Source organism: Cellulomonas fimi (assembly GCF_028583725.1).
Taxonomy (GTDB): Bacteria; Actinomycetota; Actinomycetes; order Actinomycetales; family Cellulomonadaceae; genus Cellulomonas; species Cellulomonas fimi_B.
Map to the genome: position 1 here is coordinate 1,318,545 of NZ_CP110680.1, position 230,686 is coordinate 1,549,230.

General features: G+C 75.3%; 199 protein-coding genes, 1 tRNA gene and 2 riboswitches (2 of these 202 only partly in view). Of the genes, 111 read left to right on the forward strand and 89 right to left on the reverse strand.

Annotation, left to right across the window (positions count from 1 at the left end; all coding sequences use genetic code 11):
- Together OOT42_RS06095 and OOT42_RS06100 are read left to right on the forward strand one after the other, a co-directional pair.
- Nucleotides 1-771 carry the 3' portion of a PHP domain-containing protein gene (locus tag OOT42_RS06095; RefSeq protein ID WP_273654001.1) on the forward strand. 72 nt of this gene lie to the left of the window's left edge, so 771 of the gene's 843 nt are visible here — the last part of the coding sequence; its start codon lies beyond the left edge, outside the window; its stop codon occupies nt 769-771.
- Nucleotides 772-780: 9 nt separating this feature from the next.
- Nucleotides 781-1,404, forward strand: coding sequence for a MarC family protein (locus OOT42_RS06100; RefSeq protein WP_273654002.1), 624 nt, complete (start codon nt 781-783; stop codon nt 1,402-1,404).
- Between the two features lie 109 nt (nt 1,405-1,513).
- On the opposite strand, the gene OOT42_RS06105 is transcribed toward OOT42_RS06100, so the two are convergent.
- Entirely contained in the window at nt 1,514-3,274 is a 1,761-nt protein-coding gene (locus OOT42_RS06105) for a DEAD/DEAH box helicase (RefSeq protein WP_423775967.1), read from the reverse strand.
- Between the two features lie 289 nt (nt 3,275-3,563).
- Here OOT42_RS06105 and OOT42_RS06110 point away from each other — a divergent pair, with 289 nt between their 5' ends.
- Nucleotides 3,564-4,307 carry a ferritin-like fold-containing protein gene (locus OOT42_RS06110; protein ID WP_273654003.1) on the forward strand — a complete coding sequence of 248 codons (744 nt, stop codon included), beginning with the start codon at nt 3,564-3,566 and terminating at the stop codon, nt 4,305-4,307.
- A 64-nt stretch (nt 4,308-4,371) separates the two neighbouring features.
- On the opposite strand, the gene OOT42_RS06115 is transcribed toward OOT42_RS06110, so the two are convergent.
- Entirely contained in the window at nt 4,372-4,596 is a 225-nt protein-coding gene (locus OOT42_RS06115; RefSeq protein ID WP_168679396.1) for a DUF3107 domain-containing protein, read from the reverse strand.
- Between the two features lie 75 nt (nt 4,597-4,671).
- A complete protein-coding gene (locus OOT42_RS06120) occupies nt 4,672-5,340 on the reverse strand; it encodes a TetR/AcrR family transcriptional regulator (protein WP_168679395.1) in 669 nt (222 codons plus the stop codon).
- A gap of 47 nt (nt 5,341-5,387) precedes the next feature.
- Here OOT42_RS06120 and OOT42_RS06125 point away from each other — a divergent pair, with 47 nt between their 5' ends.
- The 3 genes from OOT42_RS06125 to OOT42_RS06135 all read left to right on the forward strand — a co-directional run bounded on the left by OOT42_RS06125 (nt 5,388) and on the right by OOT42_RS06135 (nt 13,229).
- Nucleotides 5,388-6,329: a DUF3152 domain-containing protein gene (locus tag OOT42_RS06125; RefSeq protein WP_273654004.1), complete on the forward strand. Its 942-nt coding sequence runs from the start codon at nt 5,388-5,390 to the stop codon at nt 6,327-6,329.
- A 73-nt stretch (nt 6,330-6,402) separates the two neighbouring features.
- Nucleotides 6,403-9,660 carry an ATP-dependent helicase gene (locus OOT42_RS06130; RefSeq protein ID WP_273654005.1) on the forward strand — a complete coding sequence of 1,086 codons (3,258 nt, stop codon included), beginning with the start codon at nt 6,403-6,405 and terminating at the stop codon, nt 9,658-9,660.
- Entirely contained in the window at nt 9,657-13,229 is a 3,573-nt protein-coding gene (locus tag OOT42_RS06135; protein ID WP_273654006.1) for an ATP-dependent DNA helicase, read from the forward strand. Before OOT42_RS06130 ends, OOT42_RS06135 begins: the two co-directional genes overlap by 4 nt.
- Before the next feature lie 8 nt (nt 13,230-13,237).
- On the opposite strand, the gene OOT42_RS06140 is transcribed toward OOT42_RS06135, so the two are convergent.
- Nucleotides 13,238-14,182, reverse strand: coding sequence for a phosphotransferase (locus OOT42_RS06140; RefSeq protein ID WP_273654007.1), 945 nt, complete (start codon nt 14,180-14,182; stop codon nt 13,238-13,240).
- Between the two features lie 236 nt (nt 14,183-14,418).
- Between OOT42_RS06140 and nudC the strand changes: the two genes are divergently transcribed.
- Nucleotides 14,419-15,480 carry an NAD(+) diphosphatase gene (gene nudC / locus OOT42_RS06145; RefSeq protein WP_273654008.1) on the forward strand — a complete coding sequence of 354 codons (1,062 nt, stop codon included), beginning with the start codon at nt 14,419-14,421 and terminating at the stop codon, nt 15,478-15,480.
- 93 nt (nt 15,481-15,573) lie between these two features.
- Here the strand turns inward: nudC and OOT42_RS06150 are convergent, their stop codons facing one another.
- Entirely contained in the window at nt 15,574-15,837 is a 264-nt protein-coding gene (locus OOT42_RS06150; protein ID WP_273654009.1) for a mycoredoxin, read from the reverse strand.
- Nucleotides 15,838-16,046: 209 nt separating this feature from the next.
- Here OOT42_RS06150 and OOT42_RS06155 point away from each other — a divergent pair, with 209 nt between their 5' ends.
- The 3 genes from OOT42_RS06155 (at nt 16,047) to OOT42_RS06165 (ending at nt 18,962) form a co-directional block, all read left to right on the forward strand.
- Nucleotides 16,047-18,104 carry an ATP-dependent helicase gene (locus OOT42_RS06155; protein ID WP_273654010.1) on the forward strand — a complete coding sequence of 686 codons (2,058 nt, stop codon included), beginning with the start codon at nt 16,047-16,049 and terminating at the stop codon, nt 18,102-18,104.
- Nucleotides 18,105-18,249: 145 nt separating this feature from the next.
- Complete coding sequence (locus OOT42_RS06160; RefSeq protein WP_273654011.1) at nt 18,250-18,465, forward strand: hypothetical protein; 216 nt, start codon at nt 18,250-18,252, stop codon at nt 18,463-18,465.
- A gap of 146 nt (nt 18,466-18,611) precedes the next feature.
- On the forward strand, nt 18,612-18,962 hold the full coding sequence (locus tag OOT42_RS06165; protein ID WP_273654012.1) for a WhiB family transcriptional regulator: 351 nt from the start codon (nt 18,612-18,614) through the stop codon (nt 18,960-18,962).
- 60 nt (nt 18,963-19,022) lie between these two features.
- On the opposite strand, the gene OOT42_RS06170 is transcribed toward OOT42_RS06165, so the two are convergent.
- On the reverse strand, nt 19,023-20,042 hold the full coding sequence (locus tag OOT42_RS06170) for a ThiF family adenylyltransferase (protein ID WP_273654013.1): 1,020 nt from the start codon (nt 20,040-20,042) through the stop codon (nt 19,023-19,025).
- A gap of 133 nt (nt 20,043-20,175) precedes the next feature.
- Nucleotides 20,176-20,334 (reverse strand): DUF5679 domain-containing protein, encoded by a 159-nt coding sequence (locus OOT42_RS06175; protein WP_272729399.1) that lies wholly within the window; start codon nt 20,332-20,334, stop codon nt 20,176-20,178.
- A gap of 195 nt (nt 20,335-20,529) precedes the next feature.
- Between OOT42_RS06175 and OOT42_RS06180 the strand changes: the two genes are divergently transcribed.
- On the forward strand, nt 20,530-21,249 hold the full coding sequence (locus tag OOT42_RS06180) for a M48 family metallopeptidase (protein WP_337251889.1): 720 nt from the start codon (nt 20,530-20,532) through the stop codon (nt 21,247-21,249).
- A 4-nt stretch (nt 21,250-21,253) separates the two neighbouring features.
- Here the strand turns inward: OOT42_RS06180 and OOT42_RS06185 are convergent, their stop codons facing one another.
- Nucleotides 21,254-22,702, reverse strand: a complete 1,449-nt coding sequence (locus OOT42_RS06185; RefSeq protein ID WP_273654014.1) for a zinc-dependent metalloprotease — start codon at nt 22,700-22,702, stop codon at nt 21,254-21,256.
- A gap of 221 nt (nt 22,703-22,923) precedes the next feature.
- Between OOT42_RS06185 and OOT42_RS06190 the strand changes: the two genes are divergently transcribed.
- A complete protein-coding gene (locus tag OOT42_RS06190) occupies nt 22,924-23,916 on the forward strand; it encodes an NAD-dependent epimerase/dehydratase family protein (protein ID WP_273654015.1) in 993 nt (330 codons plus the stop codon).
- 43 nt (nt 23,917-23,959) lie between these two features.
- Nucleotides 23,960-25,093, forward strand: a complete 1,134-nt coding sequence (locus OOT42_RS06195; RefSeq protein ID WP_273654016.1) for a YlbL family protein — start codon at nt 23,960-23,962, stop codon at nt 25,091-25,093.
- Nucleotides 25,094-25,165: 72 nt separating this feature from the next.
- Here the strand turns inward: OOT42_RS06195 and OOT42_RS06200 are convergent, their stop codons facing one another.
- Entirely contained in the window at nt 25,166-25,723 is a 558-nt protein-coding gene (locus tag OOT42_RS06200; RefSeq protein ID WP_273654017.1) for a PPA1309 family protein, read from the reverse strand.
- A gap of 135 nt (nt 25,724-25,858) precedes the next feature.
- Here OOT42_RS06200 and OOT42_RS06205 point away from each other — a divergent pair, with 135 nt between their 5' ends.
- Together OOT42_RS06205 and OOT42_RS06210 are read left to right on the forward strand one after the other, a co-directional pair.
- Nucleotides 25,859-28,846, forward strand: coding sequence for a UPF0182 family protein (locus OOT42_RS06205; RefSeq protein WP_273654018.1), 2,988 nt, complete (start codon nt 25,859-25,861; stop codon nt 28,844-28,846).
- Between the two features lie 128 nt (nt 28,847-28,974).
- Nucleotides 28,975-29,048, forward strand: a tRNA-Met gene (locus OOT42_RS06210).
- Between the two features lie 41 nt (nt 29,049-29,089).
- Here OOT42_RS06210 and lepB read toward each other — a convergent pair.
- From lepB to OOT42_RS06225, 3 genes are all read right to left on the reverse strand, one after another.
- Nucleotides 29,090-29,530 carry a signal peptidase I gene (lepB, locus tag OOT42_RS06215; protein ID WP_423775968.1) on the reverse strand — a complete coding sequence of 147 codons (441 nt, stop codon included), beginning with the start codon at nt 29,528-29,530 and terminating at the stop codon, nt 29,090-29,092.
- Nucleotides 29,531-29,562: 32 nt separating this feature from the next.
- Nucleotides 29,563-30,114 (reverse strand): DUF6448 family protein, encoded by a 552-nt coding sequence (locus OOT42_RS06220; protein ID WP_273654020.1) that lies wholly within the window; start codon nt 30,112-30,114, stop codon nt 29,563-29,565.
- 64 nt (nt 30,115-30,178) lie between these two features.
- Nucleotides 30,179-30,877, reverse strand: coding sequence for a Crp/Fnr family transcriptional regulator (locus tag OOT42_RS06225; RefSeq protein ID WP_273654021.1), 699 nt, complete (start codon nt 30,875-30,877; stop codon nt 30,179-30,181).
- Between the two features lie 260 nt (nt 30,878-31,137).
- On the opposite strand from OOT42_RS06225, the gene OOT42_RS06230 reads away from it, so the two are divergent.
- The 3 genes from OOT42_RS06230 (at nt 31,138) to OOT42_RS06240 (ending at nt 35,430) form a co-directional block, all read left to right on the forward strand.
- Complete coding sequence (locus OOT42_RS06230; protein ID WP_273654022.1) at nt 31,138-32,574, forward strand: endo-1,4-beta-xylanase; 1,437 nt, start codon at nt 31,138-31,140, stop codon at nt 32,572-32,574.
- A 344-nt stretch (nt 32,575-32,918) separates the two neighbouring features.
- The gene (locus tag OOT42_RS06235; RefSeq protein ID WP_337251890.1) at nt 32,919-34,073 is read left to right on the forward strand and encodes a TIGR04053 family radical SAM/SPASM domain-containing protein; all 1,155 of its coding nucleotides are present in this window, start codon (nt 32,919-32,921) and stop codon (nt 34,071-34,073) included.
- 154 nt (nt 34,074-34,227) lie between these two features.
- Nucleotides 34,228-35,430 (forward strand): peptidoglycan-binding domain-containing protein, encoded by a 1,203-nt coding sequence (locus tag OOT42_RS06240; RefSeq protein WP_273654023.1) that lies wholly within the window; start codon nt 34,228-34,230, stop codon nt 35,428-35,430.
- 21 nt (nt 35,431-35,451) lie between these two features.
- On the opposite strand, the gene OOT42_RS06245 is transcribed toward OOT42_RS06240, so the two are convergent.
- A complete protein-coding gene (locus tag OOT42_RS06245; protein ID WP_273654024.1) occupies nt 35,452-36,420 on the reverse strand; it encodes an NAD(P)-dependent alcohol dehydrogenase in 969 nt (322 codons plus the stop codon).
- Between the two features lie 227 nt (nt 36,421-36,647).
- Here OOT42_RS06245 and OOT42_RS06250 point away from each other — a divergent pair, with 227 nt between their 5' ends.
- From OOT42_RS06250 to OOT42_RS06260, 3 genes are read left to right on the forward strand one after another with little or no spacing between them, the layout of a single operon-like run.
- The gene (locus OOT42_RS06250) at nt 36,648-39,089 is read left to right on the forward strand and encodes a molybdopterin oxidoreductase family protein (RefSeq protein WP_273654025.1); all 2,442 of its coding nucleotides are present in this window, start codon (nt 36,648-36,650) and stop codon (nt 39,087-39,089) included.
- The gene (locus OOT42_RS06255) at nt 39,086-39,568 is read left to right on the forward strand and encodes a hypothetical protein (RefSeq protein ID WP_273654026.1); all 483 of its coding nucleotides are present in this window, start codon (nt 39,086-39,088) and stop codon (nt 39,566-39,568) included. The genes OOT42_RS06250 and OOT42_RS06255 overlap by 4 nt, the downstream gene beginning before the upstream one ends.
- Before the next feature lie 15 nt (nt 39,569-39,583).
- A complete protein-coding gene (locus tag OOT42_RS06260) occupies nt 39,584-39,910 on the forward strand; it encodes a hypothetical protein (RefSeq protein ID WP_273654027.1) in 327 nt (108 codons plus the stop codon).
- A 22-nt stretch (nt 39,911-39,932) separates the two neighbouring features.
- Here OOT42_RS06260 and OOT42_RS06265 read toward each other — a convergent pair whose 3' ends face one another.
- From OOT42_RS06265 to OOT42_RS06275, 3 genes are all read right to left on the reverse strand, one after another.
- Entirely contained in the window at nt 39,933-40,124 is a 192-nt protein-coding gene (locus OOT42_RS06265) for a CsbD family protein (protein WP_124341689.1), read from the reverse strand.
- A gap of 39 nt (nt 40,125-40,163) precedes the next feature.
- Nucleotides 40,164-40,319, reverse strand: coding sequence for a DUF4175 domain-containing protein (locus OOT42_RS06270; protein WP_148090454.1), 156 nt, complete (start codon nt 40,317-40,319; stop codon nt 40,164-40,166).
- 155 nt (nt 40,320-40,474) lie between these two features.
- Entirely contained in the window at nt 40,475-40,852 is a 378-nt protein-coding gene (locus OOT42_RS06275) for a nuclear transport factor 2 family protein (RefSeq protein WP_273654028.1), read from the reverse strand.
- A 133-nt stretch (nt 40,853-40,985) separates the two neighbouring features.
- A riboswitch (SAM riboswitch) is annotated at nt 40,986-41,099 on the forward strand.
- A gap of 263 nt (nt 41,100-41,362) precedes the next feature.
- On the opposite strand from OOT42_RS06275, the gene OOT42_RS06280 reads away from it, so the two are divergent.
- The 18 genes from OOT42_RS06280 to OOT42_RS06365 all read left to right on the forward strand — a co-directional run bounded on the left by OOT42_RS06280 (nt 41,363) and on the right by OOT42_RS06365 (nt 62,997).
- Nucleotides 41,363-42,514 (forward strand): LLM class flavin-dependent oxidoreductase, encoded by a 1,152-nt coding sequence (locus OOT42_RS06280; protein WP_273654029.1) that lies wholly within the window; start codon nt 41,363-41,365, stop codon nt 42,512-42,514.
- Nucleotides 42,515-42,524: 10 nt separating this feature from the next.
- The gene (locus OOT42_RS06285) at nt 42,525-43,913 is read left to right on the forward strand and encodes an NtaA/DmoA family FMN-dependent monooxygenase (protein WP_273654030.1); all 1,389 of its coding nucleotides are present in this window, start codon (nt 42,525-42,527) and stop codon (nt 43,911-43,913) included.
- An 11-nt stretch (nt 43,914-43,924) separates the two neighbouring features.
- Complete coding sequence (locus tag OOT42_RS06290; protein ID WP_273654031.1) at nt 43,925-44,803, forward strand: DUF1684 domain-containing protein; 879 nt, start codon at nt 43,925-43,927, stop codon at nt 44,801-44,803.
- Complete coding sequence (locus OOT42_RS06295) at nt 44,800-45,831, forward strand: amino acid ABC transporter permease (RefSeq protein ID WP_273654032.1); 1,032 nt, start codon at nt 44,800-44,802, stop codon at nt 45,829-45,831. The genes OOT42_RS06290 and OOT42_RS06295 overlap by 4 nt, the downstream gene beginning before the upstream one ends.
- Nucleotides 45,828-46,634 (forward strand): amino acid ABC transporter ATP-binding protein, encoded by an 807-nt coding sequence (locus OOT42_RS06300; protein ID WP_273654033.1) that lies wholly within the window; start codon nt 45,828-45,830, stop codon nt 46,632-46,634. The genes OOT42_RS06295 and OOT42_RS06300 overlap by 4 nt, the downstream gene beginning before the upstream one ends.
- Nucleotides 46,635-46,713: 79 nt before the next feature.
- On the forward strand, nt 46,714-47,730 hold the full coding sequence (locus tag OOT42_RS06305) for an ABC transporter substrate-binding protein (protein ID WP_273654034.1): 1,017 nt from the start codon (nt 46,714-46,716) through the stop codon (nt 47,728-47,730).
- A gap of 137 nt (nt 47,731-47,867) precedes the next feature.
- Nucleotides 47,868-49,046, forward strand: coding sequence for an FAD-dependent oxidoreductase (locus OOT42_RS06310; protein ID WP_273654035.1), 1,179 nt, complete (start codon nt 47,868-47,870; stop codon nt 49,044-49,046).
- Between the two features lie 147 nt (nt 49,047-49,193).
- On the forward strand, nt 49,194-50,507 hold the full coding sequence (locus OOT42_RS06315; protein WP_273654036.1) for an LLM class flavin-dependent oxidoreductase: 1,314 nt from the start codon (nt 49,194-49,196) through the stop codon (nt 50,505-50,507).
- A gap of 87 nt (nt 50,508-50,594) precedes the next feature.
- Entirely contained in the window at nt 50,595-51,704 is a 1,110-nt protein-coding gene (locus OOT42_RS06320; RefSeq protein ID WP_273654037.1) for an LLM class flavin-dependent oxidoreductase, read from the forward strand.
- Between the two features lie 11 nt (nt 51,705-51,715).
- Nucleotides 51,716-52,834, forward strand: a complete 1,119-nt coding sequence (locus OOT42_RS06325; RefSeq protein WP_273654038.1) for an LLM class flavin-dependent oxidoreductase — start codon at nt 51,716-51,718, stop codon at nt 52,832-52,834.
- Between the two features lie 208 nt (nt 52,835-53,042).
- Nucleotides 53,043-54,518 carry a 3' terminal RNA ribose 2'-O-methyltransferase Hen1 gene (locus OOT42_RS06330; protein ID WP_273654039.1) on the forward strand — a complete coding sequence of 492 codons (1,476 nt, stop codon included), beginning with the start codon at nt 53,043-53,045 and terminating at the stop codon, nt 54,516-54,518.
- Nucleotides 54,515-57,082: a polynucleotide kinase-phosphatase gene (locus tag OOT42_RS06335; RefSeq protein ID WP_273654040.1), complete on the forward strand. Its 2,568-nt coding sequence runs from the start codon at nt 54,515-54,517 to the stop codon at nt 57,080-57,082. The genes OOT42_RS06330 and OOT42_RS06335 overlap by 4 nt, the downstream gene beginning before the upstream one ends.
- A gap of 82 nt (nt 57,083-57,164) precedes the next feature.
- A complete protein-coding gene (locus OOT42_RS06340; RefSeq protein WP_273654041.1) occupies nt 57,165-57,545 on the forward strand; it encodes a VOC family protein in 381 nt (126 codons plus the stop codon).
- Nucleotides 57,546-57,588: 43 nt separating this feature from the next.
- Complete coding sequence (locus OOT42_RS06345) at nt 57,589-58,449, forward strand: MerR family transcriptional regulator (RefSeq protein ID WP_273654042.1); 861 nt, start codon at nt 57,589-57,591, stop codon at nt 58,447-58,449.
- A 267-nt stretch (nt 58,450-58,716) separates the two neighbouring features.
- Nucleotides 58,717-59,442, forward strand: a complete 726-nt coding sequence (locus OOT42_RS06350) for a PadR family transcriptional regulator (RefSeq protein ID WP_273654043.1) — start codon at nt 58,717-58,719, stop codon at nt 59,440-59,442.
- 160 nt (nt 59,443-59,602) lie between these two features.
- Nucleotides 59,603-59,717: riboswitch (SAM riboswitch) on the forward strand.
- A 479-nt stretch (nt 59,718-60,196) separates the two neighbouring features.
- Nucleotides 60,197-61,147 (forward strand): MetQ/NlpA family ABC transporter substrate-binding protein, encoded by a 951-nt coding sequence (locus tag OOT42_RS06355; RefSeq protein WP_273654044.1) that lies wholly within the window; start codon nt 60,197-60,199, stop codon nt 61,145-61,147.
- 81 nt (nt 61,148-61,228) lie between these two features.
- Nucleotides 61,229-62,251 carry a methionine ABC transporter ATP-binding protein gene (locus tag OOT42_RS06360; RefSeq protein ID WP_273654045.1) on the forward strand — a complete coding sequence of 341 codons (1,023 nt, stop codon included), beginning with the start codon at nt 61,229-61,231 and terminating at the stop codon, nt 62,249-62,251.
- Between the two features lie 5 nt (nt 62,252-62,256).
- Nucleotides 62,257-62,997, forward strand: coding sequence for a methionine ABC transporter permease (locus tag OOT42_RS06365; protein WP_423776004.1), 741 nt, complete (start codon nt 62,257-62,259; stop codon nt 62,995-62,997).
- A 221-nt stretch (nt 62,998-63,218) separates the two neighbouring features.
- On the opposite strand, the gene OOT42_RS06370 is transcribed toward OOT42_RS06365, so the two are convergent.
- The 4 genes from OOT42_RS06370 to OOT42_RS06385 all read right to left on the reverse strand — a co-directional run bounded on the left by OOT42_RS06370 (nt 63,219) and on the right by OOT42_RS06385 (nt 67,647).
- Nucleotides 63,219-65,252, reverse strand: a complete 2,034-nt coding sequence (locus OOT42_RS06370) for a carbohydrate-binding domain-containing protein (protein ID WP_273654047.1) — start codon at nt 65,250-65,252, stop codon at nt 63,219-63,221.
- A 31-nt stretch (nt 65,253-65,283) separates the two neighbouring features.
- Nucleotides 65,284-66,141, reverse strand: a complete 858-nt coding sequence (locus tag OOT42_RS06375) for a polyphosphate polymerase domain-containing protein (protein WP_273654048.1) — start codon at nt 66,139-66,141, stop codon at nt 65,284-65,286.
- Nucleotides 66,138-66,818, reverse strand: a complete 681-nt coding sequence (locus OOT42_RS06380) for a DUF4956 domain-containing protein (RefSeq protein ID WP_273654049.1) — start codon at nt 66,816-66,818, stop codon at nt 66,138-66,140. Before OOT42_RS06380 ends, OOT42_RS06375 begins: the two co-directional genes overlap by 4 nt.
- Before the next feature lie 130 nt (nt 66,819-66,948).
- Nucleotides 66,949-67,647: an NAD(P)-dependent oxidoreductase gene (locus OOT42_RS06385; RefSeq protein ID WP_273654050.1), complete on the reverse strand. Its 699-nt coding sequence runs from the start codon at nt 67,645-67,647 to the stop codon at nt 66,949-66,951.
- Between the two features lie 128 nt (nt 67,648-67,775).
- Here OOT42_RS06385 and OOT42_RS06390 point away from each other — a divergent pair, with 128 nt between their 5' ends.
- A complete protein-coding gene (locus OOT42_RS06390; protein WP_273654051.1) occupies nt 67,776-68,732 on the forward strand; it encodes an AraC family transcriptional regulator in 957 nt (318 codons plus the stop codon).
- Nucleotides 68,733-68,811: 79 nt separating this feature from the next.
- Here OOT42_RS06390 and OOT42_RS06395 read toward each other — a convergent pair whose 3' ends face one another.
- The 3 genes from OOT42_RS06395 to OOT42_RS06405 all read right to left on the reverse strand — a co-directional run bounded on the left by OOT42_RS06395 (nt 68,812) and on the right by OOT42_RS06405 (nt 72,071).
- On the reverse strand, nt 68,812-69,543 hold the full coding sequence (locus OOT42_RS06395; protein ID WP_273654052.1) for a pentapeptide repeat-containing protein: 732 nt from the start codon (nt 69,541-69,543) through the stop codon (nt 68,812-68,814).
- Nucleotides 69,540-70,910, reverse strand: a complete 1,371-nt coding sequence (locus OOT42_RS06400) for a hypothetical protein (protein WP_273654053.1) — start codon at nt 70,908-70,910, stop codon at nt 69,540-69,542. Before OOT42_RS06400 ends, OOT42_RS06395 begins: the two co-directional genes overlap by 4 nt.
- Nucleotides 70,911-71,222: 312 nt before the next feature.
- Complete coding sequence (locus tag OOT42_RS06405; protein WP_273654054.1) at nt 71,223-72,071, reverse strand: LacI family DNA-binding transcriptional regulator; 849 nt, start codon at nt 72,069-72,071, stop codon at nt 71,223-71,225.
- Between the two features lie 211 nt (nt 72,072-72,282).
- Here OOT42_RS06405 and OOT42_RS06410 point away from each other — a divergent pair, with 211 nt between their 5' ends.
- The 3 genes from OOT42_RS06410 to OOT42_RS06420 all read left to right on the forward strand — a co-directional run bounded on the left by OOT42_RS06410 (nt 72,283) and on the right by OOT42_RS06420 (nt 76,813).
- Entirely contained in the window at nt 72,283-73,584 is a 1,302-nt protein-coding gene (locus tag OOT42_RS06410) for an alpha-galactosidase (protein ID WP_273654791.1), read from the forward strand.
- 17 nt (nt 73,585-73,601) lie between these two features.
- Complete coding sequence (locus tag OOT42_RS06415) at nt 73,602-75,908, forward strand: beta-L-arabinofuranosidase domain-containing protein (protein ID WP_273654055.1); 2,307 nt, start codon at nt 73,602-73,604, stop codon at nt 75,906-75,908.
- A gap of 155 nt (nt 75,909-76,063) precedes the next feature.
- Nucleotides 76,064-76,813 carry a hypothetical protein gene (locus OOT42_RS06420; protein ID WP_273654057.1) on the forward strand — a complete coding sequence of 250 codons (750 nt, stop codon included), beginning with the start codon at nt 76,064-76,066 and terminating at the stop codon, nt 76,811-76,813.
- A gap of 40 nt (nt 76,814-76,853) precedes the next feature.
- Here the strand turns inward: OOT42_RS06420 and OOT42_RS06425 are convergent, their stop codons facing one another.
- Nucleotides 76,854-77,441: a DinB family protein gene (locus OOT42_RS06425; RefSeq protein WP_273654058.1), complete on the reverse strand. Its 588-nt coding sequence runs from the start codon at nt 77,439-77,441 to the stop codon at nt 76,854-76,856.
- Between the two features lie 143 nt (nt 77,442-77,584).
- Here OOT42_RS06425 and OOT42_RS06430 point away from each other — a divergent pair, with 143 nt between their 5' ends.
- Nucleotides 77,585-80,713, forward strand: coding sequence for an efflux RND transporter permease subunit (locus OOT42_RS06430; protein ID WP_273654059.1), 3,129 nt, complete (start codon nt 77,585-77,587; stop codon nt 80,711-80,713).
- Nucleotides 80,714-80,761: 48 nt separating this feature from the next.
- On the opposite strand, the gene OOT42_RS06435 is transcribed toward OOT42_RS06430, so the two are convergent.
- The 8 genes from OOT42_RS06435 to OOT42_RS06470 form a co-directional block, all read right to left on the reverse strand.
- On the reverse strand, nt 80,762-81,430 hold the full coding sequence (locus OOT42_RS06435) for a flagellar brake protein (protein WP_273654060.1): 669 nt from the start codon (nt 81,428-81,430) through the stop codon (nt 80,762-80,764).
- 145 nt (nt 81,431-81,575) lie between these two features.
- Entirely contained in the window at nt 81,576-82,325 is a 750-nt protein-coding gene (locus OOT42_RS06440; RefSeq protein WP_273654061.1) for an MBL fold metallo-hydrolase, read from the reverse strand.
- The gene (locus tag OOT42_RS06445; RefSeq protein ID WP_273654062.1) at nt 82,322-82,978 is read right to left on the reverse strand and encodes a hypothetical protein; all 657 of its coding nucleotides are present in this window, start codon (nt 82,976-82,978) and stop codon (nt 82,322-82,324) included. Before OOT42_RS06445 ends, OOT42_RS06440 begins: the two co-directional genes overlap by 4 nt.
- Nucleotides 82,975-83,418: a DUF4383 domain-containing protein gene (locus tag OOT42_RS06450; RefSeq protein ID WP_273654063.1), complete on the reverse strand. Its 444-nt coding sequence runs from the start codon at nt 83,416-83,418 to the stop codon at nt 82,975-82,977. Before OOT42_RS06450 ends, OOT42_RS06445 begins: the two co-directional genes overlap by 4 nt.
- A 116-nt stretch (nt 83,419-83,534) precedes the next feature.
- On the reverse strand, nt 83,535-83,927 hold the full coding sequence (locus tag OOT42_RS06455) for a hypothetical protein (protein WP_273654064.1): 393 nt from the start codon (nt 83,925-83,927) through the stop codon (nt 83,535-83,537).
- Nucleotides 83,928-84,243: 316 nt separating this feature from the next.
- Nucleotides 84,244-84,741: a Rieske (2Fe-2S) protein gene (locus OOT42_RS06460; protein ID WP_273654065.1), complete on the reverse strand. Its 498-nt coding sequence runs from the start codon at nt 84,739-84,741 to the stop codon at nt 84,244-84,246.
- A 17-nt stretch (nt 84,742-84,758) separates the two neighbouring features.
- Entirely contained in the window at nt 84,759-85,343 is a 585-nt protein-coding gene (locus tag OOT42_RS06465) for a DUF6529 family protein (RefSeq protein ID WP_273654066.1), read from the reverse strand.
- Nucleotides 85,344-85,479: 136 nt separating this feature from the next.
- A complete protein-coding gene (locus tag OOT42_RS06470) occupies nt 85,480-86,733 on the reverse strand; it encodes a glycoside hydrolase family 6 protein (protein WP_273654067.1) in 1,254 nt (417 codons plus the stop codon).
- Between the two features lie 124 nt (nt 86,734-86,857).
- Between OOT42_RS06470 and OOT42_RS06475 the strand changes: the two genes are divergently transcribed.
- The 3 genes from OOT42_RS06475 to OOT42_RS06485 are packed head-to-tail and all read left to right on the forward strand — an operon-like array spanning nt 86,858 to nt 88,181.
- Complete coding sequence (locus OOT42_RS06475; protein ID WP_273654068.1) at nt 86,858-87,340, forward strand: DUF5655 domain-containing protein; 483 nt, start codon at nt 86,858-86,860, stop codon at nt 87,338-87,340.
- Nucleotides 87,341-87,399: 59 nt separating this feature from the next.
- Nucleotides 87,400-87,813: a CrcB family protein gene (locus OOT42_RS06480; protein ID WP_273654069.1), complete on the forward strand. Its 414-nt coding sequence runs from the start codon at nt 87,400-87,402 to the stop codon at nt 87,811-87,813.
- On the forward strand, nt 87,810-88,181 hold the full coding sequence (locus OOT42_RS06485) for a fluoride efflux transporter FluC (protein WP_273654070.1): 372 nt from the start codon (nt 87,810-87,812) through the stop codon (nt 88,179-88,181). The genes OOT42_RS06480 and OOT42_RS06485 overlap by 4 nt, the downstream gene beginning before the upstream one ends.
- Here the strand turns inward: OOT42_RS06485 and OOT42_RS06490 are convergent.
- Nucleotides 88,154-89,140 carry a DUF4349 domain-containing protein gene (locus OOT42_RS06490; protein WP_273654071.1) on the reverse strand — a complete coding sequence of 329 codons (987 nt, stop codon included), beginning with the start codon at nt 89,138-89,140 and terminating at the stop codon, nt 88,154-88,156. The two genes, OOT42_RS06485 and OOT42_RS06490, sit on opposite strands and share 28 nt — an antisense overlap.
- A 171-nt stretch (nt 89,141-89,311) precedes the next feature.
- Complete coding sequence (locus OOT42_RS06495; RefSeq protein ID WP_273654072.1) at nt 89,312-90,130, reverse strand: DNA-3-methyladenine glycosylase family protein; 819 nt, start codon at nt 90,128-90,130, stop codon at nt 89,312-89,314.
- Nucleotides 90,131-90,546: 416 nt separating this feature from the next.
- Between OOT42_RS06495 and OOT42_RS06500 the strand changes: the two genes are divergently transcribed.
- Both OOT42_RS06500 and OOT42_RS06505 read left to right on the forward strand, forming a co-directional pair.
- Nucleotides 90,547-91,965 carry a mechanosensitive ion channel family protein gene (locus tag OOT42_RS06500; protein WP_423775969.1) on the forward strand — a complete coding sequence of 473 codons (1,419 nt, stop codon included), beginning with the start codon at nt 90,547-90,549 and terminating at the stop codon, nt 91,963-91,965.
- The gene (locus OOT42_RS06505; RefSeq protein WP_273654073.1) at nt 91,962-92,603 is read left to right on the forward strand and encodes a uridine kinase; all 642 of its coding nucleotides are present in this window, start codon (nt 91,962-91,964) and stop codon (nt 92,601-92,603) included. Before OOT42_RS06500 ends, OOT42_RS06505 begins: the two co-directional genes overlap by 4 nt.
- A 64-nt stretch (nt 92,604-92,667) precedes the next feature.
- On the opposite strand, the gene OOT42_RS06510 is transcribed toward OOT42_RS06505, so the two are convergent.
- Entirely contained in the window at nt 92,668-93,645 is a 978-nt protein-coding gene (locus OOT42_RS06510) for a helix-turn-helix transcriptional regulator (protein WP_273654074.1), read from the reverse strand.
- A 93-nt stretch (nt 93,646-93,738) separates the two neighbouring features.
- On the opposite strand from OOT42_RS06510, the gene OOT42_RS06515 reads away from it, so the two are divergent.
- The 6 genes from OOT42_RS06515 to OOT42_RS06540 all read left to right on the forward strand — a co-directional run bounded on the left by OOT42_RS06515 (nt 93,739) and on the right by OOT42_RS06540 (nt 97,467).
- Nucleotides 93,739-94,785: an ATP-binding cassette domain-containing protein gene (locus tag OOT42_RS06515; RefSeq protein ID WP_273654075.1), complete on the forward strand. Its 1,047-nt coding sequence runs from the start codon at nt 93,739-93,741 to the stop codon at nt 94,783-94,785.
- Nucleotides 94,782-95,606: an ABC transporter permease gene (locus OOT42_RS06520; protein WP_273654076.1), complete on the forward strand. Its 825-nt coding sequence runs from the start codon at nt 94,782-94,784 to the stop codon at nt 95,604-95,606. The genes OOT42_RS06515 and OOT42_RS06520 overlap by 4 nt, the downstream gene beginning before the upstream one ends.
- 86 nt (nt 95,607-95,692) lie before the next feature.
- Nucleotides 95,693-96,244 (forward strand): methylated-DNA--[protein]-cysteine S-methyltransferase, encoded by a 552-nt coding sequence (locus tag OOT42_RS06525; RefSeq protein ID WP_273654077.1) that lies wholly within the window; start codon nt 95,693-95,695, stop codon nt 96,242-96,244.
- 36 nt (nt 96,245-96,280) lie between these two features.
- Nucleotides 96,281-96,574, forward strand: coding sequence for a hypothetical protein (locus tag OOT42_RS06530; protein WP_273654078.1), 294 nt, complete (start codon nt 96,281-96,283; stop codon nt 96,572-96,574).
- 78 nt (nt 96,575-96,652) lie between these two features.
- A complete protein-coding gene (locus OOT42_RS06535; RefSeq protein ID WP_273654079.1) occupies nt 96,653-97,108 on the forward strand; it encodes an XRE family transcriptional regulator in 456 nt (151 codons plus the stop codon).
- A complete protein-coding gene (locus OOT42_RS06540; protein WP_273654080.1) occupies nt 97,105-97,467 on the forward strand; it encodes a DUF86 domain-containing protein in 363 nt (120 codons plus the stop codon). The genes OOT42_RS06535 and OOT42_RS06540 overlap by 4 nt, the downstream gene beginning before the upstream one ends.
- Before the next feature lie 14 nt (nt 97,468-97,481).
- On the opposite strand, the gene OOT42_RS06545 is transcribed toward OOT42_RS06540, so the two are convergent.
- The 4 genes from OOT42_RS06545 to OOT42_RS06560 are packed head-to-tail and all read right to left on the reverse strand — an operon-like array spanning nt 97,482 to nt 99,946.
- A complete protein-coding gene (locus OOT42_RS06545) occupies nt 97,482-97,838 on the reverse strand; it encodes a PRC-barrel domain containing protein (protein ID WP_273654081.1) in 357 nt (118 codons plus the stop codon).
- On the reverse strand, nt 97,825-98,265 hold the full coding sequence (locus OOT42_RS06550; RefSeq protein WP_273654082.1) for a hypothetical protein: 441 nt from the start codon (nt 98,263-98,265) through the stop codon (nt 97,825-97,827). The genes OOT42_RS06545 and OOT42_RS06550 overlap by 14 nt, the downstream gene beginning before the upstream one ends.
- Entirely contained in the window at nt 98,262-99,491 is a 1,230-nt protein-coding gene (locus OOT42_RS06555; RefSeq protein ID WP_273654083.1) for an Nramp family divalent metal transporter, read from the reverse strand. Before OOT42_RS06555 ends, OOT42_RS06550 begins: the two co-directional genes overlap by 4 nt.
- Entirely contained in the window at nt 99,488-99,946 is a 459-nt protein-coding gene (locus tag OOT42_RS06560) for a hypothetical protein (RefSeq protein ID WP_273654084.1), read from the reverse strand. The genes OOT42_RS06555 and OOT42_RS06560 overlap by 4 nt, the downstream gene beginning before the upstream one ends.
- Before the next feature lie 115 nt (nt 99,947-100,061).
- Between OOT42_RS06560 and OOT42_RS06565 the strand changes: the two genes are divergently transcribed.
- The 5 genes from OOT42_RS06565 to OOT42_RS06585 are packed head-to-tail and all read left to right on the forward strand — an operon-like array spanning nt 100,062 to nt 103,996.
- Nucleotides 100,062-100,286 (forward strand): hypothetical protein, encoded by a 225-nt coding sequence (locus tag OOT42_RS06565; RefSeq protein WP_124341979.1) that lies wholly within the window; start codon nt 100,062-100,064, stop codon nt 100,284-100,286.
- 2 nt (nt 100,287-100,288) lie between these two features.
- Complete coding sequence (locus OOT42_RS06570; RefSeq protein ID WP_273654085.1) at nt 100,289-101,476, forward strand: zinc-dependent alcohol dehydrogenase; 1,188 nt, start codon at nt 100,289-100,291, stop codon at nt 101,474-101,476.
- Nucleotides 101,477-101,495: 19 nt separating this feature from the next.
- Nucleotides 101,496-102,551, forward strand: a complete 1,056-nt coding sequence (locus OOT42_RS06575; RefSeq protein ID WP_273654086.1) for an NAD-dependent epimerase/dehydratase family protein — start codon at nt 101,496-101,498, stop codon at nt 102,549-102,551.
- A 31-nt stretch (nt 102,552-102,582) separates the two neighbouring features.
- A complete protein-coding gene (locus OOT42_RS06580) occupies nt 102,583-103,113 on the forward strand; it encodes a DsbA family protein (RefSeq protein WP_273654087.1) in 531 nt (176 codons plus the stop codon).
- 49 nt (nt 103,114-103,162) lie between these two features.
- Nucleotides 103,163-103,996 (forward strand): SDR family NAD(P)-dependent oxidoreductase, encoded by an 834-nt coding sequence (locus OOT42_RS06585; RefSeq protein WP_273654088.1) that lies wholly within the window; start codon nt 103,163-103,165, stop codon nt 103,994-103,996.
- A gap of 71 nt (nt 103,997-104,067) precedes the next feature.
- Here the strand turns inward: OOT42_RS06585 and nhaA are convergent, their stop codons facing one another.
- A complete protein-coding gene (gene nhaA, locus OOT42_RS06590; RefSeq protein WP_273654089.1) occupies nt 104,068-105,447 on the reverse strand; it encodes a Na+/H+ antiporter NhaA in 1,380 nt (459 codons plus the stop codon).
- 181 nt (nt 105,448-105,628) lie between these two features.
- On the opposite strand from nhaA, the gene OOT42_RS06595 reads away from it, so the two are divergent.
- The gene (locus tag OOT42_RS06595; RefSeq protein WP_273654090.1) at nt 105,629-106,327 is read left to right on the forward strand and encodes a DUF2510 domain-containing protein; all 699 of its coding nucleotides are present in this window, start codon (nt 105,629-105,631) and stop codon (nt 106,325-106,327) included.
- A 1-nt stretch (nt 106,328) separates the two neighbouring features.
- Here OOT42_RS06595 and ppk2 read toward each other — a convergent pair whose 3' ends face one another.
- Nucleotides 106,329-107,177 carry a polyphosphate kinase 2 gene (gene ppk2 / locus OOT42_RS06600; RefSeq protein ID WP_273654091.1) on the reverse strand — a complete coding sequence of 283 codons (849 nt, stop codon included), beginning with the start codon at nt 107,175-107,177 and terminating at the stop codon, nt 106,329-106,331.
- Nucleotides 107,178-107,287: 110 nt separating this feature from the next.
- Here ppk2 and OOT42_RS06605 point away from each other — a divergent pair, with 110 nt between their 5' ends.
- From OOT42_RS06605 to OOT42_RS06630, 6 genes are all read left to right on the forward strand, one after another.
- Entirely contained in the window at nt 107,288-107,692 is a 405-nt protein-coding gene (locus OOT42_RS06605; protein WP_273654092.1) for a TOBE domain-containing protein, read from the forward strand.
- Nucleotides 107,689-108,522 (forward strand): molybdate ABC transporter substrate-binding protein, encoded by an 834-nt coding sequence (gene modA, locus OOT42_RS06610; RefSeq protein ID WP_273654093.1) that lies wholly within the window; start codon nt 107,689-107,691, stop codon nt 108,520-108,522. Before OOT42_RS06605 ends, modA begins: the two co-directional genes overlap by 4 nt.
- Complete coding sequence (locus OOT42_RS06615) at nt 108,519-109,364, forward strand: ABC transporter permease (protein ID WP_423775970.1); 846 nt, start codon at nt 108,519-108,521, stop codon at nt 109,362-109,364. The genes modA and OOT42_RS06615 overlap by 4 nt, the downstream gene beginning before the upstream one ends.
- A 43-nt stretch (nt 109,365-109,407) precedes the next feature.
- Complete coding sequence (locus tag OOT42_RS06620) at nt 109,408-110,556, forward strand: sulfate/molybdate ABC transporter ATP-binding protein (RefSeq protein ID WP_273654094.1); 1,149 nt, start codon at nt 109,408-109,410, stop codon at nt 110,554-110,556.
- Nucleotides 110,557-110,729: 173 nt separating this feature from the next.
- Entirely contained in the window at nt 110,730-112,115 is a 1,386-nt protein-coding gene (locus tag OOT42_RS06625) for an MFS transporter (protein WP_273654095.1), read from the forward strand.
- A 32-nt stretch (nt 112,116-112,147) separates the two neighbouring features.
- The gene (locus OOT42_RS06630; protein ID WP_273654096.1) at nt 112,148-116,437 is read left to right on the forward strand and encodes a bifunctional nitrate reductase/sulfite reductase flavoprotein subunit alpha; all 4,290 of its coding nucleotides are present in this window, start codon (nt 112,148-112,150) and stop codon (nt 116,435-116,437) included.
- Between the two features lie 71 nt (nt 116,438-116,508).
- Here the strand turns inward: OOT42_RS06630 and OOT42_RS06635 are convergent, their stop codons facing one another.
- Complete coding sequence (locus OOT42_RS06635) at nt 116,509-117,909, reverse strand: cellulose binding domain-containing protein (RefSeq protein ID WP_273654097.1); 1,401 nt, start codon at nt 117,907-117,909, stop codon at nt 116,509-116,511.
- 217 nt (nt 117,910-118,126) lie between these two features.
- On the opposite strand from OOT42_RS06635, the gene OOT42_RS06640 reads away from it, so the two are divergent.
- A complete protein-coding gene (locus OOT42_RS06640; RefSeq protein WP_273654098.1) occupies nt 118,127-119,101 on the forward strand; it encodes a PaaX family transcriptional regulator C-terminal domain-containing protein in 975 nt (324 codons plus the stop codon).
- Here OOT42_RS06640 and OOT42_RS06645 read toward each other — a convergent pair.
- The 5 genes from OOT42_RS06645 to OOT42_RS06665 form a co-directional block, all read right to left on the reverse strand.
- The gene (locus OOT42_RS06645) at nt 119,094-120,689 is read right to left on the reverse strand and encodes a molybdopterin-dependent oxidoreductase (protein ID WP_273654099.1); all 1,596 of its coding nucleotides are present in this window, start codon (nt 120,687-120,689) and stop codon (nt 119,094-119,096) included. The two genes, OOT42_RS06640 and OOT42_RS06645, sit on opposite strands and share 8 nt — an antisense overlap.
- A gap of 98 nt (nt 120,690-120,787) precedes the next feature.
- A complete protein-coding gene (locus OOT42_RS06650) occupies nt 120,788-121,234 on the reverse strand; it encodes an HIT family protein (protein WP_273654100.1) in 447 nt (148 codons plus the stop codon).
- Nucleotides 121,235-121,282: 48 nt separating this feature from the next.
- On the reverse strand, nt 121,283-122,509 hold the full coding sequence (locus OOT42_RS06655; RefSeq protein ID WP_273654101.1) for an ABC transporter permease: 1,227 nt from the start codon (nt 122,507-122,509) through the stop codon (nt 121,283-121,285).
- A complete protein-coding gene (locus OOT42_RS06660) occupies nt 122,506-123,438 on the reverse strand; it encodes an ABC transporter ATP-binding protein (protein WP_273654102.1) in 933 nt (310 codons plus the stop codon). The genes OOT42_RS06655 and OOT42_RS06660 overlap by 4 nt, the downstream gene beginning before the upstream one ends.
- Before the next feature lie 52 nt (nt 123,439-123,490).
- Nucleotides 123,491-124,042, reverse strand: coding sequence for a DUF1697 domain-containing protein (locus OOT42_RS06665; RefSeq protein ID WP_273654103.1), 552 nt, complete (start codon nt 124,040-124,042; stop codon nt 123,491-123,493).
- A gap of 164 nt (nt 124,043-124,206) precedes the next feature.
- Here OOT42_RS06665 and nirB point away from each other — a divergent pair, with 164 nt between their 5' ends.
- From nirB to OOT42_RS06700, 7 genes are all read left to right on the forward strand, one after another.
- Nucleotides 124,207-126,801: a nitrite reductase large subunit NirB gene (gene nirB / locus OOT42_RS06670; RefSeq protein WP_273654104.1), complete on the forward strand. Its 2,595-nt coding sequence runs from the start codon at nt 124,207-124,209 to the stop codon at nt 126,799-126,801.
- Nucleotides 126,798-127,208: a nitrite reductase small subunit NirD gene (gene nirD, locus OOT42_RS06675; RefSeq protein WP_273654105.1), complete on the forward strand. Its 411-nt coding sequence runs from the start codon at nt 126,798-126,800 to the stop codon at nt 127,206-127,208. Before nirB ends, nirD begins: the two co-directional genes overlap by 4 nt.
- The gene (cobA, locus tag OOT42_RS06680; protein WP_423775971.1) at nt 127,205-128,509 is read left to right on the forward strand and encodes a uroporphyrinogen-III C-methyltransferase; all 1,305 of its coding nucleotides are present in this window, start codon (nt 127,205-127,207) and stop codon (nt 128,507-128,509) included. Before nirD ends, cobA begins: the two co-directional genes overlap by 4 nt.
- Nucleotides 128,506-129,624 carry a uroporphyrinogen-III synthase gene (locus OOT42_RS06685; protein ID WP_273654106.1) on the forward strand — a complete coding sequence of 373 codons (1,119 nt, stop codon included), beginning with the start codon at nt 128,506-128,508 and terminating at the stop codon, nt 129,622-129,624. Before cobA ends, OOT42_RS06685 begins: the two co-directional genes overlap by 4 nt.
- Nucleotides 129,621-130,379 carry a sirohydrochlorin chelatase gene (locus OOT42_RS06690; protein ID WP_273654107.1) on the forward strand — a complete coding sequence of 253 codons (759 nt, stop codon included), beginning with the start codon at nt 129,621-129,623 and terminating at the stop codon, nt 130,377-130,379. The genes OOT42_RS06685 and OOT42_RS06690 overlap by 4 nt, the downstream gene beginning before the upstream one ends.
- Nucleotides 130,380-130,493: 114 nt before the next feature.
- Nucleotides 130,494-131,258, forward strand: coding sequence for an alpha/beta hydrolase family protein (locus tag OOT42_RS06695; protein ID WP_273654108.1), 765 nt, complete (start codon nt 130,494-130,496; stop codon nt 131,256-131,258).
- Complete coding sequence (locus OOT42_RS06700) at nt 131,255-132,019, forward strand: hypothetical protein (RefSeq protein WP_273654109.1); 765 nt, start codon at nt 131,255-131,257, stop codon at nt 132,017-132,019. Before OOT42_RS06695 ends, OOT42_RS06700 begins: the two co-directional genes overlap by 4 nt.
- 249 nt (nt 132,020-132,268) lie before the next feature.
- Here OOT42_RS06700 and OOT42_RS06705 read toward each other — a convergent pair whose 3' ends face one another.
- The gene (locus tag OOT42_RS06705) at nt 132,269-132,844 is read right to left on the reverse strand and encodes an NYN domain-containing protein (protein ID WP_273654110.1); all 576 of its coding nucleotides are present in this window, start codon (nt 132,842-132,844) and stop codon (nt 132,269-132,271) included.
- An 85-nt stretch (nt 132,845-132,929) separates the two neighbouring features.
- Entirely contained in the window at nt 132,930-134,360 is a 1,431-nt protein-coding gene (locus tag OOT42_RS06710; RefSeq protein WP_273654111.1) for an endo-1,4-beta-xylanase, read from the reverse strand.
- Between the two features lie 192 nt (nt 134,361-134,552).
- Between OOT42_RS06710 and OOT42_RS06715 the strand changes: the two genes are divergently transcribed.
- Complete coding sequence (locus tag OOT42_RS06715) at nt 134,553-135,032, forward strand: MarR family winged helix-turn-helix transcriptional regulator (RefSeq protein ID WP_273654112.1); 480 nt, start codon at nt 134,553-134,555, stop codon at nt 135,030-135,032.
- Between the two features lie 100 nt (nt 135,033-135,132).
- Entirely contained in the window at nt 135,133-135,630 is a 498-nt protein-coding gene (locus OOT42_RS06720) for a flavodoxin domain-containing protein (RefSeq protein ID WP_273654113.1), read from the forward strand.
- Nucleotides 135,631-135,681: 51 nt separating this feature from the next.
- On the opposite strand, the gene OOT42_RS06725 is transcribed toward OOT42_RS06720, so the two are convergent.
- Nucleotides 135,682-136,557, reverse strand: a complete 876-nt coding sequence (locus OOT42_RS06725; RefSeq protein WP_273654114.1) for a serine/threonine-protein kinase — start codon at nt 136,555-136,557, stop codon at nt 135,682-135,684.
- Between the two features lie 185 nt (nt 136,558-136,742).
- On the opposite strand from OOT42_RS06725, the gene OOT42_RS06730 reads away from it, so the two are divergent.
- The 8 genes from OOT42_RS06730 to OOT42_RS06765 all read left to right on the forward strand — a co-directional run bounded on the left by OOT42_RS06730 (nt 136,743) and on the right by OOT42_RS06765 (nt 145,781).
- On the forward strand, nt 136,743-137,762 hold the full coding sequence (locus OOT42_RS06730; protein ID WP_273654115.1) for a LacI family DNA-binding transcriptional regulator: 1,020 nt from the start codon (nt 136,743-136,745) through the stop codon (nt 137,760-137,762).
- Nucleotides 137,763-138,115: 353 nt separating this feature from the next.
- On the forward strand, nt 138,116-139,765 hold the full coding sequence (locus OOT42_RS06735) for a glycoside hydrolase family 13 protein (RefSeq protein WP_273654116.1): 1,650 nt from the start codon (nt 138,116-138,118) through the stop codon (nt 139,763-139,765).
- 96 nt (nt 139,766-139,861) lie between these two features.
- Nucleotides 139,862-141,241, forward strand: coding sequence for an ABC transporter substrate-binding protein (locus OOT42_RS06740; protein WP_273654117.1), 1,380 nt, complete (start codon nt 139,862-139,864; stop codon nt 141,239-141,241).
- Nucleotides 141,242-141,362: 121 nt separating this feature from the next.
- Entirely contained in the window at nt 141,363-142,337 is a 975-nt protein-coding gene (locus tag OOT42_RS06745; RefSeq protein ID WP_273654118.1) for a carbohydrate ABC transporter permease, read from the forward strand.
- The gene (locus tag OOT42_RS06750; protein WP_273654119.1) at nt 142,334-143,317 is read left to right on the forward strand and encodes a carbohydrate ABC transporter permease; all 984 of its coding nucleotides are present in this window, start codon (nt 142,334-142,336) and stop codon (nt 143,315-143,317) included. Before OOT42_RS06745 ends, OOT42_RS06750 begins: the two co-directional genes overlap by 4 nt.
- A 93-nt stretch (nt 143,318-143,410) precedes the next feature.
- Entirely contained in the window at nt 143,411-144,622 is a 1,212-nt protein-coding gene (locus OOT42_RS06755) for a ferrochelatase (RefSeq protein ID WP_423775972.1), read from the forward strand.
- A 25-nt stretch (nt 144,623-144,647) separates the two neighbouring features.
- Nucleotides 144,648-145,349, forward strand: coding sequence for a hydrogen peroxide-dependent heme synthase (hemQ, locus tag OOT42_RS06760; RefSeq protein ID WP_168678546.1), 702 nt, complete (start codon nt 144,648-144,650; stop codon nt 145,347-145,349).
- Between the two features lie 72 nt (nt 145,350-145,421).
- Nucleotides 145,422-145,781 (forward strand): META domain-containing protein, encoded by a 360-nt coding sequence (locus OOT42_RS06765; RefSeq protein WP_273654120.1) that lies wholly within the window; start codon nt 145,422-145,424, stop codon nt 145,779-145,781.
- A 69-nt stretch (nt 145,782-145,850) separates the two neighbouring features.
- Here OOT42_RS06765 and OOT42_RS06770 read toward each other — a convergent pair whose 3' ends face one another.
- The 3 genes from OOT42_RS06770 to OOT42_RS06780 form a co-directional block, all read right to left on the reverse strand.
- Nucleotides 145,851-146,894, reverse strand: coding sequence for an LLM class flavin-dependent oxidoreductase (locus OOT42_RS06770; protein ID WP_273654121.1), 1,044 nt, complete (start codon nt 146,892-146,894; stop codon nt 145,851-145,853).
- A 129-nt stretch (nt 146,895-147,023) separates the two neighbouring features.
- Nucleotides 147,024-148,292 carry a Glu/Leu/Phe/Val family dehydrogenase gene (locus OOT42_RS06775; protein ID WP_273654122.1) on the reverse strand — a complete coding sequence of 423 codons (1,269 nt, stop codon included), beginning with the start codon at nt 148,290-148,292 and terminating at the stop codon, nt 147,024-147,026.
- Nucleotides 148,293-148,390: 98 nt separating this feature from the next.
- Entirely contained in the window at nt 148,391-148,813 is a 423-nt protein-coding gene (locus OOT42_RS06780; RefSeq protein ID WP_273654123.1) for a hypothetical protein, read from the reverse strand.
- 286 nt (nt 148,814-149,099) lie between these two features.
- Here OOT42_RS06780 and OOT42_RS06785 point away from each other — a divergent pair, with 286 nt between their 5' ends.
- Nucleotides 149,100-152,510 carry a proline dehydrogenase family protein gene (locus tag OOT42_RS06785; protein WP_273654124.1) on the forward strand — a complete coding sequence of 1,137 codons (3,411 nt, stop codon included), beginning with the start codon at nt 149,100-149,102 and terminating at the stop codon, nt 152,508-152,510.
- 252 nt (nt 152,511-152,762) lie between these two features.
- Here OOT42_RS06785 and OOT42_RS06790 read toward each other — a convergent pair whose 3' ends face one another.
- From OOT42_RS06790 to OOT42_RS06810, 5 genes are all read right to left on the reverse strand, one after another.
- Entirely contained in the window at nt 152,763-153,806 is a 1,044-nt protein-coding gene (locus OOT42_RS06790; protein ID WP_273654125.1) for a LacI family DNA-binding transcriptional regulator, read from the reverse strand.
- 145 nt (nt 153,807-153,951) lie between these two features.
- Nucleotides 153,952-154,866: a carbohydrate ABC transporter permease gene (locus OOT42_RS06795; protein WP_273654126.1), complete on the reverse strand. Its 915-nt coding sequence runs from the start codon at nt 154,864-154,866 to the stop codon at nt 153,952-153,954.
- Nucleotides 154,863-155,870: a carbohydrate ABC transporter permease gene (locus tag OOT42_RS06800; RefSeq protein WP_273654127.1), complete on the reverse strand. Its 1,008-nt coding sequence runs from the start codon at nt 155,868-155,870 to the stop codon at nt 154,863-154,865. Before OOT42_RS06800 ends, OOT42_RS06795 begins: the two co-directional genes overlap by 4 nt.
- Nucleotides 155,871-155,954: 84 nt before the next feature.
- A complete protein-coding gene (locus OOT42_RS06805) occupies nt 155,955-157,262 on the reverse strand; it encodes an extracellular solute-binding protein (RefSeq protein ID WP_273654128.1) in 1,308 nt (435 codons plus the stop codon).
- Between the two features lie 285 nt (nt 157,263-157,547).
- Entirely contained in the window at nt 157,548-158,069 is a 522-nt protein-coding gene (locus OOT42_RS06810) for a DUF2505 domain-containing protein (protein WP_273654129.1), read from the reverse strand.
- A 240-nt stretch (nt 158,070-158,309) separates the two neighbouring features.
- Here OOT42_RS06810 and OOT42_RS06815 point away from each other — a divergent pair, with 240 nt between their 5' ends.
- Nucleotides 158,310-159,791, forward strand: coding sequence for a sensor histidine kinase (locus OOT42_RS06815; RefSeq protein WP_273654130.1), 1,482 nt, complete (start codon nt 158,310-158,312; stop codon nt 159,789-159,791).
- A gap of 209 nt (nt 159,792-160,000) precedes the next feature.
- Here the strand turns inward: OOT42_RS06815 and OOT42_RS06820 are convergent, their stop codons facing one another.
- Nucleotides 160,001-160,249, reverse strand: coding sequence for a WhiB family transcriptional regulator (locus tag OOT42_RS06820; protein WP_013771685.1), 249 nt, complete (start codon nt 160,247-160,249; stop codon nt 160,001-160,003).
- A 381-nt stretch (nt 160,250-160,630) separates the two neighbouring features.
- On the opposite strand from OOT42_RS06820, the gene OOT42_RS06825 reads away from it, so the two are divergent.
- Nucleotides 160,631-160,975: a hypothetical protein gene (locus tag OOT42_RS06825; RefSeq protein ID WP_273654131.1), complete on the forward strand. Its 345-nt coding sequence runs from the start codon at nt 160,631-160,633 to the stop codon at nt 160,973-160,975.
- On the opposite strand, the gene OOT42_RS06830 is transcribed toward OOT42_RS06825, so the two are convergent.
- From OOT42_RS06830 to OOT42_RS06850, 5 genes are all read right to left on the reverse strand, one after another.
- Nucleotides 160,936-165,279, reverse strand: a complete 4,344-nt coding sequence (locus OOT42_RS06830) for an FtsK/SpoIIIE domain-containing protein (protein WP_273654132.1) — start codon at nt 165,277-165,279, stop codon at nt 160,936-160,938. The genes OOT42_RS06825 and OOT42_RS06830 overlap by 40 nt on opposite strands.
- Before the next feature lie 96 nt (nt 165,280-165,375).
- Complete coding sequence (locus OOT42_RS06835; RefSeq protein ID WP_273654133.1) at nt 165,376-167,901, reverse strand: ABC transporter permease; 2,526 nt, start codon at nt 167,899-167,901, stop codon at nt 165,376-165,378.
- Nucleotides 167,901-168,719 (reverse strand): ABC transporter ATP-binding protein, encoded by an 819-nt coding sequence (locus tag OOT42_RS06840; protein WP_423775973.1) that lies wholly within the window; start codon nt 168,717-168,719, stop codon nt 167,901-167,903. Before OOT42_RS06840 ends, OOT42_RS06835 begins: the two co-directional genes overlap by 1 nt.
- Before the next feature lie 179 nt (nt 168,720-168,898).
- Complete coding sequence (locus tag OOT42_RS06845; RefSeq protein WP_273654134.1) at nt 168,899-169,612, reverse strand: response regulator; 714 nt, start codon at nt 169,610-169,612, stop codon at nt 168,899-168,901.
- On the reverse strand, nt 169,609-170,988 hold the full coding sequence (locus OOT42_RS06850; RefSeq protein WP_273654135.1) for a sensor histidine kinase: 1,380 nt from the start codon (nt 170,986-170,988) through the stop codon (nt 169,609-169,611). Before OOT42_RS06850 ends, OOT42_RS06845 begins: the two co-directional genes overlap by 4 nt.
- 199 nt (nt 170,989-171,187) lie before the next feature.
- Here OOT42_RS06850 and OOT42_RS06855 point away from each other — a divergent pair, with 199 nt between their 5' ends.
- The 3 genes from OOT42_RS06855 (at nt 171,188) to manA (ending at nt 174,556) form a co-directional block, all read left to right on the forward strand.
- Nucleotides 171,188-171,880 (forward strand): response regulator transcription factor, encoded by a 693-nt coding sequence (locus tag OOT42_RS06855; protein WP_273654136.1) that lies wholly within the window; start codon nt 171,188-171,190, stop codon nt 171,878-171,880.
- Between the two features lie 3 nt (nt 171,881-171,883).
- Nucleotides 171,884-173,206 carry an ATP-binding protein gene (locus OOT42_RS06860; protein ID WP_273654137.1) on the forward strand — a complete coding sequence of 441 codons (1,323 nt, stop codon included), beginning with the start codon at nt 171,884-171,886 and terminating at the stop codon, nt 173,204-173,206.
- Nucleotides 173,207-173,359: 153 nt separating this feature from the next.
- Nucleotides 173,360-174,556 (forward strand): mannose-6-phosphate isomerase, class I, encoded by a 1,197-nt coding sequence (gene manA / locus OOT42_RS06865; protein WP_273654138.1) that lies wholly within the window; start codon nt 173,360-173,362, stop codon nt 174,554-174,556.
- A gap of 49 nt (nt 174,557-174,605) precedes the next feature.
- On the opposite strand, the gene OOT42_RS06870 is transcribed toward manA, so the two are convergent.
- The gene (locus tag OOT42_RS06870; RefSeq protein WP_273654139.1) at nt 174,606-175,115 is read right to left on the reverse strand and encodes a GtrA family protein; all 510 of its coding nucleotides are present in this window, start codon (nt 175,113-175,115) and stop codon (nt 174,606-174,608) included.
- A 144-nt stretch (nt 175,116-175,259) separates the two neighbouring features.
- Between OOT42_RS06870 and OOT42_RS06875 the strand changes: the two genes are divergently transcribed.
- The 3 genes from OOT42_RS06875 to OOT42_RS06885 all read left to right on the forward strand — a co-directional run bounded on the left by OOT42_RS06875 (nt 175,260) and on the right by OOT42_RS06885 (nt 178,313).
- The gene (locus OOT42_RS06875; RefSeq protein WP_273654140.1) at nt 175,260-176,420 is read left to right on the forward strand and encodes a 5-(carboxyamino)imidazole ribonucleotide synthase; all 1,161 of its coding nucleotides are present in this window, start codon (nt 175,260-175,262) and stop codon (nt 176,418-176,420) included.
- 88 nt (nt 176,421-176,508) lie between these two features.
- Nucleotides 176,509-177,018: a 5-(carboxyamino)imidazole ribonucleotide mutase gene (gene purE / locus OOT42_RS06880; RefSeq protein WP_273654797.1), complete on the forward strand. Its 510-nt coding sequence runs from the start codon at nt 176,509-176,511 to the stop codon at nt 177,016-177,018.
- 107 nt (nt 177,019-177,125) lie between these two features.
- Nucleotides 177,126-178,313 (forward strand): acyltransferase family protein, encoded by a 1,188-nt coding sequence (locus OOT42_RS06885; RefSeq protein WP_273654141.1) that lies wholly within the window; start codon nt 177,126-177,128, stop codon nt 178,311-178,313.
- Nucleotides 178,314-178,343: 30 nt separating this feature from the next.
- On the opposite strand, the gene OOT42_RS06890 is transcribed toward OOT42_RS06885, so the two are convergent.
- The 3 genes from OOT42_RS06890 to rfbB form a co-directional block, all read right to left on the reverse strand.
- Entirely contained in the window at nt 178,344-179,255 is a 912-nt protein-coding gene (locus tag OOT42_RS06890) for an LCP family protein (protein ID WP_273654142.1), read from the reverse strand.
- A 574-nt stretch (nt 179,256-179,829) separates the two neighbouring features.
- Nucleotides 179,830-181,086 carry an LCP family protein gene (locus OOT42_RS06895; RefSeq protein WP_273654143.1) on the reverse strand — a complete coding sequence of 419 codons (1,257 nt, stop codon included), beginning with the start codon at nt 181,084-181,086 and terminating at the stop codon, nt 179,830-179,832.
- A gap of 98 nt (nt 181,087-181,184) precedes the next feature.
- A complete protein-coding gene (gene rfbB / locus OOT42_RS06900) occupies nt 181,185-182,180 on the reverse strand; it encodes a dTDP-glucose 4,6-dehydratase (protein WP_273654144.1) in 996 nt (331 codons plus the stop codon).
- A 255-nt stretch (nt 182,181-182,435) separates the two neighbouring features.
- Here rfbB and OOT42_RS06905 point away from each other — a divergent pair, with 255 nt between their 5' ends.
- The 7 genes from OOT42_RS06905 to OOT42_RS06935 all read left to right on the forward strand — a co-directional run bounded on the left by OOT42_RS06905 (nt 182,436) and on the right by OOT42_RS06935 (nt 192,473).
- Nucleotides 182,436-183,245 carry an ABC transporter permease gene (locus tag OOT42_RS06905; RefSeq protein WP_273654145.1) on the forward strand — a complete coding sequence of 270 codons (810 nt, stop codon included), beginning with the start codon at nt 182,436-182,438 and terminating at the stop codon, nt 183,243-183,245.
- Entirely contained in the window at nt 183,242-184,495 is a 1,254-nt protein-coding gene (locus OOT42_RS06910) for an ABC transporter ATP-binding protein (RefSeq protein ID WP_273654146.1), read from the forward strand. The genes OOT42_RS06905 and OOT42_RS06910 overlap by 4 nt, the downstream gene beginning before the upstream one ends.
- Nucleotides 184,492-185,439, forward strand: coding sequence for a rhamnan synthesis F family protein (locus OOT42_RS06915; protein WP_273654147.1), 948 nt, complete (start codon nt 184,492-184,494; stop codon nt 185,437-185,439). The genes OOT42_RS06910 and OOT42_RS06915 overlap by 4 nt, the downstream gene beginning before the upstream one ends.
- Entirely contained in the window at nt 185,436-187,469 is a 2,034-nt protein-coding gene (locus tag OOT42_RS06920; protein ID WP_273654148.1) for a glycoside hydrolase family 99-like domain-containing protein, read from the forward strand. The genes OOT42_RS06915 and OOT42_RS06920 overlap by 4 nt, the downstream gene beginning before the upstream one ends.
- A 52-nt stretch (nt 187,470-187,521) precedes the next feature.
- The gene (locus tag OOT42_RS06925; protein ID WP_273654149.1) at nt 187,522-189,381 is read left to right on the forward strand and encodes a methyltransferase; all 1,860 of its coding nucleotides are present in this window, start codon (nt 187,522-187,524) and stop codon (nt 189,379-189,381) included.
- 2 nt (nt 189,382-189,383) lie between these two features.
- Nucleotides 189,384-190,340: a capsular polysaccharide synthesis protein gene (locus tag OOT42_RS06930; RefSeq protein WP_273654150.1), complete on the forward strand. Its 957-nt coding sequence runs from the start codon at nt 189,384-189,386 to the stop codon at nt 190,338-190,340.
- Between the two features lie 321 nt (nt 190,341-190,661).
- Entirely contained in the window at nt 190,662-192,473 is a 1,812-nt protein-coding gene (locus OOT42_RS06935) for a methyltransferase (protein ID WP_273654151.1), read from the forward strand.
- A 94-nt stretch (nt 192,474-192,567) separates the two neighbouring features.
- On the opposite strand, the gene OOT42_RS06940 is transcribed toward OOT42_RS06935, so the two are convergent.
- Nucleotides 192,568-194,970 carry a DUF1906 domain-containing protein gene (locus tag OOT42_RS06940; protein WP_273654152.1) on the reverse strand — a complete coding sequence of 801 codons (2,403 nt, stop codon included), beginning with the start codon at nt 194,968-194,970 and terminating at the stop codon, nt 192,568-192,570.
- Between the two features lie 145 nt (nt 194,971-195,115).
- Between OOT42_RS06940 and OOT42_RS06945 the strand changes: the two genes are divergently transcribed.
- Nucleotides 195,116-197,929 (forward strand): SpoIID/LytB domain-containing protein, encoded by a 2,814-nt coding sequence (locus tag OOT42_RS06945; protein WP_273654153.1) that lies wholly within the window; start codon nt 195,116-195,118, stop codon nt 197,927-197,929.
- Nucleotides 197,930-197,990: 61 nt separating this feature from the next.
- Here the strand turns inward: OOT42_RS06945 and OOT42_RS06950 are convergent, their stop codons facing one another.
- Genes OOT42_RS06950 through OOT42_RS06965 form a run of 4 tightly spaced genes read right to left on the reverse strand, consistent with a single transcriptional unit; the run spans nt 197,991 to nt 201,410 of the window.
- Nucleotides 197,991-199,016, reverse strand: a complete 1,026-nt coding sequence (locus OOT42_RS06950) for a glycosyltransferase family 2 protein (protein ID WP_273654154.1) — start codon at nt 199,014-199,016, stop codon at nt 197,991-197,993.
- Nucleotides 199,013-200,281: a lipopolysaccharide biosynthesis protein gene (locus tag OOT42_RS06955; protein ID WP_273654155.1), complete on the reverse strand. Its 1,269-nt coding sequence runs from the start codon at nt 200,279-200,281 to the stop codon at nt 199,013-199,015. The genes OOT42_RS06950 and OOT42_RS06955 overlap by 4 nt, the downstream gene beginning before the upstream one ends.
- Nucleotides 200,278-200,673: a DUF2304 domain-containing protein gene (locus OOT42_RS06960; protein ID WP_273654156.1), complete on the reverse strand. Its 396-nt coding sequence runs from the start codon at nt 200,671-200,673 to the stop codon at nt 200,278-200,280. Before OOT42_RS06960 ends, OOT42_RS06955 begins: the two co-directional genes overlap by 4 nt.
- Entirely contained in the window at nt 200,670-201,410 is a 741-nt protein-coding gene (locus tag OOT42_RS06965; RefSeq protein WP_273654157.1) for a glycosyltransferase family 2 protein, read from the reverse strand. The genes OOT42_RS06960 and OOT42_RS06965 overlap by 4 nt, the downstream gene beginning before the upstream one ends.
- Nucleotides 201,411-201,497: 87 nt before the next feature.
- Here OOT42_RS06965 and rfbD point away from each other — a divergent pair, with 87 nt between their 5' ends.
- Entirely contained in the window at nt 201,498-202,349 is an 852-nt protein-coding gene (gene rfbD, locus OOT42_RS06970; protein WP_273654158.1) for a dTDP-4-dehydrorhamnose reductase, read from the forward strand.
- A gap of 61 nt (nt 202,350-202,410) precedes the next feature.
- On the opposite strand, the gene OOT42_RS06975 is transcribed toward rfbD, so the two are convergent.
- The 13 genes from OOT42_RS06975 to OOT42_RS07035 all read right to left on the reverse strand — a co-directional run bounded on the left by OOT42_RS06975 (nt 202,411) and on the right by OOT42_RS07035 (nt 218,924).
- A complete protein-coding gene (locus tag OOT42_RS06975) occupies nt 202,411-203,895 on the reverse strand; it encodes a glycosyltransferase family 39 protein (protein WP_273654159.1) in 1,485 nt (494 codons plus the stop codon).
- Between the two features lie 41 nt (nt 203,896-203,936).
- The gene (locus OOT42_RS06980) at nt 203,937-206,192 is read right to left on the reverse strand and encodes a hypothetical protein (RefSeq protein WP_273654160.1); all 2,256 of its coding nucleotides are present in this window, start codon (nt 206,190-206,192) and stop codon (nt 203,937-203,939) included.
- Between the two features lie 50 nt (nt 206,193-206,242).
- Entirely contained in the window at nt 206,243-207,184 is a 942-nt protein-coding gene (locus tag OOT42_RS06985) for a glycosyltransferase family 2 protein (protein WP_273654161.1), read from the reverse strand.
- 1 nt (nt 207,185) lies between these two features.
- Nucleotides 207,186-207,803 carry a dTDP-4-dehydrorhamnose 3,5-epimerase family protein gene (locus OOT42_RS06990; RefSeq protein WP_273654162.1) on the reverse strand — a complete coding sequence of 206 codons (618 nt, stop codon included), beginning with the start codon at nt 207,801-207,803 and terminating at the stop codon, nt 207,186-207,188.
- Nucleotides 207,804-207,865: 62 nt separating this feature from the next.
- Complete coding sequence (locus OOT42_RS06995) at nt 207,866-210,628, reverse strand: peptidoglycan recognition protein family protein (protein WP_273654163.1); 2,763 nt, start codon at nt 210,626-210,628, stop codon at nt 207,866-207,868.
- Nucleotides 210,629-210,698: 70 nt separating this feature from the next.
- Nucleotides 210,699-211,337 carry a class I SAM-dependent methyltransferase gene (locus OOT42_RS07000; RefSeq protein WP_273654164.1) on the reverse strand — a complete coding sequence of 213 codons (639 nt, stop codon included), beginning with the start codon at nt 211,335-211,337 and terminating at the stop codon, nt 210,699-210,701.
- Nucleotides 211,338-211,426: 89 nt separating this feature from the next.
- Nucleotides 211,427-212,425, reverse strand: coding sequence for a WxcM-like domain-containing protein (locus tag OOT42_RS07005; RefSeq protein ID WP_273654165.1), 999 nt, complete (start codon nt 212,423-212,425; stop codon nt 211,427-211,429).
- A gap of 2 nt (nt 212,426-212,427) precedes the next feature.
- Entirely contained in the window at nt 212,428-212,835 is a 408-nt protein-coding gene (locus OOT42_RS07010; RefSeq protein ID WP_273654166.1) for a GtrA family protein, read from the reverse strand.
- Entirely contained in the window at nt 212,828-213,796 is a 969-nt protein-coding gene (locus OOT42_RS07015) for a glycosyltransferase family 2 protein (RefSeq protein WP_273654167.1), read from the reverse strand. The genes OOT42_RS07010 and OOT42_RS07015 overlap by 8 nt, the downstream gene beginning before the upstream one ends.
- Nucleotides 213,774-214,889: a DegT/DnrJ/EryC1/StrS family aminotransferase gene (locus tag OOT42_RS07020; protein WP_273654168.1), complete on the reverse strand. Its 1,116-nt coding sequence runs from the start codon at nt 214,887-214,889 to the stop codon at nt 213,774-213,776. The genes OOT42_RS07015 and OOT42_RS07020 overlap by 23 nt, the downstream gene beginning before the upstream one ends.
- Nucleotides 214,886-215,752, reverse strand: a complete 867-nt coding sequence (gene rfbA, locus OOT42_RS07025; protein ID WP_273654169.1) for a glucose-1-phosphate thymidylyltransferase RfbA — start codon at nt 215,750-215,752, stop codon at nt 214,886-214,888. The genes OOT42_RS07020 and rfbA overlap by 4 nt, the downstream gene beginning before the upstream one ends.
- A gap of 35 nt (nt 215,753-215,787) precedes the next feature.
- The gene (locus OOT42_RS07030) at nt 215,788-218,055 is read right to left on the reverse strand and encodes a hypothetical protein (protein ID WP_273654170.1); all 2,268 of its coding nucleotides are present in this window, start codon (nt 218,053-218,055) and stop codon (nt 215,788-215,790) included.
- A 143-nt stretch (nt 218,056-218,198) separates the two neighbouring features.
- On the reverse strand, nt 218,199-218,924 hold the full coding sequence (locus OOT42_RS07035) for a TIGR03089 family protein (RefSeq protein WP_273654171.1): 726 nt from the start codon (nt 218,922-218,924) through the stop codon (nt 218,199-218,201).
- A gap of 219 nt (nt 218,925-219,143) precedes the next feature.
- On the opposite strand from OOT42_RS07035, the gene OOT42_RS07040 reads away from it, so the two are divergent.
- Genes OOT42_RS07040 through OOT42_RS07050 form a run of 3 tightly spaced genes read left to right on the forward strand, consistent with a single transcriptional unit; the run spans nt 219,144 to nt 224,725 of the window.
- Nucleotides 219,144-219,473 carry a WhiB family transcriptional regulator gene (locus tag OOT42_RS07040; RefSeq protein WP_273654172.1) on the forward strand — a complete coding sequence of 110 codons (330 nt, stop codon included), beginning with the start codon at nt 219,144-219,146 and terminating at the stop codon, nt 219,471-219,473.
- A 51-nt stretch (nt 219,474-219,524) separates the two neighbouring features.
- A complete protein-coding gene (locus tag OOT42_RS07045) occupies nt 219,525-223,091 on the forward strand; it encodes a glycosyltransferase (RefSeq protein ID WP_273654173.1) in 3,567 nt (1,188 codons plus the stop codon).
- 23 nt (nt 223,092-223,114) lie between these two features.
- Nucleotides 223,115-224,725 carry a DUF5719 family protein gene (locus OOT42_RS07050; protein WP_273654174.1) on the forward strand — a complete coding sequence of 537 codons (1,611 nt, stop codon included), beginning with the start codon at nt 223,115-223,117 and terminating at the stop codon, nt 224,723-224,725.
- A 63-nt stretch (nt 224,726-224,788) separates the two neighbouring features.
- Here the strand turns inward: OOT42_RS07050 and OOT42_RS07055 are convergent, their stop codons facing one another.
- Entirely contained in the window at nt 224,789-225,646 is an 858-nt protein-coding gene (locus OOT42_RS07055; RefSeq protein WP_273654175.1) for a glycosyltransferase family 2 protein, read from the reverse strand.
- Nucleotides 225,647-225,658: 12 nt separating this feature from the next.
- Nucleotides 225,659-226,168 (reverse strand): metallopeptidase family protein, encoded by a 510-nt coding sequence (locus OOT42_RS07060; RefSeq protein ID WP_423775974.1) that lies wholly within the window; start codon nt 226,166-226,168, stop codon nt 225,659-225,661.
- Nucleotides 226,169-226,358: 190 nt separating this feature from the next.
- On the opposite strand from OOT42_RS07060, the gene OOT42_RS07065 reads away from it, so the two are divergent.
- From OOT42_RS07065 to ahcY, 5 genes are all read left to right on the forward strand, one after another.
- Nucleotides 226,359-226,736 (forward strand): DUF3499 domain-containing protein, encoded by a 378-nt coding sequence (locus OOT42_RS07065; protein ID WP_273654176.1) that lies wholly within the window; start codon nt 226,359-226,361, stop codon nt 226,734-226,736.
- Nucleotides 226,737-226,739: 3 nt separating this feature from the next.
- On the forward strand, nt 226,740-227,021 hold the full coding sequence (locus OOT42_RS07070) for a hypothetical protein (protein WP_273654177.1): 282 nt from the start codon (nt 226,740-226,742) through the stop codon (nt 227,019-227,021).
- 67 nt (nt 227,022-227,088) lie between these two features.
- The gene (locus OOT42_RS07075) at nt 227,089-228,561 is read left to right on the forward strand and encodes a phosphomannomutase/phosphoglucomutase (protein WP_273654799.1); all 1,473 of its coding nucleotides are present in this window, start codon (nt 227,089-227,091) and stop codon (nt 228,559-228,561) included.
- Entirely contained in the window at nt 228,561-228,770 is a 210-nt protein-coding gene (locus OOT42_RS07080; RefSeq protein WP_273654178.1) for a Trm112 family protein, read from the forward strand. The genes OOT42_RS07075 and OOT42_RS07080 overlap by 1 nt, the downstream gene beginning before the upstream one ends.
- A gap of 118 nt (nt 228,771-228,888) precedes the next feature.
- Nucleotides 228,889-230,376, forward strand: coding sequence for an adenosylhomocysteinase (gene ahcY / locus OOT42_RS07085; protein WP_273654179.1), 1,488 nt, complete (start codon nt 228,889-228,891; stop codon nt 230,374-230,376).
- Between the two features lie 61 nt (nt 230,377-230,437).
- Here the strand turns inward: ahcY and OOT42_RS07090 are convergent, their stop codons facing one another.
- Nucleotides 230,438-230,686, reverse strand: the 3' portion of a protein-coding gene (locus tag OOT42_RS07090; RefSeq protein ID WP_273654180.1) for an RDD family protein. Its footprint extends 573 nt past the window's final position; only the last 249 of its 822 coding nucleotides appear in the window; its start codon lies beyond the right edge, outside the window; it ends in the stop codon at nt 230,438-230,440.

Consider the following 230,686-nt stretch of genomic DNA (forward strand, 5'->3'; position numbering starts at 1 on the left):
GCGGCGGACGCGGGGCTCGACGTGGTGGCCCTCACCGACCACGACACGACCGCCGGGTGGGACGAGGCGGCCGACGCGGCGGCCCGGCACGGCGTGCGCCTGGTGCGCGGCACCGAGGTCTCCGCGCGGTCGGCGGGCATCAGCGTGCACGTGCTGTCCTACCTGCAGGACCCGGACGTCCCGGCGCTGCGCGACGAGCTCGAGCGCTCCCGGCGCTCGCGCGTGCACCGTGCGGAGGCGATGGTCGAGCTGCTCGCCGCCGACGTGCCGATCACCTGGCAGGACGTGCTCGACCACAGCGCGGACGCCGTGGTCGTGGGCCGCCCGCACATCGCCGACGCGCTCGTCGCGCGGGGCGTCGTGCCGGACCGGTCCGCGGCGTTCGCGCACCTCCTGCGCTCGGACGGCCCGTACCACGTGCCCCACTACGCCCCGTCGGCGGTGAGAGCGGTCCGCGCGATCCGCGCCGCGGGCGGGGTGCCGGTCTTCGCCCACCCGGGCGCCGACGCGCGCGGACGGGTCGTCCCGGACGAGGTGTTCGACGAGCTCGCCGCCGCCGGGCTCGCGGGGCTGGAGATCCACCACCGCGACCACTCGCCCGCGCAGGTCGAGCGCCTGACGGCGATCGCCGAGCGGCTCGGGCTGCTCGTCACGGGGTCGAGCGACTACCACGGTGACGGGAAGGTCAACCGGCTGGGGGAGAATCTCACCGAGCCGCACGTCCTGGCGGCGATCGTGGAGCAGGGGCGGTTGCCGGTGCTCGGAGGGTAAGGAGCCCAGGTGTCGAACGTGCTCGACGTGCACCTGTTCGCGTCGGTGTTCATCACGCTGTTCGTCATCATGGACCCCCCGGGGACCGTCCCGATCTTCCTCGGGCTGACGAGCGCCATGTCCCGGGTGCAGCGCAACCGCGCCGCCCGGCAGGCCGTCGCCGTCGCGTTCGGCGTCGTCGTCGCGTTCGCCCTGTTCGGGCAGTCGCTGCTCAGCTACATGCACGTGTCGCTGCCCGCGCTGCAGGCGTCCGGCGGTCTGCTGCTGCTGCTCGTCGCGATGGAGCTGCTCACCGGCAAGATGGAGGAGCCGCAGCCGTCGGGGAACACCAACGTCAACGTCGCGCTCGTCCCGCTCGGCACGCCGCTGCTCGCCGGGCCGGGTGCGATCGTCGCGACCATGGTCTTCGTGACCCAGTCCGACGGGACCACGGCCGACTGGGTGGCCATCGCGCTCGGCGTCCTCGCGGTCCACATCTGCCTCTACCTCGCCATGCGGTTCGCGAACGTCATCCATCGCGTGCTGGGGGAGTCGGGCACGATCCTCGTCACCCGCATCGCGGGTCTGCTCCTCGCGGCGATCGCGGTCCAGCTCGTCGCCGACGCCGTCGAGGCGTTCATCAAGGCCGCCTGACGCCGGCCGTCCGCGGCGTCGGGACGCCGAAGGGCGCGCACCCCCGGCGGGGTGCGCGCCCTTCGTGCGTGCTCGGTGGCGTCAGCCGCGAGTCGTGGGCCGCGGGGCGTCAGGCGTCGGCCGGGGCCGACGGAGCGGCGCCACCCTCGACCGGACGGCCGCCGCGCGTGCGGCGACGGTTGCGCGACCGGCTGCGACGCGCGCCGCCCGACGCGCTCTCGGCGCCCTCCGTGCCGGTCGCGTCGGCGCCGTCTTGCGGGCGCTCGGTGGGCTCGCCGCCCTCGGACGTGGCCGCGCCCTCGCCCGAGCCGCCGCGGCCACCGCGCCGACGACGACGGCCGCCCTCGCGGGCACCCTCGTCGTCGCGACGCAGCTGACCGCCACGCTGCTCGCCGCCGCGCTGCTCGCCGCCGCGCCCGCGCGATCCGGCGCTCCCGGTCCGCGCACCGGCGCCGCCGCCGCGCTTGCCGGTCTCGCCGAGGTCCTCGATCGCCTCGGCCGCGAGGCCCGCGCGGGTCTGCTGCGCCTTCGGCAGGCGACCCTTGACGCCCTCGGGGATGTCGAGGTCGGAGTACACGTGCGGCGACGACGAGTACGTCTCGACCGGCTCGGGGATGCCGAGACCGAGCGCCTTGTCGATGAGCGACCAGCGCGGCATGTCGTCCCAGTCGACGAACGTGACCGCGGTGCCCTTGTTGCCCGCGCGGCCGGTGCGGCCCGTGCGGTGCAGGTAGGTCTTCTCGTCCTCGGGGCACTGGTAGTTGACGACGTGCGTGACGTCCTCGACGTCGATGCCGCGCGCGGCGACGTCGGTCGCGACCAGCACGTCCACCTTGCCGTGGCGGAACGCGCGCAGCGCCTGCTCGCGCGCGCCCTGGCCGAGGTCGCCGTGCAGCGCGCCCGCGGCGAACCCGCGCTCGACGAGGTCGTCGGCGACCTTCGCGGCGGTCCGCTTGGTCCGCGCGAACACGATCGTCAGGCCGCGGCCGTTCGCCTGGAGGATGCGCGCGAGCAGCTCGACCTTGTCGAGCGCGTGCGCGCGGTAGACGACCTGCTTGATGTTCTTGACGGTCTGGCTGCCGTCGTCGTCCGGGTCGGCCGCGCGGATGTGCGTCGGCTGCGTCATGTAGCGGCGCGCCATCGCGACGACCGCGCCGGGCATGGTCGCGGAGAACAGCATCGTGTGGCGCGACGCGGGGGTCGCGGCGAGCAGCGTCTCGACGTCGGGCAGGAAGCCGAGGTCGAGCATCTCGTCGGCCTCGTCGAGCACGACCGTGCGCACGTGGGTGAGGTCGAGGTGGCGCTGCTTGAGCAGGTCGATCATGCGGCCCGGCGTGCCGACGACGACGTCGACGCCCTTGGCGAGCGCCTCGATCTGCGGCTCGTACGCGCGACCGCCGTACACCTGGACGACGCGCACGGTCCGGCGCGCGGACGCGGTCGCGAGGTCGCCGGCCACCTGCACCGCGAGCTCACGGGTCGGCACCACGACGAGCGCCTGCGGCTTGCCGGCGGCCGGGAGGCGGTCGTAGCCCTCCTCGCCGGGCGCGACGACCGCGTGGAGCAGCGGGACGCCGAAGCCGAGGGTCTTGCCGGTGCCCGTCTTGGCCTGGCCGATGATGTCGTGCCGCGACAGCGCGACGGGCAGCGTCATGGCCTGGATCGGGAACGGGTGCGAGATGCCCGCGTCGGCGAGCGCCTGGACGATCTCGGGGCGGACGTCGAAGTCCGCGAAGGACGCGTCGACGGCCTGCACCGACGAGTACGTGGAGCGCAGCGGGCGCGTCATGGGCGCGGCGAGCGCGCTGGCCGCGGAGGTGTCGGGGGTGTCGGGGGAGTCGACGGTGGTGCCGGGGTCGGTCGTCGTCACGTTGGCTTCTCACTGCGCAGGGTGGTGGTCCGCGCGCTGTCCAGGAGCGGCCGTCGATCGCGGCGGTCCCGGGCGACAGCGGTCACCACGCGGGTGGGCCGGCAGCCGATCGTGAAAGTCGCTCGCGAGCCGCTGCGGACGGACGTCCGGCGCTGCGCGAGCCGGTCCTGGGACCGGGGACGGCGTCCCCTCCGAGACGACCGGGCAACCGATGTACCCGCACAGCGTATCCGACGAGCCTGTGGACCGTTCCGCGCACGGCGGCGTGGCGTCGGCATACGATCCACGGATGACCACGCACGCACGCCCGGCCGGTCCCGACGACGCGTCCGTCGCCACCCCAGGGCCGTCGCAGGCCGACACGGTGGAGCTCCTCGGGCTGGTCGCCCAGCTGGAGCAGGTCGCGTTCGCGCGGCTCGCCGCCGACGCCGCGGAGGCCCCGACGGCCGACCAGCGGCTCCAGCTCAGCCGGTTCGCGGCCGCCGCGGTCACGCGTCGTGACACCGTGCTCGCGCGGATCGCCGAGCTCGGTGCCGACCCGGTCGCGGCGATCGCCCAGTTCGACCACGTGCTCGACGACTTCGACGCGCGCACCCAGCCCAGCACGTGGTGGGAGCGGCTGCTGAAGGCGTACGTGGGCTACGGCGTCGCGGACGACTTCTGCCGGGTCGCCGCCGCGGGTCTCGACGAGGAGTCCCGCCGGGTCGTGCTCGCGGTCCTCGACGACGCCGCGCACGCCGAGCTCGCCGTCGCGGAGCTGGACGCGGCCGGGTCCGACGACGGCGCGCTGAGCTCGCGGCTCGCGCTGTGGGGCCGCCGGCTCGTGGGGGAGGCGCTCGGCGTCGTGCAGCGGCTGCTCGTGCAGCGCCCGGGGCTCGTGCGGCTGGTGTCGAGCGGCACGGGCGACGCCCGGGTCGCCGACGAGCAGCAGGCGGACGGGCGCACCGCCCCCGCCAACCCGCCGACCAAGCTCTTCGGCGAGCTCACCGCGCAGCACACGCGCCGGATGTCGCGGCTCGGCCTCACCGCCTGAGCCCGCCCGGCACGGACGAGGCCCCCGTCGACCGAGCGGTCGGCGGGGGCCTCGTCGTGCGTCGTCAGATGCTGCCGAAACCCACGCGGGCCTTCGTCTCGGAGCCGATCTCCACGTAGCCCAGCGTGGACGTCGGGACGATCACCCGACGACCGCGCGTGTCGTGCAGCTCCAGCACCGTCTTGCCGTCCAGCGCGGCGGCGACGGCCGCCGCGACCTCGTCAGCGGTCTGGTCGGTCTCCAGGACGATCTCCCGCGGCAGGTTCTGCACGCCGATCGTGATCTCCACGGCCATGTCTTCCTCGTCCTCCAACGTCGTCCGCTCGCGAGCGTCCGGGCCCACGGGGAGCCCGCCTCGACGATCCTAGGCGTCCTCGTAGACGAAGTCGGGGCGGACCAGCCCGGCGACCCCGCCCCAGGCGAGCTGCGTGACGAGCTCGGCGGTCAGACCGGCGTCCGCGACGGGCGTCGTGCGGAGGCGGTGCGTCGCCGCGCCCTGCGCCATCGCGATGAGCGAGACGGCGAGCGTGGCGGACGCGTCGTCGGCCAGGCCTGTCACCTGGGACAGCACGCGCGCGATCCGGCGCGCGGCCTCCGACGACGCGTGCTCGACGCGCGCGCGCACGTCGGCGTCGTGCGTGACGTCGGACTCGAACAGCAGCGTCGAGGACTCGCCCGCGACGTCGACGAAGTCGATGTAGGCGCGGACGATCGCGGCGATGACGTCACGACCCGCGCCGCGCTGCACGGGACCCGCCTCGAGGGGGGCGACGGCCTCCTCGACGGCCGCGAGGAGGTCGGAGCCGCACTGGTCGACGACGGCGAGGTAGAGGTCGAGCTTGGAGGGGAAGTGCCGGTACAGCACCGGCTTGCTGACCTCGGCGCGGTCGGCGATGTCGTCCATCGAGACGTGGTGGAAGCCCTCGGACGAGAAGAGGTCCTGCGCGATGCGCAGCACCTGGGCACGCCGCTCGTCGCGGGCCATCCGCGGGCTGCGCGGCCGGGGGGGCGAGCCGTCGGTCCCGTCTGTCATCCCGGCATGGTAGCGACGGGACGTGTCCGGGATGCGACGATGTCCGCGTGATCCCGCCCGAGATGCCCCGTCCGGACGAGCGCGCCCCGCGTGCGCCCGGAGCCCGGCCGGAGCGTCCCGGCGCGCGTCCCGCCCGGCGTCGCGGGGTCCTGCTCGCCTCGCTCGTCGCCGCGGGCGGGCTGCTGCTCGGTGCCGGGACGGCGACGCTGACGCTGCCGACAGGCTCGGCCACGGACGCGTTGCGCGGTGCGCTCGCGCTGTCCGTCTCGGCCGGGCAGGTGCCGGGCCAGGGTGCGCTCGTCGCGGACGACGAGCAGGCGCGCGGCGCCGACACGTCCCGGACGGCCGTGCGTGCACCGGACCCGACACCGACGTTCGACCCGCTGCTGTCGGCGGACCCGCCGGTCGTCGCGCTGCCGCCGGGGCTGACCCTCGGCGACGTCGAGGCGGGACTGCTGTCGGTCGACATCCCCGAGCGCGGCGCCGGGACGTTCACGGTCGTCCCCGGCACCGACCCGGGACCGGGGACCGGCCGCGTGCGGACGATCCGCGTCGAGGTCGAGGACGGTCTGGCGGTCGACGGCGCGCGCTTCGCGCGGACGGTCATGGCGACGCTCAACGACCCGCGCGGCTGGGGCGCCGACGGGTCCGTGTCGTTCGCGCGCACCGACGGCCCCGCCGAGTTCCGCGTGACGCTCGCGTCGCCCGAGTCGGTGGACGACCTGTGCGCCCCGCTCGACACGAACGGTCAGGTCTCGTGCGGCCGCGCCGGCAACGCGGTGCTCAACCTGCGGCGCTGGGTGCTCGCGACGCAGGAGCTCGCGGGCGACAAGGTCACCTACCGCCAGTACCTCGTCAACCACGAGGTCGGCCACCTGCTGGGTCACGGGCACGAGAAGTGCCCGGCACCGGGCGCTCGCGCGCCGCTCATGCAGCAGCAGTCGTACAAGGCGGCGCCGTGCGTCCCGAACCCGTGGCCGTTCCCCTGACGGTCCCCGCGTCACACGCCTGACGACCTGCCGGTGGACGGCGGTGTCGGCGGCCCGTGATGGGATCGGCGCCGTGACGACGACCCCCGCGCTGCGCCTCGTGCGCCCCGCCCTGGCGGACGGGCCGGTGCGGGGGCCGGGCAGCCGGGTCGTCCTCGACGACGACCAGGCGCTCGCGGTCGACCGTGCCGTGCGCGGCGACGACCGGGCGCTGCTCGTCCTCGGTGCGCCCGGCACGGGCAAGACGACCGTCGCGCTGGAGACCGTCGTCGCGGCCGTGTCCGCGGGCCTGGCGCCGGAGGACGTGCTCGTCGTGTCCGCAGGCCGTCGCGCGGCCGCGGACCTGCGGGACCGGCTCGCCGCCCGGCTGCGCGCGACGTCGGGCCGCCCGCTCGTGCAGACCGCACCCGCGGTCGCGTTCGCGGTGCTGAGGTCCCGCGCCGCGCACCTCGGGCTCGTCCCGCCGACGCTCGTGTCCGGCGCGGAGCAGGACCTGCTGCTCGCGGAGCTCCTGGCCGGGCACGCCGCCGGCGAGGGTGCGCGTCCCGCCTGGCCGGGCGACGTGCCCGCCGACGTGCCGACGATGCGCGCGTTCCGCGACGAGCTGCGCGACCTGCTCATGCGCGCCGCCGAGCGCGGGCTCGGCCCGGTCGACCTCGCCGGGCTCGGCGAGCGGCACGCGCGGCCCGAGTGGACGGCCGCGGCGCAGGTCTACGAGGAGTACCTCGACGTCCTCGAGCTCCGCTCCGCGACGCCCGACCTCGGCGCGCGGCTCGACCCCGCCGTCGTCGTCGAGGAGGCCGCGCAGGCGCTGCTCGCGTGGGACGACGAGGTGCCCGGCGCGGTGCGGCCGCGCTGGCGGCTGGTCGTCGTCGACGACCACCAGGAGAGCACGTCCGCGACCGCGCGGCTGCTGCGCGTGCTCGCCGACGACGGTGCGCGGCTCCTGCTGCTCGCCGACCCCGACGCCGCGGTGCAGACGTTCCGAGGCGCCGCTCCGGCGCTGGTCGGACGCGCGCCCGTCGAGGGTGACGGCGACGGGGAGCTCGGAGCCGCGACGCACGTGCTGCGGACGGTGTGGCGGCACGGCGACGCGCTGCGGGACGTCACGCGGCGGGTCACCGAGCGCATCGGCTCCGTCGGGGCGGTGCAGCACCGCCGCGCGCAGCCGCGTGCGACGACCGGTGCCGACCGGGAGCCGGCGGCGGGGGCCGACGGGTCCGGCCTCGTGCGTGCCGCGGTGCTGCCGAGCACCGCGCAGGAGGCCGCGTTCGTCGCGCACGCGTTGCGCACCGCGCACCTGGAGGACGGCGTCGGCTGGGACGAGATGGCGGTCGTCGCGCGGTCGGGCGCGCAGGTCACGGCCCTGCGCCGCGCGCTCGCCGGCGCGTCCGTCCCGGTGACGGTCGTCGGCAGCGACGTCCCGCTGCGCGAGGAGCCCGCGGTCCGGCCGCTGCTCGAGGCGGTACGCGTCGTGGTCGGCGACGCCGAGCTCGACCCGGACGTGGCCGCCCGGCTCGCGTGCTCCCCGCTGGGCGGCCTCGACGCGGTCGGTCTGCGCCGCGTCCGGCGCGCGCTGCGTGCGGAGGAGCTCGCGTCCGGCGGCGGCCGCACGAGCGACGTGCTCCTGGTCGAGGCGCTCGGTGACCCGGCCCGCGTCGCGACGCTCCCGTCGTCCGTCGCGCGCCCCGTCGCCCGGCTCGCGGAGGTGCTGGCCGCGGGGCGCCGCGCGGCCGCGGAGGCCGACGCCGACGCGCAGACGGTGCTGTGGGCGCTGTGGCACGCGTCGGGGCTCGCGGAGCCGTGGCGGCGGTCCGCGCTCGCGGGTGGCGTCGCGGGGGAGCGCGCCGACCGCGACCTCGACGCGGTGCTCGCGCTGTTCCGCGCCGCCGAGACGTTCGTCGACCGCATGCCGCGCGCGACGCCCGGCGCGTTCGCCGACTGGCTCGCCGCGCAGGACCTGCCCTCGGACTCGATCGCCGCCGCCGCGCGTCGTCAGGCCGTGCCCGTGCTCACCCCCGCGGGCGCCGCGGGCCAGGAGTGGGACCTCGTGGTCGTCGCCGGCGTGCAGGACGGCGTCTGGCCCGACCTCCGGCTGCGGGACTCGCTGCTGGGGGCGCAGCGCCTCGTCGAGGTCGTGGCCGGCCGCCACGTCGACGGTGGCGACGAGGGTGCCCGCGCCGCCGAGGCACGTGCCGCCGTCCTCGCCGACGAGCTGCGCTCCTTCGCGGTCGCGTGCTCGCGCGCGCGGTCGCGGCTGGTCGTCACGGCGGTCGCGGACGCCGACCAGCAGCCCTCGCCCTTCCTCGACCTCGTCGAGCCGTCGGACGGCGACGTGGACCACCGCCGCACGACGGTCCCCGCAGCCGCCGACCTGCGCGGGCTGGTCGCCGAGCTGCGCTCGCGGCTCGAGCAGGCGGTCGTCGACGGCGTCGACCCGGATCCCGCGCTCGCGCGCACGCTCGCCCGGCTCGCGCGCGCGGGCGTCGCCGGCGCCGACCCCGCCGAGTGGCACGGACTCGCCACGCCGTCGAGCGACCAGCCGCTCTGGGGGCCGGAGGAGCGCGTCCCGGTGTCGCCGTCCCGGCTGGAGACGGCGCAGCGGTGCGCGCTGCGCTGGGCGCTCGAGGCCGCGGGAGGGACCGCTGCCGACTCCAGCGGGCAGACGCTCGGCACGCTCGTCCACGCCATCGCGCAGGAGCACCCGCGCGGCACACGGGCCGAGCTCGCCGCCGAGCTGGACCGGCGCTGGTCGGAGCTCGGCCTGGGCGACGGCTGGCCCGCGCGGGCGACCCGGCGGCGCGCCGAGGCGATGATCGACCGCCTCGCCGGGTACCTGCGCGACGCGGGTGCGCCGCTGCTGGTCGAGGGCGAGTTCACGCTGCGCACCGACCGCGCCGTCGTGCGCGGCACCGTCGACCGCGTCGAGCTCGACCCCGACGCGGCCGCCGACGGCGGCACCGGCGTCCGTGTCGTGGACCTCAAGACCGGCGCGACCGTCCCGAGCAAGGCGAAGGCCGCGACCAACCCGCAGCTCGGCGCCTACCAGCTCGCGGTCGACGCGGGCGCGTTCGAGACGCTGCCGCCCGACGCCGTGAGCACGGGCGCGCGGCTCGTGTACCTCGGCACGGGCGCGTCGGCGACCGAACGGCACCAGGAGGCGCTCGGGGGCGAGGACGACGGCCCGACGTGGGCGCGCACGCTCGTCGACGAGGTCGCCGACAAGATGGCCGCGTCCACGTTCGTCGCGACCACCAACGACCTGTGCGACCGCTGCCCGGTCCGCCGGTCGTGCCCGGTGCGCACCGAGGGCGGGCAGGTGGTCGCGTGAGCCTGCTGTCCGCGGCGCAGATCGCCGCGCTCGTCGGCCAGCCGCCGCCCACCCCCGAGCAGGAGCGGGTGGTCGAGTCGCCGCTCGCGCCCGCGCTCGTCGTCGCCGGGGCCGGGTCCGGCAAGACCGAGACGATGGCGGCGCGCGTCGTCTGGCTGCTCGCGAACGGGCTCGTCGCGCCCGAGCAGGTGCTGGGGCTGACGTTCACGCGCAAGGCCGCCGCCGAGCTCGCCGAGCGGGTGCGTCGACGCCTGCGCCGCCTCGCACGGGCGGCGGCCGAGGACGGCGTGGTCCTGCCCGGCGCCGCGGTCCTGGCGGGGGCGGACGGCGACGTGCTCGGTGCGCTCGCCCGGCCGACGATCGCGACCTACAACGCCTACGCGTCGTCCCTGGTCGGCGACCACGCGCTGCGCCTCGGCCTCGACCCGTCGGCGCGCCTGCTCGGCGAGGCCGCGCAGTGGCAGCTCGCGCACGAGGTCGTCGAGGCGTGGACCGGCGACGTCGACACGGACGCCGCCACCTCGACCGTCGTCGACGCGGTGCTGTCCCTGTCCGGCGCGCTCGACGAGCACCTCCTCACGCCGGCCGAGGCGCAGGCGGGGATCGCCGGGATCGTCGACGCGATCACCGCGACGCCGCACGGGCCGGGCAAGCGCACCGAGCCCTACCGCGACGTCGCCGCCCTCCTCCGCCTGCTCGGCGAGCGGTCGCGCGTGCTCGACCTCGTCGCGACCTACCGCGACCGCAAGCGCGCCGCGGACAGCATCGACTTCGGCGACCAGGTCGCGCTGGCCGCGCGGCTCGCGCTCGACGTGCCGGACGTCGCCGCGGGCGAGCGCGCGCGGTTCCGGGTCGTGCTGCTCGACGAGTACCAGGACACGTCGTACGCGCAGCTCACGCTGCTGGCCGCGCTGTTCGGCGACGGTCACCCGGTGACCGCGGTCGGCGACCCGCACCAGTCGATCTACGGCTGGCGCGGGGCGAGCGCGGGCGGGCTCGAGGGCTTCCCGACGACCTTCCCGGTGGTCGGGCCCGACGGGGACCGGCGTCCCGCCGACGTGCACTCGCTGTCGACGTCGTGGCGCAACGACCGGCGGATCCTCGACGCCGCCAACGTCGTCGCGGCACCGCTGCGCGCGTCGACGTCGCGCGTCGACGTCCCGGTGCTCGCCGCGCGGCCCGGCGCGGGCGACGGCCGCGTGCACGCGCACGTCGCCGAGACCGTCGAGGACGAGGCGCGCGCGATCGCGGAGTTCGTCAAGGCCCGCTGGCGCGCCGCCGCGCCGGGCGTCGAGCGCGTCACGGCCGCCGTGCTGTGCCGCAAGCGCTCACAGTTCCCGGTCGTGCAGCGCGCGCTGCGAGCCGCGGGCCTGCCGGTCGAGGTCGTGGGCCTCGGCGGTCTGCTCGCGACCCCCGAGGTCGTGGACCTCGTCGCCGCGCTGCAGGCCGCGCACGACCCGTCCCGCGGCGACGCGCTCATGCGGCTCCTCACGGGTGGCCGCACGCGGCTCGGTGCGGCGGACCTGCACGCGCTCGGCGCCTGGTCGGCGGAGCTCGCCGGGCGGGCCGGTGGCGGCGGGAGGGCCGGGCGCGACCCGGGGGTGCAGGCGGACGTCGTCGACGAGCGCAGCATCGTCGACGCGCTCGACGAGCTGCCCCGTCCGGGCTGGCGCAGCGTCACCGGGCGTGAGCTGAGCGACGCGGCCCGTGCGCGCCTCGCGGACCTCGCACGGCTCCTCACCGCCCTGCGCTCGCACACGTACCTCGCGGTGCCCGAGCTCGTCGGCGAGGCCGAGCGGCTCCTCGGGCTCGACATCGAGGTCGCCGCGCGCGCGGGCGTCGCGCCCGGCCGCGCCCGCGCCAACCTCGACGCCTTCCGCGACGTCGCCGTCGAGTTCGCGCGCACCGCCGACCACCCGACGCTGGGCGGGTTCCTCGCGTGGCTCGACGCCGCCGACACGCGCGAGAGCGGGCTCGACATGCCGGTCGCCGAGCCCGACCCCGACGCGGTGCAGGTCATCACCGTGCACGCCGCGAAGGGCCTGGAGTGGGACGTGGTCGCGGTCGCCGGGCTCGTCGACGGCGTGCTGCCCGCGACCCGCACCCGCGGCAAGGACGGACCCAAGGACTCGGCGTGGCTCACGGGCCTCGGCACACTCCCCTACCCGCTGCGCGGCGACCGTCGCGACCTGCCCGCGTTCGCGTACGCCGGAGCCGAGCACCACAAGGACCTCGAGGAGCGTCGCCAGCGGTTCGTCCTCGACGCCGGCGCACACCAGGTGGCCGAGGAGCGGCGCCTCGCGTACGTCGCGCTGACGCGCGCCCGCACCGACCTGCTGCTGTCCGCCGCCTGGTGGGGCGACTCGAGCGGCCCGCGCGCGCTGTCGCTCTTCCTCGAGGAGCTCGTCACCGCGGGCCTCGTGACCGAGGACGGCTGGATGCCCCCGCCCGAGGCGGGCACCGGCAACCCGCGCGAGGACCAGGTGCTCAGCGCCGTCTGGCCCGCGGACCCCTTCGCCGCCGACGACGGACCCGGGCGCCGGCCCGCCGTGGAGGCCGCCGCGGACCTCGTCCGGGCGGCGGTCGTGGCGGCGGTGGCCGAGACGCCGCACGCCGCCGACGAGGGGGAGTCGCTGGATCGCGTCGGCACGGACCGCCCCGTCGACGCAGGCGCGGTACCCCGGTCCCGGTGGGAGGACCTGGCCGACCGGCTGCTCGCCGAGCAGGAACGCGTCCGGCGTCCCGACGGCGGCGTCGAGCTGCCCGCGCACCTGTCGGCGTCGTCGCTGGTCCGGTTGCACGCCGACCCCGCCGAGTTCGCACGCGGCCTGCGACGACCCGTGCCGCGCGAACCGTCCCCGCAGGCCCGCCGGGGCACGCGGTTCCACGCGTGGGTCGAGGGCTGGTACGGCGCCGCGTCGCTGGTCGACGTGGACGCGCTGCCCGGCGCCGACGACGACTCGGTGCCCGTCGACGTCGACGAGGAGGCGCTGCGCGCGTCGTTCCTGCGGACCCCCTGGGCGGACCGTTCGCCGCTCGCGATCGAGGTCGACGTCGAGACGACCGTCGACGGGTACGTGCTGCGCTCCCGCATCGACGCCGTGTTCCCCGACGACGAGCGCGCGGACGCCCTGTTCCCCGATGACGAGCGCACCGACGCCGGTCGCCGTGCCGTGGTCGTCGTGGACTGGAAGACGGGCGCACCGCCGACGGACCCCGAGGCGCGGGCCTCGCGCGAGCTCCAGCTCGCCGTCTACCGGCTCGCGTGGTCGCGCTGGACCGGGACCCCGCTCGACCTCGTCCGAGCGGCGTTCTGCTACGTCGGGACCGGCGAGACGGTCTACCCGCAGCGCCTCCTGGGCGAGGACGAGATCACGACCCTGCTGCGCCGCGCCACCGACCCGGCGGCGTCGGCGGCCCCGGCCGACCGACGCGGCGGCGCGGACCGCACGTGGCCCTCGAACGTGGACCGCGGGGCGGCGAACCCGGGCGGGCCGGCCGCACGGACGCACGGCGCGACGACCGGTCGTCCCGTCGCACCACCGGTCTCCGGGGACCGGCCCGTCTGAGCGGGCCGTCAGGCGTAGGACGCGGAGGACTCCGCCTCGGCGAGGCGCGTGTGCTCGTCGAGGTCCTGGAGCATCGCGACGGCGTCCGCGACGACCTCGTCGTCACCGGTCCGCACGCCGAAGAGGAGCCACCGCGCGAGCGCGAGCTCGCCCGCGAGGAACGCGCGCCGCAGCAGGTGCGGGTCGGTGAGCTCGGTGCGCCGCAGCTGGTACGCCTCCATGACCGAGTCGGCGGCGTCGGGCGGTGCGGCGACCAGGAGCCACGAGAGGTCGTCGGCCGGGTCGGCCACGACGGCGTCGCCCCAGCCGAGGACGCCGCTGACCTTGCCGTCGTGGACGAGCACGCGGTCGGCGGACAGGTCGCCGTGCACGACCGTCGGCCGGAACCGCCACATCGCGACGTCCTCGAGCTGCTCCTCCCACCGGCGCAGCAGCGCGGGCGGGACCTTGCCGGTGCGGGCGGCCTCGTCGACCTCCGCCTGGCGGCGCTGGCGGTACTCGGTCGCCTCGTAGACGGGCAGGCCGACGCTCTCGACGACGGACGTGGGCAGCTCGTGCAGCGCGGCGATCGCCCGCCCGAGGTCGGCGGCGAGCCCCGGACCGGGGCGCAGGGTGTCGACGCGCAGCGGCGCGCCCGGGATCTCGGCGTGCACGGCCGCGCGGCCACCCTCGGGGAGGTGCGCGAACCCGACGGGTCGGGGCACGGCGAACGGGAGGGCGCCCGACGTCGCGTGCTCGGCGAGCCCTTCCAGCAGGTCGACCTCGGCCTCGAGCGCGGCGCCCGCGGCGGCGCTGGACGGTGCGCGCACGACCCAGCGGCGGCGCTGCGCGTCGATCACGACCGCGACGTCGTAGTCCGTGCCGGGCTGCGCGGGCCGTCGCACGTCGTACGCGTCGAGGCCGGGGACGGCGACCGTCGCCAGCGCGGCGAGAGCGAGGGGTGAGCGAGGCACGTCGACCAGGGTAGGTCGGCGACGCGTGCGAGCCGGGGTCGCGCCCCGGCGTGTCGGTCCCATTCGTCCGGCTGCGCGATGCGCAGTCGCCGCGTCGCCCGCGGTCGGCGTGACCCCGAGAGCCCGGGCGACGGCCGCGCGAGCGGCCATGCGGTCCCCGGGCGCGCGACCGGCCGTGCGGTCCCCGGCCGTCGGGCGCCCGGGCCGTCGGGCGCCCCGACGCGTACCGTGGCGGCGTGATCGTCGACGCGCTGCCCCTGTCCCGTGCCGTGGTGGACCGGGCGGCGGAGCACCGGCGCGACGGTCTCGCCGAGGCGCTCGCGGCGGAGTCGACGCGCGTCCTGCTCGTCGACGACGGCAGCGTCCTCACCGACGACGCCTTCGCGCTCCTGCTGCTGACGCCGGACTCCGCACGCACGCTCGTCGAGGAAGGTCTCGACGCGCCCGCCGGCGCAAACGTCCCCGGCTCGACGGCGTCACCGGACGCCGACGTCGACGGCCTGTGGCTCCTGCTCGGCCGGGACGGGGACGGCACGGCGTACGTCGCGAGGCGGGTGCTGGGCCGCCGGCCGGCACCCGCGACGGGGTCGGCGTCGGACGTCCTCGTGCACGCCGCCGCGTCCGACGGGTCCGACCAGCCCCCGACGTCGCCCCCGACACCGCTCGCGGCGGGCACCCGGTGGTCGTCCCTGCGGGTCGTCGGCGCGACGCTGTCGGCTCGCGACGCCGGGCTCGCGACCGCGGCGGTCGCGCTCGACGCCTGGCACGCACGGCACCCCCGCTGCCCCCGCTGCGGTGCCGCCACCGTCGCGACGCAGTCGGGGTGGGTGCGCACGTGCACCGTCGACGGGTCGGAGCACTACCCGCGCACGGACCCGGCGGTGATCATGGCGGTCGTCGACGACGCGGACCGGCTGCTGCTGGGGCACGCGGCGGCGTGGGCGGCGCACCGCTGGTCGACGCTCGCGGGGTTCGTCGAGGCCGGCGAGTCGCTGGAGAACGCGGTGCGCCGCGAGGTCCTGGAGGAGACCGGTGTCGTCGTCGACACCGTCGAGTACCGGGGCAGCCAGCCGTGGCCGTTCCCGGCGTCGCTCATGGTGGGGTTCCGGGCGCACGCGCGGTCGACGGAGGTCGCCGTGGACGGCGTCGAGCTCGAGAGCGCGGCGTGGTTCACCCGCGAGGAGCTGCGCGACGCCGTCGCGTCGGGCGAGGTGATCCCGCCGGGGCCGTCGTCGATCGCGCGTGCCCTCGTCGAGGACTGGTTCGGCGGCACGCTGCCGGCCGGGCCCGAGTTCTGACCGACCCGACGGCGGCGGGTCCGCGCTGTCGTCCGGTCAGTCAGAGCTCGGTGCACCGCGACCACGGGACCGCGACGACGGGACGTGATGCCGTCAGGACCCGAGGCGCTCGCGGACCTGGACCAGCGACGGGTTGGTGAGCGCACCGCCGTCGGGGAACACGACCGTCGGCACGGTGCGGTTGCCGCCGTTGACCGACTCGACGTACTGCGCGGCCGCGTCGTCCTGCTCGACGTCGACCTCGGTGTAGCCGATGCCCGCGGAGTCGAGCTGCTTCTTCAGCCGGTGGCAGTACCCGCACCAGGTGGTGGAGTACATCGTCACGGTGCCGGCCTGGGGCAGGGTCTCGGTGGTCATGCGTCCTCGTGGTCTCGGCGGGCGGGGCCCGGACGACCGGACCCCGACGGACGGTGACGAGGCACGCGCCTCGTCACCCGCTGCAACACGGTCGCACGGGTGCGGCTTCCGCGCCGCCGGTGTGGTGTGGACCACACGGACGGCTGACCTGCGGCGACCTGGGGACGGCGGGTCGAGGCTGTCGGTCGCGGCTGCGACACTGGTCGACGATGTCCGCCGACGCCCTCCTCGACGCCCTCGACCCCGAGCAGCGGGCCGTCGCCACCGCGCTGCGCGGCCCGGTGTGCGTGCTCGCGGGTGCCGGCACGGGCAAGACGCGCGCGATCACGCACCGCATCGCGTACGGGATCCGCACGGGCGTCTACCGGCCGGGCAACGTGCTCGCGGTGACGTTCACGGCCCGGGCGGCGGGGGAGATGCGGACCCGGTTGCGCGGCCTGGGCGCGTCGGGCGTGCAGGCGCGCACGTTCCACGCGGCGGCGCTGCGGCAGCTCGGCTACTTCTGGCCCAAGGTCGTCGGCGGCGCCCCGCCCCGGATCCTCGACCAGAAGGCGCAGGTCGTCGCGGAGGCCGCGCGCCGGGTCGGCCTGTCGGTGGACCGGGTGAGCGTGCGGGACCTCGCGTCGGAGATCGAGTGGGCCAAGGTCTCGCTCGTCACGGCCGACGACTACGAGAAGGCCGTCTCCGCGATCGCGCGCCCGGCGCCGAGCGGACAGGACCCGCAGGCCGTCGCGCGGCTCATGACGTCGTACGAGCAGGTCAAGGCCGAGCGCGGCGTGATCGACTTCGAGGACGTCCTGCTGCTGCTGTCGGCGATGCTCGCCGAGCGCCGGGACGTCGCCGACGAGATCCGCGAGCAGTACCGCTACTTCGTCGTCGACGAGTACCAGGACGTCAGCCCGCTCCAGCAGTTCCTGCTCGACCAGTGGCTGGGCGGCCGCCACGAGCTGTGCGTCGTGGGCGACCCGAGCCAGACCATCTACTCGTTCGCGGGCGCGACGCCGTACCACCTCACGACGTTCGCGACGACGCACCCGGGCGCGACGGTCGTCCGGCTGGTCCGCGACTACCGCTCGACGCCCCAGGTGGTGAGCCTGGCCAACCGCGTCATCGACGCGACCCGCCGCGCGGGCGGTCCGGCGCCGCTCGAGCTCCGCGCGCAACGCCCCGACGGTCCCGAGGTGCGGTTCACGGCCTACGACGACGACGAGGCCGAGGCGACCGGGGTCGCGCACGCGATCGGCCGCCTGGTGCGCACGGGCGTGCGGCCCAGCGAGGTCGCGGTGCTCTACCGCACGAACGCGCAGTCGGAGGCCTTCGAGGAAGCGCTCGCGACCGCGGGGATCGCGTACCAGGTCCGCGGCGGCGAGCGGTTCTTCGCCCGACGGGACGTCCGCGACGCCCTCGTCCTGCTGCGCGGTGGCGCGCGGTCCGCCGACCCGACGGTCCCCATGCCCGAGACGGTGCGCGACATCCTGCGCACCGTCGGCTGGTCCGAGGAGCCGCCCGCCGCACGCGGCGCCGCCCGGGAACGCTGGGACGCGATGCACGCGCTCGTGGGCCTGGCCGACGAGCTCGCCGCCGCCTCCGCCGACGGCACCGGCACGGCCTCGGGCGACCAGCCGGCGACGCTGGTGGACCTCGTCGCCGAGCTCGACGAGCGCGCCGCCGCGCAGCACGCGCCGACCGTCGAGGGCGTGACGCTCGCGTCGTTGCACGCCGCCAAGGGCCTCGAGTGGGACGCCGTGTTCCTCGCCGGACTCAGCGAGGGCCTGCTGCCGACGTCCCTCGCCGACACGCCGGCCGCCGTCGCCGAGGAGCGCCGCCTGCTGTACGTCGGCGTCACCCGCGCGCGCGAGCACCTGCACCTGTCGTACGCCCGCTCGCGCCTGCCCGGCGGCCGGCCGAACCGCACGCGCTCGCGCTTCCTCGGCGACCTGTGGCCCGACGACCGTCGGCCGGCCCGCTCGTCCTCCACCCGCCGCCCGACCGTCACCCTCGACCCGACCGCGGACGACGACGACCCGCGCGCCCGCCGTGTCGTCGCCGAGCTCACCCGCTGGCGCGACGAGCAGGCCCGGTCCGCGGGCGTGAGCCCGGCGCGCGTCCTGACCACGGCGACCGTCGCCCTCATCGGCGTGCACCAGCCCCGCACGCGCGAGGAGCTGGGGCGCGTCCCCGGCGTCGGCGCGCAGACGCTCGCGACCCTCGGCGACGACGTCCTCGCGGTCGTCGCGCGGGCCGCGGGGAGCGCCGGACAGGGCTGAACGGGCGACCGTCCGAGATTCGTCGAGGACATGTCGTTAATTCGGTTGTCCCGCGTCACGACCCCGCCCTACTGTGATCCTCGTCCTTGAACGTGGGCTGCGCCGGAAGGCCAGAGCCCGAAGCCGGAAGGAGGTGGGAGTCGCGATGAACACCAACCTGATCGTCACCTCGAGCGTCGCTCAGGCGTGCGCACATGTCGCCGCGCCCACCGGCGCCGGCTTCGAGGGGCGTGGTGTGTCCATCTCCGGGATGACGGTCGTCGCCGACCGGTTCCAGGGGACGGGCATCGACACCGAGCTCCTTCCGACGTGGCGCAAGCGTCCCACCACCGATCGCTACATCCGTCTCAGGACTCCCTAGGTCTGACCCACTGAGGTCGCCCAGGCCGCGGAGTCCGTACATCGGATCCGCGGCCTTCACATTTCCCCGATGACCCGGGGTGAACGTGTCGGTCCGGTCCGGACCACGAACGACACGCTCATCAGCGAGGACATCAGGAGGACATCGTGCGGCTCACGACGCTGCTCGACACCGTGAACCAGGGCGGATCTGGCGCCTGGCCTCCCACGGGCAGCACCGCGACCACCGACGACACCCAGTTCGACGCGCTCGTCGCCGACCTCATCCCGTGCCGCTCGCACGACCCGGAGCTGTGGTTCGCCGAGCAGACGGCGGTCGTGGAGCGCGCGAAGGCGCTCTGCCGGGAGTGCCCGCTCATGGAGGGCTGCCTCGCCGGCGCCATCGAGCGGGCCGAGCCCTGGGGCGTCTGGGGCGGTCAGGTCTTCATCGGCGGTGTGGTCGTCGCCACGAAGCGTGGCCGGGGACGCCCGCGGAAGAACCCGCTCCCGGCCGCGTGACCAGCACGTGAGGCGCGCCCCACGCGGGGGCGCCTCACGGTCGGACCTTCCGGCGACCGCTCAGGTCGTCGGCACCGGTACCCGTCCCACGACGGGCAGGGCGGTGCACCCGCAGTCCGGGTGCACCGCCCATTCGCGTACCCGGGGGACGGCGTCGGGCAGCCCGACCTCGTAGGTCGTCCCCGCGCGGGGGCGGGCGGTCCCGTCGAGGACCGTGAGGGCCACGGCCGCGGCCAGCGCCGCGCCGACGCCGGCGACGACGCCCACCTCCGGCCGGTCGGGCCGCCCGGGCGCACCGACGAGCTGCGCGACGAGCGTCGGCCACACCGGGTCGGCGTCGGCGCGGTGCAGATCGAGGCAGCGCAGGCACGGGCCGTGGCCGGGGTCGACCAGAGGACCGACGACCGTGTCCGCCTCACGCACGACCACCGACAGGTGCGGGACGCCCGAGCCGACGAGCACCGCGGACCGTGCCGGGTCTGCGGCCCCGTGCTCGACCACGACGAGCAGGTCCGGCACGACGGCACCCTCGACGCTCACCCGCGGCGCGGCGTCGCGCAGCACGCGCGCGGCGACGACGTCGCGCCGTGTCCCGACGTCACCCCAGCGGTACCCGCCGACGCCGACGTCCGACGACCGCACCGGCCGGTCGTCGTCGAACAGCACCCGTCCCACGCCCGCCGCGGCGAGCGTGACGGCGACGCCGAGACCGGTCGGGCCGAGGCCGACGACGCCGACGGTCCGCGTCGAGCGGGCGCGGACGAGCGCGGCGCCGTCGCCGTCGGGCAGCAGGAGGGACCAGACCGCCGCGTCCGCGGAGGCCGGGCCCTCGGCGCGGCGCCCGTCACCGGTCGCGGTGAGGCGGGCCGCCGTGAGGAGCGGCGCGACGTCGGCGAGGCCGGACCCGGCACCGGACCGCGGGCGGGGCGACGCCGCGCGGGTCGGGTCGTCCAGCTCGAGCAGCGCGCCGACCTCGGACGTCGTGAGGTCGGTCAGGCGCACAGCCCAGCGCGGGTCGGTGCCGACCTGCACCTCGGTGCCGCTGCGGCGCAGCACGCGCAGACCCGGACGCAGACGCATGGGGCTCCTCCTCGACGGTCGCGCCACTGTGGCACCGGCGGCCGTCGGACGGCGGACCTCGTCCACAGGCCCGAGGGCCCGGACGCACGAAGGGCGCCGTCCGACCGGACGGCGCCCTTTGAGAGGTGGGTGCTCAGGCCTTGCCGAGGATGCGGTTGAGCTTCGTCCCGCAGACCGGACACGTGGCCTTCGCCATGCGTCGCCCGGAGTCGGACACGACGACCTCGCCCTCGGCCTCGCGCTTCTCCTTGCACTTCACGCAGTAGAACTCGCCTGCATAGGTCTCCGCCATCGGGGTCCCTCCCTCGGTCTCGTGCACCGGACCGGGGGACGGTGCCGGCGGCCGGCCGCGGTCCCGACGGGTGCGCCCGAGCGTCGTCCACAGTAGCGGCGCACGACCCCGCCGACCCCGTGATCATGCGGAACACGCCGCGCGCGACCGGGTGAAGAGCGGGACGGGCTCGCCCGGGAGGGCTAGCGTGCAGGTGTGCAGCCCACGGACGACCTGTCGCAGGTCGAGGTCCGCCGTTCGCGCCGGCGTGCGCGCACGGTGACGGCGTGGCGCGAGGGCGAGCGGACCATCGTCGCGATCCCCGCCCGGTTCACGCGGGCGCAGGAGCACGAGTGGGTCCGCCGGATGATGACGCGGCTCGCTGCGCAGGAGCGTCGTCGCCGCCCGTCGGACGAGGAGCTCGCGACCCGCGCGGCCGACCTGTCGACCCGTTACCTGGGCGGGCGTGCCCGGCCCACGAGCGTCGCGTGGTCGAGCAACCAGGGGCGCCGGTGGGGGTCGTGCACGCCGAGCGACGGGACGATCCGGCTCTCCGACCGGCTGCGCGGGATGCCGCGGTGGGTCGTCGACTACGTGCTGCTCCACGAGCTCGCGCACCTGCTCCACGCGGGGCACGGGCCCGAGTTCTGGGCGGAGCTCGACGCCTACCCGCGGACGCAGCGGGCCCGCGGGTTCCTCGAGGGGGTCGCGTACGCGAGCGACCGCAGCGGGGCCGACGAGCCGTCCGGCGTCGACGGCGAGGCGCCCACGGCCGTGGACGACGCGGTCGACGACGACGCGGCCGCGATCGAGGCGACCGACGTCGCCGTCGCGCTCGAGCCGGCGGACGACGTCGAGCCCGCCGACGGTGCCCACGCCCTGGGCGGCTCGGGCGCGGTCGCGCTGGCCGACCCCGCGCGGCGCACGCGGGGCTGACCGCTCAGCGGGCGGGCGGCTCCTGGGGCCCGGCCTCGTCCGTCGGGCCGGCCGTCGGGCCGTCCGCGGGCCGGTCGGTGGCGTCGCCGAGGATCTGGGCGAGCGCGCGGTCGACCTCGGCCGTCTCGTCGACGGCGGCCGCGCGACGGGCCGCGTAGCCCGCGGGGTCGTCGAGGTCCTGCGTGGTCGGCAGCAGGTCCGGGTGGTCCCACACGGCGTCGCGCGCGGACGCGCCGCCGTCGCGCGTGATCTGCGCCCACAGCGCGGCGGCATCGCGCAGCCGGCGGGGGCGCAGCTCGAGGCCGACGAGGTTCGCGAACGTCTGCTCGGCGGGGCCGCCCGCGGCACGACGTCGGCGGACCATCTCGCGCAGCGGCACGGTGTGCGGGAGGTGGGCGATCGCGGCGGCGGCCGTCACCTCGTCGACCCAGCCCTCGACGAGCGCCAGCGCCGTCTCGAGCCGCTCGAGCGCGGCCTGCTGCTCGGGCGTCGTGTGCGGTGCGAAGACCCCGCCCGACAGCGCCTCCTGCAGGGCGGCGGCGTCGGTCGGGTCGATCGAGCTCACCGCCTCCTCGAGCTGGTCGACGTCGATCGTGATGCCGCGCGCGTACGCCTCGACCGTCGACATGAGGTGCGCGCGCAGCCACGGCACGTGCGTGAACAGGCGGGTCGCGGCGGCCTCGCGGAGCGCGAGGAACAGGCGGACCTCGTCGAGCGGCGCGTCGAGTCCTTCCGCGAACGCGTCGACGTTCGCGGGGACGAGCGCGGGCGCGGGCGCGTCGAGCAAGGGCAGACCGATGTCGGTCGTGCCGAAGACCTCGCGCGCGAGCGTCCCGGCGCCCTGGCCGACCTGCATGCCGAACACCGCGGAGCCGAGCTGGCGCAGCAGGTGCGACGGGTCGAGGCCGCCCGGCAGCGCGCCGGCCGCCTCCTCCGGGAGGCTCGCGCCGAGCGCCTGCACGAGCGCACCCGACAGCGACGCGGCGACCGGCTCGGTGAGCGTGCGCCACGTCGGGAGGGTCGCCTCGACCCACTCCGCGCGGCTCCACGCGTGCGGGGTGCCCGACGAGGGCGGGAGGTCGGTCACGGCGTCGAGCCACAGCTCGGCGACCGAGAGCGCGTCGAGCACGTCACGGGCGCGCCCGGGGGAGAGAGCCGGGTCGCCCCCGACGGACGCCTGCTGGCGCGCCAGGTCGTGCGCCATCTGCCAGTTCACCGGGTCGTCGCCGGCCGCGGCCAGCAGGCGCTGCACCTGCGCGACGGCCTGCTCGACGAGCCGCGGGTCGTCGGGGAGCCCCGACGCGGACGCCATCTGGGCGGGGTCGAACCCGCGCTCGCGCATCTCGCGGATGGCCGCGTCCGCGCCGTCGCCCAGCATGGCCCGGAGCATCTGCTCCCAGGCGGGGACCTCAGGCCCGTCGGGCCCGGGCACGGCGGGGTTGTCGGGGCTCACGGGGACCTCCTGCGACGATGGGGCCGGCGGGATCCACGGTAACCACGCAGGACAGGAACGAGGGACGGGTGGACGGGCAGGTTCGCTCAGGGCGCACGGACGCGTCCGGGACGGGGTCGGCGCGCGCGGCGAGGCGCGGCGCGTCGACCGCGCGCGCCCCCCGGCGGAAGGCCGCCGCAGGTGCGGAGCCTGCCGCGCCCGCCGCGGACCGGACCGACCGGGTGGTCGTCGTCGGGTCGGGGCCGGTCGCGGTCGCGGCCCTCGCGGCGTGGGACGGTGCCCGGTCCGTCGAGGTCCTGCCCGAGCGCGAGCCGCAGTCGGCGCTCGCGGGCGCGGACGTCGTGGTCCTCGTGTCCCACGCGGCCGACCTCGCGCAGCACGCCGGTGTCGCACCGCGGGACCGGCGGTCGGCGGCCGTCGCGGTCGCGCAGCACACGCTCGCGGCGGCGCGCGCGGTCGGCGTGCGGCACGTCGTCGTGGTGACCTCCGCCGTCGTGCACGGCGCGTGGCCCGACCGGCCCGTGGTGCACGACGACGACCCGCTGCCGACGGGCGCCGACGCACCCCGTGACGGGCTGGTCGGCGACCTCGCGGCGGTCGAGGCGGTCGTCGCGCGCGCGGCCCGGCGGCGCACGCCCCTGGTCACGGTCCTGCGGCCCGCGGCGATCGTCGGTCCGGGCGTCGACACGTTCGTCACGCGGCACTTCGAGGCCCCGCGCCTGCTGACGGTCCGCGGGGCCGTGCGGCAGTGGCAGCTCGTGCACGTCGACGACGTCGCGTCGGCGGCGAGGTTCGCCGTCGACCACCGCCTGACGGGCGCGCTCACGGTCGGCGCGCCCGACGTCCTGTCGCCGTCGCAGGTCGAGGCCGCGGCGGGGATGCGTCGGGTCGAGCTCGCGGCCGCGACCGCCTTCGGCACCGCCGAGCGGCTGCACCGCGTGGGCGTCCTCCCGTCGCCGGCGTCCGAGCTCGCGTTCGTCGTCTACCCGTGGACGGTCGCCGCCGACCGCCTGACCGCGGCCGGGTGGTCGGCGCGCTGGTCGAGCCCCGAGTGCCTCGACGTGCTGCTCGAGGGCGTGCAGGGCCGCGTCGCGGTCGCGGGACGCCGGATGGGCTCGCGCGACGCGGCGGCGCTCGGGGCGGCGGGGGCCGCCGTCGCCCTCATCGGCACCGCCGCCGTCTGGCGGCAGGCGCGGGCCCGGCGTCGCGGCTGAGCGCCGTCGGTGGCACACATCCGGGTAGGGGATGATCGGCTCCGTGCTCGACGCCACCGACCCGCTGCCCGACGACGACGAGCAGCCCGCCCCGCGGCCGCTGTCGCCGCGCGCCGTCACGACGACGACGTCGCTGCTGGCCGGAGCGACGCTGCTCGCGGTGCTCGTCGTGCTGCCCACGCCCTACGCGGTCAACAGCCCCGGGCCGACGCGCGACGTCCTCGGCGAGCACGCGGGCACCCCCATGATCGAGATCTCCGGGGCGGAGACGCACGAGTCCACGGGCGAGCTGCGGCTCACGACCGTGTCGAGCACCGGCGGCCCCGGGTACCCGTCGAGCATCTTCGGCGTCCTCGGCGGCTGGGTCGCCGAGTCGTCCGTCGTGCTGCCCGTCGAGCAGGTGTACCCGCCGGACGTGTCGCAGGAGCAGATCGACGAGTCCAACCAGGCCGAGATGGTGTCGTCGCAGGAGGACGCGACCGTCGCGGCGCTCACCGAGCTCGGCTACGAGGTCCCGGCCACGCTGCTCGTCGCGGGCACCGTCGAGGGGACCGACGCGGAGGGCAAGCTCGAGGAGAACGACCTGCTCGTCGGCTTCGACGGCGAGCCGCTGCCGGACTACCAGTCGCTCGTCGACGCGCTCGCGGACGTGCAGCCGGGCGACACCGTCACGCTCACCGTGCAGCGGCACGGGCAGGACGTCGACGTCGAGGTCGTCACGAGCGAGCGGGAGGGCGGCGGCGCGCAGATCGGCGTGCTCATCGACCCGACGTTCGACATGCCCGTCGACGTGACGATCAGCATCGACGACATCGGTGGCCCCAGCGCGGGCACGATGTTCGCGCTCGGCATCATCGACAAGCTCACGCCCGAGGACGAGGCCGACGGCGAGGTCATCGCCGGCACGGGGACGATGGACGTGACGGGTGCCGTCGGGCCGATCGGCGGCATCCGGCAGAAGCTCGCCGGGGCGAAGCGCGACGGAGCGGACTGGTTCCTCGCCCCCGACCGCAACTGCGACGAGGTCATCGGGCACGTGCCCGACGGGCTGCGCGTCGTGAGCGTCGCGACGCTGCACGAGGCGCGCGTGGCGATGGAGGCGATCGGCGCGGGCGAGGCCGACGACCTGCCGACGTGCACGCAGGACGCCACGACGCCCGGACCGGCCGCGGGCTGACGACCTGGCCGGCGGCCCGCCGCCGGGCGCCCGGGCCGTCGCCCTCCCGCGTCGGACGGGCGTCGAGGACGCTCAGTCGAGCGTCGAGCGCAGCGCCGACACCAGGCCCGGCACGAGGTCCGGGCCCTGACCGACCTGGTCGTCCGCGTCGTGCTCGCGGGACCGCACCGCGCACCACGCCGGCCCGTCGCGCAGCACGCCGACCGCGAGCCGCACGTCGGCGCGGTCGGGGTGCGCGAGCAGGTACGCGAGCGCCGCGTCCGGGTCCTGCGGCATGTCGGCCTCGGCGGCGGGCGGCAGGACGACGCGCTCCACGGTCACGGCGACCCCGTCGACGGCGTCGGGCCACGAGAGGCCCGCGAGCAGCGTCTCGAGGTCCGGCGCCGACGGCAGCCCCTCCTGCTCGACGGACGTGAGGTGCCACGGGTCGGCGGCCGCCGCGTCGAGCACGTCGTGCGTCAGCTGGTCCGCCAGGCCGGGCTCGGTCGCGAGCGCGGACTGCGTCCTGACCAGCGCGAACACCCGCACCGGTGCGTCCCACCCGGCGGTGGCGACGTGGTGCTCGACCTCGCGGACGGCGTCGGCGAGCGCGCGCTCGCCCGGGTGCGGTGCGGTGGGGGGCTGTGTCACCGGACCATGGTCGCACCCGTGTGGGAACCTGAGCCTCGAGCAGCACGTTCACACCGGCGAGCGGTCCGCGCGTGCGCGTGCCGCCCGGCCGTGGTCCGCCGCGGTCAGCCAGCCCGACGACGACGAGGACGCTCCGTGACCTTCGCCAGCCCACCCCGCCCACGACCTGCCGGCCGGCGCCGGCGCGGGGCGCTCGCTCCGACGCTCGTCGTCCTCGGCGTGCTCGTCGTCCTGGTCCTCGTGCTCGCACAGGTCTGGACCGAGGTGCTGTGGTTCGACCAGCTCGGCTACCTCCAGGTGATCGGCACCGAGTGGGGCACCCGCGCGGTGCTGTTCGTGCTCGGGTTCGGCCTCATGGCCGGTGCCGTCGCCGCGAGCCTGAGCTTCGGCTACCGGTCGCGCCCGGTGTACGCGCCCTCGACGCCCGAGCAGGCGAACCTCGACCAGTACCGCGAGGCGATCGAGCCGCTGCGCCGGCTCGTCATGATCGTCGGGCCTGCCGTCCTCGGCCTGTTCGCCGGCGCCGCCGCGTCGCAGCAGTGGGCGACGGTCCAGCTCTGGATGCACGGCCAGCCGGTCGGGGAGAAGGACCCGCAGTACGGGATCGACCTCGGCTTCTACCTGTTCACGCTGCCGGGCATCCGGTTCGTCGTGTCGTTCCTCATGGCCGTGACGATCCTCGCGGGGATCGCCGGGCTCGCGACGCAGTACCTCTACGGCGGCCTGCGGGTCGGCGGCGGTCGCGGCAGCGGCCCGCGCACGACCCGCGCCGCACGCGTGCACCTGTCGGTGATCGGTGCGGTGCTCATGCTGCTCATCGCCGCGAACTACTGGCTCGACCGGTACTCGATCCTCACCAAGGCGGGCGAGAAGTTCCACGGCGCCGCGTTCACCGACGTGCACGCCGTCATCCCGTCGAAGGCGATCCTCGCGGGCATCGCGGTGTTCGTCGCGATCATGTTCGTCGTCACCGCGGTCCGCGGGAACTGGCGCCTCCCGGCGATCGGCGTCGGCCTCATGGTGATCGCGGCGATCGCCGTCGGCGGGATCTACCCTGCGGTCGTCCAGCGCTTCCAGGTGCAGCCGAACCAGCAGGACCGCGAGGCGCCGTACATCCAGCGCAACATCGACGCGACGCTCGCCGCGTACGGGCTCGAGGACGTGCAGACGTCCGAGTACGACGCGAACGTCACCGCCGAGGCCGGAGCGCTGCGGTCCGACGCGGAGACGACCGCGTCGATCCGTCTGCTCGACCCGCAGGTCGTGAGCCCCTCGTTCAAGCAGCTCCAGCAGATCCGCGGCTTCTACCACTTCCCCGACTCGCTGTCGGTCGACCGGTACGAGGTCGAGGGCGAGAGCCGCGACACCGTCATCGCGGTGCGCGAGCTCGACCTCGAGGGCCTCGACTCCGCGCAGCGGAACTGGACCAACGACACGACCGTGTACACGCACGGGTTCGGCGTCGTCGCCGCCTACGGCAACACGACGGCCGGGCGCGGCGCCCCGGACTTCTGGGAGGGGGGCATCCCGTCCCAGGGGCAGATGGGCGAGTACGAGCCGCGCATCTACTTCAGCCCGCAGGCGCCCGCGTACTCCATCGTCGGCGCGCCGAGCGGCGACGGCTGGGAGTTCGACTACCCGTCGGACGACGCCCAGGGTCAGCAGCTCACGCGCTTCCCGACGCAGGACGTCTCGGCGGGCCCGAGCGTCGGCAACCCCTGGAACAAGCTGCTGTACGCGCTGAAGTTCGGCGACGAGCAGCTCGTCTTCTCCAACCGTGTGACCGACGTGTCGCAGATCCTGTACGACCGCAACCCGCGCGACCGCGTGGCGAAGGTCGCGCCGTACCTGACGCTCGACGGGCGTGTGTACCCCGCGGTCGTCGAGGGGCGCGTGAAGTGGATCATCGACGGCTACACGACGAGCGACCAGTACCCGTACTCGGCCGGCCGGTCGCTCGAGAGCGCCACGCGTGATGCCCTCACGGAGACGACCGAGACGATCCAGGCGCTCCAGCCGAAGACGGTGAACTACATCCGCAACTCGGTGAAGGCCACGGTGGACGCGTACGACGGGTCGGTCGACCTGTACGCGTGGGACGCGTCCGACCCGGTGCTCGAGGCGTGGTCCGAGGTGTTCCCGACGTCGCTCAAGCCTCTGTCGGAGATCAGCGGCCCGCTCATGAGCCACCTGCGCTACCCCGAGGACCTGTTCAAGGTGCAGCGCGCCCTGCTCACGCGGTACCACGTCGAGGACGCCAACCAGTTCTTCTCCGGGAACGACTTCTGGGCGAACCCGCTCGACCCGACCCACCCGAACGTCAACGTGCCGCAGCCGCCGTACTACCTGACGCTGCGCATGCCCGACCAGGACGAGGCGCGGTTCTCGCTCATGTCGACGTTCATCCCCGGCGGCTCCGGCGCGCGCGAGGTGCTCACCGGGTACCTCGCGGTCGACGCGGAGGCGGGGTCGGAGGCGGGCAAGCCGTCGGAGGACTACGGCAAGCTGCGGCTGCTCGAGCTGCCGCGCGACTCGACCGTGCCCGGACCCGGCCAGGTGAACAACAACTTCAACGCCGACCCGACGGTGTCGAACGAGCTCAACATCCTGGCGCGCGGTGACTCCCAGGTCGTCCGCGGCAACCTGCTCACGCTGCCCGTCGGCGGTGGCCTGCTGTACGTGCAGCCCGTGTACGTCCAGGCCGCGTCCGGCACCGCGTTCCCGCTGCTCCAGCGGGTGCTCGTCGCGTGGGGTGACTCCATCGGGTTCGCGAGCACCCTCGACGGCGCGCTCGACCAGGTGTTCGGCGGCGACTCCGGCGCCGAGGCCGGCGACGCGGGCACCAACCCCGACGACGGCACCGCGCCGCCGACCGAGGAGCCGACGGGCGAGCCGACGGACACCCCGACCGAGAGCCCGACCGACGGTGTCCCGCCGGACGCGGCGGCTGCCCGGGCGTCGCTCGACCTCGCCCTGCAGCAGGCCCGTCAGGCGCTGGAGGACAGCCAGGCCGCGCTGCAGACCAGCAACTTCGCCGCCTACGGCGAGGCGCAGGAGCGCCTGTCCCGGGCCGTGGAGGACGCGATCAAGGCCGAGGCCGACCTGGAGGCCGCGGGCGGCTGAGTCGCTGCCGGCACCGACCGGACCGGGCGTCGTGGGGTCTCCCTGCGGCGCCCGGTCCGGCGTTGTGACCGGCCTCACCTGCGACGATTTGGTCTGGTCCGAACGGTGTCGTAAGGTAGTCGAGCCGACGCGGGGTGGAGCAGCTCGGTAGCTCGCTGGGCTCATAACCCAGAGGTCGCAGGTTCAAATCCTGCCCCCGCTACAAGAACGACGAAGGCCCGGACCACACGGTCCGGGCCTTCGTCATGTCGTGCGCGATCCCTCGTGGACCCGCAGGAGCAGGAGCCGGCGGGGTGGTGCCGGTCGCGCTCCCCGTCGCCGGCGGCCTCGGACCAGACGTCCGCGGAGGGCGGCTCGGGGCGTGTAGGGGTGGGTCCAGGAGCGGCTGTCGCTGGAGGCGTCCCGGTTGTCGCCGAGGACGAGGACGTGCCCGGGCGGCACGACGTACTCACCACGGAACACCGACGGGCTCGCGTACGGCTCCGGCAGGGGTTGGTCGTCGATGCTCACCCGCCCCGCGTCGAAGGTGACCTTCTCACCGGGCAGCCCGACGACCCGCTTGACGATCTGCTGGTCCGGCTCGACGGGGGAGTCCAGGACCACCAGGTCACCGCGGCGGACCGCCTGAGCCGGCCGCAGCGACGTGGTGAGCACGAGCTGACCGTCGGTCAGGGTCGGTGCCATCGAGTGCGACCGCACCCGGGTGAGCCACCACATCAGTGCGGGTGGGCGTGCTGGTGGTCGTGGTCGTGACCCTCGGCGTACGTGACGAACGCGACGTACGCCTCCAGGTACTCCCGGGCCGCGGCCAGGTCGTCGACGTCGAAGCCCTGCAGGGCGACCGCCCGGTCGAACCTGCGCTCCAGCTCGTCCCACCGCTCGTCGTCCACCAGCCCGCGCAGCGGGTCGATGCGGCCCGAGGAGAGCGCCTCGTCGGCGGCGGCGACCCGCGGGGGCACGGGCGTCCCGGTCGGCTTGATGCCGGTGAAGGTGGCCCCCTCGCCGGCGCGGTGGACCCGGATCAGGACGTCGAGGAAGTCGCGGTCGGCCACGTCGCGGGTCTCCGGTGACAGGTCGTGGGTGGCGACGGCGCGCAGGAACGCCTCGCGCACCTCCCGCTCCTGGGACGGGTGGACCCACTTGAGCGCGATGTTGACGTTCCCGGTCTGCAGGGCCCGACGTCCGTCGGTGACAGCAGGGCCGTCCTCGGTGTCGCAGTGGGCAGCCGCGGGCCGGACGAGCAGGCGGAGCAGCTCGGCGATCTTCATGATTCCTCCTGGTGGTGATGCGTCGACGGTAGGAGGGGAGACCGTCGAGCCGCCTTGACCTGCGTCAAGCGCCTCGGGCGCGCAGCTCGAGGCCGACCGGATCCCGCACGTCGACGTCCGTGCCGCGCACGTGGATGAGACCGTCGTGCGCGAAGGCCTTCAGTCGCCGGCTGAGGGTCTCGGGCGACGTCCCGAGGAAGGTCGCGATGTCCTTCTTCGCCATCGGGAGGTGCGCTGTCGCGGTGCCGTCGCTGCCCCACGTGGTGGGGCAGTCCAAGAGGTAGGCCGCCACTCGCGCACTCACGTCGGAGAGCGTCCTGGCCGTGAGCATCCGCTCGGCGGAGTGCAGCCGGACCGCCAGCGACCGCAGCAGAGCGACCCCGACGCTCGGGAAGTCCCTGACGATCGTGTCCAGCGCGGCCGGCTCGAAGACGCACATCCGCACCGGTTCGAGGGTGACCACGTCGCTCCCGGGCCGCTCCCCGGCGAGCAGCCAGGACTCGCCGCCCACGTCGCCGGGGCCCAGGACCTGGAGGGTCGTGCTCCTCCCGTCGGCGCTCGTGCGGGAGAGCTTCACCATCCCCGAATGGACGACGAACAGCGGCGCTTGCCGCGCGCCCGCCCGGACGACGACCTCACCCGGCCCCACGGTGACCGGGCGGGCCAGGGTCGCCACGTCCGCCTGCTGCTCCCGCGTCAGCCCCGCGAAGAGCGGGACCAGCGACACGCAGGGCTCACCCGTCGACACCTGACCGCGCGCCATGATCCCCAGTATCAGCGCTCCGCCGCTGCGTGCTGCGACGAGCGGAGGGGCGCCGTCGCGGGACGTCGCCCCCTGACGTCGGCGCCCGGTCCGCCTGAAATGTTTAGACGATGGCTGGGGCGGCGTGCGCGCTGCAAGGTGAGCGACGACAACGACGACGCGGCACCAGCGGACGCCTCTTCATCGGTGAAGACGCCGAAGGGCGCCGCTCGTCGCCGGCCCCACCCGCCGTGCGCGGGTACCCACGAAAGAGGCGCCACATGAGAGGGAACCAGCGACGCGTGCGCACCGCGCTCGCCGCCGCGACACTGGCCGTCGCCACGACGCTCACCTGTCTGGCGGCCGTGCAGCCCGCCCAGGCGGCGGAGAGCACGCTCGCAGCAGCGGCCGGGCAGAGCGGGCGCTACTTCGGCACCGCCATCGCGGCGGGCCGGCTCGGTGACAGCACCTACCAGACGATCGCGAACCGTGAGTTCAACATGATCACGGCCGAGAACGAGATGAAGATGGACGCCACGGAGCCCAACCGTGGCCAGTTCAACTACTCGAGCGGCGACCGGATCCTCAACTGGGCGCGGCAGAACGGCAAGCAGGTCCGCGGGCACGCGCTGGCGTGGCACTCGCAGCAGCCCGGCTGGATGCAGAACATGTCCGGCACGGACCTGCGGAACGCGATGCTCAACCACGTGACCCAGGTGGCGTCGTACTACAAGGGCAAGATCTACGCCTGGGACGTGGTGAACGAGGCGTACGCCGACGGGTCGTCGGGTGCGCGCCGCGACTCGAACCTGCAGCGCACGGGCAACGACTGGATCGAGGCGGCGTTCCGTGCCGCCCGCGCCGCCGACCCGAACGCCAAGCTCTGCTACAACGACTACAACACCGACGACTGGTCGCACGCCAAGACGCAGGGCGTCTACACCATGGTCCGCGACTTCAAGTCGCGCGGCGTGCCGATCGACTGCGTCGGCTTCCAGTCGCACTTCAACGCCCAGAGCCCCGTGCCCTCGAACTACGAGACCACCCTGCGGAACTTCGCGGCGCTCGGTGTCGACGTGCAGATCACCGAGCTCGACATCGAGGGGTCCGGCTCCTCGCAGGCGCAGAACTACCAGCGCGTCGTGCAGGCCTGCCTGAACGTGTCGCGCTGCACCGGCATCACCGTGTGGGGTGTCCGCGACTCCGACTCGTGGCGGTCGTACGGCACGCCGCTGCTCTTCGACGGGTCGGGCAACAAGAAGGCGGCGTACACCTCGGTGCTCAACACGCTGAACAACGCGACCCCCAACCCCACGCCGACGACGCCGAACCCGACGCCGACGACGCCGAACCCGACGCCGACGACGCCGAACCCGACGCCCTCGACGCCGCAGCCGGGCGGGGCGTGCACGGTCAGCTACTCCGCACCGTCGCAGTGGCAGGTCGGGTTCACGGCGAACGTGCGCATCACCAACAACGGCGCGCCGGTGAACGGCTGGACGCTCACGTGGGCGTTCCCCGGCAACCAGACGATCACCCAGGCGTGGAGCACGACGGCCACGCAGGCCGGTGCCCAGGTGACCGCGCGGAACGTCGACTACAACCGCACGATCGCGACCGGCGGCACCGTGGAGTTCGGGTTCAACGGCGCGTACAGCGGCAGCAACCCGGCGCCGACGAGCTTCTCGCTCAACGGGACGCCGTGCACGACGCGCTGACGTCGGGTCGTCCGGTGGGCGACGGCGCGTAGCGCAGATCCCCTCGGGCGACGTACCGGGGGAGCGAGGTCGACGGCCCGGACCGCTGGTCCGGGCCGTCGCCGTGCGCGCGTCGTGGGTGCCGGGGACGGCGGCGGCGCCACCGGCACGCCCGGGCGACCGGGCGGGGACGGACGCCGCGACGGTGCGGCGGGTGGGACGAACGTCCTGAGGCGGCCGGTCACGGGTTCCTAGCCTGGCGCCTGCCGGCGCGGACCCGGCGCGACGTGGCAGCGGAGGGGACCCGGATGGTCGAGGCGGCGGGGGTCGACCGGCGCGGCACGAGGGTCGGCCGGGGGACGGCGGTGCGCACCCTGCGGCACGACACCGCGGAGCGGCCGTTCATCGTCATCTGGGAGGTCACCCGGGCGTGCGCGCTCGCGTGCCGCCACTGCCGCGCCGACGCGATCCCGCGACGCGACCCGCGCGAGCTCGACACCGCCGCGGGGCGACGGCTGCTCGACGACCTGGCGTCGTTCGGGTCGCCGCGACCGCTCGTCGTGCTCACCGGCGGGGACCCGTTCGAGCGACCCGACCTGGCGGAGCTCGTCGCGTACGGGACGTCGCTCGGGCTGCCCGTCTCGCTGTCGCCGTCGGTGACGCCGCGCCTCACGCGCGCGGTGCTGACCGAGCTGCGCGACGCGGGGGCGAAGGCGGTGTCGATCTCGCTGGACGGCGCCACGGCGGCGACGCACGACGCGTTCCGCGGGGTCCCGGGCGTCTTCGACGACACGCTGCGCGCCCTCGACGCGGTGCGCGACGTCGGGATGCGGCTCCAGGTCAACACGACCGTGACGGCGGGCAACGCGCGCGAGCTGCCCGCGGTGCTGCGCCGGGTGCTCGACGCGCGCGTGTCGCTGTGGAGCGTGTTCTTCCTCGTCCCGACCGGCCGTGGCCAGACGCTCGACGCCCTGCCGGCGCGCGACGAGGAGGACGTGCTGCACTGGCTGCACGAGGTCGCCGACCTGGTGCCGGTGAAGGCGACGGAGGCCGCGCACCACCGGCGGCTCGCCGTGCAGCGGGCGGGCGCCGACGACCTCGACGCCGCGTTCCCGCCCGGCCCGCTGCGTCTCGACCTGCGCCGGGCCACCGTCGCGGCGCTCGCGGGCGGCGACTTCCCGCGGCGGCCCCCGCGGCCGCCGATGGACGTCGGGTCCGGGCGCGGGTTCGCGTTCGTCGACCACGTCGGCGACGTCTACCCGAGCGGGTTCCTGCCGGTCGTGGCCGGGTCGGTGCGGTCGGCGTCGTTCGTCGACGTGTACCGCTCCTCGCCGGTGCTGACCGCGCTGCGCGACCCCGACGCGCTGGGCGGCCGGTGCGGGCGGTGCGAGTTCCGGAGGGTGTGCGGGGGCTCGCGTGCGCAGGCGTACGCGCGCACCGGCGACGTGCTGGCGGCGGACCCGAGCTGCGCGTGGGAGCCGCGCTCGCCGGGACACGCCACCGGCGTGGCGTCGGGGTAGGGCACGCCCCCGGACGCCCCGCAGGCGCACGGGACCACCCGTCACGGATGGCGTGCCGCGGAGCCCGCGCCCTCGACGATGGGTCGCGGAGCCGGGACGAGGCCCGCAGCACCGCGGTCGTCGGCACACCGGACGCTCGTCGGGGAGGGGCGCCGTGAGGACGTCGACGTGGGTGCGGGGCGGGACGGTCGCGCTGCTGGCGCTGCTCGTCGCGGGGTGCGCGCAGGACGGGGACGAACCGTCGGACCTGGACCGGGCGCGGGTGGACGTCACCGCGAGGGAGCAGGACCTGCGGGAAGCCGAGGAGACGGCGGCGGCGGCGTCCGCCGCGTTCTGCGCGAGCGCCACGGACTACATCCATGCCCTCGACCGGTACGGCGACCTGCTCGTCTCGACGGCCCCGACGGTCGGCGACGTGGTCACCGCGGGCGACGACCTGCGAGCGCCGCGGGCGCAGGTCGTGGACGACGCGCAGGAGGCGCAGGACGCGCACCAGGCCGTGACGGACGCCCGGAACGCCCTCTCCGAGGCGCAGGCGATCCTCGCCGACCTGGAGGTGTCGGAGGCGGCGTCGGGTGAGCCGGTCGAGCCCGCCGAGCGGACGACGGCCACGACGACGCCGCTCGCCCCCGCGGAGCTCGTCGAGCGGGTGCGGCAGGCCGACGCCGAGCTCACCGCCGTGACCGAGGGGATCAGCGACGACACCCCGCTCGCCCAGGCCTCGGAGCAGTTCGACGCCGCCGCGGTCGCGCTGGAGGCCGCGTGGTTGCGGCTGTTCGCGACGACGGGTTGCCTCGCGGACGAGCAGCAGCTCGCGGCGCACGAGGCGTTCGTCGCGTACACGACGGCGCTCCAGCAGTCGCTGGCGGACGCGGGCTACGACATCGGGACCGTCGACGGGATCTACGGTCCGCAGACGGTCGCCGCGGTCGAGGCGCTGCAGGCCGCGCACGGGCTGCCGGTCACCGGCACGGTCGACAAGGCGACCGACGCGGCCCTGCGCGCGGACCTCGAGGCGAAGGGGGGAGCGGCGGCGGCCGCTGCGGTCGCGTCCACGGCGGCCCTGCAGCAGACGCTGCACCTGTTCGGGTACTGGGACGGGCCGGTGGACGGCACCTGGACGGACGCGCTGACACAGGCGCTCGTCGCGCTGCAGACGGACCTCGGGGTGCCCCCGACGGGCGTGCTCGACGCGGCGACGATCGCGGCCGCGCAGGCGGCGGTCGCGGCGGCGCTCGCGGCGGACGTGCCCGCCGACGACGCGGCGGACGACGGCGCGCCCGGCGACGACCCGACGCAGGACGACCGGAGCGAGCACGAGGCGCCCGACGAGGAGGAGACCGACGCCTCGTCGTGAGCGCGGCGCCGGTGCGCTCCGTCAGGCGGGGTCGACCACCACGACGACCTTGCCGGCGGAGCGGCCCGAGCCGTGGTGCCGCAGCGCGTCGGCGGTCTGGTCGAGCGGGAACGTGCGGTCCACGACGGTCCGGACGGCGCCGGCGCGCAGCAGGTCGACGAGCGGGCCGACGTGCCGGACGCCCAGCGGGACGGCGAGCACGCGCAGGCGCTGCCGTCGCACGAGGCCGACGACCGGGCCCAGCAGCAGCACCTGGAGCACCGAGCGCACCGCGCCGCCCACGACGAGATAGGTGCCGCCGTGCGCCACGCCCCGGGCGACCGCACCGACCGACCGGTAGCAGGCCAGGTCGAGCACGAGGTCGTAGGGGCCGGTGCGGGTCCAGTCGTCGACGCGGTGGTCGAGCACGTGGGCGGCGCCGAGCGACCGGAGGTGCTCCGCCTTGTGCGCGGTGTCGACTGCGGTGACCTCGGCGCCCGCGAGGACGGCCAGCTGCACCGCGTACGTCCCGGCGCCGCCCCCGGCCCCGTTGACGAGGACGCGCTGGCCGGCGCGTGCTCGGCCGCGGTCGACGATGCCCCGCAGCGCGATCACGCCGGCCTGCGGTACGGCGGACGCCTCGACGAAGGACATCCCGTCGGGCAGCGGTGCGCACGACCGTGCGGGCGCGCACACGTACTCGGCGAAGCACCCGAGCCGGTCGAGGAGGTCGGCGTACACGTCGTCGCCGGGCGCGAACGTCGTCACGTCGGCACCCACGGCCACGACGGTCCCGGCGACGTCCGAGCCGAGCACGTGGCGCCGTGGCCGGCGCAGCCCGCCCAGCCGCGCGTACGCGGGACGGCCGGTCAGGCTCTCCCAGTCGGAGCCGTTGACGGACACCGCGCGGACGGCGATCAGCACCTCGTCGGGGCCGGGCTCCGGGCGCTCGACGTCGACGACGCGCAGCACGTCGGGCGAGCCGTACTCGGTGTACTCCACGGTCTTCATCAGGTCCTCCGGGACCGCGGGACGGGCGGGGGTGACACCGTACCGGGTGCGTCGACGCCGTCGGCCCCGCCCGACGCCCGGGGGCGGCGACCCGCGGGACGGTGAGGTGCGGCCGCGTCCGACCCGACCGGCAGCACCACGCGCTGCGCTGGCGACGGGCTCGCGGTCGGCGTTGACTGGGCGGCGGTCCGGCAGCGGGCCCGCCCGCCGTCTGGCGTGGAGGTGCGATGCACGTCGACCGGATCGCGGAGCCGTGGGGGACCAGGACCCCGTACGCACGCGGGACGCGGTGGCCGACGCGCGTCGACACGTTCCTGCAGCCGGGGACCACCGCCGAGGACGTCGACCGGTGGGTGCCGACCGCGTCGCTGCTGCACTCGAACGGCGACGCGATGGACGTCGCGGTCGCGGGCGGGCGGATCGTCGGGGTGCGCGGCCGGGCGCAGGACCGCGTCAACCGCGGGCGGCTCGGCCCCAAGGACCTGTTCGGCTGGCAGGCGAACGCGTCGCCGGACCGCCTGACCCGACCGCTGGTGCGGCGCGACGGGCGGCTGCAGGAGGCGTCGTGGGACGAGGCGATGGGCCTCGTCGTCGCGCGGGCGACGGCGCTGCTGGACGAGCAGGGCGCGTCGGCGATCGGGTTCTACACGTCGGGGCAGCTGTTTCTCGAGGAGTACTACACGCTCGCGCTGGTCGCGCACGCGGGGATCGGCACGAACCATGTCGACGGGAACACCCGGCTGTGCACCGCGACGGCGGCCGAGGCGCTCAAGGAGTCGTTCGGGGCCGACGGGCAGCCGGGGTCGTACGCCGACGTCGACCACGCGGACGTCGTCGCGCTGTTCGGGCACAACATGGCCGAGACGCAGCCCGTGCTGTGGATGCGGGTGCTCGACCGGCTCGCGGGCGACGACCCGCCGCGGCTGCTGTGCGTCGACCCGCGCCGGACGGCGGTCGCGCGCGCCGCGGCCGTGCACCTGGCACCGCGGCCCGGCACGAACGTCGCGCTCATGAACGGCCTGCTGCACGAGGTCGTGGCGCACGGCTGGGTCGACGAGGACTACGTCGCCGCGCACACCGTCGGGTACGACGACCTGGCCGCCACGGTCGCGGACCACCCGCCCGAGAAGGTCGCGCGCATCTGCGACGTCCCGGAGGACGACCTGCGGGCCGCCGCGGAGCTCGTCGGTACCGCCGACCGCCTGACGTCGACGGTCCTGCAGGGCTTCTACCAGTCGCACCAGGCGACCGCGGCGGCGGTGCAGGTCAACAACCTCCACCTGCTGCGCGGCATGCTCGGCGAGCCCGGGCGCGGGCTGCTCCAGATGAACGGGCAGCCGACCGCGGAGAACACGCGCGAGTGCGGCGCCGACGGCGACATGGCGGGGTTCCGCAACTGGTCGAACCCCGAGCACGTCGCTGACCTGGCCCGCGTGTGGAACGTCGACCAGGACGTCATCCCGCACTGGTCGCCGCCCACGCACGTCATGAAGATGCTGCGCTACCTCGAGGACGGCTCGATGCGCATGCTGTGGGTGCAGGCGACGAACCCGCTGGTGTCGCTGCCCGAGCTCGAGCGCGTGCGGTCGGTCCTCACGCAGGACCGGACCTTCCTCGTCGTGCAGGACGTGTTCCTGTCGGAGACCGCGCAGGTCGCGGACGTCGTGCTGCCCGCGGCGACGTGGGGCGAGAAGACGGGCACGTTCACGAACGTCGACCGGACCGTGCACCTCTCGGAGAAGGCGGTCGACCCGCCGGGGGAGGCGCGGCCCGACCTCGACATCTTCCTCGACTTCGCGCGGCGCATGGACCTGCGCGACAAGGACGGCGGCCCGCTGGTCCCGTGGTCGACGCCCGAGGAGGCGTTCGAGGCGTGGAAGGAGTGCTCGCGCGGGCGGCCGTGCGACTACTCCGCGCTGACGTACGCGCAGCTGCGCGGCGGGGGTGTGCAGTGGCCGGTCACCGAGGAGCACCCGCACGGCACCGAGCGGCTGTACGGCGACGGCCGCTTCCCGGCGGCGCCGGGCTACGCCGAGACGTACGGCCGCGACCTCGTGACGGGTGCGCCGTTCGAGGCCGACCAGTACAAGGCGCTCAACCCCGAGGGGCGGGCGCTGCTCCGGGCCGTGCCGTACGTGCCGCCGCACCACCTGCCGACGGAGGACCTGCCGCTGCAGCTCGTGACCGGCCGGACGATCTACCACTTCCACACCCGGACCAAGACGGGTCGCGTGCCGCAGCTGCGCGACGCCGCCCCCGACGTGTGGATCGAGCTCTCCGCCGCCGACGCGCAGCTGCGCGACATCGCCGAGGGCGACCGGGTGCGGGTCCGCACCGTGCGCGGGTCGGTCGAGGGAGCGGCGCGCGTGAGCGAGATCCGACGCGGCGTCGTGTTCGTGCCGTTCCACTACGGCTACTGGGACACCGAACCCGGCCACGAGCCCGGCGGTGCCGGTCGCGCGGCGAACGAGCTGACGCCGACCGAGTGGGACGCGGTCTCCAAGCAGCCGCTGTTCAAGACGGCCGTGTGCCAGGTCGAGCGCGTCGCCGACGGGGCGGGCACCTCTGCGCCCGCGCCGACGACGGGCGCGTCCGCGCCGGTGCGCGCTGGTGTGCGACCGACCGCCGGTGGCACGCGCGCCGAGGTGCACGAGGAGGTGGCGTCGTGAAGCTGGGGCTCGCGCTGCGTGAGGTGCACCGCTCCGAGACCGAGCTCGCCGAGGCGCTGCTGCACCTGTCGGAACGGCACGCGGTCGTGCACGACGTGCACCTCCTGGCCCGGGACCTCGCGGGGTGGTCGGCGGACCACGTGCGGCGGGTCGCCGCGGCTGCGGGGGACCACGGCGAGGAGCTCGACCCGGACCCGGTGCGCGACCCGGGCGTCGCGCGGCGCGTCCGCGAGCGGCTGTCCGAGGCGCTCGGCCGTGCTCGGGCTCCCGAGCTCGCGCTGCTGTCGGACCTGCGGACCGTGTACGTCCTCGCGCACGGGGTCGCGTCGGACTGGGAGCTCATCGGGCAGGCGGCGCAGGGCGTGCGTGCGCGCGACCTCGTCGACCTGTCGCAGCGGTGCCGCTCCGAGACGATCCGGCAGGCGCGCTGGGCGGACGCGATGCTCAAGGAGTCGGCGACGCAGATCCTCGTGTCCTGACGGCCCGGGCCGGTCGTGCCTGCGGTCGCGCTCGCGGTCCTCGTCGGCGTCCCGCAGGCGGTCGTGCTCGCGACGGCGCTGCGGCGGGCGGCGGTCGCGCCCGTCGTCGCGGTGGTGGGCGGCGTGGCGCTGACCGGCTGGGTCGTGGCGCAGCTGCCGCTCGTCGGCTGGACGTCGCCCGTGCAGTGGGCGTTCGCCGCCGTCGGCGTGATCGAGTGCGTCGCCGGGCTGCGGATGCGCGCGGCGCGGGCGGGGGCGCCCGGGGTGGCGGCGGGGAGGACCGGCGGAACCGTGGGGACGACGACGGGGACGGCCCGTGCGGACCGTCCCCGTCGGAGCTGACCGGCCGAGCCGGAGCAGCGGTCTACTTGAAGGCGTCCTTGACGTCGTCGACGGCGTCCTTCGCCTTGTCACCGGCCTGCTTGACGTTGGCGGACGCCTGGTCCGCCTGGCCCTCGGCCTCGAGGCGCTCGTTCCCGCTCGCGCGGCCGGCGCCCTCCTTGACCTTGCCCTTCGCCTCTTCGGCGGCGTGCTCGATCTTGTCGTCCAGACCCATGGGTCTCTCCTCTCGTGAGGGCGGTTCGTGCGCGGGGAGTCAGACGGCGCGACGGCCTCTGCCGACGAGCCAGCCGATGAGGCTGACGACGAGCAGGATGATGCCGATCCACAGCAGGACCTTCGCGGCCTCGACGGCGACGCCGAGGACGATCATCACCACGCCGGCGATGATGAGGATGAGCCACAGAGCCATCTGACTGCCTCTCTCGACCCGGTAGCCGGGGTTGGCCGCCGGACGTGCACGACCGCGTTTCTCCAGTCGCAACACCTTCATGGTCAGCCGACCAGGGCGACCCCGCACGTCGGGCGGTGTCCCTCGAACGTGCTAGGCGGGGGTGAGATGTCGGGTCAGGCGTGGTCGTCGACGGGGGGCTCGACGAGGTGGGTGCCGTGCCCCTCGACGACGAGACCGTCGGCGAACCGCAGCACCTCGTCGACGAGACCGCCCGTCTGGTTGCGGTAGCCGAGCACGAGCACGTCGACCCCGGCGTGCACGCGCTCGACGGAGAAGTGCAGGTCAGGGAGCCGGCGCAGCCCTTCGGTCCAGTACGCGCGCACGGCCTCCTTGCCGTGCAGGACGCCACCCGTCCCCGGGAGCAGGCGGGCGGCCAGGGGCGACGTGAACAGCACGTCGTCGGCGAAGTGCGCCAGGACGGCGTCGACGTCGTGCGCGTTCCAGGCGGCCACCCAGGCGGCGGCGAAGGCGTGCGGGTCGGGGACGGCCATGCGGGCGAGTGTGGCACCGCGCGGTGCGCATCGTGGACATCGATGTCCAGCATGCGAGAAGTCCGACCGGCAATACTTGACCGTAGGAGTCGGGATTTCTACTGTGCTCGTCACCGGGGTCGTCCGACCTCGGGGTCATGAGCTCCAGCACCAAGCCCCGGCTCGCTGGACGGCAACCCTCCCGCGCGGCGGGGTGCCCCGGGTGACGACCAGGCCGTGCGCGCACCGCGCACGGCAACGGCGCGGACGCAGGCCACGGCCTGCCGTGAGGAGAGAGCGATGAGCGGGCGAGCACCCGGACGCGCAGCCGTCCTGACGTGTCGCTGTCGCCCCGTGCGCTCCTGTCGCACGCGCTGACCCTCCCGCCGCACCGCCGGTCGGAGCCCGTCGCGCCCCGACCCCGCCGCCCGCCGACGCGGGCTCCCTCGTCCCACCCCACCGCCACGTCCCGGCACGGACGCGCCCTCGGCGCGCCCGCGACCGGCGTGCACCCCAGAGACGGACCGCACCATGACCGTGACCCCCAGCACCCACCTCGGCCTCGACCTCTCCGACGCCGGCGCCCACCCCGAGGCCTGGCGCGCCACCGGCTCCGAGCCGCACCGCCTGTTCGACCCCGAGCGGCTCGGCACGCTCGTCGCGACCGCGCAGCGCGCGACGCTCGACTACGTCCTGTTCGACGACGCGTTCGCGCTGCACACCAGCCGCAACACGACGCTGCGTGGCCGCCTCGACGCCGCGCTCGTCTCCGCCCGGCTCGCGCCGCGGAGCGCCGGGATCGGGCTCGTCGCGACCGTCGACACGACCCACACCGAGCCGTTCCACGTCGCCAAGGCCATCCAGACCATCGACCACGTGAGCCGCGGGCGTGCCGCGTGGCAGGTCGGCTGGTCGACGACCGACGAGGTCGCCGGCGCGTTCGGCCGCAAGCCCGCGCAGGACGAGGCCGACGCGGTCGCGGAGGCCGACGAGGCCGTCGACGTCGTGCGCAAGCTCTGGGACAGCTGGGAGGACGACGCCGAGATCCGCGACGTCCCGACCGGCCGGTTCGTCGACCGCGAGAAGATCCACCGCATCGACCACGACGGCGTGCGGTTCGCCGTCCGCGGCTCGTCGATCACGCCGCGCTCGCCGCAGGGCCAGCCACCCGTCGTCGTGCGCGTCGGGTCGCCGTCGTCGCTCGCGCTCGCCGCGCACCGCGCCGACGTCGTGCGCATCCGGCCGCTGGACCGCGGGGACGCCGCGCTCCAGCGCGCCGAGGTGTGGGCCGCCGCGGCCGCGGTCGGGCGCGACCCCGACGACCTGCGGGTGGTCGCCGACCTCTTCGTGGTGCTCGGCGGGACCGAGCACGCCGCGCGCGAGCGGCTCGCGCTGCTCGACGCGCTCGCCGCGCCCGGCCGCCGGACGCACGAGGGTGCCGCGCACGTCGGGACGGCGGCCGACCTCGCGGCCACGATCGAGGACTGGACGACGACCGGCGCGGTCGACGGGTTCACGCTGCGCCCCGCCGCGCTGCACACCGACGTCGACGGGATCGCCGACGAGGTCGTCCCGCTGCTGCGCGACGCGGGTGTGTTCCGCGACGCCTACCCCGGCACGACGTTCCGGGACACGCTCGGCCTGGCGCGCCCCGTCAGCCGCTACGCGACCGCGATCGCCTGAGCCGCCGACCATGACGAACCGCCCCCGCAAGCAGATCCACCTCGGCGCGCACTTCCCGGGTGTCAACAGCACCACGGTGTGGACCGAGCCCGACTCCGGCAGCCAGATCGACTTCGCGTCGTTCGAGCACCTCGCCCGCAAGGCCGAGGACGCCCGTCTCGACTTCTTCTTCCTCGCCGAGGGCCTGCGCCTGCGCGAGCACAAGGGGGAGATCTTCGACCTCGACGTCGTCGGGCGCCCCGACACGCTGCCGGTGCTCGCCGCGCTGGCCGCGGTCACCGACCGGCTCGGGCTGGTCGGCACGATCAACACGACGTTCAACGAGCCGTGGGAGATCGCGCGGCAGTTCGCGACGCTCGACGTGCTGTCGGGCGGCCGTGCCGCGTGGAACCTCGTGACGTCGTCGGACGCGTTCACCGGCGCGAACTTCCGCCGCGGCGGGTTCCTCCCGTACGCCGAGCGGTACGAGCGGGCCGCCGAGCTCGTCGCGGTCGCCCGCGCGCTGTGGGACTCGTGGGACGACGACGCCGTGCTCGGCGACCGGGCGGCCGGGGCGTTCCTGCGCGAGGGAGCCGTGCGCGAGGTCGAGCACGTCGGCACGCACTTCCAGGTGCGCGGCACGTTCCCGACGCCGCGCGGGCCGCAGGGGCACCCGGTCCTGTTCCAGGCGGGCGACTCGGCCGACGGGCGCGACTTCGCGGCGGCCACCGCCGACGTCGTGTTCTCGATGCACTCGACGTTCGAGGACGGCCAGGCGTTCTACCGCGACGTCAAGGGCCGGCTGGCCGCGCTCGGTCGCACCGAGGAGTCGCTCAAGATCCTGCCCGCGACGACCGTCGTCCTCGGCGACACGCTCGCGGACGCGCAGGAGCGGGCCCGCGTCATCCGGCGCCAGCAGGTCTCCGGACCGGGTGCGATCGCGTTCCTCGAGCAGGTGTGGGGTGTCGACCTCACGTCCTACGACCCCGAGGGTCCGCTGCCGGACGTCGAGCCCGACGTCGACAACGCCGACATCACGCGCGGCCGGGTCCGGCACGTCAAGGACCCGCGTCCCGTCGTCGCGCAGTGGCGTGCCCGGGCCGAGGCCGAGGGGCTGTCGATCCGGGACCTCGTCATCGCCGTCACCTCGCGCGGCGGCTTCGTCGGGACGCCCACGCAGGTCGCCGACGACATCGACCGGGCCGTCCAGGAGGACGCGAGCGACGGCTTCATCCTCGTCCCGCACCTGACGCCGCACGGCCTCGACGACGTGCTCGACCGCGTCGTCCCGCTGCTGCAGGAGCGCGGCTCGTTCCGCACCGAGTACAGCGGCCCGACGCTGCGCGACCACCTCGGACTCGACCGGCCCGTCGCCGGCCGCACCCGCACCGCCCGCCTCGACCAGCAGCCCGTCGGCTGAAGGAGCCCGCCATGACCGACACCGCGATCCGCCCGGCCGCCGCCGGGGCGGACACCGACACCGCTGCGCGCGAGGCGTGGGCCGCCTGGCACGCCGAGCGGGAGCGCGCGCTGACCGCGCCGCACGGCTGGCTCACGCCCGTCGCGCTGCTCTGGCTGCGCGCGCAGCGCCGCACCCTGCCCGGCGTGCCCGGGCTGTGGTGGGCCGACGACCGCGGCGCGCACGTCCTCGCGGTCGACGACGACGGTCTCGTCGACGCGGCCGACACGACCGCGACGCTGCGCGGCGAACGCTCCTGGGAGGTCGTCGAGGACGGCTCGACGGTCGTCGCGCGCTTCCTTCCCCCCGGCCGCGACCCGCTCGCCGCGCCCGACGACGTCGAGGTCGTGGTCGAGCTGGTCCGGCGGACCGGGCGCTACGCGCTGCGGCTGCGCGACCCGCAGGCGGCGACGCGGGCCCGGTTCACGGGCGTCCCGACGTATCCCTACGACGAGTCCTGGGTGCGCGACGCGCCCGTGCGCTGGTACGACGCGCCGCAGCGGGTCGTCGTCGGCGCCGCGCAGCCCGGGCTCGTGCACGACGCGACGCTCGTCGGCGAGGTCGACGTGGCGCGCGGCGGCGTGACCCGGACGCTGCGGCTCGTGGGTACGCCCGGCAAGGACGGCGTCGCGCTGATCTTCTCGGACGAGGCCGACGACGTCGCGGCCTGGCGCGTGCTGCACACCGCCCGCCCGGCACACGGGTCCCCGACGATCCGCCTCGACCTCAACCGCACGCTCAACCTGCCGTACGCGTTCACGGACTTCGGCACGTGCCCCTCGCCCGTGCTGGGCAACCACCTGCCGTTCGCGGTCGAGGCGGGGGAGCGGGCACCGAGGAGGGCGTCGTGAGCACCCTCGACCTGCGTCACGACGACGTGCAGCGACGCGTCGCGGACGTCGTCCCCGTCCCCGTCGCCGTGCCCGACGGTGCGCGCGTGCCCGCCGGGACGAGCGCGCGTGACGAGCTCGAACGCCTGCGCGTCCGGCCCGCTCGGCACCCCGGCCGGTGGGTCGCGACGGCCGCCGTCGCCGTCCTGCTCGCCATGGTCGTCAGCTCGCTGCTGTCGAACGACAAGTGGGCCTGGGACGTCGTCGGGCAGTACCTCACCTGGCCGTCCGTGCTCGAAGGGCTGTGGGGGACGGTCCGGCTGACCGCCGTCGCGGCCGTCGTCGGGTTCGGCCTCGGGACCGTGCTCGCACTCATGCGGCTGTCGCGCTCGCCGCTGCTGCAGTCCGTGGCCTGGGCCTACGTGTGGGTGTTCCGGTCCGTGCCGCTGATCCTGCAGCTGCTGCTCTGGTACAACCTCGCGTACCTCTACCCGACGCTGTCGCTCGGCCTCCCGTTCGGGCCCTCGTTCACCGAGTTCGGCACGCTCGACGTCGTCGACAAGTTCGGCGCCGCGATCCTCGGCCTCGGACTGTCGCAGGCCGCGTACTCCTCGGAGATCGTGCGCGCCGGCATCCTCGGCGTCGACCAGGGTCAGCACGAGGCCGCGGCCGCGCTCGGCATCCCGCGCGCCCGGCAGCAGTGGCGGATCGTCCTGCCCCAGGCCATGCGCACGATCGTGCCGACGTCGGTCAACGAGATCATCGGACTGGTCAAGGGCACGTCCGTCGTCTACGTCCTCGCGTACGGCGAGCTGTTCTACACGGTCGGCGTCATCTACGGGCGCAACCTCCAGGTCGTCCCGCTGCTGCTCGTCGCGGGCATCTGGTACCTCGTCCTCACGACGGCCCTCACGATCGCCCAGTTCTACCTGGAGCGGTACTACGCCCGGGGGGCGCTGCGGACCCTGCCGCCCACACCCCTGCAGAAGGCGCGGCGTGCCGTGCGGACGTCATGGACCCGGATCGCCACCCGGGGAGGTGCGGCATGACCGCCACGACCGTGACCGCACGGACCGGCACGACGCAGCCGACCGGTGGGCTGCTCGAGGTGCACGGCGTGCACAAGTCCTACGGAACGCTCGAGGTGCTCCAGGGCGTCGACCTCGTGGTCCGGCCCGGCGAGGTGACCGTCGTCATCGGCCCGTCGGGCTCCGGGAAGTCGACGCTGCTGCGGGTGATCAACCACCTGGAGAAGGTGGACCGCGGGTTCGTCGCGCTCGACGGCGACCTCATCGGGTACGCCCGCCGTGGTGACTCGCTGCGCGAGCTCAAGGAGAAGGACATCCTGCGGCAGCGCACCCAGATCGGGTTCGTCTTCCAGTCCTTCAACCTGTTCCCGCACCTCACGGCGCTCGAGAATGTCACCGAGGCGCCGATCTCCGCCCAGGGCCGGCCGCGCGCCGAGGTCGAGGCGGAGGCGCTCGCCCTGCTGGAGCGCGTCGGCCTCGCCGACAAGGCCCACGCCCGCCCGCGCCAGCTCTCCGGAGGCCAGCAGCAGCGGGTCGCGATCGCGCGCGCCCTCGCGACCCGGCCCAAGGTGCTGCTGTTCGACGAGCCGACCTCCGCGCTCGACCCCGAGCTCGTCGGTGAGGTCCTCGACGTCATCCAGGACCTCGCGCACGGCGGCACGACCATCGTGCTCGTCACGCACGAGATCGCGTTCGCCCGGCAGATCGCGGACACCGTCGTCTTCATGGACGGCGGCCGGATCGTCGAGCAGGGCCCGCCCGCCCAGGTGCTCGACCACCCCGCCCACGCCCGGACCCGGGCGTTCCTCGACAAGGTCCTGTGACCCCGTCGACCCCCGCACCACCCCGCACGACCCGACCCCACCGTCCCCGCCCCGAGGGACCACACGAGAGGCACCACCCATGACCCGCACGATCGGCGCACGCCGAGCCCCCGGACGCACGCGGCTCCTCGCCGCGGCCGTCGCCCTCCCGCTGCTCGTCACGCTCGCCGCCTGCTCGTCGAGCGCGGACGCGGAGGAGCCGGCCGGTGGCAGCGACCTCGCCGAGGCCGCGGAGAAGGCCGGCCTCGAGGTCAACACGACCGCCGACCAGGACCGCATCCACACGACCGAGTCGGCGGAGGCGATCGCGCTCCTGCCCGACGCCTACCAGGACGTCGACACGCTCACGGTGTCGGTGTCGGCGTACGTCGCGCCGCTCGCGTTCCTAGCGGACGACGAGAAGACGCCCATCGGCAACGAGACCGACATCGCGCAGCTCATCGGCGACGCGCTCGGCAAGAAGATCGAGTGGGAGGTCAAGGCGTGGGCCGACTGGCCGCTCGCGCTGCAGTCCGGCGACGTCGACGCGTCGATCTCCAACATCACCGTGACCGAGGAGCGCAAGGAGCTCTACGACTTCGCGTCGTACCGCGTCGACCAGCTCGGCTGGCTGACCCGCGCGGACTCCGACCTCGAGTCGATCACCGAGCCCGCCGACATCGCGGGCCTCACGGTCGCCGTCGGCTCCGGCACCAACCAGGAGAAGATCCTGCTGGCGTGGGACGAGCAGAACAAGGCCGCGGGCCTCGAGCCGGTCACGGTCGAGTACTTCGAGAACGACGGCGACACGATCCTCGCGCTGCAGTCCGGCCGCATCGACGTCTCGTTCGGCCCGAACGCGACGGCCGCCTACAAGGTGCGCGTCTCGCCCGACGAGTTCAAGGTCGTCGGCACGCTGAACGGCGGCTGGCCGAACACCGCGCAGATCGCCGCCGCGACGCTCAAGGGCAACGGCCTGTCGGCCGCCTTCACCGCGGCGCTCAACCACGCGATCGAGGACGGCTCCTACGCGAAGGTGCTCGAGCGCTGGGGCCTGCAGGACGAGGCGATCGAGAAGTCCGAGGAGAACCCGCCCGGACTGCCCAAGACCGAGTGAGAGACCCGCGAGGGACCTCCTCGACCAGACCGGTCCCTGGGGGACGGTGACCGGTCGCGGGGCCGGTCGGGTGCGGCGCCCGACCGGCCCCGTCCCCCCAACCCGTCGCAGCCCCCGTGCGACCGAAGGAGTAAGCGATGAGTGCAGCCGTGGACCACGTCGTCGTCGGCGGCGGCGTCATGGGCGCGGCCGCGGCCTGGCAGCTCGCCCGGCGCGGACGCGACGTCGTGCTGCTCGAGCGGTTCGGCCCCGGGCACGCGCACGGCGCGTCGCACGGCAGCGGCCGGATCTACCGCACGACCTACGCGCAGGCCGACTACCTCGACCTCGCGCAGGAGGCGCTGCCGCTGTGGTCGGCCGTGGCCGACGAGGCGGGCGTCCCGCCCGTGCTCAAGCACACCGACGGGATCAGCCACGGGGGTCCGGCGGCCGACGAGATCGCCGAGGCGCTGCGAGCACGCGGCGTGCCCGCGCGCTGGGTCGAGCCCGACGAGGCCGCCGAGCGGTGGCCCGGCCTGCGGTTCGAGACGCGCGTGCTGCACGAGAGCCGGACCGCCGGCCGGGTGCACGCCGACCGGGCGGTCGCGGCGCTGCAGGCGGCGGCCCGTGCGCACGGCGGCGACGTCCGGCACGACACGCAGGTCACCGGCCTGGTCGACGTCCCGGGCGGCGTCCTCGTCCGGACCACGACGGGCGAGGTCGTCGCGCGCAGCGTCGTCGTCGCCGTCGGTGCCTGGACGCAGCGTCTGCTGACGGGAGCGGGTGCCGGTCTCGGCGACGCGGCCGCGGTCGCCGACGGGTTGCCGTCGCTCGTCGTCACGCAGGAGCAGCCCGCGCACTTCGCGCTGCGCACCGCCGCGCCGACGCCCGAGTCGTGGCCCGTGTTCACGCACCAGCCGCTCGACCCCGACGGCTGGCCGAGCGGCACGTACGGGCTCGTCGACCCCGTCGAGGGGCTCAAGATCGGCTTCCACGGCGTCGGACCCGTGACAGACCCCGACCGGCGGACCTACCAGCCCGAGCCCGGCCAGCTCGCGCAGCTCCGGCAGTACGTGCGCACGTGGGTACCGGGCGCCGACCCCGACTCCTTCGGGCCCGTGTCCTGCACCTACACGACGACGCCCGACCACGACTTCGTGCTCGACCGGCGCGGCCGCGTGGTCGTCGCCGCGGGGTTCTCCGGGCACGGCTTCAAGTTCGCGCCCGCCGTCGGGCGGGTGCTCGCCGACCTCGCGACCGAGGACCCCGACGGGCCGACGCGTGCCACAGCCGCGCGGTTCGCGCTCCACCGCACCGCCCAGCCCGCCCGTTCCTGACCACCCGTCCCAGCCCGCCGTCCCGACCCGACCCCCCGTCCATGACCACGCGCACCCGACGACTCGCATCCGACCGCCCCCGCCCGCACCGGTGCGCGAGACCACGCCGCCCCGCGGCCTCCGCAGCACCACGACGACAGGACCGCCATGAGCCCCACCACCTCCGCCCGCCGCGTCCCGCTCTCGATCCTCGACCTCGCCGTCGTCGCCGACGGCGCGACCGGCCAGGACGCGATCCGCGCGAGCCTCGACCTCGCCGTGCGGGCCGACGCGCTCGGCTACCGCCGGTTCTGGTTCGCCGAGCACCACCTCGCGCCCGGGGTCGCGTCGGCGTCGCCCGCGGTGCTCGCGGCCCTCACGGCGGAGCGGACGCGGCGCATCAAGGTCGGGTCGGGCGCGGTGCTGCTCAGCACGACGAGCCCGCTCATCGCCGCCGAGCAGTTCGGCGCCATCGCAGCGCTGCACCCCGGGCGCGTCGACCTCGGCCTCGGCCGCGCGTTCACGCCCCCGCCGGCGTCGGGCGGTGCCACCGCGGTCGCCGTCACCGCGTCCGCGGCCGTCGCCGCGGAGGACTCGGTCGCCGCGGACGCGCCGGTCGCCGCGGACGCGCCGGTCGCCGCGGTCGTGCCGGTCGCCGCGGTCGTGCCGGTCGCGCCGCCGCGTCGCGAGCCGCAGCCTGCTCGCGACGTCGACGGGCTGCACGTCCCGGCGGCACCGCCGCTCGACCGCGGTGACTCGGCGCTGCGCGAGCGCTTCCTCGCGCAGACCCGCGTGATCGGGGCGAGCCGCACGTCGGGCGTCTTCCGCGAGGAGCTCGAGGTCGTGCTCGGGCTGCGCGCGGGGACGTTCCGCGACGCCGACGGCCGCCCCTACGTGAGCCCGCCCGTGGAGGGCGCGGACCTCGACCTGTGGGTGCTCGCGTCGAGCGGCGGCGAGAGCGCGCGCGTCGCCGGGGAGCTCGGGCTTCCGCTGGCGGCGAACTACCACGTCAGCCCGTCGACCGTGCTCGAGACCGTCGAGCAGTACCGCTCCGCGTTCCGGCCCGGCGTGCTCGACGCGCCGTACGTCGTGGTGTCCGCCGACGTGCTCGCCGCGGAGACCGACGAGCGCGCGGCTGAGCTCGCCGACGGGTTCGCGGACTGGGTGCTGTCGATCCGCGGCGGCGGTGGAGCGGCCGCCTATCCGCGTCCCGGAACCGGCATCCGCTGGGAGGACCGCCCGCAGCACGAGCGTGCGCTGCTGCTCGACCGGGTGAGCACGCGCTTCGTCGGCACCGCCGCGACCGTCGTCGAACGGCTGGAGGCGCTCCAGCGCGCCACCGGCGCCGACGAGCTGCTGCTGACCACCGAGGTGCACGACCCGGCGGCGCGGGTCCGCTCGTTCGAGCTGATCGCGCAGGCGTGGACCGCGATCGCACCGGACGTCGCCGTCGACCGCGAGCCTGCCGCCGCGACCGTCTGACCCGCCCACGCGACCGACCGCGTCGGCCGACCCCGACCCGACCCCGACCCGACCCCACCGCGCCCCACCCGAGAGCAGGAGAGACCCGTGCCCGTCGAGTTCCTCGGCATCGCCACCACGAGCGACGCCTCCGAGACGTCCGAGCGCACCACCGCGCCCTTCGACCGCCAGTACCTCGAGCGGATCGTCCGCACGCACGAGGAGTACGGCTGGACGCGCGTGCTGTTCGCGTACGGGTCGTCGGGTCCGGAGCCGTCGGCGCTGCTCGCGCACGCCGCCGCGCGCACCGAGACGATCGAGCTGCTGCTCGCGCACCGGCCCAACGTCTCGTACCCGACGTTCGCCGCGAAGTCGTTCGCGACGCTCGACCAGCTCTCCGAGGGTCGGCTGTCGGTGCACTTCATCACGGGTGGCAACGACCACGAGCAGCAGCGCGAGGGCGACACGCTCACGAAGGACGAGCGGTACGCGCGCACCCGGGAGTACATCCAGGTCGTCAAGAAGGCGTGGGCCAGCCGGGAGGCGTTCGACCACTCCGGCGAGTTCTACGAGTTCCGTGACTTCGTCCTCGACGTGACGCCGTACGAGGGACGGACCCCGACGATCTCGTTCGGCGGCTCGTCGGACGCCGCGTACCGGGTCGGCGCGGCGGAGGCCGACATCTTCGCCGTCTGGGGCGAGCCGCTCGACCGCACCGCCGAGCAGATCGCGCGCATCCACCGCGAGGCCGCCGCCGCGGGTCGGACCACCCCGCCCCGCATCCACGCCGCGTTCCGGCCGATCATCGCGCCGACCGAGGAGCTCGCCTGGGAGAAGGCGCACGCGATCCTCGGGCGGATCGAGGGCCGCAAGGCCGCGCTCGGTGGCTCGCTCAGCCGTCGCCACCCGATCGACGCGCCGCAGAACACCGGGTCCCAGCGACTGCTGGAGATCGCCGCGCAGGGTGAGCGGTTCGACACCGCGCTGTGGACGGCCACCGCGAAGGCGACCGGCGGGGCGGGTAACTCCAACGCGCTCGTCGGGACGCCCGAGACCGTCGCGCAGGCGCTGCTCGCGTACTACGACCTCGGCGTCCGCGTGATCTCCGCGCGCGGGTACGACCTGCTGCACGACGCCGCCGACTTCGGTCGCTACGTCATCCCGCTCGTCCGCGAGGGGGTCGCCGAGCGCGACGCCGCCGCGTCGAAGGCCGCCTGAGGGGACCCGCGATGCGCTTCCAGCTGCTCGACATCGTCTTCAACCCGCCGCACCCCGTCACGGGTGAGGCCGTCCCGCCGTCCGACCGGCTCCAGCGCGTCATCGACCACGCGGTCCTCGCCGAGGACCTGGGGTTCGACTCGTTCGCCGTGGGGGAGCGGCACGCGGGCGACGTGCTGTCGTCCGCGCCGACCGTCATCCTCGGCGCCGTCGCCGCCAGCACGTCGCGGATCCTGCTCTCGACCGGCGTCACGGTGCTGTCGCTGCTCGACCCCGTGCGGGTCGCCGAGGACCTCGCGACGGTCGACCAGCTCAGCCGCGGGCGGCTCGAGATCGTCATCGGCAAGGGCAACGAGGTGCTCCAGTACCCGCTGCTCGGGCTCGACATCGCGAAGCAGTACGAGTACCTGGAGGAGAACTACGAGCTCCTGCGGCTCCTGCTGTCCGGCGAGGACGTCTCCTGGGAGGGGCGGCACCGCCCGTCGCTCGAGCACGCCACCACCCTGCCGCGGCCGTTCGACGGGCCGTTCCGCATCTGGCACGGGTCCGCGACGTCGCGGTTCGCCGTCGAGCTCGCCGCGCGGTGGGGCGACCCGATCGTCTCCGCCAACGCGCTGCAGCCGCGCGAGAACTACCAGGTGCTCATCGACCACTACCGCGAGCAGTACGCCGCGCACGGACACGACCCGCGGTACGCGTACGTCGGGTCCGGGTCCGGCGGGCTGTTCCTCGCCGACACCACGGAGGAGGCCGTCGAGCAGTTCCGGCCGCTGTACGAGGGGCTGGTCCGCGCCCAGGACGCGCGCCGCCACGACCCCGCGGCGGTCGGCAAGGTGACGAGCTTCCGCACGATCGAGGAGGCCGTCGAGCGCGGGCCCGCGCTCGTCGGGTCGCCCGAGCGCGTCGCGGAGAAGATCCTCGACTACCACCGCTCCTACGGGCACGACCTGCAGTCCGTCTCCGTCAACCACCTGCTGGAACCGTCGCGGCAGGAGGAGGTGCTGCGCCGCTTCGCCGAGGAGGTCGTACCCCTCGTGCAGGCCGAGGTCGGCACGACGCTGTGGTCGGAGGCCGACGAGCGTCGCGCCGCCGGGTTCACCGCCACGACGTCGGTGCCGCAGCCGGCCTGACACCCGGACGGGCCGTCCCGTCGCCGTCGGGGGACCCGGCGGGACGGCCTCCGGACCCTGGTCCGACGTCGCGGACGCGAGGCCGTGCCGGTGCTGCTCGCTGCGCCGCGACGCGTCGACGGCCGCCGACCGACAAGGCCCGTGGCGCACGGAGGACACCCGCCGAAAGCCGTCGGTCGGACGCGAGCCCGGCTGGCAGGATGCCCGGGTGCTGCTCACCCTGACGACCCGCGACGACGCCGCCCGCGACCTCGGCTTCGTGCTGCACAAGCACCCCGACCGTGTGCAGCGGTTCGAGCAGGCGTTCGGCGTGGCCCACGTGCTCTACCCGCAGGCCGACGACGACGTCGCGACCGTCGCGCTGCTGCTGGAGGTCGACCCGGTGGCGCTCGTGCGCGGCAAGGGGTCACGTGACGCCGCGTTCAGCCTCGCGCAGTACGTGAACGACCGCCCCTACGCGGCGTCGTCCATGCTGGCCGTCGCGCTCGGTCGCGTGTTCCGCACGGCGATGGCGGGCCGGTGCGACGCGCGGCCGGACCTCGCCGAGCGCGCGTGGCCGCTGGAGGTGCACGTGCCGTCCGTCCCGTGCCGCGGGGGTGCCGACGCCGCCGTCCGGCTGTTCGCGCCGCTCGGGTGGGACGTCGACGCGACACCCGTCCCGCTCGACCCGGCGATCCCGGCGTGGGGCGACTCGCGCTACGTCGACCTGCGACTGCGCGGCACGCTGCGCGTCGCGGACGCGCTGCAGCACCTGTACGTGCTGCTGCCGACGCTCGACGCCGCGAAGCACTACTGGGTCGGCCCGGACGAGGTCGACAAGCTGGTCCGCGCGGGGCAGGGGTGGCTCGCCGACCACCCGGCCCGCGACGAGATCGCCCGCCGGTACCTGGCGCACCGCGGGTCGCTCGTCGCGAGCGCGGTCGCGCGGCTCGCGGAGGTCGACGACGCCGAGCCGGAGGCGCTCGACGACGCGGTGCCGGCGGACGACGCCGCCGCGCGCGGCGAGGCGTCCGACCGTGCGGTGGCGGGCGAGGACGGGGACCCGCCCGCGGCCGTGCCGCTCGCGCGCCGCCGCCTCGATGCCGTCGTCGAGGAGCTCCGGGCCGCCGGGGCGCGCAGCGTCGTCGACCTCGGCTGCGGCGAGGGGCACCTGCTCGGCGCGCTGCTCGACGACCCGCGGTTCGACCGGCTGCTCGGCGTCGACGTGTCGCCGCGCGCGCTGGAGGTCGCGGCGCGGCGGCTGCACCTCGACACGATGCCCGCACGGCGGCGCGCCCGCGTCGAGCTCGTGCAGTCGTCGGTCACGTACACCGACGCGCGCGTCGCGGGGTTCGACGCCGCGGTGCTCATGGAGGTGGTCGAGCACGTCGACCCGCCGCGCCTCGCCGCCCTGGAGCGCGCGGTGCTCGGTGTCGCGGCCCCGCCGACCGTCCTCGTCACGACGCCGAACGCCGAGCACAACGTGCGCTACCCGACGCTCGCCGCCGGCACGATGCGGCACCACGACCACCGGTTCGAGTGGACGCGTGCCGAGCTCGTCGCATGGGCGCACGCCGCCGCGGACCGCTACGGGTACGACGTCGAGCTGCGCGGCATCGGTGACGACGACCCCGAGGTCGGTCCACCGACGCAGCTCGCGGTGTTCCGCCGCACGACCGACACCACCGGAGGGGAGGCCCGATGACCGCGCTGACCGTGCCCGCGCTGTCGCTCGTCGTGCTCGTCGGCGCGTCGGGCTCCGGCAAGTCGACGTTCGCCGCCCGCGCGTTCGGGCCCTTCGAGACGCTGTCGTCGGACTTCTTCCGCGGGCTCGTCGCGAACGACCCGAACGACCAGGGCGCCACGCGCCCCGCGTTCGACGCGCTGCACCACGTCGCCGCCGCGCGCCTCGACGCGGGGCTGCTGACGGTCGTCGACGCGACCAACGTGCAGGCCCAGGCCCGGCGGTCGCTCGTCGACCTGGCCCGCGCGCACGACGTGCTGCCCGTCGCGATCGTCCTCGACCTGCCCGAGGACGTGTGCGTCGCCCGCAACGCCGCGCGCGACGACCGCGGGTTCGGCGCCTCCGTCGTCAAGCGGCAGCGCGACCAGCTCCGGCGCTCGCTGCGCGGGCTCGCCAAGGAGGGGTTCCGCACGGTGCACGTGCTGCGGTCGGTCGACGAGGTCGACGCCGCCGTGGTCGTGCGCCAGCCGCTGCGCAGCGACCGGCGTGACGAGCGCGGCCCGTTCGACGTGGTCGGCGACGTGCACGGCTGCCGATCGGAGCTCGAGGCGCTAATGGTCCGGCTGGGCTACGCGCTCGTCCGCGACGACGTCGGTCGGCCGGTCGACGCCGTCCACCCGGAGGGCCGGCGTGCGGTGTTCGTCGGCGACCTCGTGGACCGCGGGCCCGACAGCCCGGGCGTCCTGCGGCTCGTCATGGGGATGGTCGCGGCGGGGCACGCGCTCGCCGTGCCGGGGAACCACGAGGAGAAGCTGGTCCGGGCGCTCGACGGCCGCCAGGTGAAGGTCGCGCACGGGCTCGCCGAGACGCTCGAGCAGCTCGCGGGCGAGAGCGAGGAGTTCCGTCGGGAGGTCCGGGACTGGTGCGACGGGCTCGTCGCGCACCTCGTGCTGGACGGCGGCGCGCTCGTCGTCGCGCACGCCGGGCTCAAGGAGGCGTTCCACAACCGGGCGTCGGGACGGGTGCGGTCGTTCGCGCTCTACGGGGACACGACGGGGGAGACGGACGAGTACGGCCTGCCCGTCCGGCTGCCGTGGGCCGACGACTACCGGGGGCGTGCGACGGTGCTGTACGGCCACACGCCGACGGCCGTCCCGACGTGGGTCAACAACACGATGTGCCTCGACACGGGCTGCGTGTTCGGCGGGCACCTGACGGCGCTGCGGTATCCCGAGCGGGAGGTCGTGCAGGTCCCGGCGGAGCGGACGTGGTGCGAGCCGGCGCGCCCGCTCGACGTCGCGCCGTCGGGTCCGGCGCGTCGTGACCCCGACGTGCTCGACGTGTCCGACGTGCTCGGCCGGCGGTCGGTCGAGACGACGCTGCTCGGACGCGTCACCGTCGCGGAGGAGAACGCGGCCGGCGCGCTGGAGGTCATGAGCCGGTTCGCCGTCGACCCGCGCTGGCTCCTGTACCTGCCGCCCACCATGAGCCCGTGCGCGACGGCGCCCGACGGCGACCTGCTGGAACACCCCGCGCAGGCGTTCGACGCGTACCGGTCGGACGGCGTCGGCACGGTCGTGTGCGAGGAGAAGCACATGGGCTCGCGGGCCGTCGTGCTCGTGTGCCGCGACCAGGCCGTGGCGTCGGCGCGGTTCGGGATGCCCGACGGAGTCACCGGCGTCGTGCACACCCGCACGGGCCGCCCGTTCTTCGACGACGCGCGCTCGGAGGCGCTGCTCGCGGTCGTGCGCGACGCGGCCGCGGCGGCGGGCCTGTGGGACACGCTCGGGCCCGACGACGGGCCGACGGGCTGGCTGCTGCTCGACGCCGAGCTCATGCCGTGGTCGGTCAAGGCCGGCGACCTGCTGCGGCACCAGTACGCGGCGGTCGGTGCCGCGGCGCGCTCGGCGCTCCCGCCCGCGGTCGACGTGCTGCGCGCGGCCGCGGAGCGCGGGCTCGACGTCGCCGGGCTGCTGGAGCGCACGGAGGCGCGGCGGCACAACGCCGACGCGTTCGCGGACGCCTACCGCCGGTACGTGTGGCCGACCGACGCGCTCGACGGCGTGCGCCTCGCGCCGTTCCAGGTGCTCGCGACGGAGGGCCGCACGTTCGAGACCCGCGACCACCTGTGGCACCTGGACGTGGCCGACCGGCTGGTCGCCGCCGACCGTGCCGGGCTGCTGCAGGCCACGCGCCGGCTCGTCGTGGACGTCGACGACGAGCGGTCCGTCACCGACGGGGTCGCGTGGTGGACCGACCTGACCGCCGCCGGGGGCGAGGGGATGGTCGTCAAGCCGCTCGGCAACCTCGTGCGCGGACGCCGGGGTCCGGCGCAGCCGGGCATCAAGGTGCGCGGCCGCGAGTACCTGCGGATCATCTACGGCCCGGACTACACCGAGCCGGCGAACCTGTCGCGGCTGCGGTCGCGCAGCCTCGGTCGCAAGCGCGGCCTCGCGCTGCGCGAGTACGCGCTCGGGCTCGAGGGGCTGGCCCGGCTGACCGCCGGCGAGCCGCTGTGGCGCGTCCACGAGGCGGTGTTCGCGGTGCTCGCGCTCGAGTCGGAGCCGGTCGACCCGCGGCTGTGACCCCTTGCACCTCACGTGACGTGAGGGCCTAGCGTCGGGCGTGCGGGCGCCGAGGCCCGCCGCCACGACGGAGGTCACGACGATGACGCAGCTGGTGCCCTACCTGACCGTGCACGACGCCGCGAAGGCGATCGCGTACTACGCCGCCGCGTTCGGCGCGACGGAGACCGGCGAGCGGTACACCGAGGACGACGGGCGGGTCGGCTTCGCGGCGCTCGCGATCGGCGACCGGCCCTTCTACCTGTCCGACGAGTACCACGACTACGGCGCGTACGCCCCGGCCACGCTCGGGCACGCGACGGCCGCGGTGGTGCTGGAGGTCGACGACGTCGACGCCGTGTACGCCCAGGCCGTCGCGGCCGGGGCGACGGTCGACCGCGAGCCCGCGGACCAGGGCGACGAGCGGCGCGGCTGGCTCGTCGACCCGTTCGGTCACCGCTGGGCGATCCACTCGCCGCTCTGACCGGCGCCGGCACGGGGGTCGCGACGAGCGTGAGGCGGGCGGGGTGACCGAGCGGACGGACGACGGCGCGGTGGGTGCGGGGGCCGGCGACGCGGGCTGGCGCGTGGGCGACCTCGCCGCGCTCACGGGCCTCACGGTCCGCACGTTGCACCACTACGACGACGTGGGCGTGCTGCGCCCCGACCGGACCGCCGCCGGTCACCGCGTCTACCACCGCGCGCACGTCGAGCGGCTGTACCGGATCAGCGTGCTGCGGCGGTTCGGGGTGTCGCTCGACGACATCGCGACGGCGCTCGACGAGCCCGGGTGGACGCTCGACGGCGCGCTGCGCACCCACCTGGCGGAGCTCGAGGACCAGGTGCTGCGGATGGAGCGTCTGCTGCACCGGCTGAGCGCGACGCGGCCCGACGTGCCGGTCGACGCGCGGATGCGGGCGGACGACGACGCGGGCGACGTCGAGGTCTGCCGGCGGCTGCTGGCCGTGCTGGAGGACACCGCGGTCGCGCCCACCGAGCCGCTGCGCCGGGTCGCCGTGCTCGTGTACGCGGACCTCGAGGCGGCGCACCGGCACCTCGTCGACGTCTTCGGCCTGGAGCCCGGGCCGCTGCACCGCGACGCCGGCGGGACCGTCGTGCACGGCGAGGTCCGCACGGCCGACGGCGTCGTGATGCTGCACCGGGTCGCACCCGAGTGGCGGCTGGCGTCACCTGCGGCGGTCGGGGCCGCGACGGGGATGCTCGTCGTGACCGTCCGGGACGTCGACGCCCACCACGCGGCGGCGGTCGCGCGCGGGGCCACCGTCACCTACCCGCCGACCGACCAGCCCTACGGCGTGCGCGAGTACGGGGTGCTGGGCCCGGAGGGGGAGCCGTGGTCGTTCTGGTCCCCGCTCCGCCCGTCGTGACGCCGTTCCCCCCGACCCCCACCACGCCGCACCCCCACGCCGCCCCCCACGACGCCCTCCCGCGAACCGGTGATGGTGACCGGTAGCGGGCGATCTCCGGTCACCAGCCCCGGGTCGTCGCCCCGCGACCAACCGAGGGCTTGCGAACGATGTATCAACGATATATCGTTTACGACGTCGGCGTTGCGCCGCACCACTCCCGGGGCCGTCCCGGTCGAGGCGTGCCCCGCACCTCCGCCGACGCCCACGCACCTGAGGAGACCACCCATGCGACACCACCACTTCCACCACCACCCGGCCGGTCCCGACGCCTACGACGAGGACGCCTCCGGCCGCCCGTCCGGCCCGCCGTTCGGGCCGGGGTTCGGCCCGGGCTTCGGTCCCGGCGGCCCCGGCTTCGGTTCCGCCGGGCCCGGCTTCGGACCCGGCCCCCGCGGAGGGCGCGGCTTCGGCGGCCACCACGGCGGCCCGCACCCGCGCCACGGCGGTCGCCGCGGCGGCCGGGCCGGTCGCGGCGACATCCGCGCCGCGATCCTGTTGCTGCTCGCCGAGCAGCCCATGCACGGCTACCAACTCATCCAGGAGATCGGCACGCGGTCCGAGGGCCGCTGGCGGCCCAGCCCGGGCGCGGTGTACCCGGCGCTCGCGATGCTCGAGGACGAGGGCCTCGTGACCCTGTCCGCGCAGGGCGGTCGCCGGATGGCGAGCCTCACCGAGGCCGGCGCCGCGCACGTCGAGGAGCAGCGCGACGCGCTCGGCACGCCGTGGCTCGACGCCCAGGAGCGCCCGGTCCACCCCGGCCGCGCGCTGCGGCCCGCGCTGGAGGCGCTCTCGGGTGCCGCCGTCCAGGTCGCCCGCACGGGCACCCCGGAGCAGGCGACGGCCGCGCTCGCGATCGTCGAGCGCGCGCGGCGCGACCTCTACCTCGTGCTGGCCGGCGAGCCCGTCTCGACGGGTGACTCGACGGGCGAGACGGCGACGCCCGGCGCCTGAGCACTCGACCCCCGGAACGACGCGCACGACCACGAGACCCCCGGTGCCACCGCGCACCGGGGGTCTCGCGCGTCCCGTACCCGGCGGGCCCCTACGAGGGGAGCGGGTGTGACGAGCGTGACGCCGGGGCGTCGCGTGGCGTCGTCTATCCTGGGACCTGGTTCACGAGCTGCAGCGTCAAGTACCCGGCTGGCTGCACGGCAACCCTCCTGATCGAGCGGGGTGCCCCGGGGCGAGAACCGGTGGTGCGTCACGGTGGCGCCCACAAGTCGACCGGCGCCCTGGCGCCCGAGGAGGACGCATGACCCCGCAGCCCGTCGCCCGCGCGCTCGTCGCCCGGCCGAACGGTGCGCCCGCCCGCATGGCATATCCCGACGGTACTGGTCGGAATTTGACACGTGTCCAGGACCTTCGCTTCACTGACGCCACCGCCCGGCACTCCGTCGCCGGCGCGCGAGGAAGAGGTCGATCGATGGACGCCCGCGAGGCCCGCACCATGACCGCCGCCACGGCCGTCATGTGTCGCATGCCCGCGTGTCCGGCGCCCGACGGCCCGCTGGTCTGACACCGGCACAGCGCCGCCCCCGTCGCACCTGAGCCGCCCGGCGCACCGCGCCGCGCACCTCGACCGACGGCCCCGCCGTCTCACGTCCCCTCGCCGACGCCGGCCACCAGCCGGCGTCGGCCGGCGTCCCGCGACTCCCGTCCACCACCCGCCCGTGACCGTCGGGCACATCGCAAGGAGAACCACCTCATGTCCGAGAACGTCCCCGTCCTCCCGCCCAAGAACCGCGGCGGGCGCCGCACCGGCCTCGTCGTCGGGGCGGTCGTCGCCGTCGTCGTCCTGGTCGGTGCGCTCGTCTTCGCGTTCACCCGTCCCGATGCCGACGACTCCGCCGCCGGCGACGGCGCGACCGTCGTCCGCCTCGGCACGACCGACGTCGGCCAGCCGCACTGGGAGATCCTCCAGGAGCTCGCCGCGGAGGAGGGCATCGACCTCGAGATCGTCGGCTTCTCCGAGTACACGCAGCCGAACCCGGCGCTCACCGAGGACGAGATCGACCTCAACGCGTTCCAGCACGTCCTCTACCTGGCCGACCACAACAACAACACCGGCGACGACCTGCAGCCCATCGGCTCGACGCTGATCGTGCCGCTGCCGCTGTACTCGCAGAAGCACACGGACGTCTCCGAGTTCACGAAGGGCGAGCAGGTCGCGATCCCGAACGACGCGACCAACCAGGCCCGTGCGCTGTTCGTGCTCGAGGAGGCCGGCCTGATCGCGTTCACCGGCGACCCGGCCGTGCCGACGCCGGACGACGTCGACACCGACGCCTCCACCGTCGTGGTCCGGCCCGTCGAGGCGTCGCAGACCGCGGGCCTGATCGGCGACCCCGACGTCGCGGGCGTGATCGTCAACAACAACTTCGCGACCGACGCGGGCTTCGACCTCGACAGCTACGTCTTCGCGGACGACCCGAGCTCGCCCGGGGCGCAGCCGTACATCAACATCATCGCGGCCCGACCGGACGACGTGGACAACCCGACCTACCAGAAGATCGTCGAGCTCTACCACGACCCGAAGGTGCTCGAGTCGGTCGTCGAGTCGTCGGGCGGCACCGCGACGATCGTCGAGGGCTACGACGCCGCGCAGCTCCGGGACGTCCTGGCGCAGACGCAGGAGAACCTCAAGGCCGCTGGCTGAGCCGGTCCGCGCGGTCCGGTCCCCACCACCCCCGGGGACCGGGCCGCGCGGCCGTCGTCCTTCCCCGAAAGGTCCCCCCACGTGACCCCCATCATCGAGTTCCGCGACGTCACCAAGGTGTTCGACGGCCCGAACGGGCCGATCCGCGCCGTCGACGGCGTCGACCTCACCGTCGAGCAGGGTGAGATCTTCGGCGTCATCGGCTACTCCGGCGCCGGCAAGAGCACCCTCGTGCGGCTCATCAACGGCCTCGAGCGCGTCACGTCGGGGCAGCTGGTCGTGGACGGCGACGACGTCGCCGCGCTGTCCGAGCGCGCGCTCGAGCGCAAGCGCCGCGACATCGGCATGATCTTCCAGCAGTTCAACCTGTTCTCGTCGCGCACCGTCGCGGGGAACGTCGCGTTCCCGCTCAAGGTCGCCGGCTGGCCCAAGGCCGACCGCGACCGGCGCATCGCCGAGCTGCTCGACTTCGTCGGCCTGCTCGACCGCGCGCACTCCTACCCGGACCAGCTGTCCGGCGGGCAGAAGCAGCGCGTCGGCATCGCGCGCGCGCTCGCGGCGCAGCCGAAGATCCTGCTCGCCGACGAGTCGACCAGCGCGCTCGACCCGCAGACCACGCAGGACGTCCTCGGTCTGCTGCAGAAGGTCAACCGCGAGCTCGGGGTGACGATCGTCGTCATCACGCACGAGCTCGAGGTCGTGCGGTCCATCGCCGACCGCGTCGCCGTGCTCGAGAACGGGCGCGTCGCCGAGACCGGGACCGTGTTCGACGTGTTCACGCGTCCGCAGGCCGACGTCACGCAGCGGTTCGTGTCGACCGTCGTGCACGACCGGCCGCGGGGCGCCGTCCTCGAACGGCTCCAGCGCACGCACACCGGCCGGATCGTCACCGTGACCATGACCGACAGCTCGCGGCTCGGGGCGGTCCTCGCGTCGGCGGGCGCGTCCGGGGTCGCGTTCGAGATCGTCTACGGCGGCATCGGCACGCTGCAGGACCAGTCGTTCGGGTCGCTCACGCTCGCGCTCGACGGGCCCGACGCGGCCGTCGACTCGCTCGTCGCGCAGCTCGGCACCGTCGCGCCCGTCGAGGAGGCCGTGCGATGACCATCCTGACCGCTGCTCTCGCGGCCACGCCGCTGACGTCGTCGGTCGGCGCACCGCTGGCTGCCACCCCGGTTCCCGCCGCGGGCGAGTTCGACCCCGCGTTCCACGGCCCGAAGCTGCTGGAGGCCGCGGGCGAGACGCTCTACATGGTGTCCGCGACGCTGCTCATCGGCGGCGTCCTCGGGCTCGTCCTCGGCATCGCGCTCTACACGACGCGGCGCGGCGGGCTGCTGTCGAACCGGGGCGTGTTCGGCGTGCTCAACCTCGTCGTCAACGTGTTCCGGCCGATCCCGTTCCTCATCCTGCTCATGATCATCGCGCCCGTGACGGTGGGTCTGATCGGCACCCGGCTCGGCAGCACCGCGATGATCGTGCCGCTGTCGTTCGCCGCGACGTTCGGGGTGTCCCGGATCGTCGAGCAGAACCTCGTCGCGATCGACCCTGGCGTCATCGAGGCGGCGCGCGCGACGGGCGCGTCGCGGTGGCGGATCGTGCTGACCCTGCTGGTGCCCGAGGCGCTCGGCCCGCTGATCCTCGGGTACACGTTCGTGTTCGTCGCGCTCGTCGACATGTCTGCGCTCGCCGGGACGCTCGACGGCGGCGGGCTCGGCGCGTTCGCCCTGGACTACGGCTACAAGCGGTGGAACTTCGCGGTCGTGTGGATCACGGTGATCGTCATCATCGTGCTCGTCCAGCTGGCCCAGTCGCTCGGCAACCGCCTCTCCCGCCGCATCCTGCGCCGCTGACCCCGCCCGGGGTGCATCGGGCGCCGGCCGGGCCCCCGGCCGAGCGCAACACGAGGGCCGTTCCGCGTGGTCGGAACGGCCCTCATGTTGTTCTCGCGCGGCGAGCTCGCTCGGTGGGCGAGGGGCGACCCGGGGCTGGGTACCGGAACACGCGCCGGGAGCGGTACTCAGACCCGGGTCGCGGGCGGGATGCGGTGCGGCCGGACGAGGATCGGCCGGTGTCAGGGGCGGGACGGGGGGCCGCCGCCTCCGGGGCCGCCGCCCATGCCGGACTGGACCTCGCCCGCGGTGGCCGTCGCGGACGTCGTCGCCGCGGACGCGTCGCCGTCGCGGGACAGGCCCGTCGCGTCCGGGCTGCCTGCCGAGCCGCCGACCAGCGCCGTGTACGTCGCGCCGTCCGTGACGTCGGGCGACGAGTAGACGACCGACGAGAACGACTTCGGGGCCGTGAAGGACGCGAGGACCGTGCCGTCCTCCGCGGCGAGGTGCACGACCGTGCCGGCCTGCTGCGTGGCGTCGAGCGTCAGGCCGACGAACGACTGCGTCGAGCCGTCCGACGGGGTCTGCGCCATGCCCGACGCGCCGACGGCCAGGAGCTCGCCGCCGCTGATCTCGAACGTGCCGTTGTAGTCGAGCGCGCCGTTCCCGGAGCTCGTCGGGCCCGCGACGACGACCGTCCCGCCGCTCATCGTGACCGAACCGTTCGAGTCGAGGCCGTCGCCCTCCGCGTCGGCCACGAGCGTGCCGCCCGTGATCTCCAGCAGGACGCCGTCCTGGGCGGAGAACTCCCCGCCGCCTCCGCCCGGACCGCCGCCCGGCATGCCGCCCGCGCGCGGGTCGGTGGCATCCGCGACGGTCCCCGCGTCGCCGGCCGCGCCGGTGCCCGTGCCAGATCCCGTCCCGGTGCCAGCTGCCGTGCCCGCACCTGCGGACGCTCCCGTGCCGGTCGACGTGCCCGTGCCGGTCGACGTGCCCGTGTCGGTCGACGCGCCGGTGCCGTCGGTCGTCGCGGCGGGGTCGTCGTCCGTGGTCGAGCCTGCCGTCGCGTTGACGCCGTCGTCGCTCGTCGTGAGCGAGGTGTCGCCGCCCGCGATCGTGATGACCGGCGCCTCCAGCCCTTCGACGGCCGTCGCGACGTCGAGCGTGCCGCCCGCGACGCGCAGGGCGCCCTCGGCGTGGATGCCGTCGTCGCCCGTCGCGAGCGTGACGTCGCCGTCGGTGACCGCGACGACGCCGTCGGAGTGCACGGCGTCGTCGGCCGCGTCGACCCGCAGCGTGCCGCCGCCCAGGACGACGGACACGTCGCCGACCAGGCCCTTCGGCGACGCGTCGTCGGCGACGGTCGCGTCGTGCCCGCCGCCCGCGATGACCGTGACGGTCCCGTCGGCGAGCACGACGTCGGTCGCCGCGGTCACGCCGTCGTCGCCGGAGGTGAGGGTGAGGTCGCCGCCGAGGACCGCGACGTAGCCGAGCGCGGCGTCGTCGGCCTCGTCGGACTTGAGCGCGTCGCCGCCGGCCGTCACGTCGAGCGTGCCGTCCTGGACGACGAGGTAGTCCTTGCCGCGGATCCCGTCGTCGACCGCGTCGACCGTGATCGTCCCGGACTCGACCACGAGGCCGTCCTTGCTCGCGATGCCGTCGTTCGACCGGCCCTCGACGTCGAGCGACCCGCTGCCCGTGAGGGTGAGGTCCGCGGTGCTGAACAGGGCCGCGTTCGGCTCGTCGGTCTCGGCGTCCGGGTCGACGGGGGCCGTCGCGTCAGCCAGGTGGTTGGTCGACCCGTCGGCGAGCACGACGACCACGTCGCCGGCGTCGGTGACCTGGAGCGGGGACGTCGTCGAGCTCGTGAGATCGGCGTCGTCGAGGACGAGCACGACCGTGCCGTCGTCGGCGCTGTCCACCACGAGCGACCCGTCGGTGAGCGTGCCGGAGACGGCGTACGTGCCGGCGGCCGTGACGGTGATCGTGGACCCGTCGACGGTCGCGCCGTCGCCGTCGACCGTGGCGGTCGCGCCGTCGAGCGTGATGGTCGTCGCGCCGGACGTGTCGTCGGTCGCCGTGGTCTCGTGCCAGGCGGTGTTGTCGGCGAGCGTGCTCTCGACGGTCACGTCGGCGTCGGTCGCCGTCGCGGTGCTGGTCGAGGTGCCGGACGAGCCGGTCGACGCGTCGGCCGCCGAGCAGCCGACGAGGGTCGCGGCCACGAGGCCGGTGAGCAGGGCGGTGGGGGCGACGAGGCGCCCGCGGTGGTGTCGCACGGTGGTGCTCCGATCGGGTGGGGGTGGGAGGTCAGCGGGTCGCCGCGGCGACGTGCCGGTCGAGCACGCGGCGCCACGGCGTGGCGGGGAGGTCGGGGTGCAGGACGGCGAGGCCGGTGCCGTACTTCGAGACGCGCACGGGCCGGTGGCCGTGCCGCCAGAGCAGCCGGTCGGTCGAGGACGGCGTCGAGCCGGTCTTGGTCTCGACGATCGCGAGGCCGCGCAGGGGGAGCGACCGCCCCGTCGACGGGTCGGTCCAGACGAGCCCGGTGTCGACGGTGGTCCGCGACGCGGCGCTCCCGGCCGGCGATCCCGCGCGGGGTGCACCGGTCGCGCATGCGCGCCGCGGCTCGGCGTCGTGGTGCAGGTCGGCGACGCGACCGCCGGCCGGTCCCGGCACGTGCAGCGTCACGCGGTCGTACGTCGTGACGAGCGTCGGCAGCAGCGGGCCGTCGAGCGTCGCCGCCCGCTCGTCGCCGAGCGCCGCCACCGCGAACGCGCAGGCCGAGTCGTCGAGCGCGGCCGGACCGGCGTGGGGTCGGCGGTCCTTGACGGTCGTGCCGCGCGGGCCGCGGGTCTTGACCTCGACCCAGCAGGCGCCGTCGTCGACGTAGGTGCGGGTGCGGACCTTGAACCGCTGCCGGCGTCGGCGCGCGGAGCCCAGGTAGCTGCTGAGCGCGGGGGTGTCGAAGTACACCGACCGGTAGGCGGAGGTGCGGCGCCCGTCGATCTCCAGGGCGCGGGTCGCGGGGTCGAGGTCGTCGAGCAGCGCGTCGAGCGCGGCGACGGGGAGCAGGTACTTGCGGTCGACGCGCGTCTGGAGGGAGGCGTCGGCGAGCAGCTCGTCGAGAGTCACGGGTGCGAGCCGGTGCAGGGCGTCGAGGGTCATCGCTGCGCCACCGCCCAGCGGTCGGCGTCGTCGGTCGGCGACGGGGGCTCGGCGCCGCCCGCGTCCCGGGCGACGGAGTCGTCCGGCCGCAGGGTCGCAGCGCCCCGGCCTGCGAGGCGCTCCGTGACGAGCGCACCCCGCGGGGCGGCGTCGTAGCGCACGTCCACCCACGTCGTGTCGTTGACGAGGTCGAGGCGCTGCACCGACACGCGCCGCACGCGCCCGCCGAGCAGCTGCTCGAGGTGCGCGACGAGCGCGGTCTCGTCCGCGACGGCGCGGTCGACGACGACGGTCTGCTGCCGGTAGCGGCTGAGCAGCCGCGGACTGTCGGCGATCGCGAGGACCACCACGACGACCGCCATGAGCGCGATCCCGACGGGTGCCGCGGCGAGCCCGCCGATGAGGCCGAGGGCCAGCGACGCGAAGTAGTAGGCGACCTCGGTCTGGCTGAGCTCGGCGGACCGGAGCCGGATGATCGACAGGACGCCGAACAGACCGAGGCCGAGGCCGGCGCCGACCGTGCTGCTCGCGAGCGTCGCCGCGACGGCCAGCACCCCGACGTTGACGCCGAGGTAGGCGACCGCGAGGTCGCGGCGCCGGTGCCGGGGCAGGTAGAGGGCGAACGTGAGCACGAGGACGGCGACGAGGTCGGCGGCGTGCAGGACGGTGGGGGACATGCGGTGGCTCCTGACTGGTCGGGCGTGGTGACCAGTCAGCCGTGGCCCGCTGGGCGCACGCTGTGCGACGGCTGAGGCCGGGGTCAGCGTCCGCCGAGACCCCGGCCTCCGTGCCGCGCGACCGGGCCGGTCAGGCGGCGGCGCCCGCGCGTGCCCGACGCCCGCCCGGGACGGCGTCGGTGTCCTGCGAGACGGCGATCGACCGGCGCGCGAGGTCGTCGCGCTCGACCGCGTCGGCGAGCACGCGGCCGACCTGGCCGCGCGAGACCTTCATGCCGCGCACGTCGCCGTTGGTCGTCGTGAACGCGGGGTACGGGATGTCGTCGTCGGACAGGTAGACGGGCTGCACCTCGACCCAGTCGAGCTCGGTCGCGCGCAGCTCGGCGGACGTGCGCTCCTCGTCGGCGATCTGCGGCGCGATGAGCAGCGCGAAGAACAGCTTGGCCGAGAACGGCAGCCGGTCCCGCGTGGTGCCGACGCCGTACGACGACTGCACGACGATCCGGCGGACCCCGTGCCGGCGCATCGACGTGACGACGTTGCGCGTGCCGCGCGAGCGGACGTCGATGGGGGTGCCGGCCGGGCCGCGCAGGCGGACCCGGAGCGGGTTCTCGCTGATGCCGAGCGTGACGACGACCGCGTCCTGCCCGGCGACGAGCGCGTCGACCGTGGCGGGGTCGGTCGCGTCGCCGTCGACGCCGCGGACGTGCGGGCCGGTGAGCGCGGCGGCGTGGCGGGACAGGGCGGTGACCTCGTGGCCACGACGGACGAGCTCGGCGACCGCGGCGCGGCCGGACCCTCCGGTGGCTCCGACGACCAGGACCTTCATGGTGGGCTCCTTCGGTGGGGAGCGGCGGGTGCTGCTCCGTGGTTCTCCCAGCACACCGCGCCGGGCGGTGGACGGTCTATGCTCATGAGTCGCCGGAACATGACAGATCGTCCAGGCGGAGGTGCCCGATGACCGTGCTCGCCCCCGAAGCCCCCTGGGGCTCCGTCGACCCGGTGGGCGAGGCCCTGCACCGGCTGCGCGTCACCGGGTTCTTCTACTGCCACACGGAGGCCACCGGCCCGTGGGCCGTCGACATGCCCGCGTTCGGCGAGTGCGTGAGCTTCCACGTCGTCACCGCGGGCGAGTGCTGGGTCGAGGTCGACGGCGTCCCGCCGGTCCGGCTCGGCGCGGGCGACCTCGGGCTCGTCCCGCACGGCCGCGGGCACGTGCTGCGCAGCGCGCCCGGCGTGCCGTCGATGGGACGTGTCGACGAGCTGCCGCAGGACTACGTGACCGACCACTACTCGGTGCTCCGGCACGACGGCGGCGGGCCGCGCACCGACCTCGTGTGCGGCGTGCTGTCCGTCGACGGCCCGGCGTCGCGGCTGCTCCTCGAGCTGCTGCCGCCCGTCGTGCACGTCCCCGCCGACGACGGCGCCGCGCCCTGGATCGCCGGGACGCTCGGCCTCATGGCCGACGAGCTCACGCGCACCCGGCCCGGCGGTGAGGCCGTCACCACCCGGCTCGCCGACATCCTGGTCATCCAGGCGATCCGCGCGTGGGTCGACGCGCAGTCGGCCACGACAGGGTGGCTCGGCGCGCTGCGCGACCCGCACGTCGGCGTGGCCGTCGCGGCCGTGCACCGCGACCCCGCTCGCCCGTGGACCGTCGAGACGCTCGCCCGCGAGGCGACCATGTCGCGCTCGGCCTTCGCGGCCCGGTTCACCGAGGTCGTGGGCGTCCCGGCGATGCAGTACGTGACGTCGTGGCGCATGCACGTGGCGACCGACCTGCTCGCGGCGGGCGAGCCGGTCGCCCGCGCCGCCGCCGCTACCGGCTACGACTCCGAGGCGGCGTTCAGCCGCGCCTACCGCCGCGAGACCGGACGAGCCCCGGGTGCGGTCCGCCGGGCGGCCGCCCCCTAGAGCGCGCCTGCCCCCTCGCTCCCGGGAGCGGTCCGTCGGGCGGCCACCCCGTCTGCGTCCGTCGGAGGCGGGGCGTGCCTCACGACCGGCGCGCGTCGCGCAGCGCCTCGCGACACCCGGACCCGGGGTACCGGTCGAAGGTCCGGCGCGCGAGGTCGGCCGCGGCGGGGTGGTCGTCGAGGTAGGCGGCCCACTCCGCGTAGCACCGGCGGCGGTCGGCGACCACGGCCGCGCACGCCATCGCGAGGTCGGTGTCGTCGCGCGTCTCGCGCGACAGCACCTCCGCGACGACCTCGCGGCACGTGGCGAACGCGCGTGCCCCCGCCAGGTCGGCCCCGACGAACCGCGTGCCGAGCGTCGTCGTCCGCGCCAGGTGGGCGTCGCGGAGCACCGCGTCCGAGCAGTCGGAGTGGACGAGGTGCGCGCCGGCGAGGTCCGTCGACGTGAGATCGGCCCGCTCGAGCCCGCACCGGCGGAGCCGCGCCTCGGTGAGGTCGGCGCCGGCCAGGTCCGCCTCCGGCAGCTCGACGTGCCACATCGAGACGCCCGGTGCGCGGACGTCGCCCAGCAGCGCGCACGCGGCGTCGACGAGGGCGAACGACGCCTCGTCGAGCCGTGCGCCGCGCAGGTCCGCGAGGCGCAGGTCGCACCGCTCGAACCGCGCTCCGCGCAGGTCGGCCCCCCGCAGGTCCGCGCCCGCGAGGCCGGCGCCGGTGAACGTCCGCCCGGACAGGTCCGCGCCGCGCAGGTCGATGTCGGTGAGGTGGGCGGCGGGTCGGGCCCCGGCGCCGCCGGTGATCGAGGTCGTCATGATCCGGGCATCTCGGTGAGCGGGTCGGGGGCGAGCTCGGCGCGGAGCCGGGCGATGTCGGCGTCGAGCGCGTCGCCGATCTGCGCGTGGATGTCGTCGAACAGCTTGCTGTCCGTGAACGCGAAGGTTCCGCGCAGCTCGTCGGTCCGGGTCTTGCCGCCGGCGAAGTTCGGGATCGCGGTGATGCCGTAGGTGTGGATCCACGTGCGCCACAGCTCGATCGCGTACTCGCGGGTCTCGGCGATCTGCACCGTCGCCTGCATGTCGGCCACGTTCTTCTGCACCATCTGCACGGGGTCCGCGTCCGCGAGGTCGGTCCGGCCCTCCGCCCACGCGCTGCTCATCTTGCTCTTGAGGTCGATGCACAGGTCGACGGCCGTCTTGGCGGCGGCGCCGAGCTCCATCGACTTCAGCGCGTTCCACCGCTCCGGGGACGTGCCGGCGGCCCTCGACGTGCCCGCGCTCGCGCCGGGGCTCGGGGTGTCGGACCCCTGGTGGCCGCCGCCGCTCGACGCGGGGGCGCGGACCCCGGCGAGCCGGACCACGTACTTCGAGATGTCGCCCAGCGAGGTGGCGATCGCCGCACCGCCCAGCTTGCCGTCGCTGCCCGTCGCGCTCGCCTGGGCGAGGTACGCGGTCGCCGGGGTCTTGACCCGTTCGGCGAGCGCGCCGCCGACCGCGCCGCCGACGCCGGCCAGGAGGATCCCGAGCAGGATGTCGTCCTTCAGGCGCTCGCGCTGGCTGTGCTCGTCGAGCGCGGTCTTGTGCGCGTCGTACGCCGCCTTGTAGTTGAGGTAGGCCTGCTCGGCGACCCCCTTCAGCCCCAGGAAGGCCGACTGGAGCTGCAGGCCGGCGAGGTCGCACCGGTCGGACAGCCAGGCGAGGTCCGCGACGACGCGGAAGCGGAACGACTGCGTGAACGTCCGGCCCGCGTCGGCGAGCGGCGGGCCGACGACGACCTGCGGGATCGCCTCGACGAGCTCGGCCGGCTGGCCGAGCTCCGCGGGCACGCCCATGTTCCCCACGACGACCCGGAACGTCGCGACGCCGCCGTCGACCGTGCACTGGGCGGGCGACTCGCCGACGACCGAGCCGCGCACGGCCGCCGTCGCCGAGGGGATGTTCGCGACGTCGGCGCGGAACACGAGCGTGTCGCCGCGGAACACCTTGTCCTGGCTGCGTGGTGCGCCGGGCCCGAGCGCGCCGGGCAGGACCTCGAACGTCGGCCGGAACGTCACCGCGGGCGTGGTGTCGAGCATGGTGGGCGGTGCGGTCGGGCCCTCCCGGCTGACGGTGGGCCCGGGCCGCGCCGGGTCGATCGCGCGCCCGACCGCGCGGTTGCCCGCGGTGCGCTGGAGGTCGAGCATCCGGTGGCCCGTGGGGCGGCCACGGTGCGTGGTCGACGTCGGGCCGCGACGGGGCGACGGTGCGGGCTGCCCCACGCGTTCGGATCCCACTGGCGACCTCCGGCCTCGCGCCGCCCGGTCCCCGGCGCCACGGCGCGCCGGCACGGACGACGCAGTCACGGTAGCCACGGGCGTGGGGCCGCCCCGTGCACCCGAGGACGTCGGCAGGGGCATCCCGGGCTACCCGTCCGGGCAGCCCGCCGGGGCGGTGTGTGAAACGTCCGGAGCCTCAGGTGCCGCGACCAGGACGCGACCGGGACGCGGCCGGACGCGTCAGGGTGTCGGCGCGGGGCCGGTCGAGCTGCGCGTGACCAGGTGGGCCGGGGGGACGGTGTAGGAGCGGACGGGCCCTGCGGCGACGACGTTGAGCACGCAGTCGCCGACCTGGACGCCGAGCGCGTGCACGTCAAATGCCATCGCGGACAGCGGCGGTGCGGCGTGGCGCGCGAGCGGCGAGTCGTCCCACGCGAGCAGCGAGAGGTCGGCGGGGACGCGCAGGCCGGCCTCCCGCGCGACGTCGAGCGCGGCGACGGCCATGACGTCGTTGTCGAAGACGATCGCGGTCGGCCGGGGCTCTCGCGCGAGCAGGTCACGTGCGGCGGCGGCGCCGGACGCCTCGCCGTAGTCTCCCTCGACGACGACGCCGTCGACGCCGAGCGTGGCGCACCGCTCGACGAACGCGTCGGTGCGCGTGCGGGTGTGCGCGAGGTCGTGCGGGCCCGTGACGCGTGCGAGGCGGCGGTGGCCGAGGGCGACGAGGTGGTCGACGGCTTCGTGCGCCTCGGCGGCGTTGTCGACGAAGACGTTGGCGACGGGCAGGTCGCGCGACGGTCCGCCGACGACGACCGTGGGCACGTCGAGCCCGGCGAGGACGTCGGTGCGCGGGTCGTCGACCGTGAGGTTGTGCAGGACGACGGCCTCGACCTGGCCCTGCTCGGCCCAGCGGCGGTAGGTCGCGAGCTCGGCGTCGAGCGAGCCGACGATGTGCAGGAGCAGCGAGCGGCCCTCGGCGGAGAGGGACTCCTCGATGCCGGCGATGAGCTGCATCGAGAAGGCCTCGAGCCCCAGCAGCCGGGGCGGCTGGCGGAGCACCAGGCCGACGGCGTGGATCCCGGGCGTCACGCGGCGAGCCTAGCCGGGGGAGCGGTCGACGACCGAGTGGCGGCTCGTGATCTACAACGTTGGAAATGTGCCGTACGGTGGTGGTCAGCCCGCCCCGGTCGCCGCCGACGGGGCGCCGAGAGGAGCCGCCGTGACCGTCGCCGACCCCGCCGTCCCCACCGCACCGACGGGCAGGCACAGCACGCCGGTCCGCCTCGCGGCGACGCCTCCCATGGGGTGGAACAGCTGGGACTGCTTCGGCACGACCGTCACCGAGGACGAGGTGCTCGCGAACGCCGCCGTGCTGCGCGACCGTCTGCGGCCCACCGGCTGGGACACCGTCGTCGTCGACATCGCCTGGTACGACCCGACGGCCCGCGCGCACGGCTACAACGACGGCGCGCCCCTGGTCCTCGACGACCACGGTCGCCAGCTCCCCGCGCCGAACCGCTTCCCGTCCGCCGCCGGCGGCGCCGGGTTCCGCCCGCTCGCCGACGCCGTGCACGCGATGGGCCTGCGGTTCGGCGTGCACCTCATGCGCGGCATCCCGCGCCTCGCCGTCGAGCGCGACCTGCCGGTGCTCGGCACCCCGTGGACCGCGCGCGACATCGCCGCACCCGACGACGCGTGCGCCTGGAACCCCGACAACGTCGGGGTGGACCACGACCACCCCGGTGCGCAGGCCTGGTACGACGCGCTGATCGGGCAGCTCGCCGGCTGGGGTGTCGACTTCCTCAAGGTCGACGACATGCTCGCGCCGTACCACGACCGCGACGTCGAGGCCGTGGCCCGCGCGATCGAGCGCAGCGGCCGCGACGTCGTGCTCTCGCTGTCGCCCGGCACGCACCTGTCGACGACGCACCTCGGCCACCTGCGTCAGCACGCGCAGACGTGGCGCATCAGCGACGACCTGTGGGACCGCTGGGAGGACGTGCACGCGCAGTTCGCGCGCCTCGCCCGGTGGGCGCCGCACCAGCGCCCGGGCGGGTGGGCGGACGCCGACATGCTGCCGCTGGGACGCATCGGCCTGCGCGCGGAGCGCGGCGAGCCGCGGGACAGCCGGCTGACGCCCGACGAGCAGCGCACGCTCCTCACGCTGTGGGTCATGGGCCGCTCGCCGCTCGTGGTCGGCGGACACCTCCCCGACACCGACGAGGCGACGCTCGACCGGCTCGCCAACCCCGCGCTCGCCGCGGTGCTCGCCCGCAGCACCCACAACCGCGAGATCGTCCGCGAGCCGCTCGACGACGGCGAGCTCGTCGTCTGGACCGCCGCCGCGACCGACGCCGCCACCCGCTGGGTCGCGGTGTTCTGGACGGGACCCGCGCAGCGGCGGCTCTCGGTGCCGCTGGCGTCCGTCGTCGGTGCGGTCGAGGCGCGCCGGGCCTGGCGCGCCACCGACCTGTGGCGGACCGACGGCGGTGCCGACGGCGGCCCCGACGGCGGCCCCGACGCCCCCGCGCCGCTCGGCGCCGCGCTCGACGTCGACGTGCCCGCGCACGGCGTCCGCTGGTTCGCGCTCGACCCCGCCTGACCCCCCGGAGGAACCCCGTGGACCTCTTCCCGCTGTCCGACCTGCGCCTGCTCGACGGCCCGTTCCTGGCCGCGCAGCAGACCGACCTCGCGTACCTGCTGCGGCACGACCCGCAGCGTCTGCTCGCGCCCTACCGTCGCGAGGCGGGCCTGCCGGCCGTCGCCGAGCCGTACGGCAACTGGGAGTCCATGGGGCTCGACGGGCACGTCGGCGGGCACGCGCTGTCGGCCGCGAGCCTGCTGTGGGCCGCGACGGGCGACGAGCGCGCGGCCGCGTTCGCCGCCGCGCTGGTGGACGGCCTCGCCGCCTGCCAGGACGCGCTCGGCACCGGGTACGTCGGGGGAGTGCCGCACGGCGTCGCGCTGTTCGACCGGATCGCGGCGGGCGACCTCTCGACCGACTCGTTCGCGCTCAACGGCGCGTGGGTGCCCTGGTACAACCTGCACAAGACGCTCGCCGGGCTGATCGACGCCGCGGTCCACGCGCCCGAGCCGACCGCGACGCGGGCGCGGGACGTCGCCGTCCGGTTCGCGGACTGGTGGCTCCCGCTCGGTGCCGCGCTCGACGACGACCAGTTCGCCGCGATGCTGCGCACCGAGTTCGGCGGCATGTGCGAGGCGTTCGCGGACCTCGCCGACCTCACCGGCCGGGCCGACCTGCGCGCCATGGCCGTCCGGTTCGCCGACCACGGACTCCTGGAGCCGCTGCTCGACGGTCGCGACGAGCTCGACGGGCTGCACGCGAACACGCAGATCGCGAAGGTCGTCGGGTGGGCGGCGCTCGCGGCGTCCGACCCCGACGGCGGCTGGGACCGCGCCGCCCGGACGTTCGCGGGCACGGTCGTGCGGCGGCGGTCGCTCGTCTTCGGCGGCGACTCGGTGTCCGAGCACTTCCACCCCGTCGACGACTTCCGTGGTGCGCTCACGTCGCCCGAGGGACCGGAGTCGTGCAACACCGCCAACATGCTCGAGCTCGTGCGCCGGCTCCTGCGCGCCGGGACCGACCCGCTGCTGCTCGACTTCGCCGAGCGGGCGCTCGTCAACCACGTCCTGTCCGCGCAGCACCCCGACGGCGGCTTCGTCTACTTCACGCCCGCGCGCCCCGACCACTACCGCGTGTACTCGCAGCCCGAGCAGGGGTTCTGGTGCTGCGTCGGGACCGGGCTGGAGACGTACGCACGGCTCGGCGAGCTCGCGCTCGCGACGCGCCCCGGCGACGAGCCCGGCGACGGCGACGACCTGCTCGTCCACGTCCCGGTCCCCGTCCGCGCCACGTGGGCCGCGCGCGGCGCCGTCGTCACGCTGACCAGCGACCTCCCCGACCTGGCGGCCAGCGGCCGCGGAGCCCTGACGCTCGGCCTCCCCGGCCCGCAGACGTTCACGGTGCACGTGCGCCGCCCGGCGTGGGCGGTCGGGGAGCCGGAGCTCGCGGTCGACGGCGTCCCGGTGGCCGCCGGGCCGTCGGACGGCCCGTACGTCGCGGTGCGCCGCACGTGGCACGACGGCGAGACGCTCACGTGGCGGGTGCGCGCACGGGTCGAGGCCGAGCGCCTGCCCGACGGCTCCGACTGGGTCGCGTTCCGGTACGGGCCCGTGGTCCTCGTGTCGCGCGGCGGCACCGACGACCTGCCCGGGCTGCGCGCCGACGCGTCGCGCATGGGGCACGTCGCGTCGGGCCCGCTGCACGCGCTCGCGGGCACGCCCGTCGTCGAGTCGGCCGCGGACGGTGCCGACCGGGTGCACGGACCCGTCGACGGGTCGACGTTCCGGCTCGACACCGACCGAGGGCCGGTCGCGCTCGAGCCGTTCCACGGGGTGCACGACGCCCGCTACACGCTCTACTTCCCGCTCGCGGCGCCCGGTGCGGCGCGGGAGCGGCGCGCGACGATCGCCGGGGCGGAGTCCGAGGACCTGGCGCTCGCCGGTCGGACGGTCGACGAGGTCGCGTGCGGCCGGCAGCAGCCGGAGGTCGAGCACGCGTTCGCCGGCGACGGCACGTGGACCGGGGCGACCGACGGCGCCCGGTGGCGCGCGGCCGACGGCTGGTTCGGGTACGCGCTCGCGGACCCGTCTCGGTCGGGAGCCCTGCTGCGCGTGACGTACCGCGGGGGCGACGCCGACGGCGCGGCCGACGTCGAGGTCGACGGCGTGCTGCTGGCGCGGGTCGTCGCGTCGGCGGGTGCGGGGCTGCGACACGTCGACCTCGCGCTCCCGGACGAGGCGGCGCGGTCGGCGGCCGGCGACGCCCTGGCGCGTGCGGTGCGGGTGCGCGCGGTCGACGGTCCGACCCCGCTGCTCGTCGGGGTGCGGCTGCTCCGGCGCTGACCCGGCGCGCTGACCCGGCCCGGCGCGCGCGGAGCCGCCCGAACCGGCAGGAATCAGTCGTCCGGGTGACAACGATCTCCACCCCGTCAGCCCTCAGGCGGACATCGGGACCCTCGACTGGTCACGTGGGGGCGTGACGGTGCCACGATGCCCCCATGACGACCGTTCCCGTGTCGCTGCACGCCCTGCTCACGACGACGTTCGCACCCGCGCCGCCGGTCCGCTGGCACCGCGCGCACTGGCAGCAGTGGGCGGACCGGATGGGCCCCGACTTCCGGCTGCCCGACGTGGACGAGGCCGTCGACCGCGGGGACGCCGCCGTGCTCGTGCACGACGAGCTCGAGCAGGGCCGCACGACGGCCGCGTTCGTCGCCGCGATGGTGTGGGCGTACGGGCCTGCGCACGACGGCCCCTACCGCACCGCGACCGTCCTCGGCGGCCGGCGCCGCCCGACGGGCGTGCAGCCCGAGGCCGTCGCCGCGCTCGACGACGCCGTCGGCACGGTCCGGAGCGTGACCGAGCGGGACGCGCCGGCGGCCGGCGCGTCGCGCATCGCGGGCGACGCCGCGCGGTCCGCGCACCGGCGGATCATCGAGCACCGCCTGCACGGCCTCGCCCCCGCGGGGCTGACGGCGTGGCTGCACTTCGCGTCCGCGCGTCGTGACCCGTACGCGCCGCACGCCGCACCCGTGCTCGACGACGCCGTGCGCGGCTGGCTCGCGACCGAGGCGGAGCTGCCGCTGCGGGACGGGCACCCCGACGACTACGGGCGGTACGTCGACCGTCTCGTGACCTGGGGCCGGCCGTTCGGCCGGACGCCCGTGCAGGTCGAGTCGTCGGTGCGGTCGCTCGTCGCGGCGACGGCCGCCGCCGGCACCGACGCCGGGGCGGTCGCCGCGGGCTGAGGGGTCCGACGGGCGCCGAGACCCGTCCCTGTGCGGTCCGTCAGCGCCCGGCGCCGTCCGCGATGCGCCGGAGCTCGGCGACGTAGGTCGCCCACTCGTCCGCCGTCAGCCCGGGCAGGTTGCTGTTGTCGACGCGCAGCCCCGCGGCGCCGTCGGCGAGCTCACGCAGGATGTCGGCGTGGCCCGCGTGCCGCGCGAGGTCGCTCGTCACGTGCACGACGACCTGCTGCAACGTCACGGGGTTGCGGTGCTCGGGCCACCAGGCGACACGGCCGGGCGTGTCGAGGGGTGCCGACAGGACCAGCTCGTCGGCGAACGCCCACACGCGGCGGTACAGCGCGACGATGTCGTCGACCGACTCGTCGGCGGTCGCGTACATGTCGAGGTTGGGCGTCGTCTCGTCGAGGTACCAGGCGAGGTCGGCCAGGCCGGGGAAGTCGCGCCCGAACGTCTCGCCGAAGTACCCGATCTCGACGCCCGCGGCGTGCTTGACGAGGCCGAGCAGGTTGGTGCCCGTCGGGGTGCGGGGGAGGCGCAGCGCGCGCTCGTCGAGCCCGTCGAGCTTCCAGACGAGCGCGTCGCGCGCGCTCTGGAGGTACCGGTGCAGCACGGTGCGGTCGTCGTCCACGCGCCCAGGCTCGTGGGTGCCGCAGATCACGGCAACTCGTCGCGGGCGTCGTTCGTTGGGGAGGCGGACCGCCCCTCGGGGGCGGACCAGCACCCGCGCGCCGCCGTCCCCGGCGCGTGTCCGCACACTCGGGAGGAAGCCCCGTGGACCGTCTGGCCAGGCTGTCGCTCGCGAACCGCGCGGTCGTCGCGCTCATGACCGTCGCCGTCGCGGTGTTCGGGGTGGTGAGCCTCGGGTCGCTGCGCCAGGAGCTCATCCCGTCGCTGCAGATCCCGACGGCGGTCGTGCTCGGGGTGTACCCCGGCTCGGCGCCGCAGATCGTCGAGGACCAGGTCACGGTCCCGGTCGAGACGGCGGCCAAGGGCGTGGACAAGGTCGAGGAGGTGACCTCGACGTCGTCGACGGGCCTGTCGGTCACGACGGTCCAGTTCACCTACGGCACCGACATGGACCTCGCGAGCCAGCAGCTCGCGAGCGCGGTCAACCGCATCCAGAGGCAGCTCCCGTCGGTGGTCGAGCCGCAGGTCGTCACCGGGTCGATCGACGACCTGCCGGTCATCCAGCTCGCGGTGTCGGGCGGGTCGTCGGAGGACGACCTCGCGGCGTTCGTCGGCGACGTCCTGCAGCCCCGGCTCGAGCAGGTCGCCGACGTGCGCAGCGTCGCGGTGTCGGGCGTCGCGGACCAGGAGGTGCTGGTCGACCTCGACGTGGCCGCGCTCGCGGCGGCGGGCCTGTCGCCCGCGCAGGTCACGACGGTGCTGCAGGACAACGGCGTGGTGATCCCGGCCGGCACCGTCACGGACGGCGACACCGAGCTGAGCGTGCAGATCGGCTCGCCGATCACGACGGTCGGCGACCTCGCCGCGCTCCCGCTCACCGGCCCCACCGGTGCCGTCGTCACGCTGGGCGACGTGGCGACCGTCGAGGCCGGGCCGGCCGCGCCGACGTCGTACTCGCGGCTCGACGGCGAGCCGTCGCTGGGCGTCGCCGTGACCAAGACGCCCGCGGGCAACACGGTCGAGGTGTCGCACGCGGTGCAGGACGTGCTCGACGACCTCGCCGAGCAGCTCGACGCCGACGGCGTGCGCGTCGCGGTCGTGTTCGACCAGGCGCCGTTCATCGAGGAGTCCATCGAGGGCCTCGCGACCGAGGGCCTGCTCGGCCTGCTGTTCGCGGTGGTCGTGATCCTGCTGTTCCTGGCCTCGCTCCGCTCGACGCTCGTCTCGGCGATCTCGATCCCGCTGTCGCTCCTCGTGACGTTCGTCGTCATGAACGTCACGGGCTACACGCTCAACATCCTCACGCTGGGCGCGATGACGATCGCGATCGGCCGCGTCGTCGACGACTCGATCGTCGTCATCGAGAACATCAAGCGGCACCTGTCGTACGGCGAGGGCAAGCGCGAGGCGATCCTCACCGCGGTGCGCGAGGTCGGCGGCGCGATCACCGCGTCGACCGTGTCGACCGTCGCCGTCTTCCTGCCCATCGCGCTGGTCGGGGGCATGGTCGGCGAGCTGTTCCGCCCGTTCGCGCTCACCGTCGGGATCGCGATGGGTGCGTCGCTGCTGGTCGCGCTCAGCATCGTCCCGGTGCTCGCGTACTGGTTCATCAAGGCCCCGACGGGCACCGTCGCCGACGCCGCCGAGGTCCGGGCGCGGGCCGAGGAGAAGGAGCGGCGCGGCGTCTGGCAGCGCGCCTACGTCCCGACGCTCGCCGCGTCGCTGCGCCACCCGGTGCTCACGCTGCTGGTCGCGGTCGCGGTGCTCGGCGGCACGCTCGCGCTCGTGCCGCGCCTGGAGACCAACTTCATCGGCGACTCCGGTCAGGACACGCTGACCGTCACGCAGTCGTTCGAGCCCGGGACGACGCTCGCCGCGCAGGACGAGGCGGCGCGCGAGGTCGAGGACGCGCTGCTCGCGGTCGGCGACGTCGAGACCGTCCAGACCACCGTCGGCACCGCCGACGCCGCGATGGCCGCGTTCTTCGGCGGCGGCGCGACCCCCCAGGCGACGTTCGCGGTCACGCTCGACCCGGACGCCGACGGCGTGGCGGCGCAGGAGGCCGTCCGCGACGCGGTCGACGGGCTGTCGGAGGCGCCGGCGACCGGCATCACGGTCGCCGGGGGCGACTCCGGGTTCGGCAGCAGCACGGTCGACCTCGTCGTGCGGGCCACGGACACCGAGGTGCTCGCCGACGCGGCCGCGCAGGTCGAGGACGCCGTGCGCGACGTCGACGGGGTCGCCGAGGTGACGAACAACCTCGCGAGCGACCAGCGCACCGTGCAGGTCGTCGTCGACCGCGAGGCGGCCGCGGGGGTCGGGCTCACCGAGACGGCCGTGTCCGGCACGGTCGCCTCGCTGATGGCGCCGACCCCGATCGGGACGGTGGACCTGGGCGACGGCCCGGTGGGGGTCGAGGTGTCCGTCGGCGACGCCCCGACGACGGTCGCGGAGGTCGAGGCGCTCGTCGTGCCGACGGCCGCCGGGCCGGTGCCGCTCACGCAGGTCGCGAGCGTGCAGGAGGTCGAGGTCCCGACGTCCGTCACGCGCGTGGACGGCGAGCGCAGCGCCACGGTGTCGGTCAAGCCCGCCGGGCAGGACGTCGGCGCCCTCACGACCACGCTCACGGCCGAGGTCGACGCGCTCGACCTGCCGCCGGGTGCGACCGTCGAGGTCGGTGGGGTCGCCGCGGACCAGGCCGACGCGTTCGCCGACCTGGGCCTCGCGATGCTCGTCGCGATCGCGATCGTCTACCTCGTCATGGTCGCGACGTTCCGCAGCCTCGTGCAGCCGCTGATCCTGCTGGTGTCGGTGCCGTTCGCCGCGACGGGTGCGCTCATCGCGCTGCTCGTGACGTCGACGCCGCTCGGCGTGCCGGCGCTCATCGGGCTGCTCATGCTCATCGGCATCGTCGTGTCGAACGCGATCGTCCTCATCGACCTCATCAACCAGTACCGCGAACGGGGTCGACCGCTGGCCGACGCGGTCGCGGAGGGCGCGCGCAAGCGGCTGCGGCCCATCGTCATGACGGCGGCGGCGACGACCTTCGCGCTCACGCCCATGGCGATCGGGATCACCGGGGGTGGCTCGTTCATCTCGCAGCCGCTCGCGCTGGTCGTCATCGGCGGCCTCGTGAGCTCGACGCTGCTGACGCTCGTCGTCGTGCCCGTGCTCTACACGCTGTTCGAGCGGCGCGGGGAGCGGCGCCGGCTGCGGCGCGACGCCGCCGAGACCGCCGCGACCGGGCCGGCCGGGGAGCCCGCCACCGCCTGACGCGCAGCGCGGCGCCGGGCGACCGGGACCCGGCGTCGCGTCGCGGCGTCAGGCGTCGAGGCGCATCCGCCGCTGCGCGCCCTGGGTCCGCAGCACGAACCGGAACAGCGCGTCCACGTCGTTCTCGCGGATGTCGACGAACCGGCAGCCGTACTGCGTGCCGCCCGTGCTGGTGCGCTGCGTGCGCAGGATCTCGGCGTCGAGCTTGACCGCACCCCGCCCGGTCGGGAACTCGAACGCGACGTGCTCGTGCACCGCGAGCGTCGAGGTCGTCGAGATGCGCATGCCGTGCGCGCTGATGTCGACGACCACGAACGAGATCGGCCGCCCGGGACCCTCGGGCCCCGTCACGACGCCCGTGCACAGCTGGAGCGTCCGCACGCGCGCGCCCTGCCGCTTCTGCAGCATCGAGACGAGCTCAAGGTCCGTGAGGGCGATCGTCGACGGCCCCACGCGCGAGACCGTGCCGACGTAGCGGACCTCGCCGCGCACCTCGTCGAGCACGAGCACCTGGACGTCGTCGCCGGGGCGCACCCCGCCGGGGACCACCCCGTGCTCGGCGGCGACCGTCATGGTCTCGCCGTCGAACGCCGCGACGTACCCCTCGACCACGGTGGCGCGGTCGCGCACCGTGAGCGCGCATCGTTCGAGGTCGTGCATGGTCGGTCCGTCCCGGTCGTGCTGGTGGGTGCCGAGCGCGTTGACACGTGCCCGCACACGACCTCATCGGCAGGGCGGTCGACCGGCTGAGGGGTCCCGCGGCGCACCCCCCGCCCGGGTGACGGCACGCCCGGTGGACCTGGAACCGGACGCGGCCGCGCTCGTGCGCGACCGGCGCCCCGGCCGCCCGTGACCCCGGACGTCAGGCCACGCCGACGGCACGTGCCTGGCGCACCGCGTCCGCGACCTCACCCGTCCACGGGTCGCCGTGCCCCGGCAGGACCGTGTGCACGCCGCTCGGCAGCCGGTCGAGCGACGCGAGGGCGGTCCGCGCGTCGGCCGTCCCCGCGCGCGCCACGACCCGGGGGCCGGTCCGGCCGGTGTACGGGTCGAGCGTGACGAGGGCGTCTCCGGTGAGCAGCAGGCCGCGGTCCGGCAGGTGCAGGACGACGTGGCCGTCGGTGTGCCCGGGCGTGCGGATCGCGCGCGGCCGGCCGGGGACGTCGAGCACGCCGTCCTCCCGGACGAGGCGGTGCGGGCGCACGCCGCGCACGCGCAGCGCGCCCTTCGCCGCCATCGCCGCGAGCAGCGGGATGCTGCCGGGGTGCCGGAGCGGGTACCAGGCGCGTGGCCGTCCGTGCCGGTAGCGGTACGGGTGCTCGACGAGCCGCGCGTCGGCCTCGTGCGCCCACACCTCGACGCCGAGCGTCGCGGTCGCCCGGCGCGCGAAGCCGACGTGGTCGAAGTGCCCGTGCGTGAGCACCAGCGCCCTGACGTCGCGCGGCCCGGCTCCCAGCAGGCGCACGGCCTCGTCGAGCGCGAGCCACATCGCGGGCAGCCCCGCGTCGACGAGCAGCACACCGCCCGTGCCCCGCACGGCGTAGCACTCCGTCGCGGCCGCGTGCAGGCGCACGACGCCGTCCGCGACGAGGCGGACGTCGACCCCGCTCACCACGGCAGGCTCCCCGGGTCGGGCACCGCGCGGCGGGCGTGCCGGTACGCGGGCAGGCGCAGCGCCGCCGCCCAGCGGTAGGTCGCGAGGCCGCTCGGGCAGTCGAGCACCGGGTCGAACCGCACGGGGCCGTCGGTGGGACCGGCGCCGGGCGCGTCGACCCGCAGCGCGCCCCACCGGTGCCACGGGCCGCGCAGCCGCGCCGACAGCAGGAGCACGTCGAGGCCGCCGTCGGCCCGTGCGCGGGGCAGGGCGGCGACGACGACCGGTCCGTCGGGGGAGCGGAACGGCATGAGCGTCGTGAACGGACCGTCGACGACCCGGCGGCGCGGCGCCAGCACGAACCGGGTGACCGCACCCGTCCCGGTGCCCGAGAGCAGCAGCGCCTCCGCACGGCCTCGCCGCTCCCAGCGCACCGCGAGCCCGTGCACGTCCGGCCACGGCCTCGGCAGGCCCGCCGCACGCGACAGCCGCACCACCGCCGGGCCGTCGAACGCCTCGACCGCACCCGGCGCGTCGGGGTCGTCACCGAGGCGGATCGAGGCCGGCAGCACCACGCCGCGCGGGTGGAGCGGCCGGCGGCCGGTCCGGCGCGCGGCGGCGTCGGCGAGACCACCGAGGGTCCCGCCGACGCCGCCGACGAGCGCGGTCACCGTCGGGCGGCGGCCGTGCGGTCGCGCGCCGGCCAGAGCGCGATGGCGAGCCCGGCGAGCGCGCTCACCAGGTGCAGTCCGTTGTCGGCGCCGTTGATGTTGAGGATGTTCGCCTCGGGGTCGTTCGCGACCACGAGGCCGTAGACGAACGTCGCGCCGTACCCGACGGCCAGGATCCAGCCGTACGTCCGGGCGCGCGCGGGCGACGACCACAGCGCGACGCCGAGCAGGCCGATGACGACGTGGACGATGTTGTGCAGCGGGTTGATCGCGAAGCCCAGGAGCGTCTGCGAGTGGTCGTGCTCGGTGAAACCGTCGAAACCGGTGACGGCGAAGCCGACGAGGCCGACAGCCAGGTACACGACGCCGATCACGAGCGCGAGGTACTGGTGCGGCTCGCGTCGGCGGGCCGACGCGGTGGGACGCGAGGGGTCGGTCATGGGGATGCTCCTCCGGGGTGCGCCCGGCACGAGCTCGTCGCCGCCGGGGCCCTGGGCGCCGCGGCTGGACGTCCTCCCAGCATGCGGGGGCGCCGACGGACGCGCACGTCGGAGCGTCAGGGACGCCCCTCGCGGCCGCCGGCCCCGCCGCCGTAGGCGTCGCGGGGGCCGCGCCGCGCGCGCACCGCGATCACGACGACGGCCGCGAGCGTCGCCGCGATGATCGCCACGATCGCGATGGTCCGGCCGGGCGTGAGCGGGCCCATCTGGTCCTCGCCCGACTCCTGGTGCGGCCCGGCGCCGCCCTCGCCGTAGGTCTTGGTCGGCTCCGGGCTCGGGTCGGTCGTGCTCGGCGTCTCGTCGACCGACGGGAGCGTCCCGGGCTGCTCGACCGAGGGGTCGTCGGTCGCGGCGACCGACGGCTGCGCGGTGAGCCCGGCCAGCGCGAACGCCCCGACCAGCCCGAGGAGCAGGGCGGCGACGGCGACGGCGAGCGCGCGGCCGCGCAACGTCGGTGCGGGGGCGGCGGGGGCTGTGGGGGGGGGGGGGGGGGGGGGGGCGACGGGACGCATGGTCGACCTTCCGGAGGCGCGGGTCCGCCCGCCTCCGGACGTGCCACCACCGTGCGGCGCGCCGGCACGCGGCGCAACCGGGGCGCGACCGGTCCCGCGCGGCGGTCGTCCGGAAGGTCGCCGCACGCGTCGGGACGTGACTGGTCGGCGACGGCCGGTCAGTCGAGCAGGAGCGACGCGAGCGCCGCGCCGACGACGAGGCCCACGCCCGCGAGCCAGACGAGCGTCGGCAGCCGTTGCCAGAACGTGCGCCTCACCGCAGCACCACCTGCCCGTCGCGGACGTCCACGTCCACCTCGGCGAGGGCCTGTCGCGCGGGCCCGCGGACCACGTCGCCGGACCGTGCGTCGTAGGCGCTGCCGTGGCACGGGCACCGGATCTCGCCGTCAGCCACCTCGTCGACGAGGCAGCCCTGGTGCGTGCACACCGCGCTGAACCCGGCGACGTCGTCCCCGTCCCGGACCAGCACGACCCGGCGGTCGGCGAGCACGAGACCACCCCCCTCGGGGACGTCGGCGAGCCGGGCGACGACGGCGCCGTCGGCGGAGTCCTCGTCCTCGTCGCGGTCGCCGCCGTCCTCGCCGGGACCGTCGTCCTCCTGGCCGGGCGAGGGGTAGTCGCCGCCGTCGTCGCCCTCGGCGGGCGCCAGCGCGGACATGCCGACGAACCCGACGACGCCCGCGACCACCGTCACGCCGACCGCCTCGAGCACGTCGCGCCGCCGGTACCCGTCCGCCGTCGGCTCGGTCACCCGGTCACCTCCCGTCGTCACACCCGGGGCAGCCCGGGCTGGGTGAAGAACCACAGGGCCGACGTGAACCACACGACGACGAGCAGCGTCGCGAGCAGCGCGCCGAGCACCGGGACCACGGGGGACGGCAGGCGGGGGAGGCGCAGCGCGAGCATCTTCGCGGCGAAGGCGCCGTAGAACAGGCACCCGGCGACGCTGTGGACGAGCACGCGTGACGGCTCGTCCTCGAACCCGAGCGACCACACGCACTGGAACGCGACGGGCAGCGTCAGGAGGAACGCGACGGTGCCGCTCCACCGGTGCAGCGTGCCGACCCAGCCGGGCGGGTCGCCGCGGACGCCCGGCAGCCGGCCCCACATCGCGAGCGCCGACAGCACCTGCACGACGACGAGGGCGAGCGCGGCCGTCGTGAACCACGACTTGAGCTGGAGCATCCCGCTGAACCACAGGGTCAGCAGCGTCGCGCCGTCGCCCGGGTGCGCGTCGGCGTACCCGGCGAGGGCCGCGGCCACCCCCAGGCCCAGCGCGGCGACGCCCGCGAGCGACCACTGCCAGCGCGCGGTCGCGGCCGGCGGGGAGGGTGGCGCCTGCGTCACGCCCATGCCGCCAGCGTCCCGGCCCGGGCGTGCGGTGTCCAGACGTGGGCTGCGGTCCGGCGCCGGACCGTGCGGGGACACGGCCCGACGTGCCACGACGGCCGCCCGGTGGGACCCGGACGGCCGTCGCGCGCGTGCCCGCTCAGCTCGTGTGGCCGCCGAGCGGGGGGTTCGCGTTGTGCACGAGCTCGAGCGCCATCTGCGGGAACCACTGGCCCGCCGCCGGGTCGGCGTACCCGCGGACCGGGTCGATACCGCCGTCGGGTGCCCAGCGCAGGCACTGGCCGTCGGACTCGCCCGGGATCTTCACCCACAGGTAGGCGTCGACGTAGGGGTCACCGGTGCTCATCGTCGGGCGCAGGCCGAGACCGCGGTCCGGCGGGTTGCACCACACCTGGGGGTCGCCCGCGGGGTGGTCGGCCGGCGGGGTCCAGGGGCCCTGGCCGTTGCGGCTCGTGTCGACGACGGCGTGCTTGAGCACCTCGGGCCCGCTCGGCGGGTTGGCGGCGTTCGTGACGTTCTCGACGTACCACTGGTCCGTCAGGCCCCACGTCGAGAAGTCGTTCGGGTCGGCGGGGTAGTACTGGCTCGCGCAGTAGTCGAAGTGGCCGAGCCGCCACCCGCCCTCGGCGTCGTTCGTGCCGTACCAGAGGCACTGCGAGATCCAGGACGCGAACTTCGCCTGGCGCTCGGTGACCTCGTAGTTGGAGACGTTGAGGAAGAAGCCCTCGGCCTTCTCGACGCCGGCCTTGTGCAGCCGGTCCGCGACGTCGCCGACGCCGAGCCACGCGGAGTGCGTGCCGTCGAGGTACAGGCTCACGTTCGGCAGCGCGGACAGCCGGTCGACGGCGCCGTTCAGCTGCGCGAACCGGTCCGCCGCCGCCGTCGCGGGGTCCGCCTCGGCCGGCTGGCACCACTCCGTCGCGCCGGTGATCGAGGTGTACCAGGGGATGATGCCGAGGCCGTCGGGCTCGAGCAGGACGATCGCCTTGCTCGTGCCGATGCCCTTCGCGAGGCCGTCGATCCACGCGAGGTAGGAGGCGGTGTCGAGCGCGCCGCCCGCGGAGTACTGCGAGCAGTCCCGGTAGGGGAGGTTGTACGCGACGATCACGGGCACCGCGCGCTGGCGCTTGGCGGACCGGACCGTCTTCTCGACGGACTTGCGGACCTCCTTCGGCGTGCCGCTCGTGAACCACACGGCCTGCGGTGTCGCCACCATCTTGGTGAGCGCCTTGGCGTCCGCGTACTGACGGTCCTTCACGAGCTGCTTGATCTGCGCGACCGCGCCCTCGTTCGGGGGCGGCGTGTAGAGCCGCGAGGACGACGACGAGCCCCCGTGTCCGGGGCGGCCGTGCGCCGTCGCGGGCGCGGCTGAGGCGAGTGAGAGCGCTACCACGGCGGCGGCCGCGGCGAGCGCTGCGAGGGGCGAACGGGTATGACGTGCCACGGAAGGCTCCTACGTCGTTGTCGGATGACCGGTGCCGTGCACGGCGGGAAGGGTGGACCGCCGCGACAGGAGCATGACAATCCGGACGGACGAGGGCAAGAGCCCGGAGCGGGTGATCGGTGCCGACCCGTCGCCCGCCACGCTGTGGGCGGTCGGGTGGACCATCGTGCGCATGACCGACGACGCACCGCGCACCTGGACCGTGGAGGACCACCTCCAGGACGCCGATCCCGCGCACGTCGAGCTGTGGCAGCAGGTCGTCGCGCTGATCGAGGCGTGCGGGCCGGTGACGGTCCTGCCGCACAAGACCACCGTCGCGTTCGCCGGGGAGCGGCGCGGCTTCGCGGGCGCCCGCCCGACGAAGCACGGCGTCGACGGCTTCCTGGACCTGCAGCGTCCCCTCGCGCCGGACCGTCGCATCCGGCGCGTCTCGCCGTACACGAAGCGGCTCTTCGTGCACCAGTTCCGCGTGACGTCCCCGGCGGACCTCGACGAGGAGTTCGCCGGGTGGGTGCGCGAGGCCTACGCGGTCGGCGCCGGCGCGCACCTGCGCTGACCGGCCGCGCCGCCCGTCGCCCGTGCGGTGCGCCCGGCGGCCGGTCGTAGGGTGACCGGGTGCACCTCCACCGCGACCCCCGGCTCGTCGTGGTCGTCGCCGTCGGCGGTGCGATCGGCACGCTCGCCCGGTACGGGCTCTCGCACGCGGTGCCCGACCGCGGCGGCGTCCCGGTCGCGACGCTCGTCGAGAACCTCGTCGGTGCGTTCCTGCTCGGGCTGCTGCTGGAGGCGCTCGCGCGGTCGGGGCCCGACGCAGGACGCCGCCGGGTCGCGCGGCTGGGCCTCGGCACGGGGGTCCTCGGGGGCTTCACCACCTACTCGACGTTCGCGCTGGAGGTCGTGGACCGGCTCGCGGACGGGCGCGGCGGGCTGGCCGTCGCGTACGCGGTCGGCAGCGTGGTGCTGGGCGTCGTCGCCTGCACGGGTGGTGTGCTGGTTGGCGCACGCCGGCACGCGAAGGTCGCCGCATGACGCCGCTCGTCGTGGCGCTCGCCGGCGGGCTCGGGGCGGCGCTGCGGTTCCTCGTGGACGGGGAGATCAGGTCGCGCGTGCCGCGGCACCTGCCGGTGTCGACGATCGTGGTCAACGTGACCGGCTCGGCGTTGCTGGGCGGTCTCGCCGCGGCGCACGTGCAGGGGCTGCTGCCGGTGACGGTCCACCTCGTCGCGGCGACCGGCTTCTGCGGCGGATACACCACGTTCTCGACGTCGATGCTCGAGACCGTGCGCCTCGCGCAGGCGGGTGCCTACCGGCTCGCGGTCGCCAACGCAGGTCTGACCCTCGTCCTGGCCGTCGCGGCTGCGGCCGCCGGCTACGGCGTGGTGTCGGGCCTGGTCTGAGCCCGCTCGCTCTCCGCGAGGGCCGCGGCCGCGCTGCCCGGGACCGGACCGCCGACGGGTGTGCCGCCCGCGGACCGGCGACGGCGCCACCGGACCGCGGCGACGACGAGGGCCGTCACGGCGCCGGCGAAGGCCAGCCACGGCAGCAGCACGCCCAGGACGACGAGCGTTCCGCGGAGTGCCACGACGAACGACTGCCAGCCGACCGCCAGGCCGCCGACGAACGACGTGGGGCCGGGCGAGGCCGCGGGCACGACGCCCGGACCGGACAGCTCGACGGTGAGCGTGGAGAGCGCGACCGCGTCGGCCAGCCGCGCACGCTGCGCCTGGAGCTCCTCGAGCCGGGTCTGCCGCTCGGTCAGCGCGTTCTCCGCCGCCACGATGTCCTCGGTCGTCGCGGTCCGCGCCAGCAGGTCGGACATCCGCGCGACGGAGAGCTCGAGCCCACGGATGCGCGCGTCGAGGTCCTGGGCAGCCGCCGTCACGTCCTGGGCGTCGAGGGCGATCTCGTCGATCCGACCGAGGTCGCGCAGCGCGTCGACCGTCGCCGACACCTCCGCGGACGGGACGCGGATCGTCAGCGTGGCCGAGCCCGCGCGGCCCTCGGTCGCCGCGTGCTCGGAGCGGGAGTCGACGCGGCCCCCTGACCGCTCGGCGAGGTCGACCACCGCGTCCGCCGCACGTCGCGGGTCCTCGACGGTGAGCCGCAGCGTCCCCGTCTGGACGACCTGCCGGGCGTCGGCGTCGGTGTCCGCGCCGCTCGCGACCGGTGAGCCGGCATCGGACTCGGCGACGGCCTGCTCGTCGCCCGACGACCCGGCCAGCGACTGCGCCCCCGCCTGGTCGCCCGCCTCGTCGCCCCCGGCGGAGCACGCGGTCAGCAGCGCGCCCGCGGTGACGAGCGCGGCGGTCAGGACCGCCCAGCGGCGGGGGGAGCGGCGGTGCCCGGTCGTGGTCATGCCCGTGACGCTAGGGCGCCGCGCCGGTGAGTGGGACGGGGGTGTCCCGATCGTGACGTGGCGCGGCGGATGTGGCCGGATCGTGACGCAGCCGTCACCGGATCGGGCTCCTGACCGGCGCAAGGACCGCCGGGGAGGACACACGCGCCGCCGCCCGGGGCCCCGGGGACCTCACAGCGCGTAGGCGCGCGACGTCCACAGGTGGATCGCCGCGTAGGCCCGCCACGGACGCCACCGGGCCCCGGCGGCCTCGACGGCGGCCGTCGAGGCGACGTCGAGCGCGCGCCGCAGGACGACGTCACCCGCGGGCAGCGCGTCGCGGTCCGCGAGGACCCGCAGCGCGAGGTACTCGACCGTCCACGGGCCCACCCCCGGCAGCGCGAGGAGCCGGCGACGCGACTCGACGGGGTCCGCACCCGGGCGCAGGTCGAGCCCGTCGGCGAACGCCTCGGCGACGGCGCGCACCGAACGTGCCCGGGCGGTCGTGATCCGCACGGTCGACTGGATCTCGGCGGGGTCGACGTCCGCGAGGTCGTGCGGGCGGGGGAACGCGAGCAGGCCGTCCGGACCGGGCCGCCCCCACGCCGCCGCGAGCCGCCCGCCGAACGTCCGGGCCGCGGCGAGGGACACCTGCTGACCGAGGACGGTCGTCACCGTCGCCTCGAAGCCGTCGAGGTGGCCGAGGACCCGCAGGTGCGGGCGTCGGCGGGCGAGCGGGCCCACGACCGGGTCGGGTGCGAGGGTGTCGACGACCGCGTCGAGGTCGTCGTCGAGCCCGAACCAGCGGCGCGCGACCGCGTCGAGCGCGTCGGGCGGCGCGTCGCCGCGCACCGTGACCTGCCCGTCGTGCAGGTCGGCGGACACGGGCACGAGCCGCGCGCCGACGGGCACGAGGCGCCGCACGGTGCTGTCGTCGACCGTCTCGACGCCGGGCACGGCGTGCGCGCGTAACGACGCGAGCAGGGGAGCGGGATCGACGGGGACGTGCACGGTCCATGCGTTCGGCGGTTCCGGTGGCGGCAAAGGACTCACCGGGCGGACTCTAGGGGTGGACGCCCACGCGCCGCCCCGCCGTGCTGGACGCCCGTTCGAGGTGCGCGAACCGCCAAGCGGTGGTCAAATGGACCCAGCCGATCCTCCGAAGCAGCCGGGGTTCGGCCATCTGCGGATCACGACCGCGTGCCGAGGGCCCAGGCGAGAGCAGGGCCGCCCGTCAGGGTTCAGGAGTGCGCCACGCCTCGTGCCGGCGAGACGCCTCTCGAGCGCCCCGCCCCCGTGCGTCGGGGGCGGGGCGCCTGCTTGTCCGCGTCCGGGACGCTCCGGCGCGCGACTCCGCGACGAGCCTCGCCCGTGCGCGCGGGGCCGCTGCGCAGGTGCGTCCGCGCGCGCCCTCCTACGCTGGCGGGATGCCGCTCGCCCTGCCCACCGCGGCCCTCCGCCCGCTCCTGACCGCCCCCGCGCCCGGGGTCACGCCCGCTCCCGACGAGTCCGTCGTCGAGGAGGTGGGCGGGGTCGTCGGTCCCGTGCTCGCCGTCGCGGCCGGCGTCGTCGTCGCGTACGTCCTCGCGATGCTCGTCGGCGTCCTGGTGCGACGCCTCGCCCGCCGGTCCGCGGTCGCGGCCGACCTGACGCGGCGCTCGCGCCGCCCGACGCGCGCGGTGCTGCTGGTCGTCGGCGTGTGGGTCGCGCTGCGGCTCAGCACGGACCCGGCGCCGTGGCGCGTCACGGTCGAGCACGTGCTGCTCATCCTGCTTATCGTCTCGGTCGCGTGGCTGGTCGGGAGCCTCGCGTTCGTGCTCGAGGACGCGGCGCTCGCCCGGTACCGCATCGACGTCGAGGACAACCGCCGCGCCCGGCGCGTGCGCACGCAGGTCCAGCTGCTCCGCCGGATCACGGTCGCGGTGCTCGTGGTGTGCGCGATCGCCGCGATCCTGCTGACGTTCCCGTCGGCTCGGGCGTTCGGCGCGAGCCTGCTGGCGTCGGCGGGCCTCCTGTCGATCGTCGCGGGCCTCGCGGCGCAGAGCTCGCTCGCGAACCTGTTCGCGGGCATGCAGCTCGCGTTCACCGACGCGATCCGGGTCGACGACGTCGTCGTGGTGGACGGCGAGTGGGGGCGCATCGAGGAGATCACGCTGACCTACGTCGTCGTGCACGTGTGGGACGACCGGCGGCTGATCCTGCCGTCGACGCACTTCACGACCACGCCCTTCGAGAACTGGACCCGACGGCAGGCCGACCTGCTCGGCACCGTCGAGCTCGACCTCGACTGGGAGGTGCCGGTCGAGGCGATGCGCGGCGAGCTCACGCGGCTGCTCGAGGCGACCGACCTGTGGGACGGCCGCGTCGGCATCCTGCAGGTCACGGACGCGGTGGGCGGGGCGGTCCGCCTCCGCGTGCTCGCGAGCGCGCGCGACGCCCCGACGCTGTTCGACCTGCGGTGCTACGTGCGCGAAGGGCTCGTCGGGTGGCTGCAGCGCGAGGCGCCGCAGGGTCTGCCGCGCACGCGCTGGGAGGCCCGCGGCCCGGTCGGCGAGCCGGCCGCGGGTGCCGCGGGGCGGACGGGCGCCGGGAGTCCCGCGGACGGCGACGCCGCGGACGCGGTGCCCCCGACGGACGGCGAGCCCCCGCGCACGCGTCGCGAGCGGGCGCGCGAGGCGACGGTCGAGGACACGCTGCTCATGCCCCCCGCGGCACAGGACGCCCGACTGTTCACGGGCAGCATCGAGGCGCTCGAACGGTCCCGGTCCTTCCAGGGGCCCGGTCAGGAGGTGTTCGACGAGCGCGAGCAGCACGCGGAGGACGCCGAGCCCGGGGCGCGCGGGTGACGCGGCCGGTCGGCGGCCAGGTCGTCGTCCGGCCGGTCACGCACGACGCGGTCGTGGCGCACGTCGTCGCGCGAGTGCCCGCCGGCGGCCGGCGCGTGGTGCTCGTCGACGGCGCCCCACCGACCGCCCCGGGCGACCTCGCCGACGCCCTGGTCGCGCCGCTGCGGGCCGCGGGCCGGGCCGTCGTCCGCGTGCGCGCGGTGGACTTCCTGCGGCCCGCGTCGCTGCGGCTCGAGCACGGCCGGCACGACCCGGACGCGTACCTGGAGGACCGGCTCGACGTGCGCGCCCTCGACCGTGAGGTGGTGACGCCGTTCGCGTCGTCGGGCCGCTACCTGCCGACCCTCTGGGACCCGGTGTCGGACCGTGCGACGCGTGCGCCGTACGGCGAGGCACCCGACGGTGCCGTGCTCGTGCTCGACGGCGACCTGCTGCTCGGCGTCGGGCTCGCGGCCGACCTCACGGTCCACCTCGCCGTGCGCCCGCCGACGCTCGCACGCCGCATGCCGGAGGAGGACGCGTGGGTCCTGCCGGCGTTCGCCCGCTACGCGCAGGAGGTCGACCCGGAGGGTGTCGCGGACGTCGTCGTGCGGGTCGACGACCCGGCGCACCCGGCGCTCGTCGACCGCACGCCCTGACGGTCGCGCCGCGCGGGTCCCGCACGACCGGTGGCTCGCGTCCCGACCGTCGCCCTGCGCCCGCTCAGCCGACCGCGGCGGTGAGCCGGGCGGTCAGGCGGACGACCGCGTCGCGCAGGTCGGCCGGTCCGACCACGCGCAGCGGCACGCCGAACAGCGCGGACATCGCGGCGAGCCCGTCCCACGACCACGCGCCCTGGACCAGTCGCGTCCTGCCGTCGCCGAGGTCTTCGACGACCGCGCCGCGCCCGGCCCAGCGGCGGACGTCGTCGGCGGGCATGTCGAGCTCGACCTCGCCGACGCACGGCCACGGGACCGCCTGCCCGAACTTGTCCGCGACGTAGGCGGCGACGTCGCCGCCGGGCAGGTCGCGAGGCGTGAACCGCGGGCCGGTCGGGGTGCGCGGCGTCATGCGGTCGACGCGGTAGGTGCGCCAGTCGGCGCGGTCGAGGTCCCACCCGACGAGGTACCAGCGACCGCCCCACGTGACGAGGTGGTGCGGCTCGGCCCGGCGCGGCGGCACGAACGTGTCGGGGCCGACGCCCTCGGCCGACCCGCTCGCGTAGTCGAACCGCAGGACCTCGCGCGCGCGGACGGCGGTGCCGACGGCGAGCAGCACGTCGGCCGCGACCTGCGGCTGCTCGCGGCCCGGCCGACGGGCGACCGCCGTGACCTGGAGGGAGTCGGCGGCGGCGCGCAGCCGGGCCGGCATGACCTGCCGGACCGTCGTGAGCGCGCGCAGGGCGGCCTCGTCGACGCCCGCGATCCCGGTCGACGCGGTACGCAGCGCGACGACGAGCGCGACCACCTGCTCGTCGTCGAGCAGCAGCGGCGGCATCTGGCTGCCGGCGTCGAGCCGGTAGCCGCCGTCGGGTCCCTTCGTCGCGTGCACGGGGTAGCCGAGGTCGCGCAGGCGGTCGACGTCGCGGCGCACGGTGCGCGGGCTGACACCGAGCCGGTCGGCGAGGACGTCGCCGGGCCAGTCGCGGCGGGACTGGAGCAGCGACAGCAGGGACAGCAGGCGGGCGGACGGCGTCGACATCTGCCCAGACTGCCACGAGGTAGCGGACAGGATCTGACCGCTACCAGCGGAAGCATGGGTGACGTACCGATCCGGACGACAGGGGAGAGGCCCATGATCCGCACCCGCGGGCTCACGAAGGACTTCGTGGTCAGCCGCACCGAGACCGTGCACGCCGTGCGCGGCATCGACCTCGACGTCGCGCCCGGCGAGCTCGTCGCCGTGCTCGGCCCGAACGGCGCCGGCAAGACGACCACCATGCGCATGCTCACGACGCTCATCCGCCCGACCGCAGGCACCGCGACCGTCGCGGGCGCCGAGATCACGACGGACCCCGCGACGGTCCGCCGCAACATCGGCTACGTCGGGCAGGGCAACGGCGCCGGGCACGTGCAGCGCGCCGCCGACGAGATCGTCGCGCAGGGCCGCATCTACGGGCTCGACGCCCGCACGGCCCGCCGCCGCGCCGACGACCTGCTCGACGCGCTCGACCTGCGCCCGCTCGCGCGCCGCAAGGTGTCCGACCTGTCGGGCGGGCAGCGCCGTCGCCTCGACGTCGCGCTCGGCCTCGTGCACGCACCCCGGCTGCTGTTCCTCGACGAGCCGAGCACGGGTCTCGACCCGCACACGCGCGCGAACCTGTGGGACCACATCCTGCGGCTGCGTGCCGAGCGGGACATGACGATCGTCCTGACGACGCACTACCTCGACGAGGCCGACACCATGGCCGAGCGGGTCGTCGTCGTGGACCACGGGCGGGTCATCGCGGACGACACCGCGGACGCCCTCAAGCGCACGCTCGCGGGCGACCGCCTCGTCCTCGCCGTCCCGGGCGACGGCGGGCGACCGGCCGACCCGGACGCGGCCGCGCGGCTCGCCGACCTCGTCTCCCGCGTGCCGGGCGCACGCGACGTGACCGTCGACGGGCTCACCGTGAGCGCGCGCGTCGCCGACGCGCCCGCCGCGGTCCCGGGCGTGGTCGTCGCCGCGTCCGCCGCGGGCGTCCCGGTCGCGTCCGCGCAGGCGGTCCGCCCGACGCTCGACGACGTGTTCCTCGCGCTCACCGGCCGCAGCCTGCGCGACGAGGGCGCACCCCCGGACGCCGCCCCGGCCGACGCCGACACCGACACCGCCCCGCAGACCCGGAAGGACGCCGCATGAGCACCGCGACGCTGACCCCGCCCGTCACGACCCCGACCGCCGCACCGGCCGTCCGTCGGTCGTGGTTCTCCGACGTGTGGCTCGTCATGACCCGCGAGCTGCGGCCCGTCGTCCGGGAGCCGTTCTCGGTCGTCTTCGGCCTCGTCCAGCCGCTCGTGTTCCTCGGCCTGTTCGGCCCGCTGCTCGTCGGGTCCGTCGGGGAGCAGGGGCTGTCCGGCGCGGACGTGTGGCAGTGGTTCGTGCCCGCGATCCTCGTCATGACGACGCTGTTCGGCACGTCGACGACCGGCGCGAACCTGCAGCAGGAGATGCAGACCGGCGCGCACGAGCGGATGCTCGTCACCCCGCTCTCCCGTTCGTCGCAGCTCGTCGGCCGCTCCCTCAAGGAGATGGTGCCGCTGACCGCGCAGGCCGTGATCGTGGTGCTCGTCATGCTGCCGTTCGGCTTCCGCGCCGACCCGGTCGGCGGCGTCCTCGGCATCCTCATGCTCGCCGTGCTCGGCATCGGCATCGGCTCGCTGTCGTACGCGCTCGCGATCGCCGTCCGCAAGCAGGAGTGGATGTTCTGGGTCGTGCAGCAGACGTTCCTGTTCCCGCTGCTCATCCTGTCGGGCATGCTCCTGCCGCTCGAGACCGGACCGGCGTGGATGCGGGCCGCGTCGACGGTCAACCCGCTGCGCTGGGTCGTCGACGCCGAGCGCGCGCTGTTCGCGGGCGACCTCGGCGCGACCGCGGTCGGTTGGGGCTGGCTCGCCGCGCTGGCGACGGCCGTCGTCGGACTCGTCGTCGGCGTCCGGACCATCGTCCGTTCGACCGACTGACCTCACGCACCACCGCCGCCGCGCGTCTTCCCGTCAGGAGGGCGCGCGGCGGTCGCGCGCGGGGGGTGTCGGAGGGAGCGGGCAGGATGAGCGGCATGGGTGTGCGGGTGGTCGAGCGGCCGGACGGGCCGACGGTGCACACGGTGGTCGAGTCCGGCATGGGGCCGGTGACGCTGATCGGCGTCGGGGAGGTCCTCACCGGGCTGCTGCTGCCGTCGACGCGCGAGCGCAACGTCACCGCGCCGGGCGAGCACGGGCCCCGCGACGACACCGCGCTGACCGTCGCCCGCGCTCAGCTCACGGAGTACCTCGCCGGCGAGCGGCACGCGTTCGACCTCGACGTCGCGCTCCAGGGGTCGGCCTTCCAGGTCCGCGTCTGGGAGGGGCTGCTCCGCATCCCCTACGGCGAGACGTGGTCGTACGGCGAGCTCGCCGCCGACATCGGCTACGACCCGCGCACCTCGTCGCGCGCCGTCGGCGCCGCGAACGGCGCCAACCGCATCGCCGTCGTCGTCCCGTGCCACCGCGTGATCGGCGCGAACGGCACCCTCACCGGCTTCGCCGCGGGCGTCGAGCGCAAGCGGTTCCTGCTCGACCTCGAGCGCCCGCCGGTCCCGGCCGACGCGACGCTGTTCTGACCGCCCTGGCGACCCGGGCGCGCGAGGATGGCGGGCATGACCGCACCCGACGACGTCGTCGTCAGCGCCCTCGCGATCAACGTCGCGATCCCCGAGCACCTGCAGTGGACCGACGAGCGCCGCGGCGAGGAGTTCCGCCTCCAGACGCTCAACGTCCGCCTGCTCCCGGACGGCACGCTCGCCGCCAAGGCCTACGGCCGACCCGTCGCGGGCGGTCGCGGCGCGTACGTCTCCTTCCGCGTCCCGGACCGCCCCGAGCTCCGCGACCTCGTCGCCACCGCCGCCGACCGTGCCGCGGCCCGGTGGGCCGAGCATCGCGGCCTCGACTGACGGCTCGGCGACCGCCCGGGGCGTGTCCGGGCACATCCGGCGTCGACCGGTGATAACGCGCGCGTTATCGTCGTCTCCGTGGACGACTTCGGTGGGCGCCTCCGCGAGAGGCGCGAACGACGAGGCATGAGCCAGCGGGACCTGGCCGCGACGTCAGGGGTTCACCAGCCGACGATCGCCGCGATCGAGTCGGGACGTCGTCGTCCGTCGGCGGCCGTCCGGGCAGCGCTCACGCGGGCGCTCGACGTCCGACCGTCCGAGGCGCTCCGCACGCACCGCAGCGCGGTCGAAGCGGCGATCGCCCGGCACCGCGGGACGGACCCGCAGGTCTTCGGCTCGGTGGCGCGGGGTGAGGACGTCCCGGGTTCGGACCTCGACCTCATGATCTCGTTCCCGCAGGGGACCGACCTGATCGACGTCATAGATCTCGTTGACGAGCTGGAGCAGATCACGGGCGTCCACGTCGACGTCATCTCGGGCAGGGGCACCGGGCCGGTCATGGACCGTGCCCGTCGGGAGGCGGTCCCGCTGTGAGCGGCGACGACCCGAAGCCCTCCGCCGATCGAGTGGCGCACCGGCTGGCCGACCTGGTCCGCATGGGACGCCTCGTGGCGGCCATCGTCGCGAAGGGGCGCGACGCTTACCTCGACGACGGCGTCGACGGGCAGATCCTGCGTGCCGCGGGTCGGTCGCAGATCGTCGAGGTCGCCACCGTCGTCGAGAAGCTCCCGGCGGACTTCAAGGCGGAGCACCCGGACGTCGAGTGGGTCAAGGTCCAGCGCATGCGCAACCTGGTGGCGCACCACTACGACAAGGTGAACGACGAGTTCGTGTGGGAGACGCTGCGAACGCGGATCCCCGCACTGCTCGACGACCTGGGCCTCGCGGACTGAACGCAGGCGGGGCGTCACGTGCGGCGGTGCGCGCCCTCCGGGAAGGCCGGGGACCAGCGGCGGTAGCCGTCGGCCAGGACGACGCCGTCCGCGGAGGCGGTCGCGACGTGCTCCCAGTGCACGAGGAACGTGCCGCGGTGCCGCCAGCGCAGCCAGCGCGCGAGGACCGCGGGGGAGCGGACGTCGGTGCGCTCGTAGCCCATGAACGACGAGCCGGTGCGCGGGCTGACGAGCAGGCCGTGCACGCGCGGCTGGACGAGCAGCCCGCCGTCGAGCGGACCGTCGAGGACGAGGCGCACGTCGACGACGTAGCCGAGCGGCGCACCCGACGGCGCACGGACGGGGGCGTCGAGCAGGTCACTCAGGAGCATGACGGCCTCCCGGGATGCGCCCGATCACGTGGTCGCGGACCCACCGCTCGACCCACAGGACGTCGAGGTCGTCGCCGCGGACGCCGAGCCGGACGGTCGTGCCGACGTCGGCGACGTGCCGCCACAGGATGCGGTGCAGCCGGGACGCGGGCGGCCGGCCGCCGAAGACGCGGGTCGCGAGGACCGGGCCGGACAGCAGCGCGACGACGTGCACGGGCGCGTCGCCGGTCAGCGGCTCGGACGTGCCCGGGGGCGGGGCGAGCTCGAGGTCGTCGACGGTCGCGACCTGCAGGTCGTCGACGTCGAGCGTCTGCCGGTCGAGCAGGTGCAGGCGGGCGTCGAGGACGCGTCCGGCAGGCCGGGGCTCGACGGGCAGCGTCTCGGACGGGTCGTGGGGGAGCGCGGAGCGGCGCACGCGTGGGCTCATGACCCGCCTCCGGTGGCGATGAGCAGCGGGATCGCCGCGAGGGACGCGGCGAGGATGATGACGAGGTAGACGAGGGCCAGCGCGTTCGTGGCCCGTCCGTTGACGTGCTTCCCCATGTACTCGGGGTCGTTCGCGACGAGCAGGATCGGCAGGTACGTGAGCGGCAGGGCGACGGCCGAGAACACCACGGAGAACTCGGTCACGCGGATCGGGTCGACGCTCGTCATGAGGACCAGGACGGCGACGAGCAGCGCGATGATCATCGTGAGGTGGAACCGGGCCGCGTGCGACGGGCGGCGGTACTTGCCCCACGACCAGCCGAAGTACTGCGCGAGCGTGTACCCGGACGACAGGCCCGTCTCGAGGGCTGCCCCGAACGTCGCGGCGACGATGCCGACGATCACGACGGCGAGCGCGAGCTTGCCGCCGGCCAGCGCGACGGGCAGCACGATCTGCGAGAGCGACGACACCTCGACGGACCGCGGCAGGAACACCACGGCCGCGCACCCGGCGATCGCGATCGACAGGATCCCGCCGAACGGGAAGCCGACGAACACGTTGACCCGGGACTGTGCGACGTCCTTGACGGTCCAGCGTTCCTCGCGCGCGCCGGACGAGAAGAAGAACACCTCGTACGGGGTCATCGCGGCGCCGAACAGCGCGATCGCGTAGTACCAGTAGAGCGCCGGTCCCTCGTCGCCCGGCACGGTCGGGGAGAACGCCTGGTCGGCGAGCTCGCCCCAGTCGGGGCCCAGCAGGAACAGCGCGACCGCGAACACCACGAGCGTGAGCCCCAGCAGACCGGTCACGTTCTCCAGCACCGAGAACTTGGCGCGCCAGATGACGAGCCAGACGGCGAGGGCCGCGACGGGGATCCACAGCCGCGGCTCGACGCTCGACGCGAGCTGCAGCGCGAGCGCGATGCCGCCGACCTCCGCGGTGAGCGTCAGCAGGTTGATGAGGAACGACGCGACGAGGTTCGCGCCGGCCGTGCGGGGGCCCAGGCGCTCGCGGATGATCTCGAACGTCGCACGCTCCGACACCGCGGCGACCCGGCCGGACATCTGCGCGAACAGGCAGATGCCGATCACGCCGACCACGACGACCCACGCGAGGTTGAGCCCGAACCGCGACCCGACGACCGCGTTGGTCACGAGGTCGCCGATGTCGAGGAAGCCGCCGATCGCGGTGAGGATGCCGAGCGCGACGCCGAGGATCCGCTTCACGACGCCTGCTCCAGCGCGGTGGTGAGGTCGTCGACCGTCGTCACGGCCTCGTCGAGGGCAGCGGTCACCTCGTCGACGGACCCGCCCGCCCCGGTGGCCCACGCGCGCGCCGCGACGACCGCGGTCTGCGCGTCGCGCACCGCCGCCAGCGCGTCGGCCTGCTGCTGCACGCCCGGACCGGGCGCGGGGACGAGCGTCACGACCGCGTCGGCGGCGTCCTGGAGCACGTGCAGCTGGTCGAGCAGCGCGGTGTCGACGGTCGCGGCGGTCGCGCGGTCACGGTCGAGCAGGTCGGTCGCGACGAGCGCCGTCTCGACGGCCGACGTGACCGGCCCGAGGGCGTCGGCGAGCGCCCGGGCGTCGTCCGCGGGCTCCTGCGTCGAGGGGACGGCGCAGCCGGCGAGGACGGCGGCGACGAGCAGCGCGCCCGTGCCGGCACGGCGGGGGACCTGCATGGACGCATCGTCGCCTCGGGTCGCGGGTGTCGCACCCGGAGCCGCGGCGGCGGCCGGGTGCGGGCGCCGGGCGGCTCGAGATGCGGGCGCGCCGGTGCGGTGTGACCGTGGCGGGATGACGACCCCCGACGACACTCCCACCACACCCGACGACGGCACGCTGCCGCCCGACGACACCAGCACCCCGACGGCCCGCTCGGTCGAGGGCGAGACGCCCGACCCGGACGCCGACCCCGGGATGCTCAACCCGCGGACCGGTGCGTCCGCGTCCGGCGAGGAGGGGACCGGGTACGACGACCCGGACGCCGACCCGGCCAACCTCAACCCGCGGGAGGGCTGAGCGTGCGGGCCCTCACGTGGCAGGCCCGCGAGAAGGTGTCGGTCGAGACGGTGGCCGACCCGACGATCCAGGAACCCACGGACGCGATCGTCCGCGTGACGTCGACCGCGATCTGCGGCTCCGACCTGCACCTGTACGGGTTCCTCGGCGCGTACCTCGACAAGGGCGACATCCTCGGGCACGAGGCGATGGGCGTGGTCGAGGCCGTCGGCGCGGGCGTGCAGAACCTGCGCGTGGGCGACCGCGTCGTGGTGCCGTTCGGCATCGCGTGCGGCACGTGCTTCATGTGCCGCCGCGGGCTGCAGTCGCAGTGCGAGACGACGCAGGTGCACGAGCAGGACAAGGGCGCGGCGCTGTTCGGGTACACGTCGCTCTACGGCAGCGTGCCGGGCGGGCAGGCGCAGTACCTGCGCGTCCCGCAGGCGCACTACGGTCCGGTTGTCGTCCCCGACGACGGCGAGCCCGACGAGCGCTACCTCTACCTGTCCGACGTCCTGCCGACCGCGTGGCAGGCCGTCGAGTACGCCGACGTCACCGCGGGCGGCAGCGTGCTCGTCGTGGGTCTCGGCCCGATCGGCCAGATGTCCGCCCGGATCGCGCGGCACCGCGGTGCCGCGCGCGTGATCGGCGTGGACCTGGTCCCGGAGCGCATGGAGATGGCGCGGCGGCACGGGATCGAGGTCGTCGACGCGCGCGAGGACGTGCTCGCGGCGGTCCGCGACCTGACCGAGGGGCGTGGTGCGGACTCCGCGATCGACGCCGTCGGCATGGAGGCGCACGGCTCCCCGGTCGCGGCCGGTGCGCAGCGCGCGGCGGTCGTCCTGCCGGACGCGGTCGCGCGGTCCTTCATGGAGAAGGCGGGCGTCGACCGGCTCGCGGCGCTCCGTACCGCGATCGAGTGCGTGCGGCGCGGCGGGACCGTGTCGGTGTCGGGCGTCTACGGCGGGGCCGTCGACCCGTTCCCCCTCATGGACATCTTCGACCGGCAGCTCACGTTCCGGTTCGGCCAGGCCAACGTGCGCCGGTGGACCGACACGATCCTGCCGCTCGTCACGGACCCGGCGGACCCGCTCGGCGTGCTCGACCTGCGCACGCACCGCGTGCCGCTCGAGGACGCGCCGGGCGCGTACGAGATGTTCCAGAAGAAGGAGGACGGCTGCATCAAGGTCGTCCTGGACCCGGGCGCGTGAGCCGGAGCGGGGGCGGGGCATGAGGGTCGTCGTGGTGGGCGCCAGCGGCAACGTCGGCACCGCGGTCCTGCGGCGGCTGCGCGACGACGCGACCGTCACCTCGGTCGTCGGCGTCGCGCGCCGCACGCCCCGCACGACGCCGCCCCCGCCGTACGACGTCGCGTCGTGGGTGCCGGTCGACATCGGCGCGCGCGTGCCGGACGAGGAGGTCGTCGCCGACCTCGCACGCGCGTTCGCGGGTGCCGACGCGGTCGTGCACCTCGCATGGGCGATCCAGCCGAGCCACGACCGGCGCCGGCTCGCCGACGTCAACGTCACGGGCACCCGGCGCGTGCTGGAGGCCGTCGTGCGGGCGGGAGTGCCGCACGTCGTCGCCGCGTCGTCGGTCGGCGCGTACTCGCCCGCCCCCGACGACGTGCCGCGGTCCGAGGGCTGGGCCACCGACGGTGTGCGCAGCTCGCAGTACAGCGTCGACAAGGCCGCGCAGGAACGGCTCCTCGACGAGTACGAGGAGACCCACCCCGACCTCGCGGTGGCCCGGCTGCGGCCGGCGCTGATCTTCCAGCGCGCCGCCGGGCACGAGATCACCGGCCTGTTCCTCGGGCCGTTCGTGCCCGAGCGGATCCTCGGCGGCAAGGTGCCGCTCCTGCCCTGGCCCGCGGGCGTGCGCCTGCAGGCCGTGCACGCGGACGACGTCGCCGCCGCCTACCGCGAGGCCGTGGTGCGTCAGGTGCGTGGCGCGTTCAACGTCGCGGCGCCGGACGTGCTGCACGCGCAGGACGTCGCGCGGGTCGTCGGCGGCGAGGACACGCCCGTCCGCGAGGTGCCGGTGCCGGTCGTGCGGGCCGCGCTCGCCACCGCGTGGCACGCGCGCGTCGTCCCCGTCGGGCCCGGCTGGCTGGACATGGCGGTCAACGCGCCGCTGCTCGACACGTCGCGCGCCGAGCGCGAGCTCGGCTGGCACGCGACGTGGTCCGGCGTCGACGCGCTGCGGGACGTCGTCGAGGGCATGGTCGACGGCGCCGGCACCGCGAGCCCGCCGCTGCTCCCGCGACGCCTGCCGCGGCGCCGCTGACCTCCGTGCGACGGTCGGGCAGGATCGGGGCATGACGCCTGACCTCGCCCCCGAGCGGCACGTCTACGGCAACCCCGACGCCCCCGTCACGATCCTCGAGTTCGGCGATCTCGAGTGCCCCTACTGCCGGGCCGCCGCGCCCGTGCTGCGCGAGGTCGTCGACACCTCCGACGGGCTCGTCCGCCTCGTGTGGCGGCACTTCCCGCTGTTCGAGGTGCACCCGTATGCGCTGACGGCCGCGCTCGCGTCGGAGGCGGCCGCGACCGTGGGGCGGTTCTGGGACCTGCAGGCGGTGCTCCTCGCGCACCAGGACCACCTCGCCGAGCCCGACCTGCGGCGGTACGCGCACGAGCTCGGCATCGACCCGGCCCTCGTCGCCGGCGAGCCGGCCCAGGCATTCGCCCCCGCGGTCGAGGCCGACTACCTCGCGGGCGTCGAGCAGGGCGTCCGGGGCACGCCCACGATCCTCGTCGACGGGGTCGTGCAGCCCGGCCGGCCCCGCGTGGAGACGCTCCGCGCCGCCGTGGTCGCGGCCGCACGACGCCGCGGCGTGACCGCCTGACGTCCCCGTCGGCACGGCGCGCGAGCGGCCCGTGCGGCAGCATGGCCCGGTGACCACCGACGCCGCCCCGCCCGTCCCGCGCACCGCCCTCGTCACGGGCGCCGGCCGCGGCATCGGCCGCGGGGTCGCGCTCGGCCTCGCCCGGGCCGGCTGGGCCGTCGCGCTCGTCGGCCGCACGCGCGCGCACCTCGACGACGTCGCGGAGGAGGTCGCCGCGACCGGCGCGCGCGTGACGGTCGCCGCGGGGGACCTGATCGACGCGACGACGGTCCTCGACGTCGTCGCACGCGTCGAGGCCGCGTTCGAGGACCTCGGCGGGGTCGGACTGCTCGTGAACAACGCGGGCGTGATCGAGCGCGCCGAGGTGCCGTTCGCCGACGACGACGTCGAGGACACGTGGCGCGTGATCGAGACGAACGTCCGCGGACCGCTGCTCGTGACCCGCGCGGTGCTGCCCGGCATGCTCGCGCGCGGCGGCGGGCGCGTGCTCAACATGAACTCGGGCGCGGGCGTGAACCCCGGCGGCGCCTACACCGGCTACTACATCAGCAAGGGCGCGCTCGCGCGGCTGACGACGATGCTCGACGCCCAGTACCGCGACCAGGGCCTGCGCGTGCTCGACCTCGCGCCGGGCGTCGTGGCGACGGACATGACGGGCGGTATGCCGACGCACGACGGGCGCACCGAGTGGACGCCGGTCGAGGACGTCGCGGAGCTCGTGCGCGCGTTCGGCGACGGTGAGCTCGACGACCTCTCGGGGCGGTTCGTGCGCGCCGGGGCGGACACGCCCGCGTCGTTGCGCGCGGCGGCCGACCGGCTGCTCGCGGCGGACGCGCGACGGCTGCGCCTGCCGACGTGGGGCGACGACGACCCGCTCGCCTGACCGGTCGGCGGTGGCCCGGCAGCGGCCGCGAGGGTCGTGCGCCCTGACCTCCCGGCCGTCACGCGCGGGCGTCACTCCGGGGCGCGCCACGGCAGCGGCGGGAGCGCGGGTGGCGGGCCGTCGGTCGCGGGCGAGCAGAGCGGCAGCCTCTCGCCCAGCCAGCGCAGCAGGACCGACCCGGCGACGGCAGCGACGAGCGAGCCCGCGAGGATGCCGATCTTCGCCTCCGACAGCAGGTCCGGGTCGTCGCCGAACGCGAGCTGTGCGATGAACAGCGAGATCGTGAACCCGATGCCCGCGAGGACCGCGCCGCCCAGGAGGTGCCCGTACCGGACGCGTCCCGGCAGGTCGCCGAGCCCGGCACGGATCGCGAGCGTCGAGGCGCCCGTGATGCCGACCGCGTTGCCGACGACGAGCGCGACCGCGACGCCGATCGTCACGCGCGAGCCGGCCGCGTCGGCCAGGGTCTGCGCGTCGAGCACGACGCCCGCGTTCGCGAGCCCGAACAGCGGCACGACGACGTACGCCGACCACGGGTGCAGGATCCGCTGCAGCCGGTCGCTCGTCGGCACGGCGGCGCGCGCCGCGAGCTCGGCGAGGTGCTCGCGCTCGGCCGTCGTGTCGTCGACGAGGTCGCCCGCGTAGGCGGGCACGGCCTCGACCTGCTCGCGCTGCGGCACCGTCGCCGGGACGAGCAGACCGACCAGCACGCCCGCGAGCGTCGCGTGCACGCCCGACGCCTGCACGGCCATCCAGAGCGCGACGCCGGCGAGCACGTACGGCGTGAGCTGCCAGACGCGCAGCCAGCGCATCACGGCCATGCCGACGACGACGAGCGCCGCGACGCCCAGCGCCGCGAGGTCGACGTCGTCGGAGTAGAAGACCGCCATCACGGTGATCGCGCCGATGTCGTCGACGATCGCGAGCGTGAGCAGGAACAGGCGCAGCCGGTCGGGGCAGCGCGGCCCGAACAGCGCGAGCACCCCGACGAGGAACGCCGTGTCGGTCGACATGACGACGCCCCACCCGTGCGCGGCGTCGGTCCCCGCCGTGAACGCGAGGTAGATGAGGACCGGCACCAGCAGGCCGCCCAGCGCGCCGAGGGCCGGCACAGCGACCGTCCGTCGGTCCCGCAGCTCGCCGCTCGTCGCCTCGCGTGAGATCTCCAGCCCGACCACCGCGAAGAACACGGCCATCGCGGCGTCGTTGACCCAGTGGTGCAGGTCGAGGTCGAGCGACATCGAGCCGATGTGGAAGCCCGCGGTGATCTCCCACAGCGCCTCGTAGGAGTCCGCCCACGCGCTGTTCGCCCAGACCAGCGCGAGGACGGTCGCCGCGAGCAGGGCCACCGCGCTGCCCGCCTCCGTCGACAGGAACCGGCGCACGGACGGGTTGAGGGACGGGACGCGGACGCGCAGCGCCGGCCCGGGCGTCGTGGGGGGAGCCGTCACCGCCCCAACGTCGCAGGTGCGGGCGGCGGACCGCAATCCGGGGCCGTCGCGCGGGCAGCCGGCACCGGGCCCGCCGTCCCGGACGCGCGGTTGGGCCGATCGGATGGTCCTCGTCCGACGGCGGCGCGAGGTCGCGACCCCGACGCTAAGGTCCGCCTGTCCCGCCGCCGAGGAGCCCTTCATGACGACCCCCGCGTCCCCGCCCGCCGCCTGGTACCCCGACCCGCACGACGCGGCCCAGCTGCGGTGGTGGGACGGCGGTCGCTGGACGGAGCACGTCGAGCCACGACCCGCGACCGCCGCGGTCGCGCCCGGCTTCCCGGCCGCCGGCCCCGCCGCGCCGACGGCCGCCACGGCGGTCGTCCCGCAGGTCGCCGCGTCGGGTGGCTGGGGTGCGCCGACGTCCCGATGGTCCGCGCCCGCGTCCACCGGTGCCCCGTACGCACCCGCGTCCACGGTCGGCGGCTACGCGCCGGCGTCGACCGTCGGTGGCCACGCGCCGGCGTCGACGATCGGCGGCTACGCGCCCGGCGGCGCGTTCGGACGCGTCCCCGCGAACCCGGCCCCCTGGGGCGGCACCCCCGCGGCGGGCGGCACGCCGTGGGCGCAGCCCGTCGACGCGACCAACAAGTACGCGACGTGGGCGCTGGTCGCGGGCCTGGTCGTGCTCGTGGTCGTGCTGTTCACCCCGTACGTCGTCGCGTCGGGGCTCGCGATCTGGGTCGGTGCGAAGGGCGTCGCGCGGGCGCGGGCGATCAAGCGGGACGGGCACCCGACGGCCGTCGGGATGGCCCGCTCGGTCGTCGGCCTGTGCCTGGCCGGCGGCGGCGCGCTGCTCTACCTGCTGGCGCTCGGTCTGGAGATCTCCCTCGGGATGTGACTCAGAGGTGCTTCTCCGGGTCGCCCATGAGCTGCGCGACGTGGTCGGGCACGTACGTCGAGAGCTCGCGGGGCGGCCGCTGGTAGCCGTTCGACGCGGCGGGCCGGTCGGGCAGGTGGACCTCCTCGTGCGGCACGTCGGTGTACGGGATGGTCGACAGCAGGTGGGACATCATGTTGAGCCGCGCGTGCTTCTTGACGTCCGACTCGACGATGTACCAGGGGCACGACGGCACGTCGGTGTGCACGAGCATCTCGTCCTTGGCCCGCGAGTAGTCCTCCCACCGGCTGATCGACTCCAGGTCCATCGGGCTCAGCTTCCACTGCCGCACGGGGTCGTTCAGGCGTGACCTGAACCGGCGCAGCTGCTCCTGATCGGACACGGAGAACCAGTACTTGCGCAGCAGGATCCCGTCCTCGACGAGCATCTGCTCGAAGATCGGCGTCTGCCGCATGAACCGCGAGTACTCCTGCGGCGTGCAGAACCCCATGACCTTCTCGACGCCCGCACGGTTGTACCAGGAGCGGTCGAACAGCACGACCTCGCCCGCGGCGGGCAGGTGCGCGACGTAGCGCTGGTAGTACCACTGGCCCTTCTCGCGCTCGGTGGGCGTCGGCAGGGCCGCGATGCGCACGATGCGGGGGGAGAGGTACTCGCTGATCCGCTTGATCGTGCCGCCCTTGCCGGCCGCGTCGCGTCCCTCGAAGATCACGACGACCCGCGCACCGGTGTGCCGCACCCACTGCTGGACCTTGACGAGCTCCGCCTGGAGGCGGAACAGCTCGGCCTCGTAGACCTCGTTCGAGATCTTCCCGTCGTGGCGCTTGGCGCCCTTGCCCTTCTTCGCCATGACGGGACGTTACTGCTGGTGGCGGCCGCGCGCGGCTCGATCGCACAGTCGCCGCATCTGCGGCTCCACAACGTGTCGCGATCCGCACGTGCGGACTAGGATCGCTGCTCGTGACGCGTTTCCGGATCAGCGAGGCCGCGGAGCTGCTCGGCGTCAGCGACGACACGGTCCGCCGCTGGGTCGACGCCGGCGTCCTCGACGCGACGCCCGACGACGCGGGCCGCGCGACCGTCGACGGTGCCGCGCTCGCGGTCGTCGCCGTCGAGCGCGCGCACGCGCCCGCCGACCCGACGTCACGCGGCACGTCCGCGCGCAACCGCCTGCCCGGGCTCGTGACGCGCGTCGTGACCGACACGGTCATGGCGCAGGTCGAGATGCAGTGCGGGCCGTTCCGGGTCGTGTCGCTCATGTCCACCGAGGCGGTCCGCGAGCTCGGCCTCGAGGTCGGGTCGCTCGCGGTCGCCGTGGTGAAGGCGACGACCGTCGTGGTCGAGACGTCAGGGGGAGGTCGGTGACGGGTCGCGGCCCGCGGTCGCACGCGCTGCTCGGCGCCGTCGTCGCGCTCGTCGCGCTCGCGGGCTGCACGGCGTCGCCCGGCGCCGCACCGACCGCCGCGACGGGCGCGAGCGGGTCGGCCGACGCGCTCACCGGCACGCTCACGGTGTTCGCCGCCGCGTCGTTGAAGCCCGCGTTCGACGAGCTCACCTCCGCCTTCGCGGACGCGCACCCCGCCGTCGACGTGCGGCCCGCGACCTACGACGGGTCGTCGACGCTCGCGACGCAGCTCGTCGCGGGCGCCCGCGCCGACGTCCTCGCGTCCGCCGACGAGTCGACGATGGCGACCGTCGTCGACGCCGGCCTGGTCGAGGGCGCGCCGACCGTGTTCACGACCAACACCCTGCAGGTCGTGGTGCCGGCGGGGAACCCGCGGGGCGTCGCGTCGCTCGCCGACCTGGCCGCGCTCGCGTCGTCCGGCGGCCGCGTCGTGCTGTGCGCCGTGCAGGTGCCGTGCGGCGCCGCGTCGCAACGGGTCCTCGCCGCCGCCGGGGTGACGCTCGCACCCGCGAGCGAGGAGCAGAGCGTCACCGCGGTGCTCACCAAGGTCGCCGCGGGGGAGGCGGACGCGGGGCTCGTGTACCGGACGGACGTGCTCGCCGCGGGCGACGACGTCGAGGGCGTGGACGTCGACGAGGCCGCGGACGCCGTCAACCGGTACCCGATCGCCGTGCTCGGCACCGGCGTCCGGTCGGCGCCGGACGCCGCCGTCGCGCAGGCGTTCGTCGACCTCGTGCTGTCCGACGCGGGCCGGCGGGTGCTCGCCGCGCACGGGTTCGTCGCGCCGTGACGTCCGTCCCGGTCGAGCGCGGGCCGACGACGGGCGTCGTCGACCGGCCGGTGGGCGTCACCCCGCTGCTGCTGCGGCTGCCGGCCGCCCTCGCGCTCGGGCTCCTCGTGCTGCCCGTCGTCGCGCTCGTCGTGCGCGCCGACTGGGCGTCGTTGCCCGCCGACGTCACGTCGCCCGAGGCGGTGTCCGCGCTCGGCCTGTCGCTCGTGACGTCGACGGCGTCGACCGTGGCCTGCCTGGTGCTCGGCGTGCCGCTCGCGGTCGTGCTCGCCCGCTCGCGCGGCTGGACCGCCGACGTGCTGCGTGCGCTCGTGACGCTCCCGCTCGTGCTCCCGCCGACCGTCGGCGGCATCGCGCTGCTGTTCCTGCTCGGCCGCCGCGGGCTGCTCGGGCAGGCGCTCGACACCTGGTTCGGCCTGACGATCCCCTTCACGACGCTGGCCGTCGTCATCGCCCAGACGTTCGTCGCGATGCCGTTCCTCGTGCTCGGTGTCGAGGGCGCGCTGCGGACCGTCGGCACTCGGTACGAGACCGTCGCCGCGACGCTCGGTGCGGGGCGGTGGACGGTGCTGCGCCGCGTGACGCTGCCCCTCGTCGCGCCCGGCCTGGTGAGCGGCACCGTCCTGTGCTTCGCGCGCGCGCTCGGCGAGTTCGGAGCGACCGCCCTGTTCGCGGGCAGCACGGCCGGCGTCACGCGGACCATGCCGCTCGCGATCTACGCCGCGTTCAACGGCGCGGGGGTCTCGCAGGGCACCGCCGTCGCCCTGTCGCTCCTCCTGGTCGTCGCGGCGGTCGCCGTGCTGCTCGCCGCGCGTGCGTGGCGACCCGGGCGGGCGGCGTGAGCGGCGGGCGGACGGGCCGGGCGGACGGCCGGGGGCGGGCGTGGTGAGCGGACGGGAGGCTGCGGGCCGGACGAGCCCGCGCGCGGGATCGGCGGGTGCGCTGGTCGCGGACGTCCGGGTCCGCCGCGGCGGGTTCGTGCTCGACGCCGCCCTGCAGGTCGAGCCCGGGACGGTCGTCGCGGTGCTCGGCCCGAACGGCGCGGGCAAGTCGACGCTGCTCGACGTCCTCGCGGGCCTGCTCGTCCCGGCCGAGGGCACCGTCCGGACGGGGGAGCGGGTCCTCACGGCCGTCGCCGCCGGCGGCCGCGCGACGGTCGTGCGTCCCGAGCGCCGGTCCGTCGGGCTGCTCGGTCAGGACCCGCTCGTCTTCCCGCACCTCACCGCACGCGAGAACGTCGCCTTCGCCGTCCGGGCGCGCGGTGGCGGCGGCGGTGGCGCACGGTCCGCACGGGTCGAGGCGGACGAGTGGCTCCGCCGCGTCGACCTGGCCGGGCTCGCCGACCGCCGACCGGCCGCGCTCTCCGGCGGGCAGCGGCAGCGCGTCGCGCTCGCCCGCGCACTGGCCGCCCGCCCCGTCGCGCTGCTGCTCGACGAGCCCTTCGCCCAGCTCGACGTCCGGACCGCCGCCGCGCTGCGCGACCTGGTCCGCCGCGAGGTCCGTGAGACCCGGACGGCCGCCGTGCTGGTCACGCACGACGCGCTCGACGCGCTCACGCTCGCCGACGAGGTGCTCGTCCTGGTCGACGGCGCGGTCGTCGAGCGCGGGCGGCCCGCGGACGTGCTCGGCGACCCGGCGCACCCGTTCACGGCAGCCCTGGGCGGCACGAACCTCCTGCTCGGCACCGTCGAGGACGGCCCGTCCGGCCCGGAGCTCGTCACGGCCGACGGGCTGCGCGTCCCGTGCCCGCCGGGTGTCCCGCCCGGCGCGCCCGCCCGCCTGACGTTCGCACCGCCCGCGGTCGAGGCCCGGTCGGGTGACGAGCCGACGGCCGTCGAGGTCACGGGGGTCGCACGCTGGACGGCGCGCGTCGTCGACCTCGAACCCGGCACGACGGGCGTGCGCGTCCGCACCAGCGGCGACGTGCTCGTCGACGTCCCGCTGCCGGACCTCGCGGCGCTCGACCTGCGCGTGGGCGCACCCCTCGTCCTGACCGTCCCGCACGCCCAGCAGCGCCTGCGCCCGCGTCCCTGACGCACGTCGCCGTCCCCACGGCGCCGGCCGCGCGGGGCCACGACCTCACAGCCGCCGCCGGCACCCCGTGCGGGAAGTGTTCCCGCCGCGCAACGCAGCCGGGGGGTGGGACGAAACATGCCGTTCGTAGCGTCGCCTGCGTCCGAGCCCCCATCCCCCTCCCGGAGGTCCCCATGGCGACACCGCTCGCGACCACCGACGCCGCAGCGTCGGCCCCCACCACGACCGGCGCGACCCCCGTCGCCACCGGTGCCCCGCTCACCGTCCGCCCCGGCCGCTGGATCGACGGCTGGAACCCCGAGGACTCGGGTCAGTGGCGGTCCGTCGGCAAGGCGATCGCCACCCGCAACCTCGGGCTCTCGGTGTTCGCCGAGTTCCTCGGGTTCGCCGTCTGGGCGCTGTGGAGCATCGTCGTGCCGCAGCTCCCGGCCGCGGGCTTCGCACTCACGGTCGACCAGATGTTCTGGCTGATCGCGGTGCCGAGCCTCGTCGGCGCGTCGCTGCGCATCCCCTACACGTTCGCGGTGCCGGTGTTCGGCGGCCGGAACTGGACCATCGTGTCCGCGCTGCTGCTGCTCATCCCGACGAGCGCCCTCGCGATCGCGGTGCAGAACCCCGACACCCCGTTCGGCGCGCTGCTCGCGATCGCCGCGCTCGCGGGCGTCGGTGGCGGCAACTTCGCGTCGTCGATGGCGAACATCTCGTTCTTCTACCCGGAGGCGGAGAAGGGCAAGGCGCTCGGCCTCAACGCCGCGGGCGGCAACATCGGGACGGCCGCGGTCCAGCTCGCGGTGCCGCTGGTCATCGTCGGCGCGGCTGGCCTGCAGCTCGAGCGTGCGGGGCTCATGTTCATCCCGCTCGCGATCCTCGCGGCCTTCCTGGCGTGGCGGTTCATGGACAACCTGTCGAACGCCAAGGCCGACCCGCGGGCGTACGGCGTCGCGACGCGCGACAAGCACACCTGGATCATCTCGTTCATCTACATCGGCACGTTCGGGTCGTTCATCGGCTTCTCCGGGGCGTTCCCCACGCTGCTCAAGGGCCAGTTCCCCGAGGTCACGATGTCGATCGCGTTCGCCGGCGCGCTCGTCGGCTCGGTCGCGCGGCCGCTCGGCGGCACGCTCGCCGACAAGCTCGGCGGCGCCAAGGTGACGATCGCGGCGTTCGCGGTCATGGCGGCGGGCACGATCGGCGCGATCTTCGCGCTGCGGGCCCACCACTTCCTCGGGTTCTTCCTGTCGTTCCTGCTGCTGTTCGTCGCGACGGGCGCGGGCAACGGGTCGGTCTACCGGATGATCCCGGCGGTGTTCCGCTTCGGCGCGACCGACGAGACGCGCGCGAGCCGGGCCAAGGCCGCGGCCGGCTGCATCGGCATCGCGGGCGCGGTCGGCGCGATCGGCGGGTTCCTCGTGCCCCGCGGGTTCGCCGTCTCGACGTCACTGACCGGAAACATCCAGGCGGCACTCTGGGTGATCGTCGGGACGTACGCGGTCATGGCTCTCACCACGTGGGCGGTCTACCAGCGTCGCGGCTCGGCCTTCGGCTCCACCGTCATCTGACCTGACCCCCGATCCCCGGAGGACATCCCAGCGTGACGGCCATCGCGACCGCGCAGCACGAGCACACGGCGACGACCCAGGTCGCGACCGTGTGCTCGTACTGCGGTGTGGGCTGCGGCGTGCTGCTCGACGTCGTCGACGACGGCGCGGGCCGCACGGTCCGCAGGGCCAGCGGCGACAAGTCGCACCCGGCGAACCACGGACGTCTGTGCACCAAGGGCGCGACGACGGCCGACCTGCTCGCGGCGGGCGGGCGGCTGTCGACCGCGCTCGTCCGCCCCGAGCGGGGGGCCGAGCCGGTTCCGACGGGCGTCGACGAGGCGGTCGCGACCGTCGCGCGCCGGCTGCGCGAGATCGTCGACCGCGACGGCCCCGACGCGGTCGCGCTGTACGTGTCCGGGCAGATGAGCATCGAGGCGCAGTACCTCGCGAACAAGCTCGCGAAGGGGTACCTGCGGACCAACCAGATCGAGTCGAACTCGCGGCTGTGCATGGCGAGCGCGGGCACCGGGTACAAGCTGTCGCTGGGCTCGGACGGCCCGCCCGGGTCGTACGACGACCTCGACCACGCGGACGTGTTCCTCGTCATCGGCGCGAACATGGCCGACTGCCACCCGATCCTGTTCCTGCGGCTGCTCGACCGGGTCAAGGCGGGCGCCAAGCTCATCGTCGTCGACCCGCGCCGCACGGCCACCGCCGAGAAGGCGGACCTGTTCCTCCAGGTGCGGTCGGGCACGGACATCGCGCTGCTCAACGGCCTGCTGTACCTGCTGGTCGAGGCGGGCGCGGTCGACGAGCAGTTCGTCGCGGAGCACACCGAGGGCTGGGACGCGATGCCGCCGTTCCTCGCGGACTACCCGCCGGACGTCGTCGCGGGGATCACGGGCGTCGCGGAGGAGGACCTGCGGGCGGCGGCGGCGCTGATCGCGGGCGCGGAGAACTGGGTGTCCTGCTGGACGATGGGGCTCAACCAGTCGACGCACGGCACCTGGAACACGAACGCCCTGGTCAACCTCCACCTCGCGACGGGCGCGATCTGCCGGCAGGGGAGCGGGCCGTTCTCGCTCACAGGCCAGCCGAACGCCATGGGCGGCCGCGAGATGGGTTACATGGGGCCCGGCCTGCCCGGACAGCGCACGGTGCTCGACCCGGCGGACCGCGCGTTCGTCGAGGACCTCTGGGGCCTGCCCGACGGGACGATCCGGTCCGACGGTGTCGGGCGCGGCACGATCGAGATGTTCGGGCGCATGGCCGCGGGCGAGATCAAGGCCTGCTGGGTGATCTGCACGAACCCCGTCGCGTCCGTCGCGAACCGGCGCACCGTCATCGAGGGCCTCGAGAACGCCGAGCTCGTCGTGACGCAGGACGTCTACGCCGAGACCGAGACCAACGCGTACGCCGACGTCGTCCTGCCCGCCGCGATGTGGACCGAGGGCGACGGCGTCATGGTCAACAGCGAACGCAGCATGACGCTCGCCCGCCGCGCGCTGGACCCGCCCGGTGAGGCGCTGCCCGACTGGGTGCTGATCGCGCGCGTCGCGACCGCCATGGGCTACGACGGCTTCGCGTACGCCTCGTCGGAGGAGGTGTTCGAGGAGATCCGGCGGACCACGAACCCGCGGACCGGCTACGACCTGCGCGGCGTCACGTACGACCGGCTGCGTGCGGCTCCCGTGCAGTGGCCCTCGGCGTCCGTCGACGGGCCGGCCCGCAACCCCGTCCGGTACCGCAACGACGGCGTCCACCAGCCGCTGCTCGTGCACGAGGACGGGACCGTCCCGCGCCTGCGGTTCGCGACCCCGTCCGGCCGCGCGGTCTTCCACCCGCGCCCGCACCTGCCGGCGACGGAGATGCCGGACGACGACTACCCGTTCCTGCTCAACACCGGCCGCGTCCAGCACCAGTGGCACACGCTCACCAAGACGGGCCGCGTCGAGAAGCTCACCCGGCTCAACCCGGGCCCGTTCGTCGAGCTGCACCCGGACGACGCGTCGCGGCTCGGGGTGCTCGACGGCGCGACCGTCGAGGTCGCCTCCCGCCGCGGCCGGGCCGTCCTGCCCGCCGTCGTCACGGACCGTGTCCGCCCCGGGTCGCTCTTCGCGCCGTTCCACTGGAACGACCTGTTCGGCGAGTACCTGTCCGTCAACGCCGTCACGAACGACGCCGTCGACCCGCTGTCGTTCCAGCCCGAGCTCAAGGTGTGCGCGGTGTCCGTGACGCTCGTCGCGCCCCCGCCCGCGCCGACGCCCCGCACGTCCGTGTCAGCCGGGCCGGCTGCCACCGACGTCGAGGCGGACCCGGCCGGCTGGCCGCACGCCCCCGTCGGGCCGCCGGGCGACGAGCCCGTCACCGACGGCGCGCGGGCGATGCGCGCGCTCGCGGGAGCGCTCGGGCTCGAGGACTTCGGTCCGCCCGTGCTCGGCGACGACGAGCGCCGCTACCTGGCGGGCTTCCTCGCCGGGCTCGGCGGCGGCGACGTCACCGGCACGCCCGTGCTGCCGCCGACCGCCCCGCTCGACGGCACGTCGGCGCTCTGGGTGGACGGCTTGCTCGCGGGCATGTTCTCGCGGGCACCGCAGCCGTCCTCGCGCGGTGCGGCGCACGCCCGACCGGCCGGGGAGGCCGCGCCCGTACGGCCGCTCGTCGTGCTGTGGGCGTCGCAGACCGGCACGTCGGAGGAGATCGCGGCGCGGGTCGCGGCCCGGCTGACCGACGGCGGGCGCACGCCCGAGGTCCTCGCGATGGACGACGCCGTCGGCGCGCTGCCACGCCGGGCCGACCTCGTGGTCGTGACCAGCACGTTCGGCGACGGCGACGCGCCCGACAACGGCACGGCGTTCTGGGAGGCGCTCGCCGACCCGGAGGCGCAGCGCCTCGACGGCACGCGGTTCGCGGTCCTCGCGCTCGGCGACTCCAGCTACGACCAGTTCTGCGGGCACGGCCGGCGCGTCGACCGGCGCCTCGAGGAGCTCGGCGCGCAGCGGCTCGTCGACCGCGGCGAGTGCGAGCCGGGCGACGACGAGAGCGCCGAGCGGTGGGCCGACCGTGTCGTCGCGCTGCTCACGGGCGACGCGACGGCGGCCGACGGCGGCGACACCTCCGCGTCCGACGACGCCCCGGCCGCGGACCCGTGCGCCGAGGTCGTCGAGCGTGCGGCGACGGACCCCGACGCGGCGGCCGCAGCGCCTCCCGCACGCGCGACGCGCGCCCGACCGGGCGTCGCCCGGCTCGTCGGGAACCGCCTGCTCAACCTGCCGGGCTCCGCGAAGGAGGTCCGCGAGGTGTGGTTCGACACGTCGCAGTCGCCCGCACCGCTGCCGTACGCGGCGGGTGACGCGCTCGCGATCCGGCCGGTGAACGCCGGGTCGCTCGTCGAGGAGTGGCTCGCCGCCACGGGGACGGACGCCGACGCGCCCGTCGCCGTCGACGGGCTCGGCACCGTGCCCTTCGCGGTCGCGCTGCGCGACGAGCTCGACATCACCCGCCCGTCGCAGGACCTCCTGCGGTTCGTGCACGAGCGGTCGGGCAGCGAGCGGCTGCGCCGCCTGCTCCGCTCGGAGAACCGCAACGACCTCGCGAAGTGGCTGTGGGGCCGGCAGGCCGTCGACGTCGTCGGGGAGCTGCGCGTCGACGCGACGGCCCAGGAGTGGACCGACGTGCTGCGCCGCCTCCAGCCCCGGCAGTACTCGATCTCGTCGTCGCCGCTGGTCGACCCGCACCGCATCCGCCTGACGATGTCCGTCGTGCGGTACGAGGGCCCGTCCGGGGCGGCGCGCGGCGGGGTGTGCTCGACGTTCCTCGCCGACGCGGGCCCCGACCTGGCCGTGTCCGCGTACGTGCAGCCGTCCGCGCACTTCCACCCGCCGGCCGACCCGACGACCCCCATGGTGATGGTCGGCCCCGGCACCGGCGTCGCGCCGTTCCTCGGGTTCCTGGCCGAGCGGCGCGCGCTCGGGCACACCGGGGACAACTGGCTGTTCTTCGGCGAGCAGCACGCGGCGACGGACTTCTACTACCGCGACGAGCTCGACGCGCTGCGCTCCGACGGCCTGCTCACGCGGCTCGACACGGCGTTCTCGCGCGACCAGCGGTCGAAGGTCTACGTGCAGGACCGCATGCGCGAGCACGGCCCGCAGCTGTGGGCGTGGCTCGAGCGCGGCGCGCACGTGTACGTGTGCGGCGACGCGTCGCGCATGGCGAAGGACGTCGACGCGACCCTCCGCGAGGTCGTCGCGGTGCACGGCGGACTGGACGCGGACGACGCGGCCGCGTACGTCAAGCGCCTGTCCTCCGAGCGCCGGTACGCGCGCGACGTGTACTGACCGACACGGACGGAGGCGGATCCCGCCGCAGCGGGTCCGCCTCCGTCGTGGTGAGCGCGTGCCGTCGCCCGTCAGGGGGTCGCGCTGCAGGTCACGGTCGTGCCCGTGCCCGAGCCGGTGGCCTGGAACCCGAAGGTGGTGCGGTGCCCCGCACCGAGCCGCCCGTTCCACGCGGCGTTCCCGACGGTGACCGTGCCCGTGCTGCCGGTCGCGACGCCGTTCCACGTGTTGGTGACGGCCGCGCCGCCCGGCAGCGTGAGGCCCACGGACCACCCGTTCACCGGTGCGGTGCCTGCGCTGACGTCGACCTCGGCGACGAAGCCGCCCGGCCAGGCGTTGACCACGCGGTACGACGCGGAGCAGCCCCCGGGGCCGGACGTCGGCGTGGCCGTCGGCGTCGGCGTCACGGTCGGCGTGGGTGTCGCGGTCGGCGTGGGTGTCGGGGTGGGCGTGGGTGTCGGGGTGGGCGTCGGACCCGAGGCCCATGCCTTCTCGAGGAACGCGGCGATCGTGTCCCAGCTCGGGTTCGGCGTGCCGGTCGTGCGCGTCTCCTGGCACCCGGTCGACGTCACGACGGTCTGCCCGCCCCAGCGCGACGGGCTGAGCACGTCGGACCACGAGTGCCCGGCGCCGGGGACGGAGACGTACTGCGTGTCGAGGCACGCCGCCCGGAGCGCGGCGGCGAAGTTCGCGCTCTGCGCGGGGGGCACGATCGTGTCGCCCGAGCCGTGCAGCACCATCATCGGCGGGTCGTCACGGTCGACGTACGTCGTCGGGTTCGCGAGGCGCACGCGGTCGGGGCAGGTCTGGATCGCGCAGCCCACGAGCTGCGACGCCGGACCGCTCGGGTCGTCGTGGTCCATCTGGCCGGGGCCCGTGCGCTGGGAGTTCATCCGCAGGAAGTCGATCGGCCCGAAGAAGTCGACGCCGGCCTGCACCTCGCTCGACACACCCGTCGTGCCGAGCGTGCCCTCGAGCTCGGGGACGCCGCCGGTGAGCGCGGCCATGCTCGCGACCCATCCGCCCGACGAGTCGCCCATCGCGGCGAACCGCTGCGGGTCGAGGTTGTAGCGGGCCGCGTTGGCCCGCAGGTAGCGGATCGCGGCCTTGACGTCGTGCACCTGTCCGGGGAACTTCGCCTGCGCGCTCGACCGGACGCTCACGCCCGCGACGGCGTAGCCCTTGGCGTTGAGCGCGTTCGCCACCTGGGCCGCGCCCGACCGCCCGTTGTCGCTCAACCACGCCGACCCGCTGCTCCAGATGACGAGGGGCGTCGGACCGGTGGACGTCGGCAGGTAGAGGTCGAGCAGGTGCCCCTGGCTGCCGGCCGGCTCGGCCGGTGCGTAGGCGATGCCCGTGATCGTCTGCGCCGCGGCCGCGGGCGGCGCGGCGGTCGACGTGAGGACGCCTGTCAGCAGGAGCGCGCCGACGGCGCCCCCCGCGAGCCAGCCGCTGCGTGCTCTGGATCTCATAGGTCCCCCTGGGTCTCAGTCCGGCTTTTGTGTGACGCAAGCGTTGGCGGCAGGGCCGACATGTGTCACGTGTCGAAGGGATTCAGCACGAGGTTTCGATCACCGCGCGGACGGGTCGACGGCGTGGTCCGGGCAGTCATGGGACTCTTCCCGGGAGCCCGGCGGCACCATCCGGCCCGTCGGCCGTCCGTGCCGCCACCCGTCCCCGGAGTCCGCCGTGCCCCACGCCCTCGACCGTGAGGAGCTGCTGCCCGCCGTCGCCTTCGGCGGGGTCCGGATGCCGCGGCCACGGTCCGGCGCCGCGCCGCAGAGCCTCGCCGTCGTCCTGCTCGCCGAGCTCGGGCTCGCGCCGCGCGCGTGGTTCCCGTCCGCGGTCCTGGCCGACCTGCTGCACGACCTGGGAACCACCGAGGCAGGCGCTCGCGCGGTCGTGCGCCGCCTCGCCCGCCGCGGCGTGCTCGAGGGGCGGCGATCGGGCCGTCGGACCGAGTACCGCCTGACGGAGGCCGCCGCGGTCGCGCTCGCCCGCGGAGGCCGCGCGCAAGCGGCGTTCCCGCGCCGGGCCGAGGAGTGGGACGGCCGGTGGACGCTCGTCGCCTTCTCCGCCCCGCAGGACGCCGGGACCGAGCGCTCGATGCTGCGCGCGCGGCTGCGCTGGCGTGGGTTCGCGCCGCTGTACGACGGCGTGTGGGTGTCCCCGCAGGAGCCGGGCGACCTCGTCGAGACGGTCGTCGCGGAGACGGCGACCGCGTCGCTCACCTTGTTCCGCGCGGAGCACCTCCCCGTGCGCGACGCCGCGACCCGCGACCCCGCCGACGTCTGGGACCTCGACGCCGTCGGCGAGCAGTACGCGGCGTTCCTCGCGGCGTGGACGCCGGAGCTCGCCCGTGCGCGTGCCGGTGCGGTGCAGGGGGCCGACGCGTTGCGCGGTCGCGTCGCCGTCGCGGACGACTACCGGAGGTTCGTCGTGCTCGACCCGCGGCTGCCGGTGCGGCTCATGCCGCGGGGGTGGCCGCGTGCGGCGGCACGCCGGCTGTGCGCCGACCTCTTCGACGCCCTCGCGGATCCGACGCTCGACCACGTGCGGGCCGTCGCCGCCCGGCACGGCACCACCGTCGACGTGCGGCTGCACACGCTCGACGACCTGGCCGACGGCCGTGTCGTGGTCGCCGCGGAGCGGGCGGTCAGGTGACGGTGACGCGGACCGTGTCGTACCCCGTCGCGCCGTCCGGGATCACGCCCTCCTGGGCGCCCGTCTGCGGGCCGTCGGGGTCGAAAGCCCGCACGAACAGCTGGTGCTCGCCGGACTCGGCGGGCCACGTCCAGCGCCACTGCCGCCACGAGTCGACGCCGCCGTCGCCCGCGAGGTCCGCGTCCTGCCAGTCGCCGTCGTCGACCCGCACCTGCACGCGCACGATCCCGCGGTGCTGCGCCCACGCGGTCCCGGCGACGACGACGTCGCCCGCGTCGACCCGCGCGGACGGCCGCGGCACCTCGATGCGCGACTGCGTCTTGACGGGCCCGCGCTCCGACCAGCCGCGGTCCGTCCAGTACGCCGTCGCGGCGTCGAACCGCGTGACCTCCAGGTCGACGACCCACTTCGTCGCCGACACGTAGCCGTAGAGCCCGGGCACGACCATCCGGACGGGGAACCCGTGCTCGGCCGGGAGCGGCTCGCCGTCCATCGCGATCGCGAGCAGCGCGTCGCGGTCGTCGGTCAGCACCTCGAGCGGCGTCGACGCGGTGAACCCGTCGACGCTGCGGGAGAGCACCATGTCCGCGTCCGAGGTCGGACGGGCGCGCGCGAGCACCTCGCGGACCGGCAGCCCGAGCCAGCGCTGGTTGCCGACGAGGTCGCCGCCGACGGGGTTGGACACGCACGCGAGCGTCACCCAGGCCTCGACGAGGTCGGAGGCGAGCAGCTCGGCCCACGTGAGCTCGACCTCCTGCTCGACGAGCCCGTGCACGCGCAGCACCCACGTCTCGGGGTCGACCTGCGGGACGACGAGCGCGGTGTCGATCCGGTAGAACTCGTCGGCGGGCGTCTGCCAGGGCCCGACGCCGGCGACGTCGACCTGCACGTCCGCCGGCACGGGTGGTGCCGACCGTGTCGGCGCGGGCAGCCGCAGCGCGTCCCGGGCCGCCTGCACGCCGCGCCGCGTCCCGGTGAGTGCGCGGCCCACGACGACGGCGACGAGGCCGGCGGCGGTCGCGACGCCGGCGCCGACGAGGAAGCCCCGCCGCGACGCGCCCCGCGCCGACCCGTCCACGTCGGCCGGCGGCACGGGAGGGAACGGCGACCCCGCGACGTCCGACGCGCCCGGCGCCGCCGCGGGCGTGGGGTCGGCCGGGATCCGGCGCAGCAGTGCGCGCAGCGCGAGCAGCCCGGCGGCCGCCCCGAGGACGGCCGGCAGGGGAGCGAGCACGCCCGCGTCCGGGCGCCCCATGGCGGCGAGCCCGGCGACCGCGCCGAGCGCGACGACGACGGTCGCGCCCCACGCCCAGCGTCGGTGCGCGAGCACGCCGGCGAGCGCGGCGAGCGCCGCGAGCACGAGCACCTCGCCGAGCCCGAGCACGGTCTTGTCGGCGGTCCCGAACGTCGACGCGGCCCAGTCCTTGAGCCAGGCGGGGGTCGCGTCGACGAACGCGGCACCGACGGCGACGAGCGGGTCGGTCGACGGTCCGGTCAGCACCGCGACGAGCGAGCCGACGCCGACCGTCACCGCCCCGGCCGCGAGCCCGGCGAGCGCGGCCGCACCGTCGCTGCGTCGCACGGTCACCTCCGGGGGGTGGGCCCGCGGGGACGGCGGGCGGGACGACGGGTCGGGATCGGGGCGGGCAGCGCCCGGACGGCCGGGCACGCGGGCGGTGGGACGCGTCAGAGCGCGGGCGACCCGAGGGCGGCGGGCACGTGCGCGCCGTGACCGGCGTCGCGCAGGGCCGCCCGGACCCGCTCGGCAGCGGCGTCGAGGTCCTCCGCGGGCACGTCGTGCCGCGCGTTGGCGAAGGTCAGCGAGGACTCGTCCCACGCGGGCAGCACGTGCAGGTGCAGGTGCGGCACCTCGAACCCCGCGACGAGCAGCGCGACGCGCGGCGCCGACCACGCGGCCTGCTGTGCCTGCCCGACGACCTTGGCGACGCGCGACAGGTGCGCGAGCACGTCGTCGGGGGCCTGCGTGAGCTCGACGATCTCGTCACGCGGCACGACGAGCGTGTGCCCGTCGGTGATCGGCGCGATGGTCGTGAACGCGACGGCGACGTCGTCCGCCCACACGAACCGGCCGGGGATCTCGCCGCCGATGATCCTGGTGAAGAGCGTCGTCATGGGGCCACGCTAGGCGCTCGCGCGGGATCCGGGACCCCGTCGCCGGCCTCAGACCGCGGTCGGGGTGCCGCGCAGCGCGTCGGTGAGCTTCATCCGGCCGCCGGAGTGCAGGACCGCGTTCCCGTAGACGCGCCCCGCGAACCACACGAGCAGCGGCACGAGCGCGAGCGACAGCCCGGCGGCGACGAGGATCTCCCAGGTCTCGACGGCGCCGAGCGCGACGCGCACGGGCATGATCATCGGCGCGCAGAACGGCACGAACGACAGCGCTGTGACGAGCGCGTTGTCGGGGTCCCACGGCGTCACCGAGATCGCCAGGATGTACGGCACGCCCATGACGAACAGGACCGGCGAGATCACGGAGCCGACGTCCTCCTGCCGCGAGACCAGCGCGGCGAGCGCGGCGAGCAGCAGCGCGTACATGAGGAAGCCGATGACGAACCACACGAGCGCCCACGCGGCGGTCGCACCGAAGTCGAGCGTGGTCGAGTCGAGCAGCCCGAACGCCCACGCGGTCCCGCCGCCCGCGAGGACCACGAGGGCGACCTGCCCGAGCCCGATGACGCCGATCCCGAGCACCTTGCCGGCCATGAGGTGCCACGGTCGGACGGTCGCGAGCAGCAGCTCGACGACGCGGCTGGTCTTCTCCTCGACGACGCCCTGCGCGACGAGCTGACCGGCGGTCATGAGACCGATGAACAGCAGGATCCCGGCGAGGTACCCGGCGATGATCTGGGCGCCGTCGACCTCGGGCGGCGAGCCGAGCGTCGTGACCGACGGAGCGGCCCCGGCGACCTCGCCCGCGACCTCCGCGGGGTCGCCGCCCAGGTCGGTGACGGCCCCGGCGAGCGCGACCTGCTGCGCGAGCGACGCGAGGACGGGCTGCAGCGGCTCGGGCACGGAGTCCTGGACGACGACGGTGAGCTCGGGGTCGACGCCGGTGACGAGCACGTCGACGTCGCCCGCCGTGACGAGGTCCTCACCCTCGTCCGTCCCGCCGACGTCGCGCACCTCGACGGGCACGCCCGCGGCCTGTGCGGTCGCGACGAGCGGGTCGGTCACCCCGGACGCGTCCGCCGTGACGCCGACGACCTGCGCCTCGGGCTCCCGGTTGCCGACCAGGCCGGCGACGACGCCCGCGAGCACGACGGCGCCGACGAGCGCGAGCGTGGTCCACAGGAACGGCTTCGACCGCAGGCGGGTGCTGATCTCGCGACCGGCGACGAGCCGGACGGCGGCACCCGGGGTCAGGTCGGTGTCGTGCGGCGTGGTCATGCGCGGGCTCCCGCCTGCTCGGGGGTCTCGGCGGTGACGACGTGCCGGTACAGCTCGGTGAGGGTCGGCCGCACGACCGCGAACTCGCGCACGGGCCCGGCGGCGAGCGCGGCGCGCAGCAGCTGCTGGTCGACGTCGTCGGGTGCGCCGGCGACCGCCTCGACGACGACGCGACCCGCGTCCACGCCGTCGGACAGGCGTGCCGTGGGAACCGAGGGCAGCCAGTCGGCGGGCGGGGGCCCGTCGACGACCCACCGCCGGTCCCCGGTGCTGCGGAGCTCGTCGATCCCGCCGACGGCGACCATCGACCCGGCGCGGACGATCCCGACCCGGTCGGACAGCCGCTCGACGAGCTCGAGCTGGTGCGAGGAGAAGATGACCGGCACGCCGCCCGCGGCCTGCTCCCGGAGCACGCCGCTCATGACGTCGACGGCGACGGGGTCGAGGCCCGAGAACGGCTCGTCGAGGACGAGGATGTCGGGGCGGTGCACGAGCGCGGCGGCGAGCTGCACGCGCTGCTGGTTGCCCAGCGACAGCTTGAGCACCTCGTCGTCGCGGCGGGCGGCGACGCCCAGCACCTCGGTCCAGTGCTCCATGGACGCACGAGCGGCGCCGGGGTCGAGCCCGTGCAGCCGCGCGAGGTAGACGAGCTGCTCGCCGACCTTCATGCGCGGGTACAGGCCGCGCTCCTCGGGCATGTAGCCGATCCGCCGCCGCACGGCGTGGTCGACGGGCCGGCCGTCCCACGTCACGGTGCCGGAGTCGGCGGCGAGCACGCCGACCGCGATCCGCATCGTCGTGGACTTGCCGGCGCCGTTGGAGCCGACGAACCCGAAGATCTCGCCGGCGCGCACGTCGAACGTCATGCCCCGCAGGGCCTGCACGTCGCCGTACGCCTTGGTCAGCGCGTCGAACGCGAGGGTGGCCACGGACCGATCCAAGCAGAGCTCCCGCGGCTCTCCCTCCGTCTTCGGGTGGAGATCAGCCGTCCCGCTCGTGCGCGAGGCGCTGCAGCGCGAGGACCGTGTTCCAGTTGCGTGCGGTCCCGACGCGGCCCGCGGCGCGCGACAGCACGTCGATCGTCAGCCTCGAGCGGCCCTGCCCGTGCGGGTAGTACGCGTACGTCTCGCGACCGTGCCAGACGACGACCTCGTCGCCGTACCGCGACGCGTCGAACTCGCGCACGGACGCGACGTCGGGCACGTCGTCCCAGCAGACGACGGCGAGGTGCGACGGGTCCTCCCGCGCCTGCGCGGGGAAGGGCAGCACGCCGACGACGCGGTCCCACTCGGCCGTGGTGCGCGCGATCACGGGCACGTCGAACCCGCACTCCTGCGCGAGCGCGTGCGACAGCCCGGCGGCGACGTCGGACGCGGACGCGCCGCCCGCGGGCACCAGCACGACGTTCCCGCTGTTCACGTAGGTGGCGACCTGCTGGTGGCCGAGGCCCTCGGCGACGGCGCGCAGCTGCGCGGCCTTCACGGTGCGGCCCCCGACGTTGACGGCCCGGAGCAGGGCGATGACGGCGCTCATGGCGCCCAGCCTCGCACCCGGGTCCGACGCCCGCCGGGCTCACAGGCCCGCGCCGCTGCGAGTGAGAGAACCGTTCCGTCGAGGTAACGCGCGCGCACCCGTGGACGAAACACGCGGTTCCTACCGTCGGAGCACGCCCTCGTCCCTACCCGACGGAGCCCCCCATGAACTCACGTCACCTCGTCGTCGTCGGCGGCGGCATGGTCGCCCAGCGGCTCGTCGAGGCGCTGCGCGACCGCGACACCGCGGGCGCCTGGCGCATCACGGTCCTCGCGGAGGAGCCGCGCCGCCCGTACGACCGCGTCGCGCTCACGAGCTACTTCTCGGGCCGCAAGCCCGAGGAGCTCGAGCTCGGCGACCCCGCGCTGTGGGACGACCCGCTGGTGACGCTCGTCCGCGACGACGCCGTGACCGCGATCGACCGGGACGCGCGCACGGTGACCGCCGCGTCGGGCCGCACGTACGCCTACGACCACCTGGTCCTCGCGACGGGCTCGTACGCGTGGGTCCCGCCGACCGAGGGCGCCGACCTGCCGGGCGTGTTCGTCTACCGCACGGTCGACGACGTCGCGGCGCTGCGCGGGTACGTCGAGAAGCTCCAGCAGGACCTGGTGCGCCCGGTCCGCGGCGCCGTCCTCGGCGGCGGCCTGCTCGGCCTGGAGGCCGCGGGTGCGCTGCACGCGCTCGGTGCCCAGGCGACCGTGCTCCAGGTCGGCACGCACCTCATGGACACGCAGCTCGACCTCGGCGGCGGCGAGGCCCTGCGCCGGCTCATCAACGACATCGGCGTGGGCGTCCGGGTCCAGGCGATGACCGTCAGGATCCGCCCGCACCGGCGCGGCGGCGTCGGGCGTCTCGACCTCGCCGACGGCGGCCGGGTCGACGCCGACGTGGTCGTCGTGGCCGCGGGCGTGCGGCCGCGCGACGAGCTCGCCCGCGCCGCGGGCCTGGAGGTCGGCCCGCGCGGCGGCGTCGTCGTCGACGACACGTGCCTCTCGTCCGACCCGGACGTCTCCGCGGTCGGCGAGGTCGCGTGCATCCAGGGCGCGTGCATCGGCCTCGTCGCCCCCGGCTACGCGATGGCCGAGGTCACCGCCGACCGCCTGCTCGGCGGAGCCGCGGAGTTCCCGGGCGCCGACACCGCGACCAAGCTCAAGCTCGCGGGCGTCGACGTCGCGAGCTTCGGTGACGCGTTCGGCCGCACCGAGGGTGCGCTCGAGCTCGTGTGGGCCGACCCGGTCGCGGGCGTCTACAAGAAGCTCGTCATGTCCGACGACGCGCGCACGCTGCTCGGCGGCGTCCTCGTGGGCGACGCGTCGGCGTACGCGAGCCTGCGCCCGATGCTCGGCCGTGAGCTGCCCGGCGACCCGGCCGCGTTCCTGCTGCCCGAGGGCGGCGGGGGCGGCATCCCCGACATGGAGCTGCCCGACGACGCGGGCGTCTGCTCGTGCAACAACGTGTCCGCGGGCACGATCCGCGGCGCGGTCACCGAGCACGGCTGCACCGACGTCGGCGCGGTCAAGGCGTGCACCAAGGCCGGCACGTCGTGCGGCTCGTGCCTCCCGCTCGTCAAGAAGCTCGTCACGACCGAGCTGTCCAAGCAGGGCATCACGGTGAGCAACGCGCTGTGCGAGCACTTCGCGCTGTCCCGCGCGCAGCTCTACGACGCCGTCCGCGTCTCCGGCGTGCGGTCCTTCACCGAGGTCGTCGAGCGGTTCGGCACCCGGGCCGAGGGTCGCGGCTGCGACATCTGCAAGCCCGCGGTCGCGTCGATCCTCGCGACGACGGCCCCCGCGCACGTCCTCGAGGGCGAGCGCGCCGCGCTGCAGGACACCAACGACCACGTCATGGCGAACCTGCAGAAGGACGGCTCGTACTCGGTGGTCCCGCGCATCCCCGGCGGCGAGGTGACCCCGGAGGGGCTCATCGCGATCGGCGAGGTCGCGAAGGACTTCGGGCTCTACACGAAGATCACGGGCGGCCAGCGCATCGACCTGTTCGGCGCGCGCATCGACCAGCTCCCGCTCATCTGGCAGCGCCTCGTCGACGCGGGCTTCGAGTCCGGGCACGCCTACGGCAAGTCGCTGCGGACCGTGAAGTCGTGCGTCGGGTCCACGTGGTGCCGCTTCGGCGTGCAGGACTCGGTCGCGCTCGCGGTGCTCCTCGAGCTCCGGTACCGCGGCCTGCGCTCGCCGCACAAGCTCAAGATGGGCGTCTCGGGGTGCGCGCGCGAGTGCGCCGAGGCCCGCGGGAAGGACGTCGGCGTCATCGCGACCGACAAGGGCTGGAACGTCTACGTCGGCGGCAACGGCGGCTTCACGCCGAAGCACGCGGTGCTGCTCGCCGAGGACCTGTCGACCGAGGACCTCATCCGCACGATCGACCGCTTCCTCCTCTACTACATCCGCACCGCCGACCGCCTGCAGCGCACGGCGCCCTGGCTCGAGGACCTCGAGGGCGGCGTCGACGCGCTGCGCGGCGTCGTGATCGACGACACGCTCGGCATCGCCGCGGACCTCGACGCGCAGATGGCCCAGCACGTCGAGGAGTACGAGGACGAGTGGCGCGCGACCCTCGAGGACCCCGAGAAGCTGCGCCGGTTCGCGTCGTTCGTCAACGCCCCGGCCACGCCCGACCCGTCGCTCGCGTACGTCCCCGAGCGCGGCCAGGCCCGCCCCGCCACCGCCGACGAGCGCGACGCGGCGCTGCGCGGCGAACCCGTCCTCGTCGCCGGCACGACCCTGGAGGTGCGCGCATGACCGTCTCGGAGACCCCCACGCTGCCCGAGCTCGACCAGACCGGCTGGCAGCCCGTGTGCGCCCTGCGGCACCTCGCGCCCGAGCGCGGCGCCGCGGCGCTGCTCGGCGGGCACCAGGTCGCCCTGTTCCGGCTCGTCGACGACCGCGTCCTCGCCGTCGACCAGCACGACCCGTTCTCCGACGCGTTCGTGATGTCGCGCGGCATCGTCGGGTCGCGCTGGGTCGACGACGTCGAGGTCCCGACCGTGGCCTCGCCCATGTACAAGCAGGTGTTCGACCTCACGACGGGACGCTGCCTCGACAGCGTCGGCAAGACGCCCGTGCGCGGCCTGCCCGCCGACCTGCGGACCTTCCCGGTCCGCGTCGTCGAGGGCGTGGTCGAGGTCGAGGTCCCGGTGGTCCCGTGACCACGATGCTCGGCGTCGACCTGCGCGGCCGGCGCGTCGTCGTCGTCGGCGGGGGACCGGTGGCGGCCCGCCGCGTCCAGGGGCTGCTCGCGGACGCCGCTTCGGTCGTCGTCGTCGCGCCCGCGCTGTGCGAGGTGCTCGCCGACATGCACCGCTGGGGGCTCGTCGAGTGGCGCTCGCGCGAGGTCGAGGCGCGCGACCTCGACGGCGCGTGGCTCGTGCACACCGCGACCGGCGACCGCGCGACGGACGACGCCGTGGTGGCGTGGGCCGCGGAGCGCGCGACGTTCTGCGTCGACGCCGGCACCGGCACGCGCGGCACCGCCCGCACACCCGCGACGGCCCGGCACGACGAGGTCCTCGTCGGCGTCGTGTCGACCGGCGCACCCGACCCGCGCCGCACCGCCGCCGTCCGCGACGCCGTCGACGCGCACCTGCGCGAGGGACGCGTCGACCTGCGCCGGCGTCGCCCCGGGGACGGCCGTGTCGTGCTCGTCGGCGGGGGACCGGGCGACGTGGACCTGCTGACGCTCGCGGCCCGCCGCGCGCTCGCGCAGGCCGACGTCGTCGTCACGGACCGGCTCGGTCCCGTGAGCGTGCTTGACGAGCTCGCCGCGGACGTCGAGGTGATCGACGTCGGCAAGTCGCCCGGCCACCACCCGGTGCCGCAGCACGAGATCAACCGCATCCTCGTCGAGCAGGCGCAGCGCGGGCGCACCGTCGTCCGGCTCAAGGGCGGCGACCCGTTCCTCTACGGCCGGGGCGGCGAGGAGGTCCGCGCGTGCCGCGAGGCCGGCGTGGCCGTCGACGTCGTCCCCGGGGTGTCGAGCGCGCTCGCCGCACCGGCCGCCGCCGGCATCCCCCTGACGCACCGTGGGACGGTCGGCGCCGTGCACGTGATGAACGGGCACGACGGCTGGTCGTCCGCCGCGCTCACAGGCCTGCGGGACGCGTCGTGCACGGTCGTCGTGCTCATGGGTGTCACGGTGCTCGCCGACCTGGCCGCCGAGGCCGTCGCCGCGGGCGTCGACCCGCGCACCCCCGTCGCGGTCGTCGAGGACGGCACGCTGCCGACGCAACGCGTCACGCGCGCGCCGCTCGCCGAGGTCGCGGCCCGCGCCGCCGAGGTCGGTGTCCGGGCGCCCGCCGTGCTGGTCGTCGGCGCCGTCGCGGACGCGGGGCTGCTCGACGCCCCGCCGGCGGACGTGCCGCCCGCGACGACACGCGAGGTCGCGGGCGACGCGCCGACCACGGACCGGCCGACCGCGGCGCACCTCGCACGCGACACAATGACCTCGTGAGCGAGCCGATCGACCAGACCCTCGCCGGGTGCGTCGTCCTGATCACCGCGGACCGCCGGTCCGCGGAGCTCGCCGCCGCGCTCGGCCGGCGGGGAGCGGCCGTGCGGCACGCGCCCGCGCTCGGGATGGTGCCGCACATCGACGACGCGGCGCTGCTCGCGGGGACCCGGTCGCTGCTCGCTGACCCCCCGGACACGGTCGTCGTGACGACGGGCATCGGCTTCCGCGGCTGGATCGAGGCGGCCGACGCCGCGGGCCTCGCCGAGCCGCTCGTCGAGATGCTGCGCGGCGCGCGGATCGTCGCCCGCGGTCCCAAGGCGCGCGGCGCGATCCAGGCCGCGGGCCTGACCGCCGACTGGGTCGCCGAGTCCGAGACGAGCGCGGAGATCGCCGAGGTCCTGCTCGACGAGGGTGTCGCCGGCCACGACATCGCCGTCCAGCACCACGGTGCGGGCGCCGACGGGCTCGACGAGGCCTTCGCCGCGGCGGGTGCACGCGTCCGCAGCCTCGTCGTCTACCGCTGGGGGCCGCCGCCGGACCCGGCCGTCGTGACCGCATCGGTGCGCGCGGTCGCCGCGGGCGAGGTCGACGCCGTCGTGTTCACGTCCGCACCCGGCGCCGAGGCGTGGTGGCAGGCCGCCGAGGCCGAGGGCGTCGCCGACGACATCGTGCACCACTGCCGCGCCGGCACGGTCGTCATGGCCGCCGTCGGGCCGGTCACCGCGCGCCCGCTCGTCGAGCGCGGCGTCGAGCCGATCGTCCCCGACCGCGGCCGGCTCGGGTCGCTCGTGCGCACGCTCGTGTCGTACTACGGCGGGATGCAGGACCTCGCGACCGTCGCGGGCCCGCTGCGGGTCTACCGTGGGGCGGCGGTGCTCGACGGGCACGTCCTGCCGCTCACCCCGAGCGGTCTGGAGGTGCTCCGGCTGCTCGCCGGCGCGCGGGGCTCGGTCGTCCCGCGGGACCAGGTGCTCGCGGTCCTGCCGGGCGACTCGACGGACCCGCACGCCGCCGAGGTCGCGATCGCGCGCCTGCGCGAGGCGACGGGCAGCCGGGCCCTGATCCGCACGGTGGTCAAGCGTGGCTACCGCCTGGAGCTCGAGGAGGCACGATGACCAGCGCGCTGCACGCCGAGGGGGCGCCGGCCGCCGTCACCGGGCCCGTGCTCGTCGGCTGCTCGCACGGCACCGACGACCTCGGCGGCCGGGAGGCGATCCGCTCGATCCTCGCGGACGTCGCCGCGGACCGGCCCGGCCTGCGCGTGCGCGAGGCCTTCGTCGACGTGCAGGTGCCCGAGGTGGCGGCGGTCGTCGCGGACGCGCTCGCCGAGCAGCGCGGCGGCGTCGTCGTCGTGCCGCTCCTCCTGTCGGTCGGCTTCCACGTGAAGGTCGACGTCGCGGCCGCCGTCGACCGGTCCGGTGCCGTGGCCTCCGGCCCACTCGGACCCGACGAGCGCCTCGTCGACGTGCTGGTCGAGCGGCTGCACGACGCGGGTCTCGCCCCCGACGACTCCGTCGTGCTCGCGGCGGCGGGCTCCACCGACCCCGCCGCGGCGCTCGCGGTCGAGGCCGTCGCCGCGGGCCTCGCCGACCGGCTGACGCAGCCGGTCACGATCGGGTACGGCGCCGGTGCGCAGCCGCGCGTGCCCGCCGCCGTCGCGACCGCGCGCGCCGACCTCGCGCCGGGCGGGCGCGTCGTCGTCGCGTCCTACCTGCTCGCACCCGGCTACTTCTACGACCGCGTGCTGGAGGCCGGCGCGGACGTCGTGAGCCGCCCGCTCGCGCCGGACCCGCGGCTCGCGGAGATCGTGCTCGACCGCTACGACGCGGTGGCCGCCGACGCGGTCCCGGACGGCGCCGCGACGGCCTGAGGACGTCGCCCCGGGTGCGTCGGGGACGGGTCGCGCCCAGGGCCTGAGCGAGGGCGAACCAGCAGGTGGACACGGGGTTGTGCCGTGCGGAGCCCGCCCCCTAGGAATGCCCGCATGCACAGTGTCGTGAAGGTCAGGGTCGCGCGTCTCGGCGCCGCGATGGGAGCGCTCCTGCTGCTTGCCGGGTGCACGAGCGGCGGCGAGGAGCCGGCGCCCGACGCGGCGCCCGAGGAGACCGTCTCGGTCGGGCCGTCGCCCGCGATCCGGCCCGTCGAGGTCCCCGACTGCGCGCCCGAGGGCTCCGCGGCCGCCGCGACCGGCCCCGACGACGACCCGACGCTCGTCGTGTGGACGGGGGCCGGCACCAAGGGCGTCGTGCTCGCACCGCAGAACCAGTCCGACTACTGCCAGTGGGCCGACCAGATGGCCCGCCTCGCGGGCGAGGGGTACCTCGTGGCGTCCTTCTCGTGGTCCGACGACGCCGCGGGCTCGCTGCTCGGCGCGGTCGACGCGCTGCGGTCCGTCGGCGCCCAGCAGGTCGCGCTGGTCGGCGCGTCCAAGGGCGGCACGATGTCGGCGGCGTTCGCCGACGAGGCCGACGCGGTCGCCGTCGTCGCCCTCGGGCCGCCCGCGACGTTCGAGGGCACGGACGCCGCGTCGGAGGCGAGCACGTACGACGGCCCGCTGCTCGTCGTCGCGTCGACGGACGACAGCCAGGTGAGCGTCGACTCGTCGCGCGAGGTCGCCCGCGCGGACGACCCCAGCACGTTCATGGAGCTCAGCGGCGGCGCGCACGGCGTCGCGCTGTTCGCCGGTGAGCACGCGTCGCACGTCGAGGCGGCGATCGACGGGATGCTCGCGCAGGGATTCGGCGGGTGACCGCGCGGCGCGCACCGGCCGCGGCTGCCGTCGCCGCGGTGCTCGTGCTCGCGGCGTGCACCGCGGGCGGGGAGGCGTCGACGCCGGGCGGCACGGACGGCGCGACCGGTCCGGTGACCGATGCGGTCGGGGACGCGACCGAGCGCCGCGCCGCCGAGGCGCCGCCGTGCCTGCCCGACGACACCGAGGCGGTGGCGATCGGCCCGCAGGACGACCCGACGCTCGTCGCGTGGACGGGCACGGGCACCGACGCGGTCGTCCTGGCCCCGCAGAACGGCGGCGGGCCCTGCCAGTGGGCGGAGCAGATGGCGCGGCTCGCCGGCGAGGGGTACCTCGTCGCGTCGTTCTCGTGGAGCAGCGACTCCCGCGACTCGCTGCTCGGCGCCGTCGACGCGGTCCGCGCCGCGGGCGCGCAGCAGGTCGCGCTCGTGGGGGCCTCCAAGGGCGGCACGTACGCGGCCGGGCTCGCGGCCGAGGCGGATGCCGTCGCGGTCGTCGCGCTGGGGCCGCCCGCCGACCTGGACGGTGTCGACGCCCGCCCGGAGGAGAGCGGGTACGAGGGTCCGCTGCTCGTCGTCGCGTCGACGAACGACGGCGACGTCGCGGTCGGGTCGTCGCGCTGGGTGTCACGGCCCGACGACCCGTCGACGTTCCTCGAGCTGCCGGGCGGGGCGCACGGCGTCGCGCTCTTCACGACGTCGCACCGGACGCAGGTGCAGGACGCGATCGACGAGGTGCTCGCGCGCGGGTTCGGCGCCTGAACGACAAGGCCCTCCCGGGAGGCCGCCGCACCCGACGTCGCCGTTGACGTCGAGCACGGCGGCCCCGGCCGGGAGGGCGCGCGGGGCACTGTCTACCAGCAACGGGCACTCGGGCACGAGCCGGGAAAGCGGACAAAGCGGACCTGCGACGGAACCGTTATGGGTCTGTGACCCCGATCACGCGACGGGCCTCGACGCGGCGGCCGTCGCCGGGCGTGCCGCGGGCCCTCAGAGGGACCGCAGCGGCCGTCAGAGGTAGCGCAGCGGGTCGAACTCGTCGAGCGGGATGATCCTCAGGCGCGGCAGCTGCACGTTGAACGCGGCCACGTCGGACTCGAGGTCGAACACCTGCAGACCGCGCGCCGACAGCCCCGCCAGGGCGGTGCTGGTGAACTCCCGGAACGCGAGCAGGCCCACCCGCCGTCCGCCGTCGTCGACGAGCGTCTCGACCTCGGGCGCGAAGTCGCCGTCGTGGCTCGCGAGCAGCACGTCGCCCCCGCGCGAGGCGATCGCCTGCAGCGTGCGCTTGATGCCGATGTCGACGACCTTCTCGTACGACTCCCCGGACAGGGGGATCGGCTGGAACCCGATCGCGAGCAGCGCCTGGACGAACGACATCGGCAGGCTGCCGTTGGACGCGTTGAGGAAGAACAGGCCCTTCACCGGCTGGCCCCACGCCTGCTCCGCGAACCCCAGCACCCGCTCCCAGCGCGGCCGCTGGTCGGGCGTCGGACGGCCGCCGAGGATCGACGACCCGAGGGTCGCGTCGATGTTCTCCCCGTCGACGAGCAGGTAGGTGGTGCGGTCGCCCGCGTCGGTGCTCATCGCGTCAGCGTAGCGACGGGACAGGGACGCGCACCGGCGCCCGCGCGAGCGGCGGGCACCGGTGCGGTCGTGCGGCTCGGTGGCGTCAGGCCACCGAGCAGGCCGTGCCGTTGAGCGAGAACGCGGCCGGCGCGGTGTTGGTGCCGTTGTGGGCGCCGTTGAAGCCGATCTGCGTGCTGCCGCCGGGGGCGAGCGACCCGTTCCACGCGGCGTTGCGCAGCGTCACCTGTGCGCCGGACTGCGACGACACCGAGGACCACGCCTGCGTGACCGTCTGGCCGGACGGGAAGGCGAACGTCAGCGTCCAGCCGTTGAGCGCGGACGACGACGTGTTCGTGATCGTCACGTTCGCGGTGAACCCGGTGTTCCACTGGTTGACCGAGTACGCGACCCGGCACGCGCCGACGGGGGTCGTCGGCGTGGGGGTGGGGGTCGGCGTCGTCGGCGTGGGGGTCGGCGTCGTGGGCGTCGGGGTGGGCGTGGTGGGCGTGGGCGTCGGCGTCGCGCCGAACGCGTCCAGGATCGCCGCGTGCGCAGGCTTCTTCGCGTAGCCGTCGTCCCACACGAGGGCGGCGCCCTGGCCCGAGAAGACGTCCGGGACCCACGAGTACTTGTCGGTGATGCCCCAGACGGTCACGCCCTGGCAGCGGGTCACCTGGAGGCAGGCCTGGACGACCTTCTTGTAGTCCGCGGCCTGCGTCGCGAGCTTGGACGCGTCCGACGGCATCTGCATGCGGATGTCGAGCTCGGTGATGCGCACGTCGACGCCGAGGTCGGCGAACCGCTGCAGGTTCTGCCGGAAGTCGCCGGGGACCTGCCCGACGATGAGGTGGGACTGGAAGCCGACGCAGTCGATGGGCACGCCGCGCGCCTTGAAGTCCTTGACGAGGTCGTACATCGAGTTGCTCTTCGCGTTGACGCCCTCGACGTTGTAGTCGTTGATGCAGAGCTTGGCGGTGGGGTCCGCGGCCCGTGCGGCCCGGAACGCCGTCTCGATGTACCCGTTGCCGAGCTTCTGCTGGAACGGCGAGTCCTGCCGCCGGCCGCCGCCGTCGGCGAACGCCTCGTTGACGACGTCCCACGACGCGACCTTGCCCTCGAAGTGGTCCGCGACCTTCGTCACGTGGTTGACCATCGCGCTCTCGAGCGCGGTGCCGTTGAGGTTCTTCGCCCAGTCCGGCAGCTGCGAGTGCCAGACGAGCGTGTGGCCGTACAGCTCCTTGCCGGTCGCGGCCGCGTAGCTCGCGACCTGGTCGCCGGAGCCGAAGCTGAAGCTGTTCTGCGACGGCTCGGTCGCGTCCCACTTCATCGCGTTCTCGGCGACGACGAGGTTGAACTCGGAGTCGGCGATCGACTTGTACGCGGACTCGGACAGGCGGTTCGGGTCGAGCGCGAAGCCGATGTCCTTGCCGGCGGCGTCGGCCGCCTCCTTGAGGGTCGTGGCGGCGTGCGCCGGGATCGCGACGGCCGTCCCGAGGACGAGCGTCGCGGCGGCCGCGGCGATCGTCGTGCGCAATGCCGTGCGGGACCGGCGGCTGGTACGGCAGGGTGCGGGTGGTGTGGTGGGCATGGAGTCCTCCTCGTCGAGCGGATGCCGCGTGCACACTGCTCGTGGCATGCGTTCGCCGGGGAGGTGCTGAATCATTTCGGCACGTCGTGGCCTGCAGTTTCGATAGCGTCGTCGTTGCGATCGCCGGAGGGGGAGTCGATGGTCGAGGGACCGGTCGGGCGTGCCGCGAGCACACGTGAGGCGGCCGAGGCGTGGGAGGCGCTGTTCCGTGCCCAGGTGGCACTCATGCGGCGGTTCCAGCGGGACGACGTCTGGGACCCGTTGACGATCCGCGAGTACGACGTGCTGTTCACGCTGTCGCGGTGCCCCGGTCTGACCGCGCGGCTCAAGGAGCTCGGCGAGAGCAGCCTGCTGACCCAGCCCAGCCTGTCCCGGATGGTCGAGCGCCTCGAGGCCGCCGGGCTCGTGGTGCGCGGGCCCGTCCGGGGCGACGCGCGCGGTGTCGCGGTGACGCTCACGCCCGAGGGCGAGCGCGTGCAGCGGGAGATCGGCCGCCGCCACGTGCGCTCGATCCGCCGCCTCGTCGGCGGGGCGCTGGACGCCGACGAGCTCGCCGAGCTGCGCCGGCTGACCGACAAGCTGCGCGCCGCACAACCGGGCATTCCCGACCCGTCGTGACCCTCGTCTCTCAGGACCTCGGGCCCATCCGTCCAGGCCACGGCCGGGCGACCATGGAGAAGTCGTCCGAGAGCCGGGCGGCGACACGGAGGGAGCGGGCATGCGGATCCTGGTCACCATCGCCTCGCGGCACGGGGGCACGTGGGGAATCGGCGAGGTCGTCGCGCAGACGCTGCGCGAGCGCGGTCACGAGGTGACCATGGCGGCACCCGACGACGTGACCGACCTCGAGGGCGTCGACGCCGTCGTCCTGGGCTCCGCCGTGTACGTCGCCCACTGGATGCCCGCGGCGCGTGAGCTGGCCGACCGGCTGGCCGACGAGCTCGCCGCCCGACCCGTGTGGCTGCTGTCCTCGGGCCTCGCGACGCAGCCCGCCGCGAGCGCGAACTCGCCGCACGAGATCCGCTCGCTCGCCGAGCGCATCGGTGCGCGCGGGCACCGCAGCTTCCACGGCCGCCTCGACCGGTCCGTGCTGTCCTTCGCCGAGCGGGCGACGATCTCCGCCGCGCGCGCCCGCGAGGGCGACCACCGCGACATGGCGGCGGTCGCGCGCTGGGCGGGCGAGGTCGCGGACGCGCTGGAGCCCGCGCACGTCTGAGCCGGGTTGACGCGTCGGTGTGCGGCGGTCGCGTCGACGCGCCGACGTCGTCTACCGGGGCTCGGGTTCGCGCAGCGCGCGCAGCTCCGCCGCGACGGCGGTCGGTGACGGCCGGTCGGCGGGCTCCGTCGCCGTCATGGCGCCCAGCAGCCGCTGCCAGTCCCGTCCGAGGTCGGCCGGCACCTCGACGGGGCGCAGCAGGCGGGCCAGCGAGCTCGTCAGCGGGTCGCCCGGGTACGCGCGCTCGCCCGTGAGGCACTCGAGCAGCACGAGGCCCAGCGAGTAGACGTCGCTCGCGGGCCCGACGTCGTGGCCGAGCGCCTGCTCGGGGCTCTGGTAGCTCGCCGTCCCGGACGAGCTGCGCCGGTCGGCCGTCGGTCCGCGGACGGCGTCGACGGCGATCCCGAAGTCGGCGAGGACGACCGGCAGCGACGGTGCGTCCTGGCGTCCGGCGGGCGCCGCGGTGTCCGAGACGAGCACGTTCGACGGCTTGACGTCCCGGTGCACGATGCCGGCGCCGTGCGCGTGACCGAGCGCGAGCGCGAGCTGCCGTCCGACGTCGGCCGTGAGGCCGCGGGGGAGCGGGCCGTCGGTGACGCACTCGCGCAGCGTCCGCCCGTCGACGAGCTCCATGACGAGGTACGCGACGGGGCCGACGCCGTCGACCTGGTCCGCGCCGACGTCGAGCAGCGCCACGAGGTTGGGGTGCGACAGCCCGGCCAGCACGCGGGCCTCGGCCGCGTAGCGACGGATCTCGTCACCGTCGGCCGAGCCGAGGTCGAAGAGCTTGACGGCGACCTCGCGGTCGAGCCGGCGGTCGGTCGCCCGGAAGACCGCACCCGAGCCGCCGCGCCCGAGCGCCGCGCCCAGCCGGTACCGTCGCCCGAGCGTGGCGCCGGCCGGGCTGCGCAGGTCGGTGAGGGGCACGGGACGGTCCTTCGGGGTGGCTCTCGACGGTCGGGCGGCGCGTCCGCCGCACCACGACGCTAGGAGGGTGCCCCGGGCACCGCACGTCGAGCGCGCCTCTTCACCCCATCGTGACCGCGCTGCGATGACAGCCGCTTGCGCGATCCTGCAAGTCGCTTGCGCTCGAAGTCGCTACAGTGGGTCGCATGTCACGGCGACTCGCAGAGGTGGCACGCAAGGTCGGCGTCTCCGAGGCGACCGTCAGCCGCGTGCTCAACGGCAAGCCCGGCGTCTCCGACCAGACGCGGGAGGCCGTGCTCACCGCGCTCGACGTCCTCGGGTACGAGCGCCCCACCAAGCTGCGCGGCGAGCGGGCCCGTCTCGTCGGACTGGTGCTGCCCGAGCTGCAGAACCCCATCTTCCCCGCGTTCGCCGAGGTCGTGGGCGGAGCGCTCGCGCAGCAGGGGTTCACGCCCGTGCTGTGCACCCAGACCGCGGGCGGCGTCTCCGAGGCCGACTACGTCGAGCTGCTGCTCGGCCAGCAGGTCTCGGGCATCGTGTTCGCCGGCGGGCACTACGCGCAGCGCGACGCGACGCACGACCACTACGAGCGGCTCACCGGACGGCACCTGCCCGTGGTGCTCATCAACGCGTCGATCGAGGACCTGCCGTTCCCGCGCGTGTCGTGCGACGACGAGGTCGCGATCGAGCAGGCGGTCGGCCACCTCGCGTCGCTCGGCCACACCCGGGTCGGCCTCGTCCTCGGTCCCGTCGACCACGTGCCGTCCGAGCGCAAGCTCCACGCCGCGCGCGCGGTCGCCCAGCGGCTCGGGCTCGAGCTCCGCGACGACCAGGTCGTGCGCTCCGCGTACTCGCTCGAGAGCGGTCAGGCCGCCGCGACGCGCCTGATCAAGGCCGGGGTCACCGGCATCGTGTGCGCGAGCGACCCGCTCGCGCTCGGCGCGATCCGTGCGGCGCGCCGGGCCGGGCTGCGCGTGCCCGACGACGTCTCCGTGGTCGGGTACGACGACTCCGCCTTCATGAACTGCACCGAGCCGCCGCTCACGACCGTGCGGCAGCCGATCGAGCCGATGGGCCGCGCGGCGATCGACCTGCTGGTCAACCAGATCAACGGCGCGTCGGTGCCGCAGGAGGAGCTGCTCTTCGAGCCCGAGCTCGTCGTGCGCGGCTCGACCGCCCCTGCCCCCGCGTCCCGCCCCGCCTGACGCGGCCCCGCCCCGCCTGACGTCCCGCCCCGCCTGACGCGCCCCGCCCCGCCTGACGTCCCGCTCCTGACGCGTCCGACACCCGCCTCGCCTCGTCGCGCCCGCTCGCTTCGTCGCGCCCCCGCGTCGACCACCTCGCCGTACCCGAGAGCGCGGCGACCCGGCGCCACGACTCGCATGCGCGCGGAGTTCCCGCAGTGATCGGTCACGCTTCGATAACGCACTTGTCGAGTTCTTGCGTCGATATCGTCGTGGGCTTTAGTGTCCTGCCATCGCGAGGGCGCGCAGCAGCGCGTCGGCCGCGCCGGATCCACCCGACGCCGTCGTCGGGCCGAGGAGAGACGAGACGTGCAGTGACGCAGGCTCAGCCGCAGACCGACCCCACCTGGTGGCGGGACGCGGTCATCTACCAGGTCTACCCGCGCTCGTTCGCCGACGGGAACGGCGACGGCACGGGCGACCTCGCGGGCCTCCGCTCGCGGCTGCCGTACCTGCGCGACCTCGGCGTCGACGCGATCTGGGTGACCCCCTGGTACCAGTCGCCGCTCGCCGACGGCGGTTACGACGTCGCGGACTACCGCGCGATCGACCCGGCGTTCGGCACGCTCGACGAGGCCGAGCAGGTCATCGCGGAGGCGCTCGCGCTGGGGATCCGCACGATCATCGACGTCGTCCCCAACCACGTCTCCGAGCGGCACGCGTGGTTCCGCGCGGCGCTCGCCGCCGGCCCGGGCAGCCCCGAGCGGGCGCGGTTCTGGTTCCACCCGGGCAAGGGCGAGCACGGCGACGTCATGCCGACGAGCTGGGTGTCCGACTTCCAGGGCAGCACGTGGACGCGCACGACCAACCCCGACGGCACGCCCGGCGAGTGGTACCTGCACCTGTTCGCGCCGCAGCAGCCGGACCTCAACTGGTCGCACCCGGACGTGCGTGCGGAGTTCGAGGACGTGCTGCGGTTCTGGTTCGACCGTGGCGTCGCGGGCATCCGCATCGACTCCGCGGCGCTGCTGGTGAAGGACGGCGACCTTCCCGAGGTGCCCGAGCAGCCGGGCCCGGGGGAGCACCCGCACGTCGACCGCGACGAGATCCACGACGTCTACCGCGCGTGGCGCGCCGTCGCCGACTCCTACGCCGGCACGCGCGTGCTCGTCGGCGAGGTGTGGCTCCAGGACACCGCGCGGTTCGCGCAGTACCTGCGCCCGGACGAGATGCACACGGCGTTCAACTTCGACTTCATGGCGCGCCCGTGGGACGCCAAGCAGATGCGCGAGTCGATCGACGTGACGCTCGCGGCGCACGGTCCGGTCGGCGCGCCCGCGACGTGGGTGCTCTCCAACCACGACGTGACGCGGCCGGTGACCCGGTACGGGCGCGAGGACTCGTCGTTCGCGTTCAGCGCCAAGCGGTTCGGCACGCCGACGGACCTCGCGGTCGGTCGCCGCCGGGCCCGCGCGGCCGCGCTGCTCACCGCCGCGCTGCCCGGCTCGCTGTACGTGTACCAGGGCGACGAGCTCGGCCTCCCGGAGGTCGAGGACCTGCCGCTCGACGTGCTGCAGGACCCGATGCACGTCCGCTCGGGCGGCGTCGACCCCGGCCGCGACGGCTGCCGCGTCCCGCTGCCGTGGTCCGGGTCGACCGCGCCGTACGGCTTCAGCACCGCGCCGGCCGAGGGCGGCGACCCCGCGCCCACGTGGCTGCCGCAGCCCGCCGACTGGGCCGACCTGACCGTCGAGGCGCAGGAGTCCGACCCGACCTCGATGCTCCGCCTGTACCGCGACGTGCTCGCGCTGCGCCGGGCCGAGCCCGCGCTCGGCGACGGGCCGCTCACGTGGGTGGAGACGACCGGCGACGTGCTCGCGTTCGCCCGCGGCGACGTCACGTGCGTCGTCAACCTCGGCGCCGACCCGGCGCCGCTGCCTGCCCACACCGACGTCCTGCTGACGAGCGACCCGCTCGACGCAGGCCTGCTGCCACGCGACACAGCCGCGTGGCTGCGCACCTGACCCGCCCGGAACCGCCCCGACACCGCCCGACATCGAACCCGCAGTCCCGCCCTGCGGCCGACACCGACCGTCGACCGCACCCACGAAGGAGTGACGATGAGGTCCTCGCGTCCCACCGCACTGGCCCTGGCCGGTGTGCTCTCGATCGGTCTGCTCACCGCGTGCAGCACCGACGACGCCGACTCGCCCACGGGCGAGGACGGCAAGGTCACGATCACCGTCGCGGGCCTCCTGCCGACGGCCGACGACGCCGCGAAGGAGCAGCTCGCCGAGCGCGTCGCCGCGTTCGAGGAGCAGTACCCCGACATCGACGTCGAGACCGAGGACTACGAGTGGAAGGCGTCGACGTTCACGACGCAGCTCGCCGGCGGCACGCTGCCGAACGTCTTCGAGATCCCGCTGACCGACGGCAAGACGCTCATCGAGAACGGCCAGCTCGCGGACATCGACGCGCAGGTCAAGGCGCTGCCGTACGGCGACCAGTTCAACGAGGCGCTCATCGCCAACGGCACGGGCGACGACGGCAAGATCTACGCCGTGCCGGCGAAGTCGATCTACGCGGTCGCGCTGCACTACAACCGGAACCTGTTCGAGCAGGCCGGCCTGGACCCCGACCAGCCGCCGACCACGTGGGACGAGGTCCGCGAGTACGCCAAGCAGATCCACGACGCCACGGGCGTCGCGGGCTACGCGATGATGGCGCTCGACAACGCGGGCGGCTGGCAGCTCGCCGCGGGCGCGAACTCGCGCGGCGGCGTCATCGAGACGTTCGACGGCACCGACTACACCGCGACGCTCGACGACCCGGCGGTCGCGGAGCACCTGCAGTGGCTGCACGACCTCAAGTGGGACGACGGCTCGCTGCTCGACCGCACCGACCTCGGCTGGGGCGACATCAACACCGAGTTCGCCGCGGGCAACCTCGCGATGTACACGTCGGGCTCGGACGTCTACAACTCGCTCGTCGAGGCCAACGGCGTCACCGCGGACTGGGGCTACGGCCTCACCGCGATCCCGACGTCGGGCGGTGGCGGCGCGCTGACCGGCGGCACGATGGCCGCGGTCACGAAGCAGTCGACGGACGAGCAGAAGGACGCCGCCGTCAAGTGGATCGACTGGTGGTACCTGAGCAAGCTGCAGGACCAGGACCAGGCGGTCGCCGACGCGAAGACCCGCGCCGAGGCCGACCCGGCGCAGGCCGTGGGCACGCCCGTGCTGCCGATCTTCTCGAAGGAGAACTACGAGCAGTCGCAGGAGTGGGTCGCGGACTACATCAACGTCCCGCTCGAGAACATGACGGGCTACACCGACGTCATGTTCGACCAGGAGCTCGTGCCCGAGGCGTCGGCCGCGGTGCAGGACCTGTACGCGCAGCTGTTCCCGGTCGTGCAGGCCGTCATCTCGGACGAGAACGCGGACATCGAGGCGCTGCTCGCGACCGCGAACGAGGCCGGTCAGGCGGCGATCGACGGCTGACGTCACCCGTCGTGCCGCCGGGTGACGGACCGGTCACCCGGCGGCACCGCCACGCAGCCCCGCCGCGCACGCGCCGGACCCTCCGGAGCGCTCGCGGCCCGCACGGACCCAGGAAGGCACCATGACCACGGACGACGCCGTCCTCACCGCCCGCCCGCGGACCGGGCGCCCTCGCAGCGACGGGCCCGCGCCGCGCGTCGTGTCCCGGAACCCGAGGACGTGGGTCCGCCGCGGCGGCCTGTCCGCGCTGGTGTTCGCGCTGCCGCTCCTGCTGGTGTTCGGCGTCTTCTCGTGGTGGCCGATCGTGTCGGCCGTCGTGATGAGCTTCCAGGAGACGAACCTCATCGACCCGCCGACGTTCGTCGGGCTGGAGAACTTCCAGGCGATCTTCGCGGACCCGCTGCTGCCGAAGGTCGTCCGGAACACCGCGTGGTTCGCGCTGCTCGCCCTCGTGTTCGGCTACCCGATCCCGCTGGTCGGCGCGGTGCTCATGAGCGAGCTGCGCCGGCGCAAGGGCCTGTACTCGGTGCTCGCGTACCTGCCGGTGGTCGTGCCGCCGGTCGTCGCGGTGCTGCTGTGGAAGTTCTTCTACGACCCGCGCCCGCAGGGTGTGTTCAACACGATCCTCGGCTGGGTCGGCCTCGGGCCGTACTCGTGGCTCAACGACCAGGCGATGGCGATGCCGTCGCTCGTCCTGGAGGCGACGTGGGCCGCGGCCGGCGGGACGGTCATCATCTACCTCGCGGCGCTCATCGGCGTGCCGTCGGAGCTCTACGACGCGGCCGAGGTCGACGGCGCGTCGGTGTGGCGCAAGGTCTGGCACGTGACCATGCCGCACCTGCGCGGCGTGCTGTTCATCACCCTGATCCTGCAGGTCATCGGCACGGCGCAGGTCTTCCTCGAACCGTTCCTGTTCACCAACGGCGGCCCGAACCACGCGACGCTGACCGTGATGCTGTGGGTCTACCAGCTCGCCTTCACGTCGATCGGCAACAACTTCGGGGAGGCGACGGCGCTCAGCCTGCTCCTCGCGGTGGTGCTCGCCGTCCTGTCGCTCGTCTACTTCCGCCTGACCCGCAGCTGGAGCCAGTCGTGACCACCGTGCAGACCCCGTCGTCCCTGACCTCCGGGCCGTCGATCGCGGCGCCGAGGACCGTCGACGCACCCCCGCGGCGGCTCGGCCGTCGGAGGCTCGTCGTCGACTCCGGCGAGCGCGGCGCGCTGTCGACCGCGGACTGGCGCCGCCCGCTCGTCAAGCACACGTGGCGCACGATGCACCTCGCGCTGCTCGTGCTGCTCGTCGTGTGGTGCCTCGGCCCGCTGCTGCTGCTCGGCAAGTTCGCGTTCACGCCGACGCAGGACATCCAGAGCACGCCGCTCGCGTTCTTCCCGAACGGCGCCACGATGCAGAACGTCGAGATGGCGTGGAACAGGTACCACATCGGCCAGTTCTTCATGAACACGGTGTGGGTCGCGCTGGGGTCCTGGTTCATGCAGGTCCTCGTCGCGACGACCGGCGGCTACGTGCTGTCGGTGCTGCGGCCGGCGTGGGCGCGGGCCCTCAACTGGGCGGTGCTCGCGACGCTGTTCGTGCCGGCCGTCGTGCTGCTCGTGCCGCTCTACAAGATCGTCGTCGACCCGCCCGTCGGGCCGAGCCTGATCAACAGCTACCTCGCGGTGTGGCTGCCCGCCGGGGCGAGCGCGTTCAACGTCGTGCTCGTCGCGCGCTTCTTCGACTCGCTGCCGCGCGAGATCTTCGAGGCCGCGCGCATGGACGGCGCCGGACCGTTCCGGCTGTTCCGCAGCATCGTGCTGCCGATGAGCAAGCCGATCATCGGTGTCGTCTCGGTGTTCGCGGTGATCGCGTCGTGGAAGGACTTCCTGTGGCCCTTCCTCGTCCTGAAGTCCGACGCGGTCAAGCCGCTGTCGGTCTACCTGCAGTCGATGGCGAACGTCGACAAGGGCACGCTCATGGCGGCGCTCGCGATCTCCACGCTCATCCCGATCGCGATGTTCCTCGTCTTCCAGCGCATGTTCCTGCGCGGCGCGGGGCTCGGGGGAGCCGTCAAGGGCTGACGAGGTTTTCTGACGGGCTGTCGGATCAGGATCACGGCGGCGGCGACCTCCTCCCGGACGGAACGGTCGCCGCCGCGGTGCGATGATCGACGGGTGGCCCCCGACACCTCGCTGAGCACCCCCGCGCCCGCTGCCGGTCCCACCGACCGCACCGCCCCCGTCCCCGCCGACGAGAACCCCGCCGCGCCGTACGACGCGCTGCTGCTGTTCTCCTTCGGCGGCCCGAACGGACCCGACGACGTGCTGCCGTTCCTCCGCAACGTCACTGCGGGCAAGGGCATCCCCGACGAGCGGCTCGCCGAGGTCGCCGAGCACTACCACCACTTCGGCGGCGCGAGCCCGATCAACGCCCAGAACCTCGCCCTGCAGAAGGCGTTGCAGGAGGAGCTCGCCCGGCGCGGCGTCGACCTGCCCGTCGTGTGGGGCAACCGCAACTGGGAGCCGTACACGCGCGACGCGCTCGCCGCGGCCCACGCCGACGGTGCCCGCCGCATCGTCGCGCTCGTGACCAGCGCCTACGCGTCGTACTCCGGCTGCCGCCAGTACCGCGAGAACCTGTGGGGCTCGCTCGACGAGCTCGCCGTCGACCTCGGCATGACCGAGGGCGAGCACCCGCTCGTCGCGGACAAGGTGCGCCCGTACTTCAACCACCCTGGCTTCGTGCAGGCGAACGTCGACGCGGTCGTCGAGGCGTACGAGAAGATCGGCGACCCGGCCGCGCGCCTCGTGTTCGTCACGCACTCCATCCCGACGACGATGGAGGAGGCGTCCGCCGTGAGCGGCGCGCCCTACAGCGCGCAGCACCTCGACGTCGCCGCGACCGTCGCCGCCGCCGTCGGCGAGCGCCTGGGCCGCCCGGTCGAGTGGGACCTCGCGTACTGCTCGCGCTCCGGCCCGCCGAGCCAGCCGTGGCTCGAGCCCGACGTCAACGACCACCTCGAGGCGCTGCACGGGCAGGGCGTGCGGTCCGTCGTGCTGTCGCCCATCGGGTTCATCTCCGACCACATGGAGGTCGCGTTCGACCTCGACACCGAGGCGCTCGAGACCGCGCAGGAGCTCGGCCTCACCGCCGTGCGGGCCGACTCCGTCGGCACGCGCGAGCCGTTCGTCCGCGGGCTCGTCGACCTCGTGCTGGAGCGCGCCGCCCTCGCGCGGGCCCTCGACGCCGGGGCGCCGGCGCCGGTCGGCACCGCGGTCGGTGGCCTCCCCGCCTGGCGCGACGTGTGCCGCCCCGGCTGCTGCCGCCAGCGCGCGGGCGTCGACTCCGGCATCCCCGCCGCCTGCTCGACCGACCCCCGGTCCTGACACCCCTCCCCGGAAGGACGACCACGTGAGCCACGCCAGCCCCGACGCCGAGGCCCTCAACGCCACGGTCCGCTACACCATGTGGACCGTCTTCGCGCTCGAGGAGGTCCTGCCCGAGGACGACGCCGAGCGCGCGCAGCTCATCGCCGCGGCCCAGGACGCGGTCGCCGCCGACGGTCTCGTCGTGCGCGGCTGGTACGACGTCGCCGGTCTGCGTGCCGACGCCGACCTCATGGTGTGGTGGCACGCCGAGACGGTCGAGGAGGTGCAGGGCGCCTACCAGCGGCTGCGCGCGAGCGACCTCGGCCGCCACCTGCTGCCCGTGTGGTCCGTCGTCGGCCTGCACCGCCCCGCCGAGTTCAACCGGTCGCACGTCCCCGCGTTCCTCGCGGGCGAGGACGCCGGCGACTACCTGTGCGTCTACCCGTTCGTCCGGTCCTACGACTGGTACGTGCTGCCCGACGACGACCGCCGGCGCATGCTCGTCGAGCACGGGCAGGCCGCGCGCGACTACGCCGACGTGCGCGCGAACACCGTCTCCGCCTTCGCGCTCGGCGACTACGAGTGGATCCTCGCGTTCGAGGCCGGCGAGCTGCACCGCATCGTCGACCTCATGCGCGACCTGCGCGCGACCGAGGCGCGCCTGCACGTGCGCGAGGAGGTGCCGTTCTACACCGGCCCGCGCACCACGCTCGAGGCCTGGGCGGACCGTCAGCCGCGCGGCTGACCCCCGCCTGCGTCGACGGCGACCGGCGCCCGTCCCCGCCCGGCGGACGGGCGCCGGTGCCATGATCGGGTCATGACGACCCTCCAGGGCACGTGGCGGTTCGAGACGCTCGGCGGCGCACCGCTGCCCGACGAGGTGCGGCACGCGCCGTGGCTCACGTTCGACGGAGACGGGCAGGTGTACGGGCTGGCGGGCGTCAACCGCGTCCGCGGCACGTGGCAGCTCGAAGGGTCACGGCTGACGTTCGGCCCCGTCGTCTCGACCCTCATGGCCGGACCCGACGAGGCGATGGCGTGCGAGCGGCAGGTCGTCGAGCTGCTCAACAGCGCGCTCGACGTGCACGCCGACGGCGACCACCTGGAGCTGCGGCTCGACGGGACACCGGGCGCGACTCTCGTCCGCGACGAGCAGGCGGGCGACGCGCCCGCCTGAGCAGCCGGGGTCGGCGCCCGTCGCGCGACCCCGCCGGGGCCGTGGCGACGTCGGCCCGCGGTCGACGGGTCAGGCGGAGGGCGTCCCGAGACCCGGCCAGCGCGCGGCGAGCTCGGTGAGCGTGCGCTCGCGGTCGGCGACGTCGAAGGCCGTGCCCGTCACCATGAGCTCGTCCGCGCCGGTGCGCGTGGCGAGCGCTGCGAGCTCCTCGACGGCGCGATCCGGCGTCGTCGCGACCTGCGTGCCCGGCGACTGAGCGAAGAGCTCCTCTGCCGCGCGGGGATCGAGGCCGGCGAGGATCCGCGCCGCCTCGTCGGGCGTGACGACCGGGGCGAGCGGGCGGCCGGTGCGCAGCGCGAGCGTCATGACCCGGCTCGGGCCCGCGAGGTGCTGCGCCTCCTCCTCGGTGTCGGCGACGAGGACCGAGACCGACACCATGAGGCGCGGGGCGTCGAGCAGCGGCGACGGGCGGAACGCGTCGCGGTAGGTCTGCGCGGCCTGCGCGGTGCGGCCCGTCGCGAAGTGGTGCGCGTAGCTGTAGGGCAGGCCGAGCTCGCCCGCGAGCTGCGCGGAGAACAGGCTCGACCCGAGGAGCCACGGCTCGGGGCTCGACGTCGCGACGGGGGTCGCGGTCAGCCGCCGCGCGGCCGCCGACGGCGCGACGGACCCGAGCGGCACGCCGAGCATCGCGAGCACGTCGACGAGCTCCGCCGGGAAGTCCTCCGCACCCAGGCCGTCGACGGTCCGGCGCAGCGCGGCCGCGGTGGCCGGGTCGGCGCCCGGCGCCCGGCCGATGCCCAGGTCGACGCGGCCCGGGTGCAGCGCCTCGAGCATCGCGAACTGCTCCGCGACCACGAGCGCCGGGTGGTTCGGCAGCATGACGCCGCCCGACCCGACGCGGATCGAGCGCGTCGCCGCTGCGAGGTGCGCGAGCAGGACGCCCGGCGACGTCGACGCGACCATCGGCATGGCGTGGTGCTCGGCCACCCAGAACCGGCGGTAGCCGAGCGCGTCGGCCGCCCGGGCCAGCCGGGTCGTCGCCGCGAGCGCGTCGGCGCTGGTCTGGCCCGCGCTGAGCGGGGCGGTGTCGAGGACGGAGAGCGGGATGGTCACGTCGAGGGCCAACGCCGCGCCGGGCCGTCGTCATCCCGCGCGCGCCCGACCGTGACGCGACGCACGCCACGCCGCACGCCGCAGCGCCGATGTCGTCAGCACGTGCGGGCGGCGTCCGTCCGGGACGCGTCAGGGGTAGAGGCCGCGGATCTTGTGCGCCTCCGCGACCCGCCGCACCCCGATGGTGAGCGCCGCGTCGCGCAGCGACACCCCCTCGGCGCTCGCGAGCGACGCGACCGCGCGGTACGACGCGAGCATCCGGTGCTCGAGCCGCTCCGCGATCTCGTTCTCCGTCCACCAGTACGCCTGGTTGGCCTGCACCCACTCGAAGTACGACACGACGACGCCGCCGGCGTTCGCGAGGATGTCCGGCACGACGACGACGCCGCGCTCGGCGAGCACCTCGTCGCCCTCGGTCGTCGTCGGCCCGTTGGCCGCCTCGACGACCCACCGCGCCTTGACCTGGTGCGCGGTGTCCTCGTCGATCACGCCCTCGACGGCCGCGGGAATGAGGACGTCGACGTCGAGCGACAGCAGCTCCGCGTTGTCGACCGGCTCGCCGCCCTCGAACTCGTGCACCGCGCCCCCCGCCGCGACGTGCCGCAGCAGCGCGGGCACGTCGAGCCCGTCGGACGACCGCACGCCGCCGTGCTCGTCGCTCACCGCGACGACCCGCGCCCCGGCCTCCGCGAGGATGCGTGCCGCGGGAGCCCCGACCTTGCCGAAGCCCTGCACCGCGACCGACACCTCGTCGAGCCGCACGCCCGCGTCGCCGAGCGCCGCCTCCGCCGCGTGCACGACGCCCCGCGACGTCGCCGTCGGGCGCCCGAGCGACCCGCCGACGGTGAGCGGCTTGCCCGTCGTCACCGCCGGGATCGTGTACCCGAGGTTCACCGAGTAGGTGTCCATGATCCACGCCATGGTCTGCTCGTTCGTGCCGATGTCGGGCGCCATGATGTCCCGCTCGGGGCCGATGATCGGCATGATCTCGCTCGTGTACCGGCGCGTGACGCGCTCGAGCTCGGACTGCGAGTACAGCCGCGGGTCGATCGTCACGCCGCCCTTCGCGCCGCCGTACGGCACGTCGACGACCGCGCACTTCCACGTCATCCACATCGCGAGCGCGCGCACCTCGTCCGGGTCGACGGACGCCGAGTAGCGCAGGCCGCCCTTGCCGGGCCCGCGCGAGATGTTGTGCTGCACGCGGTACCCGGTGAAGAGCTCGATCTCGCCGGAGTCACGACGCAGGGGCACGGCCACGTTCATCTCGCGACGTGGCGTCGCGAGCATCCGGTGCATGCCCTCGTCGTAGCCGAGGATCTGGACGGCGTCCGCCAGCTGGGCCTGCGCGGTCGCCAGCGGGGACGAGGGACGGGGCGTCGTTGCCGAGTCGGTCACGTGCCCACCATGCCACCGGATGCTGTGCGCGCCACCGCGGCGCACCCGGGGGTCACCCGCGTGCCGTGCGCCCGTCTCAGCAGAGCTGGGCGTCCGTCTCAGCAGAGCTGGGCGTCCGCCATGGGCTTGAGCACCGAGCCGCCGAGGTGCCGCGAGTGCCGCGCCGGGACCAGGACGCACGTGCCGAACGTGCCGTTGCTGAACCGTCCCTTGACGAACACGTCCGAGTACCGGCAGTTCACCGACCGCACGGTGTAGGGCGTCGGCTTGAAGACGTAGACCCCGCCGAGCGCGGCGCCGCAGAACGCCTCGGCGTCCTCGATCGTCGCCATGATCCCCACGTCGCCGTCGGACGCCCCGGGCGGCGGCGTGAGCGTCGCGACCTCGGTCGGGTCGTCGCCGACGGTGGCGACGGCGGGTGCGGCGACGGCGGGTGCGGCGACGAGGAGGCCGCCGGTCGCGACGGCCAGGCCGACGGCGGCGCGCAGGAGACGGGCGCGGACGGGACGGCGGACGAGCATGCGGGCCCCCAGGTGGGTCGACGGCGGTGTCGCACGTCCGCCGGGGCGGACGCGCCCAGGATGGTGGGGCCGTCGCGACGAGGCAAACCCGGGGCGTGTCGCGTCGTCGCACGTCACGAGGTCGTCCCGGCGGTGCACGACGACGACCGCGCAGGTCGCGCACGGCGTGGTCGCGCGGCGCGCTCGCCCGCGCTGGCCCAGACTGTGAGACGTGCCGGGCCGCACCACCCCCCGCGTCCCGGCCGTGGCCACGACCCGTGGCCGCGCGCGACGAGAGCGAGGTGCGATGGCGACGCCACCGGACGACCGACCCGCACGGGACGACGCGACGGGCGGTGCCCGCCCCGACGTGGACCCCGGGCGGCCGGCCCCCACGGACCTCGTCGACGACGCCGTCCGGCTCGCACGACGGTGGCTCGACCGCACGTCCGCCGACGAGACGAGGCGCGAGCGCGCCACCACGCGGCGGCTCGCGGCGCTCGTCGGGTCGCCGGCCGGCCTCGAGCTCGCCGTCCGGTTCGTCGACCGGGTGGCGCGCCCACGGGACGTGCACGTGGCAGCCCGCGAGCTGGCCGCGCTCGCCGCGAGCGCGCACGCCGCCGACTTCCTCGGGCCCGTCGACCGGGCGATGCTCGCCACCGGCACGCGCGTCGCGACGACCCTCCCGGGGGTCGTCGTGCCTGCCGCGCGGCAACGACTGCGCGCGCTCGTCGGGCACCTCGTGGTGGACGAGGACGCCCTCGGCCGTCACCTCGCCGCGACGCGCGCGGACGGCTACCGGCTCAACCTCAACCTTCTCGGCGAGGCGGTCCTCGGCGAGCACGAGGCCGCCGCCCGGCTGGCCCGGGTGCGCGCGCTCGTCGAGCGGGACGACGTCGACTACGTGTCGGTCAAGGTGTCCGCCGTCGCGAGCCAGCTCTCGACGTGGGACACCGAGGGCAGCGCCGACCGCGTCGTCGAGCGCCTCCTGCCCCTCTACGAGGCCGCCGCGGAGCACGGCACCTTCGTCAACCTCGACATGGAGGAGTACCGCGACCTCGCGCTGACCGTGCGCGTGTTCGAGCAGCTCGCCGCGCACGCGCCGCTGCGCACGGCCTCGTCCGGCATCGCCCTGCAGGCCTACCTGCCGGACGCCGCCGACGCGTTCGACGAGATCGCGGGCATCGCCGCCCGTCGCGTCGACGACGGCGGGGCGCGCCTCAAGGTGCGGCTCGTCAAGGGCGCCAACCTCGCCATGGAGCGTGTCGAGGCGGAGCTGCACGGGTGGGCGCAGGCGCCGTACCCGTCGAAGGCGCTCGTCGACGCCGCCTACCTGCGGCTCGTCGACCGGGCGCTCGACCCGGCCCTGACCCGCGCGCTGCGCGTCGGCGTCGCGAGCCACAACGTCTACCACGTCGCCGTCGCCCACCTGCTGGCCCAGGCCCGCGGCGTGGGGGAGGCGCTCGACGTCGAGATGCTGCAGGGCATGGCACCCGCGCAGGCCCGCGCGGTGCGCGACGACGTGGGCAGCGTCCTGCTCTACACCCCGGTCGTCGCGCGCAGCGAGTTCGACGTCGCCGTCTCCTACCTGGTGCGCCGCCTCGAGGAGAACGCGGCGGGGGAGAACTTCCTGCACGCCGCCTTCGCGGGCGGCGACGCCGCGATGGACGCCCAGGAGTCGGCCTTCCGCGCGGCCTGGGCGGGCCGCGACCTGCCGAGCACGGCCCCGCGTCGTGTCGCGCGCGTGCCGGGGCCGGCCGTGCCGCAGGGCACGTCGCCGACCGACTCTGCTCCTGACGGCGGGGTGACCGAGACGCCGGGGTTCGCGAACGCGTCCGACACCGACCCCGCGGCCGCCGAGGCGCGGGTCTGGGCGCGCGGTCTCGTCGCACGCGACGTCGCTCCGCCACCCGGAGCCGTCGAGGTCGGGACGACGCAGGACGTCGACCGGGTCGTGGCCCGTGCCGTCGCCGCCGCGGGCGCCTGGGCGGCGACCCCACCGGAGCGTCGCGCGGCGATCCTCCGTGCCGCCGCCGTCGCCCTCGAGCAGGCGCGCGGCGACCTCGTCGCGACCATGGTGCACGAGGCGTCGAAGACGGTCGCCGAGGCGGACCCCGAGGTCAGCGAGGCCGTCGACTTCGCCCGCTACTACGCCGACCGCGCCGACGAGCTCGCCGACGGGTCTGTCCCCGGGGCGGTGCACCGCCCGTCCGGCGTCACGGTCGTCACGCCGCCGTGGAACTTCCCCGTCGCGATCCCCGTCGGCTCCGTCCTCGCGTCGCTCGCGGCCGGCAGCCCCGTGCTGGTGAAGCCCGCACCGGCGACGCCCCGCTGCGCCCGTGTCGCGATGGCCGCGATCCAGCGCGCGCTCGACGACGCCGGCGCACCTGCCGGGACCCTCACCGTCGTCCTCAGCCCCGAGGGCGACGTCGGGCGTCGCCTCGTCACGCACCCCGACGTCGCACGCGTCGTCCTCACCGGGTCGATCGAGACCGCCCGGCTGTTCGCCGGGTGGCGCGACGACCTCGACGTGCTCGCCGAGACGTCCGGGAAGAACGCCCTCGTCATCACGCCGTCCGCGGACGTCGACCTCGCCGTCGCCGACCTCGTGCGGTCCGCGTTCGGCCACGCCGGCCAGAAGTGCTCCGCCGCGTCGCTCGCGATCCTCGTCGGCTCCGCCGGGACCGACGACCGGCTGCGCCGGCAGCTCGCCGACGCCGTCTCGTCGCTGCGCGTCGGGCACAGCGACGACCTCGCGACGAGCGTGCCGCCCCTCGTCGAGCCCGCCTCCGGCAAGCTGCTGCGCGCGCTCACGACGCTCGACGCGGGGGAGGAGTGGCTCGTCGCCCCGCGAGCGCTCGACGTCTCCGGGCGTCTCTGGTCACCCGGCGTCCGGCACGGCGTCGCGCCCGGCTCGTGGTTCCACACGACCGAGTGCTTCGGACCCGTGCTCGGCATCATGCGTGCGCGCACGCTCGACGAGGCCCTGGACTGGCAGAACGCCGTCGCGTTCGGGCTGACGGGCGGCCTGCACTCGCTCGACGAGGACGAGATCACCACGTGGCTCGACCGCGTCGAGGTCGGCAACGCCTACGTGAACCGCGGGACGACCGGCGCGATCGTGCGACGCCAGCCGTTCGGCGGCTGGAAGGCGTCCGTCGTCGGTCCGGGTGCGAAGGCGGGCGGCCCGCACTACGTCGCGCAGCTCGGCACCTGGTCCGACGCACCCGACGTGCCCGCCGACGACGACGCGTGGCTCGACTGGGCGCGCGCCGACGACCGGCGCGTCTGGGCCGACGACCTCGGCCGCGATCACGACCCCAGCGCCCTCGCCGTCGAGCAGAACGTGCTGCGGTACCGACCCGTGCCGCACCTGACCGTCCGCGTCGGCGACGACGCCCGGCCCGTGCACGTCCGGCGCGTGCTGCACGCGGCCGAGACGGCGGGGGTGCCCACGACCGTCAGCGACGTCGCCGCCGAGTCGCACACCGCCTTCGCGGAGCGCGTGGCCGCAGGCGCCGTCACCGGGCGCGTGCGCGTCGTCGGGAGGGCGCCCGGGCTGCGGGCCGCCGCCGCGCCGCACGTCGGGGAGGTCACCGTGCTCGACGGCCCGGTGCTCGCGTCGGCGTCGCGCGAGCTCCTCACCGTCGTGCGCGAGCAGGCGGTGAGCCGCACGCGCCACCGCTTCGGCCACCTGCCTCCGGCCGCCACGTCCTGACGGAGACCAGCGGTGCCTGGGCCGCGCACGCGCACTCTGCTCGCGCGCCGACCCGGGCTGACACCCGCGGTGCCCGCCTCGTGCACGCGCGCTCTGCGCGCGCGCCGACTGGGCTGACCCCCGCGGTGCCTGCCTCGTGCACGCGCGCGCTGCGCGCGCGGACGGGCCGACTCTCGCGGTCCCTGCCCCGCCCACGCGCGCCCGGCGCGCACGCCGACGGGGGCGACCAGGCGGAGCGCCGAGGGAGTCGCGTCAGGCGGACGCGCGGATGACGAGCTCGGGGGCGAAGATCAGCGGCTCGGCCGGCGCCGGGACGCCCTGGAGCTGGTCGAGCAGCCGGGCGCCGGCCGCGCGCGCCATCGCGACCACGGGCTGCACGACCGTCGTCAGCGGCGGCGTCGTCGAGGCGGCGACCCCCAGGTTGTCGTACCCGACGACGGCGATGTCGCCCGGCACCTCCTTGCCGTGCTCCGCGAGGACGCCGAGCGCGCCCGCAGCCATGAGGTCGGAGGCGATGAAGATCGCATCGAGGTCCGGGTGCCGGGACAGCAGCTCGCGCGCCGCGATCGCGCCGGACGCGATGGTGAAGTCGCCGTAGACGACGGCGTCCTGCGACAGACCGGCCGCGCTCATGGCGTCACGCCAGCCGGCGAGCCGGTCGATGCCGGCGGACATGTCCTCGGGGCCCGAGATCGTGCCGATCCGGCGGCGGCCCAGGTCGATGAGGTGCTGCGTCGCGAGGCGCCCGCCCTCGTGGTTGTCGGTGTCGACGTACTGCACGTCGCGCTCGTCCGCGGAGAGGGGACGGCCGACGAAGACGTTGGGGACGCGCGAGGCGAGCAGCGTCCGGTCGAGCTCGTCGTCACGGTGGTGCGACACGACGATCGCGCCGTCGACGTGCCCGTTGCGCAGGTAGCGGACGGTCCGCTCGCTCTCGCCGGGACGGGCGATGACGAGCACGACCTGGATGTCGGAGTCCGCGAGCGAGCTCGACAGCCCGTTGAGCGTGCCGGCGAAGAACGGGTCGGACAGGACACGCTCGTCCGGCTCCGGCACGACGAGCGCGATGGAGTCGGTGCGCTTCGTGACGAGGGAGCGTGCGGCACGGTTCGGGGTGTAGCCGAGGTCGGCGACCGCCGCCTCGACGGACGCGAGGGCCTCGGGCGACACGCGCAGACCACCGTTGATGGCGCGCGACGCGGTGGAGCGTGACACTCCGGCACGCTCGGCGACCTGCTCGAGCGTCGGCGCCGGGGGACGGGCGGGCTCCGTGCGGGCGGGGATGTTGTCGACCACCGTTGGTCTTCCCTCCTGTGGCTGCCCGGGGGCAGCGATGACGTGCTGACGACAGGAGGGCGGGGTGGGGGCCACCCCGCCCTCCTGTCCGTCGGCGCCCGCCCCGGTGCTGGAGCGGTCGACCGATAGAGCTCGGGCCGTGCCGTCAGCCCTTGACGGCACCCTGCATGATGCCCGCCACCAGCTGGCGACCGGCGATGAAGAACATCACGATGAGCGGGATCACGGACAGCGTGACGCCCGCCATGATCAGCGACATGTCCTTGAAGTAGGACGCCTGGAGCAGCTGGACGGCCACCGGGAGCGTCGGGTTCGCGGGGCCGAGGAAGATGAACGGCCCGAAGAAGGCGGTCCACGACCCGACGAAGGCGAACAGGCCGAGCATGAACGCCGCCGGCCGCGCCGCGGGGAGCGCGACGTGCCAGAACGTCCGGATCATCGACGCACCGTCCACGCGGGCGGCCTCGATGAGCTCGTAGGGCAGCGCCGACTCGAGGTACTGGGTCATCCAGAACACGCCGAACGCCGTGACCAGGCCGGGCACGATGATCGAGGTGAGCTGGCCCACCCAGCCGAGCTTCGACATCAGGATGAACAGCGGGACGACGCCGAGCTGCGTCGGGACCGCCGTGGTCGCGATGACGAAGACGAGCAGCGGGCCCCGACCGCGGAACCGGAGCTTCGAGAAGGAGAAGCCGGCCAGCGTCGAGAACAGCACCACGGAGACCGAGGTGATGACGGCGACGATGACGGAGTTGCCCAGCGCGGTCCAGAACTGGATGTCCGAGGACAGCACGCGGTTGACGTTGTCCCAGAAGTGACCCTGCGGGATGAGCGACGGGATCGGGTTCCGGGCGATGTCCTCCGCCGTCGACGACGCGAAGAGGAACGCGTAGTACAGCGGCAGCGCCGACCCGAGGATCGCGACCGTGAGCAGGACGTAGGTGACCCAGCCCGGACGACGCTCGGCGCCCTGGGCGACGGTGCGCTTGCGCGCGGCCGCCCGCGCTGCACCCTTGCCCGCGGTCTGCGAGATGACGGGGACGGAGGGGGCGCTCATCGCCGGACCTTCTTTCGGGACTTCGACGCGTTGTCAGAGGCGATGCGCTTCGTCAGCGAGAAGTTGATCAGGCCGACGATCACGATGATGAGGAAGAGGATCCAGGCGACGGCGGCTGCGCGGCCGAAGCTCTTCTGGTTGCCCCATCCGACCTCGTAGATGTACATCGTCGCCGTCATCCACTGACGGCTCGGGCCACCCTGGCCGAGCTGGTCGAACAGGCGCGGCTCGTCGAAGATCTGCAGGCCACCGATGGTGGACGTGATGACGACGAAGATGATCGTCGGGCGCAGCATCGGCACCGTGATCGAGAAGAACTGACGCACGCGCGACGCGCCGTCGATGACCGCGGCCTCGTACAGGTCGCGCGGGATCGCCTGCATGGCCGCGAGGAGGATCAGCGTGTTGTAGCCGGTCCAGCGGAAGTTGACCATGGTCGCGATCGCGACGTGGCTCGGGAACACCTGCGAGTGCCAGCCGATGGGGCTGAGGCCGATGTCCTTGAGCAGCGTGTTGATGATGCCGGTCTGGTCGGCGAAGAGCCGGCCGAAGATGAGGGAGACCGCGACGGGGGCGACGACGTAGGGCAGGAGCACGCCCATGCGCCAGAACGTCTTGGCACGCAGGTTCGCGTCGAGGAGCGCGGCGAGGACGATCGCGACCATGAGCTGGGGGATCGTCGAGATCAGGAAGATCGAGAAGGTGTTGCGGATGCCCTTCCAGAAGTTCGGCTCCTGGAGGACGTACGCGAAGTTCTCGAAGCCGACGAAGTCGCCCTGGCCCGCGATGAGGTGCCAGTCGTGCATCGACACCCACGCCGTGTAGAGCAGCGGGAAGAGGCCCGTCACCCCGAAGAGGATGAAGAACGGGGAGATGTAGAGGTACGGGGAGAGCTTGACGTCCCAGCGACCGAGGTTCTGGCTGAAGCCGACCCGACGGGGTGCCCTGGGCGGGCTGCTGGCGACGCGCCGGTCGAGTCTCGGCGGCGTGGTGGAGGTGGCCATCGATAGTCCTTCGGTGCTGTTGGGGCGAAGCCTACGCGGCGGGGGCCGGGCCGATGGAGATCCATCGACCCGGCCCCGTCAGCGTCAGCCCAGAGCGGAGACCGCCTGGATGGCCGCGTCCCACTGAGCGGCCGGGTCGCCGCCGTTGACGTCGACCTCGACCAGCGCGTTGTTGAACGCGTCGTTCACGGCGAAGAAGTTCGGGCCCTTGTAGACCTTCGTGATGCCCTGCGCACGGTTGGCGAGGATCTCACCGGCCGGGGCGTTGTTGAAGAACTCGTTCGTCGAGGAGAGGAGCTCGTCGGACTCGAGGGCCTCGACCTGGCTCGGGAAGGTGCCCTTGTCGGCGTAGGCCTTGAGCTGCTGCTCCGGGGCCGTCAGCCACGCGGCGAGCTTCTTCGCCTCCTCCGTGTGCGCACCCTGCTCGGGCACCGTCAGGAAGGAGCCGCCCCAGTTGCCGGCACCGCCGGGGAAGACGTCGGCGATGTCCCAGCCGGTGACGCCGGCCGAGTTGTTCTCGATGACGCCGAGCATCCAGCCCGGGGCGAGCATCGTCGCGAACGCCGAGTCGGCGCTCTGGAACGAGGCGTTCCAGTCGTCGCTCCACTGCTGCAGGTGCGCCGACAGGTTGTCCGTGGCCGCAGCCTGGACGACCTGGTCGTAGATCTCCTTGATGCGCGGGTTGTCAGCCGCGATCACGGTGTTGTCGGAGGGGTCCTCGTACGGGGCCTCCTCCTGGTTGATCATGCCCTGCCAGATGGCGCCGGCCGAGTCGAACCACGGCTTGCCCGTCGCGTCGACGTACTGCTTGCCGACCTTGAAGTACTGGTCCCAGCCGCCACCGTTCTCGGAGAGCAGCGCGGCGACCGCGGCGCGGTCCGTGGGCAGGCCCGCGGCACCGAACAGGTCGGCGCGGTACGCGACGGCCTCGGGGCCGATGTCGGTGCCGTAGCCGATGAGCTTGCCGTCGGCCGTCGTGGCCTGCGCGGCCTTCCAGTCGAGCCAGCGGCCCTCGACGTCGGGGGAGTTCAGGTCGACGAACTTGTCCGGGTACTGCAGGAGCTCGGGGAGCCAGTCGACCTCGATGGCCTCGATGTCCGACAGGCCGGAGCCCGCGGCGAGACGCGTGTTGAGGTTGTCGCGGGCCTCGTTCGAGGTCGCGGCCTTCTTGTGCTCGATGGTGATGCCGGGGTTGGCGGCCTCGTACTCCTCGAAGAGCTCGTCGGTGTAGCCGAACTCGTTGAACGTCGCGACCGTGAGGGTGATGTTGCCGCCGTCGGACGAGTCGTCGTCCGTGTCGTCACCCGAGCCGGTCGAGCAGGCCGTGGCGAGGAGGGCGATGCCCGTGACCCCGGCCGCAGCCGCCCACATCTTGCGTGTGGTCTTGCGCACTATGACTCCCTTGTCAGTCGGACGGCGTCCTCGCCGTACCCCTGGGGCATCCTTCGACCGTCTGCCGCAGGGGGCGCTGACGGGCGTCGGACGTGGGCCTGGTGGACCCCGCGCAGGAGCGTCCTTCCGCAGAATGTAGGAGCGTTCCCACGCGCTGGATGAACTGTCGCCCGCTGCTGGATGAGTGTCAAGGACGTGCGTGGCCGAAACCTGCGTGGTAGCGATCCCACACCCACGTCTTCGCAGGTCAGAGCGCTGTCGGGGCGTCCCCGTGTTACCGAATCGTTACGGCTGCTCGGCCCGTCCGTGATCTGCCAGCCACCGGTCGGCGACCTGCTGCTCCACACCCAGAGCACCACGAATCGCCCGAGCCGCCGCTTCCTCCACCGCCGACCCGAACAACGGGATCTGCGCCTGCAGGTCGCCGTCGTACACGAGCCGCGTCGCGGACGGTCCCACGGGCTGCAGAGCGCAGCGGCCCGTGAGCCGGACCGGGGCGCCGGCGATCTCGACGACCACCGTCCCCGCGCGCTCGCCGTCGGCCTGCGGCGCGTCCCACGCCTCGACCAGCCGCACGTCGATCCGGTTCCCGACGAACCCGCGCACCTGCGCCGGGATCTGGTCGGACGGCAGCGCACGGCGCGTCGCGACCGTGAACGCCTCGTCGGCGGTCCCCGTCACGTCCACCTGGTGCTCGATCGCGCCGCTCGCCACGACCTTCTCCTCGACGTAGCGAGGGTCGGCCAGCATGCGTCCGGCGGACGTCGCGTCCGTGGCCAGGTCGAGCGTCACGCTCAGGTGCAGCACCGTGGTCCTCCCCGTCCTCGTGGGCCGCGGTCCGCGGCCGGCGACGGGCCCGCGGGCCCGCGTCGCGTCGTGTGGACGAAGGCTAGTCGCCCGTCCGCCCGCCGGCGCGGAGACACCTCGGACGCGGCCGACGGCGTGCCCCGCTCCGCGTGCGCGCGCACGCCGGCTCGCCCGCAGCGACGCGGTGTCGCCGACGGGTGCGCGGGTCCCGCCCACCGCTGCGGCACCTACGCTGGAGCCGTGTCCACGCTGAGCACGCTCGTCGCCCGCCACGCCTCGCTCGACGTCGCCGACCTCGAGTGGCTCCACCTGCTCGTCGGCGACTGGCAGGTCGTGTCCGACCTGGCGTTCGCCGACCTCGTGCTGTGGCTCCCGACGGACGACGACGACTTCGTCGCGATCGCGCAGTGCCGCCCGTCGACCGGCGCGACCGTGCACTACGACGACGTCGTCGGCTCGCTCGCGCCCGAGGGGCAGCGGCCCCAGCTGCGCCGGGCGCTCGAGGAGCGGGCGCCGCAGCGTTCGCGCGAGCCGCGCTGGTTCGGGTCCTACGCGGTGCGCGAGGAGGCCGTCCCCGTCGTGCGGCGCGGCCGTGCCGTCGCCGTGATCGCCCGGCAGACCAACCTCGGCGGCGCGCGCACGCCGAGCCGCCTCGAGCTCAACTACGTCGAGGCCGCCGACGAGATCTTCGGGATGATCGCGCGCGGCGAGTTCCCCGCGACCGACGCGCCCACCGGCCCGCGTCGCGGCGCACCCCGCGTCGGCGACGGGCTCGTGCGGCTCAACTCGGAGGGCGAGGTCCTCTACGCCAGCCCCAACGCCCTGTCGTGCTTCCACCGGCTCGGCGCGCTCGGCGACCTCGTGGGACGCTCGCTCGTCGAGGTCACCGCCGACCTCGTGGAGCAGAGCGCGACCGTCGACGAGTCGATGCCGCTCGTGCTCATGGGGCGCGCGCCGTGGCGGACCGACGTCGAGGCCCGCGGCGTCGCGCTGTCGCTGCGCGCGGTGCCGCTCACCGAGCACGGGCAGCGGCTCGGTGCGGTCCTGCTGTGCCGGGACGTGTCCGAGCTGCGGCGGCGCGAGCGCGAGCTCATCACCAAGGACGCGACGATCCGCGAGATCCACCACCGCGTGAAGAACAACCTGCAGACCGTCGCGGCGCTGCTGCGCCTGCAGTCGCGGCGCATGAGCTCGCCCGAGGCGCGTGAGGCGCTGGGCGAGGCGATGCGGCGGGTCGCGACGATCGCGCTCGTCCACGAGACGCTGTCGCAGACGCTCGACGAGAGCGTGCCGTTCGACGACCTGGTCGGTCGCAGCCTGCGGCTCGCCGCCGACGTGGCGACCGCGGGCGCGCACGTGCGCACCGTCGTCAAGGGATCGTTCGGCTCCGTGCCCGCCGAGGACGCGACCGCGCTCGCGCTCGTCCTGACCGAGCTCGTCACGAACGCCGTCGAGCACGGCTTCGACGGCCGCGAGTCGGGCACGGTGGAGATCGTCGTCGACCGCGACGGCGACGACCTGCGCGTCGAGGTCGCCGACGACGGCGCGGGCCTGCCGCCCGACCGGGGGGCCGGCACGGGTCTGGGCACCCAGATCGTGTCGACGCTGGTCACCAACGAGATGGGCGGCACCATCGCGTGGGGCGCCCGTGACGGTGGCGGGACGTCGGTCGTCATCGAGGCGCGGCTGCGGCACGGGCGGGACGCTGCCGTCGTCCTGTGAGCGCGCGCCGGCGGCCGACGTGAACGGGTGGCGACCGGCAGGTGGCCGCGCGAGGACGGACGCGGGCTGGTGGGCGTCGAGGACCAGGGCGGGCCGCGCGGGCCGTCCGGTGCGCGGGAGGCCGCCGCGGTCGTCGGGGGTGGACAGACGACGAGCCGGCCGCACCCCGGGAGGGTACGGCCGGCTCGGTGAGCTGCGGTGCTGCCGGGTCAGCCGGCGCGGCGCTGGCGGGCGGTGCGGCGCTTGAGCGCGCGGCGCTCGTCCTCGGACAGGCCGCCCCAGACGCCCGCGTCCTGACCGGTCTCGATCGCCCACTTGAGGCAGGTGTCGACGACGTCGCAACGACGGCAGACGGCCTTCGCCTCGTCGATCTGCAGCAGCGCAGGACCCGTGTTGCCGATCGGGAAGAACAGCTCCGGGTCCTCGTCGAGACACGCTGCGCGGTGGCGCCAATCCATGAGAGATCTCTCCTTGGGCACGCGGCTGTCCGACGCCCAGGGGTTGAGGGCGCGCGACTGCCGGGTGTGATCGGGGTGGGGGGGACGTGCTCCATCTAGGGTCACATCACGGTCGACGGCGCACAAGGGGTTACGAAGGCGTTTCGACTGGGTAACGACTGAGGCGTTGGTCACATCTGTGCGCGCCCTGTGCGCGGCGACGGCGTCACCCCGCCAGATTCCCGAACGTTTGTCCAGGTCAGACTGCCTGATGGCGACGGGGTCCCGGCCCTCCGGTGCGCCCCGACCGTGCGTGCCGGGCCCCCTAGGCTCGGTCCCGTGACACCTCGCCCACGCCTCCTCGCTGTGACCTGTGTCCTAGTGCTGCTCGAATCCGTGGTAGTGGCGGGTCTGGGCGTCGCCTTCGTCGTCTCGCTCGTGCGCGGGACGGCCGACCTCGCGGCGCCGACGGCGTTCCTCGTGGCGTTCTGCGCCGGCATCGCGGCGCTGCTAGCCCTGGCCGCGCGGGGCCTGTGGGCGGGCCGTCGTTGGGCCCGGTCGCCGGTCATGATGTGGCAGGTGCTGCTCGTCGTGCTCGCCGTCGGCTGGCTCGGGCAGGAGGTCACGGCGTGGGCCGTCGCCGTCCTCGCCGTCGCGGTCGCGGTCGGCGTCCTGCTGCTGCTCCCGCCCGTGGTCGCGGCGACCACTCAGCGCCCCGGCGACGACGCCCCGGCGCGCACGTCGTAGACCTGGACCGGTACGGCCCGGCGGTCGACGACGAGCACCGCTCGCCCCGGCGGACGCTCCCGCGGGTCGACCAGCCAGGGCGCGGCCGGCCCGACGAGCTCGGCGCCCGCCGGGTCGTGCGCGTCGAGCACCAGCACCTGTCGGCCGCGGACGAGCGCCGCGTGCGGACCGCGGAACGCCCCCGCCGCCTGAGCCGTCGTCGAGGCGACGACCCGACCGCCGCGACGGCCGGCGGACGCCTGCACGAGGCGTTCCACCGCGTCCGCGGCGGCCGGTGACGCGCGCTCGAGCTCGTCCAGGTCGTCCACGAGGAGCACCGCGTCGTCGGGCACGTCGTCCGGGGCGACCGCGGGCAGGTCGGCCAGACGGGGGTCCGGTGTCCCGGCGGCGGTCGCGAGCCGGACGACCGGCGTGCCGCGGTCCCGCAGACCTGCCGCGAGGACGGCGAGGACCGTCGAGCGTCCCGATCCCGGCGGGCCGGCGACCAGGAGCGAGCGGGACGTGTCGACGACGACCTCGCCCGCGTCGTCGCCTCCGCGCCCCACGGCCACGTCGGGGCCGATCGCGCCTCCGCGCCCCGCGGCGACGTCCGGGCCGACCGCGCCGCCCGCCCCCGTCACCTCCGGGCAGAGCGTGCCGCGCACCCCGGTCACGCGCTGCACGTCCGGGCTGAGCGTGCCGCGCACCCCGGTCACGCGCTGCACGTCCGGGCTGAGCGTGCCGTGCACCCCGGTCACGCGCTGCACGTCCGGGCCGAGCGTGCCGTCCGTCCCGGTCACGCGCTGCACGCCCGCGCGGTTCGTGACCTGCGCGGCGGGCAGCACGACCGTCGACGGGAGGGCCGCGACGCGCACGACGGCCGGGTCGAGCGGTCGCGGCTCGGACCGGTCGCCGCCGGGGCGTGGCGGGTCGGCGTCGGTGCGCGGCGGCTCGGCGATCTGGCACAGCACCGCACCGCCGTCGCGCAGGTGCACCGCCCGCCCGGCGGGCCCGCGTGGGCCGGTGAGGGGCGCCGGCACCCCGGCGAGACTGTCGAGCGACGCGTCGGTGACGGGCAGGACCAGCCGGTCCCGGAAGGCGGCGGCGTGGTGGAGCGCCGCGCTCGTGACGTCGGCGGCGGCGGCGACCGCGACGCGCGCGTCGCCCCGCCAGCAGGCCGTGAGGCGGTCGGCGCCGGCGCCCCGGGCGAGCGTGGCGAGGTGGTCGAGCGCCGTGGTCAGCCCGTCGACGAGCAGGAGCGACGGCACCGGCGAGGCGGGCAGGAGCTCGAGCAGCCGGGCCAGCCGACGGACCTCGTGCACGCCGACGGTCGTGCCGAGCCGCCCGTGGGTGTCCGCACGCCGCAGCCGTGCCACCGCCGCGTCGGGCAGCCCGACGGCGTGCACGGGGACGCCCGCCGCGAGCGCCTGCTCGCCGAGGCCGGTGAGCGTGGTCGTGCGCCCCGACCCGGGTCCGCCGAGCACCAGCAGATGACCGCCGGTGGGGTCCCAGCGGACGGGTGCGCGTCGCTGCTCGTCCGGCAGGTCGGCGAGCGCCACGGCGAGCCCGGGGCCGGGCGGGACGTCGTCCGGGCTCACGTGGTCCGGGAGCGCGGGCACCCAGGGCACGCGCTGCACGCGCCGCCCGCGGGCGGCGTCCTGGGCGGCCCGGACCCACGGCGCCGCCCCGCCGTCGCCCGCGTGCTCCTCAGGGCCACGCCCCACCGGGTGCGGTGCGGGCACCCATCCGGCGGCCGCGCCCGGGAGACCGACGACCGCGAGCCGCGCGGGCGGCGCCCCCGTGCCGAGCCGCGGCCTCGCGACCTGGACCAGCTCGACGGGCCGCGCACCCCGGCGCAGGACGGCGCGGCCGGGGGTGCGTGCGTCGAGCCGGGCGGCGTGGGCGTCGTCGACGACGTCCCGTGAGTCGGCGTCGTCGGCGACGCGCAGCGCGATCCGCAGCTCCACGTTGGCGCGCAGGTCGGCGGTGACGACGCCGGCCGGGCGCTGCGTGGCGAGCACGAGGTGGATCCCGAGGGCGCGGCCCTGCGCGGCGAGGCGGGCGAGCGCGGGCACGGCGTCCGGCACGTCGTCGGCGAGCGCCCGCAGCTCGTCCACGACGACGAGGAGTCGCGGCGGGGTCGCGTCGTCGTCGGGGTCGAGGTCGGCGAGGTCGTGCGCGCCGTGGACGGCGAGCACGCGCTCGCGGCGTCGGGTCTCGGCGCGCAGTCCCGCGAGGACGCGAGTGGTGCGCGCGGCGTCGAGGTCGGTGACGTGGTCGAGCACGTGGGGGAGCCCGGCGACGCCCCCGAGGCCGGTGCCGCCCTTGAAGTCCACGAGCAGGACGGCCAGCCGGTCCGGTGGCTGCGCGAGCGCGAGGGCCAGGACCAGCGTGCTGAGCAGCTCGGACTTGCCGGCGCCGGTGGTCCCCGCGACGAGCGCGTGCGGACCGTCGGCGACGAGGTCGACGCGGACCTCGCGGCTGCCCGGACCCCGGCCGAGCGGGGCGACCAGCCCCGGCCGTGCCTCGGACCACACCCGCGCGACCGCAGCCGGCTGCGCGGCGGGCACGTCGGGCAGGTCGCCGAGCGCGACGGCACCCGGTGGCTCCAGGGTGGGCGTCCCGTCTCGCGTGAGGTCCCGGACGGTCCGCGCGCGGACGAGCTGGGCCCGCGCGCGACCGGTCGTCACGGAGTGCCACGGCACCGACTGCTGCGTCGCGCCCGCGACGTGGAGGACGGCCCCGCCGGGACGCACCTCGAGCACGGTGCGGCACCACGCGGGGACGTCGGCACGGCGGTCGAGGACGAGGAGCAGCCGGTGCCGGGCGGGCGCGCTCGACCGCCACGCGGCGAGCCCACCGATCGCCGCGGGGTCGTCGCACACGACGACGTGCCTCGGGTCGTCGGGCGCGGGGAGCGTCGCGCGCGGCTCGACGGGCGTCGTCCACGTCCAGTCGACGGGACGGCGCGCCAGGACCGCGAGCCCGACGGCCGCGTGGCTCCCGAGCTCCGCGAGCACGACCGCCCGGGCCGTGCCGGCCGCCTGCGCGGGCTCCCCGACGACGGCCAGGCACCCGTCGGCCGACCACGGCGCGCCTCCGCGCACCCGGCCGCCCCACCCGAGCAAGGCGGCGACGGTGGCGGCGACGAGGTCGGCGGGGTCGTGCGGCGGCCGCTCCGCGACGGGTGCCTCCGGGTCGGCGGTGGCCGCGGGCCGCCGGCGTCGCCGTCGTGCGACGTGCACGGCGAGCCCGACGAGCGGGACGACGAGGCCGACGAGGAGCAGCGCGGGCTGACGCAGCACGACCGCCAGCGCGACGCTGCCCGCGAGCGGTGCGAGCCAGGTGACGGCCTGCTCGGCGCCGCCGCGCTCGTCGGCGCGGTCGGCCTCGGTCGACGCGCGGTGCTCCACGGACGCCGTCGGCGCCGGGCGGAGGGCGAGCGTCGACCGGCCGACCACCAGGACGTCGCGCTCGTGCCATCGCACCCAGCGGCCGGCCCGCAGGCGGTGCGCCCGGCCGCGCGGGCGCCAGGCGCGTCCGTCCGGGTCCCGGCCGTGCCCGACCCGCTCCCCGCGCGCGTGCGGCCCCGACCGACCGGCAACCTCCGGCGCGTCGCGCGCGGGCGCACCCGACCGGTCGAGCCGGACCCACCGGGCACCGGCCGCCGTCTCCGTCGACCGGTCGCGCCCGACCCGACGGAACGTGGGCGCCGTTCCGGACGACCGGTCGCGCCCGACCCGAAGGACCGTGGCCGCCGTTCCGGACGACCGGTCGCGCCCGACCCGACGGGCCGCGGCCGCCGTTCCGGACCGCCGGTCGCGCTGGACCGACCGCACCCCGCCGCCGGCGGGCGCGTCGGGCCGCGTCGCCCCACCGCTCGCCGCCCGCGCGACGCGTACCTGCACGCGCCTCCCGCGCCCCCGCACCGTGACCGCCCCGAGCGCGACGTCGTCGGCGCCGACGTCGCTGAGCGGCACGACACCGCCGACCGGCACCGCGACGACCGCCCCGCTGTCGGGCCCGGCGACCACGGCGACGTGCCGCCGCGCCTGCACCGCGGCCCGTTCGACGGGCGGACGTCCCGGCCCGGCGCGCAGCAGCGCCCCGGCGACGAGGGGGTGGTGGCCGGCGGGATGCGTCTCGTCGAGGACCGCGTCGTCGACGGCCAGCCGGACGGCCGTGCTGGCCCACCCGGCCCAGCCCGTCAGGCGGGCGAGGTGCGGCCGCAGCGCGGCGACCGTGGTGCCGGGGTCGACGTCGACCTCCGTGGTGCACGGTGCGGTCCCGCGCGCACGGTCGGGATGGACGGTGAGGAGTCGCACCCCTGGATGCTGGCGCGTGCGCGGACGGCGCGACCGGCGGGCCCGTGGGTGTTGTGGACGTGTCCGTCACCCACAGGCCCGCCGGTCGGTTCGGCGTCAGTCGACGGCGAGCGCCGCCACCGGGGACGTCCGCGCGGCCGACCGGCCGGGCAGCACCGACGCCAGCAGGCCGGCGCCGAGCGCGACGACCAGCACGATCAGCAGGTCGTCCCACGGGAAGGCGAGCTGCAGCTCGCCCATCCCGGCGAGGATGATCGCCGCGCCGGACCAGCCGTAGAGCAGGCCGAGCACGGCCCCGAGCACCGCCCCGATCCCCGCGATGAGCATGCCCTCGTAGGCGAGCATCCAGCGCAGCTGCCGGCGCGACATGCCGATCGCCCGCAGGGTGGCCGACTCGCGCCGACGCTCGATGACGGACAGCGACAGCGTGTTGGCGACGCCGACGACGGCGATGACCACCGCGACGCCCAGCAGGCCCACGACGACCGCGAGCAGGTCGTCGATGAGGTTCTCGTACTGCTGCCGCTCCGCGCCGGCGCTCTCCACGAGGAGGGCGTCCGAGCCGAGCGCGTCGTTGATCGCGAGCGCCGTGGTCCCGGCGTCGGCGTCCGCGTCGAGGCGGACCCACAGCGTCTGGACGGGGGCCTCCCCGACGAGCGCGCGCAGGGTGTCGGGCGTGACGACCGCGTCGACCCCGCCGAGCGAGGAGTGCACGGCCCGCAGCGTCGTGGCGTCGCCGACGGTGTCGCCGTCGGAGCCGACCGCCTGCACGCTCGCCCCGCCCTCCGGCACCATCTCGGCGCGCGCGGCGGGCACGACGAGCGCGCCGTCCTCGAGCGCGTCGAGCGCGTCCGCGTCCCGCAGCACCGTGGCGGCCTCGGCCGGGTCGGGAGCGCGCAGGACCACGTAGGTGCCGTCGTCGAGCAGGACCGGTGCGCTCGGGACCTCGACGACCTGCTCCACACCCGGCACGTCGGCGACGTCTGCGACCACGGAGGCGGGCACGGACTCGTCGCCCGCACCGCCGACCGCGCTGATCGCGACGTCGACGGGGTAGTGGTCCTCGAGCCCGGCCGTGATCGAGCTGCGGGCGCTCGCGGCACCCGTGCTCATGAGGACGACGAGCGTGACGCCGATGAGCAGCGCGGTGCTGGTCGTCGCGGTGCGGCGCGGGTTGCGCACGGTGTTCGCGGCGGCGAGCCGGGCACTCGTCCCGGTCGTCGCGAGCGCACGGCCGACGAGCGACACGACGCGCGGGATCCAGAACACGGCCCCGAGCAGCACGCCGACGAAGGACAGCGCGCCGCCGAGGACACCGACGCCGAGCAGCAGGACCGGCTCCCCGGCCTCCGCGGCGCTCGACGCGACCGACAGCACGAGTCCCGCGGCACCGCCGAGGAGGAGCAGGAGCGACAGGACGAGCCGGACGCGTCCTCCGCGTGCGCCGACGCTCGGTGCGTCGACGGGGCGCAGCGCGGCGACGGGCGACACGCGCGTCGCCTCCCGCGCGGGGACGAGCGACGCCGCGGCGGTGACCAGCGTGCCGACGAGCAGCGGCACGAGCACGACGGCCGGCGTGACGGTGATCGTCGAGGGCAGCGGCGTCCCGGTGTCGGCGCGGGCGAGCACCGCGAGCGCGGCCTGGGCGAGGCCGAGGCCCAGCACGAGTCCGGCGACGGACGCCGCGACGCCGAGCACGCTGGCCTCGAAGAGCACCGACAGCCGCAGCTGGCGCTTGACGGCACCGACGCAGCGCAGCAGCGCGAGCGTCCGTGCACGCTGCGCGACGAGCACCTGGAACGTGTTGGCGATGACGAGCGCCGCCACGAGGAGGGCCACCGCGGCGAACCCGAGCACCACCATGACGAGCGCGTTGCCCGAGCCGGTGAGCTGCTCGACCGCCTTCTCGGCGGCCTCCCGCTTGGTCAGCACGTCGGCGTCCGCGAGCGCGGCGGCGACGTCGTCCTGGACCTGCGACGAGCCGTCGGTGACCACGAGGATCTGTGCGGGCACCGAGTCCTCTCCGGCCTCGCCGGACCACTCGAGCACGTCCCGAGTCGTCGCGAGACCGGCACCGCCGTACGCGGACCAGGCGCCCGCCGGGTCCTCGGCGAGGCCGACGACCGTGACGGTGCCCTCGTGCTCGGTCCACTCGCCGTCGTCGGCGGGCGCCGACCACCGGACCCCGAGGGTGTCGCCGACCTCGGCGTCGAGCCGGTCGAGGGTCGTCGCGGGGAGCGCGACCTCGTTCGCCGACGCGGGCACGCGGCCGGTCTGCGCGACGACCGACGCGAGCCGCTCGTCGCCGGGCTGCGCGAGCAGCATCTGGTACGTGATGCGGGTGCCGTGCGACAGCTCGGCGCCGCCCAGGAGGAGCGGGTCCGCGGCGACGACGCCGGGCACGTCGCGCACCGTGTCGACGTCCTGGACGGCGGCCCCGTCGGTGACGACCAGGTCGGCGTCGCCGAAGGACGCCGTCACGGAGTCGTAGCCGGTGCGCTGGAGCACGTTCCCCGCGACGAGCGTCGCGGCGAGGAACGCGGTGCCGATCGCGATCGCGACGGCGGCGGCCGCGAGCCGGCCGGCGCTGCGCCGCATCTGCGCGAGGGTGAGGCGCAGCATCAGGCGCTCACCGCCGTGTCGGTGGTGGTCTCCAGCGTGCGGAGGGCCTCGAGGCCCGCGAGCACGGCGTCGGGTGTGGGGTCGACGATGTCGCCCGCGATCCGCCCGTCGGCGAGCAGGACGACGCGGTCGGCGTACGCGGCGGCGGTCGGGTCGTGCGTGACCATGATGACCGTGCGACCGAGCTCGCGGACGGAGCGGCGCAGGAAGCTCAGCACCTCCGCGCCGGACCGGGAGTCGAGGTTGCCCGTGGGCTCGTCGGCGAACACGACCTCGGGCTTGGCGATGAGCGCGCGGGCGATCGCGACGCGCTGCTGCTGACCGCCCGACAGCTCGCTGGGGCGGTGCGTGAGCCGCTGCCGCAGGCCGAGCGTGTCGACGAGCGTGCCGAGCCACGCGGCGTCGGGCTTCTGCCCCGCGAGCTCGAGCGGCAGCAGGATGTTCTGCTCGGCCGTGAACATCGGCAGCAGGTTGAACGACTGGAACACGAACCCGACGCGGTCGCGCCGCAGGCGCGTGAGGGCGCCGTCATCGAGGCCGGACAGCCGTGTGGTGCCGAGCACGGCGTCGCCCGAGGTGGCCTGGTCGAGCCCGGCGAGCAGGTGCATGAGCGTCGACTTGCCCGAGCCGGAGGGCCCCATGATCGCCGTGAAGGCCCCCGCCGCGAAGTCCACGTCGACGCCGTCGAGCGCGCGCACCGCGGCGGCGCCCTGCCCGTAGACCTTCGTCAGCCCGCGCGCCCGTGACGCGACCGCGGCCTCGTGCTGCGGGCCCGGGCCGGGCGTCGGTCCGGAAGGTACGTACACGGTCGTGTCCACGGAAGGGCTCCTCGAGGATCGGGCGGGACGACGTCGGTCGACGACACCTCGACGCTAGGTCGGCAGGCGGGACGCCCGCGTCGGGCTCCGGTCGTGACCGCCGACGGGCGGGGTCCGCCCACGGGCTGACGTCCCCGTCGCGGGGGTGCGACCGGCGGGGCAGCGGCGGGGAGCCGCGGTCACTCGCCGGGCCGTACGAGCTCCGTCTCGTACGCGGTGACGACGGCCTGCACGCGGTCGCGCGCGCCGAGCTTGGCCAGGATCCGGCCGACGTGCGTCTTGACGGTGGCCTCGGCGACGAACAGGTCCTGCCCGATCTCGGTGTTGGACCGGCCCTTCGCCATGAGGACGAGCACCTCGCGCTCGCGGTCGGTGAGCTCGGCGACGGCCCGGCGCGCGGGGTCGCTCGGGGCGCCGGGGCGGTCGGGCGGCAGGGCGGTGACGAGGTGCTCCAGCAGGCGGCGCGTGCTCGACGGCGCGATGACGGCGTCGCCCCGGTGCACGGTGCGGATCGCCGCGAGCATCTCCTCCGGCGGGGCGTCCTTGAGCAGGAAGCCGCTGGCCCCCGCACGGATCGCGGCGAGCACGTACTCGTCGAGGTCGAAGGTCGTCAGCACGATGACGCGCGGCGCGGGGAGCGCGTCGGACGCGCCGGCGGTGAGGTGGGCCGTCGCGGTGAGGCCGTCCATGGTCGGCATCCGCACGTCCATGAGCACGACGTCGACCTGCCCGGCCGCGCGCGTGAGCGCCTGCACGGCCTGCGCCCCGTCGCCGGCCTCGAGGACCACCTCGAGGTCGGGCTGGGAGTCGATCACCATGCGGAAGCCGGCGCGGACGAGCTGCTGGTCGTCGACGAGCGCGACGCGCACGGGGGGCGTGGTGGTCTCGGTCATCGGTCGTCCTGTCGCGTGGAGGCGGGGTGCGGGGGAGCGGTGTCGGCGGTCGGCGGCCGGCCGGCCGGTGGCGGACCGACGACGGGGCCGGTCGGCAGCTCGGCGCGGACACGGTAGCCGCCGCCCGGCCGGGGACCGGCGCTGACGGTGCCGCCGAACATCGCCGCACGCTCGCGCATGCCGAGCAGGCCGTGGCCCAGGCCGTCGGAGCCGGCGGAGGCGCCGCGGCCGTCGTCGGACACCTCGAGCGCGAGCGCGTCCGGGCGCCACGACAGCACGACGGTCACGGACGGGTCGGGGCCCGCGTGCTTGAGCACGTTGGTGAGCGCCTCCTGCGTGATGCGGTACGCCGTGAGGCCGACGCCGGGGGGGAGGTGGCGGGGCGTGCCGGTGCGCACGAGGGACACGCGCAGCCCGCTGCCGCGGACCTGCTCGACGAGCGCGGGCACGTCCTCGATGGACGGCTGCGGGGTCACGGTGGGGCCGGCGGGGCCGGTCGCGGTCGACGGGCCCGAGGCCGCGGGCGGGCTCGTGACGGTCCCACCGCCCGCCGGGGCGAGGGGCGGTCCGGCGGTGACCACGGGGATGCTGCCGGTCGGCGTCGGCGGGCCCTCGCGCAGCACGCCGAGCAGGCGGCGCATGTCGGTGAGCGCCGCGCGGCCGGTCTCCGCGATCGTGCCGAGCGCGCGCGTGGCGGCGGCGGGGTCGGCGTCCGCGGCGTACCGCCCGCCGTCGGCCTGGGCGATCATCACGGTGAGCGAGTGCGCGACGATGTCGTGCATCTCCCGCGCGATGCGGGCGCGCTCGGCCGCGGTGGCGATCTGCGCCTGCTGGTCGCGCTCGCGCTCGAGCCGTTCGGCGCGGTCGACGAGGGCCTCGAGCGTCTCCCGGCGGGAGCGTCGCGCGAGGCCGAACGCCCACACCGCGGCGGCGATCGACCACACGAAGATCGTCGAGGCCACCGCGGAGGGCGGGTTCCACCAGGTCGCGAGCGTGACCGGCAGGAGGATCCCGCCGACGACCGCGCCGACGATCGCGACGCGGTGCGCCCAGCGCGGGCCGTGCACGGTGACGGAGTAGAGCGCGACGAGCACCGCGAGGTCCGCCGGGACCATGAGCGGCGTGACGAACAGCATCTGCAGCAGGGCGACCGTGTAGACGGTCGCGGCGGACGCGGTGGGGCGGACCCGGCGCCACGCGAGCGGGGCGATGAGGAGGAAGGCGACCAGCAGGTCGGGCACCGTGCGCGTCGACGAGCCGTCGAGGAAGTTGACGTTGAGCGTGAGGCCGACGAGCAGCACGAACAGCGTGCCCACGAGGTCGATGACGAACCGGTGGGAGTCCTCCCATCGCAGCACCCGGTCCCACCACGTCACGCGACGAGCCTAGGCGCGCGGCCGACGTCCCGCGTGCACCCCCGGACGGACCCGAGGCCCGCGGGCGCCCGACCGCGGGGGGACCCGACGCGGGGGCGCGTGCGCCGCAGGCGGCGGGAGCGGTCCGCACCCGTGGGACCACGGCGAACATCGCGTGCCCACTGGCGGACGAGACCGTCCCGTGACCTAGCATGGGGCAATGACCCAGGTGCTGCTGGCGGAGGACGATCCCGCGATTGCCGAGCCTTTGGCCCGCGCCCTCGGGCGTGAAGGTTACGACGTGCGCGTGCAAGGCACGGGTCAAGGTGCGATCGACGGCGCCGCCGCGGCGGACCTCGTCGTCCTCGACCTGGGCCTGCCCGACATGGACGGCCTCGACGTCGCCCGCGCGATCCGGAACCAGGGCCTCACGACCCCCGTGCTGGTGCTCACGGCGCGCGCCGACGAGGTGGACCTCGTCGTCGGCCTCGACGCCGGCGCGGACGACTACGTCACCAAGCCGTTCCGCCTCGCGGAGCTGCTCGCGCGCGTCCGGGCCCTGCTGCGGCGCAGCGTCGGCGACCCGGCCGACGAGGACGAGCTGCACGCCCAGAACGTCCGCGTCGACGTCGCGGCGCACCGCGCGTTCCAGGGCGAGCGCGAGCTGCACCTGACGGCGAAGGAGTTCGACCTGCTGCGCGTGCTCGTCGCCGCGGCCGGCACGGTCGTGGCCCGCGAGACCCTCATGCGCGAGGTGTGGGGCTCCGACCCGACCGGCTCGACGAAGACCCTCGACATGCACGTGTCGTGGCTGCGCCGCAAGCTCGGCGACGACGCGGGCGCCCCCCGGTACGTCACGACGGTGCGCGGCATGGGCTTCCGGTTCGAGACGGGCGCCGGCGAGCGGGTCTGACAGGTGCGTCGTCGCGTCCTGCAGGCGACGATCGCGGCGGTCACCGTCGCGGTCGTCCTGCTCGGCTTCCCGCTGGCGTTCCTCGGCGCGCAGCTGGTCCGCGAGAACGAGCTGCGCCGGCTCGAGGTGCGGCTGGAGTCCGCCGCGGAGACCGTCGACTTCCGCGCCGACTCCGGCATCGCGTACACCGACCGGATGCTCGAGCCGGCGGCCGGCCGGGTCGACGAGATCCCCGCGAACGTGGTGGTCCGCACGACGGACGGCGAGATCTACGAGGCGGGCGCCCCGGTCGAGGGGCGCGCGCTCACGCTCGAGACCACGACCGACTCGCACGCCGTCGTGGTGCTGTCGGTGTCGTTCTGGGACGTGTTCTGGGTGAGTGCGCGCGTGATCGCGCTCGTCGTCGTGGCCGCGGTGATCGCCTTCGCGGCGGGCATCGCGATGGCGATCTGGCAGGCGAACCGGCTGGCCGCACCGCTGGTCTACCTCGCCGCGTCGGCGGAGCAGCTCGGCTCGGGCCAGGTGCGACCGCGCCTCGAGCCGTCCGGGGTCGAGGAGATCGACCTCGTCGCGGCCGAGCTCGCGCGGTCCGCGGACCGGATGGCGGGGCGGCTCGCCGCCGAGCGGCAGTTCGCGTCCGACGCGTCCCACCAGCTCCGCACGCCCCTCACGGCGCTGTCGATGCGGCTGGAGGAGATCATGCTGGCCACCGACGACCCGCAGGTGCGCGAGGAGGCCCGCATCTCGCTGGAGCAGGTCGAACGGCTCGTGCGGGTCGTCGACGACCTGCTCACCAGCTCCCGCCGCGCGCAGGGCGGCACGACGGAGGCCATCCCGCTCGTCGACGTCGTCCACCAGCAGGAGGAGGAGTGGGCGCCGACGTTCGCGGCGGCGGGACGGCGGCTCGTCGTCGAGGTCGACGCGCAGACGCAGGTCCTCGCGACACCGGGCGCGCTCGCGCAGGTGCTCGCGACGCTCATCGAGAACTCGCTCAAGCACGGGGCGGGCACCACGACGGTGCGCTCGCGCACCGGCGGGCCGTCGGGTGCGGTGGTGGTGGAGGTCGCCGACGAGGGCGCGGGCGTGCCCGACGAGCTCGCGGGCCGGATCTTCGAGCGTGAGGTGACGTCGGGCGCCGGCACGGGCCTGGGGCTCGCGCTGGCCCGCGACCTCGCGAGCGCCGACGGAGGGCGCCTCGAGCTCGCGCAGCGCCGTCCCGCGGTCTTCGCGCTCTTCCTGTCGGGTGTCCCGGCGTCGCTGCGCCCCGACGTCGTGCTGCCGCTGGGTGCGGTCGTCTCGGCGCGGCCCGACCGCCGGCGTCGCTGACCCGTCCGCGTCACGCGGCGTGGGCCGACCGGGCGAAAAGTCGGTTTCGCCCGCACTTGTCGCCTGGATCGGCGGACCGGTCCCGTAACCTGCCGTGCAAGGTGCGGGCGGGACGCCACGTGCCGCCGACGTCCGCGGAGAGGAAGGGGAGCCGTGCGCCGCATCTCGCCCGCGACGCAGCACTACGCCTGGGGGTCGACGACCGCGATCCCGGACCTCCTGTGCGCGGTGCCGGACGGCCGGCCCGTGGCGGAGGCGTGGTTCGGTGCCCACCCGAGCGCGCCGTCCGTGGTCCACGACGACGGGTCCGACGTGCCGCTCGACCGCCTGGTCGCGGCGGACCCCACGGGCACGCTGGGCGAGGACGTGCGCACGCGGTTCGGCGGCGAGCTGCCGTACCTCCTCAAGGTCATCGCGGCGGAGTCGCCGCTGTCGCTGCAGGTGCACCCGAGCCGCGACCGGGCCCGAGCGGGCTATGCCGCGGAGGACGCCGCGGGCGTGCCGCTCGCCGCTCCCGAGCGCAACTACCGGGACCGCAACCACAAGCCGGAGCTCGTCTACGCACTCACACGCTTCGACGCGATGGTCGGGTTCCGCGCTCCGCGGCGCGTGGCCGAGCTGCTCGGCGGGCTCGACGCGCCGCTCGCGGCCGACCTGCACGCGCTGCTGGTCTCCGACACGACGCCGGGTGCGGTGCGCCGGGCCTTCGAGTGGCTCATGTCGCCCGACACGCGCCCGGCCGAGGACGACGTCCGCAAGTTCGCCGACGCGTGCGCGCAGCGGCTCGCGGACGGGTCGCCGAGCCCGCGCACGGACCGCACGGTCATGCGCCTCGCGGCCGCGTACCCGGGTGACGCGGGGGCGGTCACGTCGGTGCTGCTCAACCCGGTGACGCTGCACCCGGGGGACGCGCTGTTCGTGCCGGCCGGCTCGGTGCACGCCTACCTGCACGGGGTCGGCGTCGAGATCATGGCCAACTCGGACAACGTGCTGCGCGCGGGCCTCACCGCCAAGCACATCGACCTGCCGGAGCTCCTCGCGAACCTCGACGCGGTGGCCGCGCCGCCGATCCGCATCGCGCCCGAGCGCGTGTTCACGTCGACCGAGATCTTCTACGCCCCGGTGGACGACTTCGAGCTGTCCGTGACCCGCCTCACCGACGAGGGCGCGACGCGCATCCCGGGTCGTGGCCCGCGCGTGCTGCTGTGCCTGGAGGGTGAGGTCGAGGTGCGCGCGCAGGACGGCGAGCCGATGGTCCTCACCCGGGGGCAGTCGGCGTTCGCGCCCGCGAGCGACGGCGTGCTCACGGCGTGGGGCGACGGCGTGCTCATCCAGGCGGACGTGCCCTGACGGCGTCCCCTCCGGGGGAGCCGCCCGGCGGTGCGGTCAGGCGGTGCGGTCAGGCGGTCGTGCGGTGACCGGTGAAGACCCACCGCTTGTAGCCGACGTACCGCAGGACCGTGCCGACGGCGATGCCGATGACGGTGGCCACGTTGTCGGCCAGCGGGGTGTCGAGCTGCAGGACGTAGTGCGAGAACGCGAGCGTGAGGACCGGGACGGCCGCGCCGACCAGGTTGATCGCCCCGTAGACGACGAGCTCGCGACCGTGCCGCTCGGTGCGGTGCGACGCGAACGTCCAGTAGCGGTTGCCGAGCCACGACACGACCGTGGCGAGCGCCATCGAGACGATCTTCGCGGTGATCGGCTTCTCCTCCAGCAGCCCGCCGGGACCGAAGCGCAGCAGGTTGAAGACGCCGATGTCCACGACGAACGCGACGCCGCCGACGGACAGGAACCGGGCGATCTCGAGGCCACGGGCGCGGAGCGCGGCGAGCCGGAGGGCCGCCTGCGGCCGGGAGCCGGACGCCCGCGGGACGTCGGCGAGGCGACGCTCGTCGGTGGCACTCACGTGGTGGTCTCCTCGCCCTGGGCTGTCGTGAGGATAGCGGGACGACCTGGGAGCGGGGCAGGCGGAGGGGGACCGGTGAAGCGATTCGGCGCGGTCGTGGACGGGAGGAGGTGCGCGGCGGCGGCTCGGTTAGGCTCGGCGCCCGTGGCAGCACCTGTGGTGGCAGTGGTCGGCGGCGGTCAGCTCGCACGGATGATGGCGCCCGCGGCGACGGCCCTCGGCGTGCACCTGCGGGTCCTCGTGGAGGACGCGGGGTCGTCGGCGGCGCAGGTCGTGGTCGACGCGCCCGTCGGGGCCGCGTCGGACGTGGCGGCGATCGAGCGCGTCGTCGACGGGGCGACCGCGCTGACGTTCGAGCACGAGCACGTGCCGAACGACCTGCTCGAGCGGCTGGCCGGCGCGGGCGTGGCCGTGCGGCCCGCGGCGAGCGCGCTGCGGCACGCGCAGGACAAGGCCGTCATGCGCCGACGGCTGACCGCGCTCGGCGTGCCGTGCCCGCGCTGGGCACCCGTCGCGGACGCCGACGACCTCGCGGTGTTCCTCGCCGCGAACGGCGGCGAGGCGGTCGTCAAGACCACCCGGGGCGGGTACGACGGCAAGGGCGTGCGCGTCGTCCGGACCGCGGACGAGGCGGCCGACTGGCTCGCGGCGGCGGCCGACGGCACCGGCGCCGCCCTCATCGCCGAGCAGAAGGTGCCGTTCACCCGCGAGCTCGCCGTGCTGGTCGCGCGCCGACCGGGCGGCGAGGTGCGCACGTGGCCCGTCGTCGAGTCGCTGCAGCGGGACGGCGTGTGCGCGGAGGTCGTCGCCCCGGCCCCCGACCTGCACCCGGAGACCCGCGACCAGGCGCTCGACGTCGCGGTGCGCGTCGCCGAGGGGCTCGACGTGGTGGGCGTGCTCGCGGTCGAGCTGTTCGAGGTCGCGGTGCCGGGTGCGGCGCCGACGGTGCTGGTCAACGAGCTCGCGATGCGGCCGCACAACTCGGGCCACTGGACGATCGACGGGGCCGTGACCAGCCAGTTCGAGCAGCACCTGCGCGCGGTCCTCGACCTGCCGCTCGGTGACACCGCCGCCCGTGCGCCCTGGACGGTCATGGCGAACGTCCTGGGCAGCTCCCTCGACGAGCTGACCGACGCGCTCGACGCGGTCGCCGCGGCCGACCCGCAGGCCAAGGTCCAGCTCTACGGCAAGCAGGTGCGCCCGGGCCGCAAGCTGGGCCACGTCAACGTGAGCGGCGACGACCTGGACGACGTGCGCCGCCGTGCCCGGTACGCCGCCGCCCTGCTGCGCGGCGAGCAGCCGTGACGACCCCCACCCCCTCGTCCCGGCGCGCGCCGCGGACCGCACGGACGGAGACACCGTGACGACGACGCAGCCCCTGGTCGGGATCGTGATGGGCTCGGACTCGGACTGGCCCGTGATGGAGGCCGCCGCGCTCGCGCTCGACGAGTTCGGCGTGCCCTACGAGGTCGACGTGGTCTCCGCGCACCGCCAGCCCGACAAGATGGTCGACTACGGCCGGACCGCCGCCGCACGCGGCCTGCGCGTGATCGTCGCGGGTGCCGGGGGAGCGGCGCACCTGCCCGGCATGCTCGCGTCGGTGACGACGCTGCCCGTCGTCGGGGTGCCCGTCCCGCTCGCGCACCTCGACGGGCTGGACTCGCTGCTGTCGATCGTGCAGATGCCGGCCGGCGTGCCCGTCGCGACGGTGTCCGTGGGCGGCGCACGGAACGCCGGGCTGCTCGCGGTGCGGATCCTCGCCGCCGGGAGCGACGACGACGCGGCCCGTCTGCGCGAGGCGATGGCGCGGTTCCAGGACGGTCTGCGGGCGCAGGCGGACGCGAAGGGCGAGCGGCTGCGCGCCCGTTCCGGCGGGCGCCCCGCCACGGGCTTCTCCGTCTGAGCGTTCGCGGACGGCGTCCGCGGGCCTCGTGAAGGGCCCGTGCACGACCGGGCGCACGCGCCCCCTCACCGCGCGGACCCGCCGGGGGTCTGCTTACGGTCGGTCGGATGACCTCCGCGCCCGCCGTCACCGCCCCCTCCGCGCCCGCCCCCGCCCCGTCCGCGGCCGACGCGCCGACGCCCCGGCTCGTCGTGCTGGACGCGCTCCGGTTCGTCGCAGCGGCGGCGGTCGTCGCCTACCACCTGGCGGGGCGGCAGACGTCGGCGTGGGGCCCCGACCAGGCGGCGCGTCTCGGCGACGTGCCGCGGTGGACGTCCTACGGGTCGCTGGGGCCGGAGCTTTTCTTCGTGATCAGCGGCTTCGTCGTGCTCCTCACGGCGTGGGGGCGGCCGACGGTGCGGCTCGTGGCGTCGCGGCTGGCGCGGCTGTACCCCGCGTACTGGGCGGGTGTGCTGCTGACCGGCGGGCTGCTGCTCGTGCTGTGGCCGCAGGGCAAGGCCGTCGAGCCGGCGCAGGTGCTGGTCAACCTCACGATGGTCCAGTCGGCCCTCGGGGTGCCGCACGTCGACGGCGTGTACTGGACGCTCTGGGCGGAGCTGCGGTTCTACCTGCTCGTCGGTCTGCTCTCGCTCGCGGGCCTGAACCGTCGGCGGGTCCTGGTGGTCGCGCTGGTGTGGCCCTGGCTGGCACAGCTCGCCCTGCACACAGGGCTCACGGGCCTCGCGACGGCGCTCGTCGCGGACTACGCGTCGCTGTTCGCCGCCGGGATGGCCCTGTACGTGCTGCACCGCGACGGCCACCGGCTCGACGCGTGGCTCGTCGTGGCGGCCAACGCGGTCCTCGCGCTGCTGCTCGTCGTCCCGTCGCGCGCCGCGGTCCTCGCCCGGACGACCGGGTACGAGCCGTCGACGCTGCTCCTCGGTGCGGGCGTCGTGGTCTGCGTCGCCCTCGTGGCGTGCGCGGTCCTCACGCCGCTCGCCCGGGTGCGCGCGACGTGGCTCGTGACGCTGGGCGCCCTCACGTACCCGCTGTACCTGGTGCACGACTACTGGGGCCTGTACGTCGTGCACCTCGTCGCGCCGCACGTGCCGGCCGCCGTGGCGCTCGCCGCCGCGTGCGCGGTCGTCCTCGCGCTCGCGTGGGCCGTGCACCGGTGCGTCGAGGTGCCGTGCGGTCCGCGGCTGCGCCGCTGGGCGGAGGACGGCCTGGCGCGTGCGCGTGCGCTCGTGCTGGACCCCGTCAACCGGGGACCGCGGCTCGTGCGCGGGCTCGCGGAGGTCCGCCTGCCCGTCTGACCGGGTGCCGACGCGGGTCGGCCGCCGTCGTCAGGACGTCGGGACGCCTCCGACCACGCCGGGCGGCAGCGAGCCGTCGCGGATCGCGGCGAAGAACGCGGGCGCCTGGTCGGGGTCGAGCAGCACGGTCGAGCCGACGTCGCCCGGCCGGTAGTTCATGTCGGCGATCGGCGGCGTGCCCGTGATGCCCTCGGGACCGGTCGCCGCGCGGAACGCGAGCGCGAGACGCGCCATGTCGACGATCCCCGTGCCGTCGTCCACGGTCAGCGCCCCGGTCCCGGCGTCGACGAGCTTGACCTGCTGCGAGGGCTGCCACACGAGCGACGACGGCTCGACCTTGCCCATGACGGCGCTCACGAGCTGGCGCTGCCGCTCGGCCCGGCCCACGTCGCCCTTCGGGTCGGCCTTGCGCATGCGCGCGAACGCGAGCGCCTCGGTGCCGCCCACGTCGTGGCAGCCCGCGGTCCAGACCATGCCGGAGTCCGGGTCGTTCACGTCGGCGTCGTAGCAGAGGTTCACGCCCCCGACGGCGTCGACGACGTGGCCGACGCCCGCCATGCCGATCTCCGCGTAGTGGTCGACCGTCAGCCCGGTCAGGCCCTCGACGGTGCGGACCAGCAGCGGCGCCTGGCCCCACGCGAACGCGGCGTTGAGCTTGGACGCGCCGTGCTCCGGGATCTCGACGTACGTGTCGCGGGGGAGCGAGATGAGCGCCGCGGGCCCGTCCTGCGGGACGTGCAGCAGCAGGATCGTGTCGGTGCGCGCACCCTCGGTGCCGTCGGCCGCGATCCCGCCGTCCGCGCGCGAGTCGGAGCCCGTGAGCAGGTACGTCGTGCCGGGCGTGCCCGCCGCTCCGGACAGCGCGGGGGTGTGCTGGATCTTGCCGTTCGCCCAGTACGCCAGCCCGATCGGCCACGCGAGCAGCGCGACGAGCACGAGCACCGCGGTGAGCGCGACGAGCCGGCCGCGACGCCGACGGGGGGCTGCCGGGGTGTCGCCGCCGCCGACGGGTGCCGGTCGGCCGCCGCCCGGACCTCCGGGCCGTGCGCCCGGGGCCGCCGCAGGCCGTGCCGCAGCACCCGCACGGGACGTCGTGGACCGCGGGGTCGCGGCGCCCGCGGAACGCGTGCCGCCGGCCGCCGCGGTGCCGCCGACCGGGGTCGCCGCTCGCGGGCGGGCCGGCGCGGGCCGTGTCGCCGGAGCGGGCCGTGCGCCGCCGACGGGGATCGCCGGTGCGCCGTCGGCGGGACGGGACCCGCCGGACGCCGGCGAGAACGACGCGGGTCGCGGTGCGCTCGACGGACGCCCGGCGGACGGGGTGCCGCGCGGCGGGGTCGAGGGCGCGCCCGCGGAGGGCGTGGACGGGGTGGGGCGGGCCGGACGGGAGGCGGGCGCGTCGGTCCCGACGACGATCGCCTCGCCGTCACCGCCGTCCGCGGGCCGACGCGGCGGAGCCGCGGGGGTGAACGACGGCGGCGCCGAGGGACGCCCGTCGCGGGTCACGGGGCACCTGCCGTCATGCCGGGCACACCGCGGTCGTGTCCTCGGCGGTGAACGCCTCGCGACCCGCCTGCTTGGTGGGGGCGGGCGTCGGCTGCTCGGGGACGGGCGCGGTCGCCTCGGGGGCGGTGGGCGCCGTCGTGCCGGGCGTCGGCGCGGTCGTCGTGGGCGTGGTCGGCTCGGGCTCGCCGAGCGCGGGCAGGTCTGCGGCGACGTTGGCCCACATCTCGGTCGCGGCCGACGTCCACTCGACGCGGTTGGGGTCGCTCTTGGCGGGTGCCCACGGCACGGTCATGAACGTGATGCTGTCACCCCGGATGGAGCGCATGTTGTAGGTGAGGCCGGTCATCGCGGTGAGCGACAGCCCCGAGTCGGTCGTGAGCGAGCTCGTCGCGGCGTCGAGGAACGACACGAGCTGGCCGAGGTCGCTCAGCACGTTCTTCGACAGGACCTCGGTCGCCATGGCCGCCACGAGGCGCTGCTGGTTGCCGATGCGGTTCGTGTCGGAGCCGTCGCCGACGCCCTTGCCCTTGCGGGCCCGGGCGAACGCGAGGGCCGTCGGGCCGTCGAGCCGCTGGACGCCCGCCTGGACGTTGAGCCCCGCGTCCTTCGAGGTCATCGCGTTGGGAATGCAGATCTCGACGCCGCCGATGGCGTCGATCATCGACTGGAACCCGGCGAAGTCCACGACGACGAAGTGGTCGATCGGGACGCCGGTGTTCTCCTGCACGGTGCGGATCGTGCACGCCGCCGCGGACGCCATGTCGCCGCCCATGTCCCACCCGGTCGCGAACGCCGTGTTGAACATGCCGTGCGTCGCGCGCGACTTCTTGCCGTTCGACATCGTGCACGACGGGATGTCGACCAGGGAGTCGCGGGGGATCGAGATGGCCTCGACGCGCTGCCGGTCGGCGGACACGTGGACGAGGATCGTGGTGTCGGACCGCATGCCCGCCACGTCGCCGCCGATCTGCGCGTTCACGCCGTCGCGCTGGTCGGAGCCGAGCACGAGGATGTTCACCGGGGCGCCCTTGTTCGGGTCGTCCGGGTCGGGTGTGCGGGTCACCTGGGGCGTCGGCCCGACCAGCGCGGAGACGTCGACCTGGTCCATGTTGCCCTGGAGCCGGGTGAACGCGGCCGCCGCCCCGGCGACGCCGAACGCGACGACCGCGACGGTCGTCAGCGCGATCCCGCGCAGGATCCGGTGGGTGCGCGGGTTGCGGGCGTGCCGTGCCGCGCGCGGGCGCGGCACGGCGACGTGGCGTGAGGTCACGGCATCGATCGTAGGAGAACGGCGTCACCGCACCGCGCATTGCGCGGGCGGGCGTCGTAAAGGATCTGTGCAGATGAGCGACGCGCCGGGCGCGCCGGTCAGCGCCCGAGCTGCGCGTACTTGGCCTCGGTCGCGTCCTTCTGCGGGCGCCACCACGACTCGTTGTCGCGGTACCACTGCACGGTCGCCTCGAGGCCGGCGCGGAAGTTGCCGTAGCGCGGGCTCCAGCCGAGCTCCTCGCGCAGCTTCGTCGAGTCGATCGCGTAGCGCAGGTCGTGGCCCGGGCGGTCGCTCACGAGGTCGTAGGCGTCCGCCGGCTGCCCCATGATCTCCAGGATCGACTCGACGACGGTCTTGTTGTTCTCCTCGCCGTCCGCACCGATCAGGTACGTCTCGCCGATGCGGCCCTTCTCGATGATCGCCCACACCGCGCTGTTGTGGTCCTCGACGTGGATCCAGTCGCGGACGTTCTCGCCCGAGCCGTAGAGCTTGGGGCGGACGCCGTCGATGACGTTGGTGATCTGGCGCGGGATGAACTTCTCGACGTGCTGGTACGGCCCGTAGTTGTTCGAGCAGTTCGAGATCGTCGCCTGCACGCCGAAGCTGCGCGCCCACGCGCGGACCAGGAGGTCGGACGACGCCTTCGTCGAGCTGTAGGGCGACGACGGGTTGTACGGCGTGTCCGGCGTGAACTTCGCCGGGTCGTCGAGCTCAAGGTCGCCGTAGACCTCGTCGGTCGAGATGTGGTGGTAGCGGACGCCGTGGCGCCGGACCGCCTCGAGGAGCTGGTACGTCCCGATGACGTTCGTGCGGAGGAACGGCCACGGGTCGTGCAGCGAGTTGTCGTTGTGCGACTCCGCGGCGAAGTGCACGACGAGGTCGACGTCCTTCACGAGGTGGTCGACGATGTCCGGGTCCGCGATGTCACCCTTCGCGAAGACGACCTTGCCCTCGACCGGGTCGAGGCTGCGCTCGTCGCCTGCGTAGGTCAGCGCGTCGAGGACCGTCACGTGGACGTCGGGACGCTCACGGACCGTCTGGTGGACGAAGTTCGAGCCGATGAAGCCGGCTCCGCCGGTGACGAGCATGCGCACGGTGTAGACCTCCGGGGCGGGTGGGAACGTACGAACTCTAGCGGGGGACGGATCGGGCAGGGCTGGTCCGTGGAGCGCTGTATCCTCGAACGTCGACCGCCCGCAGCCCGACGCCGGCCGTCGCGCGCGACGGATCGCCCGCACGAGGCGCGTCGCCACGGAAGTCCACCGGGACGTCCCCGATCTGGAGGCACCACCATCGACACGCTGGCAGCGCCCGACGCGCCGTCGGGCTCGACCGCCCTCGTCCGGGAGGTGCGGCACACGCCGCCCATCTGGAAGCAGTGGAACCTCGTCTCGAACTTCGCGCAGCGCGACCTGAAGTCCAAGTTCAAGGGCTCGGCCCTGGGATGGGCGTGGTCGCTGGTCGTGCCGCTCGCGACGCTCGCGATCTACACGGTCGTCTTCTCGGTCGTGTTCCGCGCGCAGCCGCCCGACTTCGGCAACGGCCGCGAGGGCGTCTTCGTGGTGTGGCTGTTCGGCGGCCTCACCACCTGGACGTTCTTCGCGTCGAGCGTGAACGCCGGCATCAGCGGCCTCATCGGGACCGGTGCGCTGCTCAAGAAGATCTTCTTCCCGAGCTACGCGCCCGTCCTCGGCTCCACCGTGGCCGTCGGCGTGCAGAGCGGGATCGAGCTCGGGCTCTTCCTCGTGGTGCTGCTCGCGCTCGGCAACATCGGCTGGACGTGGCTGCTCATCCCGTTCTGGCTCGTGCTGCTCGTCGTGTTCGTCGCGAGCCTCGCGGTCGCGTTCGCGATCCTCAACGTCTACGTGCGCGACCTCGCGCACCTCGTCGCGGTCGCCCTGCAGCTGTTCTTCTACGCGACGCCCGTCATCTACACGCTCGACCTGGTCCCCGCGTCGTGGAACGGGATCCCGATCCGCGCCATCATCGAGTGGAGCCCCATGAGCCTGTTCGTCGAGCTGCTGCGCGGCAACGCGTACGCGCTCGAGACCGGACCGGCCGGCGCGTGGCTCGCGCTCGTCGGGTACACCGCCGCCGCGCTGGGCCTGGCCGTGCTCGTCTACCGCCGTCGTGGCGGCGACCTGGGGGAGGAGCTGTGACCGGTCCCGCGATCCAGGTCTCGCACCTGTCGAAGCACTTCAAGCTCCACCAGGAGCGGCGCAACTCGCTCAAGGAGCGCGTCGTCCGCGGCAAGTCGCGGTCGGACGGCACGTTCCGTGCGCTCGACGGCGTCAGCTTCGACGTCGAGCGCGGCACCACGATCGGCCTCATCGGCCACAACGGCTCGGGCAAGTCGACCCTGCTGAAGATCCTCGCGGGCGTGTACCGCCCCACGAGCGGCGCCGTCCGCGTCGACGGGCGCGTCTCCGCGCTGCTCGAGCTCGGCGCGGGTTTCCACGGGGAGCTCACGGGCCGCGAGAACATCTACCTCAACGGCGCGATCCTCGGCCTCACGCGCAAGCAGATCGAGGCGTCGATCGACGACATCATCGAGTTCGCGGGCCTCGGCGAGTTCATCGACTCGCCCGTGAAGATCTACTCGTCCGGCATGTACGTGCGGCTCGGGTTCGCGATCGCCGTGACGCTCGAGCCGGAGATCCTCATCGTCGACGAGATCATCGCCGTCGGGGACGAGGAGTTCCAGCGCAAGTGCTTCGACCACCTGTTCCGGCTGCGGAACCAGGGGACGACGATCGTGCTGGTCACGCACTCCATGGGGCTCGCCGCGGAGCTGTGCGACTCGGCCGTCTGGCTCGACCACGGCACGGTCCGCGCGGCCGGGAAGGCGCCCGAGGTCATCGACGCGTACCTCGCCGACGTCAACCAGCAGGAGGCGCGGACGAACGACGAGCCGGGCACGGTGCGCACCGGGCTCGACGCGATCCGCAGCGGCTCCGGCGAGGTCCAGGTCCTGTCGGTCGAGGCGCTCGACGAGCTGGGCCAGCCGCTCCCGGTCGTGCTGACCAACGAGCCGCTCACGCTGCGCGTGCACTTCGAGGCGAAGGAGCCCGTCCAGGACGTGACGATCGGCATCGGCTTCATCCACGAGAACGGCATCGGTATCGGCGGAAGCAACACCCGCCAGCACGGCGTCCCGATCTCGCTCGAGCCGGGTGTCGGGTACATCGACTACTCGACCGACCGTCTCGACCTGATGCCGGCCAACTGGCGGATGTCCACCGCCGTGCGCAGCCACGGCCACGTGTACGACATGCTCGAGAAGGCGTTCCCGCTGCCCGTGCGCAGCAGCGGCGGGGACGACGGCGGAGCCGTGCGGCTCCACGGCCGCTGGGGCGACGTCGTGCGCGAGGGCGCGCCCGCGACCGCCCCGTCGGCCGCGGCACCGTGAGGGACTCGCTGACGCGGCGGATCGGCCGTCGGGTCCGCGCGGTCCTGGCCCCGAGCCCGGCACCGGTCGCCGACGACCACCCGCGCGTCCTGGACCTGACGGCCGGGCAGGTGGTCGAGGAGCACGTCGGTGCGGACTTCGCCGCCGCGCTCGCCGGCGGCCGGGCCGCGGTCGTCGCGCACTGGTCGCGCGCGGCGGCCACGACGCTGTCGGCCCGCGGCCTCGTCGCCGAGCTCACGGCCGCGGGCTACGCGGTGGTCGTCTCGTCGTCCTCGCCCGCGGCCGGGCCGCTCGGCTGGGGGGACGTCGACCTGTCGCGGGTCGCGGTCCTGCGCAAGCCCAACATCGGGTACGACTTCGGCTCGTGGACGGTCGCGCTCGACCGGTACCCCGAGCTCAGCGCGAGCGACACGATCGTGCTCACCAACGACAGCCTCGTCGGGCCGTTCGCGACCCTCGCCCCGTACCTCGACATGCTGGCCGCGTCGAGCACGGACGTGTGGGGGCTGACCGAGACCGCGCAGTTCACGCGCCACGTGCAGAGCTACTTCCTCGGCTTCCGCCGTGGTGTGCTGCAACGGCCGGCGCTCGCCGCGTTCTGGCGCGACGTGCGGCACTACGACGACAAGCAGCTGGTCATCCACCGGGGCGAGCTCGCCTTCGCGAGCCTCCTGCACGCCGAGGGCATCCCGCTCGGGGCCGCCTTCCCGGCGGGGAGCGTCGTCGACCTGGCGGACAACCCGACCATCATCGGCTGGCGACGGCTGCTGGAGGCGGGGTACCCGTTCGTGAAACGCGAGGTCGTGCGGTCGCCGCACCTCGCACCCGAGGGGGACAGGGTCGCCGAGGTGGTGCGCGACCTGTACGGAGTCGACGTGGCCGACTGGATCGAGCCCGACGAGGCGAACGACGAGGCGCAGGACAGCGCGGGGGAGCACGGATGAGGCGGATCACCCGAGCGGGTGTCGTAGGCAGGATCAAGCGGCTGCGGATCGCGGTCGGCGTGCGGATCGCGGGCACGCGCCCGCGCAAGGCGGACACCGGTTCGCGGACCAGCATGTCCAGCTGGTTGCAGCGTCAGCGCGGCCGGCGGACCGGCGCGTTCCCGGACGCGTGGCGCGTCAACGAGGCGCTGCCCTTCGCGGCCCCGTCGCGGGTCGGCGTGGCGATGCACGTGTTCTACGCGGACCTGGTGCCGGAGCTGCTCGCGCAGCTCGCGCACGTCCCGGTGGAGGTCGACCTCCTGGTCACCAACTCCTCGGGCTCGCCGCTGACCGTCGACGTCTCGGGCCTGTCGAACGTGCGGAACGTCGCGGTGCTCGACGCGCCCAACCACGGCCGGGACATCCTCCCGCTCGTCTCGCTCGTCAACGCGGGCCTGCTCGACCCGTACGACCTCGTGCTCAAGATGCACACCAAGCGCAGCACGTGGCGTGCCGAGCACGCCGAGCTCGGGGGCACGGGCGACGAGTGGAAGACGTCGTTCTTCGAGGGGCTGCTCACGGACGCGGCGAACGTGTCCGAGATCCTCGGGGCGTTCGCCGCGCAGCGCGACCTCGGGGTGGTCACCGCGGACGGCAGCGTCCTGGGTGCCGAGTTCTGGGGCGGCGACGAGCCCGCGGCGCGCGAGCTGCTGGAGCGGCTCGGCATCACCCTCGACGCGCCCGCGCTGCGGTTCCCGGCCGGCTCGATGTACTGGGTCCGGGGCATCGTGCTGCAGGGTCTGCGGTCGCTCGCGCTCACGGCCGAGGACTTCGAGCCCGAGGCGGGGCAGGTCGACGGCACGACGGCGCACGCGATCGAGCGGCTCGTCGGCGTCCTCGCCGTCGAGGCGGGCCTCCGGGTCGAGGAGCGGCGGTCGGTGCGCGGCGACGCGGGCCGCGCGCGGCGGTACGCGGTCGACACCGAGCCCGAGCGCTGCATGCGGACGGTCCCGTTCTACCTCCCGCAGTTCCACGCGACGCCCGAGAACGACCGGTGGTGGGGCACGGGGTTCACGGAGTGGCAGAACGTCACGGCGGCCCACCCCGTCTACCCGGGGCACGAGCAGCCGCTGCTCCCGTCCGACCTGGGCTTCTACGACCTGCGGCTCGACGCGGTGCGGGACGCCCAGCAGAGCCTGGCGACGGCGTACGGCGTCGAGGGCTTCATGTACTACTACTACTGGTTCGCGGGCCGGCGGCTCCTCTCGATGCCGATCGAGAAGCTCGCCGCCGGGGACACCCCCAAGACGTTCTGCCTGATGTGGGCGAACGAGAACTGGACGCGGCGCTGGGACGGCCGGTCGTCCGACACGCTCATCGGGCAGGACTACGACACCGTCCCGGCGACGCAGTTCATCGACGACATCCTGGAGTTCATCCGGGACGAGCGGTACCTCAAGGTCGACGGGCGCCCGCTGGTGTCGGTGTACCGGATCTCGCAGATCCCGGACTACCCGGCGGTGCTCGAGCACTGGCGCCGCCGCGCCCGCGAGGAGGGCGTCGGCGAGCTGAAGATCATCAACGTCGACGTGGCGAAGGAGTTCGACGGTCTCGACCGGTCGGTCGCGACCGCGGGCCTCGACGGCACGCACTGGTTCCCGCCGCACAACGCCAAGTGGGACTGGCTCGACTACGCCGACCTCGGCGCCGACGCGGAGTTCCGCGGGAACCTGCTGAGCTACGACGGGCTCGTGCGGGACGCCGAGAAGCGGCTGCGCAACCTCGCGCCCGGGGTCTTCCCGGCGGTGATGGTGAACTTCGACAACACCGCGCGACGGCAGTGGGGCGCGGACATCTGGCACGGCTCGAACCCGTACACGTTCCGCCGCTGGCTCGCGGCGACCGCCGACGCGGTCGCGGACCGCCCGGAGGAGGAGCGCCTGGTGTTCGTGAACGCCTGGAACGAGTGGGCGGAGGGCGCGGTGCTCGAGCCGACCGTCCGCCACGGCCACGGCTACCTCTGCGCGGTGCGGGACGTGGTCTTCTCGTGACCGTCCTGCGGCACGGTGCGGACGGCCACGGACGAGACGAAGGACTGACGGCATGACGGCGAACCTCCCCACGACCCCCCTGCGCGCGCTGCCCGCGACGGAGCGCGACGGCGTCCGGGTGGTCCGCGAGACCGGGCAGGCGTGGCTCGACGGGTCCGAGGACGAGCTGTTCCGCCGGCTGACCACGAGCGGGCTGCCGCTCGACTCGCTCAGCGACGAGCTGTTCGCGACCGCGACCAGCTGGCCCGAGCGGTACCACCTGTCGCCGTCCCGGGCGAACGTGATCCGGGCGCTCGACCTGCCCGCGGACGCCCGCGTGCTCGAGATCGGTGCGGGCTGCGGTGCGATCACGCGCTACCTGGGCGAGACGTGCGCGCTGGTCGACGCGCTCGAGCCGACGTTCCCGCGGGCCCGCGTGGCCGCCGCGCGGACGGCCGACCTGCCGGGCGTCGTCGTCACCAACGCGGAGGTCTCGGACCTCCCGGACGAGGCCGCGTACGACCTCGTCGTCGTGGTCGGCGTGCTGGAGTACGTCGGCGGCGGCGGCGACGACCCGCAGCCCTACGTGACGTTCCTCGACGAGCTGCGCCGGCGGCTGCGGCCCGGGGGCGTCCTCGTCCTCGCGATCGAGAACCCGCTCGGCGTGAAGTACCTCGCCGGGGCGCCCGAGGACCACTCCGGGCAGGTCTTCCACTCGGTCGAGGGGTACCCCGTCGACGGGCCGGCGCGCACCTTCACGCGACGCCGGCTGGCCGAGCTCGCACGGCTCGCCGGGTTCGGCGCGACGCACGTGCTCGGCGCGTTCCCGGACTACAAGCTGACGCGCATGGTGCTCGACGACGCGCTCCTGGAGCGTGCGCCGGGCCTGGCGGTCGCCGCGCAGCACTTCCCGAGCCCCGACTGGGTGCTGCCCCGTCCGGTCCTGCTCGACGAGGCGCTGGTCTGGGGCCAGCTGGTCGAGGCGGGCGTGGGTGCCGAGTTCTCGAACTCGTTCCTGCTGCTGGCAGGCACCGGTGACGACGCCCCGGAGCTGTGGGGCGGGGACAAGCTCGCGGAGTACTTCTCGATCAGCCGCGGGCGCCCGTACCAGGTCGCGAAGCGCGTCGCCGTCGAGGCGGACGAGGTGACGATCACGAGCCGGCGGCTCGGGTCGGGCAGCCACGGCGACCTGACCGTGCGCGAGTACACCGAGCCGTGGCTGGCCGGCGCGTCGCTCGTGGACCTCGCGCTCCAGGAGCCGGGACGCCTCGACGACCTGGTCCGCGACTGGGTGCGCCTGCTCGGCGAGCGCGTCGACGCCAGCGCCGACGGGACGCCGTTCGACGTCCTGCCGCACAACGTGCACTACACCGACGGGCAGGCGACGGTGATCGACGACGAGTGGCGCTCCGCGTCGCTCACGCGTCGTGACGTCGTCCTGCGCGGTGCGCTCCTGCTCGCGCGCGACCTCCTCGACCGCGCGCCCGCGTCGACGTGGGGCGCGACGACCGCGTACGACCTGGCCGAGCGCGTCGCCACCGTCGCGGGCGAGAAGGTCGGGCGCGGCGACCTCGAGGCGGCCGTCGTCCGCGAGAGCGAGCTGCAGGCCGAGGTCGGCGGTGCGGCGCGCGGCTCCGACCGCTTCGACCGGATCCGGTCGGTCGTCGAGGAGGACCTGCGGCGTCGCCTCGACGAGCCGCGCGCGGGCGTCGCCCCGACGCCCGTGTGGCAGACGGCGGACGACCAGAGCTCCGAGGCCACGGAGACGCGCGACCTCCTGTGGGCCACGGGCGCGCAGCTCGACGAGGCGCGGCGCGAGCTCGCGGAGGCGCGCCGGGAGGCCGCCGCCGCGCGGGCGCGGGTCGCCGAGATCGAGCAGGGACGTGCCTACCGCGCCGCGTCGGGCGTGCGCCGGCTGCTCGGCCGGGGCTGACCGTGGGAGACGCGGTCGCGGCGCGCACCGCGGGGAGCGGGCGGCTCGGGCCGTCGCGCCCGCTGGCCCGGGCGCGGTGGGCGCCGGCGTCCGTCCGGGCCCGCGAGGCGCGACGCGAGATCGAGGAGCGGAGCCCCGGCGACGCGCAGTTCCGTGCCTCGTTGGTCGACTGCTGGGCCGACCTGCCGTCCTCGCTCCCCAGCGGCCGCGGCGCGTCGCGGAGCCCCGCGGACACGCCTGTCTGGTGGTACTGGGCCGACGGGGTCGACCAGGCGCCGGCGCTCGTGCGGCGCTGCCTCGAGAGCGTGCAGGCGCACCGCGGCGAGCACCCCGTCGTCGTGCTGGACCGCTCGACGTGGTCGTCGTACGTCGACCTCCCGGAGCACGTCCTCGCCCGGCGCGGCGCGATGACCGAGACGCACTTCTCCGACATCCTGCGGACCGCCCTGCTCGCGAGCCGGGGAGGGGTCTGGCTCGACGCGACCGTCCTGCTGACCGCGCCCCTGGAGGAGACCTCGCGGCTCGCGGGGCCGAGCGGGTTCTACGCGTTCACGCGACCGTGCGACCCGTTCGTCATGTCGAGCTGGTGCATGGCGGCGGCACCGGGGAACGCCCTGGTGGCGGTCCTGCGGGACCTGCTGTCCGCGTACTGGCGGCGCCACGACGAGCTCGGGCACTACTTCCTCCTGCACTTCCTCGCGGAGGTCGCGATGACGATGCACCGTCCGAGCCGGCGGATCTGGGAGGGCACGCCCGTGCGCTCGTTCGAGCCGCCCCACGAGCTGCAGCACGCCCTGGGGGAGCCGTTCGACCCCGCGCGGCTCGACCGGATCCTGCGGGGCTCGGGCGTCCACAAGCTGAACTGGCGGGTCGAGGAGCAGCTGCGCGCGGACGGTCGGGACCCGGGTGGGACGTTCCTCGAGGCGGTCGTGCGCGGCGACGTGACCGGGGCGCGCTGACCCTCGCGGACCCTCCGCGCCCCGCGTGCGCGGCGCCCGCGTGACCGGCGCCGGGGACTCGCCGCCCGCCGACCTGGTCATTCGTCCGAGTAGTACGAACGGGCGCGTCGTACCGGCTATGGTCATCCACGCGTGCACGCGTCCTCGAAGGGGTGCTCGGTCGACGAGCGCGCGCACCGGTCGGCGTCGGCCCGCCGACACACGTCATCACGGCCGGGACGACGGCGTCCCGGCAGATCGGGAGCAGCACCAGTGAGCACACATCCGTCAGCGGAGACCCCGCTGCGCGCGCTTCCCGCGCGCCGCGTCGACGGTGTCGACGTGGTCCGGGAGACCGGTCAGGCGTGGCTCGACGGCTCGGAGGACGTCCTGCACGAGCGGATGACCACGTCGGGCCTGCCGCTGGATTCGCTGAGCGACGAGCTGTTCGCGACCGCCACCAGCTGGCCCGAGCGCTACCACCTGTCGCCGTCGCGGGCCAACGCGATCCGCGCCCTCGACCTGCCGGCCGACGCGTGCGTCCTCGAGATCGGCGCGGGGTGCGGTGCGATCACGCGCTACCTCGGCGAGACGTGCGCGCTCGTCGACGCGCTCGAGCCGACGTTCGCACGCGCGCGGGTCGCGGCCGCGCGCACCGCGGAGCTCCCCGGCGTGCGCGTCTTCAACGCCGAGGTGGAGGACCTCCCCGACGAGCAGGTGTACGACCTGGTCGTCGTCGTGGGCGTGCTCGAGTACGTCGGGGGCGGGGGCGACGAAGAGGCGCCCTACGTGGCGTTCCTCGACCGGCTCCGGCGCACGCTGAGGACCGGCGGACGGCTCGTGCTCGCGATCGAGAACGAGCTCGGCGTGAAGTACCTCGCGGGCGCGCCCGAGGACCACTCGGGCAAGGTGTTCCACTCGGTCGAGGGCTACCCGGTCGACGGTCCGGCCCGCACGTTCAGCCGCCGCCGCCTGCAGCGCCTCCTCGGCGAGTCGGGCTTCGCGACCACCCACGTGCTCGGTGCGTTCCCCGACTACAAGCTCACGCGCATCGTCCTGGACGGCACCCTGCTCGAGCGCGCGCCCAGCCTCGCGGTGCGCGCGCCGCACTTCCCGAGCCCCGACTGGGTGCAGCCGCGTCCCGTCCTGCTCGACGAGCAGAAGCTCTGGCAGGAGCTCGTCGACGCGGGCGTCGGCCTCGACTTCGCGAACTCGTTCGTCGTCGTCGCGTCCGTCGGCGAGCCCACGTCCTCGCTGTGGCCGCAGGGCCGGCTCGCGCGCTACTTCTCGATGCAGCGGCGCCGCCACTTCCAGGTCGTGAAGACCGTCGCGTCCGACGCCGACGGCGTGACCGTGACGAGCGAGCGGCTCGCGAGCGGCGAGGCGGACGGCCTCGCCGTGCTGCCGTACAGCGAGCCGTGGCTCGACGGCGAGTCGCTCGTGGAGCGCGCCGTGGCCGCGCCCGAGACGCTCGACGACGTCGTGCGCGACTGGGGGCGCGTCGTGCGCGCGCGGCTCGCGGAGGCGGCGCCCGGCGAGGGGGTCGCGTTCGACGTCCTGCCGCACAACGTGCTCTACCGGGACGGCGTCCCCGGGCTGATCGACGACGAGTGGCGCTCGACCGGCATGACGCCGCGCGACGCGATCCTGCGCGGCGCGCTCGTGCTCGTGCGCGACCTGCTCGACGTCGCCGGGCCCGAGCGCTGGGGCGCGAGCGACTGGCGCGAGCTCGTGGCCCGCGTCGCGGACGTCGCGGGCGAGCCCGTGGACGGCGACGGGATCGAGCGGGCGATCCTGCTCGAGGCCGACCTGCAGGCCACCGTCGGGGGAGCCGCGACCGGGACCCCGCAGCACGCGCGGACCGTCGACGTCGTCGAGCGCGAGCTCCGCCGGCGCCTGGCGTCGGCGTCGCACGGGCGCCGGCCGGTCCCCGTGTGGGAGTCCGAGGCGGAGGCCTTCGACGACGCCGTCGCCACGCGTGACCTGCTGTTCGCGACCGGCAAGCAGCTGGACGAGGCGAACGCGCGCCGGAGCGAGCTCGAGGACGAGCTGGGCCGCGCGAACGCCCGGATCGTCTACGTGACGAAGCACCCGGTGCGCGTGTTCGCGGGCCGCGTGCGGTCGCGGGTGCGCCGCGCCCTGCAGCGCGGCTGACGCGTCGACCGCCGGCGTGCGCCGCACGGTGCAGCGCCGCTGACAGGGACGCCGCCGCCTCCTCGGACGCAGGAGGCGGCGGCGTCCGTCCGGGTCAGACCGTGACGACCGGGCAGCCGAGCGTCGTCGTGGTGCCCGCCCCCGTGTTCACGGCGAACAGGCAGACCTGCTGGCGGCCCGGCGGCGCCGCGATGGACAGGGTGAAGCCGTGGTTCGGCCCGTACGCGGGGAACGCGGCGCCGATGTCGGGGCGTGAGACGTCGGCCCAGCCCATGACGTACTGCGAGCCGCGGTACATCTGGACGATCACGGGTCCCGTCGTGTCGGGGTCGAACGCCCAGCCGGAGACCGTGATGCGACCACCCGAGGCGGAGACCGCGTCGACCCGTCCGACCGGGTCGCCCGACGGGACATCGACCGTGCCGCACCCGAGGGACGTGCTGCTGCCCGCGAGCGTGTTCACGGCGTAGACGCACACCGCGTGCCTGCCGGGGCCGGACCGGACGTCGAGCTGGAAGCCGTGCAGCGCTCCGGCGGCCGGGAACGCGGCGCCCACGTCGGGTCGGGACCGGTTGGCCCAGCCCATCGCCCCGAGCGCGCCGTCGACGTAGGCCTGCACGATGATCGACGCCGACGTGTCGGGGTCGATCGCCCAGCCGCTCACCCGGAGACCACCGGGGACGCCGGTCGCGACGTCGAGGCGGCCGAACGGGTCGCTCGACGGCACGTCGACCGTGCGGCAGCCGAGCGAGACGGACGCGCCCGGCCCGGTGTTCACGGCGGCGAGGCACACCTGGTGCCGGCCCTCGCTCGCCGTCGCGGTGACGGAGTAGCCGTGGTCGGGACCGCTCGCGGGGAAGGCGACGGCGACGTCGGGCCGTGGCGCACTGGCACGGCCCAGCGCGACCGGCGCGCCGTCGACGTACATCTGGACGTAGATCGGCTCGGGCGTGTCCGGGTCGAGCGCCCAGCCCGTCACGGTGATCTTCGCGGGCGCCGTGCTCGTGGCCTCGAGCTGCCCGCGCGGGCTGCCGTGGATGGGGTCGGTGTCCAGCAGGTTGTTGTCGATGTTGATCGTCACGCCGCCCCACGTCTCCGTGTGGCCGCCGCGGTACTGGTGCATGCGCTGGTAGAACGCCCACTGGTTGTCGGCGACGTAGGGCGCGTGGCCGTAGATCGACCCCGTGCCGGACCAGCGGGCGATCCAGATCTTGTCGGGCGCGACGAAGCCCGGCTGGGCCGCACCGGCCGCGAGGTCCGCGATGCCCGTGGCCGCGCTGCTGTAGACGCCGGAGCTGTAGCCGTACTCGCGCAGCGTGAGCGTCCACGCCGACAGGTACGCCCGCACCGAGCCGCTGCACTGGCTGCCGCGCGTGTAGGACTCCATGTCGTAGTAGATGTCCGAGCCGCTGCCGAGGCCGAGCTCACGGGCGCGCGCGACGGCGTCGAGCGCCGCCTCGCGGCCCTGGTCCCACTCCAGCCCGTACGTGACCCGGTTGGTGTACGTCGAGCAGGGCGCCTGCCGACCCACGTAGATCGGGACGGCCTTCCAGCCCATGCCCGCGATGCTGCGCAGCCACGGCGCCGTCAGGTTCGGCTGGGAGCAGCCGCGGGAGATCCCGCCGATGTACACGCCGACCGCCCGGTACGGCGACGCGAGCCACGCCTGCATCGAGGACAGCGCGGGTGCCGTGCACGCGTCGAAGCCCTCGCCCTTGAACCACGTGAACGCGCGGTCGAGCGGCGGGGCGTCGGCCGCCAGCGCCGACACCGTTCCCGCGGCCTCGCGCCGCGCGGACGCCGACAGGCCCGCGAGAACGTCCAGCACGGGGCGGGCGTCGTCGCCGAAGGTCGCGGTGACCAGCACGTCCGTGCCCACCACGTGCGCGACGAGCTCCCCGGCGACACGCTGCGCCGCGTCGAGCTCGGGGACCGACCCCGCGGGCAGCTCGACCGTGCCGAACGGTGTCTCGGCGGGCACCGGCTGCAGCTGCAGCGTCGTCGTCCTGCCCAGCAGCGTCGACGGGCACTGCGGCGCCGGGCCCTGGCTGCCCAGGTAGACCGCCGGGCGGTCGAGCCGCACGCACGCGGTCGGGTCGGCAGCCAGGTCGACGACGGGCCATCCCGCGGGAGGGGTGAACGTGACGCCCCGGTAGGTGAGCGTGCCGGACGCGGACGCGGACCCGGACCCGGCCGCGGTCGTCGGCTCGGGGGCCGCCGGTGCGGCGGGCGTGCTCGCGGGCGACGCGGGCGTCGGTGTCGGCTCGCTCGCGGGCGCCGTCGGCTCGGCGGACGTCCCGTCGGGCGCCGAGGTCGGCGCGGCGACGTCCGGGGCGGCGGTGCCGGAGGCCTCCGGCGTCGGGCTCGACGGCGCCGACGACGCGGCCACGTCCTGCGGCTCGGGCGGGGCGGCGGCCACGGCCGGCACGCCGAGCGTCGCGAGCGAGAGGCCGACGGCGAGAGCGGCGAGGGCGGATCGCCTGGGTCTGGGGTGCATCGTCACACTTTCCGGGCTCGGGGAGTCAACGCCGAGGTTACGACCCCGCGGGCGCGCCGTGCGGACCGGCGCGCTCGGGGCCGGCAAGGCGTTACCGTGCCGTGCGGCCCGACGCCTCCAGCGGGTCGGGAGGACGGGAGAGGTCGTGCGTCGAGCAGTCCAGCGGTGGGTGGCCATGACGGCCGCGGTCGTGGCCGCGAGCGCAGGGCTCGTGCTGCCCGCGGGTCCCGCCGCGGCCGCGGAGGAGGTCCTCACCCCGCCGTCGTCCGGCGCCTGGTCGGTGGAGGGCCGCGGGTGGGGCCACGGGATCGGCATGTCGCAGTGGGGCGCCCAGGGCGCCGCGCTCCAGGGGCTGACCGCGGACCAGATCCTCGACTTCTACTACCCGGGCACCGTGCGGTTCGACATCGGCCAGGACTACCCGCTGCGGGTGCGGCTCACCGCGCTCGCGGGCGGCGCCGCGACGCTGGGCCCGGTCCCGGGCGCGTCGCTCGTCGTCACGGACGTCTCGACCGGTGCGGCCGTCACCGCGCCCGCGGGCGCCCGCGTCACCGTGACGCGCAGCGCGGCCGGGTTCACCCCCGTGGCCGTCCAGGGCGGCAGCACGACGCCGCTGCCGATCGCCGGGGTGGCCACCGTGGCCGGCCCCGTGCAGGTGTCGGCGGCCGACGGGTCGCAGGTGTGGGCGTACGCGGCGTCCGGGGCGGGCACGCGCTACCCCGGGGCGCTGCGCCTCAACGCGACGGGTGCGTCGACGCTCGAGGTCGTCAACCACGTCCCGATGGAGCAGTACCTCCGGGGCGTCGTGCCGCGCGAGTCGCCGTCCTCATGGGCACCTGCGGCCCTCCAGGCGCAGTCCGTGGCCGCCCGCACGTACGCGCTCGCCGTCCGGGCCGCGACGGGCACGGCGGACCTGTGCGACACCACCCAGTGCCAGGTCTACGGCGGCGCCGCGACCTCGACCGCGGGCGGTGCGGTCACCGAGCTCTTCGCCGCGTCGACCGACGCCGCGATCGCCGCGACCGCGCGCGTCGCCCGCTACTACGGCGGGGGACCGGCGTTCACGCAGTTCTCCTCGACCAACGGCGGGTACTCCAAGGCGGGTTCCCGTCCGTACCTGGTCGCCCGCGCCGACCCTTACACCGGCACCGCGCCCGGCGACACGCGCACCCGGTGGACCGACAGCCTGTCGGTGGCGCGCGTCCAGCAGTCCTGCCCGGCGGGCGGGACGCTGCAGCGGATGGTCCTCACCCGCGACGGTCTGGGTGAAATCGGCGGCCGGATCCTGTCCGCGCGGCTCGAGTGCACGACCGGGACGGCGACGGTGGCGACGCCCGCGTTCGGCCTGCTGTCGAGCTGGTGGCGCGCCACCAGCACCGGCCAGCCGCTCGGCAACGTCGAGGTCGTCGAGGCCGGTGCGGGCGCGGTGCGCGTCAAGGGCTGGGCGCTCGACCCCGACACGACCGCGCCCGTGTCGGTGCGCGTCACCGTCGCCGGCAGCAGCGCGACGACCGTCGCGAACCTCGACCGCCCGGACGTCGGCGCGGCGTTCCCGGGCCTCGGGTCGGCGCACGGGTTCGACGCCACGTTCGGTGCCCCCGCCGGGGCCACGACGGTCTGCCTGGCGGTCGTGAACGTCGGGCAGGGCAGCGACCTCGACCTCGGCTGCCAGGGCGTGGTCGTCGCCGCCGGCGCGCCCTACGGCTCGGTGGACGCGCTCGTCGCGGCGCCCGGCAGCGGCACCGGTCCCGTCGTCCGCGCGTCCGGCTGGACGGTCGACCCCGACGCGCCGACGCAGCCGGTGACCGTCCGCCTCCTCGTCGACGGCGTGGTCGCCGCGACCGTCCCCGCCTCCGCGCCCCGCCCCGACGTCGGTGCGGCGCTGCCCGGCGTCGGCGACGCCCACGGGTACGCGCTCGAGGCGCAGGTGACCGCCGGGACCCACCAGGTGTGCGTCGCGTTCGTCGACGTCCCGACGGGGTCGGCACTGCCGACCACGTGCCGCTCGCTGACGGCCCCGGGCGGGTCCCCGCTCGGCAGCGTCGACTCCGCCGTGGGCGCGCCCGGAGGCGTGCGCGTCGGCGGGTGGGCACTCGACCCGGACACGGTCGCGGCCGCGCAGGTCCGCGTGACGGTCGCCGGCACGACGACGACGGTCGCCGCGTCCGACCGGCGCGACGACATCGGGGCCGTGTTCCCGGCGTACGGGGCCACCCGCGGCTACACCGCCGTCGTGCCCGCCCCGGCCGGGGCGGTCTCCGTGTGCGTGACGATCGCCAACGTCGGCGCGGGCGCGGACACGTCGCTGGGCTGCCGCACGGTCGTCGTCCCGGCGTCGTCACCGGTGGGGAACGTCGAGGTCGCGGTCGGGCGCCCGGGCGGCGTCCAGCTGTCGGGCTGGGCGCTCGACGCCGACACGACGTCGCCGATCTACGTGTGGGCCAGCGTCGACGGGGTCGGCGGGCCGATGCTCGCGTCCGTGCCGCGCGCCGACGTCGCGGCCGTCGTCCTCGGGGCGGGCCCCGCGCACGGCTTCTCCGCCCTGCTCGCCGCGTCGCCCGGCACCCGCACCGTCTGCGTGACCGCGGTCAACACCGGCCCGGGCGCCAACACCGACCTCGGCTGCCGGCAGGTCGTCGTGCCCGGCGGGTCGCCGGTCGGCAACCTCGAGGTCGCACGCGGCGTCACGGGTGGCGTGCAGGTCGTCGGCTGGGCGCTCGACCCCGACACGACCGCGTCGCCCTACCTGCTGGCGACCGTCGACGGTCGGGCGCAGTACCTCGTGGCCTCGGGGTCGCGTCCCGACATCGGTGCGGCGTTCCCGGGGTACGGGTCCGCGTTCGGCTTCTCGGCGACGCTCGCGGCGGCGCCGGGGGCGCGGACGGTGTGCCTCACGATCTCGAACACCGGGGCGGGGTCGCACGCGCCCCTCGGGTGCCGGACGGTCGTCGTCCCGTAGCGCGGCCGGAGGTCACCGGCACCCGGGGGGCAGGGCGGCCGGGTGCCGACGGCGGGTGCGGCTAGAGGAGGCGCCGGGCGGCGCCCCACCACGCGCGCATCGCCGCCTGCGCGACGCCGCCGCCCGCCGGGAGCGGGAACTGCGCCGGGTCGAACGTCGCGGTCAGCAGCCACGCGAGGTCGCGGTCCGGCACGGTGCGGGCGGCCTGCACGGCCTGCCGCCGCCGTCGCACCCACCCGAGGTGGCCGAGGAACCAGGACCAGCCGCGGACCTTCTGCCGTCCCCAGCCCTGCGCGACCGCGACGAGCAGGATCGCGAGCTCGAACGCCAGCAGGGGGAGCGCGAGCAGCGCGAGCATCCGGCCGCCGTAGCAGGTCGCGACGAACAGCAGCCGGTTGCGCTCGACGAGGTACATCTTGAGCGGGCTGCGGCCGAACTCGTAGTGGTGGACCGCGACGGCGTCCGGCACGTACTCGACGCGCAGGCCGTGCTGCCAGCAGCGCCAGCTCACCTCGAGGTCCTCGAGGTAGGCGAAGAACGTCTCCGGGAACCCGCCGAGCGCGTCCCACGTCGAGCGGCGGGCCGCCATGCAGGCGCCGGTCACGCTCGCGACGGGGGTGCGCGCGGCGTGCGCGGCCACGTCGTCGCCCATGCCGCCCGCCCAGGACAGGCCCAGCACGTGCAGCGGGTTCCCGACGGAGTTGACGGTGGTCGGGTCGGATGCGAGGCGCACCTGGCCGCTCACGAGACCGACGGTCTCGTCGTCGAGCGCCCGGACGAGCGCCACGAGCGCACCGGGCTCGACGATCGCGTCCGAGTTCACGAGCGCGAGCACGTCGCCGGTCGTCTCGGCCGTCCCCACTGCGACGCCCCCGGTGAAGCCGAGGTTGCGCGGCGGCCGGACGACGCGCAGGCGGGCGTCGGGCGGGAGCGTGGCGACGGCGTCCGTCGTGCAGCCGTTGTCGACGAGCACGAGCTCGACGTCCACGTCGACGGACGCGAGCACGGCCGCGACCGCGTCGTGCAGGTACGGCTCCGCGCCGTAGGCGAGCATGACGACCGACACGTGTCGGGCAGCCGTGGTCACGGGGTGCTCCATTCGGCGAGCGTGCGCCGCAGCGCGACGGCGGCGGCGGCGAGGGACGCGGCGGAGCCCACCGTGAGGGCGGTCGGCACGAGGGTCGCGAGCGGGAGGGGGAGCGCGAGGCTCACGAGGAACGCCGCGAGGCCGAGCGCCCACACCAGCGTCGCCCACGCGTCGCGCCCGCGGGCGAGCAGCCCCTGGACGAGCACCTGCACGACCATGAACAGCGCCGACGACACCGCGAGGATCGTGACGTCGAGACGCGCGATGTCGAACGTCGCGCCGAACAGCAGCCGGACCGCCTCGGGCCCGACCACGGCGGTCGCCGCGACCCCCAGGAGCCCCAGGGCGACCGTCGCGACCGTGGCCGTCCGCACCCCCGCCACGAACTGCGGGCGCTCGCCGCGGGCGACGTGCTGCGCGAGCCGCGGGAGGAAGACGGCCTGCACCGCCGCGAAGAGGAACAAGGGGACACGGGCGACCGTGAGCGCGTTGACGAGGTTGCCGACGACGTCGGCCTCCGCGGGCGTCTTGAGCAGCTGCGCGGCGACCGGACCCGCGTTGGCGAGCGCCTGCGACGTGAGCGAGGCGAGCACCAGCGGCGTCATCGCGGTCGTCGCGGCGGCCCCCGCGCCGTGGGTCAGGATCCGCCCGGGCCGGACGAGCGCGAGCCCGGTCGACACGAGCGGCGCGAGACCGAGCACGAGGCCGTACGCGCGCGCGTCGGTGCTGCCGGCGAGCGCGAGCGCGCCGATGCCGCCGACCCGCAGCGCGCCGTCGACGGCGAGCTGCAGCCCGTACCGCGGGAACCGGCCGGTGCCGGCCAGCACCCCGCGTGCGAGGTAGGCGAGCGCCATGCCGACGAGCGCGAGGACGAACAGCCAGACGATGCCGTCGACGCCGTCGAACACGAGGTCGGTGAGCTGCCGGTGCGTGAGCGCGACGACGAGCGCGACCGCGGCGAGCGTCGCCGCCGCGTACCGGACGGGGACGCGCAGCGCGGCGGCCGTCGGGTGGTCGAGCGCCCGGCGGGCGGCGATGCTGCGACCGGTCTCCTGCTCGACGGGCAGGTAGAGGCCGATACCGAGCGCGTTGAGCAGCGTCCACATGAGGGCGAGCGCGGTGTAGGCCGGACCCTGCCCGAGCGCGTGCCCCGCGAACGCGAGGAACACGAACGACGACGCGCCGTACACCGCGAGGCCCCCGCCGACCCACAGGAGGCCCGCCGACACCCTGCGCCCGGCGGCAACGCCACCGGGCGCCGTCATGCGGTGGCCCCGGGCCCGCGCTCGTCGTCGGCGGGCGTCTTCGGCGGGGCGCTCTCGGCCAGCTCGTCGACGCGCCGGGCGAGGAGCGCGACCTCCTCGGCGATGGTGCGCGTCTCCTCCTCCAGCTGGGAGATCTCCGTGCTGAGCTGGATGCAGACGAGGAGCAGGACGACCAGGCTCGCGGCGAACAGCAGGTTGGAGGGCGTCTCGACGCCGACCCAGCGGGCGAGCCCGAACAGCAGGCCCGGGAACGCGCCGAGCACGACGACCACGAGGGCGAGCACGATCCAGATGCCGGCGTACTTCTCGCGCAGGCGGCGCGACCGCAGCAGCCACGCGATGGACCCGAGGAGGAGGACGCTCAGGGCGAGGGCGAACGGGTAGCCGCTCACGGCTGCGGACCTCCGGGCAGGGGCGAGGCGGGGCGCGTCAGCGCGACGGTGAGGGCCAGGCCGGCCCGCAGCAGGAACACCGCCGCCTTGACCGGGCTGTGCGACGGCTCCCCGCCGGCACGCGGGCGCATCGAGACTCCGACCTGGCGGATCCGCAGCCCGGCGCGGTGCGCGATGACGAGCGACTCGACGGTGTCGCCGAGGTACTCGGCCGGGTAGTTGGTCGCGAACAGGCGCAGCGCGCGCGGGCCCGCGACCTTGAAGCCCGACGTGGTGTCCGTCAGACGCGACCCGACGAGCCGCGACAGCACGAACGACAGACCGCTCATGGCCCAGCGGCGGGGACCGCGCGCCTCGTACGTGCCGGTGCCCGCGAACCGCGCGCCGATGACCACGTCGGCGTCCTCCTCGGCGGCGACGGCGAGCAGCGCGGGCACGTCGCGCGGGTCGTGCTGGCCGTCGGCGTCGAGCTGGATCGCGGCGTCGTAGCCGTTGCGCAGCGCGTACTTGAAGCCCGCGCGCATCGCGCCGCCGACGCCGAGGTTCACGGGGAGGTCGAGGACGGCGACGCCGCACTCGCGCGCGACGCGGACGGTGTCGTCGGTCGAGCCGTCGCTGACGACGAGGACGTCGTGGCCGGGCAGCACCTCCGCGATCTCCGCGAGGACGCCGGGGAGCGCCACCTGTTCGTTCCACGCGGGCAGCACGATGAGGACGCGCGTGATCGGACGGGGCACGGGAGCACTCTAGTGGACCGGCGAGGGGACCCCCGCGACGGGCGGTTAGCCTGGCACCCGGAGTTTCCCCGACGCGAGGAGAGTGCAGTGCGCTGGTTGGTGACGGGTGCCCACGGGATGCTGGGACAGGACCTCGTGGCGCTCCTGCGGGAGCGGGGCGAGGACGTCACGGCGGCGGACCGCGAGCACGTCGACATCACGGACGCGGCCGCGGTCGACGCGGCGGTCGCGGGGGTCGACGTGGTCGTCAACTGCGCCGCGTGGACGGCGGTCGACGACGCGGAGACCAGCGAGGGTGCCGCGTTCACGGTGAACGCCGTGGGCGCCGAGCGGCTCGCGGCCGCGGCGGGCCGGCACGGTGCGCGGCTCGTGCAGATCTCGACGGACTACGTGTTCGACGGCCACGCGGACACGCCCTACGCGGAGGACGCCGAGGTCGCGCCCCGCTCCGCCTACGGCCGGACCAAGGCCGCGGGGGAGTGGGCCGTGCGGGCCGGCGCACCCGACCACCTGGTCGTGCGCACCGCCTGGCTCTACGGCGCGGGCGGCCCGTGCTTCCCGAAGACGATCGCCCGCGTCGCGCGCGAGCGCGGCGGGCTCGACGTCGTCGACGACCAGGTGGGGCAGCCCACGTGGACCGTGGACCTCGCGGCGCTGGTCGTGCGCCTGGTCGACGCGGGTGCGCCCGCGGGCGTCTACCACGGCACGTCGTCCGGCCGGACGTCGTGGCACGGGTTCGCCCAGGCGATCGTCGGCGCCGCGGGCATGGACCCGCAGATCGTGCGCCCGACGACGAGCGAGGCGTTCGAGCGTCCCGCCCCGCGTCCCGCGTACTCGGTGCTGGGGCACGACGCGCTGCGGGCCGCGGGCGTCGAGCCGATCGGTGACTGGGCGGAGCGGTGGGAGCAGGCCGCGCCGTCGGTCCTGGCCGGACGCTGACGACCTGACCGACGAAGGCCCCCGACCGGTCCGACCGGTCGGGGGCCTTCGTGTCGGCGGGTCAGACGAGCCGCAGGACCGAGAACACCACCGCGACCACCGCGAGCGCCCCGGTCGCGACGACCGCGAGCCGCGTGCGCAGCCCGGCCGCCGTGAGGACGGCCATCGCCGGGACGAGGGCGTAGCCGTAGCGCGCGGGCGGCGGCACGTACAGCGACTGCGCGTAGAAGCTCAGCACGATGAACGCCGACGCCCCGGTCAGCCCGGTGAGGACGGTCGCCCAGGCGAGCACCCGCTCGCGCAGCGGCCGGAACCCGATCACCGCGGCCGCGAGGAACCCGGCCGACAGCAGCAGGCCGCCGAGCCGCTGCAGCGCCTCGGTGAGCTCGGGTCGGCCGACCGCCGCCCATGCGCTCGACAGCGGCGTCAGCCAGCTCCCGAGGAAGCCGACGAGCGGCGGAAGGCTCAGCGCGGTCGCCCGGAAGAGCTGGTTCATCGGGATCTTGTCGAGGTCGCCGTGCGTGAGCTGCTCCTGCACCACGAGCCATCCCACCGCGACGACGAGCGCCGTCGCCGCGAGCGTCCCGCCGCCGACGAGCCACTGCCGCGCGGTGACACGGGTGCCGGGGTCGTCCGTCGCGGTCGCCGCGGCGATCTCGGCGCGTGCCGCGGGGCTCGGCTCGACGCCGTCCTGCGCCGCGACGTCGTCGACCGGCGCCGTCGCGTCGGAGGCCCGACCGCGGCGTGCGTGCCACCAGGGCAGCAGCAGCCGGACGAGCATGTAGATCCCGATCGCGACGAGGACGGTGATGTTCGTCATCTTCATCGCGAGCGCGACGGCCGTCACGACCGCGAGCACCCACCACCGTCGGCCGGGCCGCTCCTCCCACCAGAGCGCCGCGAGCAGGGCACCGGCGCCCACGGCGAACGTCGCCGCGTCGGGCGTGATGGTCGACGACGGGTAGACGATCGCGGGCACGCACGCGAGCACGACGAGCACCGCGGCCGTCGCCCACCGGCCCGCGCCGAGGCGGCGCGCGGCGGCGTAGGCGAGCAGGAGCCCGGCCGCGAGCCACAGGCCGCCGACGAGGCGCCCGGCCGTGACGAGGCTGTCGATCGGCGTGAGCCACAGGATCGGGGCGGCGAGGGCGTGCGTGATCGAGTAGTACAGCGGGGTGTTCGCGGAGGCCGTGTTGTAGCCGCTCTCCTGGAAGTCGTCCGGCTCGTAGTCGCCGCCCGGCTCGCACGGCGGGAGCTCGAAGCCCGGGTAGTCGAGGCCGCGGCACGCCTCCTCCGCCATCGCCTCGTCGTCCACGCGGTCGCCGGGCGCGACGACGTCGGGGCTCTTGTACAGGTAGTCGATGTGCTGCAGCTCGTCGATCGGCCCGACCAGCGTGTACGCGCGGACGTGCAGGCCGACGGACAGGAGCGCGGCGAGGACGACCAGGAGCGGCGGGAGGACCACGGTCAGCCACCGGACCGGTGCCGTCGCGACGGCGTCCGCGTCGGCGTCGGAGGGGCGGGGGCGGGTACGCAGCAGGCTCACGGGTTCCTCGGGAGGTGGGTCGGGGCGTCGGCGACGCGGCCTCAGACTACCGGCGCGCCGTCGTCGTCCGGGGCCGTCTCCGGTGCCGGGACGGCCTCCCGCGTCCGGGGCCGGCGGCGGCGCAGCAGGACGACCGAGGCGGCCCACAGCACGAGCCCGCCGACGGCGGCCCAGAACAGCGTCCACGCCGTGCGGAGGCCCGGGGTCCGGTAGTCGACGTCGACGACCCAGTCGCCGGCCGGCAGCTCGGTCGCGATCGTGCCGGTCGCGGACGGCTCGGTCGCGGGCTCGACGCAGCCGTCGTCGGACCCGGCCGGGCACGCACGCACCTCCCAGCCGGGGTACCAGGCCTCGTTGAGCTGGACCGGCCCGCCCGTCGTCGAGACCTCGTAGCGCAGGTGACCGGGCTCGTAGCCGGCGGCCGTGGCCGTGGTGCCCGGGCCGCAGTCGCCGTCCTGCGCGCACGCGTCGACGTCCGCAGGGTCGGGCACGTCGTCGGGGTCGGCCGCGAGCAGCACGCCCGGTGCGGCGTACCAGGCGCGGGCGTCCACGGTCGTCGCCGGGTCCTGGAACGACGTGAACGCGCGCGTGAACGCCTCGCTGCCCTTGAGGTTCGTGTACCCGCCGACCGCGGCGACGCCCGTCCAGTACGCGTCGTTCCACATGTTCTGGGACTCGATGATCGGCACCGGCTCCTGCGTCAGCGGGGTGCGCGCCGGCCGGCGGTCGGACGGCACGACCGCGCTCCGCCCGTCCGCGACGGCCTCGCCGCGCGACGCGACCATGTCGTCGGTCGTCCGGCCCCAGGTGCCCGTCTCGGCCGCGACCCGCTCGGCGCGCCACGGCCGGGTCGTCGAGAAGGCCCAGGCGGTGCCCGAGACGACCGTGAGCGCGACGAGCACGCCAGCCACGAGCCGCGCGTCCGGGACGAGCGCGCGCCAGCGCGGGCTGCCCACGCCGACCAGCACGACGACCACGACGGCGGCCGTCGCGAGGATCGTCCACGGCGGCACCCACCGCGTCACCGTGAAGCCGGCGACGGCACCGACGCCCGCGGCACCGACCAGGAGGCACGCCAGCGCGGCGACCACCCACGGGCGGCGCCACGCGAGGTGCAGGGCGTCGCCGGACATGCGGCGCAGCGCGTCGCTGCGGACCGCGCGCGACAGGCCGAGGAGCGCGAGGACGACGACCGCGGCGAGCAGCACCGGCTTGAAGTCGTTCGACCGGAACCTGCTCAGGTCGAAGCCGGGCAGCGCGGCGAGCTCGTCGAACCAGGGGAACACCGGCAGCGCGAGGAGCGCGCACACCGCGGCGGTGCCCGCGGCGACGCGGGCCCGGGCGTCGCGCCACGGCACCACCGCGAGGAGCGCGACGACGGTCGCGGGCAGGAAGTACGACCGCATGCTCATGTCCATGGGCAGGTTCTCGCCGTCGTACGGGAAGAACACCGTGCCGAGGATGCCGAGGTCGAACTCCGAGAACTCGACGCCCGCCTCCCCCGAGCCGCGCACGGCGACCGCCGGGAGGAACTTGAGCATCGCGAGCATCCCGGCCGCGACGCCCGCGGCGGCGAGCGGGACCAGGTAGTCCCGCAGACGCGGCCGCAGCAGCACCTGCGTGAGCACGACCCACGCCGCGCCCGCGTACGCGTACCCGAGCACCATGCCCGGGTACATGCCCACGACCGCCTGCCACAGCACCAGGGCCGCCAGCGGGACGCCCCACCACCGGCGCCACGGCCACGCCGTCGAGAGCACGAGGAGCACCCACGGCGCCCAGGCGTAGCCGCGCACGATGTCCACGTGCTGCGCGTTCGCGAAGTAGCCGGGCGCGAAGAACCCCGCCACGAGGGCGAGCGTCGCGGTCGCCCGGCCGAGGTCCCAGCGGCGCGCGAGCACGTAGAACCCAAGGGCGCCGAACGCGACGTGCAGCGCCTGCACGACGGCCGCGGTGCGGATCGTGAAGTCGCTGACCGCGGCGGCGAGGCCGACCGGCAGGTACCAGGTCGACCCCTGGACGGCCACGGCCTGCGGGTACCCGCCCCATGCGTACGGCATCCACTCGAGCGGGTGGAAGAACCCGCCGTCGGTCCACCACGCGAACGCCTCCGCGTTGTAGCCGCCGAGGAAGTCGAACTGCGGGCTCACGCTGCCGGCGAGCCAGCCGCCGAGCACGAGGAGCTCGAGCAGCACGAGGAGGCCGACCACGACGGCCGCCTCGGACGCGAGCGCGCGCGTGCGGGCGCTCACGCGCGGCGACCTCGGCAGGGCGGGGGCGGCGGTCGTCGCGGTCACCGGTCGGTCCTCCTGCGGTGCGGTGTTCGGGGCGGTCGAGGGTGCCGGGCTCATGCGGCCGGTCCGGTCCGGCCCCGGGCGCCGTCCAGCAGCCCGCGCAGGATGCGTCCGGTCCTGACGCCGCGCGGCGCGACGCACAGCACGTAGAAGACGGCGTACTTCGTGATCCAGAAGCGGTAGCCCCAGCGCCAGGCGCGCGGCAGCAGGCCCGAGCGCACCAGCAGGAGCGTGTTGCGGACCATGTAGTAGTTGCGGACGGGGGAGTGCAGGTGCACGTCCCGCTCACGGCCCGGGATGCGCTGCGTGCGGTCACCCAGCGAGTGCTCGAGGACGGCCCCCGCGACGGCGTGCACGTCGTACCCTGCGCGGCCCGCCCGCAGGCCCCACTCGAGGTCCACGTGGTCGATGAACCACGGCTCGTTCATGGGCCCGACGACGTCGAGCGCGGCGAGGTCCAGCAGGCAGCCCGACGCGAGCAGGAAGACGGCGTCGACGCGCGTGCCGCTCTCCGGCAGGACGGCGCGACGCGGGCCCCACCGCCGCGCGCGGAAGACGAGGATCGCGCCCGGGTTGCGGGGGTCGACGATGACGGGACCGACCGCGGCGACGGGTCGCCCGTCGGGCGCGACGGGGTGCGCGACGAGGTCGTCCACGAGCCGCGCGACCATGTCGGGCGCGGGGCGGGAGTCCTGGTCGGAGAGCAGCACGTGCGTCGCGCCGAGCTGGCGCGCGCGGGCGATGCCCACGTTCTGCGCCGCGCCGATGCCGCGGTTCTCGTCGAGCGCGACGACCTCGCCGCCGCTCGCGTCGAGCGCGCCGCGCAGGCGTGCGACGACGTCCGGGCCGCTCGCGTTGTCGACGACGACCGTGCGCGCGACCTGCGGGACCAGGGCGTCGAGCAGCGCGAGGGTGGCGTCGACCTCGGGCCGGTGGGTGACGACGACCGCGACGACCCGGGGACCGCCGTCGGGGCGCGGCGACGACGCGGTCACGTCAGGCGCGCAGCGAGGCGAGGTACGCCTCGACGTCCTCCAGCCGGGGCAGCAGCCCGGCGGCGCGGGCCTGCGCGAGCGTCGGCGCCTCGGCGTCCTTCTCGGACAGCTGCGGCTCGAGCGGGCTGCCGTCGCGGGCCGTCGTCGGCCACGCGATCGCGAGGTCCGCGTCGAGCGGGTGGATGCCGTGCTCGCGCTCCGGCGCGTAGCCGGTCGAGCACAGGTACGCGACGGTCGAGCCGTCCTCGAGCGACATGAACGCGTGGCCCAGGCCCTCGCCGAGGTAGATCGCGCGGCGGTCCGTGTCGTCGAGCAGGACCGTGTCCCACGTGCCGAACGTCGGCGACCCCTCGCGGATGTCGACGACCACGTCGAGCACCGCGCCCTTGAGGCACGTCACGTACTTGGCCTGGCCGGGCGGGACGTCGGCGAAGTGGACGCCGCGCACGACGCCCGCGGCGGACACCGAGCAGTTGGCCTGCTGGAGGTCGAGCGGGTGGCCCACGACCTCGGTGAACCGCTCGGCCTTGAACCACTCGAGGAACACCCCTCGGGGGTCGCCGAACTGCCGCGGCGTGATCTCCCAGGCACCCGGCACGGCCAGCTCGCGGAACTCCACGGTCGGTCCTTCCCTCGACGACGACGACGCGCCAGCCTACCGGGCGCCGTCGCCCGTCCCGGTCATCGCGTGACCGTGCGGCAGCCGATCGCAGGGTTGTCGCCGGCGGGCACGTTGATCGCGTACGCGCAGACCCGGTGGCTGCCCGGCGGGACGGTCACGACCGCGGAGAAGCCGTGGTCGCTCGTCGGGAAGTAGCGCGCCAGGTCGGGCCGCGGCAGGTTCGCCGTCGTCGCACGGCCGCCCGCGTCGACGTACACGTGCACGTCGATCGGGCCGGTCGCGTCGGCGTCGCGCGCCCAGCCGGACACCACGGTCCGCCCGTCCGCACCGACCGCGACGGCGTCGACCTGGCCGACCGGAGGTGTCGCGGGCATCGTGACGACGCGGCACCCGAGCGACGGGTTGTCGCCCGCGGGCACGTTGATCGCGTACGCGCACACCCGGTGCTGCCCGGCCGGGACGCGCACGGTCACGTCGAACCCGTGGTCGGACGTCGGGAAGTAGCGCGCGAGGTCGGGACGGGGCTTGTCGGCCCGCGTCGCGGTGCCGCCCGAGTCGACGTAGACGTGCACGTCGATCGGCGACGTGGTGTCCGGGTCGCGCGCCCAGCCGCTCAGCGTCGCCTGGCCCGTGCCGGGACTGAGCGCGACCGAGTCGAGCGCGCCGACCGGCGGGTTGGCGGCCATGACGACCGTCCGGCACGACAGCGCCGGGTTGTCGCCCGCCGGCACGTTGATCGGGTAGACGCAGAGCGTGTGCGTGCCCGCGGGGACCCGCACGGTCACCTGGAAGCCGTGGTTCGTGCTGGGGAAGTAGCGGGCCAGGTCGGGGCGCGGCAGGTTCGCACGGGTCGCCGTGGCGCCCGTGTCGACGTACACGTGCACGTCCACCGGGTCGGTGGTGTCGGGGTCGCGCGCCCAACCGGTGACGGTCGCTGTCCCGACGCCGAGCGCGACGGAGTCGATCTGGCCGACGGGCGGCGGGTTCGTGATGGTCACGTGGCGGCACCCGAGCATGCGGTCGGAGCCCTCCCCGACGTTCGCCCCGATGACGCACACCGCGTGCCGTCCGGCCCCCGCGGGCGCGGTGACGCGATAGCCGTGGCGGGACCCGTAGCCGGGGAACGCGGCACCGACGTCGGGCCGGTCGACGTCCGCGGTCGCGACGGTCTCGCGGCCGTCGACCCGGAGGCGGACGGTGATGGGCGACGAGGTGCCGGGGTCGATGAACCACCCGGTCACCGTGATCGAGCTCTGCGTCGTGACGGTGCTGTCCCACGAGCCGAACGGGGTCTCCTGCGACGCGACGTCGGTGAGCGCGGACACGCGCGCGCGGATCGCGGGGAGCTGGTCGTAGAGGCGCTGGCCCGGGCACGACGTGAGCTGCGCGTCGCGGTGCCCGAAGATCGTCGGGAACGTGACGACGGTCCCGGCCGGGTACTTCGACGCGCCCCCGCCCGAGACCATCGAGACGTTCTGCGAGCCGAAGATCCGGTGCAGCGCGAACTTCCACGCGATCGTGCGGGAGATCGCCTCGGTCATCGCGGAGCTGGGCTGCACGGTGTCGAACGAGCCGATCGCGGCCACGCCGAACGTGCGCGAGTTGAAGCCGCCCGTGTGCACGCCGACGATCGGCATGTCCGTGCCGCCCGCGCGTCCCTCGAACACGCGGCCGAACTGGTCGACGAGGAAGTTGTAGCCGATGTCGCACCAGCCGCGGCCGCCTGCCGCCTCGGGGCGCGTGTGGTACGCGTAGAAGCCGCGGATCAGGCCCGGCACGTCGTCCGCGGAGTAGCTCGCGCTCGACGCGGTGTGGTGCACGGCCGCGGCGACGACCTCGGTGGACAGGTCGGGCTCGCAGGTGCGCAGGGACTCGTCGGCGCCCCACTGCGCGCGCGTGATGATCGTGGGCGGCGGGGGTGCGGCCGCGATCACGTCGGCCGCCGTGCGGATCTCCGGCCCGGCACCGGCGAGGGCCGCGGGCGCCGCCTGGGGCGCCGCGTCGTCCGGGTCGGTGCCCGGGTCGACCAGCACGGCCTTGAGCCCCTGCACGCCACCGCTCGCCGACTCGGCCCACACCTGCACGCCGTCGGCGTCGAGCGCGACGATCGGGTCGGTCGCGCCGCGCCGGCCGCTGCCCGCCTCGCGCGAGCCGGCGTCGGGCGAGACGTCCGACGGGCCGACGGCCTGCCAGTCGGTCCACTCGCCCGCGTGCCGCGTGCGGTAGCGGACGACCGTGTCGTCCGACTGCGGCGCGGCCGCGTCCCAGGTGATGCCGAGGACCGAGAACGGTGCGGTGTCGAGCGGCGCGGTGAGCACGTCGGGGGTGGTGGTCGGTTCCGTCGCGGGCGGCGCGGCCGGCGGGGCGGTCGGTGCCGCGGTCGGTGCCGCGGACGCCGTGGCGGCCGGCGACGGCGTCGCGGTGGGCGTCGCCGACGGTGCCGCGGTCAACGGCGCGGTCGCGTCGCCGAGCGCACGGGGTGCGGCCTCGGGGGACGTCGCGGGCGCGGGCGTCGCCGCGTCGGGCGCAGGCGCGGCGTCGCCTGTCGGGCTGCCGTCCGCCGTGGCCGGAGCGGCGGTCTCGCCCTCGTCGACCGACTCGGCAGGCAGAGGCGCGGCCGCGGGCAGGTCGTCCAGCGCGGTCCGCTCGACGCCGGACAGGTCGAGCTCCACGGTGCTCGGTGCCGTCCCGGCGTCCGTCGCCGCAGCGGTGCGTGCCTGCGTCGTCGTCGCGGCCTCCGGCGGGGCGAGCACCGCCGCTGGTGCGGGCGCACCGGTCGCCGCCAACGTGAGCGCGAGGAGCACAGTCGCAGCCGTCGTCATCGTTTCCCCCTTCGGAACCGCCCCAGCAGACCACAGGCGGTGCGGGGAGCCGGGGACGACACACCGAGCCTCAGGACCCGCGTGAGGCGCTTTCCGGGGCGGTGCCGGGACGCCGGGTCACGAGCACGAACTCGTTGTACGTGAAGACCTTGCCCGCGACCCGGGGAAGGGGGAACGAGTACTGGCGGCCGGCGACCAGGCCCAGGTCGGCCGCGAGCCGGCGCAGCACCGCGTGGTCGCTGAACCGCACGTGCGTCGCGTCGCTGCGGTAGCCGCGCTCCTGCGGCGTGACGAACACCGCCGAGCCGCCAGGACGCAGGACCTTCACGTACCGGCGCAGGATGTCGACCGCCTCCCCGGCGTCGAGGTGCTCCACGACGTGCGCGACGAGCAGGCCGTCGTAGGACCCCGGGCGGGACAGCACCGGGTCCGCGAAGAACTCCGTGTCGGTGTACGCGTCGAGGCCGCGGGCGCGCGCCACCTCGATCGAGTGCGCGTTGTGGTCGACGCCCACCGAGCCGGGGTCGAGGCTCCCGAGGTTGCGCCCGATGCCGCACCCGACGTCGACGGCCCGGCCCAGCCGCATGCGCCGCACGTGCCACTGGTACGGCGCCTGCGCGTGCAGCAGGGACTTCCAGCGGGCGGTCGACCGTCGGACGAGCCGGTCGGCGTACTCCGGGCTCGCGGTGGGGCGCTCGGCGTCTCCCATGCCCTGATGCTGCCAGCGTCGGCGCGGTCGAGGAAGGTGTCCGGGCACCGTCCATCGTCAGGCGGGCGCCGGCACCCGCCGCGCGGGGCTCAGGCGTCCGCGCCGGACTCGCGCAGGGCCTCGACGAACGACTCGTAGTCCCGGATGTAGTCGTCCGCGTCGTACGGGAGCGACGCGAACACGCCCAGCACGGCGTCCGCGCTGTAGCGGTACTGCGTCCCCCACGTCATCGCGGGCATGTACAGGCCCACGCCGGGCGTGTCGAGCCGTACCTGCGTGCGCTCGGTGCCGTCGTCCACGATGCACGTGACGGAGCCGCGCAGGCACACGAGCACCTGCTCGCAGGCGCGGTGCGCGTGCTCGCCGCGCACGTCCTTGGACGGCACGTCGAACACCGCGAAGAAGCGCGCCGGCACGAAGGGCAGGTCCTGCGCGAACTCGATCGCGGCCAGCGCGCCCCGCATGTCGCTCGCGACCTTCACGGGCACGAGCCGCGCGCCGCCCGCGAGCGACCGCGGCTCGGTGGCGGGCTCGGGCGTCACGACCTGCACGTCGTCGGCCTCGACGTAGCTCACGATGCGCGCAGGGTTGCCCACGACGACCGCGTTCGCGGGCACGTCCTTGGTCACCACGGCGCCCGCGCCGACCATCGCGCGCCGCCCGATCCGCACGCCCGGCAGGATGACCGCGCCGGCGCCGATCGACGCGCCGTCGGCGACGACCGTCTGCAGGAACTCCTCGGGGTACTGCTTGCTGCGCGGGTACCGGTCGTTCGCGAACGTCGCGTTCGGGCCGACGAAGACGTCGTCGCCCAGCCGGATGCCGTCCCACAGCTGCACGCCGGACTTGAGCGTCACCCGGTCGCCCACGACGACGTCGTTCTCGACGAGGACGTGGTCGCACACGTTGCAGTCGGCGCCGATCTTCGCCCCCGGCAGCACGTGGGCGAACGCCCAGACGCGCGTCGCGGGACCGACGTCGGTCGACTCGCAGATGCCCTGGGGGTGGACGAAGACGCTCATACGGGGGTTCTCCTCGGGTGCGGGTCCGGGGTCGGCCGCGCCGGTGCGGGTGGTGTCGGTGGACATGGTCAGGTCGCGCTCTCGACGGAGCGCCGCCGGTGCAGCCGGCCCGTGAGCAGCCGCCCCCCGACGAACGTGAGCGGCGCGGTGACGAGGACGACGAGCGCGCTCGCGTACTCGGGCAGGCCGGCCGACTGGATCGCGCCGACCACGACGAGCCCCACGAGGTACACCGCGACGTACATCCCGACGTACAGCAGCGCGGTGCGCACGTCCATGCGGACGCCGAACACGAACCGGTCCGCGAGCACCGTCGAGAGCACGACGCCCGCCGCGAAGACCAGCGTGTAGGCGAGACGCGGGTCGAGCACGGTGGACAGGAGCGCGAGCAGCACGGCCGTCACCGCCGTGTTGGCGCCGCCCGCGAGCAGGAAGCGCCAGCCGGAGGCGAGGAGGCCGCGTCGCTCGTCAGCCACGCGCGTCGAAGGTCTCGTGCGACGCGGACACCGACAGCGGCCGCTGCTTGCTGTTCTCGTACGCGCGCCAGACGTAGGAGCCGACGACGCCGAGGCCCGACAGCAGCACGAACGTCGAGAACAGCATGACGAGCATGAGCGGCGTGTAGCCGACCTCGTCGATCCGGCCCGTGAGGTAGCTGACGAGCACGACGACGCCGACGGTGAGCGTCACGAGCGCGCCGAGGACGCCGACCGTGCTGAGCACGCTGATCGGGATGTCCGTGAACGAGAACACGCTGTCGAGCAGGTACCGCACGCGCTTGCGCAGCGTCCACGCCGACTTGCCCTCGGTGCGCTCGACGCGCTCGTACGGCACCTCGAGCCGGCGGTAGCCGACCCAGTAGAGCAGCCCGACCAGGCTCGAGTGCGCCTCGCGCATCGCGAGCAGCGCGTCGGCGACCTCGCGCGTGCAGCCGAACACGTCGACGCCGCCGGGCGGGATCGCGGGGTTGATCGTCCGGCGGTACATGCCCCAGAACGTCCGCGACATGAGCGAGTTGAGCGCCGGGTCGGCGCGCGCCTCGCGCCGGCCGACCACGACGTCCGCGGTGCCGGCCGAGAGCGCCGCGAAGAAGTCGATCATGAGCTCCGGCGGCTCCTGCAGGTCCGCCGCCATGACACCGATGTACCGGCCCCGCGCGACGCCCATGCCGGTCCGGATGGCCGCGAACGAGCCGAAGTTCCGCGAGTGCGCGACGAGCTGGCTGTCGATCCCCGCCGTGGGCAGCACCTGCTGGAGCACGTCCAGGGAGCGGTCGGGCGAACCGTCGACGACGAAGACGACCTCGAGCCGGCCCGTCAGGTGCGTCGCGACCTTCTCGAGACGCTCGACGACGGCCGCGACGCTGCCCGCGTTCCCGTAGACCGGGACGACGACCGAGTAGAGGATCGCGTCGTCAGAACCGCTCGAGTGCGTCACAGACCCGCTCCACCTCGTCGTCTCGTAGCTCCGGAAAGACCGGGACCGACAGCACCGACGCGGCGAGCCGCTCGGTGACGGGCAGCGTCACGTGGGCGTGCTCCGCCGCGAGCGCGGGCTGCCGGTGGTCCGGCACCGGGTAGTGCACGTCGACGCCGACGCCCGCCGCCGCGAGGTGCTCGCGCAGCTCGTCGCGGTGGTCGGTCGTCACGACGGCCAGGTGACCGGCGTGCGACGCGTCGTCCGCCGGCAGGACGCGCACGCGCGACGACGCGCGCTCCGCGTACGCCGTGATGATCGCGCGCCGCCGGGCGTTGCCGGCGTCGAGGTGCGGCAGCCGTGCCGACAGCACCGCGGCCTGCACCTCGTCGAGGCGGGAGTTGCGGCCGCCGTCCCGCGCGATGCGGTACTTGCCGCGCCACCCGTACTGCCGCAGCTCGGCGACGGCCGCCGCCACGTCGTCGTCGGCCGTCGCGACCGCGCCGCCGTCGCCCAGGGCGCCGAGGTTCTTGGTGGGGTAGAAGGAGAACGTCGCGACGTCGGCGAGCGCGCCGACCATGCCGTCGGCACGGCGCGCGCCGAGCGCCTGCGCGCAGTCCTCGACGACCTTGACGCCGAGCGGCGCGCACAGCGCCCGCACCGCGGCGACGTCGGCGGCCCGGCCGTACAGGTGCGTCACGACGACGGCCCCGACCTCCGGGCCGAGGACGGGTGCGAGCGTCTCGGCGGTGAGCAGGTGGGTGTCCTCATCCACGTCGGCGTACCGCACGCCGAACCCGGCACGCCGGGCCGCGGTCGTCGTGTAACCGCCGCAGTTGGCGGCGGTCACGACGACGGGCCGGTCCGCCGGGACCACGGCGCGCAGCGCGATCTCGAGCGCGTCGGTCCCGGAGGCGACACCGAGGACGTGCGGGGTGCCGAGGTAGTCGGCGAGCGCGGACTCGAAGCCGCGGTGCGCGGGCCCGTGCACGAGCCAGCCCGAGTCGACGACCCGGGCGACGGTGTCGAGCACGAGGCTGCGGTCGTGGGCGAGCGCGCGCGACAGGTCGTTGAGCGGCACCGCCGGCAGGGTGGCCGTCCCGGGAAGCGTCATCGGGCGTCCAGGAGGCTGTGGAGGTACGTGCCGTAGCCGGACTTCACGAGGCGGTCGGCGCGCTCGCGCAGCTCGTCGTCGCTCAGGAAGCCGCGACGCCACGCGACCTCCTCGGGTGCGCCCACCTTGAGACCCTGGCGGTGCTCGATGGTGCGCACGTAGTCCGACGCCTCGAGGAGCGAGTCGAACGTGCCGGTGTCGAGCCACGCGGTGCCGCGCGGGAGCACCTCCACCTGGAGACGGCCCTGCTCGAGGTACACGCGGTTGACGTCGGTGATCTCGTACTCGCCGCGCGCGGACGGCTTGAGGTCGCGCGCGATGGCCACCACGTCGTTGTCGTAGAAGTAGAGGCCCGGGACGGCGTACGACGACTTCGGCTGCGCCGGCTTCTCCTCGAGGGAGAGCGCGCGGCCGTCCGCGTCGAACTCGACGACACCGTAGGCGGTCGGGTCGGCCACGCGGTACGCGAAGACCGCACCGCCGTCGATGTCGGAGAAGCGCTGCAGCTTCGACCCGAGCCCGGGCCCGTAGAAGATGTTGTCGCCGAGGACGAGCGCGGCGGCCTCGTTCCCGACGAAGTCGGCGCCGAGCACGAACGCCTGCGCGAGACCGTTGGGCTCCGCCTGCACCGTGTAGCTGATCGAGATGCCGAACTGCGAGCCGTCGCCCAGCAGACGCTGGAACTGCTCCGCGTCGTGCGGCGTGGTGATGACCAGGACGTCCCGGATGCCCGCCAGGATCAGCGTCGACAGCGGGTAGTAGATCATCGGCTTGTCGTAGACGGGGACGAGCTGCTTGCTGACGCCGAGGGTGATCGGGTGCAGCCGGGTGCCGGACCCGCCCGCCAGGATGATTCCGCGCATGGGGACACAGTCTGTCCCATCGCCGGTCCGTTCTCCTACTCGCCCGCGTTCCGTCGACGTCGTCGGGGCGCCCGGGTCGCTGCCCGGGCGGTCGCGACCGTCCACAGGGCGGTTCCGGCGGCGCCGACCGCGAAGAGCGACCAGGCGATCGCGGTGCCCGGCTGGACGTACGTCGCCGACAGCTGCCACGAGCCGGGCGGGAGGTCGTCGGCGACGAGCTGGCCGCCGTCGCCCGCGTGCACGGCGAGCTGCCGGCACGGCCCCGAGGGGTCCGGGCACGCCTCGACGCGCCAGCCGTCGTAGTACGCCTCGTTCAGGGCCACGGTCGTCGGGCGGTCGACCACGACCCGGTACACGAGCCGGGGCTCCGGCGAGTACGACTCCGGGGCCGTCGCGACCAGCCCGCACGCCGCCTCGCGCGCGCACGCCCGCGACCGGCTCGCCGGGGGGAGCGCGTCGCCCTCCGACGCGACGACCATGCCGGGTGCCCGCCAGAACGCCCACGCGTCGGCCCGCGTGGCGTCGTCCTGCAGCGTCGCGACGATCCGCTCGAAGGTCGGCGTGCCCTTGAGGTTGGCGTAGCCGTCGAACCCGAGGTGCCCGGAGTAGAAGGCCTGGCCGCCGCCTGCGCCGAAGAACGCGTCGACGCTGTGCCCGGTGAACGTCGGCAGCACGTTCGTCCGTGCCGGTCGCCGCACGGCGGACGTGTCGGCGTCCCGCTCCGCGAGGAGCTCGGCGACGGGTGCGTGGAACGCGCGCATCTCCGCCGTCTCCCGGGGGAACGACCACGGCTTGGGGGTCGACGTCGCCCACACGACGCCCGACGCGAGCGTGAGGACCGCCAGGGACCCGACCAGCACGGGCAGGGGCGACGCCCTGCGGATGGCGACGACCAGGAGCGCGGCGGTCACGACGAGGACCGACCCCTGCACCCACCGCTCCGTCGGGTCGAAGGGGCCGTGCGCGCCCACCACCAGGGCCGTCACGAGCAGGGCGACGAGGTAGACGACCCGCCCCGGTGTGAGGACGCGCGACGGCTCCCGCGCGTCACCGCGTCGGGCGTACGCCGTGACGCGGTCCACGCCGGTCGCTGCGAGCACGACGACGCAGAGCAGGAGGAACGGCTTGACGTCCGACAGGCGGAACCTGCTGACGCCCAGCGCGGGCAGCTGGTCGACGAGGTCCGACCAGGGGGCGTCGGGAGCGCCGATGACGATCGCCAGGAGGCCCGTCCCGGCGGCGACCCGGGCGAGCGGTGCCCGCCACGGCACGAAGGCGACGGCGACCAGCGCGGTCGCGGGCAGGAACAGCGAGCGCATCGTGATGTCGTTGGGCAGGCTCCGGTCCCCGTAGCCGTACCAGAGCGTGCCGAGCAGCTCCCAGGTCCAGGTCATGGTGTCGCCGTCGCCCGCCCCCGCCGCCCCGCGGGTCAGGTAGGCGGGCAGGAACCGCACGAGGGTGAGCAGGAGCGCTGCCGCACCGGCGGCGACGAGCGGGAGCAGGTAGTCGCCCGGTCGCGGGCGGCTCGTGAGCTGGTGCAGGACCACCCAGGCCGCACCCAGGTAGACCGTGACGATGAGGATGCCCGGATAGCTGCCGAGCACGGCCTGCCACAGCACCAGCACGCCCACCGCGGGCGCCCACGGGCGTCGCCACGGCCAGCGGGGCGACGCGACGAGCAGCACCCAGGGCAGCCACGCGTAGGCGCGCATGATGTCGAGGTGCGACGCGTTGGCGTAGAAGCCTGCGGCGAAGTGCCACATCACCATGGCGACGAGGGCTGCCCCGGGAGCCAGGCGCCAGCGCCGTGCGAGGACGTAGACGCCGAGCGCACCGAACGCGACGTGCAGCCCGGACAGCACCGCGGCCGCGTGCTGGTCGTAGGGCGTCACGGCGCTCATCAGGCCGACCGGCAGGTACCACGAGCTGTTCTGCAGCCCGGCGGCCCCGGGGTAGCCGCCCCACAGGTAGGGCATCCACTGCACGGGTCGGAAGAAGCTGCCGTCGCGCCACCAGGCGAACGCCTCGGTCGTGTAGCTGCCCTGGAAGTCCCACGGCGGCACGACGGCGCCCGTCCAGTAGCGACCGAAGACGAGGGCCTGGACGACGACGAGCACCGCGAGCACGACCGCCGCCTCGCGGAGCAGCGCGCGACGCCGGTCCGCTCGGTCGTCGGTGTCGCCTCGACGGCCGGCCGGCCCGCGGTCGGCGTGCCGAGGGGCGACGGCGGGGCGGCGCGCGCGGCGGGCCTCGTCCGCAGGCGCCTCCGCCGGGTTCTGCGGAGCAGGGGTCCCCGCACTCATCGGGCGACGACGGTGCTCAGCGGGACGCGGGCGGAGCCGGCGGCCTCGCGCCTCGCGCGCACCGGCGACTCGACTCCTCGCATGGGGACAGAGTGTCCCACGTGCCGCGGCCGTCCTCGGCGGAGCCGCGAGGGGCGCCGAGGTCAGGCGCGCGGTGCGACGCCCGTGTCGACCTCCACCCGCTCGCTCGTCACGAGCCGGCCCAGCGCCTCCGGGTCGGCACGCAGCCGGCCGGCGGTCGCGGCGTCGAGGACGACCAGCGACCCGTCCGCCGCGAGGACGCCGAGCGCGTGACGGAGGAACGTCGCGACGTCCGCGGCGCCGGCGTCGACGAGCGTGCGTGCGCCCACGGCGGCGGGCGCGACGAGGGCGTCGTGGGGGACCTGCATGCCGGCGACGTCGAGGGCGGGTGCGGCGCGGTCCACGGGCGGCGCCCAGCCGACGACGTCGCCGTACGTCATGACGGCGGAGGCGGCGTCGACGGCGCCTCCGGGCAGCGGGCCGTCGAACCGGCGCGCGAGCGCGGCGAGCGCGACCGCGACCACGTCGCCGCGCGTCTCGGGTGCCGGCCGGTGGGTCGCGAGGACGTCGTGCTCATCTCCGTCGAGGACGACGCACGCGCCGCAGCGCCACGTCGCCATCGCCCACACGAGCGTCCGCCAGTGGGGCGGCAGGTCGAGCGCGACGCGCGTGCCGGGAGCGGCGTCGAACTCCTCGACGAGGAGGTTCGTCGTCTTGTTGACCCAGTTCTCGAGCACCGCGCCGGAGAGCTCGACACGCTCGCCGTCGGCGCCGTACCAGGTGAGCCGGGGACGGCCGGGATTTCGGGTGACGAGGGTCAGCAGGTCCGCGATGGTGGCTCCGGGCACGGGCTCAGAGTAGGCGCGACACGCCGTCTTCACCCGTGTGCCACAAGTTCACCCCGACATATCCGGGCAACTACCACGGCTCGGCTTGACGGCCTCGAACGACACGCGTGTAATTCCTGAGAAGAGATTCATGCGCGAGCACCACCACGCGGCGTCCTGCGGGAGCCGCACTGCCGAGCCTTGAACGAACCGCACGAAAGACCCGCACGGAGGCACGCCATGTGGAACCTGCTCGACGACGACGACGAGACCTTCCCGAGCGACGCCCGCAAGCCCGCAGCACCCGCGTCGAACGTGCTGTCGCTGTTCGGTGCGCCCGAGGACGACGGCCCGATGGGGTGGCAGGAGCGCGCGCTGTGCGCGCAGACCGACCCGGAAGCGTTCTTCCCCGAGAAGGGCGGCTCGACCCGCGAGGCGAAGCGCGTCTGCACCGGCTGCGACGTCCGCTCCGAGTGCCTCGAGTACGCGCTCGCGAACGACGAGCGGTTCGGCATCTGGGGCGGGCTGTCCGAGCGTGAGCGCCGCAAGCTGAAGCGCCGGGTCGTCTGACGCGTGTCGGTCGAGGGGTTCGCGGACCCCGGACGGCAGGATGGCCCGAGCATGACCGAGACCCTCCCGCCCGTGGACGCACCCACGACCACCGCACCCCTCCCGGTGACGACGCCGGTGACGGCGGTCGTCGTGACCCGGGGCCGGACGCGTTACCTGGACGACGCGCTCGCGGCCCTCGCCGCGTCGACCCGTCGCCCGGCCCGGGTGCTGCTGGTCGACGTCGCGCCCCGACCCGAGGTCGGCGGCGCCCTCGAGGACGCCTTCTCCCGGCAGTCCGCGTCGCCGCGCCCCCAGCTGCGCACGGTGCACGTGCCCGGTGCGCGGACGTTCGGGCACGCGGTGCGCGCCGCCCTCGCAGACCCGCAGGTCCGCGCCGACGGGCCGCCCTCGACGTGGCTCTGGCTCCTGCACGACGACAGCGCCCCCGCGCCGGACGCGCTCGCGGAGCTCGTGCGCGCCGTCGGCCACGCGCGCTCGGTCGCGGTCGCGGGCGTCAAGCAGCGCACCTGGACGGACCCCGAGCGCCTGCTCGAGGTCGGGCTGCGCACGTCGCCGGCCGGTCGCCGGCTCACGGACGTGGCACCGGGGGAGCTCGACCAGGGCCAGCTCGACGGCCGCGAGGACGTGCTGGGCGTGGGCCTCGTCGGCGCGCTCGTCCGGCGCGACGTGTGGGACGAGCTCGACGGGCCCGACCCCGCGCTCGGGCCGTTCGGCGACGGCGAGGACCTGTCACGCCGGGCCCGGCTCGCCGGGCACCGCGTGGTCGTCGTGCCCGCGGCCGTCGTCCGGCACGCGCAGGCCTCGTACGCCGGCCTGCGGTCCGCCGACGACGCGCCCGTCGACCGGGACGGTGACGGCCTCGACGACGCGGGCGACCCGCACCGCTCCTACGCCGCGCGCCGCCGCGCCACCGTTCACCAGCACCTCGCCGCGGTGCCGCTCGCGTGGGCGCCGTTCGCAGCGCTGCTGTTCCTCGGTGCGGGGCTGCTGCGGTCGCTCGTGCGGCTCGGCGCCAAGCAGCCCGGCCTCGCGGTCGACGAGCTGCGCGCGCCGCTCGCCGCAGTCCTGCGTCCCGACGCCGTCGCCCGGGCCCGCGCGCGGGCACGCCGCACCCGGCGGCTGCCGCGCCGCACCCTGCGTCCCCTGCAGGCGCGGTGGCGCGAGGTCTGGGCGCTCGACCGGGACCGCCGGCTGTCGCGTGCCGAGGCCCGGCGGGTCGTGCGCGCCCCGAGCGAGCTCGAGCTGCGCGAGCTCGCCGCGCTCGCGTCGCGGCGCCGCGCCACGTTCGTCGTGCTGCTCGTCCTGCTGCTGCTGCTGACCGCCGTCGCGCTCGGGCCCCTCGTGAGCGCGGCCGCGGGCGGTGCGTCGGTCGTCGGCGGTGCCCTGCTGGCCGCGGGGACCGACCTGGCCGGGCTGTGGCGCGCCGCGACGTCGGGGTGGGTCGCGGGCGGGCTCGGCGCGCCCGGCCCCGCGGACCCGCTGCTCGCGGTGCTGCTCGTGCCGAGCACGCTCGCGGCGGGGGAGACGTCGCTCGCCGTCGCCGTGGTCCTGCTCGGGGGTGTGCTGCTGTCCGGTCTCGGGGCGTGGGCGGCCGCCGGTGCCGCGACACGGTCCGTCGGCGTGCGCGCGTGGGCCGCCGTCGTCTGGGCCGCGGCTCCCGCGCTGCTGCTCGCGCTCGGCGACGGGCGGCTCGGTCCCGTGCTCGCGCACGCCGCGCTCCCGTGGGTCGCGCTCGGCCTGGTCCGCGCGGTCGGCGTGCAGCGCGTCGACCAGGTGCTCTCCGGGCTCGTCACGGCGCGACGTGCGGACGACGACGAGGCCGACGGCGGCGAGCACCGCGTCGCCCACGGCCGCGCGGTCAGCGACGAGGAGGGCGTCGACGAGGACCGCGTCGAGGCGGACGTCGCCACGCCGATCCGCGGCGTCCCGACCGTCCCGACGCAGCGCGTCGCACCGCCCGCGGCCGTCGTCGACCTCGTCGAGGCGCGGCGTCTCGTGGGCGCCCCCGACCCGACCGGCTCCCTGACCGCCGCGGCCGGGGCGGCGCTCGCGTTCGCGGTCGTGGTCGCCGCCGCCCCCTCGCTCCTCGTGCCGGGGACGCTCGCCGTCCTCGTCGTCGCGCTCGGCGTGCCGCGCCGCCGCGCCCGGCTGCTGCTCGTCCCCGTGCCCGCGCTCGTGCTCACCGGCCCCCTGCTGGTCGAGGCGCTGCGTCGCGGGGTCGCCGGGTGGCGCGTCCTGCTCGCCGATCCCGGCCTGCCCCAGGCGGCCACGGCGGCCGACCCGGTCGCCCGGCTGCTCGGCGTGCCCGCCGACCCGTCGGCGCTCGTGCCCGACGGTCTGCACGGGGTCGTCGCCGACGCGTGGCCGCTCGTCCCGGGCGGTGTCCTGCTGCTGCTCGCGGGGCTCGCGCTGCTGCGCGGACGACCCGTCGCGCGGGGTGTCCGCGTCGCGTGGCTGGTCGTGGCCCTCGGCCTGGCCGGCGCGACCGCGGCGACCGCCGTCGCGGTCGGCGTCGACGGCTCGACCGCGGTGCGCGGCTGGGCCGGTCCCGGCCTGTCGCTCGCGTGGGCCGGCCTGCTTGCGGCGGCCCTGCTCGGCGCCGACCGGCTGCGCGAGCGCCTCGCGGCGGCGTCGTTCGGCTGGCGCCAGCCGCTCGCGGGCCTGCTCACCGTCGTCGCGGTCGTCGCGCCCCTCGCCGTGCTCGGCGCGTGGACGTGGGAGGCGCGCGAGGGCGACGCCGTCGCGCTGCGCGCCCAGGAGACGACCGTCGTGCCCGCCGTCGGGCAGCAGGCGCAGGCCTCGCCGCTCGCCGCGCGCGTCCTCGCGGTCGAGGTCCGCGGCACCGACGCCAGCGACCCCCTCGCGACCTGGCAGCTCATGAGCGGCGACGGCCCCCAGCTCGACGACGTCTCCGCCACGACCGCGACGCGCGCGCTCACCGGCGACCTCGACGCGCCGCAGGCCCGCGCTGCCGATGCCGCCACCGAGGAGGTCGACGCGCTCGTCGCGCGCCTGGTCGCGGGCTCGGGGGGCGACGTGGCGGGCGAGCTCGCAGGGCTCGCCGTCGCGGACGTCCTCGTCCCGTCCCTCGACCCGACCCGCGCCGCCGACCGGGGAGCGCGCGCCCTGCGCGACGACCTCGTCTCACGACTCGACTCCACGCCCGGGCTCGAGCGCGTCACGCAGACGCCCGCGGGCACCCTGTGGCGCGTGCGGGCCACCGCCGCCCCCGGTCGGACGGCGCCCGTGGTCGTGCCCGCGTGGGCGCGCCTGGTGCCCCAGGGCGCCGACGTGCGCGACGTGACCGTCGACGCCGTCGCGGTCCCGGCACGCGCGCGGACGGTCGAGGCCGACGTCACGGCCGGGGACGCGCCGCGCGTCCTGGTGCTCGCGGAGCGGGCGGACGCCCGCTGGCGCGCGTGGCTCGACGGGCGGTCGCTGCGGGCCGTCGACGCCGGCTGGCGGCAGGGGTTCGAGGTCCCGGCCGACGGCGGGCGGCTCGTCGTCCGCTACGACCCGCCCGACCGCGAGCCGTGGCTCGCCGCGCAGGGCGCCGTGCTGCTCGTGACGGTGCTGCTCGCGCTGCCCGTGCGGCGGCGCCGGGTGACGGCATGAACGCCGCGACGGACGGAGGCGCCGTGAGCGGGGGACACGTCTGGCGCGGTCGGCTCGTGCGCGCGGGCTCGGGGCTCGTCGTGGCGGGCGTCGTCGCCGGCGTCGTCGTCGCGGGCGGGGGTGCGCCCGGCACCGCGGTGGACGGGCTCGGCCCGGCCGACGTGCCCGTCCCGCCCGCCGCGACGACCCTCGTGTGCGCCGGGCCGCTGCTGCTGCCCGACGACACCGGCCGCGGTGACTCGGCCTTCGACCCGACCCCGGTCGACCCCGTCACGACGGTGTCGGCGGTGTCCTCGACGCCCGGGCCCGGCACGGTGACGACGCTCGACGGCTCGACGACCCCGGCCCGGCTGGGGTCGGGCGCGCAGGGCGTGACCGTCGACCAGGTCGCGTCGCCGCTCGTCGTCCGTGCCGAGCCCGGCGACACCGCGCCCGCCCGCGTCGGTGCCGTGAGCAGCGGCGTCGTCACCGCGGGCGACCTGCGCGGGCTGTCGGCCGCGTCGTGCCAGCACCCGACGGCCGACGCGTGGCTGGTCGGTGGCGCGACGGACCTCACGAGCACCGCGCAGCTCGTCCTCGTCAACGCCGGCAGCACGCCGGCGGAGGTCGCGATCGAGGTGTGGGGGCCGGCCGGCGCGGTGGACCTCACGGGCGAGCGCTACCTCGTCGCGCCGGGCGCGCAGCGCGTCGTCCCGGTCGGTGCGGTCGCGGCCGAGCAGCGCCGGCTCGTCGTGCACGTCTCGACCACCGGCGGGCGCGTCGCTGCGCACCTGCAGGACTCCGCGCTCGACGGGTTCACCCCGGCGGGCACCGACCTCGTGGTGCCCGGCCAGGCGCCGGCGACCCGTCAGGTCGTGACGGGCGTGTCCGTCGAGGGCAGCGAGGTCGGCGACGAGGACGCGGGCGCGCTGCGGCTGCTCGCGCCGGGGGAGGAGGCCACGACCGCCGCGGTGTCCCTGCTGGGCCCCGACGGTCCGACGCCGCTGCCCGGCGCCGAGTCGGTCGAGCTGCGGCCGGGCGAGGTCACCGACGTGCCGCTGGGCGGCGTCGCCGCCGGCACCTACACGCTCGTGGTCGACGCCGACCAGCCCGTCGTGGCGTCCGCCGTGCTCACCCGGCCGGGTGCGGCCGGGGAGCTCGACGACGTGCCGAGCCTGGAACGCGCGTGGGCGGCGTCGTCCTCGCCCGCCGACGGCGGCGTCGCGGTCCTGCCCGAGACGACGGCCGGCTCGCTCGTGCTCGCGGGCCTCCCCGCACCCGGTCTCGCCGCGGACTCGGTCGACGGCGGCGGCACGGCGGCCGCGACCGTGCGCCTGCTCGGTGACGACGGCCGCGTCGTGGCCGAGCGGCGGGTCGCGGTCCCCGTCGGGACGACCGGTGCGTGGTCCGTCGAGGCGCTGGTCGGCGGCGACGGCGTCGTCACACCGTCGACGTCCCTCGCGGCGCCGACCGGCACACCCGTCGTGCGCGCCGTGGACGTGGTCCTCGACGACGGCACCGAGGCGGCGTGGGCGCTCGTGGTGGGGCTGTCCCGGCCGGACGGCGTGCTCTTCTCCGTGCTGCAGCCCGTGCCCGCGCTCGTGCGCGCACCCGACGTCGCGGTGCAGCACGACCCGCGCCTCGGGACCCGCTGACCGGTCAGGCGGGTCCGGCGGCCCTCTCCGACCCGTGCCGGGCTGTCGGCGTCGTGGCTGCGGTCAGCGCACGGCGGCGCGCAGCTCCGCGCGTTCCCGCAGGCGCAGGCCGACCCCGACCGCGACGCGCACGGGCCACTGCCAGACGTGCGGGTAGCGGCGCCCGACGTAGCGGGCCGCGCTCGTGTGGTGCGCGGAGATCATGCGGGCGGGCCGCTCGCGCCACGACGTGCCGCCGACGTGCGTGACGCGCGCGTCGGGGACGTACAGGTTCGACCAGCCGGCGCGGCCGAGCCGCTCGCCGAGGTCGACGTCCTCGAAGAACATGAAGTAGCCGTCGTCGAACCCGCCGACCTCCTCGAACGCGGTCCGGCGCAGCAGGAGGCACGCCCCCGAGAGCCAGCCGGCCTCGCGCTGGTCGCCGCCGTCCTCGTGCTGCGCGCGGTAGGTCCGGGTCCACGGGTTGCCGGGCCACACCCGGACGAGCAGCGCGTGCCCGGCGCCCTGGGTGAGCGACGGCAGCGCGCGGGCCGACGGGTAGACGGTGCCGTCGACGTTGAGCAGGGCCGGGCCGAGCGCACCCGCACGGGGGTGCTCCGCACCGGCGGCGAGGAGCACGTCGAGCGAGCCGGGGCCCCACTCGAGGTCCGAGTTCGCGACGACGAGCCACGGCGACGCCGCGTCCCGGGCGCCGAGGTTCGCGCCGCCGCCGTAGCCGAGGTTCGCGCCCGACTCGACCACGCGGGCGCCGTGCCGTGCGGCGACCTCGCGGGCGACCGTCGGGTCGTCGCCGTTGTCGACGACGACGAGCTCGTAGGGGGCGGTCGTCGCGCCGGCGAGGGTGCGCGCGAAGCGCTCCAGCTCCTCGCCGGGGTGGTAGACGACGCAGACGACTCGGACGGTGGGGGCGGGGCTGCTCATCGTGCGCCCAGGTTAGTGGGCGTCACCGTACCCGGGGTCCACGTCCTCGGGGGCCCGTCCCAGGAGGTGCGCCACCTGCTCGACGACGACGTCACGCACCAGGTCCGCGAGGTCGGCGGCGTCCGTGGCGCGCGACTCGACCGGGCGGCGGTACACGACGATGCGCGCGGGCAGCCCGGAGTCGGCGGGGAAGTAGCGGCCGAGCGGCACCCCGCCGTGCTCCCACGGCGCCGGGTTGGACGGCGGCACGTCCTCGACCGCGAACTCGGTGCCGTCGAGCTGCCGGGTCCAGCGCCGCTCGAGCCGCTCCACGGCGTCGAGGACGAGGTCGTCGAACCGTTCCGCCCGCGTGCGGTACGCGGGCATGGTCGACGGCATCATCGGGCCGCGCGGGCCCCGGCCACGACGGTCGCGCCTCCGCACCGGCTGGACGCGCGCCTCGCCCGGTGCGGGGGCGGCGCCGCGGCGACCGAGCGGGCCGGCCCGGTGCCCGGGAGCGTGGGAGTGGCCGGCGGACGTCACGCGCTCAACCCTAGTCCGCGCGGCCCGCGACGGCCGGAGCGGGTGCCGGGTCGTGGCTCCGGCGTGGCGCGCCTCGCACGGGCCGGTGCGACCCCGCAGGGGTGGGCCCGGGGACCTTCCGCGCCCGGTCGGGCGACGCGGTGCGGCGTGGGGGACGCCACGTGTCGCCGACGGGCGGTACGGTCACCCCGTGAGATCCGTCCGGCAGTGCTCGCGCACGGCGTGCGGCCGTGCCGCCGTGGCCACGCTGACCTACGTGTACGCCGACTCGACGGCCGTCCTGGGCCCGCTGGCGCACCACGCCGAGCCGCACTCCTACGACCTGTGCGTCGAGCACGCCGAGCGGCTCACGGCCCCCCGCGGCTGGGAGGTCGTCCGGTTGACGCCGGACTTCACCCCTGCCGCGCCGAGCCGCGACGACCTGCTCGCGCTGGCCGACGCCGTGCGTGAGGCGGGTCGCGGACGGCTCGCCGCCCCGGCCGCCGCGCCCGCGGCCGAGCCGGTGCCCGACACGCTCGCGGACGCGCCCCGTCGCGGGCACCTGCGCGTGCTGCGGGGAGAGGGCTGAGCGGTGCCGCGACGCAAGGGGGAGTCGTCGCGGTCGCGCGGGGCGCTGCCGCCGGAGCCGCTGGGCTCGATGAGCCAGCCGACGGGACCGCTGGTGCCCGGCACGGAGGCGTGCCGGCAGTGCGGGTCGCCCGACCTCACCCGCATCCGGATGACCCTGTCGAGCGGGCGCCCCGCGGTGTTCGTGTCCTGCCCCGCGTGCGAGCAGACGGGCTGGTTCGCGCTCGACGGCGACGGCGAGCCGCTGTCGCGCGACGAGGTCGTCGGGCGCGACGGCACGGCCTGAGCCGGGCGGCGACGCGCGGCGTTCCGGCAGGTGGCGGGCGACGGTGCGGTCCGAGCCGATCGGTACGATGCCGGGTGTGACGACTCCTTCGCCCGACCGTGTCGACCTGTCCGCGCTGATCAAGGCCTACGACGTCCGGGGTGTCGTCCCCGAGCAGCTCGACGCGAGCGTCGCGCGGGCGATCGGCGCCGCGTTCGCGGACGTCGTCGTCCTCCCCGAGACGACCGGCCGGCCGCGCGCGGTCGTCGGCAACGACATGCGGCCGTCAGGCCCGGAGCTCGTCGCCGCGTTCGCCGCAGGACTCACCGCACGCGGAGTCGACGTGGAGCTCATCGGGCTCGCGTCGACCGACGGCCTGTACTTCGCGTCGGGCTCGCTCGACATCCCGGGCGCGATGTTCACCGCGAGCCACAACCCGGCCGAGTACAACGGCATCAAGCTGTGCCGCGCGGGCGCCCGCCCGGTCGGCCAGGACTCCGGCCTCGCGACGATCCGCGAGCTCGCGGGCGACTACCTCACGTCGGGCGTGCCGGAGGTCGCCGACGAGGCGCGCGGCACCGTCACCGAGCGCGAGATGCTCGCGGCGTACGCGGGCTTCCTGCGCACGCTCGTCGACCTGTCGGGGATCCGCCCGCTCAAGGTCGTCGTCGACGCCGGCAACGGCATGGGCGGGTACACGGCGCCGGCGGTGCTCGGCACCGCGGCGGGCCTGCCGGAGCTGCCGCTCGACGTCGTCCCGCTGTACTTCGAGCTCGACGGCACGTTCCCGAACCACGAGGCCAACCCGCTGGAGCCGGAGAACCTGCGCGACCTGCAGCGCGCGGTCGTCGAGCACGGCGCCGACATCGGGCTCGCGTTCGACGGCGACGCGGACCGCTGCTTCGTCGTGGACGAGCGCGGCGAGCCGGTGAGCCCGTCGGCCGTCACGGCGCTCGTGGGCCTGCGGGAGGTCGCGCGCGAGCGGGCCGAGGGCCGCACGCCGACCGTGATCCACAACCTCATCACGTCGATGGTCGTGCCCGACCTCCTCACCGCGGCGGGCGCCCGGACGGTGCGCACGCGCGTCGGCCACTCGTTCATCAAGGCCGAGATGGCCGCGCACGAGGCCGTGTTCGGCGGCGAGCACAGCGCGCACTACTACTTCCGCGACTTCTTCTTCGCCGACACCGGCATGCTCGCGGCGCTGCACGTGCTCGCGGCCCTCGGCGGCCAGCCGCACCCGCTGTCGGCGCTGGCCGACCAGTACCAGCCGTACGTCGCGAGCGGCGAGATCAACTCGCGGGTCGTGGACGTCGCCGCCGCCCGTGCGCGGGTCGTCGAGGCGTACGTGACCCGGCAGGGTGCGGGGCCGGTCGAGGTCGACGAGCTCGACGGGCTCACGGTGTCGCACTGGGACGGCCAGCCGCAGTGGTGGTTCAACCTGCGCGCGTCGAACACCGAGCCGCTGCTGCGGCTCAACGTGGAGGCCGCGGACGAGGACATCATGGAGAAGGTGCGCGACGACGTCCTGGCGCTCGTGCGCCAGGGAGAGGACGACTGATGAGCACCGACGCCACGCACCCGCTGGAGCCGTGGGTCCGGGACCTGCTGCGCTGCCCGGTGTCCGGCGCGACCCTGGTCGACGCGACCGGTCCGGACGGCGAGCCGCTGCTCGTCTCCACGCACCCGACGGAGCCGCTCGCGTACCCGGTGCGCGACGGCATCCCCGTGCTGCTCGCGGACGAGGCGCGCCCGGCACCCGGTCGCTGACGGGCGGTCCGTCCGCGCGCGGCGCGCCGTCGCGACCCGGGACGGACCGGACGTCGTGGGGCAGGATGGGCACGGGCGACGCAGCCCGGCTCGGCCCGTCCCATCCTGCGAGGTGCGCATGGCGAGGTTCAGCGAGGTCCCCGGTCGGTACCAGGTGCGCGACCTCGCGTTCGCGGAGGCGGGCCGACACCAGGTCCGCCTCGCCGAGCACGAGATGCCCGGTCTCATGGCGCTGCGCGCCGAGCTCGGACCGTCGCAGCCGCTCGCCGGTGCGCGGATCAGCGGCTCGTTGCACATGACCGTGCAGACGGCGGTGCTCATCGAGACGCTCGTCGCGCTCGGCGCCGAGGTCCGCTGGGCGTCGTGCAACATCTTCTCCACGCAGGACGAGGCCGCCGCGGCGGTCGTCGTCGGCCCGCACGGGACCGTCGAGGAGCCCGCCGGACCCGCGGTGTTCGCGTGGAAGGGCGAGACGCTCGAGGAGTACTGGGCCTGCACGCAGGCCGCGCTGCTGTGGCCCGACGGTCGCGGGCCCGACCTGATCCTCGACGACGGGGGCGACGCGACCCTTCTCGTGCACGAGGGTGCCCGCTACGAGGCCGTGGGCACGGTCCCCGATGCCCCCGCGCCCGGCGACCCCGAGCACTCCGCCGAGCTCGCGGTCGTGCGGGACCTGCTGCGCCGCTCGCTCGCCGACGACCCCCGGCGCTGGACCCGCGTCGCCGACGGGATCGTCGGGGTCTCCGAGGAGACGACGACCGGCGTGCACCGGCTGTACCAGCGCGCTGAGGCCGGGGAGCTGCGGTTCCCCGCCATCAACGTCAACGACTCGGTCACCAAGTCGAAGTTCGACAACCGGTACGGCATCCGGCACTCCCTGCCCGACGGGCTGGACCGGGCCACCGACGTGCTCATCGGCGGGAAGGTCGCGTTCGTCGTCGGCTACGGCGACGTCGGCAAGGGTGCGGCGGAGGCGCTGCGCGGGCAGGGCGCGCGCGTGATCGTGTCCGAGGTCGACCCGATCTGCGCGCTGCAGGCCGCGATGGACGGCTACCAGGTGGCGCGGCTCGACGACGTCGTGGGCGACGTCGACTTCGTGATCACGGCCACAGGGAACCGGTCGGTCGTCACGGTCGAGCACCTGGCCGCCCTCAAGGACAAGGCGGTCGTCGGCAACATCGGGCACTTCGACGACGAGATCGACATGGCCGGCCTGGCCGCCTACCCGGGAGTCCGGCGCACCGAGCTCAAGCCGCAGGTGCACGAGTGGACGTTCCCCGCCGACGACGCGACCGGCCGCGGCGAGCGGTCCGTCATCGTGCTCTCCGAGGGGCGGCTGCTCAACCTCGGCAACGCGACCGGGCACCCGTCGTTCGTCATGAGCACGTCGTTCTCCAACCAGGTGATCGCCCAGGTGGAGCTGTTCACGCGGCAGGGCGCCTACGACCGGCAGGTGCACCGCCTGCCCAAGGTGCTCGACGAGAAGGTCGCCCGGCTGCACCTCGACGCGCTGGGCGTCCGGCTCACGCGGCTCACGAAGGACCAGGCGGCGTACCTGGGCGTCGAGGTCGACGGACCGTACAAGCCGGAGCACTACCGGTACTGAGGCCGGGGCTGCCGGGACCAGCACCCGAGCTCGTCGGACGTGTCGGCGCGGGTCCGCGGTGTCAGTCGACCGGGTCGGGCACGCCGTGCGGGAGGCGGTGCAGCACGCGCGCGTCGGCCGCGTCCCGGGCGTCGTCGCGCAGCCGCGCCACGAGCTCACGCTCGCGCCGCTCGGCCAGCACGGCCGCGAGGAACGCCTCCGGGTGGGTCCCGGGGGGCGGGTCGGGGCTCACGTACCGTGCGACCTCGGTCGACAGCCGGGTGCCGAGCTCGACGCGGGACGCGGGGTGCAGGCCGGTCGCGCGCGCCAG

Bases quoted from the DNA above. Each gene is read 5' to 3' on its own strand.
- OOT42_RS06500 (WP_423775969.1), top strand. From the start codon at position 90,547: ATGCCGCTCGCCCTGCCCACCGCGGCCCTCCGCCCGCTCCTGACCGCC.
- ahcY (WP_273654179.1), top strand. From the start codon at position 228,889: ATGGCGAGGTTCAGCGAGGTCCCCGGTCGGTACCAGGTGCGCGACCTC.
- OOT42_RS07040 (WP_273654172.1), top strand. From the start codon at position 219,144: ATGTGGAACCTGCTCGACGACGACGACGAGACCTTCCCGAGCGACGCC.
- OOT42_RS06465 (WP_273654066.1), bottom strand. From the start codon at position 85,343: ATGGGCGTGACGCAGGCGCCACCCTCCCCGCCGGCCGCGACCGCGCGC.
- OOT42_RS06995 (WP_273654163.1), bottom strand. From the start codon at position 210,628: ATGACGACGGCTGCGACTGTGCTCCTCGCGCTCACGTTGGCGGCGACC.
- OOT42_RS06765 (WP_273654120.1), top strand. From the start codon at position 145,422: ATGACGACCCTCCAGGGCACGTGGCGGTTCGAGACGCTCGGCGGCGCA.
- OOT42_RS06400 (WP_273654053.1), bottom strand. From the start codon at position 70,910: ATGCTCGACCTCCAGCGCACCGCGGGCAACCGCGCGGTCGGGCGCGCG.
- OOT42_RS07045 (WP_273654173.1), top strand. From the start codon at position 219,525: ATGACCGAGACCCTCCCGCCCGTGGACGCACCCACGACCACCGCACCC.
- OOT42_RS06230 (WP_273654022.1), top strand. From the start codon at position 31,138: ATGAGAGGGAACCAGCGACGCGTGCGCACCGCGCTCGCCGCCGCGACA.
- OOT42_RS06275 (WP_273654028.1), bottom strand. From the start codon at position 40,852: ATGGCCGTCCCCGACCCGCACGCCTTCGCCGCCGCCTGGGTGGCCGCC.
- OOT42_RS06410 (WP_273654791.1), top strand. From the start codon at position 72,283: ATGGGGTGGAACAGCTGGGACTGCTTCGGCACGACCGTCACCGAGGAC.
- OOT42_RS06335 (WP_273654040.1), top strand. From the start codon at position 54,515: ATGACCGCGCTGACCGTGCCCGCGCTGTCGCTCGTCGTGCTCGTCGGC.
- OOT42_RS06730 (WP_273654115.1), top strand. From the start codon at position 136,743: ATGTCACGGCGACTCGCAGAGGTGGCACGCAAGGTCGGCGTCTCCGAG.
- nirD (WP_273654105.1), top strand. From the start codon at position 126,798: ATGACCGTCTCGGAGACCCCCACGCTGCCCGAGCTCGACCAGACCGGC.
- OOT42_RS06245 (WP_273654024.1), bottom strand. From the start codon at position 36,420: ATGAAGACCGTGGAGTACACCGAGTACGGCTCGCCCGACGTGCTGCGC.
- OOT42_RS07020 (WP_273654168.1), bottom strand. From the start codon at position 214,889: ATGACGCTTCCCGGGACGGCCACCCTGCCGGCGGTGCCGCTCAACGAC.
- nirB (WP_273654104.1), top strand. From the start codon at position 124,207: ATGAACTCACGTCACCTCGTCGTCGTCGGCGGCGGCATGGTCGCCCAG.
- OOT42_RS06265 (WP_124341689.1), bottom strand. From the start codon at position 40,124: ATGGGTCTGGACGACAAGATCGAGCACGCCGCCGAAGAGGCGAAGGGC.
- OOT42_RS06315 (WP_273654036.1), top strand. From the start codon at position 49,194: ATGAGCCCCACCACCTCCGCCCGCCGCGTCCCGCTCTCGATCCTCGAC.
- OOT42_RS06635 (WP_273654097.1), bottom strand. From the start codon at position 117,909: ATGAGATCCAGAGCACGCAGCGGCTGGCTCGCGGGGGGCGCCGTCGGC.
- OOT42_RS06350 (WP_273654043.1), top strand. From the start codon at position 58,717: ATGCGACACCACCACTTCCACCACCACCCGGCCGGTCCCGACGCCTAC.
- OOT42_RS06120 (WP_168679395.1), bottom strand. From the start codon at position 5,340: ATGACAGACGGGACCGACGGCTCGCCCCCCCGGCCGCGCAGCCCGCGG.
- OOT42_RS06920 (WP_273654148.1), top strand. From the start codon at position 185,436: ATGAGGCGGATCACCCGAGCGGGTGTCGTAGGCAGGATCAAGCGGCTG.
- OOT42_RS06160 (WP_273654011.1), top strand. From the start codon at position 18,250: ATGAACACCAACCTGATCGTCACCTCGAGCGTCGCTCAGGCGTGCGCA.
- OOT42_RS06855 (WP_273654136.1), top strand. From the start codon at position 171,188: ATGACCCAGGTGCTGCTGGCGGAGGACGATCCCGCGATTGCCGAGCCT.
- OOT42_RS06845 (WP_273654134.1), bottom strand. From the start codon at position 169,612: ATGACCGAGACCACCACGCCCCCCGTGCGCGTCGCGCTCGTCGACGAC.
- OOT42_RS06625 (WP_273654095.1), top strand. From the start codon at position 110,730: ATGGCGACACCGCTCGCGACCACCGACGCCGCAGCGTCGGCCCCCACC.
- OOT42_RS06390 (WP_273654051.1), top strand. From the start codon at position 67,776: ATGACCGTGCTCGCCCCCGAAGCCCCCTGGGGCTCCGTCGACCCGGTG.
- OOT42_RS06305 (WP_273654034.1), top strand. From the start codon at position 46,714: ATGACCCGCACGATCGGCGCACGCCGAGCCCCCGGACGCACGCGGCTC.
- OOT42_RS06285 (WP_273654030.1), top strand. From the start codon at position 42,525: ATGACGAACCGCCCCCGCAAGCAGATCCACCTCGGCGCGCACTTCCCG.
- purE (WP_273654797.1), top strand. From the start codon at position 176,509: ATGGGCTCGGACTCGGACTGGCCCGTGATGGAGGCCGCCGCGCTCGCG.
- OOT42_RS06375 (WP_273654048.1), bottom strand. From the start codon at position 66,141: ATGACCCTCGACGCCCTGCACCGGCTCGCACCCGTGACTCTCGACGAG.
- OOT42_RS06705 (WP_273654110.1), bottom strand. From the start codon at position 132,844: ATGAGCACCGACGCGGGCGACCGCACCACCTACCTGCTCGTCGACGGG.
- OOT42_RS06595 (WP_273654090.1), top strand. From the start codon at position 105,629: ATGACGACCCCCGCGTCCCCGCCCGCCGCCTGGTACCCCGACCCGCAC.
- OOT42_RS06835 (WP_273654133.1), bottom strand. From the start codon at position 167,901: ATGCTGCGCCTCACCCTCGCGCAGATGCGGCGCAGCGCCGGCCGGCTC.
- OOT42_RS06955 (WP_273654155.1), bottom strand. From the start codon at position 200,281: ATGACGGCGCCCGGTGGCGTTGCCGCCGGGCGCAGGGTGTCGGCGGGC.
- OOT42_RS07000 (WP_273654164.1), bottom strand. From the start codon at position 211,337: ATGGGAGACGCCGAGCGCCCCACCGCGAGCCCGGAGTACGCCGACCGG.
- OOT42_RS06310 (WP_273654035.1), top strand. From the start codon at position 47,868: ATGAGTGCAGCCGTGGACCACGTCGTCGTCGGCGGCGGCGTCATGGGC.
- OOT42_RS06300 (WP_273654033.1), top strand. From the start codon at position 45,828: ATGACCGCCACGACCGTGACCGCACGGACCGGCACGACGCAGCCGACC.
- OOT42_RS06250 (WP_273654025.1), top strand. From the start codon at position 36,648: ATGCACGTCGACCGGATCGCGGAGCCGTGGGGGACCAGGACCCCGTAC.
- OOT42_RS07055 (WP_273654175.1), bottom strand. From the start codon at position 225,646: ATGAGCAGCCCCGCCCCCACCGTCCGAGTCGTCTGCGTCGTCTACCAC.
- OOT42_RS06800 (WP_273654127.1), bottom strand. From the start codon at position 155,870: ATGGCCACCTCCACCACGCCGCCGAGACTCGACCGGCGCGTCGCCAGC.
- OOT42_RS06150 (WP_273654009.1), bottom strand. From the start codon at position 15,837: ATGACCACCGAGACCCTGCCCCAGGCCGGCACCGTGACGATGTACTCC.
- OOT42_RS06665 (WP_273654103.1), bottom strand. From the start codon at position 124,042: ATGAGCGCCGTCATCGCCCTGCTCCGGGCCGTCAACGTCGGGGGCCGC.
- OOT42_RS06695 (WP_273654108.1), top strand. From the start codon at position 130,494: ATGCACAGTGTCGTGAAGGTCAGGGTCGCGCGTCTCGGCGCCGCGATG.
- OOT42_RS06290 (WP_273654031.1), top strand. From the start codon at position 43,925: ATGACCGACACCGCGATCCGCCCGGCCGCCGCCGGGGCGGACACCGAC.
- OOT42_RS06340 (WP_273654041.1), top strand. From the start codon at position 57,165: ATGACGCAGCTGGTGCCCTACCTGACCGTGCACGACGCCGCGAAGGCG.
- OOT42_RS06355 (WP_273654044.1), top strand. From the start codon at position 60,197: ATGTCCGAGAACGTCCCCGTCCTCCCGCCCAAGAACCGCGGCGGGCGC.
- OOT42_RS06560 (WP_273654084.1), bottom strand. From the start codon at position 99,946: ATGCAGGTCCCCCGCCGTGCCGGCACGGGCGCGCTGCTCGTCGCCGCC.
- OOT42_RS06550 (WP_273654082.1), bottom strand. From the start codon at position 98,265: ATGAGCCCACGCGTGCGCCGCTCCGCGCTCCCCCACGACCCGTCCGAG.
- OOT42_RS06395 (WP_273654052.1), bottom strand. From the start codon at position 69,543: ATGACGACCTCGATCACCGGCGGCGCCGGGGCCCGACCCGCCGCCCAC.
- OOT42_RS06485 (WP_273654070.1), top strand. From the start codon at position 87,810: ATGACGCCGCTCGTCGTGGCGCTCGCCGGCGGGCTCGGGGCGGCGCTG.
- OOT42_RS06155 (WP_273654010.1), top strand. From the start codon at position 16,047: ATGTCCGCCGACGCCCTCCTCGACGCCCTCGACCCCGAGCAGCGGGCC.
- OOT42_RS06280 (WP_273654029.1), top strand. From the start codon at position 41,363: ATGACCGTGACCCCCAGCACCCACCTCGGCCTCGACCTCTCCGACGCC.
- OOT42_RS06380 (WP_273654049.1), bottom strand. From the start codon at position 66,818: ATGTCCCCCACCGTCCTGCACGCCGCCGACCTCGTCGCCGTCCTCGTG.
- OOT42_RS06740 (WP_273654117.1), top strand. From the start codon at position 139,862: ATGAGGTCCTCGCGTCCCACCGCACTGGCCCTGGCCGGTGTGCTCTCG.
- OOT42_RS06785 (WP_273654124.1), top strand. From the start codon at position 149,100: ATGGCGACGCCACCGGACGACCGACCCGCACGGGACGACGCGACGGGC.
- OOT42_RS06520 (WP_273654076.1), top strand. From the start codon at position 94,782: ATGAGCACCGCGACGCTGACCCCGCCCGTCACGACCCCGACCGCCGCA.
- OOT42_RS06450 (WP_273654063.1), bottom strand. From the start codon at position 83,418: ATGACCGACCCCTCGCGTCCCACCGCGTCGGCCCGCCGACGCGAGCCG.
- rfbA (WP_273654169.1), bottom strand. From the start codon at position 215,752: ATGCGCGGAATCATCCTGGCGGGCGGGTCCGGCACCCGGCTGCACCCG.
- OOT42_RS06650 (WP_273654100.1), bottom strand. From the start codon at position 121,234: ATGACGACGCTCTTCACCAGGATCATCGGCGGCGAGATCCCCGGCCGG.
- OOT42_RS06515 (WP_273654075.1), top strand. From the start codon at position 93,739: ATGATCCGCACCCGCGGGCTCACGAAGGACTTCGTGGTCAGCCGCACC.
- OOT42_RS06420 (WP_273654057.1), top strand. From the start codon at position 76,064: ATGACGACCGTTCCCGTGTCGCTGCACGCCCTGCTCACGACGACGTTC.
- OOT42_RS06525 (WP_273654077.1), top strand. From the start codon at position 95,693: ATGAGCGGCATGGGTGTGCGGGTGGTCGAGCGGCCGGACGGGCCGACG.
- OOT42_RS06780 (WP_273654123.1), bottom strand. From the start codon at position 148,813: ATGCTCGTCCGCCGTCCCGTCCGCGCCCGTCTCCTGCGCGCCGCCGTC.
- OOT42_RS07005 (WP_273654165.1), bottom strand. From the start codon at position 212,425: ATGTCCACCGACACCACCCGCACCGGCGCGGCCGACCCCGGACCCGCA.
- OOT42_RS06655 (WP_273654101.1), bottom strand. From the start codon at position 122,509: ATGACCACGCCGCACGACACCGACCTGACCCCGGGTGCCGCCGTCCGG.
- OOT42_RS06475 (WP_273654068.1), top strand. From the start codon at position 86,858: ATGACAATCCGGACGGACGAGGGCAAGAGCCCGGAGCGGGTGATCGGT.
- OOT42_RS06575 (WP_273654086.1), top strand. From the start codon at position 101,496: ATGAGGGTCGTCGTGGTGGGCGCCAGCGGCAACGTCGGCACCGCGGTC.
- OOT42_RS06385 (WP_273654050.1), bottom strand. From the start codon at position 67,647: ATGAAGGTCCTGGTCGTCGGAGCCACCGGAGGGTCCGGCCGCGCCGCG.
- OOT42_RS06530 (WP_273654078.1), top strand. From the start codon at position 96,281: ATGACCGCACCCGACGACGTCGTCGTCAGCGCCCTCGCGATCAACGTC.
- OOT42_RS07030 (WP_273654170.1), bottom strand. From the start codon at position 218,055: ATGAGTGCGGGGACCCCTGCTCCGCAGAACCCGGCGGAGGCGCCTGCG.
- OOT42_RS06925 (WP_273654149.1), top strand. From the start codon at position 187,522: ATGACGGCGAACCTCCCCACGACCCCCCTGCGCGCGCTGCCCGCGACG.
- OOT42_RS06225 (WP_273654021.1), bottom strand. From the start codon at position 30,877: ATGGCGCGCGGTCAGGTGTCGACGGGTGAGCCCTGCGTGTCGCTGGTC.
- OOT42_RS06690 (WP_273654107.1), top strand. From the start codon at position 129,621: ATGACCAGCGCGCTGCACGCCGAGGGGGCGCCGGCCGCCGTCACCGGG.
- OOT42_RS06885 (WP_273654141.1), top strand. From the start codon at position 177,126: ATGACCTCCGCGCCCGCCGTCACCGCCCCCTCCGCGCCCGCCCCCGCC.
- OOT42_RS07080 (WP_273654178.1), top strand. From the start codon at position 228,561: ATGAGCACCGACGCCACGCACCCGCTGGAGCCGTGGGTCCGGGACCTG.
- OOT42_RS07075 (WP_273654799.1), top strand. From the start codon at position 227,089: ATGCCGGGTGTGACGACTCCTTCGCCCGACCGTGTCGACCTGTCCGCG.
- OOT42_RS06720 (WP_273654113.1), top strand. From the start codon at position 135,133: ATGCGGATCCTGGTCACCATCGCCTCGCGGCACGGGGGCACGTGGGGA.
- OOT42_RS06175 (WP_272729399.1), bottom strand. From the start codon at position 20,334: ATGGCGGAGACCTATGCAGGCGAGTTCTACTGCGTGAAGTGCAAGGAG.
- OOT42_RS06220 (WP_273654020.1), bottom strand. From the start codon at position 30,114: ATGAAGATCGCCGAGCTGCTCCGCCTGCTCGTCCGGCCCGCGGCTGCC.
- OOT42_RS06795 (WP_273654126.1), bottom strand. From the start codon at position 154,866: ATGAGCGCCCCCTCCGTCCCCGTCATCTCGCAGACCGCGGGCAAGGGT.
- OOT42_RS06170 (WP_273654013.1), bottom strand. From the start codon at position 20,042: ATGCGTCTGCGTCCGGGTCTGCGCGTGCTGCGCCGCAGCGGCACCGAG.
- OOT42_RS06510 (WP_273654074.1), bottom strand. From the start codon at position 93,645: ATGTCGACGCCGTCCGCCCGCCTGCTGTCCCTGCTGTCGCTGCTCCAG.
- OOT42_RS06270 (WP_148090454.1), bottom strand. From the start codon at position 40,319: ATGGCTCTGTGGCTCATCCTCATCATCGCCGGCGTGGTGATGATCGTC.
- OOT42_RS06820 (WP_013771685.1), bottom strand. From the start codon at position 160,249: ATGGATTGGCGCCACCGCGCAGCGTGTCTCGACGAGGACCCGGAGCTG.
- lepB (WP_423775968.1), bottom strand. From the start codon at position 29,530: ATGGCACCGACCCTGACCGACGGTCAGCTCGTGCTCACCACGTCGCTG.
- OOT42_RS06715 (WP_273654112.1), top strand. From the start codon at position 134,553: ATGGTCGAGGGACCGGTCGGGCGTGCCGCGAGCACACGTGAGGCGGCC.
- OOT42_RS06565 (WP_124341979.1), top strand. From the start codon at position 100,062: ATGACGACCCCCGACGACACTCCCACCACACCCGACGACGGCACGCTG.
- OOT42_RS06110 (WP_273654003.1), top strand. From the start codon at position 3,564: ATGACCACGCACGCACGCCCGGCCGGTCCCGACGACGCGTCCGTCGCC.
- OOT42_RS06325 (WP_273654038.1), top strand. From the start codon at position 51,716: ATGCGCTTCCAGCTGCTCGACATCGTCTTCAACCCGCCGCACCCCGTC.
- ppk2 (WP_273654091.1), bottom strand. From the start codon at position 107,177: ATGGCGAAGAAGGGCAAGGGCGCCAAGCGCCACGACGGGAAGATCTCG.
- OOT42_RS06490 (WP_273654071.1), bottom strand. From the start codon at position 89,140: ATGACCACGACCGGGCACCGCCGCTCCCCCCGCCGCTGGGCGGTCCTG.
- OOT42_RS06545 (WP_273654081.1), bottom strand. From the start codon at position 97,838: ATGCTCCTGAGTGACCTGCTCGACGCCCCCGTCCGTGCGCCGTCGGGT.
- OOT42_RS06745 (WP_273654118.1), top strand. From the start codon at position 141,363: ATGACCACGGACGACGCCGTCCTCACCGCCCGCCCGCGGACCGGGCGC.
- OOT42_RS06940 (WP_273654152.1), bottom strand. From the start codon at position 194,970: ATGCACCCCAGACCCAGGCGATCCGCCCTCGCCGCTCTCGCCGTCGGC.
- OOT42_RS06580 (WP_273654087.1), top strand. From the start codon at position 102,583: ATGACGCCTGACCTCGCCCCCGAGCGGCACGTCTACGGCAACCCCGAC.